Here is a 223,270-nt window from a genome sequence, read left to right as displayed (position 1 = left end):
GCTGGCCATCGCCACCGACTATTCGCCCGATACCTTGCTGCCCAGGCATGTCCATCGCCGGGCGCAGTTCCTGTATGGCATGAGCGGGCTGATGGAGGTGCTGACCGACGACGGCGCCTGGGTCATCCCGCCCGGCAGCGGAGTATGGATTCCGCCCGGCAAGCCGCACCAGGTGCGCATGCGTGGCGTGAGTACCCGCAGCCTGTACATCGAACCGACCGCGCTGCCCAGGCCGGGTGGCGTGTGCGAGGCACTACGGGTCGGGCCGCTGCTGCACCAGCTGTTGCTGGCCAGCGCCGAGGTGCCGGCCCTGCATGACGAGGCGGGGCGCGATGGCCTGCTGCTGCGGCTCGTGCTGCATGAGCTGGGCCAGGCCGAGCGTCTGCCGCTGTTCGCGCCGCTGCCGGCCGAGCCGCGTCTGGCGGCCCTGTGCCAGGCGTTCCTGGCGCAGCCGTCGGTCCACACCCGTGGCGACACCTGGGCAGGGCAGCTCAACTGGAGCCCGCGTACCTTCAGCCGGCGCTTTCGCGAGCAGACCGGGCTGTCGTTCGGCCAGTGGCGCCAGCAGGCATGCCTGATGGCCGCGGTGACACGGCTGGCGACCGGCGAGGCGGTGACCACCATCGCCCTGGACCTGGGCTATGAAAGCCCCAGCGCGTTTTCCAGCCTGTACCGGCGAGTCATGGGCCAGCCGCCGTCGGCGGCACGCCAGGGCAGATGAAAACCCCGCTGGACGTATGTGATCGTACAACTGCTTGCGCTATCATCACGCCTGTCTTTCACAACCAGACATACAGGGCATGACAGAGCAGCAGGTACAGGCACGGACCCGGCGCAAGCCGCGCAGTCTGGCCCAGGAACTGGTCACGGTGCTGACCGAACGCATCCGCAGCGGCCAGCTCAAGCGCGGCGACAAGCTGCCCACCGAGTCGCAGATCATGGTCGAGGAGGGGGTCAGCCGCACCGTGGTGCGCGAGGCCATCTCGCGGCTGCAGGCCGCCGGCCAGGTCGAGACCCGCCACGGCATCGGCACTTTCGTGCTGGACGCGCCGAGCACTGGTGGCTTTCGGATCGACCCGGCGACCATCGTCACCTTGCGCGAAGTGCTGGCGGTGCTGGAGTTGCGCATCGCCCTGGAGATCGAAGCCGCGGGCCTTGCCGCCCAGCGTCGCGGCGATGAGGAACTGGCCGGCATGCGCGCGGCGCTGGACGAGCTCAACGAGGGCGCGGCCCACGCCTCGGATGCGGTGTCGGCGGATTTCCAGTTCCACCTGCGCATTGCCCAGGCCAGCGGCAATCACTATTTCGCCGACATCATCAACCACCTGGGTACCAGCATCATCCCGCGCACCCGGCTCAATTCGGCGCGCCTGGCCCATGACGACCAGGCGCACTACATGAGCCGGCTGATGCATGAGCACGAGGCGATCTACGAGGCCATCGCCCGACGCGACAGCGAAGGCGCGAAGATGGCCATGCGCATGCACCTGAGCAACAGCCGCGAGCGCCTGCGCCAGGCCCATGAAGAGGCCGAGGCGCAAGGCATTTGATCTGTACTGGTCCCTTCGCGGGTAAACTCGCTCCCACAGGTTCTTCACAGCGCGCTGGCAAACGCTGATCCCTGTGGGAGCGGGTTTACCCGCGAAGAGGCCGACGCAGGCACCCTAAAAGAGCCCAGGGCTCTCAGACCGCCCCGTCACTCCACTGCCCATTCACCAATCGCCGCAGCCCCAGCGGGTTACCATCGCGCAATGCCTCCGGCAGCAGCGCCTGCGGGTAGTTCTGGTAGCACACCGGGCGCAGGAACCGATCGATGGCCAGGGTGCCGACCGAAGTGCCGCGGGCATCCGAGGTCGCCGGGTAAGGTCCGCCATGGACCATGGCGTCGCACACCTCGACCCCGGTCGGGTAGCCATTGACCAGGATCCGCCCGACCTTCTCCTCCAGCAGCGGCACCAGCCAGGCAAACGCCTCGAAGTCTTCCGGCTCGCCGATCAGCGTGGCGGTCAGCTGGCCGCGCAGACCGAGCAGGGCGGCGCGCAGTTGCTCGCGGTCGCTGACTTCGACGGCCACCGTGGCCGGGCCGAACACTTCTTCCTGCAGCAGCGGGTCGGACTCCAGCAGCAGACGGGCGTCGGCCTTGAACAGCTGGGCACGGGCCTGGTCGCCCTGTTGCGCCTGACCGGCCAGGTGCTGGATGCCGGCATGGGCGTGCAAGTGTTCCAGGCCGGCGACATAGCTGCGCAGGCCGCCGGCGTTGAGCAGGGTCTGGCCAGCCTGTTGCTCCAGATGCCGGCCCAGGTCATTCAGCAACTGGCTGAAGCCAGGCGACTGCAGGCCGATCAGCATCCCCGGGTTGGTGCAGAACTGCCCGGCGCCCAGGCACACGGAGCCGGCCAGCTCACGGGCGATGGCTTCGCCGCGCTTGGCCAGCGCGCCCGGCAGGATGATCACCGGGTTGATGCTGGACATCTCGGCGAACACCGGGATCGGTTGCGCCCGCTCGGCAGCCATGCGGCACAAAGCGTCGCCGCCCTTGAGCGAGCCGGTGAAGCCGACCGCCTGGATGGCCGGGTGCTTGACCAGCCACTCACCGACACCGCCACCGAACACCATGTTGAACACGCCCTTGGGCATGCCGGTGCGTTCGGCGGCGCGCAGGATGGCGCAGGCCACCAGGTCGGCGGTGGCCATGTGGCCACTGTGGGCCTTGAACACCACCGGGCAACCGGCGGCCAGGGCTGCGGCGGTGTCGCCGCCGGCGGTGGAGAAGGCCAGCGGGAAATTGCTGGCGCCAAATACCGCTACCGGGCCGACGCCGATACGCATCTGGCGGATGTCCACCCGTGGCAGCGGCTGGCGCTCGGGCAGCGCCAGGTCGATGCGCGCACCGAGGAAGTCGCCACGGCGCAGTACCTGGGCGAACAGGCGCATCTGCCCGCTGGTGCGGCCGCGTTCGCCCTGGATACGCGCGGCGGGCAGGGCTGTTTCACGGCAGACGATGGCCACGAAGCTGTCATCGAGTTCGTCCAGTTCGGCGGCGATGGCGTCGAGGAATTCGGCGCGGCGTGCCGGGGGCAGCTGGCGGAATTCGCCGAAGGCGACGGCGGCGGCTTGGGTGGCGCGGTCGACTTCGCCCTCGGTGGCCTGGGCAAAGCTGTAGGGCAGTGCCTCGCCGGTGGTGGCGTCCAGGCTTTGCAGGCGTTGCGGGCCGACGGCACTGCGTTGGCCGGCGATGAAGTTGTGGCCGAGGATATTGGGCATGGGGTGCTCCTGTCGGGGGACGTTGGGGGGCGCTTTGCGCCCCTTTCGCGGCACAAGGCCGCTCCTACAAGGGGGATGCGATCTACTGTAGGAGCGGCCTTGTGCCGCGAAAGGGCTGCGCAGCAGCCCCAATATTCATCAGGTAATAGGTGCCGGATTGAACAGGGTGATGTCGTTGTGCAAGCCATGCTGCTCGGCCCAGGTGCGCTTGCGACCGCTGGCCACGTCGAGGTAGTAGTGGAACAGCTCCCAACCAAGCTCCTCGATGCTCGCCCGGCCACTGGCGATGCGCCCGGCGTCGATGTCGATCAGGTCCGGCCAGCGCTGGGCCAGTTCGCTGCGGGTGCATACCTTGACCACCGGTGCCATGGCCAGGCCGTAAGGCGTGCCGCGACCGGTGGTGAACACATGCAGGTTCATCCCGGCGGCCAGCTGCAGGGTGCCGCAGACGAAGTCGCTGGCCGGGGTGGCGCAGAAGATCAGGCCCTTGTGCGTGACCCGTTCGCCCGGGCCGAGCACGCCCTGGATGGCGCCGCTGCCGGACTTGACGATCGAGCCCAGGGATTTCTCGACGATGTTGGACAAGCCACCTTTCTTGTTGCCTGGCGTGGTGTTGGCGCTGCGATCCGCCGCGCCCTGTTGCAGGTAGCGGTCGTACCAGTCCATCTCGCGCACCAGCGCCTCGGCGACTTCCGGCGTTTCGGCGCGGGAGGTGAGCATGTAGATGGCGTCGCGCACCTCGGTGACTTCCGAGAACAGCACGGTGGCTCCGGCGCGCACCAGCAGGTCGGCGGCATGGCCCAGGGCGGGGTTGGCGGTGATGCCGGAAAAGGCGTCGCTGCCGCCGCATTGCATGCCCAGGATCAGCTCGCTGGCCGGCACGGTTTCGCGGCGGCGCTGGTCAAGCTTGCGCAGGCGGGTTTCGGCCAGGGCCATGATCTGCTCGATCATCTCGACGAAGCCCAGCGAGGCGTCCTGCAGGCGGTATAGCCAGGGCTCGCTGAGATCCACGGAAGGGTCGTCCTCGTGCATCACCTGGCCGGCCTGGAGTTTTTCGCAGCCCAGGCTGATGACCAGCGCCTCGCCGCCCAGGTTGGGGTTGCGCGCCAGGTTGCGCACGGTGCGGATCGGGATGTAGGCATCGCGGGCGTTGATCGCCACGCCGCAGCCGTAGCTGTGGGTGAGGGCGACCACATCATCCACGTTGGGGTATTTGGGCAGCAGTTCGCCGCGGATGCGCTTGACCGCGTGGTCGAGCACGCCGGTCACGCACTGCACGGTGGTGGTGATGCCGAGGATGTTGCGGGTGCCGACGGTGCCGTCGGCATTGCGATAGCCCTCGAAGGTGAAGCCTTCGAGGGGCGCCTGGGCGGCGGGCACGGCGTCGCAGCGCGGCAGGCTGTCGAGCTCGGGGGCGGCCGGCATCGCCAGTTGATCTTCCTTGACCCAACTGCCCTGGCGCAGGTCTTCCAGGGCATGGCCGATGACCTGGCCGTAGCGGCGCACCGCCTCGCCCCGGCGGATATCCACAGTGGCGACCTTGTGGCTCTGCGGCACGCCCTCGACCAGGGTCAGGCCGTCGGCGAAGCGCGCGCCTTCGCCCAGGCCGCCGTCGTTGACCACCACCACGACATTGTCGTCAGGATGCAGGCGCACGTAGCGGGGCGACTCGGAATGTTCGATCAACTGCATGGTCAGGCCCTTCTTGTCGTTTCTTTCAGGCTTCTTGTACGCCAGCCTGCGCCCGGGCAGGGCGCAGGCGTGTTTCACTCAATGGCGCGAAGTGGCGAGTTCAGCGGTGGGTGCTGCTTCCTGCTTCGGGTCGTCCTTGAGCTCGATGCGCTTGATCGGACCGACGATCACCAGGTAGCTGAACACTGCCACCAGGGCGTTGGCGCCCACGTACACCAGGGCCCACTTGAACGAGCCGGTGGCGCTGATGATGTAGCCGATGACGATCGGCGTGGTGATCGAGGCGATGTTGCCGAAGGTGTTGAACAGCCCGCCCGACAGCCCGGCGATCTGCTTGGGCGAGGTGTCGGCGACCACCGCCCAGCCCAGCGCGCCGATGCCCTTGCCGAAGAACGCCAGGGTCATGAAACCGACCACCATCCATTCGGCCTCGACGTAGTTGCAGAAGACCATGGTGGTCGACAGCAGCAGGCCGCAGACGATCGGCAGCTTGCGCGAGAAGGTCAGCGAGTTGCCGCGGCGCAGCAACCAGTCCGACAGCACGCCGCCAAGCACGCCGCCGATGAAGCCGCACACTGCCGGCAACGAGGCGATGAAGCCGGCCTTGAGGATGGTCATGCCGCGTTCCTGCACCAGGTACACCGGGAACCAGGTGAGGAAGAAGTAGGTGATGGCGTTGATGCAGTACTGGCCCAGGTAGACGCCCAGCAGCATGCGGCTGGTCAGCAGTTGCTTGATATAGCCCCATTTCGGGCCGTCGTTGCCGCGTTTCTGGTCCATGTCCACCAGGCCGCCGTTGTGTTCGATGTGCTCGAGCTCGGCGGCGCTGATGCGCGGGTGCTGGCGCGGGTTGTAGATGGTCTTGAGCCACACCGCCGAGAACACGATGCCCAGCGCGCCCATCACCACGAACACATGTTCCCAGCCGAAGGTGAAGACGATCCAGCCCATGATCGGCGCGAACAGCGCGGTGGCGAAGTACTGCGCCGAGTTGAAGATCGCCGAGGCGGTGCCGCGCTCTTGCGTCGGGAACCAGGCCGCGACGATCCGGGCGTTGCCGGGGAACGACGGCGCTTCGGCGAAGCCGACCAGAAAACGCAGGGTGAACAGGGTGACGACCGCCCAGGCCACCGGCAGGCCGCCGACGAAGCCCTGCAGCAGGGTAAACAACGACCAGGTGAAGATGCTGAAGGCGTAGACGTTCTTCGAGCCGAAGCGGTCAAGCAGCCAGCCGCCGGGGATCTGCCCGGCCACGTAGGCCCAGCCGAAGGCGGAGAAGATGTAGCCGAGGGTGACCGCGTCGATGCCCAGGTCCTTCTGCAGGCTGGAGCCGGCGATGGCGATGGTGGCGCGGTCGGCGTAGTTGATGGTGGTCACCAGGAACAGCATCAACAGGATCAGGTAGCGCACATGCGTCTTTTTCGTCGCTTGCATGCTGGTTACTCCCACTCGTTATTTTTATACGGGGATCGGTTGTGGGCCGGAGCAGGGTGGCCCTGCTCCGGCGGCGGCATCGGCAGGCCGCAGGGCGTTCGCTTATTGCGGGCCCATCTTGTCCATCAGCGCGGCGAGCATCTCGTACTCCTGCGCGGTCAGGTCGGTCAGCGGCGTGCGCACGGGCCCGGCGTCGTAGCCGGCGATCTTCGCCCCGGCCTTGACGATGCTCACGGCGTAACCGGCCTTGCGGTTGCGGATGTCCAGGTACGGCAGGAAGAAGTCGTCGATCAGCCTGGCCACGGTGGCGTGATCGTCGCGGGCGATGGCGTGGTAGAAGTCCATCGCCGTCTTCGGCACGAAGTTGAACACCGCCGAGGAGTACACCGGCACGCCCAGGGCCTTGTACGCCGCAGCATACACCTCGGCGGTAGGCAGGCCACCCAGGTAGCTGAAGCGATCACCCAGGCGGCGACGAATCGACACCATCAGCTCGATGTCGCCCAGGCCGTCCTTGTAGCCGATCAGGTTCGGGCAGCGCTCGGCCAGGCGTTCCAGCAGGTCGGCGTTCAGCCGGCAGACGTTGCGGTTGTATACCACCACGCCGATATTCACCGCCTTGCACACCGCCTCGACATGGGCGGCGACGCCGTCCTGGCTGGCTTCGGTGAGGTAGTGGGGCAGCAGCAGCAGGCCTTTGGCGCCGAGGCGCTCGGCCTCTTTGGCGTATTCGATGGCCTGGCGGGTCGAGCCGCCGACGCCGGCGAGGATCGGCACCGACGTGGCGCAGGTGTCGACGGCGGTCTTGATCACCTGGCTGTACTCGCTGGCGGCCAGGGAGAAGAACTCGCCGGTGCCGCCGGCGGCGAACAGGGCGCTGGCGCCGTAGGGGGCGAGCCATTCCAGGCGCTTTACGTAGCCGGCCGGGTTGAAGTCGCCGTGGGCGTCGAAGTCGGTGACGGGGAACGACAGCAGGCCGTGGGAGAGGATGGATTGCAGTTCTTGTGGGGTCATTGTTGTAGGCATCCTGTGGCGCTTGGAGGAGGGGGAACCAAGGTGAGAGGTAAGTTATCGTACAACTACAATCATGACTAGTCCCTCGCGGTAGAAATTTTGAATCCATCCCGCCATGACAGCGCCAACCCCTGTAGGAGCGGCCTTGTGCCGCGAAAGGGCCGCACAGCGGCCCCGGAATTTCGGCGTTGAGCCACGATCGCCGGGGCCGCGTTGCGACCCTTTCGCGGCATAAGGCCGCTCCTACAGGGGAACGCGTAAACCCGAGAATTTGGCAGAGGAGTGTTGTCGTATGACTTGTGGAGGAGGAGAAAAAAAGATCGCGGAGACAGGCACAAGCCCGCCGCCCGCTTCCACGGGAAGTGTTCTGGGACCAGCAGAGGGTGACCGGGGAAACGGGGGCGGTATTGCACCGCCCCGCGATCAAAGCTAACGAAGCTTCAGTGGATCAGGCAGCCTGGTGGTGCTTGACCTGGGACTTGCGGACCTGGGCGCGGCAGGCGTCGCCGAAGGCCTGGAACATCTTGATCGAGTCGGGGTTCTTCGCCGCCTGCCACTCCGGGTGCCACTGCACCGCGAACAGGAAGGGCGACAGGCTCGGGGCGTGGATCGCCTCGACCAGGCCGTCTTCGGCATGGGCGATCGGCTCGATGCCGGCACCCAGGTTGCGCAGGCCCTGGCCGTGCAGCGAATTGACGCGGATCTCGTCGGTGCCCAGGGTATCGCGCAGCCAGCTGCCTGGCTTGATCTTCACGCTGTGCACCGCGGCGTACTGGACTTCGACCGGATCTTCCGGGTTTTCCCGGTGGTCGTTGAAGCCGGGCTCGGCGTAGACCTTCTGGTAGATGTCACCGCCCAGGGCCACGTTGATTTCCTGCATGCCGCGGCAGATGCCGAAGATCGGCAGGCCGCGCTTGATCGCGGCCTTGACCAGTGGCATGTCGAACAGGTCGCGGTCTTTGTCCTGGCCCTTGCCGGGGGTCTGGTTTTCCTGGCCGTAGAGGCTCGGGTCGATGTTGCTGCCGGCACCGGTCAGGTAGACGCCGTCGGCCATGTCCAGGTAGGTCTCGAGGTCTTCGACGCCACAGCAGGTGGGCACCAGGACCGGGACGCAACCGGCGAAATCGACCAGCGGGGTGATGTATTTGTGGGTCATGACCTGATAGTCATGGCCTTTGCGCTCTTGGCTGCCCATGGTCATCAGGACGACGGGTTTGCGCAGGGAGGGTTGCTTGTTGCCAATGTTGCTGTTGGACATATGTCACCTTGAGACAGGTCATGCCTGTCGTTGTTGTGCAGGCGCACGGCCGGGGCCTTCAGTGCTGCCTGGAGCCCCGAGCACTGCCGGCTCGCCTTGCAGGCGATGTCGGTCGGGGCCTGACTCCTAGCTTGCCAGAGCCGTTCGATATGTCAAACGAGTGGCGGGGCGCCCAGGCGCCGGTTTCCGGGGGATTGAGATGTTCAAGGCCTTGGCTGGCAAGGGTTTGGCGGGGGTTTAGGTCAATAATATTTAACGATGCAGTTGGCTCATTGCGCCGGTGCAATGATCGCTCGTGCACGTTGGTTTTTCGCCGACAAGCAGGCGTACGGCACAGTCCGGGCCGTGTCTGTCTGCAGGCATGCCTGCAAGGGAAGTTGGACTTGTCGGCGAAAGGGCCGCAGAGCGGCCCCATTACAGCAGGAGGCGTTTCAACCGATCTGCTTGCGCAGTAGCGCCATGGCCCGATCGATCTGTTGCTCGTCGTTGAGCAGGCTGGGCGCAAAGCGGATCACCGGCCCGACGTCGCGGTCCACGGCATCGACCATGACCTTGTTGGCGTTCAGGTAGGCCGCCACGGCATCGGGATCGCGGTCCTTGATGCGCAGGAAGGTGAAGCCGGCGGAGAACTCACGGCTGACCGGGGTCACCAGCTCGATGGCGCGGTGCTCGGCCAGGCGTGCCTTGAGGTAGTCGTTGAGCTGATGGATACGCGCCTGGACGTCGGCCTTGCCCAGGGCAAGGTGCAGCTTGAAGGCCTCGCCCAGCGCCCAGCGGTGCTCGAAGGCGTGGTAACCGCCCGGGGTCATGATGGTGCCGAAGTCCTCGTTGCGCGAGAAGGTGGCGAAGGTCGGCGTCAGGTGCTGCATCTGCTCCGACGCCGAGCAGATGATCCCCGTGCCCCGGGGGCCGAACATCCATTTGTGGGTGCCGGCGATGAACCAGTCGCAGTTGAAGTCGGCGAAGCGCACGTTTTCCACGCCGAAACCATGCACGCCATCGACCACGTAGAGGATACGATCAGCCTCGTCGCGGTTGCGATTGTGCTGGCGCACCAGTTCGCCGATGGCGCCCACCGGCAGTTTGACGCCGCTGCCCGAGTGCACCCAGGTCATGCCCAGCACCCGGGTCTCGGGGCGGATGCTGCGGTCGATCAGGCTCAGGACCCGATCAGTGGAGACCTCGCCGGGTTTGTCGAACAGGCGCAGCTTGCGCACCTGGGTGCCGTGCTGGCGCTGGCGGAATGCCAGGCAATTGTGGGTCGAGTAGTGCTCGTGCTCGGTGGTGAGGATTTCCTGGTGCGGCGCCACATGCAGGCCGCCGTAGATCATGCCGAGGCCCTCGGTGGTGCTGCCGGTCAGGGCAACCTGGCGCGGACGCACATCCAGGTAGCGGCCCGCCCATTCGCGGACCTCGTCCTCGCGTTGCCATTCGTACTGGCTTTCCCAGTCCATGCACAGGGCCGGGTTGCGGTCGAGGGTGGCGCGGTGGCGGTCGATCGCTTCCTGCACCGGGCGCGGGTGGGCGGTAATCAGAAAGTTGGCGAAGTGCGCGACATCGGGGTCCAGGGGGAACAGTTGGCGCAGTTGGCGCCATTTGCCCGGACCTTGCAGTGTCGGGGCTGCCGGTTCGGCGGCCAGGGCACCGGGCAGCAAGGGCAGGCTGGCGGCCAGGGCGGCGGCCTGCTTGAGGAAGGCGCGCCGGTCAGTCATGGCGAGTTTCCCGGTTGTTGTCGAGCAGGGCCACCGGGTTGGCGGCTTTCTGCACTTGCCCCCACACTCGCAGGAAGTTGCCCGCCCAGAGTTTGGCGATATCGGTTTCGGAATAGCCGCGGGTCAGCAGCTCGGCGGTGACGTTACGGATCTCGCCGACGTTCATGAAGCCGGTGACGCCGCCGCCATCGTTGAAGTCGGAGCTGATGCCGACATGGTCGATACCCATCTTCTTCACGGCGTAGTCGATGGCATCGACGTATTCCTTGAGGCCGGCACGGGGCTCTTCGTCGACGATGGCGTAAAGGCTGCTGGCGTATTCGCCGAAGCGCGCCTCGGGCCAGATGGCGATGATCGGGTCGCCTGGCATCAGCGCGTTGGTCAGGCCTTGCAGCGGTTGCAGGTCGAAGCGCGCGCGCAGGGCCTCGAGTTTTTCCAGGGTCGGCTTGCTCAGCGGCTTGAGGTAGGTGGTGAAGGCCACGACCTGGAGCACGCCGCCGCTGTCCTTGATCAGTTGCATCTCCTTGTCGGAAAGGTTGCGCGGGATGTCCACCAGCGCCCGCGGCGCCGAGTGCGAGGCGACGAACGGGGCGCGACTCAGGCGGGCCACGTCTTCCAGGGCCAGGGTGGACATCTGTGAGACGTCGATGATCACGCCCAGGTCGTTGAGCCGCTTGACCGCCTGCTCGCCCAGTGGCGACAGGCCGCCGAAGGCGTCGGGGGTGTCGTTGAAGAACGGCAGCGGGCGCGAGGAGTCGGCCCAGGCGTTGTTGCCGGTGTAGCTGAAGCCGAACATGCGCATGCCGCGCTTGCTCCACAGGTCAAGCTGCGACAGGTCGTTGCCCAGCGGGTAGGCGTTGAGCATGCTGATGAAGATGGCGAACTTGCCTTCGCCGTTCAGGCGGCGAAAGTCCTCGGGGGTGTAGGCGATGCCGACCTGGTTGGGGAAGTCGCGCACGATCCCGCTGATGATCTTGTAGCGCACTTCCTGCTGGTTGCGGGCCTCGTCGACGAAGCCCGGGGTCGGACGGTGCGGTGCGTTCGGGCCGTTCCACAGCTCGGGCCAGCCGAAGACGGTCAGCGCCGCGCCCGACAACCGGCCCTTGGCCGCCTTGGCCAGGTCGAACTGACCACGGCCGTCCTTGTCAGCCTCGTAGCCGTCGCTGCCGTAGCCCAGCGGCACGGTGACATGGCTGTCGAAGGAGAGCATGTGTTCGTGCAGTTCATTGGCCTGCTGCACGATGGCGCGGGGATAGCCGCTGTCCTGCTTCCAGAAGTAATAGCCGGCGGCGCCACCCAGGGCGGCCACCAGGGCCAGGGGCAGGCCGATGTACAAGGCTTTGCGGGAACGGGTCTTGGTCATTGCCATCTCGTTGCGGGGCTGATCGGGTCGGCCTGTCGGGTCGCCAGGGGCGCCAGGGCATGGCTCGGGTATGTGGTGGACGAATGACGAGGGGGTAAATTTATCGGCGTAAAGCCATCAAGTCTGCCGTGGCGCGGCCGATAGCGCTGGTATTGAAAGGACCCACCACGGAGGATTAGGGAATGGTAGGTATCAACAGTGCGACGATGGGCGTGATCACCAGTGTGGCCAACGCCCAGCCCGCAGAAAAGAAAGAAAAGCCGTTGACGAGCGTCGCGGTGGACCTGTCGGGTGAAACCACCCCGGGCAAGGCCGAGGAGGCCAAGCAGGCCGAGGGCGGTGAGGGCAGCGGCGAGCCGGGGCACATTACCCAGCTGCGCGACATGATCAAGCAATTGCAGAAGCAGCTTGCCGAAGAGCAGAAGCAACTGGCGATGATTGCCGAGCAAGAGATGGACGAAACCTCCAAGCTGGCCATGATCACCGCCAAACAGGCGAGCATCGCCACCCTGAGCGGGCAGATCCTGGCCGCCACGCAACAGTTGCTCGAAGCGTTGACCAAGACTGGCGGCAGCAGCGCCGGTGGCATGATCGCCACCCAGGCCTGAGACCCATACCGGTAAAGCAAGACGCCCCGCATCATGCGGGGCGTCGTCGTTTCAGCGGTGTGTCAGTCCTGCGCCAGGCGCGCGCGGCTCTGGCGCTCGCTCTTGTACTGCATGGCCACCGCCGGCGCCGGCTTGGCGCTGCCGGTCTCCAGCCACTGGCGCATGCGGCTGGCATCGGCGAAGTGGGTGTACTTGCCGTAGGCGTCGAGAATCACCATGGCCACCGGACGGTTGTCCATCTTCGTCAGCAGCACCAGGCAATGCCCCGCTTCGTTGGTGAAGCCGGTCTTGGTCAGGGCGATGTCCCAGTTGCTCTTGTTCACCAGGTGGTCGGTGTTGCGAAAGCCCAGGGTGTAGTTGGGCTTGCGGAACGCCACGGTCTTCTCGCGGGTGGTCGACAGCTCGCTGAGCAGCGGATACTTGCGCGAGGCCATCAACAACTTGGCGAGGTCGTGGGCGGTGGACACGTTCAGGGTCGACAGGCCGGTCGGCTCGACGTAGCGGGTGCGGCTCATGCCAAGGCTGCGGGCCTTGGCGTTCATCGCCTTGATGAAGGCGCCATAGCCACCGGGGTAGTGGTTGGCCAGGGTGTTGGCCGCGCGGTTTTCCGACGACATCAGGGTGATCAGCAACGTCTCGCGACGGTTCAGCTCACTGCCCAGGCGTACCCGCGAGTACACGCCCTTCATCTCCGGGTTGTTGGCGATGGTCATGCCGAGCATTTCGTCCATGGGCAGCTTGGCGTCGAGCACGACCATCGCGGTCATCAGCTTGGTGACCGAGGCGATGGGGCGCACGCGATCGGCGTGGCTGGCATACAGCTCCTTGTTGGTGTTGAGGTCGATCAACAGGGCGCTGCCAGAGGCCAGGTGCAGCTTGCTTGGGTCACGCTGGACCTGGGCCGGGGGTTGTGCAGCAGCGGTCGACGGTAGGGTCGCGGTACCTGTGAGCAACAGCAGCAGGCTGAGGATGGACAGGGAAGTTTTCACGTTGAGGCTCACTAAATGTTGGTATGTCGTTGGCTGTGCAAGGGTTTCCCCCCAAAAAACCGTTGCATTCTGGAGTATGGTCGAACCGCTGTCGAATGCCTTATATCTAAAGGGCGCAACGTGAAGTAAATTTAATCCGGCGTGCTTTGCGCCGCCTCCCTACGTGGTCAACCGGACGACCTGCCATGACGCTCACGATCGATTTCACCGACCAGGCCACCGGCCTGCATCACGATGCGATTCTCAAGCCCCTGCGCGCCTTCAACGACAGCGTGATCGGTTCGCCCGGCGCGGCCACCGTCGCCTGGACGCTGCGCGATCCCGACGATGATGAGGTCGTTGGCGGGCTCTACGCCAGGCTCGGAGGGGGTTGGTTGTTCGTCGAGCTGCTGGTGGTGCCCGAGCGCATGCGCGGGCAGGGCAGCGGACGCGAGCTGATGGCCCAGGCCGAGGCGCTGGCGAGGGAGAAGGGGTGTTGCGGAATCTGGCTGGATACCTTCAGTTTTCAGGCGCCGGACTTCTACCGCAAGCTGGGGTTCGAGGTGTTCGGCGAGCTTGCCGACTTTCCGCCTGGGCATACCCGTTATTTCCTGCATAAACGGTTGGCGTAGCATCTCGCTCCTCACAGTCGGGGCTGCTTTGCAGCCCTTTCGCGGCACAAGGCCGCTCCTACAAGGGTCAACCCACCCGCAACCAGATCGCCGAGGCGTCGTCGCTCATCTTGAACCGCGGGTAGCGCAGGCATGCGGCATCGTCGTGCTCGATGCCGCGCAGTGTCCGTGCCAGGTCATCCAGGCCGTGGCTTTGCAGGCGCTCGATGAAACCTGCCGGGTCATAGGCCCGGTAGGTATCGAACAGCGCCGCGAAGCCATCGCTCATCAGCAGCACATCGTCACCCACGGCGACTGGCGCTCGGCTGTAGAAGGTGCCCTCACGGGACAGCTCGGCATCGACGCCGAGCACGGCCCGGGGCCGTTCGCGGGCGCTGCGGCGGTCGGCCAGCACCGCCGGGGTGCGCACGCCGTGGGCGCCGGTGCCGGGGCCGAGTGCGGCGGCTTCGGCTTGCTCGACCTCGCGATCGGGCTCGGGGGTGAGGAAGCGGATGCCTTGCGCGCTGCGATGCAGCACCACGCAGTCGGCCAGGTGCGCGCAGACCAGTTCTTCACCCTCGATGGCCACTGCGGCAAAGGCGGCGCGCGGCAGTTCCCAGGTGGCCAGGGGCTCGCGCCGGCGATCCTGCCGGTAGGCCTGGGCAATAGTATCGAAAACTGTCTCGCAGACCTGTCGCAGTGGCCCCGAGGCCGTGGCGAAGGCGCGCTGGGCCGTGGCCGAGAGCCACGCCGCGCCGCCGCGCTCGCCGAGCAGGCCGGGGGCGCCGAGGTCGGTGGCGCCGTCGATGACCCAGGCGTGGCAGTCGGCGTTGCCGATACGGTCGTCATTGGGCACATCGGGCTTGCCAGCCAGGCACAAGCTCTGGATCAGGTCGAAATGCATGTCGGGCTCCAGGTCGGTGGGATCACCGACCTTGAGCCCTGCGCCGTCGCGAGTCAAATTTCACGGTCTGGGCGTGCGGTCCCAGCAATGACTGTCCAGGTCGCAGACGCCGAATTGCCGGTCCATCAGCGCCATGCGTCGCAGGTGGGCGTCGAGGATGTCGCGGCCTACTTCGCTGTCGATGATATAGCGGCTGTAGCGCTCGATCAGGCGTTGCTTCCAGGCATCGCGGGTAGCCGCGTCCAGGGTGTCGGGCGCAATGGCCAGGCGTTGCAGGGTGGTGTCGTCGACGCGCTTGAGCTGGTCGCTGAAGGTGGCGATGTAACGGGCGCGCTGTGCTTCCTTGTGACGGGAGGCTTCGGCATCGAAAGTATCGAGATTGCGTTGCCATTGCGCCCAGTAGGCATCCGGCAACTTCAGGTCGCGTTTCTGGCGCAATGCGTCGACGATCTGCGCGTTGCTCTGGCGCGGTGGTGGCTGTCGGTCCTGGCTGGCCAGTGGGTCCTGGGCCAGGATCTGTGTGATCCAGGCCGTGCGGGCTTCGCTATCCGGTTGAATCGGACCGAGCGGCGCTGAGTCGGTGGCGTTCGAGCGTGGCAGGCCATTGCAGCCGGTGAGTGACAGCAACAGCAACAGCGACAGAGCCAGCAGGGCTGGCAGGTTGTGGCGCAACATGAATCTTCCTTGAGTAACTGCACAATCGTGCATCCGATCGGATGCACGAGGGGTATCGGCTCTTGCCTGGCCGACTTGAGCGTTCAGCCGCGATGCTTGGCCAGGCGCATCAGTTTCGAGACCAGGCACTGTTCGCCGCAAATCTTTCAGCGTCTGTAAGATCGAGCGCCGCCCGCGCGGCGCATCGCGGGACAAGCCCGCTCCCACAGTTTGTTTCGGGCCAATTATGCCTGTGAAAGTACCGGCGCCTGCCTTGGTGCATGCCTTGAGTCATGTGGAGCAGCGTTAGCGACCACGCCAAAACCGCGTCGTACCAACAAGGCGGACCAGGTGATGGCACAGGAAAGACAGGCCCGAAACAAATGTGGGAGCGGGCTTGTCCCGCGATGCGCCGCGCGGGCGGCGCTCGATCTCACAGCCGCTGCAAGATTTGCGTAGGACACCTGGTAGCCCCGACGCAGTCAATGACCCACGAGCCAAAGACCTTGAAGGGGCTGAGGTTTGCGGCGATGATCCGCCGCAACCCGTTCACCGACGAGGAGGGTCCGCATGCCTGTTGCCCCGCTTTTGCGCTGCACCGACCTTGACGCCACCCGCCGTCATTACCGCGATGTGCTGCAATTTACCGTCGCCGACACCGCGCAATCGACCCTTACCGTCCAGTTGCACGACTGCCGCCTGCTGTTCACCGAGGACGACCTGTGGCGGCTGCCGCCGGGGTGTGCCGGGACCTTCTATCTGGTGGTCGAGGATGTCGACGGCTATTACGCACAAGTTCGCGAGCTGGCGGATATCGCCTGGCCGTTGCACGACACGGAGTATGGTTCGCGGGAGTTCGGCGTGCGTGATTGCAATGGCTATTACCTGGCCTTCAGCCAGCGGCACGCCGACGTCGCGCAAGCCGCACGGGTTGCCTCGTGATCCTGCGCGGCCGAGCATTGCTGGCGATGTTGCTGCTTGCCGGCCCGGCCTTGGCCATGGACGGCAAGGGCAACTCGAGCGACCACTTCACCGTCGGCTCGAGCCTCGCCACCGCAGCGGTGAGCGGCTCCACCAGCCATCCGACGCGTACCTACCAGGCCGCCCGCGACGATGCGTTGCTGTTCATCGCCAGCGACGGGCGCCTGCGCGGCGCACGGCTGGAGCAGGCCTTGGACGAGTACCGCCAGCTGCATACGGTGAGCGCGCTGAGCGATCGTGAGCTGGCCCAGGCGTTCGCCTGCCAGGGCTGATGGCTTGAGCCGCTGATCGGTCCGCCCTGGCATGCCAGGACAGGCGGCTAGACTCGTGGGCAACGAGTCCCGCCAGGAGTCCGATCATGACCGCCAAGAACAGCATTTGCCTGTGGTACGACAGCGACGCCGAGGTGGCGGCGAACTTCTACGCCAGCACCTTCCCCGACAGCCGGGTGACCGCCGTGCACAAGGCGCCCGCCGACTACCCCTCGGGCAAGGCGGGCGATGTGATCACGGTGGAGTTCACCGTGATGGGCATCCCGTGCATCGGTCTCAATGGCGGCCAGGCGTTCAGCCACAGCGAGGCCTTTTCGTTCCAGGTGGCGACCGACAGCCAGGAGGAAACGGATCGCTACTGGGACGCCATCGTCGGCAACGGTGGCAGCGAGAGCGTGTGCGGCTGGTGCAAGGACAGGTGGGGGCTGTCCTGGCAGATCAGTCCGCGGGTATTGACCCAGGCGGTGGCCAGCCCCGATCGCGCCCTGGCGAAGCGGGCGTTCGAGGCGATGCTGCAGATGGGCAAGATCGACATTGCCACGATCGAGAAGGCCATCAAGGGCTGAAGGCGAGGCGCCTCAATGTACGGTCTTGCGTTCCCTGACGCACGCCCGTGCCTGTTCCGTCAGGACGTCCAGCCGCTCGTCGCGCAGGCGCTCGGCATCCATCATCGCCGCCTCACCCTGTTGCTTGAGCAGGTAGGCGTGGATCTGCCGGACTTCGACGGTCTGGTAGATCGGCGCGATGTCCAGCCGCCCGATCAGCGCGCCGCTGGCCTGCCCGGTACTGCTCATCAACACCTGTGGGCCGGTACAGGCGACCACCTGCAGGCCCATGTTCTCGAACCATGGCACCTGCTGGGCGAAAGTGCTCAGCTCGACGCAGGCATAGCGTTCACGCACTGCGTCCAGCAGGCCACGGGCGATGCCCTGACGGCGGTGGCTGGGCGTCACTGCAAGGTAGGCCAGGGCGCAGGCCTGCGGGTTGTCCTGGGCCGGCAGTACCAGGGCGAAGCCGAGCAACTGGTCCGGTGCCTCGGCATCCAGGGCCAGGGTCAGCTCGACGGCCAGGCCGCGGGTGCCGTCCAGGGCAATCAGGTACTGGTGCACCTCCAGGCCGACACCGTACTGGTACAGCGGGTAGAGTGGGTTGTCCGGGCTGATGGCGACGCTGCTGAGCTGGCCGACATGGTCGATCACCAGCTGGCGGATCTGGTTCTGGAAGGATTCGGGCGGCACGCCATCAAGGCGGCGGAGGATGAACATCGCGGGTCGGGCTCCGGCAGGATTGAAACACCCGCCCCGGAACGAGGCGGGTGATCATTCTAGCGCAGCCCGGCCAGCATGAGGTCGAGGTTCTGCACCGCGGCGCCCGAGGCGCCCTTGCCCAGGTTGTCGAACACCGCAGTCAGCAATACCTGGCCATGCTCGGGGTTGGCATACACGGCCAGGCGCAAGTCGTTGCTGTCGTTCAGCGCCTGCGGGTCCAGCGCCTGAGCTGGGCCGTGCTGGTGCAGAGGCATCACCTGCACATGGCGGGCACCCTGGTAATGCCGCTCCAGGCAGGCTTGCAGCTGCTCGGCGCTGACCCCGGGCAGCAGGCGCAGTTGCAGCGGGATGCTCAGCACGATGCCCTGGCGGTAGTCGCCGTAACCCGGCACGAACACCGGCCGCGCGCTCAGCCCCGCATGCTGCTGGATCTCTGGCACATGCTTGTGGGCGAGCTCCAGGCCGTATAGCTGGAGTGTCGGCAGGTAGGCGTCGCTGCGCTGCTCATGCCGCTCGACGGCGGCCCGGCCGCCACCGGAGTAGCCTGAGATGGCATGGATGCTCAGCGGATAGTCAGCCGGCAGCAAGCCTGCCTTGACCAGCGGATGCAGCAGGGCGATCGCGCCGGTGGGGTAGCAGCCGGGGTTGCTTACCCGGGTGGCCCGGGCAATGCGTTCGGCCTGTTGTTCGTTCAGTTCCGGCAGGCCATAGATCCAGCCGGGCGTGGTGCGGTGCGCGGAGCTTGCGTCGATCACCCGCACCGCCGGGTTGTGCAGGGTGGCCACGGCCTCGCGGGCGGCGTCGTCGGGCAGGCAGAGCACGGCGATATCGGCGCTGTTGATCGCCTCGCTGCGCCGCGCCGGGTCCTTGCGCTCGGCTTCGGGCAGGGTGAGCAGGCGCAGGTCCTGGCGGCCGTGCAGGCGGGCATGGATCTGCAGGCCGGTGGTGCCTTGGTCGCCGTCGATGAAGACGAGGGGCTGGTGCATGTCGGTGTTCCAGTGAAGAGAAGGAATGGCGTTATCCTCGTCGTTCGCTGGACGAAAGAAAATTTGAATATCATGATTGCCATGTTCAGTAATCCTGAATCTAAATCGCATGCCCCTGTAGGAGCGGCCTCGTGCCGCGAAAGGGCTGCGAAGCAGCCCCAGGGTTGCCCGTTTGGCGCGAAAGTGCCGGGGCTGCTGTGCAGCCCTTTCGCGGCACAAGGCCGCTCCTACCTGAGATGTGCCAGCCGCTATTACTTCATCCGTGCCGAGACCCCATGCGAGAAATCAGCCTCGACCGCCTGCGCACCCTGGTGGTGATTGCCGACCGTGCCTCCTTTGCCGATGCCGCCCGTCAGCTCAACCTGGCGCCTCCGACCATCAGCCTGCACGTGGCCGAGCTGGAGGCACGCATTGGTGCGCCCTTGCTCACCCGCACCCGCGGCCAGGTGCGCCCCACGGCCATTGGCGAGACCTTGCTGACCCGCGCCCGGCGCCTGCTGGCCGACGCCGACCAGGCCCTGGACGAAGTGCGCCGCCAGGTGCAGGGCCTGACCGGGCGGGTGCGCCTGGGCGCTTCGACTGGCGCCATCGCCCACCTGTTGCCCCAGGCCCTGGAAACACTGCGGGTGGACCATCCGGGAGTCGACGTGCAGGTTCAGGTGCTCACTTCACAGGCCTCCCTGGCGCGACTGCGCGAGGGCACCCTGGACATCGGCCTGGTGGCGCTGCCGCAGGTGGCGGGCAAAGGGGTGAGGATCACACCGTGGCGGCGTGACCCGATCATGGCCTATGTTCCCGCCGACTGGCAGCCGCCTGCCCGGGTCACGCCGGCCTGGCTCGCGGCCCGGGCGCTGATCCTCAACGACAGCTCCACGCAGTTGTCGCGGGTGACCTCGGAGTGGTTTGCCGCGGCGGGGCTGTACCCCGAGCCGCGGATCGAGCTGAACTACAACGATGCGATCAAGAGCCTGGTGGCGGCGGGCTACGGCGCCACCTTGCTGCCGCAGGAAGGGGAGGTGCAGCAGTCGCCGCCGCGCATCGCCCGGCGGCCGTTGCGACCGGGGATGTGGCGCCAACTGGGGATCGCCTGTCGCGAGGGGCAGGTGGAGCGGGCGACGGAACATGTACTGGAGGCGTTGGGGCGGCTGCGTCAATGAAAAATGGCAGTACAGGCTGTCACTTGCCATTCACTGGAGAATGCTAGTGCAGGATCTGCTTGAGAAACGCCTGTGCCCGCGCCGTGCGCGGCTGGCCGAAGAACACCTCGGGTGGGCTGTCCTCGATAATCTTCCCGCCCTCGAGGAAAAGCACCCGCTCGGCCACCTGCCGGGCGAAGCCCATCTCGTGGGTGACGCACAGCATGGTCATGCCGGTGCCGGCCAACTGCACCAGCACATCCAGCACCTCGGCCACCATCTCCGGGTCGAGCGCCGAGGTCGGCTCGTCGAACAGCATGATCCTGGGTTTCATGCATAGGGCCCGGGCGATCGCCACCCGCTGCTGCTGGCCACCGGACAGCTGGCTGGGGTACTTGTGCGCCTGGCTCTCGATGCCGACCTTGCTCAAGTAGAAGCGCGCCCGTTCCTCGGCCTCCCGGCGCGACAGGCCGCGCACGCTCATCGGCGCCAGCAGGCAGTTGTCGAGCACGCTCATGTGCGGGAACAGGTTGAAGTGCTGGAACACCATGCCGATCTCGCTGCGCACCTGGTCGGCCTGGCGGCCTTTGCTGGCGAGGTCGGTGCCGGCCACGCGGATGCTGCCCTGCTGGGCGATTTCCAGGCGGTTGATGCAGCGGATCAGCGTCGACTTGCCCGAACCCGACGGGCCGCAGAGCACGATGCGCTCGCCCTCGCGCACCGACAGGTCGATATCGTGCAGCACATGGAAGGCGCCGTAGTGCTTGTTCAGGCCCTCGATGCGAATCAGCTCCGGGCGCGGATCGGGGGCAGGGTGCAGGCTGGCAAGGCTCAGGGGGGCGGTCATCTTGTTGTTCTCCCGCTCAAGGTTCAGTCGAAACGTGCGGCGCTGTAGGGCGCAGGGTCGGTGAAGGGGTGCTCGCCGGTCATCAATTCGGCCAGCAGGCGGCCGCTGACCGGGCCCAGGGTCAGGCCGTGGTGGGCATGGCCGAAGTTGAACCACAGGTGCTTGTGCAGGGGCGCCGGGCCGATCACCGGGCGCATGTCCGGCAGGCAGGGGCGGCGGCCCAGCCACGGCTTGTCGTCCAGGCGCTCGCCCAGGGCCGGGAACAGCCGGCGCGCCAGGGTTTCGCAGCGGCGCAGCTGGATCTCGTTGGCGGCGTCGTCGCTCGCCGCGAACTCGATGCCGGTGGTCAGGCGCACGCCACGGGCCATCGGCGCCAGGACGTAACCGCCCTGGGTGTCGCAGATCGAATGACCCAGCTCGGCGCCATCGCGGGTGGCGTAGTGCATGTGGTAGCCGCGTTTGATGCCCAGCGGAAAGCGGTAGCCCAGCCGCTCGTAGAGGTCGGCCGACTGCGGACCGAGGCAGGCCACCACTTCGTCGGCGGTCACGCTGCCGCGACGTGTGTCCAGCTGCCAGCCGTCCTCGACCTGGCGCAGGCTGCGGGCATCGCCGTGGAGGAACTGCCCGCCGCGCTGGACGAACAGCGCCGCATAGCCACGGGTCAGGCCGCCGGGGTTGCTCACCGTCTTCGGGTCGAGCCAGTGGATGCCGCCGATCACGCCACCGTCGAGTTGCTGTTCGCGGGCCTGCAGTTGTTCGCGTTCGAGGATCTCGTATTGCAGGCCGTAGCGGGCCAGGCCCTTCAGGTCGCGCTTGGCCTGTTCGAACAGCGCGGCATCACGGTACACCTCGATCCAACCCTTGGCCTGCACCAGCCCTTGCAGGCCGGCGGCCTCGATCAGCGCATCGTGTTCCTCGACGCTGCGCTGCACCAGCGGCAGCATGTCGGCGGCAGCCTTGGCCAGGCGGCCGGGGGCGGACTGGCGCCAGTAGCTGAGCAGCCAGGGCGCGGCCTTGGGCAGGTGGGTCAGGCTGTAGCGCACGTCGGGCTGGCGGTTCAGGCCGTAGCGCAGCAAGGCGCTCCATTGGCGCGGGAAGGCGTAGGGGATCACGCTGGAGCGCTCGATCAGCCCGGCGTTGCCATGGCTGGTGCCGCTGCCCGGTTCGTCGCGGTCGACGAGGATCACCTGGCGTCCGCGGGCCTGCAGGTGCAGGGCGGTGCTGACGCCGACGATGCCGGCGCCCAGGACGATGGTCTGGCAATGCATGAAAAGGTTCCTTCAATCAGTTCAGGTGGCGGCCCAGGCGGGCCTCCAGGTGTTTCAGGGTGCGCCGGACCACCTCGACGATCAGCAGGTAGAGCACCGCCGCCCACAGGTAGATCTGGAAGTCGAAGCTGCGCGAGAAGGCCAGCTTGGTCACCCCCATCAGGTCGTAGATGGTCACCAGCGAGGCGATGGCGCTGGCCTTGATCATCATGATCAGCTCGTTGCCCAACGGGCCGATGGCCACCAGCAGCGACTGCGGCAGCACCACCTTGAAGAAGGTGGTCGAGCGCTTGAGGTTGAGGGCCTTGGCCGCCTCGTACTGGCCCGGCGCGACGGCCATCAGGCTGGCGCGGAAGATCTCGGCCTGGTACGCGGCGGTGTTGAGGGTGAAGGCGAGCAGGGCGCAGTACCAGGCCTCGCGGAAGAACCACCACAGCCCCAGGTCCTGCCAGAAGCCCTTGAGCGAACCGAGCCCGTAGTACAGCAAAAACAGCTGGGCCAGCAGCGGCGAGCCGCGAAAGAAATACACGTAGCCCGCAGCCAGGCGTCGCAGAACGAGGTGCTGCGACATCCGCGCCAGGGCCAGGAGCATGCCCAGCAGCGCGCCGAGGGTGAAGGAGATCGCCACCAGCTTGGCGGTGACCAGCAGGCCATCGACGAAGCGCGCGCCGTAGCGCTCCAGCAGGTCGGGATCGAGCACGTAGGCCAGCAGTTGCTCCGGGCTCATGGGCGGGCTCCTTGCAAATGGCGGTTGCTGCGCCGCTCCAGCAGGGTGAAGACCCTGCCCGACAGCGCCGAGAACAGCAGGTAGACCAGGCAGGCGACGCCGTAGAACAGCATCGGCTCCTTGGTCACGCTGACCGCTAGGTTGGTCTGGCGCATCAGGTCGATCAGCGAGATGGTCGAGACCAGCGAGGTGTCCTTGAGCAGGCTCAGCCAGTTGTTCGACAGGCCCGGCAGGGCGATGCGCGTCAGTTGCGGCAACACCACCTTGAAGAATCCGGTGCGCTTGCTAAGGCCCAAGGCCGCGCAGGCTTCCAGCTGGCCCTTGGGCAGGGTCTTGAAGGCCATCAGCCAGATCTCGCTGGAAAACGCGGCGAACACCAGGCTGAAGGCGGCCATCGCGGCGAGGAAGGTGTTGATCAGCACCTCGCCCTGGTAGCCCAGCGCGGCGAGGATCTTCTGCGCGGCGATCTGGCAGCCGTAGTAGATGATCAGCAGGGTCAGCAATTCGGGCAGGCCGCGGAACACCGTGGAGAACGTGGTGGCCCAGGCCCGCGGCAGGCGTTTGCGCGAGCGCGCGGCCAGCGCCACCAGCAGGCCCAGCGGCAGGCCGATGGGCAGGCAGGCCAGGGCCAGCGACACGGTCACCAGAGCGCCGGCCAAGAGCGCCTGGCCCCAGCCGCCGCTGGCGAAGGAGAGCAGGGAAAGTTGATCGAGCATGGGTAACCCCCGGGATACAGACGACCCCGTGGGAGCGGGCTTGCCCCGCGATAGCACCTGGTTGACGCAGGACGCCATCGCGGGGCAAGCCCGCTCCCACGAGATTACTGGTAGATATCGAAGGCGAAGTATTTGCTCGCGATCTTCTGGTACGTGCCATTGGCCACGATCGCCGCCAGGGCCTCGTTCAGCCGCACGCGCAGGGCATCGTCATCCTTGCGCACGGCAATCGCCGCGTCGGCCTTGGTGCCGTCGACGTCGCCGAGGATCTTGCAGCAGTCCTTGCCATTCTTGTTCAGCCATTCGTGCAACGGGAACTTGTCGGCGATCACCCCGTCCAGGCGACCGGCGGCGAGGTCGGCATTGGCCTCGTCCAGGGTCGGGTACAGCTTCACGTCCGCGCCGGCCTTGCCGTACACGTCCTCGGCGTAGATCGCCTGGGTCGAGGCGGACTGGGCACCGACGGTGTAGCCCTTGAAGTCGGTCTGCGCGTCGCTGATCTTGCTGTCCTTGGCGACCGCCACGGTCAGCGGGGTGCGGTAGTAGCGGTCGGTGAAGGCGATCTTGCGGCGGCGCTCCTCGGTGTCGATCATCGAGGCCACCACGGCGTCGTACTTGCGCGCCATCAGCGCCGGGATGATGCCTTCCCAGTCCTGGGCCACCAGGGTGCACTCGACTTTCATCTGCTCGCACAAGGCATGGGTGATGTCGATGTCGAAGCCGTGCAATTTGTTGTCGGCATCGACGTAGTTGAACGGCGGGTAAGCGCCTTCAGTGGCAAAACGCAGGGTCTCGGCACTGGCGCCGGCCGCCAGCAGCAGGGCGCACGCACCCACCACAGCCATGGTTCCTTTCATCTCGCACCTCGGTAGTTGCACTCTTGCTATTGTTGTTTGCCCGCCGGCCACGAGGTGTAGCCGACGAACTCGTTATGTAGAGCGGCAGTTGCTTCCAAGCGTCTTTCAACATCCGGTCCGAGCTTCTTGCAGACCTCGTTGACCATCAGGTGCACCCACGACAGCATGGTCGCGGTGGATTCCCAGAACAGGTTGAATTCGGTGGGGATGCGGAACACCTCGTCGGCGTTGGCATCGGCCCAGTCACAGAAGGTGTCGGTGACCAGGGTCACCGGGATGCCCAGCGCGCGGGCCTTGTGGCACAGCTGCAGGGCGTGGCGGGAATAGCGGCGCGCCTCGAATACCACCAGTGCACAGTCCTGCGGGCGCCCCAGCAGCACCTCGGCGAAATGTCCGGCGCTGCCGTCGACCAGTTGCACGCCGTCGCGCAGGTATTGCAGCAGGTGGCTCATGCACATGGCCACGCCGCGTTCGGTCTGAAAGCCTGCGACGAACACCCGCGGTTTTTCCGCCAGGCGCCGGGCGACCTGCTGCCAGGCTTCGCCGCGGCTGTATTCGTGCACGCGCACCAGCGCGGCTATTTCCAGCTCCAGGCTGCCCGAGCGCTGGTCGTCCTCGGGTTGCTGGCGGAACTCCTGCAGGCGGTCGCCCACCAGCCAGGGGCCGTCGCCGAGGTCGTTCTGCAGGTCCTGCTTGAGCGCCTTGAGGTGCGCGTAGCCCAGCGAGCGGCAGAAGCGGCCGACGCTCGACTCGCTCACACCCAGCTTGGTGGCGATGCTGGCCGAGGTCTGGAACGGCAGTTCGTGGAGGTTGGCGAGCATGTAGCTGGCGATCTGGCGGCCCGAGGCGGCAGCGGTGTGCAGGCTGCTTTCCAGGCGTTGCTTGATCGATTGGCTCATGGTCGGTTCCGGTTGATTTCTGGCGTGGAGGCCAAAATGGCTGTTTTCTGTCATCAAGTCAATATTTGACAGATAGCTGTCATTGGCGGGAAAGTCTGTGCAGTTGCGCTGTAGCGAATCCAATTCCAAGAAAGGAGCTCCAGATGTCTTCACCTTCCACCGGCCCTGTCGTGCGCGTGCCTTTTACCGAGCTGCAGGCGTTGCTGCAGTCGATTTTCGAGCGTCATGGCTGCAGCGCGGCGGTGGCCGCCGTGCTCGCCCACAATTGCGCCAGTGCCCAGCGCGACGGTGCCCACAGCCATGGGGTGTTCCGTATTCCCGGTTATGTCTCGACCCTGGCCAGCGGCTGGGTTGATGGCCGCGCCGAGCCGTTGGTGACCGACCTGGCATCCGGCTATGTACGGGTCGATGCCAAGGGTGGTTTCGCCCAGCCGGCGCTGGCGGCGGCCCGGCCGCTGCTGGTGGAGAAGGCCCGGGCGGCCGGCATCGCGGTGCTGGCGATCCACAACTCGCACCATTTCGCCGCGCTGTGGCCGGATGTCGAGCCGTTCGCCGACGAAGGCCTGGTGGCCTTGAGCGTGGTCAACAGCATGACCTGCGTGGTGCCACACGGTGCGCGCAAGCCGCTGTTCGGCACCAACCCCATTGCTTTTGCCGCGCCTTGCGCCGGGCATGATCCGATCGTCTTCGACATGGCCACCAGCGCCATGGCCCATGGCGATGTGCAGATCGCCGCGCGGGCGGGCGAGCAGTTGCCGCCGGGCATGGGCGTGGATGCCGATGGCCAGCCGACCAGCGACCCCAAGGCGATTCTCGAGGGCGGCGCCTTGCTGCCGTTCGGCGGGCACAAGGGCTCGGCGCTGTCGATGATGGTCGAGCTGCTGGCGGCGGCGCTGACGGGAGGCAATTTCTCCTGGGAGTTCGACTGGTCCGGGCATCCGGGAGCCAAGACCCCCTGGACCGGGCAGTTGATCATCGTGATCGACCCGAGCAAGGCCGAGGGCGAGCGCTTTGCGCTGCGCAGCCGTGAACTGGTGGAACAGATGCAGGCAGTCGGGTTGACGCGGATGCCGGGCGAGCGGCGTTATCGCGAGCGTGAAGTGGCCGGGCGGGAAGGGGTGGCGTTGAGTGAGCGGGAGTGGGGGGAGTTGCAGGGGTTGGCGGGCTGAACTGGCCCCATCTGGATCGGGATGGGGTGCAGGTCCTCAATCCCGATCACGATCAAAAAAGTGCGAGCGATCAAACAGCAGGGTCGTGCCGAGCACGACGAAGAATAGTGCCCATTGCCCACCATCGAGCTTCATGAACTCGCGTTGTCCCAGCTGTGAACAGGTGCTGATGCCCGCCACCATGAAGACGATGTACAGGATTCTGCGAAGCAGTACTGACCTGCAAAGCCAGTCGAACAGAAGGATTGCGACCGGCAGATAGATCAGCAGGTAAAGCATGTTCATGAATGCCTCCTCTATCGGTTTCGCTCATACCAACTCGAGCGTTCGAACAGCAGAGGAAATCCGGCGAGTGAAAAGAACAGGCCCCATGCCCCTCCATCCCAGTAAAGAACCTCCTGGGCACCGAGTTGTGTGCAAGCGGTGATGCCTGTGATCTGGAAAACCAGGTAGAGCCACCTGCGCACCAGAATCGGCTTGCAGATCCAGTCGAGGAACCAGCCTGTCAGTGCAGTACATACAGCCAGGTAGATGTAAGGCATCGTATGGTCCTTGTCTTTGGACGCGCCCTTCAAGGCCTTTGGCGAGAAGGCAATTGATCGCGTGATGGCGGCCAAGGGTTTGGCGATGGTCTTGCACCGCTCTCGAGACCGAGCGCCGCCCGCGCGGCGCATCGCGGCACAAGGCCGCTCCTACATTTGTTGCAACGTGCCGAACCTGTCAGGCAATGGTTGCCCGCCTTGGCGCATATCTTGAGACAGGTGGAGTGGCAGCAGTGCCCACGCTGAAAGCGCGTCGAGCCAACAAGGCGGCCCAGGCAATTGCACAGGATTGACTGGCCCGAAACAGATGTAGGAGCGGCCTTGTGCCGCGATGCGCCGCGCGGGCGGCGCTCGGTCTAAAGAGCGCTACAACTCTCCAGTCGTACTCAGAAAATCAATAGCGACAATGGCAGGCCGCCACAGAGGGTGCCTATTCATCCGTTTCCGTAATTGATGTGGGAAATGTCTTTGCGTCGTAACGCTCCCTCGTGCACCCCTGCATCGACTCCTTGCACATCGGTGATGTTCCTGACGCCCCACTGCGGGTATCCTCGCTGGAGACTTCCCTGAACTGTCCTGATTTCCAAGGAGCTGCACGCTGTGTTCAAACATGTCGATGCCTATGCCGGCGACCCGATCCTCTCGCTGATGGAAACCTTCAAGGCCGACCCGCGCGCCGACAAGGTCAACCTGAGTATCGGCCTGTACTACGACGAAGCCGGCGTGGTGCCGCAGCTGGCGGCGGTGGGCGAGGTGGAGAAGCGCCTGGCCGGCCAGCCCCACGAAGCCTCGCTGTACCTGCCAATGGAAGGCCTGGCCGCCTACCGCCAGGCGATCCAGGCGCTGCTGTTCGGCGCAGATCACCCGGCTGTGGCCGATGGCCGCGTGGCCACCGTGCAGACCGTCGGCGGTTCCGGCGCGCTGAAAGTCGGCGCCGACTTCCTCAAGCGCTACTTCCCGGGCTCCGAGGTATGGGTGAGCAACCCGACCTGGGACAACCACCGGGCGATCTTCGAAGGCGCGGGCTTCAAGGTGCACAGCTACCCGTACTTCGACACCGCCAGCCGTGGCGTCGATTTCGCCGGCATGCTCGCCACCCTGCAGACCCTGCCGGCCAACAGCATCGTCCTGCTGCACCCGTGCTGCCACAACCCCACCGGCGTCGACCTGAACCAGCAGCAGTGGCAGCAGGTGGTCGAGGTGGTCAAGGCGCGCCAGCTGATTCCGTTCCTCGACATCGCCTACCAGGGCTTCGGTGAAGGCCTGGTGGAAGACGCCTACGCCATCCGCGAGATGGCCCGTGCCGGCGTGCCGTGCCTGGTCAGCAACTCGTTCTCGAAGATCTTCTCGCTGTACGGCGAGCGGGTAGGGGGCCTGTCGGTGGTCTGCGACGATGCCGCCACCGCCTCCAGCGTGCTTGGCCAGCTCAAGGCCACCGTGCGCCGCAACTATTCCAGCCCGCCCGCGTTCGGCGCCCAGCTGGTGGCCGGCGTGCTCGGCGATGCCGCGCTCAATGCCCAGTGGGCGGCGGAAGTGGAGGTGATGCGCAAGCGTATCCTCGACATGCGCCAGGGCCTGGTCGACCTCCTCGGCGAGCTGCTGCCGGGCCAGGACTTCCAGTTCTTCCTGCGCCAGCGCGGCATGTTCAGCTACACCGGTTTCAGCGTGGAGCAGGTGCGTCGCCTGCGTGACGAGTTCGGCGTGTACCTGATCGACAGCGGCCGGGTGTGCATGTCCGGGCTGCGTCCGGCCAACCTGCGCCAGGTGGCCGAGGCGTTTGCCGCCGTTCAGCGGTAACCTGCCAGGGGCCGCTCTGCGGCCCTTTCGCGGCACAAGGCCGCTCCTACAGGGAGGTTGCGTTTCTCTGTAGGAGCGGCCTTGTGCCGCGAAAGGGCTGCGAAGCAGCCCCTCCAGCACAACCTGCTTGTAAAGACAAGTGCAACCGTCCCTCGGACGGGGCTTCCCCAAGTGCAACCTTTGCATGCACAATCGCGCCCCTCTTCCCCGGTTGAGTTGGGCGAATCGTCTATTTCGCCATTCTCAGCCTGTTGCAGTCTTGCGAGTGGAGCGTCACCCGGAATGAATGAGCAGGCCCCAAGCGTTGAACAACGCTTTGTAGAATCGACCCCCGCCACCCTCGGCAGCTGGTCGCGTCAAGACACCACTTGGATGCTGGGCCTGTTCGGCACGGCCATCGGCGCCGGAACCCTGTTCCTGCCCATCAATGCCGGCCTTGGCGGTTTCTGGCCGCTGCTGGTCCTGGCCTTGCTGGCCTTCCCCATGACCTACTTCGCCCACCGCGGGCTGACCCGCTTCGTGCTCTCCGGCAGCAAGGGTGGCGACATCACCGAAGTGGTCGAGGAGCATTTCGGCATCACCGCCGGCGCGCTGATCACCGTCCTGTACTTCTTCGCCATCTTCCCGATCCTGCTGATCTACAGCGTGGCGCTGACCAACACCGTCAGCAGCTTCATGGAGCACCAGCTGCACATCGCGCCGCCACCGCGGGCGATCCTGTCGTTCGTGCTGATTCTCGGCTTGCTGGCCATCGTCCGTTGCGGCGAGCAGGCCACGGTCAAGGTCATGAGCCTGCTGGTCTACCCGTTCATCGTCGCCCTGGCGCTGCTGGCCCTGTACCTGGTGCCGCACTGGACCGGCGGCATCCTCGACACCGCCACCCAGGTGCCGTCGGGCTCGGCCTTCCTGCACACCGTGTGGCTGGCGATTCCGGTGATGGTGTTCTCGTTCAACCATTCGCCGATCATCTCGGCCTTCGCCGTCGACCAGAAACGCCGCTACGGCGAGCACGCCGATGAGCGCAGCGGCCAGATCCTGCGTCGTGCGCACCTGCTGATGGTGCTGATGGTGCTGTTCTTCGTGTTCAGCTGCGTGCTGACCCTGAGCAGCGCCCAGCTGGCCGAGGCCAAGGCGCAGAACCTGTCGATCCTGTCGTACCTGGCCAACCACTTCGAGCAGCCGGCCATCGCCTTCGCAGCGCCCCTGATCGCCTTCATCGCCATTGCCAAGTCGTTCCTGGGCCACTACATCGGTGCCAGCGAGGGCCTCAAGGGCATGATCGTCAAGTCCGGCATGCGCCCGGGCGCCAAGGCCCTGGACCGCATCGTCGCCGCGCTGATGCTGGTGGTGTGCTGGATCGTCGCCACCCTCAACCCGAGCATCCTCGGCATGATTGAATCCCTCGGCGGCCCGATCATCGCCGTGCTGCTGTTCCTGATGCCGATGTACGCCATCCGTCGCGTGCCATCGATGCGCAAGTACAGCGGCGCGCTGTCCAACCTGTTCGTGGTGGTCGTCGGCCTGGTGGCCCTGACCTCGGTGGTGTACGGCCTGCTGGCCTGAGTCCCGTCACGTAGGAAAAGCGCCCGGGTCGACGCCAGTCACCCGGGCGTTTGTCTACAGGAATTGCCCGAACGTAGGACAATTTCATCTTTGCCCATAGGCACTTGCGTTCCTTCATGGTTAACTCTGAGTCCTTTTCCAACCCCGCATAAGGATTTCCGCCATGGCTCAAGTGACTCTCAAAGGCAACCCGGTTCAGGTCAGCGGTGAACTGCCGAAGCAAGGCGCCGCGGCACCTGCCTTCTCCCTGGTCGCTGGCGACCTGTCGAACAAGTCGCTGGCCGACTTCGCCGGCAAGCGCAAGGTGCTGAACATCTTCCCGAGCGTCGACACCCCGACCTGCGCTACCTCGGTGCGCAAGTTCAACGCCCAGGCTAATGACGTGACCAACACCGTGGTGCTGTGCATCTCCGCCGACCTGCCGTTCGCCCAGGCGCGCTTCTGCGGCGCCGAAGGTCTGGAGAACGTGAAGAACCTGTCGACCCTGCGTGGCCGCGAGTTCCTGGAAAACTACGGTGTGGCCATCGCCGACGGCCCGCTGGCCGGCCTGGCCGCCCGCGCCGTGGTGGTGCTGGACGAAAACGACAAGGTGCTGCACGCCGAGCTGGTGGGCGAAATCGCCGACGAGCCGAACTACGAGGCGGCACTGGCTGTCCTGAAGTAAGTGACGCTGGGGCCGCCCTGCGGCCCTTTCGCGGCACAAGGCCGCTCCTACAGAAAACGCTGAATCCTGTAGGAGCGGCCTTGTGCCGCGAAAGGGGCGAACCCCCCCCAGGGGTTACACCCTGTAACGGCCTGGACCCTGTTCCAGGCCGTTTTCATTTAAAGTTCACCCCTTTGCCAACGTCAGCCGAAGGTAAAGCACTGGTAAAGCCCCTTTGCTAAAGCGATGCCAGTGCTTATCGTTCACGCTCTCCACGCCGTCTTTCTCTGAACAAGGTTCGTTCGACCCATGCAAGCCTCCAATTCCCGTTCCCCTCGTCGCTGGCTGTTCGGCCTGCTGATCCTGCTGCTGGTGGCCCTGCTGGCCTGGTGGCTGTGGCCCGCGGCGACCGTCCACAAGGAGGACGCCGGGCACCGACCGGGCAAGGGCGGGCGACCGGGCTTCGGTGCCTCCACCGAGGCGGTGCCGGTACGGGTCGAACCCGTGCGTGTCGGGGACTTCCCGCTGTACTACAAGGCCCTCGGCACCGTCACCGCCACCAACACGGTCAACGTGCGCAGCCGGGTCGCCGGCGAGCTGGTCAAGGTCCACTTCAAGGAAGGCCAGCAGGTCAAGGCAGGCGACCTGCTCGCCGAGATCGACCCACGTTCCTATCGCATCGCCCTGCAGCAGGCCGAAGGCACCCTGGCGCAGAACCAGGCGCAGCTGAAGAACGCCCAGGTCGACCTGGCCCGCTATAAAGGCCTGTACGCCGAGGACAGCATCGCCAAGCAGACCCTGGACACCGCCGAAGCCCAGGTTGGTCAGTTCCAGGGACTGGTCAAGACCAACCAGGCCCAGGTCAACGACGCTCGCCTGAACCTCGAGTTCACCCAGATCCGCGCACCGATCAACGGCCGCGTGGGCCTGCGCCAGCTGGACTTGGGCAACCTGGTGGCGGCCAACGACACCACGGCGCTGGTGGTCATCACCCAGACCCAGCCGATCAGCGTCGCCTTCACCCTGCCGGAAACCCAGCTCGACACCGTCCTGGCCCGCTACCGCAGCGGCGCCAGCCTGCCGGTCGAGGCCTGGGACCGGGGCGATCAGAAGCTGCAGTCCACCGGCGTGCTGGGCAGCCTCGACAACCAGATCGACGTCGCCACCGGCACCCTGAAGTTCAAGGGCACCTTCCAGAACACCGACCATGCGCTGTTCCCCAACCAGTTCGTCAACGTGCGCCTGCTGGCCGACACCCTCAAGCAGGTGGTGCTGGCTCCGGCCGCGGCGATCCAGTTCGGCAACGACGGCACCTTCGCCTACGTGGTCAACGCCGAGAACACCATCAATGTGCGCAAGCTCAAGGTCGGTGCCAGCGATGGCGAGAACACGGTGATCGTCGAGGGCCTGGCCGCCGGCGAGCGCCTGGTGCTGGAAGGCACCGACCGCCTGCGCGAAGGCACCAAGGTCGATGTGGTCGAGGATAGCTCGCAAGTGCCGACCACCCCTGGCCAGCACCTGCAGGGGCAGGGCGCCAAGGGCTCGGCCCAGGCCGCTGAACCAGGCACCAAGGCGGGCGCATGAACCTTTCGCGCCTGTTCATCCTGCGGCCGGTCGCCACCACGCTGAGCATGCTGGCCATCGTCCTGGCCGGCCTGATCGCCTACAGGCTGCTGCCGGTGGCGGCCTTGCCCCAGGTCGACTACCCGACCATCCGCGTCATGACCCTGTACCCCGGCGCCAGCCCGCAGGTGATGACCAGTGCCGTCACCGCGCCGCTGGAACGCCAGTTCGGGCAGATGCCGGGCCTGGAGCAGATGGCCTCGACCAGCTCCGGCGGCGCCTCGGTACTGACCCTGCGCTTCAACCTCGACATGAACATGGATGTCGCCGAGCAGCAGGTGCAGGCCGCGATCAACGCCGCCAGCAACCTGCTGCCCAGCGACCTGCCGGCGCCGCCGGTGTACAACAAGGTCAACCCGGCCGACACCCCGGTGCTGACCCTGGCCATTTCCTCGAAGACCATGCCGCTGCCCAAGCTCAACGACCTGGTCGACACCCGCGTGGCGCAGAAGATCGCCCAGATCAGCGGCGTCGGCATGGTCAGCATCGCCGGCGGCCAGCGCCAGGCCGTGCGGATCAAGGTCAACGTCGACGCCCTGGCCGCCAACGGCCTGAACCTGGACGACGTGCGTACCTTGATCGGCGCCTCCAACGTCAACCAGCCCAAGGGCAACTTCGACGGCCCGACCCGGGTGTCGATGCTCGATGCCAACGACCAGCTGCGCTCGCCCGAGGAATACGCCAACCTCATCCTCAAGTACAGCAATGGCGCGCCGCTGCGCCTGAAGGACGTCGCCGAGATCGTCGACGGCGCCGAGAACGAGCGCCTGGCCGCCTGGGCCAACCAGAACGAGGCGGTGCTGCTGAACATCCAGCGCCAGCCCGGCGCCAACGTCATCGAGGTGGTCGACCGGATCAAGGAACTGCTGCCGTCGATCACCGACAACCTGCCGGCGGGCCTGGATGTCAGCGTGCTTACCGACCGCACCCAGACCATCCGCGCCGCCGTGCGCGATGTGCAGCACGAGTTGCTGTTCGCCATCGCCCTGGTGGTGATGGTCACCTTCGTCTTCCTGCGCCGCTTCAGCGCCACCATCATCCCCTCCATCGCCGTGCCGCTGTCACTGATCGGCACCTTCGGGGTGATGTACCTGGCGGGTTTTTCGGTCAACAACCTCACCTTGATGGCCCTGACCATCGCCACCGGTTTCGTGGTGGACGATGCCATCGTCATGCTGGAGAACATCTCCCGGCACATCGAGGAGGGCGAAACACCCATGCAGGCCGCGCTCAAGGGCGCCAAGCAGATTGGTTTCACCCTGATCTCGCTGACTTTCTCGCTGATCGCCGTGCTGATTCCGCTGCTGTTCATGGCCGATGTGGTCGGGCGGCTGTTCCGCGAGTTCGCCATCACCCTGGCGGTGGCCATCCTGATTTCCCTGGTGGTGTCGCTGACCTTGACGCCGATGATGTGCGCGCGCCTGCTCAAGCGCGAACCCAAGGAAGAGGAACAAGGCCGCTTCTACCGCGCCAGCGGTGCCTGGATCGACTGGCTGATCAAGCACTACGGCACCACCCTGACCTGGGTGCTCGAGCGCCAGCCGCTAACCCTGCTGGTGGCCGTGGCCACCCTGGCACTGACCGTGGTGCTGTACCTGATGGTGCCCAAGGGCTTCTTCCCGGCCCAGGACACCGGGGTCATCCAGGGCATCTCCGAGGCGCCGCAATCGACCTCGTTCGCCGCCATGAGCGAGCGCCAGCAATCGCTGGCCAAGGTGATCCTGCAGGACCCGGCGGTACAGAGCCTGTCCTCGTATATAGGCGTGGACGGCGACAACGCCACCCTCAACAGCGGCCGCCTGCTGATCAACCTCAAGCCTCACGGCGAGCGCGACGTCACCGCCGCCGAGGTGATCAACCGCCTGCAGCCGCAGCTCGACAGGCTGGTCGGCATCCGCCTGTTCATGCAGCCGGTGCAGGACCTGAGCATCGAGGACCGGGTCAGCCGCACCCAGTACCAGTTCAGCCTGAGCTCGCCGGATGCCGACATGCTCGCCGAGTGGAGCGGCAAGCTGGTGCAGGCGCTCAAGGACCGTCCCGAACTGCAGGACGTGGCCAGCGACTTGCAGGATCAGGGCCTGCAGGTATTCCTGGTGATCGACCGCGATATGGCCAGTCGCCTGGGGATCACCGTGGCGCAGATCACCAACGCGCTGTATGACGCCTTCGGCCAGCGGCAGATCTCGACCATCTACACCCAGGCCAGCCAGTACCGCGTGGTGCTGCAGTCGCAGACCGCGGCCAGCCTCGGCCCGCAGGCCCTGGAGTCGATCCACGTCAAGGCCACCGACGGCGGCCAGGTGCGGCTGTCGGCCCTGGCGCGCATCGAGCAACGCCAGGCCCAGCTGGCGATCTCGCACATCGGCCAGTTCCCGGCGGTGATGATGTCGTTCAACCTGGCTCATGGCGCGTCCCTGGGCGAGGCGGTCAAGGTGATCGAGCAGGTGCAGCAGGACATCGGCATGCCGATCGGTGTACAGACCCGCTTCCAGGGCGCCGCCGAGGCGTTCCAGGCCTCGCTGTCGAGCACCTTGCTGCTGATCCTGGCCGCGGTGGTGACCATGTACATCGTGCTGGGCGTGCTCTACGAGAGCTACATCCACCCGGTGACCATCCTCTCCACATTGCCGTCTGCGGCGGTGGGGGCCTTGCTGGCGTTGCTGCTGAGCGGCAACGACCTGGGCATGATCGCCATCATCGGCATCATCCTGCTGATCGGCATCGTCAAGAAGAACGCGATCATGATGATCGACTTCGCCCTGGAGGCCGAGCGCCACCAGGGCATGAGCCCACGTGACGCGATCTACCAGGCGGCGCTGCTGCGCTTCCGGCCGATCCTGATGACCACCCTGGCCGCGCTGTTCGGCGCCATGCCGCTGATGCTCGCCACCGGCTCCGGCGCCGAGCTGCGCCAGCCGCTGGGCCTGGTGATGGTCGGCGGCTTGTTGGTCAGCCAGGTGCTGACGCTGTTCACCACGCCGGTCATCTACCTGTACTTCGACCGCCTGGCGCGCCGCTGGCGCCCGGCTGACGATGCGCGGCAGGCCGAAGCATGAACCTGTCCGGACCCTTTATCCGCCGGCCGGTAGCCACCATGCTGCTGAGCCTGGCGATCATGCTGCTGGGCGGGGTGAGCTTCGGCCTGCTGCCGGTGTCGCCGCTGCCGCAGATGGACTTCCCGGTGATCGTGGTGCAGGCCAGCCTGCCCGGCGCCAGCCCGGAGGTCATGGCCTCCACCGTGGCCACGCCGCTGGAGCGCAAGCTCGGTGCCATCGCCGGCGTCACCACCCTGACCAGCAGTTCCAACCAGGGCTCGACCCGGGTGATCATCGGCTTCGAGCTGGGCCGCGATATCGACGGTGCGGCGCGCGAGGTGCAGGCGGCGATCAACGCTACCCGCAACCTGCTGCCCAGCGGCATGCGCAGCATGCCCACCTACAAGAAGATCAACCCGTCCCAGGCGCCGATCATGGTGCTGTCGCTGACCTCGGACGTGCTGTCCAAGGGCAAGCTCTACGACCTGGCCGACACCATCCTGTCCCAGAGCCTGGCGCAGGTCAGCGGGGTAGGGGAGGTGCAGATCGGCGGCAGCTCGCTGCCGGCGGTGCGCATCGAGCTGGAACCGCAGTTGCTCAACCAGTACGGCCTGTCCCTGGACGACGTGCGCAATGCGGTGGCCAACGCCAACCAGCGCCGGCCCATGGGCTTCGTCGAAGACCATGAGCGCAACTGGCAGGTGCGCGCCAACGACCAGTTGGAGACCGCCGAGGACTACAAGCCGCTGGTGATCCGCCAGCAGAACGGCGCGATCCTGCGCCTGTCCGACGTGGCCAAGGTCAGCGATGGCGTGGAGAACCGCTACAACAGCGGTTTCTTCAACGACGAGAGCGCGGTGCTGCTGGTGGTCAACCGCCAGACCAACGCCAACATCATCCAGACCGTCGAGCAGATCAAGGCCGAGCTGCCGGCCTTGCAGTCGCTGCTGCCGGCCAGCGTCAAGCTCAACGTGGCCATGGACCGCTCGCCGGTGATCAAGGCCACCCTGAAGGAGGCCGAGCACACCCTGCTGATCGCCGTGGTGCTGGTGATCCTGGTGGTCTATCTGTTTCTCGGCAACCTGCGCGCCTCGCTGATCCCGAGCCTGGCGGTGCCGGTGTCGCTGGTGGGCACCTTCGCGGTCATGTACCTGTGCGGGTTCTCGCTGAACAACCTGTCGCTGATGGCGCTGATTCTCGCCACCGGCCTGGTGGTGGACGACGCCATCGTGGTGCTGGAGAACATCTCGCGGCATATCGAGAACGGCGAAAACCCCATGCGCGCCGCCTACAAGGGCGCGCAGGAGGTGGGCTTCACCCTGCTGTCGATGAACGTCTCGCTGGTGGCGGTGTTCGTCTCGATCCTGTTCATGGGCGGTATCGTGCGCGGGCTGTTCAAGGAGTTCTCGATCACCCTGGCCGCGGCGATCATCGTCTCGCTGGTGGTGTCGCTGACGCTGACGCCGATGCTCTGCTCGCGCTGGCTCAAGGTCCACGGCCCGCAGCAGCAGACCCGCCTGCAACGCTGGAGCGACCGCATCCACCAGCGCATGGTCGCCGGCTACGACAAGAGCCTGGGCTGGGCGCTGCGCCACAAGCGCCTGACCCTGTTCAGCCTGCTGGCCACCATCGGGCTGAACATCGCCCTGTACGTGGTGGTGCCCAAGACCCTGATGCCGCAGCAGGACACCGGCCAGCTGCAAGGTTTCATCCGTGGCGACGACGGCCTGTCGTTCACCGTGATGCAGCCGAAGATGGAAATCTACCGCCGCGCCCTGCTCAAGGACCCGGCGGTGGAAAGCGTCGCTGGTTTCATCGGCGGCAACAGCGGCACCAACAACGCCTTCGTGCTGGTGCGCCTCAAACCGATCGCCGAGCGCAAGGAGAACGCGCAGAAGGTGATCGACCGCCTGCGCAAGGACCTGCCGAAGATCCCCGGCGGGCGTCTGTACCTGATGGCCGACCAGGACCTGCAACTGGGCGGTGGCGGTCGCGACCAGAGCACCTCACAGTACCTTTACACCCTGCAGAGCGGCGACCTGGCAGCCCTGCGCGAGTGGTTCCCGAAGGTGGCCGCCGAGCTGCGCAAGCTGCCCGAGCTGACCGCCATCGACGCCCGCGACGGCGCCGGCACCCAGCAGGTGACCCTGGTGGTCGACCGTGACCAGGCCAAGCGCCTGGGCATCGACATGGACATGGTCACCGCGGTGCTGAACAACGCCTACAGCCAGCGGCAGATCTCGACCATCTACGACAGCCTCAACCAGTACCAGGTGGTGCTGGAGATCAACCCGAAATACGCCTGGGACCCGAGCACCCTGGAGCAGGTGCAGGTGATCACTGCCGACGGCGCCCGGGTGCCGCTGTCCACCTTCGCCCGCTACGAGAACAGCCTGGCCAACGACCGCGTCAGCCACGAAGGGCAGTTCGCCTCCGAGGACATCTCGTTCGACGTCGCCGAAGGCTACAGCCCCGACCAGGCCATGGCCGCGCTGGAACGCGCGGTGGCCAAGCTCGGCCTGCCCGAGTCGGTGATCGCCAAGCTCGGCGGCGACGCCGACGCCTTCACCAAGACCACCGAAGGCCAGCCGCTGATGATCCTCGGCGCCCTGGTGCTGGTGTACCTGGTGCTGGGCATCCTCTACGAGAGCTACATCCACCCGCTGACGATCCTCTCCACGCTGCCCTCGGCCGGTGTCGGCGCCTTGCTGGCGCTGTACCTGACTGGTGGCGAGTTCAGCCTGATCTCGTTGCTCGGGCTGTTCCTGCTGATCGGCGTGGTGAAGAAGAACGCCATCTTGATGATCGACCTGGCGCTGCAGTTGGAGCGCCACGACGGCCTGTCGCCGGAGGAGTCGATCCGCCGCGCCTGCCTGCTGCGCCTGCGGCCGATCCTGATGACCACCCTGGCGGCGATCCTCGGCGCGCTGCCGTTGCTGCTCAGCCGCGCCGAGGGCGCCGAGATGCGCCAGCCGCTGGGCCTGACCATCATCGGCGGCCTGGTGTTCAGCCAGATTCTCACCCTCTACACCACGCCCGTGGTCTACCTGTACCTCGATCGCCTGCGCCACCGGTTCAACCGCTGGCGCGGCGTGCGCACCGACGCTGCCCTGGATACCCCGCTATGAACTTTGCCCACACCCGAATCCATCGTGCCCTCAAGCTGCTGACCCACGGGCGCGGTTCGCGCCTGGTCAGCGCCGGGTTGTGCGTGGCCATGCTCAGCGCCTGTACCCTGAGCCCGGACTACCAGCGCCCGGAAATCAGCACCCCGGTGCAGTTCAAGCAGGCCGAAGGCTGGACCCAGGCCAACCCGTCCGACGCCATCGCCCGCGGGGCGTGGTGGGAGATCTATGGCGACAAGCAGCTTGACGCCCTGGTGGAGGAGCTCAACCGCAGCAACCAGACGGTGGCGCAGTACGAGGCGCAGTACCGCCAGGCCCAGGCGCTGGTGCGCAGCAGCCGTGCCTCGCTGTTCCCTTCGCTGAACCTGACCACCAGCAAGAACCGTTCAGCCCAGGGCACCGGCAGTTCCAGCTCCAGCCTGTCGAACAACAGCAGTGGCATCCGCGACACCTACAACGCGCAGCTCGGGGTGAGCTGGGAGATCGACCTGTGGGGCAAGTTGCGTGAAACCATGAACGCCAACGAATCCAGCGCCGAGGCCAGCCTGGCCGACATGGCGGCCATTCGCCTGAGCCAGCAATCGGAACTGGTGCAGAACTACCTGCAATTGCGGGTGATCGACGCGCAGAAGCGCCTGCTTGAAGCCACGGTCGCAACTTATGAGCGGTCGTTGAAGATGAACGAGAACCAGTACCGCGCCGGGGTTGCCGGGCCGGATGCCGTGGCCCAGGCGCGTACCCAGCTCAAGAGCACCCAGGCCGACCTGATCGACCTGGCCTGGCAGCGGGCGCAGTACGAGAACGCCATCGCCGTGTTGATGGGCAAGGCGCCGGCTGATTTTGCCCTGGCGGCGAGCAATGATATTCCGGCGTTGCCGCAGGTGCCGCTGTCGCTGCCGTCGCAGTTGCTCGAGCGGCGTCCCGACATCGCCTCGGCCGAGCGCAAGGTGATGGCGGCCAACTCGAACATCGGCGTGTCGCGGGCGGCGTATTTCCCGGATCTGTCGCTGAGCATGAACGGGGGGTACTCCAGCAGCAGCTTCAACAACTGGATCGAGTTGCCCAACCGTTACTGGTCGGTCGGGCCGCAACTGGCGTTGACGCTGTTTGATGCCGGCAAGCGCAGTGCCGAGGTCGACCGGACGGTGGCGGTGTACGACCAGACCGTGGCGCAGTATCGGCAGACGGTGCTCGACGGGTTCAAGGAGGTCGAGAACTACCTGGTGCAGCTCAAGGTGTACGGGGACGAGGCGGTGGTGCGGCAGGAAGCGCTGGACGCGGCGCGGGAGTCGTTGCGGTTGACCGAGAACCAGTACAAGGCGGGGTTGATCGGGTATCTGGATGTGGTCAATGTGCAGACGACGGCGCTCAGCAACGAGCGGAGTGTGTTGACGTTGTTGCAGGGGCGGTTGGTGGCGAGTGTGCAGTTGATCGCGGCGCTTGGGGGAGGGTGGGATGTTGGGCGGGATTTGGTAGTGGAGTAGAGTTGGGTTTTTTTGGTTTTTTTTGGTTTTTTGATTGTTTTGTAAGTTGTAGGCGCATTCATTTGTGATGTCGACGCTTATTCACCTTTCCGCCCTTACGGCGGGTTACTTTGGTCTTGGCCAAAGTAACCAAAGCCGTTGCGCTCCATTCATCCGGCCCTCCGCTTCGCTCCGGGTTCCCTCACTCCGGCCTTGCTCCCGGGAGGACCGCGCTGCAGGGCCCATCCTGGGCCCCAGCGCTTGACGGGCATCCATGCCCGTCACCTCCCTCCGCAAGGCCTGCGTTCGGCCTCCTGAAGTCGCGAAGTTACGGGCGGCGCCTGAACTGGCGCAGCTGTCGCTAGTGGGAGCCTAATTAATCTCTCGATCACATCGCGGGGCAAGCCCGCTCCTACACGATAGTCGCCGTTATATATAACCCTGTAGGAGCGGGCTTGCCCCGCGAAAGGGTCGGAACAGCCAATACATAACTAACTGTAAAACAACTAACTTCGCATTTCTTACTCTTGCTCTTGCTCTTGCTTCTAAGCGCGCGGTAGTTCAGGCGCCGCCAATTGCGACTTCAGGAGGCCGAGCGGAGTTCTTGCGGAGGGAGGTGACGGCCATGGATGGCCGTCAAGCGCTGCGCCCCAGGATGGGGCGTTCAGCGCGGTCCTCCCGGGAGCAAGAACGGAGCGAGGGGACCCCGGAGCGAAGCGCAGGGGCCGGATGAACGGAGCGGAACGGTTTTGCCTACTTTTCCCTAGAGAAAAGTAGGTCGCCGTAAAGGCGAAAAGGTGACTAAATGTCGACATCACCTACGAATGCGTATAAAAAAACCAAAACAATCACCAGAGAACCAGAGAACCAGAGAACCAGAGAACCAGAGAACCAGAGAACCAGAACCCTACCCCAAAGCCCTCTCCACAGCCCCCACCACCAAACTCTCCATCAACCCAACCCCCTCCGCCTCACCCAGCCCCTTCCCCCGCAACATCCCAGGCAACTGGTTCAACAGCGTCGCCAGCACATGCCCGGTAGCCGCGAGGACCTCGGCCCCCAGCCGCGCCTGCGGCGCAATCAACCGCAAAAGCCCGGTTTCATAGCGCTCCCGCAAGCCCGCCAGCCGCGCCTGCTGCTCCCCGGTCAGGCAGCAGACATCCCGCTCGGCCAGACGAAACTGCAAAGGCCGCTCCGCATGCAACTGCCAGTGCGCGGCAATCAGGCAAGCCAGCACTGGCCGGCCCTGGGCCCGCGCCCGACGGCCCAGGTCCAGGGTGGCCTGCAACTCCTCGTACAACTCCTCGATCAAGTCATACAACAGGTCCTGCTTGCTGGGGAAATGGTGGTACAGCGAGCCCGCGGTCAAGCCCACGTGCGCCGCCAGCTCACGCATGCTGACCTGGCCGAAGCCTTTTTCGGCGAACAGGGCCATGGCCCGGTCACGCCGCTCCTCGAAGTTGGCGCAGCGCAGCGCCGCGTTGACCGGGGGCATCACGCGGCTCCTCTAGTAGGTGAAGAAGCCGCGGCCGCTCTTGCGCCCGAGGTAACCGGCGGCAACCATCTCCTTGAGCAGTGGGGCGGGGCGGTACTTGCTGTCGTTGAAGCCTTCGTGGAAGGCCTCCATGATCGCCAGCAAGGTGTCCAGGCCCACCAGGTCGGCCAGGGCCAGCGGGCCGATCGGCTGGTTGCAGCCCAGGCGCATGCCGGTGTCGATGTCCTCGGCGCTGGCCAGGCCTTCCTGGAGCACGAAGATCGCCTCGTTGATCATCGGCACCAGGATCCGGTTGACCACGAAGCCCGGGCGGTTGCCGGCAGTGATCGGGGTCTTGCCGAGCTTCTCGGTGACCAGCAGCGCCTGGGCGTAGGTCGCATCGCTGGTCTGCAGGCCCCGGATGATCTCGACCAGCGCCATCATCGGCACCGGGTTGAAGAAGTGCACGCCGATGAAACGCTGCGGCTGCTCGATGCTGGCCGCCAGTTGGGTGACCGACAGCGACGAGGTGTTGGTGGCGATCAGGCACTCGGCACCGACATTGGCGGCCACCTGCTGCAGGATGCGCTGCTTGAGGGCGAGGTTCTCGGTGGCCGCCTCGATCACCAGCTGCGCGTCCGCCAACTGGGCGTAGTCGGTGCTGGTGCGGATGCGCGCCTTGGCTGCGCTGGCCTTGTCGGCGTCGATGGTGCCCTTGCCGACCTGGCGCTCCAGGTTCTTGCCCAGGGTCGCCACGCCGCGCTCCAGCGCGGCGTCGGAGACGTCCACCAGCAGGACCTGGTAGCCGGCCAGCGCGCACACCTGGGCGATGCCGTTGCCCATGGTGCCGGCGCCGATCACGGCGATGCGTTCGATGTTCATGTTGCTGACTCCTTTCAGACGCGTTCGAAGACGACGGCGATGCCTTGGCCGCCGCCGATGCACATGGTGGCCAGGGCGTAGCGGCCCTGGACGCGGTGCAGTTCATGGATGGCCTTGGTGGCGATGATCGCGCCGGTGGCGCCGACCGGGTGGCCGAGGGAAATGCCCGAACCGTTGGGGTTGACCTTCTCCGGGTCGAAGCCCAGGGCGCGGGCAACGGCGCAGGCCTGGGAGGCGAAGGCTTCGTTGGATTCGATCACGTCCAGGTCGGCGACCTTCAGGCCGGCCTTCTCCAGCACCTTCTGCGTGGCCGGGATCGGGCCCAGGCCCATCAGTGCCGGCTCCACGCCGGCGTGGGCGTAGGCGACGATCCGCGCCAGTGGCTTGAGGCCCTGGCGGCGCACGGCGTCACCGGTGGCCAGGACCAGGCCGGCGGCGCCGTCGTTGATGCTGCTGGCGTTGCCGGCGGTGACGGTGCCGTCCTTCTTGAATACCGCCTTCATGGCCGCCAGCTGTTCGGCGCTGGCGTCGCCGCGCACGTTCTCGTCCACGGCGAATTGCACGGGGCCTTTGCGGGTCTTGATCTCGATCGGCACGATCTGGCTGTCGAAGCGGCCCTCGGCAATGGCGCGGGCGGCACGGCGCTGGCTGGTCAGGGCGACCTCGTCCTGCATCTCGCGGCTGATGCCGTGGGCCGCCGCGACGTTCTCGGCGGTGATGCCCATGTGGAAGTGCTCGAACGGGTCCTGAAGGATGCCGACCATGTAGTCGATGCCCTGCAGGTCGCCCATGCGCGCGCCCCAGCGGGCCTGTGGCAGCAGGTAGGGGCCGCGGCTCATGGATTCGGCGCCGGCGGCCAGGGCGATGTCGCTGTCGCCCAGCAGCAGGCCCTGGGTGGCTGAAACGATGGCCTGCAGACCCGAGCCGCACAGGCGGTTGACGCTGAAGGCCGGGGTTTCCTTGGGGATGCCTGCGTTCATGGCCGCGACCCGCCCCAGATAGGCGTCGCGTGGCTCGGTGGGGATCACATTGCCCATCACCACATGGCCGATCTGCTCGGCGGCGATGCCCGAACGCTCGATGGCGGCGCGGGTCACCTGGGTGGCGAGGTCGGCCAGTGGCAGGTCCTTGAGCGAACCGCCGAAGCTGCCGATGGCCGAACGTACCGCGCTGACGACAAAGATTTCTGTGCTGCTCATGGGGGCTCCGTTTGCGAAGGCGTGGCGGGGTGGGGGTGGCTCTGCGAGAATGGCGGCCGCACCCTCCCGGGGTGGATCGAGTCTAGGCAAAGGCCTTCAGGTGGCCTATGCCGGATCTGTTCAATCAACCTGGCATTTTTTGCCACTCAGCATAGACAGCGGACTTCTGCCATGCGCGATAGCGATACGGTCGCGGTGTATTTCCTCAATGCCATGCTCCACGCCCTGCGTGAGCGGCCACAGGCACGCGACGCCCATCTGCGGGCGGTGGGCATTGATCCGCAGGTGCTGGCCGAGCCCCTGGCGCGGGTGCCGGCCAAGGCTTTCGCGCAACTGTGGCTCGCGCTGATCGACGAGCTGCACGACGAGTTCTTCCATCTCGACAGCCACGGCATGCCCCTGGGCAGCTTCGCCCTGATCTGCCGCGGGCTGATCCAGGAACCCACCCTGGGCAAGGCACTGCGCCAGTGCCTGGGCAGTTTCGCCCTGTTCCTGCGCGACCTGAACGGCAGTGTCACGGTGCGCGGCGCGCGCACGGTGATCAGCGTGCAGTCGAACATCGCCGATCCGCTGACCCGGGTCTATGCCGAGGAAACCTACCTGGTGCTGGTGATCGGCTTGTTGTGCTGGCTTGCGGGAAGGCGCATCGCCATCGACCGCACCGAACTGGCCCTGGCGCGGCCGGCGCAGGAGGACGACGCGTTGCTGTGGGGGCCGGACTTGCGCCTGGGCAGCGGGCGTACCGAGGTGGAGTTCGACAGCGCCTGGCTGCGCCTGCCGGTGGTGCAGGACCTGGCGGCGCTGAAGGGTTTCCTGCGCAGCGCGCCGCAGGGGCTGGTGATTCGCTTTCGCAACCAGAACGGCCTGGTGGCCGAAGTCTACCGCCACCTGCGCGCCCGCCACTACGGGCAGTGGCCGACCCTCAACGTCATGGCCGAGCGGCAGGGGCTTGGCGCCAGCAGCTTCCGCCGCCGGCTGGAGCGGGAAGGGCGCTCGTACCAGCAGATCAAGGACGAGGTGCGTCGAGCAATGGCTTTCGAGCTGCTGCGCGAAGGGTGCCTGAGCATTGCCGAGATCGCCGAGCATACCGGGTTCCAGGAGCCCAGCGCGTTTCACCGAGCGTTCAAGAAATGGACCGGGCAGAGTCCGGGCAGTTACCGGGCCAAGGGGAAACATGATTCGTGGTGTACTACGTAGTACGTAATATTCGGGGCAGGTGTCGGGCGATAAACTTGCAGCACCCATCAGATCGAGCGCAGACAGCACAAGACAGTTGCTCCCACATTTGTTGCAACGTGCCGAACCTGTCAGCCTATGGTTGCCCGCCTTGGTGCATGTCTTGAGACAGGTGGGGCGACAGCGCTGTCCACGCTGAGACCGCGTCGGACCCACAAGGCGGACCAGGTAATGGCACAGGATTGACTGGCCCGAAACAGATGTGGGAGCAACTGTCTTGCTCAATTTTTATAATCTGGCGCGATCCCTGTGTGGGCCTTGCGTCGCGATGCGCCGCGCTCGATATCATAGGCGCTGAATTTCTCTCGGCGAACACCCCAGTGCCCAAACCAGCCACTGGCGCAGCATCGTCGGGGTATAGAGGTTGCCGGCGCGGAACGAAAACACGCCGTACTGTTGCGCCTTGCGCGCCTGCCCGGTCATCGCCGTGCGCCAGAAGGCGCGGGGCGGCACTCATTGGTAGGGGGTCATGGGTTATCCGTGCAGCTCGAGGCTGTAGATGAGGTCGTCGTGCCAGCGGCCACCGAGCCGGTAGGCCTCGGGCACACGGCGGGCGAGGGTGAAGCCGCACTTCTCCAGGACCCGGCAGGAGGCCGTGTTGCCGTCGGTGACGGTGGCCTCCAGCGAGGTGAGACCGGTGGCGCTGGCGAAATCCACGATCACCCGCAGCGATTCACTGCCCAGGCCCTGGCCGTGCCACTCGGGCAGCAGCAGATAGCCGCATTCGGCATGCCCTGGGCGCAGCACGCGCAGGCCGGTGACTCCGACGTCCCGGCCGCTGGCCTTGTCGGTCATCACCAGGCACAGCCAGTGTTCGGCGCCGGGTGACCAGTCCGGCAGGCGATGCTCGAACCCCCGGCGCACTTCGCTTTCCGGCAGCTCGTCGAACACATGGCGCATGGTCTCGGGCTCGCGGTGGAGCCTGAGGAACAGCGGCCAGTCGGCTTCGGCCAGGGGGCGCAGGTACAACCGATCGGTGTGCAGCTCCAGCATCCGGTGCTCCTTGCGGGATTGGGAGGGCTGGAGGATTTGTACGCCGGGTTGCCTTGAGGTTCAAGCCTTTGTCCGCTGTTTGCGCGATGTGCTGAACAAGCGTCACGGTCCGATGCGCCACGGGCTTGCGGCTCTACTAATCTCAAAGGGCTATTCAAATAACCTTGCGTCCCACCGGAGGTTGACCATGAGAGGCTTGAGCCGCGCACTGGATGATTTTCAGAATGACATCGTCGGTGGCGATTACCTGCACGCCATCAACTGCATGAACGAACTGCTGACCGAGTACCGCCAGGGGCTGTCCGACACGCTCTGGCGGGAAAGTGTGGTCGATCAGTGTCGTCAGCACCCGATATTCCAGTTGCTCAAGCAAGATCCCTATACACCACGCGCCTTCGACAAACCCAGAGGTTATCCGGGGGATGCGGTGATGCTGGACTACGCCTACTACCAACAGCCGCCATCGGATGCCAGCGAGCTGGGCAAGCGGATCTTCAACGTCGTGACCTCTAGCCCGAATGCGCTCAGTGTGCGTTGGCGGCGCGAGCATATCGCCTGGTTGATCGAGCAAATGGCAGGCCAACGGGAAACGTTGGCGCTGATGAGTGTGGCTTGCGGACATTGCCGGGAGCTGGAGCTGCTTACGCCATCGACCCGCGCGCGCATCACCCGTTTCGTTGCCTTTGACAATGATGCCGAGACGCTGGCTCAGGCTAGGCAAGTCTCTCCCGAGATCACGACTTGGCAGTGCAATGTCAAGAGCTTGCCTGAAAACGGTGAGCACAACGGCTTCGACTTCATCTACAGCATTGGTATCTACGACTATCTCAGCCACGCCCAGGCAGCGAAGCTCACCACCTGGCTGATGGCCAGACTCAATCCGGGGGGGCGAATGCTGATTGCGAACTTCACTGCGGACAACTGGGGGCGGGGCTACATGGAAGCGTTCATGGACTGGAACCTGGTGCTTCGATCACGCGAGCAGATGAGAGGGTTCATACCCCAAGGCGCGTCAACGCACACCTGCCTGTACTTCGATCCCTACCGGAATGTCATCTATCTATTGCTCAGCCGACCCGCCAGCTAGGCCGTCAGGCACCTGACCGGACTCCGTGATTAAACGATCAGCTCCGTGTCCATCCTTTGGTGCGCTGGGGTAAAATCTGCACTTCACCCCGGCGCCAACACCCGTCAGACAAAGGACTGTATGCCCGCCATCCCGCTACTGCGTCGTCTTTTCGCAGGTTTCGTCCTTGCAGTGCTCACCGGCTGCCAGCCCGAGCCTGCACCGCCCCTCGACCAGCAACTCTACATCTGGCAACGCCAGTGGCGGCCGGCCCACGAACAGGCCCTGGCCGATAGCCGCGCCGACTTCTCGACCCTGCGTGTGCTGGCCTTGCAGGCCCAGCCCAAGGCAGGCTGGAGCAGGGCGCTGGCCAACCTGCCTCAGCTCAAGGCCGATGGCCGCCCGGTGATCGCCGTGGTGCGGCTGGACGGTCAGTTGCCCGCGCTCGACCTGCAGCTGGCCGGCACCCAGATCGCCCAATTGCTGGCCGACTGGCAGGCTGCCGGCTTGGCCCCAAGCGGGCTCGAGATCGACCATGACAGCGGCAGCGCCCGCCTGCCGGGCTATACCGAATTCCTCCTGAAACTGCGCGAGCAACTGCCGCCGGGCCTGAAACTGAGCATCACCGCGCTGCCCGCCTGGCTCGACAGCCCGCACCTGCCGGCGTTGTTGCAGGCGGTGGACAGCAGCGTGTTGCAGGTACACGCGGTGAGCGATCCCCGTCGAGGCCTGTTCGATCCGCTCCAGGCGAAGACCTGGGCCGAACGCTGGAGTCGTGTCGGTGACAGGCCGTTCTACCTGGCCTTGCCCGCCTATGGCGTCGCGCTGCTGCCGGATACCGGCGGTGCGCCGGTGGTGGAAAGTGAAACCCCATTGAACCGGCCCGGCGAGCGCCGCGAGCTGCTGGCCGATCCGCAGCAACTGGCGGACCTGGGCAGGCAACTGCGGGACAAGCCGCCCGCGCACCTGGCCGGGCTGATCTGGTTCCGCCTGCCATTGCCCGGCGACCGCCGGGCCTGGAGCCTGACCACCCTGAAGGCGGTGGCGCGTGGCGACACGCTCGCCAGCCAGTGGCGGGTCGAACTGTCCGGGCAGGGCGGGCTCTTCGACATCAGCCTGGCCAATGTCGGCAATCTCGACTTGGCGGTGCCCGCACGCGTGGAACTGAACGTCGAATCCTGCGACGCTGCGGATGGGCTCAACGGCTACCGCCTGCAGCAATCCCCCAAACACCTCGTCTTCAACCGCCAGTCCAGCGTGCGTGTGGCTGCTGGCGGCCGGCGCGTCCTCGGTTGGGCGCGCTGCCATGGAATCGATCAAGGAGCATGGAATGTCTACCCCTGACTGGACCCGACGCCTGCTGTGCCTGTCCCTGAGCGTGCCGGTCGGCACGGCGCTGGCCTGTGGCCCGGACTTCCCGATGCGCCTGCTGGATGACCGGGCACAGACCCTGGCCGAGCTGCCGGAAGGCAATTTCGGCTTCGAGGTGAATCGCCTCGGCGAGCAGCTGGCAGGCCTCAAGCCCACCACCGAGATGACCCTGACCCCTTACTGGGACAGTGACGACAACGACCGACCTTACCGTGAGCAGCGCAGCCGTATCGAGGCCGATGAGTTGCCGGAATCGCTGCGCGAGAAGGTCGCGCAACTGCGGGCCCTGCAGGATCCGCGACAGGTGCTGGAGCAGGGTGCCGAACTGCCGGATGAACTGCGCCTGTACATTGCCGGCGCAGTGGCCTTCGACACCGACGACCACGCCTTGGCGGCGGACTATTTCGCCAAGGTGCTGGCCCTGCCGGCCGAGCAACGCAAGTTGCGCAGCACCTGGGCTGCCTACTCGCTGGGGCGGGCGCTGATGGCCCGCAGCTTCGAGGCCAGCGATGATCCGCAACAGACGCCGCAGGCCCTGCAAGCCCAGGCGCGCGAGGCCTTCCACCAGGCCCGCGCGCTCAGCGCCGAAGGCTTCAGCGACCCGCTGGAGCTGGGGGTGGCCAGCCTTGGTGAGGAGGCCCGCCTGGCCAAGCTCGCCGGCGACTGGAACAGCGCGATTCAGTTGTATGCCAGCCAGAGCCGCCTGGGCTCGGGCAGCGGCTACAGCTCGCTCAGGCAGCTTGCCGACGAACTGGTGAGCCTGCCGGATGAACAGCTGAAGACACTGCTGGCGCAGCCAATGCCGCGCAAGCTGCTCACCGCCTACCTGCTCAGCCATGTCGGCTGGGACTACGACGGTCAGCCGCCAACCCAGGCCCGGCGCCTGCCCGCGTTGCTGCAGGCCAGTGTCGGCGGCAAGTTGGAAGACGCCGACCGCCTGGCTGCGTTGACCTACCAGCAAGGCAACTATGCCGCGACCAGAAGCTATCTGCAGCAGGCAGGCGACACCGGACTTGCCTGGTGGCTGCGCGCCAAGCTGGCCTTGCGCGACGGCGACAAGACCCAGGCTGCGGCTGCCTATGCCAAGGCCGCCGCCGCGTTCCCCCGCGAAGAGTCATGGGGTTCGCGACAGACACCCGATTGGGACTACGAAAGCGTGAAGCCCGGCTGCCGCGTCGAAGGCGAAGGCGCGATCCTGGCGTTGGAGCGCGGCGACTACCTGCAGGCCTTCGACCTGCTGTACCGCAGCCAGGAGATCTACTGGCAGGACACGGCCAGCGTGGCCGATCGCGTGCTGACCCTGGATGAGCTCAAAGGCTACGTCGATGCCCATGTGCCGGCGCCGCCAGCGCCCAAGGTGGAAGAGGGCGGTTACGTGCCGCGCCCAGTGGCGACACAGCTGCGCGAGCTGCTGGGTCGACGCCTGCTGCGCGAGGGGCGCTACGACGAAGCACCCGGCTACTTCGCCACGCCGCAGTTGCAGGCAGATGCCAAGGCCTACGGCCAGCACCGCCAGGATGCCGTCTCGCGCTGGACGCCTACCGGCCGGGCTGAAGCACTGTACGCCGCAGCGACTTTGGCGCGCAGCGCGGGCATGGAGATCCTCGGTTATGAAATGGCGCCCGACTACGCCTGGCTGGGCGGCAGCTACAGCCTGGGCAGCGCCGAAGTGCAGCCAGGGCCGTTCCTGGCCGCGGGCGAAGTGCAGCGCCAACGGGCGACCGAGGCCAAGCCCGATCAGCGCTACCACTACCGCTATGTCGCCGCCGACCTGGCCAACCAGGCCGCTGACCAGCTGCCACGCAGCAGCCAGGCCTTTGCCGCGGTGCTGTGCACGGCGGCCGGATGGGTGCCCGGCAGCGAACAGGAAAGCGCGTTGTACAGACGCTATGTCCAGCAGGGGCCGTTCGTGCAGTGGGCGGAAGATTTTGGCAAGCGGTGCGAAGAGCCCCGGTTCGACCAGGCCAACAAGCGCTACCTGACCGAGAAGCTCGATAGCGTGCGCACGGCGTTGCGGCCGTACAAGGCGCAGGTGCTGCCGGTGGGGTTGGTGGTGCTGGCGGGGGTTGCCTGGGCGTGGATGCGGCGGCGCAAGGCTAGGGGTTGATATGAGGGGGCGGCGCTGGATTCTCGAGGTGTAGGACGAGAGAGTTGCAGCGTCTATCAGATCGAGCGCCGCCCGCGCGGCGCATCGCGGGACAAGTCGCATCGGCGCACCGCCGCTCCCACATTTGTTTCGGGCCAATTATGCCTGTGAAAGTACCGGCGCCTGCCTTGGTGCATGCCTTGAGTCATGTGGAGCAGCGTTAGCGACCACGCCAAAACCGCGTCGTACCAACAAGGCGGACCAGGTAATGGCACAGGATTGACTGGCCCGAAACAAATGTGGGAGCGGCGGTGCGCCGATGCGACTTGTCCCGCGATGCGCCGCGCGGGCGGCGCTCGGTCTCAAGGGCGCGACAAGACTACCGCCAGGCACCTGTCCGCCACAACGCGGTCAAAAGACAGCCATGAGCCGCCCCACGGGTTTCAGTTCTGCGCGGTCTTCTGACCAGCCTCCAGCTTCACCGTCTCCTCCAGGGTGAAACGCCCCAGCGGGTTCTGCAGGAAGTTCTGGATATTGCTGCGCGAGATGTTGATGTACGGGCTGTAATACAGGTCGATCCAGTGCACGTCCTGCTTGGCCAGCTTCTGCAGGTCCTGGTACATCTGCTTGCGCTTGACCGGGTCGGTTTCCACCCGGGCCGCGGCCACCAGGTCCTTGACCTTGTCGTTGTGGTAGCGGGTCATGTAGTTCATGTTGGTGTCGTGGCCCAGCACGAAGGTGGTCTTCTGGTCCGGGTCGAGCACGTCATTGGTCCAGTACATCACCGACAGGTCATAGTCACCGTCGACCAGCATCTGCCAGCTCTGGGTCGGGTCGACCTTCTGCAGGTTGGCGGTGATGCCGACATCGGCCAGCTGCTTTTGCACCAGTACGGCGATCTGCTCGTCGGCCTCGTTGCCGGCGTTGACCACGTAGTTGACCTTCAGCCCCTCGGCGCCGGCTTTTTTCAGCAGCTCGCGGGCCTTGGCCGGGTCGAACGGGCGCTGCGGGTTGTCGGCGTTGTGGTAGAGCGCACCCTTGGGAATGTACGAGTAGGCCATTTCGCCGTGACCGAAGGTCACCGTGTCCACCAGCGCCTTCTTGTCGATCGCCAGGTCGATGGCCTCGCGCACTTCCTGTTTGCCCAGCAGGCCCTTGGAGTGGTTGATCAGCAGGTGGTCTTCACGGGTCGAGGGGTCGATATGGATGGTGATCTTCTTGTCCTTCTGCAACTCGTCCACCTGGGTGAACGGCACAAAGATCGCCGAGTCCAGTTCGCCGGCCTGGACCTTCATCATGCGCGTGCGGTCATCCGGGATGGAGATCCACTCCACGCCATCCAGGCTGACCTTGTCGGCCTGCCAGAACTCCGGGTTCTTCTCCAGGATCACCCGGTCGCCCCGTAGCCATTCCTTGAGTTTGAAGGCCCCGGACACCACCGGGTTCTGTGCGTATTCCTCCTCGCCGAGCTTGTCCATGGCCTTTTTCGACAGGATCGAGATGTTGGCGGTGGCGAGCTGGGCCAGGAACGGCACCGACTTGCTGTGCAGGGTCACCACCAGGGTATGCGGGTCGGCGGCCTTGGCGGTGTCGATGATCTTGTACGAGTCGGCCCAGAGCGAACCCGGGTTGTCGCGGATGCGCAGCAGGGAGAAGGCGGCGTCCTCGGCGGAGATCGGCGAGCCGTCGGAGAACTTGGCGTTGCGCATCTTGAAGGTGTAGGTCAGGCCGTCGTCGGAAACCTTCCAGCTTTCGGCCAGGCCCGGCACCAGCCGGGTGCCGCTGTTGTCGACGCGGATCAGCACGTCGTAGACGTTGGCGAATACCCAGCTGTCGCGGTTCTGCGCGCTCTTGATCGGGTCGAAGGTGGTGCTTTCCTCGCGGCAGCCGATGGTCAGCACGCCGGCGGCCTGGGCCATGCCGCTGGCCAGGGTGCTGGCGGCCAGCACGGCGGCGGTGAGAAGTTTCAATGCGGCGGGTTTCATGCTCAAGCTCCGTTTGATGGTCATGGTGGTGATGTCAGCAGGGCAGTTGCGAGTGAACGCAGGCGTGGCGCCGGGCGCCCTGGATATGCTCGGGTGGCGCGGTTTCGCCGCAGCCGGGCAGCGCATGCCGGCAGCGCGGATGGAAGGCGCAGCCGGATGGCAGGTTCAGTGGGCTCGGCGGCTCGCCGGCCAGCGGGTCCTGGGGCAGGCGTCGGGCCGGGTCGATGTCGGCGATGGACTGGATCAGCGCGGCGGTGTAGGGGTGGCGCGGGGCGGTAAAGACCTCATGCACCGGGCCTTCCTCGACGATCTGCCCCAGGTACATCACCGCCACCCGGTCGCACAGGCGGCGCACCACGCCCAGGTCATGGGTGATGAACAGCAGCGCCAGGCCCATGCGCTCGCGCAGCTCCAGCAGCAGGTTGATGATCTGCCCCTGGATCGACACGTCCAGCGCGGCGACACATTCATCGGCGACGATCAGCCTGGGCTCGACGGCCAGGGCCCGGGCGATGCCGACCCGCTGGCACTGGCCACCGCTCAGCGAACCGGGCCTGCGCTCGGCCAGCTCGGCGCGCAGGCCGACCAGCTCGAGCAGTTCACCGACCCGGGCCGGAATCTGCGTGGCGGGCACCTTGCGCTGCACTTGCAGCACTTCGGCGAGGATCTGGCCGATGCGCTGGCGCGGGTTGAGCGCGCTGTACGGGTCCTGGAAGATCATCGCGGTCTCGCGGCGCAGGCGGGCGATATCCGCCGGGCTGCCCTGGTTCATGTCGGTGCCGTCGAACAGCACCTGGCCGCCGCAGCTCGGGGTGAGCTGGAGGATGGCCCGGGCCAGGGTGCTCTTGCCGCAGCCCGATTCGCCCACCAGGCCGAGAGTTTCGCCGGCGGCGAGATTCAGCGAGGCGCCGTTGACCGCGCTGACCTTGCGCGGACGCAGGTTGAACAGGCCGCTGCCGGCGGCGGGAAATTGAACCTGCAGGTCCTTGACCTGCAACAAACTGGTCATGACAGGCCTCCGGCCAGCAGCGGGACATGGCAGGCCAGGCGGTGGCCGGGGCTTGCCTCCAGCAGTTCGGGCAATTGTTGCCGGCAGAGCGGCATGGCCTGGGGGCAACGTGATTCGAAGCGGCAGCCCGCCGGCAGGTCATCGAGCAGCGGTGGCTGCCCGGCGATGGTGGTCATGCGCCGTGCCTCGGGTTGCGCCGCCGGATGGCAGGCCAGCAGCCCGGCGCTGTACGGATGTCGAGGCCGGGCCAGCATTTCGTGCTTGGCGCCGTGTTCGCAGAGGCGCCCGGCGTACATCACGGCGATGCTGTCGCAGGTCTGCGCCACCACGCCCAGGTCGTGGCTGATCAGGATCATCGACAGCCCGCGGCGGTCGCGCAGCTCCAGCAGCAGGCGCAGGATCTGCGCCTGCACGGTGACATCCAGGGCCGTGGTCGGCTCGTCGGCGATCAGCACCTTGGGGTTGCAGCCCAGGGCCACGGCGATCATCGCCCGTTGGCGCATGCCGCCGGAAAACTCATGGGGATAGTTGTCGACCCGGGACTTCGGGTCGGGGATACCGACCTGGCGCAGCACCTCGATGGCTTCGGCCCGGGCCTCCCGACGCGAAACGCCCTGGTGCAGGCGGATGCCCTCGGCGATCTGCTCGCCGATGCGCATCAGCGGGTCCAGGTGGCTGCTGGGGTTCTGGAAGATCATCCCCAGCTCGCGCCCACGCAGGCGGCGCATGCCGGCTTCGTCCAGCTGCAGCAGGTCGTGGCCCGCCAGGCGCACGGCCTGGCCCTCGACCCGCAGGTTCGGCGCCGGCAGCAGGCGCATCAGGCCCCGGCAGGCCAGGGTCTTGCCCGAGCCGCTTTCGCCCACCAGGCCGAGGATCTCGCCTTCGCCAAGGTCGAAGGACAGCCGGTCGACCAGGGTGATATCCCGTTGGCCGGCACGGGCGATGACGCTCAGTCCGCGGACCTGGAGCAGGGGCGTGGTCATGAGCGGTCTCCCAGGCGTTCGGCGACGCCGTCGGCCAGCAGGCTGAAGCCCATGGCCAGGGTCACCACCGCCAGGCCCGGGAAGGTGCAGATCCACCAGGCGCTGGTGATGAAGCTCTGCCCCTCGGCGACCATGGTGCCCCATTCCGGGGTCGGCGGTTGCACACCGAGGCCCAGGTAGCTGACGGCGGCGCCGTTGAGCAGCACCAGCACGGCGTCCGACATGCAGAACACCACCGAGCCGAACAGCGCGTTGGGCAGCAGGTGGCCGAACAGCGTGCGTCGGTGGCTGAAGCCCAGGCTCCTGGCGGCCAGGGCGAAGTCGCTCTGCTTGAGCACGAGGATCTGCGAGCGGATCAGCCGCGCATAGGACACCCAGCCAACCAGCGCCATGGCGATGTAGAAGCTGCCCAGGCCCGGGCCGAGAATGGCCATGATCGCCAGCATCAGCACCAGGAACGGAAAGGCCAGGACAATGTCGATCAGGCGCATGCAGGCGTTGTCCAGCCAGCCGCCGACGTAGCCGGATACCGCGCCGATGCAGGTGCCGAGCAGGAACGGGAAGATCACCCCGATCAGGGCCATCTGCAGGTCGACGCGGGCGCCCCAGATCACCCGCGAGAGCACGTCGCGGCCGAAGTTGTCGGTGCCGAAGGGATGCGCCAGGCTCGGCGCGGCCAGGCGCAGGTCGCCGTTCTGCAGCAGCGGGTCGAATGGCGCAACCCACGGCGCGCACAGCGCCAGCAGGCACCAGCCGAGGACGATGGCCAGGCCGCAGTACAGGGTCAGGCGACCATCGCCGAGGTTCCAGGCCAGGCGTGCGCGCAGGGCGAGGGTGGCGCTCATTGGATCTTCACCCGCGGATCGAGGACGGTGGTCGCCACGTCGGCGAGGAAGTTCACCGCCACCGTGGCGCAGGCCAGCACCATGGCAACGCCCTGGACCACCATGTAGTCACGGGTGAAGATGCCGCGCACCAGCAATTGGCCGACGCCCGGCAGGGAGAACAGGCTCTCGATCACCACCGTGCCGCTGATCAGCCAGCCGATGTTGACCGCCAGCAGGTTGATGGTCGGCACCATGGAGTTGGGCAGGACATGCCGGCGCAGGATCGCCCCTTCGCCCAGGCCCCGGGCACGGGCGGCGGTGACATGGTCGGCCTGCATCTCCAGCAGGATGCTGGCGCGCAGGTTGCGCACCAGCACCGCCGACAGCGCCAGGGCGATGGTCAGGCAGGGCAGCACCAGGTGGTGCAGCTTGTCGGTCCAGGTACGGCCATAGCCGGACACCGGGAACAGCCCCCAGTGCACGCTGAACAGCAGGATCAGCATCAGCCCCAGCCAGAAGGCCGGCAAGCCGAGGCCGGCGGTGGTGAACAGGCGGATCAGGTTGTCGGCCCAGCCGCCCTTGTGGCGGGCGGCGAGGATGGCCAGCGGCACGGCGATCAGCAGCGCCAGGGCGACGCTGCCCAACACCAGCATCAGGGTCGGCTCGATGCGGCTGGCGATCAGCGGCAGGGCGTCGACCTTGTACAGCAGCGACTTGCCCAGGTCACCATTGAGCAGGTTCTTCAGGAAGTACAGGTATTGCACCCAGATCGGCTCGTCGAGGCCGAACTGGGCGCGGATTTTCTGGATCGCGTCCGGTGTGCTGCGCGCGCCCAGCAGTACCCGCGCCGGATCGCCCGGGATCGAGCGCACCAGCACGAAGGTGATGATGCTGATGCCCAGCAGCACCGGCAGCAGTTGCAACGGACGGATGAGGACGAACCGGTAGCGGGCCAGGCTCATCGATCAGCCCCGGTTACGTTGCAGGAAATCCAGCAACACCGGGAAATAGGCCTGGGGCTCTTCGTAGAACGGCATATGGCTGCTGTTGGGGAACACGTGCAGCTCGGCGCGCTCATGCAGCGCCAGCTTCATGCGCATGGCGCAGGCCGGGGTCAGTTCGTCGTGCTGGCCGGTGGTGATCAGCACCGGCATGCGGAACGAGCCCATTTGCTCGAGGCGGTTCCAGTCCTTGAGGTTGCCGATATAAAGGAACTCGTTGGGGCCCTGCATGGTGGCGTAGGGGCCCATGTTCCAGTCGCCCAGCGAGCGCTGGATCGGCGCCGGCCATTCATCGAGCCGGCAGACATGGCGGTAGTTGAGCAGGGTGATGGCGGCCTGGTACTGCGGGTGGTCGAGGGTGCCCATGGCCTCGTGGCGCTGCATCATCGCCACTGTTTCGCTGCCCAGGGCGCCGCGCAGGCGCTCCAGCTCGGTGATCAGGTGCGGAATGTCGCCGACGGTGTTCTCGAGAATCAGACTTTTCAGCGACTGCGGGTGATGAATGGCGTACTCGATCGCCAGCCAGCCGCCCCAGGAGTGCCCGAGCATGTGCACACGGCCCAGGTCCAGGGCCTGGCGCACCTGCTCGACCTCGGCCACGTAGCGGGTGATGTTCCACAGGCTGTCGTCATCCGGGCGGTCGGAGGCGCCGGTGCCCAGCTGGTCGAAGGCGACCACGCGGATACCCTTGTCCTTGAGCCAGGCATGGGCGTCGCGCAGGTAGTCGCAGGGCAGCCCCGGCCCGCCATTGAGGCACAGCAGCACCTCGTCCCCTTCACCAAAGCTGTACACCACGAGATTGTGGCCATCGACCGATACGTTGAACTGCTGGTCAGGTTGCATCTCACGCCACATCGCTACTCTCCTGTTGGCCATGGCTTGCAGCTATAACTAGCGCAGGAGTTTTCGTCGCCTACAAGCTAGTGTTTCCTATAGGTTTCGTATGGCAGTCCCGCGCCAAGCCGTGGCATTCTACGTGCCGGACTTCGAGATGGAAATCCAAAAGGAATCACAGGGAGTGTCAGGTATGCAGGCCAAGATGGCTGAACTCAATGCGCGTCTGGCGTCGGACGATAGCCTCGACGAGCAGATGGACAGCGTCGCCGAACTGGCGGCGGAACTGGGCTTCGATGCCCTGGTGTACGACTACAGCCCGGTGCCGCTGGATCATGTCGGCGAGCTGATCACCCCGAGTGTGGTCCGGCTGCGCCAGACCCCGAAGGACTGGCAGGACCTGTGGTGCTCCGAGGGCTTCTACCAGATCGACCCGGTGCAGCAGGTGGCGGTGTCCTCCATCGCGCCCTTCGTCTGGTCGTACCTGCCCAAGGGCGAGACCGTCCTGCAGCGCCACATCGACCAGCGCCACGCCCCGGTGGTCGGTTACCTGCACGACGCGCAGCTGACCTGCGGCGTGACCGTGCCCATCCACCTGCCACGGGGCGGGTTGGCGACCCTGACCGGCCTGCGCCCCCAGGCCAGCCAACGCGACCTGGACGACGCCCGGGAGCACCTGGGCGATTTCAGCCTGATCGCCCATGCCTTGCAGGAGGCGGCCTATCCCTTGCTGGCCAAGGCCTCCGCCACCCGCGTCATCCGCCTGACCCGCCGCGAGGTCGAATGCCTGCGCTGGGCCGCCGAAGGCCTGACGGCAGGGGAGATTGCCGAGAAGCTCAACCGCTCGCTGGCGACGATTTCCCTGCACCTGACCTCGGCCATGCACAAACTGGGGGCGAAAAACCGCGTCCAGGCGGTCGCCCGGGCGGTGCACTACCGCCTGCTGGACCAATGAAGCAACAAAAAAGGTCGAAAACCTAGAGAACTCTCTAGTTATGCCGCGCCGCGCGTAGGGTTATTGTGTGCTCCATGATTCGCACGGAGCCGGATGACATGGAACTCACCCAATCGCGTGAAGGTTTTGCCCCCTTCGGCAACTACAAGACCTGGTACCGCGTTACCGGTGACCTGGACTGTGGCCGCACCCCGCTGGTCATCCTGCATGGTGGCCCGGGTTGCACCTACGATTATGTTGACGCCTACAAGGATGTCGCCGCCGGTGGCTACCCGGTCATTCACTACGATCAGCTGGGCAACGGCCGCTCGACCCACCTGCCGCAGATGCCGGCATCGTTCTGGACGGTCAAGCTGTTCCTCGAGGAGCTCGACAACCTGCTGGAACACCTGGGCATCAGCGAGCGCTACGCGCTGCTGGGCCAATCCTGGGGCGGCATGCTCGCCAGCGAGCACGCGGTGCGCCAGCCACGGGGCCTGCGCTGCCTGGTGATCGCCAACTCGCCGGCCGACATGCGCACCTGGGTACGCGAGGCCAACCGCCTGCGTGAAGAGCTGCCCAAGGAGGTCCAGGACACCCTGTTGCGCCACGAGGCCGTGGGCGACTACACCGCAGCCGACTATATCGCCGCCACCCGGGTGTTCTACGACCGCCACGTGTGCCGGCTCAAGCCCTGGCCGGAAGAAGTGGCGCGCACCTTCGCCCAGGTGGATGCCGACCCGACCGTGTACCACGCCATGACCGGACCGAACGAGTTCCATATCATCGGCAGCACCAAGGACTGGACCATCGTCGACCGCCTGCCGCAGATCAATGTGCCGAGCCTGTTGATTTCCGGGCGTTATGACGAGGCCACGCCGCTGGTGGTCAAGCCGTACCTGGACCTGATCCCCGGGATCCGCTGGGCGCTGTTCGAGAACTCCAGCCATATGCCCCATGTAGAGGAGCGGGTGGCGTGCATGGGCACGGTGGTGAAGTTCCTCGACGAGAGTCTGTAGCGCGTAGCATTCGACCGTTTTCCCTTCCTCAGGCCTGTCCGGGCGTTGCCCGGCGGGCCTGAGTTTTTTGCGCGGTGTTGTCAGGTAGGGGCCAAGCCATCCACGCGCAAGGCGTCTGCGCTGAAAGACGCTGTTCAGGGGGCATCAGCTGGAGGGCTTGTCGCTAGCGTCCTGTCCTTGCTGGCCGAGATGCTGCCGGGCGGGTGACGGGGCGTCACCCTTGGCAACCTGCTCGGCCGCCTGCTGGCGTTGCAGCGCAAGTTGGTCGCTGCGTTCCCTGAGGCGGTCGGCGCCGCCTTCGGCAAAGGCCGAGGTGGCCGAGATCGTTGCCAGCAGGGCGAGTGCGCACGCTACGGATTTCATCACTGGAGTCTCCATCGATTGACCTGAAGGTCGGCCGCCTGGCGGCCGGGTTGAGGCAAGGATGGCGTGCGCGGATTTTCCCAGGATTAACAAGCCGTTCAGTTGGCCAGCAGTTGCTCGTGCACCCAGCCCTGGGCCGTAAGGACCATGGATCGGGTTTCCTCCAGCGGCTTGGCGGCGCTGGCGACCGCCTGGCCAAGCCCGGCGATATCGGCCTGGACCGCCGCGTCGTCGGCCCACCCCGGCAGTTCGGTGATCTGGTAGCTGTAGGTCACCTGGGACTGCTGGCGGCCATCGTGTTCGACAGGGGGGCTGAAGCCCTTGATGGTGGTGACCTGTGCCTTGCCGAAGCACAGGCCGCCGGTGCTGGCGCCGTTCGCCTCGCGCCGGGCATCGGCCTTGTAGTGGCGCCGGCCCTCGTCGGTGAGGTCGTAGGCGTAGTAGATATCGGTCCGCGCCGGCTGCCACAGGCGCTCCGGCACCTCGGTGCGGGCGACTTCCCGTTCGCTGACCACGCCGACCCGGGCCAGGGCGTGCAGGGCCTTGTTGGTGCCTTCCACATCGAAGTCACGGGTGCGCGTGGGGAAGGCGCTGATCACGAAACAGTGCGGGTACTGGGTGTCGAGGTAGGCCTGGGCAGCCTGGCGCAGGTCGGCTTCGCGGGGCTGTTGGCCGTCCGAGCAGCCGACCAGGCTCGCCAGCAGGGCCAGCGGTATGATCTTCCTGTCCATCGTAGGGCTTCCTTGAGTTGCCAATTGCAGGGATGCGCGCCGGCCGGGCCGGCTGGTGCGGGATTAGAACCCGCGGGCCAGAGCCCCTGCAATCGTGGCAAGACGACATATCCTCCAAGCTGTGCGCTGTTTCGCAGCACCCGCGCAGCGCCATGTCCGGCAAAATGCCGCTGCTCATCCATACTCCTCTGATCCGCCCTGGCGCCGTCGGGGCAACCGGCAACGGACAGACCTGCAACGAACACAGAGGAGCCACCGATGGCCAAGGGCGATGGCAAGAAACGCAAGGGCGATGCCACGGACAGACTCGGGCGCAAGACCTACGAGGCAGAACTGCGGCGGTTGCACGTCGAGCTGGTCAAGCTGCAGCAGTGGGTGGTGGAGAAGGGCCTGAAGGTGTGCATCGTCTTCGAGGGCCGCGACGGCGCCGGCAAGGGCGGCACCATCAAGGCCATCACCGAGCGGGTGAGCCCGCGGGTGTTTCGCGTGGTGGCGCTGCCGGCCCCCACCGAGCGCGAGAAGACCCAGATGTATGCCCAGCGCTACCTGGTCCACCTGCCGGCGGCGGGCGAGGTGGTGATCTTCGATCGCAGCTGGTACAACCGCGCCGGCGTCGAGCGGGTGATGGGCTTCTGCACTGACGAGCAGGCCCACAAGTTCCTCACCGTGGTGCCGATGTTCGAGCGCATGATGGTCGAGTCGGGGATCATCCTCATCAAGTACTGGCTCGAGGTCAGCGCCGAGGAGCAGACCCGCCGCCTGCAGGACCGCATCAGCGACGGGCGCAAGCTGTGGAAGCTGTCGCCGATGGACGTCAAGTCCTACAACCGCTGGGACGACTACACCCGCGCCCGCGACGACATGTTCGCCGCCTCCGACTCGTCCTGGGCACCCTGGTACATGGCGCGCTCGGAGGACAAGCGCAAGGCGCGGCTGAACATCATCAGCCACCTGCTGCAGCAGATCCCCTACAAGGACCTTAGCCACGCGCACAAGGTGTCGTTGCCCAAGCGCGGCAAGATCGGCAAGCACAAGGCGCAGCCGTATCCGTTCAAGGTGGTGGCGGAGCGGTTCTGACGCCTGGATCGACGCAAGCCGTGGCGGCGACTGTTCCGAGCACTCGGGCAAGGTGCACGTTGCGCTCCCCGGACAATCAGCCAGCAGACTGCATTCGCTCGACCAGGTCCCACAACCGCGGGTCGTCATAGTCCTCGATCACCAGCCTGGCCCCGGCTTCCAGCAACCGCTCGGCGGGCTGGGTGGTCGCCAGCCCGACGGTGAAGATGCCGGCATCGACGGCGGCCTTGACGCCTGGCAGCGAGTCCTCGAATGCCAGTGCCTGTCCGGCCTTGGCGTCCAGGCGCTGCAGGCCGGTGAGGTAGGGCAGGGGGTCGGGTTTGGGGCGCGCCAGCTCGTCCGCTACCAGCACATGCTCGAAACGCGTGGCCAGGTCCATGGCGCCGAGCATGTGCTCGGCGTTCAGGCGGGGCGCGTTGGTCACCACGCACATGCCGATGCCATGCCGCGTAGCGTGGTCCAGCAGGCGCAGCAGGCCGGGCATCGGCGCCAGGGTCGGTGACAGTTCGCGGAACAGTGCTTCCTTGCGTTCGGCCAGGGCCTGGCGGCTGGCGGCGTCGGCCTGGGGGAACAGTTCGGCGAACAGCAGGCCGTTGGAGCGACCGCTGACCTGAGTGTTGAACTGCTCCTGGGTCAGCTCGCGGCCGTCATGGTCGAACAGCAGCTGGCGAAAGGCTTGCAGGTGCAAGGTGTCGGTGTCGGTGAGGGTCCCATCGAGGTCGAACAGCAGGGCGGTCAGCATCGGGCATCCTGGGGGTGGAGAAACCATTCAGCATCATAAGGGATCAGGGGGGGGAAATGCACTTGGCTGGGGGCGTTCGAGGTGCTCGGCGGGAGCGCCGCCCGCGCGACGCAAGGCTCACAGGTACTACGCCAACCTGTAGGAGCGGCCTTGTGTCGCGAAAGGGCTGCGAAGCAGCCCCGGGGATTTCAGCGTTGTCGCAAAGATCGCCGGGGCCGCTTTGCGGCCCTTTCGCGACACAAGGCCGCTCCTACAGAGATCATGCCGGTTGAAAAATCTCAGCAAGACAGTTGCTCCTACATTTGTTGCAACGTGCCGAACCTGTCAGGCCATGGTTGCCTGCCTTGGTGCATGGCTTGGGAGTGGTGGGGCAGCAAAGATGCCAGCCGTTTGTGCGTTAGTATGAGCGGCCAGGCATTCCCAGCACGGAGCACACAACGCCATGCCTTTCGTCACTACCCGGAAAATTCTGTTTGGCGACTGCGATCCTGCGGGGATCGTCTATACGCCGCGCATCTCCTATTTCGTCATCGAGGCGATTCATGAGTTTCTCTCCCACCGCCTTGGCGGCGAAGGTCTGCGCACCTTGTTCGCCATGGGCGTGATGCCGCCGGCGCGGGCCCTGTCCATCGAATTCCTGGCGCCCATGACCTGGGGCGACCTGATCAGCGTGCAGGTCAGCAGTGGTGAGCCTGGTACCACATCATTCAGCTTCGCCGTGGAGGCGCGCGGCGCCGGCGGCGAGGTTTGCTTTCGCGCCAGCATGACCCAGGTGTGCGTCTGCCCCGAGAGCAAGCAGCCGGTTGCAGTGCCCGAGGCATTGCGCCAGGCGTTGTGCGAGCGCATGGGCTAGCGGGACACCGCGACGAATAGTTTTCCAATAAAAGAACAAACGTTTCAGCATCAATTGGATATGAAGTCCGAACGTGACCGGTTATTCAGTTGGCGTTTTTCGACCAATTAAGGTGTTGGCCACTGGTTGCTCTTGGGGAAAGCTGTTAGTTTCGCCACCGCTACGAAGCAAACAAGCAGGCCTGCAATGCGCCGCTTGCCGCCAGCCGACGCATCAACGGCTGGCTTGACAGGGAACGATAATAAAAATCCTAGGGAGGGATAACCGGATGAATCTGTACATCCGCCTGTTGCTGGCTGTCCTGCGCGGTTTCTTCAAGCCGCCCATGGCCCTGACCGACACGCTGCACCGCACGCTGCGGGTCTGGCCGAACGATATCGACATCAACAAACACATGAACAATGGTCGTTACATGACCATCGCCGACTTGTTCATGCTGGAACTTTGCCTGCGCGCGAAAATCCTCATTCCGGCCTTCAAGTTGGGCTGGAAGCCGATGCTCGGTGGCAACTTGGTTGTCTACAAGAAGCAACTTTCCATGTTCGAGAAGTATACCGCCGAATTCAGCATCTGCTGCCTCGACGAAAACTGGACCTACTTCCAGTACAGCTTCTTGAACATGGCTGGCGAAGTGGTCGTGACCGGCTACTCCAAAGGCGCCTGGGTCGGTCGCAAGGGCCTGGTCGCCAATGCGGTGATCGCCGAGAAGCTCAAGGTCCAGCCCACCACCGCGCCGATGCCCGAAGCCGTGAAGAAGTGGCTGGAGGCTGAAGCGCACGTCCTCGGCAAGGCCTGAGCCAGGCCGCGCCGCGGCCTCCTTGCCAGCCACCTGATACCTGCAACGCCTGTCCATTGCTCCACCGTCCCCGGCCTCTGGCCCGGACGTGCGCGGCAGGCTTTGCCGTGCCCGGCGTTCGCGCCGCACGTCGATCCATGAATGAGTAGGGAAACACCTCATGTCGAACACCTTGCTGTTGATGCTGGCCTTTTTCGCCGCCTTCCTGCTGGTCGCCGAGCTGTTCAGGCGCTACCGCCTGGTGGGCCTGACCTTCTTCGTCCTGTCGCTGCCGGCGCTGCTGGTGCCCAACGCCAACCTGTTCATGCGCATCAAGACCATCAGTGTGTTGCTGCCCATGTGCTTCCTGGCCTATGCCCGCTACAAGCCAAGGATCGAAGGCTTCATCTACAAGCTCATCTACGTGGTGATCGTGCTGAACATCATCGAAGCCTCGGTGATCGACTGGCAGACCGGAAACATCCTCAACATCGTCGCCGCCGTGGGCCTGATCGTCTGCCTGCCGTACTCGCGCAAGCATTGGGAGATCTCTGGCCGTCACAATGATTTCGTGGTGCGTGTCCCGGCCTACTGGCCCTACCTCTACACCACCTGGAACCTGTGCTTCCTGTACTCGGCACGGATCACCACCTTCGGCTACGCCCTGCCGCTGTTGCTGGCACCGGTGGCCTACGCCTTGCTCCTGCGTCGTTCGGACCTGTACTTCCAGGCCCGTGCCTACACCTTTGGTTTTTACCTGTTCGTGCGCACGCTCGCCGGCGACACACCGTTGATGAACCTGCCCGCCTTCGACCTGACGGGCTGGTACAGCCCCGACGCGGCCCTCGCCTGGAGCGTGGCCAACGTGATTTTCACAGGCGCCTGCCTGTACAGCTACGGCGCAAGCCGCAACAAGAACAAAGCGATCGAACAAGGAGTTTGAAGCATGTTGGAAGTCATCCTGCTGGCGTTTTTCATCACCGTCAGCCCCGTGATCATCCTGATGAGCAAGACCCGCGCCGAGCCGTTGAAGCATGTGTACGTGGGCCTTTACTACGTGAAGTTCGTGCCGCTGCTGCTGTCGCTGTACGCGATCAACCTCGGCACCAGCTTCCTGGCCTGGAAGTGGGTCCAGTTGAAATGGCTGCTGCCTCGCTACTTCGGCTACCGCCACTACAACCGCGATTCCATCTCGATGGAAAGCACGCCGATCCCGGGCACCGACTACCACATGGGCTACATCCCGAAAAAGCTGCCCGCCGAGCTGGTCTACCGCTGGAGAAAGGACAAGGTCTACCACAACTACATCCAGTCGATCATCAAGGCCAACCGCGACTACTACAAGGTGCCGCTGGGCCAGTTCCCGCAACCGACGGCCATCTCGGACGAGGACCTGCGGGTGTTCCTGATGTCGTCGCAGATCACCCACTACCTGCAGACGGTCGATGGCGTGTCGACCTTCGACATGCGTGACTTCACCCGCGAGATCCGCCTGTCCAGCTCGGTGTTCGACGTGGCCAGCATCGCCATTGCCGAGGATTTTGCCGCCGACAGCATGCGCATCACCCTGCGCGACGGCTTCAGTGTCGGCCCGGGCGAGCCGCACTGGGACCTGGCCAAGGTGTACTTCATGTCCAACACCATGGTGTTCTTCATCCTCGGCGCGCACCTGCACCACCACCTGTTCTTCGCCGAAATGGGCGCGGCGTTCCTGTTCAACCTGGTGCCCAGGGAGTCGAACTTCCACAAGCTGATGGACCCGCACACCGCCTACATCCTGATGCTCAACCACCAGTTCAAGGAATCGCCGCTGTCGCTGCGCGAAACCACCGGCATCGCCGACAAGTTCCTCTACAGCTGCATCGGCTACTACTCGGCGCAGACCTTCTACAAGGTCGGCTATGAAAACGCCCTGAACATGTACAACAAGCGCGAGACCGAGGACCAGGCGCTGACCCAGAAGTTCGAGATCAGGTTCGCCATCCCGTTCGACCAGTACCTCAATGGCCAGCACGCGCTCAACGCCCAGTACCGCGACTACTACGCGGCGGTGCTGAAGTTCGTCTCGGCCAGCTACGACGACCTGCTGCGCGACGGCTCCGAGCCTTACATCAACAACTGGGTCGCCGAGCTGTGCCGCTACGTCAACCTGCCGTGCCAGCCCGGCGACAAGGCCTTCAACATCGAGGTGATCGCCACCTACATCTGGTACGTGTCGTTCGTCCACTCCCTGGAGCACTACCAGTTCCACAAGTACAAGATGAACTACTGCCTGCTGACCCGGGTGCCGTTCTCGGTCGCCAGGCACCTGCCGCAGGACCAGGTGTTCAGCCAGTACGACATCTGGAAGTCCAAGCACATCGTGCACACCTTCGGCAAGAACCACCTCAATGCCGGCGTGTCGGAAAGCTATGCCGACCTGGACTACAAGTTCCGCGACCTGGCGCTGATCGACCGGCAGGAGCAGTTGAAGAAAGAGGTGCTGGGCCTGCTGGACAAACACCAGACCCCGAACGAGGCGATCGCCTTGTCCATTCGCTACTGAGGCAGGGCGGGGAGGGCCGGCGACGAAGGGGACTGTTCAGTGTTTTGAAAAAAGAGTACAAATGTACTCCATGGACACTTTATCCCCCAAACGCCGCGCCATCCTCGGGTTCATCCGCGAGCGCATCACCGATCAAGGCCAGCCACCGTCGCTGGCCGACATCGCCGAGCGCTTCGGTTTCGCCTCGCGCAGCGTGGCGCGCAAGCACATCACCGCCCTGAGCCAGGCCGGGTTCATCGACGTCACGCCCAACCAGGCGCGTGGCATCCGCCTGGCCGAGCCCCTGCGCCGGCCCGAGATCCTCGAGATACCGGTACTTGGCCAGGTCGCCGCCGGTGCGCCGATCGGCCCCGACCTCGATATCCACGAGCAGTTGCTGCTCGACCCCAGCCTGTTCCGACGTACCCCCGACTACCTGCTCAAGGTGCGCGGCGACTCGATGATCGACGACGGCATCTTCGACGGCGACCTGGTCGGCATCCGCCAGCAGGGCGAGGCCCGTGACGGGCAGATCGTGGTCGCCCGGCTCGACGGCGAGGTGACCATCAAGCGCCTGCAGCGCACCCGCGACGGCTATCGCCTGCTGCCGCGCAACCCGGCCTATGCCCCCATCGACGTGAGCCCCGGGCGCGAGTTCTTCATCGAAGGCGTGTTCTGCGGCCTGCTGAGGCGTGACTGATGGGCGCCGTGGTCGAACTCGACCGACTGCTCGACCAGCGCCAGGTATGGCGTGGACGGCAGGCCCAGGCGCGTGCGCAGGGCCTGCAACCCACCGGGCATGCCAGCCTCGACCATCGTCTGCCGGAAGGTGGCTGGCCGGCGGCGGCACTGAGCGAGCTGCTGCTGGCCAGCCCCGGCTGCGGTGAGCTGCAACTGCTCTGGCCGACACTCGCCCGGTTGACCGGGGAGGGGCAGCGGGTGGTGCTGGTGGCGCCGCCGTTCATTCCCTACGCGCCGGCCTGGCAGGCCGCTGGCGTCGACCTGCGCTGGCTGGTGCAGGTTGACGCCGAGGCGGCCGATGCCTTGTGGGCGGCCGAGCAGTGCCTGCGCTCGGGCAGTTGCGCCGCCGTGCTGTGCTGGCCAGGGTACGCCGACGACCGTGCCCTGCGGCGTCTGCAGGTGGCCGCGGAGACCGGCGACGCGCTGGCGTTTGCCTGTCGCCCGCACCAGGCCGCGCTGAACCCATCACCCGCCGCCCTGCGCATCGCCCTCGACCTGCGTCCGGCGCAGTGGCGCGTGCTCAAGTGCCGGGGCGGCCTGGCGCCGGCCACGCCCATCGCCTGCCAGGGACGGGAGTGATGCGCCATGCTCTGGGCCTGCATTTTGTTGCCACAGCTGGCGCTGGACACCGTCCTGCGCGAACGCGACGACCCCGAGGCACCGCTGGTGCTGCTCGGCGGGCCGCTCCAGCGCCGTGTACTGCGGGCGGTCAACCCGGCGGCCGCTGAGCTGGGCCTGCGTGCCGGGCAGACGCTGACCGCCGCCCGTGCCCTGGCCGACGGATTTACCTGCGTCGAGGTCGAACCGGCGCGCATCGAGCAGTTGCAGCAGTTGCTGGCTGCCTGGGCCTATCGTTTCAGCGCCCAGGTCAGCCTGCACTATCCGCGGGCGTTGCTGCTGGAGGTGGGCTCCAGCCTGCAGCTGTTCGGCCCCTGGCCGCTGTTCGAGGCCCGCCTGCGCGAGGAACTGGCGGCACTGGGGCTGCGCCAGCGCATTGTCGTGGCCAGCAATCCGGTGGCGGCGAGGATGCTCGCTAATGGCCATGACGGCCTGGCGCTGACCTGCCCGCAGGCCACCCGCGCCGCCTTGCTCGAGATGCCCGTCGAGCGTGTCGGCCTGCCCGCCGAAGCGGCCGAGGCCTTCGCCCGCATGGGCCTGCAGCGGCTCGGGCAGGTGCTGGCATTGCCGCGCGATGCCTTGGCCAGGCGTTTCAGTGTCCAGGTGCAGTTGCACCTGGACCAGTTGTTCGGCCTGCGCAACCTGGGGCTGGACTTCTACCAGCCGCCCGATCGTTTCGAGGCGCGGCTGGAGCTGAATTTCGACGTCGAGTCGCATCAGGCGTTGCTGTTCCCCTTGCGTCGCCTCATCAGCGACCTGGCGGCTTTCCTCGCCGGGCGCGACTGCGGCGTGCAGCGTTTCGAGCTGCACCTGGAGCACGCCGAAGGCGCGGACACCGTGCTCAAGGTCGGCCTGCTGGCCGCCGAGCGTGACGCCTCGCTGCTGTTCGAGCTGGCCCGTGGTCGCCTGGAGCCGCTGCGTATCCCGGCGCCGGTACGCAACCTGCGCCTGTTGGCCGCCGACCTGCCGCCATTCGTGCCCCAACGCCAAGCGCTGTTCGACCCGCGTGCACAGCAGGCCCAGCCCTGGGAGCAGCTGCGTGAACGGCTGCGGGCGCGGCTCGGTGACGAGGCGGTCAGGGGCCTGCGCGCCGAAGCCGACCATCGCCCCGAGTGCGCCTGGCAAGGCGTGGAGCAGGGCGCCCAGGGCCAACGGGTGATGGCCCCTGGTCGTCGTCCCGGTTGGCTGCTGCCCACACCCCAGCTCTTGAGCGAGACCGGCCTGCAACTGCTGGGGCAGGCCGAGCGCATCGAGTCCGGCTGGTGGGACGGTGGCGACGTGCGCCGTGACTACTACCGCATCGAGACCCGCGACGGCCTGCGCGGTTGGGCCTTCCGTGACCTGGCGAGCCCCGGGCCGCTGTGGTTGCAGGGCTGGTTCGCATGAACAGCCCGGATTATGCAGAGCTGCACTGCCTGTCGAATTTCAGCTTCCAGCGCGGCGCCTCCAGTGCCGACGAACTGTTCCGCCGCGCCCGCGAGCAGGGCTACCAGGCCCTGGCGATCACCGACGAATGCACGCTGGCGGGGATTGTCCGGGCCTGGCAGGCAGCGAAGCAGCATCAGCTGAAGCTGATCGTCGGCAGCGAGGTGCGGGTGCACCAGGGGCCGAAGCTGGTCCTGCTGGTGGAGGACCTTGCCGGCTACCAGAACCTCTGCGCGCTGATCACCCGCGCCCGGCGGCGTTCGGAGAAGGGCCGCTACCAGTTGCTCGCCGAGGACCTCGAGGCCCATCACCAGGGCCTGCTGGCGCTGTGGGTGGCCGAGCCCGACGATGGCGCCGGGGCCTGGTTGCGGCAGCTGTTCGGCGAGCGCCTGTGGCTGGCGGTGCACCTGCACCGCGGGGCCGATGACTGCCAGCGTCTGGCGCAGCTGCGCGCGCTTGGGGCGCGGCTGGATATCCCGCTGGTGGCCTGCGGTGATGTGCACATGCATGTGCGCGGGCGGCGGGCTTTGCAGGACTGCATGACCGCCATCCGCGAACATTGCGCGGTCGCCGAGGCGGGGCGCTTCCTGTTCGCCAACGGCGAGCGCCACCTGCGCTCGCTCGACCAGCTGCGCGAGCTGTACCCCGCCGATCTGCTCGCGCAGACCACCCGGGTTGCCGGGCGCTGCACTTTCGACCTGTCGCAGTTGAAGTACCAGTACCCGCGGGAGCTGGTGCCCGAAGGGCATACCCCGGCCAGCTGGTTGCGTGAACTGTGCCGGCGCGGCCTGCCCGAGCGCTGGCCCCAGGGGCCGAGCGACAAGGTGCGCACGGTGCTGGAGCGGGAGCTGGCACTGATCGAGGAGCTGGGCTACGAGAGCTACTTCCTGACCGTCCACGACATCGTCGCCTTCGCCCGCCGCCAGCGCATCCTCTGCCAGGGGCGCGGTTCGGCGGCCAACTCGGTGGTGTGCTTCGTCCTCGGCATCACCGAGCTCGACCCCATGGAACACCGCCTGCTGTTCGAACGCTTCCTTTCCCGCGAGCGCAACGAGCCGCCGGACATCGACGTGGACTTCGAGCATGACCGCCGCGAAGAAGTGATCCAGTACGTGTTCCGCCGCTATGGCCGGCACCGTGCGGCACTTACCGCCGTGGTCAGCAGCTACCACGCCGCCGGGGCGGTGCGCGACGTAGCCCGGGTGCTCGGCTTGCCGGCCGACCAGGTGGACGCCCTGGCCAAGTGCTGCGGGCGCTGGAGCGATCGCATCCCCGATGCCGGGCGTCTGGCCGAGGCCGGTTTCGACGCCCACAGCCCCTCGCTGCGGCGCATCCTGGTGTTGGCGGGGGAACTGATCGGCTTTCCCCGGCACCTGTCGCAGCATCCCGGTGGCTTCGTCATCTGCGAGCAGCCGCTGGACCGGCTGGTGCCGGTGGAGAACGCAGCGATGGCCGAGCGCACGGTGATCCAGTGGGACAAGGACGACCTGGACATGGTCGGCCTGCTCAAGGTCGATGTGCTGGCGCTGGGCATGCTCAGCGCGCTGCGCCGCTGCTTCGACCTGATCGCCCGGCACCGGGGGCGCGAGTACACGCTGGCGACCCTGCCCAAGGAGGACCCGGCCACCTACGCCATGATCGGCCGTGCCGAGACCATGGGCGTGTTCCAGATCGAGTCGCGGGCGCAGATGGCCATGCTGCCCCGGCTCAAGCCGGTGAAGTTCTACGACCTGGTGATCGAGGTGGCCATCGTCCGTCCCGGGCCGATCCAGGGCGACATGGTCCACCCGTACCTGCGCCGCAGGCTCAAGCAGGAGCCGGTCACCTATCCATCGGAAAAACTCCAGGCCGTCTTCGAGCGCACCCTGGGCGTGCCGTTGTTCCAGGAGCAGGTGATGGAGCTGGCCATGGTCGCCGCCGACTACAGCCCGGGCGAGGCCGACCAGCTGCGCCGCAGCATGGCCGCCTGGAAGCGCCATGGCGGGCTGGAGCCGCACCGCGAGCGGCTGGTCGCGGGCATGCTGCGCAATGGCTACGAACTGGCCTTCGCCGAGCGCATCTTCGAGCAGATCAAGGGTTTCGGCAGCTACGGCTTCCCCGAGTCCCACGCCGCCAGTTTCGCCCTGCTGTGCTATGCCAGCAGCTGGCTCAAGTGCCATGAGCCGGCGATCTTCACCTGCGCGCTGGTCAACAGCTGGCCGATGGGCTTCTACAGCCCCGACCAGCTGCTGCAGGAGGCCCGCCGCCAAGGGATCGACGTGCGCCCGGTGGATGTGTTCCATAGCGACTGGGACTGCACCCTGGAAGCCGTGGGCGAGGGCGCGCTGGCCATCCGCCTGGGGCTGCGCCAGATTCGTGGCTTTTGCGAAGACGATGCCCGTCGCCTGGCGCAGGCGCGGGCACAGCGTCCGTGGCGCGATGTCGAGGACCTGTGCCTGCGCGCCGGGCTCGATGCTCGGGCCCGTGCGCGCCTGGCGGATGCCGGAGCGTTGCGCGGGCTGGCCGGTGACCGCCACCAGGCGCGCTGGCAGGTGGCGGCGGTGCAGGCGCAGTTGCCGCTGTTTGCCGAGGTCGAACCTGTGTTCGAGCAGGCGGTGTCGTTGCCGCTGCCGAGTGTCGCCGAGGACCTGGCCGCCGACTACGACAGCCTGGGCACCACCCTCGGTCCGCATCCGTTGACCCTGCTGCGTTCTCGCTTGCGGGCGCTGGGTTGTCGCAGCTCGACGGAACTGGCGGGGGTCGAGCATGGCGACACGATTGCCGTGGCCGGCATCGTGGTCGGCCGGCAGCGTCCGCAGACCGCCAGTGGCGTGACCTTCGTCACTCTCGAGGATGAGCACGGCATGGTCAACGTGGTGGTCTGGCGCGACCTGGCCGAGCGCCAGCGGCGGGCGCTGGTGGGCTCGAAATTGCTCAAGGTGAGCGGGCGCCTGGAGCAGGAGAGCGGGGTGCGCCACCTGATCGCCCGACGACTGGAGGACATCAGCCCCTTGTTGCAGGGGCTGGATGTACGCAGTCGAGATTTTCACTAACAGGTAATGCTGGACCTCAGCGTAGCTCGACCTGCGCGCACAGTCCCCCTTCGGCACGGTTGCGCAGGGTCAGGCTGCCGCCCATGGCCTGGGTCAGTTGCTGGGCGATCGCCAGCCCCAGCCCGGTACCGCCGGTGCTGCGGTTGCGCGAACCCTCGACCCGGTAGAACGGCTTGAGCACGTCGTCGAGTTCCGCCTCGGGGATGCCCGGGCCATCGTCGAGCACGCGGATCAGGGTCACGCCGTTCTCGCAGCCCACCTCCAGCTGCGCGGCGCCGGAGAACTTGAGGGCATTGTCCACCAGGTTCACCAGCACCCGGCGCAAGGCATGGGGACGGGTTTGCAGGGTCGCCTGGGCGCTGCCGCGGCGGTCCACCCGGGCGCCGCTGTCCTGGTAGTCGAATACCAGGGAGTCGAGGAAGGCGTCGAGGTTGACCCGGCATGGCGCCTCGGTGCCGCTGTCCATGCTGCGGGCATAGGCCACGCCTTCGCGCACCAGGTGCTCCATGGCGTCCAGGTCGTGCGCCAGCTTGTCCTTCTCCTGGCCGTCGTCCATCTGCTCGACCCGCAGCTTCATGCGCGTGATCGGCGTCTGCAGGTCGTGGGAAATGGCGGCGAGCAGCTGCATGCGCTCCTTGAGGTAGGCGCCGATGCGCGCCTGCAGCGCATTGAAGGCCACGGCGGCGTAGCGCACCTCGCGCGGGCCGCTCTCGTCGAGCTGCGGGCCAGGGCTGTTCGGGTCGAGGTTGTCCACCGCCTGGACCAGGCGGGTCAGCGGGCCGATGGCCAGGCGCACGGCCAGCCAGGTGCAGGCCAGCAGCACCGCCAGCTGGATCAGCAGCACCACCGGCAGCCAGGTGGCCACCGGCACCGGGGCAGGGGTGACGTCGATGGTCAGCGGCGCGCCGTCGGCCAGGCGCAGGTGAGCCTGGAAGTGCGCGTTGGGGCCGGGAATTTCCTGGAAGGTCAGGGCGTAGCGGTCACCGATGGCCTTGACGATGGACTCGGCGGCCATGGGCGGGTCGGCGCTGGGCATGGCCTCGCCGGGCAGGCCGCCGTCCAGCCGGTAGCGGTAGGTGCGCCGTTCCAGGCGCGACAGCCAGGCCGGGCGCTCGGCGGCGGGCAGGCGGTCGAGGATGGCCACCGAGGTTGAGACATCCAGCTCCAGGTTGCTGAGCATCATCGAGCGGCTGCTGACGTACCGTTCGTAGGCCTGCAGGCTGAACGACAGGCCATAGGCCAGCACCAGCCCGGTGAAGAAGATCAGGGCCAGGCGCGAGGCCAGGGTGCGCGGCCATTTCATGCCGGCGACTCCAGCAACTGCACCGGTAGCGAGAACACGTAGCCTTCGCTGCGCACGGTCTTGATGCAGGTCGGCTCGCGGGCGTCGTCGCCCAGGCGCTGGCGCAGGCGGCTGACCAGCAGGTCGATGGAGCGGTCGAAGATGTCCGCCTCGCGGCCCTGGGTGAGGTTAAGCAGTTGCTCGCGGCTGAGCACCCGCTGCGGATGGTCGAGGAACACCCGCAGCAGGCGGTACTCGGCCCCCGACAGCGCCACCAGGGTACCTTCGTTGTCGAGTAGGTGGCGGGCGGTGGTGTCCAGCCGCCATGGGCCGAAGGCGATCAGCCGGCTGCTCTCGCTGATGGTCAGGTTCGGCGGCAGCATGCGCGTGCGGCGCAGCACGGCGTTGATCCGCGCCAGCAGCTCGCGGGCGGAGAACGGCTTGGTCAGGTAGTCGTCGGCGCCCATCTCCAGGCCGATGATGCGGTCGGTCTCGTCGTTGCGCGCGGTGAGCATCAGCACCGGCGTGTTGCGGTGCTTGCCGGCGCGCAGTTCGCGGCACAGCAGCAGGCCGTCGTCGCCGGGCATCATGATGTCGAGGACGATCAGGTCGACGGCGTTGTTTTCCAGGAAGGCGCGCATCTGCCGGCCATCGGCGACGATGCTGGTGCGCAGGCCGTTCTTCTTCAGGTAGTTGCCGACCAGTTCGCGGATCTCGCGGTCGTCGTCGACGATCAGGATGTGATCGGCGTGTTCCATCGGGGTGTCCTTGTACGTGGGGAATGGGCGCAGTGTACCGAGCGGGTTCGAGCTTGCCTGCCCGGGTTTGTATTGCAGTGTATCTGCTGGCGGCACAGATACAGGAAGAAGCACGGCGGCCCCTGGCTGGACACATGCGCGATACCTGGCAGGCGTGAAATGGCTCTCGACCGGGGAGTAAAGCCTTCCCAAACCAGAATCCGCACAAGGAGACACGCCATGAACCTCAAGACCCTCGCCAGCGCCGCCCTGTTTGCCGTCCTCGGCCTCGGCGCCCTGACGGCCCAGGCCAGCAGCAGCTCGCTGAACGACGCCAGCGTGATGCAATACCGCTACGGCGACCGGCTGGATGTGAAGAAAGTGCTGTCGGTGAAGGATGAGCCAGGCACCACCTGCGGGCCGGTGAAGACTCGCATGGACTACCTCGACTCCCAGGGCAAGCCGCAGAGTGTCGAGTACCGCTCATACGCCACCAGTGGCTGCCATGACAACTGAGGCGCGCGGCAAGCGCCGCCTGCTCAAGGCCGGCGGCGTGGCCCTGGCCCTGCTCGGGCTGGGCCTGGCCGGCCACCTGCTGGCCAGGGACAGCTACGGCCCCATGCCGTCGCTGGCGGGGGCCGAGCAGTGGCTCAACTCGCCGCCGCTGGATGGCTCCGCGCTCAAGGGCAAGGTGGTGCTGGTGGACTTCTGGACCTACGACTGCATCAACTGCCGGCGCAGCCTGCCCCATGTCAATGATTGGGCGCGGCGCTACGGCGAGCAGGGGCTGGTGGTGGTCGGGGTGCATACGCCGGAGTACGACTACGAGCACGACCTGGACAATGTCCGGGCCCAGGTGCAGCAACTGGGCATCGCCTACCCGGTGGCGGTGGACAATGGCTACCGGATCTGGAACGCCTGGGGCAACCAGTTCTGGCCGGCGCATTACTTTGTCGATCGCAAGGGGCAGGTGCGCCATGTGCACTTTGGCGAGGGGGATTATGCGGGGCAGGAGCGGGTGATTCAGGCGTTGTTGAATGAGCCGGGTTGATCCGTTGTCCGCTCTGGCCCTATCGCGGGGCAAGCCCGCTCCCACGCAGATTGCTGGACGGCGGTCGTGGGAGCGGGCTTGCCCCGCGATAGGGCCGGCCCAGGCAACATCATTCCCCTAGCCGCTGCTCGCGTGACGGCGGATAGCCGAAATACGCCGCATAGCACTTGCTGAAGTGCGATACCGAGACGAACCCGCAGGCCACCGCCACCTCCATCACCGACAGGTCCGAATACTGCAGCAGGCGCCGGCTCTTGGTGATGCGCAGTTCCATGTAGTAACGCCGGGGCGAGGTGCCCAGCTGGGCCTGGAACAGGCGGTCGATCTGCCGCCGGGAACGCCCGGAGTAGGTGGCCAGCTGGTCGAGGCTCAGGGTCTCCTCGAGGTTGTTCTCCATCAGCTCGACGATGGTGCGCAGGTGCAGGCTCATGGACTTCTTCGCCCCTGGCCCGACCTGGCGATAGCGCGCCCCGGAGAACGACAGGATCTCCTCGACGCCTTCGGCCAGGGCATCGCCGTACAGCCGCCTCACCAGCCCGAGCATCAGCTCCATGGCGCCGTTGGGGCTGGCGGCGCTCAGGCGGTCGCGGTCGAGGGTGAAGCTGGCCGGGGTGATGCGTGTCTGCGGGCTGATCTCGGCCAGGCTGGCGCGCTGCTCGGGGTGCACGCTGCAACCATAGTCGTCGAGCACCCCGGCGCGGCCGAGGAACCAGGCGCCGTTCCACAGCCCGCCGAGGGTCATGCCGTGGCTGGCGCAATCGCCCAGCAGGCGGTCGAGGTCGGGGTATTTCAAGGGTGTGCGCAGGCCGCCGCAGATCACCAGCAGGTCGAGGTCCTGCAGGCTGCGCGGCGCCAGCGGACTGGCCACCAGTTCCAGGCCCAGGTCGCTGAGCACGCGATCGCCCGCCAGGGACAGCGGGGTGGAGGTGAAACTGTCGGCACGCAGCAGGTTGGCGGTGACCAGCACGTCCATCGCCACGGTGAAGCTGGCCATGGAGAAATGCTCGAGCAGGACGAAGTCGACGCGGTAGGGGCGCTGGTTGCCGGCATCGCCGGACTTGAGCCGCAGCATGTTGCTGGTGCTGGTCTTCTTGCTGAACTGGCGTGGCGTGGGCACTGCGGACTCCGCTTCCTGGCTGGCGCGCACGAGTGTGCGGCGGGACGCGGGGAAAGACAACAGCGGCGCTCGCTGGCGCTGAAAGCACAGCGCCCCCTCGAGAGGGGGCGCCGGTCATGCAACTGGGCTTAGAAGTCGCCGCGCAGGGTGAACATGTAGCTGCGCGGGGTGCCGTAGGTGGTGCCGCGGGTCCAGTAGCCCATGGAGTCGAAGTACTTGCGGTCGAACAGGTTCTCGACGTCGACGCCGACGGTCCAGTGTTCGTCGAGCTTGTAGGCGGCGCGGGCGTCGAAGATCGCACGGCCGCTGTTGTACGCCTCGTTGTAGGCATCGACGTAGGAGTTCTGCGCCGAGACGCCACCGCCGACGCTCAGGCGGTTCCATTCACCCGGGAAGGTGTAGTTGGTGTTCACGCGCACCATGTGTTTCGGGGTCTGCGCCGAGATCGGGCCGCCCTCGGACGAACTGGTGGTGTTGTAGGTATAGCCGGCCGCGACCTGCAGGCCCGGCAGCAGTTCGCCGGTGGCCTCGGCTTCGAAGCCCTTGCTGCGGTTGATGCCATCGCCGTTGGTCCAGCAGCGGCCGGCCGGGTCGGTCGGGCACTTGCCGCGGTTGGCCGTATCCTGCAGGGCTACGTCTTCCTGCTCGATGTAGAACACGGCGAAGGACACGTTCAGGCGCTTGTCGAACAGCTCACCCTTGATACCGGTCTCGTAGTTCGAGCCGACGGATGGGTCCAGCACGCTGCCGCTGACGGTACGGTAGTTGGACTGCGGCAGGAAGATGTCGGCGTAGCTGGCGTACCACGACCACTGGTCGTTCAGGTCGTAGATCGCACCGACGAAGGGCGTGAACTCTTCATCCTGGCGACTGGTCGTCACCTTTGGGCCGTTCCAGGCTTCGTTCTTGTACCAGCTCAGGCGGCCACCGAGGACGAAACTCAGGTCTTCGGTCGCGTGCAGGCGGGCGCTCAGGTAAGTGCCGTAGCGGGTGTCGATGGTGTCGTCCATGGACTTCCAGCCGTTACGCTGCAGCTCGGGGATATTGCTGTGGTCGGGATCAAACACATTGAGCGGGATAGGGCTCGGTAGCGCGATGGTGTTGTCCTTGTCGTTCATCTTGCGCTTGGACCAGTTGGCGCCGAGGGTCAACTGGTGGGTCAGGCCGAAGGCCTCGAAGGTGCCGTCCAGGTGGCCGTCGACGGCATTGGAGGTCACATCGAACTTGTGATAGCTGACGGTGTTGACCGTCGGACCGCCGGGAGCGTTGTACTCCAGGGTTTCCCGCGCGCCCCACTCGATGGCGCTGCGGTTGTAGCCACCCTCGGAATGGGACAGCGCCAGCTTGGCGGTCCAGTTGTCGTTGAAACGGTGGGTGAGGTCGGCAAACACCTCGTCCATGTCGGTCTGCAGCTTGGTCCAGTCCTGGCCCAGGTAGGTCGAGCGCTTCAGGTGCGGGTTGCTGCCATCGGGGTTGTTGGGGATGCCCAGCACGCTGTAGCCGTCGATGCGCGAGGTCTGGCGGCGCAGGCCCAGGGCGACGGTGGTGGCGTCGTTCAGGTCGGCCTCGACGATCCCGTACAGCAGTGGCCGCTTGGACTTGGTGACGTCGGTGAAGTAGCCGCGGTCCTCATAGGAGGCGACCATGCGCCCGCGCAGGGTGCCCTGGGGGTTGAGGCGGCCACTGGCATCCAGGTCCAGGCGATAGTTGTCCCAGGAACCGGCGCGGGTGATCACGGTGAAGCGCGGGTCGGCGGTCGGGCGCTTGCGCACCAGGTTCACCGCGCCGCCCGGGTTGCCGGCGCCGACCAGCAGGCCGGAAGCACCGCGCAGCACTTCGACGCGGTCGAAGATCGCCATGTCCGGGGTCATCCAGCCGGTGTAGGCGTAGGCCTGCCCGGGCACGCCGTCGACCATGTAGCTTTCGTCGGTAAGGTCGAAGCCACGGGAGCTGAAGTGGTGGTTGCCGTAGCCGCGGTTGGCGCGGGTGATACCGGTGGTCTGGGCCATCACCTGGTCCAGCGAGACCAGGTTCTTGTCGTCCATCAGCTTGCGGGTGACCACGGTCACCGACTGCGGGGTTTCACGCAGCGATTGCGCGGTCTTGCCGATGGTCACCGCACCGGTGGTGTAGGAGTTGCTGCCCTCGGTGGTGGCGCCGAGCACCTGGCCGTTGATGGTGGTGGCGTCCAGGGTCATGGCCGAACCGGACTCTGCCGCGCCGCTGATGATCAGGGTGTTGTCCTGCACGCTGTAGCGAATCCCGCTGTTCCTGAGCAGCTCCCCAGCTGCCTGGGTTGGCGAGAAGCGGCCCTTGACCGGGCTGCTGCGCAGGCCCTGGACGGTTTCCGGGCTGAACAGCACCTGCAGGTTGCCCTGGCGACCCAGCTCTTGCAGGGCGCTGGCCAGCGACTGGGCCGGGATGTCGAAGTCCTGCTCCTGGGCCTGCACCTGGGCGGCCAGCGGCAGGGACAGGGCGAGGCCGAGGGTTGCCATGGCCGGCGAGGAGCGCAGCATCCGGCGCAGCATCAGCGCTTTGCTCAAAGGGGTCAGGGTGTTGGCTGGTATTGGCATTTTTATGCTCTGGCTCAAGGTACGCAAAGTAAATGAAAATTATTCCGTTGCGAGTAGGACGCATGCGAATGCCAAAACCGGAAAAATAATTATTGCGGTTGGTAGAGGCGTGACCTGCGACTTCCCTGTAGGCAGGGTTGATTCAGCGTGCGGCAATAGGGGAACGAGCGGTGCGGCGGGGAATTTAAGCGGCGCGGGCGGTGACAGGGCCACCGCCCGTGGCGGAGGGGTCAGGCGGGCAGGGCCGGTTCCTGGTTGCGTTCGACCAGGATCTTGCCGCTGTGCATGCGCACCAGCTGGTCGGCCACCGGGAAGTAGCGGTCGTCGTGGGAGATGACGATGATGGTCTTGCCCTGCTGCTTCAGCTCCGGCAGCAGCTCGGTGTAGAACACCCGGCGGAAGGCCGGGTCCTGGTCGGCGGCCCACTCGTCGAACACCAGCACCGGGCGCTGGTCGAGCCAGGCATTGATCAGCGCCAGGCGTTTGCGCTGGCCGGTGGACAGGTCGGTGGTGGTGAAGCTGCCGTCGCGGATCCCGACCTTGTGGGCGATGTCCAGGCGCTCGAGGTACTTGGCGGCCTCCGGCGGCAGCTCGGCGAGGCCCGGCAGCGGTTCGTCGAACAGGTAATAGTCGGCGAAGATGGTGGTGAACAGCTGGCGGTAGTCGTCCAGGCGCTGCGGGGTAACTGTCTCGCCGTTGAGGCGGACCTCGCCCTGTTGCGGGGTGTACAGGCCCAGCAGCAGCTTGATCAGGGTGGTCTTGCCGCAGCCGTTCTCGCCGACGATGAAGACGATGTCGCCCTGGCGGATGGTCAGGTCCACCGGGCCCAGGTGGAACGGCTGGCTGCCTTCGACCTGGGGATAGTCATAGCGCAGCTGGCGCAGTTCGATGGAGGCGACCTCTGTCACCTGTGGCGCGCGGTCGCTGACCAGCAGGTGCGGTTCGGGCGAGGAGAAACGCTGGGACAGTTCGGCGATCCGGCGCAGGGCGATCTGTGCCCGGCTGATGCTCGGCAGGTTGGTGATCAGCTGTTCCAGCGGCCCCTTCATGTACAGCATCACCAGCACGAAACCACCCAGCACGGTCTTGTCGGTGCTCGGCCACAGGGCCTGGAAGGCGATGGCGATGCCGATCACCGCGAAGAACAGCATCGAGCCGAAGGTCTCGGCGCTGACGAAGATGTTCGCCGCGCGGATGTTGGCCTTGCAGATGCGTTCGGTGGCGCCGTGGATCAGCTGGTCGTGCATATGCTGGCGGCGCTGGCGCTGGATGCGCAGCTCCTTGGCGCCGCCGGAAAGGGCCTGGTAGTGCTTCTGCAGCTCGTCCTCGTTGTTGCGCGCGGTAAGGATGTTCTTCATGCCGTGGCGATGGGCGAGGAACTGCGCGCCGGTGCCGACCACCACGGTCAGCACGGTGACCAGCAGGATCTGCCAGGACAGCAGCGCCAGGTAGGACAGGCAGCCGAGGGTGACGGTGAAGGCGATGACCATCGGCGCCACTGACAGGGCGAAGGCGCTGATGGTGCTGACGTCATTGAGCAGCACCGGGATCAGGCGGTGGGCGCGGTAGCGCTCCAGTTGTGCGATCGGCGCCACCAGCACCTTGGCGGCCAGTTCGCGGCGCAGGCGCGCCACCACCTTCTGCCCGACGTAGTTGGTCAGCAGGTTCGAGCCGGTGGAGCAGGCCAGGGTCAGCAGGCACAGGCCACCGAACAGCAGGGCGGTGCGGGTGTCCGGCCCGCCCACGGCGTTCATCGCGCTGTTGATGGTGGCCAGCAGGGCGGTGACGCTCAGGCCGCTGACCACGCCGAGGGCCGCCGAAAGCGCGACCAGCATCCAGAACGGCTTGAGTATCCGCAGGGTTTCCTGGGCGAGGCTGGGGGTCTTGGACGTCATGGAGTCATCTCGTGAGTATTCGTTGGCGCAGGGCGGCGGACCAGGCCCTGATCTTGGTAGACGAGAGGGTTTTGCGCGGATTTAGTGGCGAGGCGGATCCGGCGCCAGGGGCGCCGGAAGTGGGGAGGGCTTAGAGCTCGCGGGCGACACGGAAGCCGATCCAGTCGCCGCGCAGGGTGGAGCTGCGTTCGTTGCGGTTGCCCGAGCGGGAGAAGATCGGCGCCTCGGTGTAGTCGTTGCCGCGGATCACCCGGCGGTCCTCGCATTCGCTGCTGTTGGTCTGCGGGCTGCCATCGGTGGGGGCGGTGGCGTAGCTGTCGACGTAGCAGTCGCGGGTCCACTCGTAGACGTTGCCGTGGCCGTCGTAGACGCCGAAGGCGTTGGGTGGGAAGCTGCCGACGGGCGAGGTGAAGGAGAAGCCGTCCGTGGGGCCGTAGGTGTTGGCGTGCTTGGAGATCTGGTACTTCTGCTCGTCGTTGTCATCGAGGGGGAAGGGGAACGGCCCGGTGCTGCCGCCGCGCACGGCGTATTCGCGCTGGGATTCGCTGAGCACCTTGTAGACCTTGCCGGTCTTCTTCGACAGCCACGAGGCGTAGGCCTCGGCCTCGTGGAAGTTCAGGCACACGGCGGGTTGGCGGTCACCCTGCTGGTAGCGCGGCACGCCCGCGATGCATTCGCGGCCCGGGCGGGTGTCGCCGTTGGGGACCTTGTAACCGCTGGCCTTGAGGTAGGCTTTCCATTCGCCGTTGGTGATCTGGTATTGGCTGACGGCAAAGGCTTTCTTGAACGTCACTTCGTGCAGCGGGCCCTCGTCGTCTTGCCGACCTTTTTCGTCATTCGGGGTACCCATCATGAAGCTGCCAGCGGGCAGCACCACCATTTCCGGGCAGGTCTTGGCGCAGTCGCGGAACACCGTGCCGGGTTTGTGCGCGGGCGCCGCGGCCAGGGCCGGCAGGCTGCAGGCGACCAGCAGGGCGGCCAGGGTGAGGCGGTTCAGGGGTGCGGTCATGGGGAAGCCTTGTTCAGGGTTGCTGGGCAGACAGCGGGAGTTCGTGCTGATGAACGAAATGAACGAGGCGATGTTTAAGGGTGGGTTGTAACAAGTGTTTGGCGGGAGAGGTGTGGCGCCTATCAGATCGAGCGCCGCCCGCGCGGCGCATCGCGGCGCAAGGCCGCTCCTACATCTGTTTCGGGCCAGTTATGCCTGAGAGTGAGGCGGCGCCCGCCTTGGTGCATGCCTTGAGGCAGGTGAAGCGGCAGCGGTGCCCACGCTGGAACCGCGTCGGACCAACAAGGCGGACCAGGTAATGGCACAGGATTGACTGGCCCGAAACAGATGTAGGAGCGGCCTTGCGCCGCGCGGGCGGCGCTCGATCTCGAGAGCGCTGCAAGGCTACAGTCAAGCGCTAGCGCCTCAACTCAACCCAACTCAAGCCAGATCGGCGCATGGTCCGAAGGCTTCTCCATCCCCCGCAGCTCATAGTCGACCCCGGCGGCCTTGACCCGTGGCAGCAAGCCCTGGGAGGCCATGATCAGGTCGATGCGCAGGCCGCGCTTGGGCTCGTCCTCGAAGCCGCGGCTGCGGTAGTCGAACCAGCTGAAGCGGTCGGCCACCTCCGGGTGCAGGTGACGGAAGCTGTCGACCAGGCCCCAGCCCTTGAGCCGCTCCATCCACTCGCGCTCCTCGGGCAGGAAGCTGCACTTGCCGGTCTTCAGCCAGCGCTTGGCGTTGTCCGCGCCGATGCCGATGTCGCAGTCCTGGGGCGAGATGTTCAGGTCACCCATCACCACGACGGGCTGGTCATTCTTGAACTGCCCTTCGAGCAGGGCCTGCAGGTCGCTGTAGAAGCGCTGCTTGGCCGGGAACTTGGTGGGGTGGTCGCGGCTCTCGCCCTGGGGGAAGTAACCGTTCATCACGGTGATCGGCGTGCCGTCGGCATCGGCGAAGGTGCCCCAGATGAAACGACGCTGGGCGTCCTCTTCATCGCTGGCAAAGCCTTTGAACAACGACAGCGGCGCCTGGCGCGAGAGCAGGGCGACCCCGTAGTGGCCCTTCTGGCCGTGGTAGTGCACGTGGTAGCCGAGCGCCTCGACGTCGGCCAACGGGAACTGATCGTCGCTGACCTTGGTTTCCTGCAGGCCGATCACGTCCGGCTGGTGTTTGTCGATCAGCGCCGCCAGCTGGTGCGGACGGGCGCGCAGGCCATTGATGTTGAACGAGACGATCTTCATGGAAAGATGATCCTGGTAAAAGCCACGGATGCTAGCCGACATCGCCGGCCACGGCCAGCATGGCGCCGCGCGGCGGGCACTGCTAACGTGCTGGAGGAGGTGAACCCAGCGCCGGAATCTGGCTCCAAGGCACTGTAAGCCCATTCCAGGAGGACTGCCCGCAATGCCCGACGTCATCGCCGCCCCGGCCCGCACCTGTCTGCTCGACGCCGGCTACGCCCGTGAGGCGCGTTCGCTGCTTTACCATGCCTATCGCCACGAGCCGACCTTCGCCTGGCTGTTCGAGGGCCAGCGCCCCGGCTACGAGCGTCGCCTGCGGGTGATGGTGCGCGAATGGGTGCGCCAGCACTTCTATCTGCAGTTGCCGGCGATCGGCCTGCTGCTGGAGGACCGCCTGGTCGGCCTGGCGCTGATCGTGCCGCCGCAGCGGCGCCTGGGCGTGGCCGACAGCTGGGCCTGGCGCCTGCGCATGATCCTCGGCACCGGCCTGCGCTGTACCCGGCGCTACCTGGACTACCAGGCCGCGCTGGCCGGCTGCCTGCCGGGCGACAATGTCCACGTCCTGCCGCTGCTGGGCGTGCACCCGCAGTTCCAGGGCCAGCACTATGGGGAGCAACTGCTGCAGGCCGTGCACGACTGGTGCGCGGAGGACGCCAACACCGAGGGCGTGGTGCTGGATACCGGCAATGCGCACTACCTGGCGTTCTACCAACGCCAGGGTTATGAAGAAATCGGCGAGATCGCGGTGGGACCGATCAGGGAGCGGGTGTTCTTCCACCCCAATCCCCGTTCATCCAGGGTGGCGAACCTGTGACAGGCGTTTGCCGACAGCCCTCTTGACCCCTTTGCTCTGGTAGCATGCCGCGCATGACGTATTCAGGAAGACTTGGCTGGGGCCTGCTGTTGCTGGCCGCCAGCTCCATGGCATGGGCGCAGAGCGAATTGCTGGTGCGGGTCAAACCCGCCAACAAGGCGCTCAAGTCCAATATCGAAGGGTATATCGGCAGCCTGGGCGATCGCGACGAAGAAGCCCTGCTGCGCTTCAGCCGGGGCGCCGAGGAGCAGACGCGCAAGGCGGCCCAGGCCCTGGGCTACTACCAGGCGCGGGTCGAGACCGAGGTCAAGGCACCGGGGGACAACGACAAACCCGCGCAACTGATCATCCGGGTCGAGCCCGGCGAGCCGGTGCGCCTGCGCAACGTGACCGTGCGCATCGACGGGCCGGCCAGCGAGCTCAAGGCCTTCCGCATCCCCGACAGCAAGGCGCTGCGCCCGGGCGAGCAGCTCAACCACGGCACCTACGAGGATGCCAAGCGGCTGATCCAGAACCAGGCGTCGCGCTACGGCTTCTTCGCCGGCCGTTTCGAGCGCCAGCGCCTGGCGGTGGACCCGCAGGCCGGCGTGGCCGACATCGAGCTGATCTACCTGAGCGGCCCGCGCTACCGCCTGGGCGCGGTGACCTTCGGCGGCGACGCGCCGCTGGACAATGACCTGCTGCAGCGCATGGTGTCGTTCAAGCCCGGCACCCCCTACGACTCTGAACTGATCGCCGAACTCAACAACGACCTGCAATCGAGCGGCTACTTCGACAGCGTGCGGGTGGACGCCGCGCCCACCGCCGCAGTGGGCGAGGACATCCCGGTGGATGTGCGCCTCGATACCCGCAAGCCGCGCACCCTGGGCCTGGGCCTGGGCTTTTCCACCGACGTCGGGCCGCGCGGCAAGGCCAACTGGACCCGCCACTGGGTCAACCCGCAAGGGCACAGCTATGGGTGGGAAACCGAATTGTCGGCGCCCCGGCAGAACGTCGGGCTGTGGTACGACATCCCGCTGGACCCGCCGCTCACCGACAAGCTGCGCTTCGCCGGCGGCTACCAGAACGAGGAGATCTCCGGCACCGACACCCTGAGCAAGCTGCTCACCGTTGGCCCCGAGTGGCACAGCAAGCTGCCCAGCGGCTGGCAACGGGTGATCTCGCTCAAGTACCAGCGCGAGGAATATCGGCTGGGTGACGACTCGGGGCTGAGCAACCTGCTGATGCCGGGCGTCAGCTTTTCGTACCTGCGCAGCGACAACCGCATCGACCCGCATAACGGCTACCGCCTGCAGTTCGACCTGCAGGCGGCCAAGGAAGGCCTGGGCTCGGACACCAACCTGATCCACGGCAACGTGCTCCTCAAGGGCCTGACCACCCTGGGCCAGAACCATCGCTTCCTCGCTCGCGTGCAGTTCGGCGGCAGCGCCACCAACGGCTACCAGCAGAACATCCCGCCGTCGCTGCGCTTCTTCGCCGGTGGCGACCAGAGCGTGCGCGGCTACGACTACCAGTCGCTGTCGCCAAAGAACAACCAGGGCGACCGCATCGGCGGCCGCTACCTGGTGGCCGGCAGCGCCGAGTACCAGTACTCGATCGCGGAAAAATGGCGCCTGGCGACCTTCGTCGACCAGGGCAACTCGTTCAATTCGCTGGAGTTCCCCAGCCTCAAGACCGGTGTCGGCATCGGTGTGCGCTGGGTGTCGCCGGTCGGGCCGCTGCGCCTTGACCTGGCCCGCGCGCTGGATGATGACGGTGGTTTTCGCTTGCACTTCTCCATGGGGCCCGAGCTGTGATGCGTGTGTTCAAACCGATCCTGCTGGTGCTGGCGGGCCTGCTGGTGCTGATCGTCCTGGCGCTGGGGCTGGTGCTCGGCACCCAGGCGGGCAGCCGCTGGGCGCTGGCGCGGGTGCCGGGGCTCGAGGTCAGCGATTTTACCGGGCGCCTTGGCGGCAGCTGGCAGGCCAGCCTGCTGCGCTGGTCCGCCGGCGACGATCGGGTCGAGCTGCTGACGCCACAATTGGCCTGGTCGCCGGCCTGCCTGCTGCGTGCCACCCTGTGCATCGAGCGCCTGCAGGCCGAGCGCATCGACATGGCCTTCGCGCCGGGAGAGGACAACCCCGACAGCGGCCCGCTGCAATTGCCGGCGCTGAACCTGCCGCTGGCCATCGAACTGGGCGAGGTCAAGGTGGGCCAGTTGCGCCTGGATGGCAGCGAACTGCTGGGCGACCTGAGCCTGGCCGCGCACTGGACCGCCAGCGGGCTGCGGGTGGACAGCCTGCGACTGCGCCGAGACGATCTGCACCTGGATGTTCAAGGCGACCTGACGCCCCAGGGTGACTGGCCGCTGCAGCTGCAGGGCACGCTGCAACTGCCGACAGTGGATGGCAAGCCGTGGCAGTTGGCATTGAACGCCAAGGGCGAGCTGCAGCAGACCCTCGTCATCGAGGCCACCAGCAGCGGTTACCTGGATGCCCGGTTGAACGGTGAATTGCAGGCCCTGGCCGAGCACCTGCCGGCCCGCCTGAGCATCCGCTCGGAGGCCTTCAAGCCCGCCGGCGAGTTGCCCGACACCCTGCAGTTGAACCAGCTCAAGCTCGATGCCCAGGGCGACCTGCTCAAGGGTTACCAACTCTCAGGTTCGGCCACCTTGCCCGCCGAGCAAGGGCCGGTGGGCCTGGTGCTGGCCGGCAAGGTGGACGCCAAGGGCGCCCGGGTCGATGCCCTGGACCTCAACGCCAGCGACACGCAGCGGCTCAAACTGCAGGCCAGCGCCGACTGGCAGCAGGGCCTGAGCGCCGACGCCAGCCTCGACTGGCTGGACTTCCCCTGGTTGCGCCTGTATCCGCTGGAGCAGGCGCCCCAGGTCACCCTCAAGCGCTTCAACGCCCAGGTGCAGTACCGCGACGGCAACTACAAGGGCGCGTTCAACGGCGACCTGGACGGCCCGGCGGGCGCTTTCAGCCTGGCCAGCCCGTTCGAGGGCGACCTGGGCCAGGTACGCCTGCCACAGCTGCTGCTCAGCGCGGGGCAGGGCAAGGCCGCGGGCAGTGTCGCCTTGCGTTTTGCCGACACCCTGGCCTGGGATGTCGACCTGCAATTGTCGGCGCTGGACCCGGCCTATTGGCTGGCGGAGCTGCCGGGCACCCTGGCCGGGCCGCTGCGCAGCCAGGGCGAGCTCAAGCACGAGCAGTTGGCGCTCAAGGCGCAGCTGGACCTCAAGGGTCGCCTGCGCGGCCAGTCGGCGCTGGTCAAGGTCGACGCCGAGGGCGCTGGCGAGCGCTGGACCCTGGGCAGCCTGGCGGTGCAGATGGGTGACAACCGCATCAGCGGCAGCGCCAGCCTGCAGCAGCGCCTGGCCGGGCGTATCGACCTCGACCTGCCGCGCCTGGGCCAGCTCTGGCCGCAACTGCAAGGGCAGGCCAAGGGCCGCCTGGACCTGGCCGGTACCCTGGCCGCGCCCCAGGGCACCCTGGCCCTGCAGGGCCAGCAACTGGGCCAGGCCGATAACCGCGTGCAGCGCCTGGACCTCGACGCGCGACTGGACAGCGCCCAGCGCGGCCAGCTGACGCTCAAGGCCGGCGGGATCCGCCTGGGGGACACCGCCCTGGGCAGCCTCGATGTGCAAGGCAAGGGCGATATCCGCCAGCAGGCCGCGACGCTGGCCCTCGACGGCCCGCAACTCAAGCTCGACCTGGCGCTGGATGGCGCCATGAGCAAGGGCGACTGGCGTGGCCGCCTGGCCAACGGGCGCATCCAGGCCGGCGGCCAGGATTGGCAGTTGCAGGCACCGGCGCGCCTGCAACGGCTGGCCAGCGGCCAGCTCGACTTCGGTGCCCACTGCTGGCGCTCCGGCCAGGCCAGCCTGTGCGGCGAGGACCAGCGCCTGGCGCCGGAGCCGCGCCTGCGCTACCACCTCAAGCAGTTCCCGCTGGACAGTCTGGCGCAGTGGCTGCCCAAGGACTTCGCCTGGCACGGCCTGCTCAACGCCGACATCAACCTCGACATCCCGTCCAGTGGCCCCAAGGGCAGCATTCGCATCGATGCCGGCGGCGGTACCCTGCGGGTGCGCGACAAGGACCGCTGGATCGACTTCCCCTACCAGGTGTTGCGCCTGGACAGCACCCTGGCGCCGCGCCGGGTCGACACCCGCGTGGATTTCCGTGGCGAGCGCCTGGGCGAGCTGAACCTGAATGCCCGCATCGACCCGCTGGGCCGCAACAAGCCGCTTTCCGGCGACTTCCGCCTGGCCGGGCTCGATCTGTCGGTCATCCGCCCGTTCCTGCCGATGGTCGAGCGCCTGGCCGGCCAGCTCAACGGCAGCGGGCGCCTGTCGGGCAGCCTGCTGGCGCCCCAGGTCAATGGCAACCTGGCCTTGAGCGGCGGCGAAGTCAGCGGCGCGGAACTGCCGGTCAGCCTCGAGGACCTGTCGCTGCAGGCACTGATCGCCGGCGAGCAGGTGCAGTTGAACGGCAACTGGCGCAGCGGCGCCGCCGGCCGTGGGCAACTGGCCGGTCACCTGACCTGGGGGCAGGCGCTGGGCATGGACCTGCGCCTGCAGGGCCAGCAACTGCCGGTCAGCATCGAACCGTACGCGGCGCTGGAAGTGGCGCCCGACCTGACCATCCGCCTGCTGGACGACCGCCTGGCGGTGACCGGCAAGGTGCTGGTGCCCAAGGGCAAGATCACCGTGCGCGAGTTGCCGCCGTCGACGGTCAAGGTCTCCGACGACACGGTGATCGTCGGCCACCAGACCGAGCAGGGCAAGCCGCCGATGGCGGTGGCCATGGACATCGATGTCGAGGTCGGCAGCGAAAAACTGTCGTTCAAGGGCTTCGGCCTTACCGCCAACCTGCTGGGCCATGTACATATCGGCGACAACCTCGACACCCGCGGCGAACTGAGCCTGGCCGACGGGCGCTATCGGCAGTATGGGCAGAACCTGACCATCCGCCGCGCGCGCCTGTTGTTCGCCGGGCCCATCGACCAGCCGTACCTGGATATCGAGGCCATCCGCAAGGTCGAGGACGTGATTGCCGGCATCCGCCTGAGCGGCAGCGCCGAACAGCCGACCACCAAGGTGTTCTCGGAGCCGGCAATGAGCCAGGAGCAGGCGTTGTCCTACCTGGTGCTGGGCCGGCCGCTGAACAGCTCCGGCGAGGACAACAACATGCTTGCCGAGGCGGCGCTGGGCCTGGGCCTGATGGGCAGCGCCGGCCTGACCGGCGGCCTGGCCTCGAACCTGGGCATCGACGACTTCCAGCTCGACACCCAGGGCACGGGCAACAAGACCAGCGTAGTGGCCAGCGGCAATCTCACCGAGCGTCTGAGCCTGCGCTATGGTGTTGGCGTGTTCGAGCCAGCCAACACCATCGCCTTGCGCTACAAGCTCAGCAAGAAGGTCTACCTCGAAGCCGCCAGCGGCCTGGCCAGCTCGCTGGACATCTTCTACAAGCGCGATTTCTGAGCCCGGTGGAGTGCCTGCTTAGCGGGCATGGCACTCCTGACGCCGAATGTTGCCGATCTGTCGCAAGCTCAGACCGTACTTGTTGGCCAGCAGGCTGCGCGACAGCCCGCTGGCGCTTTCCTTCTGGATCTGCTTGTTGCGTAACTGGCGCTGGAAGTGGTCGGGCTTGGGGATTTCCAGGGCCAGACCGGCGTAGCGCTCGATCAGCGCGTCGAGCGCCGCAGATGGCAGCACATCGGCCAGCTTGCTGCGGTCGCGGTGCTTGGGAATGTACTTGGGTCGTCCGCCGAAGGCACAGGTCAGGCGGTAGGCGCTGTCCAGGCCGACGCACTCGATCAGCGCCTGCAGCGATTGAGGCAGTTGGGTGATGTCGATATTGCTCAGGTCTGGCGTTTCCACGAAATGGTTCCTTCCGTCATGTAGGTTTGGCAGACGCCGAGGCCCGGTTGGCTGCGGCGTGGTCGGCCACAGGTGGCGGTCCGAGTGGCGTGGTCCGATTTTCGAACAGCAGCGGAAAGGGTCGCTAGGCGCGAAGCGGACCGGAGCTTGTAGCCGCAACTGCCTGTTGTTTGCGGGTAACCTGATAGCGCGAAGTAGGAAACGCCCTCACCCTTTAGCTACAGGCCCCAAACCGTCTAGTGAAGGGGTTCCATGATGGCGGTTTGGGTGTGTGACCCAGGCGTGCGCGCGCAGACACGCCCGGGTGTCCTGGGGTGAGGAGGTATGTGCAGGGAAGGGGGCGGGCAGGAACTTCAGCGGGGGAAAAGCGGGCGAGGTATCATGGCGTCGGCTCCGCTGGAGCCTCATGTCCCCGATGTCGCAAGGAATTTCCGATGACCCACGTGCAGCGCCTCAAATACTCGATCCTGATCATCCTGGTGGTCCTGGGAATCATGCTCGGCCTAAGCTACCTGCAGAAGCAGGGCACTATCAGCGAGCAGACGTTCCAGTACATCGCCATCGCCATCGCGGTGGTAGTGGTGGTGATCAACGGGATCCTGCGGCGCAAGGTCAAGCCCTGAGGCGGGCGGGCCGGCATATCCTTGCCGGCCATGCGCTCAACGCGAGACGGGTTGCTCGAGCACGGCCCAGGCCTGGGGGTTGAGGCTGTAGCATTTGTCGCTGCCCAGGCTGATCACGCCTTCGCTGCACAGGCGTTTGAGCACCTCGCGCACACTCAGGAACGACAAGGGAATATCCAGTTGCTCGAGTTGTGCATGCACGCCGCGCACGCCAATGCTGCGGCCACTGCGCCCGGCGGTGTGCAGGGCGTCGATGACCTTCAGGCGGATCAGGCTGGTGCGCAGGCCATAGGCGCGCAGCAGCTCGCGGATCTGTTCGTTGCCCACGCGTTCCTCCTGGGGGGCGGCGGCCTGGCCTGGGGCGGGCGGCGCCGATAGCGTTTGTTGCGGGTTATACATGTGAATGCTCCTTTTCGTGGACTGTCCCGAAATCATGGGTGCCTCACATCTAAAGACGAATGAGATCGACAAAACTGCAACCCTCGGTGAAAAAAATCTGACACGTTCTGTTGAGAACGTTGCAGCCTCGCGTCGAACGTAAAATTTTCATCCGGCCATTCGTCTGTTCGGGATGACCCCGATAGCACGAGGAGTGCCTGTGATCCCTCTTCCCCTGTTCCGCCTGGGCCTTGCCGCCGCCCTGGTTGCCTCCAGCCTGGCCGTCCAGGCACGGGAGGTCGCCGACGAGGCCTCTGCGCAGATCCGCCGCACCAGCTTTGGCGTGCCGCATATCCTGGCCAAGGACGAACGCGGCCTGGGCTACGGCATCGGCTATGCCTACGCCCAGGACAACCTGTGCCTGCTGGCCAACGAGGTGCTGACGGTCAATGGCGAGCGCTCGCGCTATTTCGGTGGCGACGCCAAGACGGTCGAGCAGCGCGACAACCTGTCCAGCGACCTGTTCTTCACCTGGCTGAACGAATCGGCGGCAGTGGACGCCTTCCTGCAGGCGCAACCGGTGGCGGTGCGTGACCTGCTCGACGGCTACGCCAGCGGCTATAACCGTGCCCTGGGCGAGCGGCGCGCCCAGGGCCTGCCGGCCGAGTGCGGGGCAGGGGACTGGGTGCGGCCGATCAGCAGCCGCGACCTGGTCAAGCTGACCCGGCGCCTGCTGGCCGAAGGCGGTGTCGGCCAGTTCGTCGAGGCGGTGGTGGCCGCGACCCCGCCGAAGCTGGCGGCGCAACGCCCGGCGGTCGACTACGGCGTGGCCCTCGCGCGCCAGGCGCAGTTCGCCGCCGAACGTGGCAGCAACGCCGTGGCGGTGGGCAGCGAGCGTTCGGCCAATGGTCGCGGGCTATTGTTGGCCAATCCGCATTTCCCCTGGATCGGCGGCATGCGCTTCTACCAGATGCAACTGACCATCCCCGGGCAGCTGGATGTGATGGGCGCGGCCCTGCCGGGCCTGCCGGTGGTCAATATCGGTTTCAACCGCCATCTGGCCTGGACCCATACCGTCGACACCTCGAAGCATTTCACCCTCTACCGTCTGCAACTGGACCCCAAGGACGCCACTCGTTACCTGTATGACGGCCAGTCGCTGCCGCTCGAGCGCAAACAGCTCAAGGTCATGGTGAAGGGCAAGGACGGCACGCTGAGCGAGGTGGAGCGCACTATCCACCTGTCCAAGTTCGGCCCGGTGGTGCAGTGGCCAGGGCGGCTGGACTGGGACAACCAGGCGGCCTACAGCCTGCGCGACGCCAACCTGGACAATACCCGGGTGCTGCAGCAGTGGTACCGGATCAACCGCGCCGATAGCCTGGAGGCGCTCAAGGCCTCGGTGGGGCAGTTGCAGGGTATCCCCTGGGTCAACACCCTGGCGGTGGATGCCGCCGGCCAGGCCCTGTACCTGAACCAGTCGGTGGTGCCCTATGTCGACCAGGCGCTGCTGGCGCAGTGCAGCAATCCGGCGGCGTCCGGCCCGCTGGTGGTGCTCGATGGCTCGCGCAGCGCCTGCCAGTGGAAGGTCGATGCGCAGGCGGCCCAGCCGGGGATCTTCCCGGCGAACCTGCTGCCGAGCCTGGAGCGCCGTGACTATGTGCAGCACGCCAACGACTCGGCGTGGATGGCCAACCCGGCCCAGCCGCTGACCGGTTTCTCGCCGCTGGTCAGCCGTGCCGACCAGCCCCTGGGCATGCGCAGCCGTTTTGCCCTGCAGCGCCTGCAGGGCAGGGACAAGCTGGGTGTCGCCGAGCTGCAGCGCATGGTGTTCGACGACGAGGTGTACCAGGCCAGCCTGCTGCTGCCGGACCTGCTGCAGTGGTGCAAGGGCGTGGAGGCGGATCTTGAGTCAGTGTGCGTCAGCCTTCGGACCTGGAATGGCAAGGCCGACCTGGACAGCGGCGTCGGCCTGGTCCATTTCATGAATATCGCTGGTGCGTTGGCCGAGCACCCGCAAAGCTGGCGCGTGCCGTTCGATCCGGCCGACCCGCAGCACACGCCTCGTGGCCTGGCGGTGGAGCAGGGCGCGGTAGGCAAGCTGCTGCGCGAGGCGGCGCTGGCGTCGCTGGAGCAGGTGGGCAAGGCGGGCATCGCCGCCGATCAGCGTTGGGGGGAAATCCAGCAGGCTGCCGATGGCACGCCGGTGCCCGGTGGTCCGCAGGCCCTGGGGGTCTACAACGCGATGGTCAGTGTGCCGGTGGGGCCGGGCAAGCGCCTGGTGGTCAGTGGTTCGAGCTATCTGCAGGTGGTCAGCTTCACCGAGCAGGGGCCAAAGGCCCAGGGATTGCTGGCGTTCTCGCTGTCGAGCGAAAAGGCGTCGGCGCATGCCGCCGACCAGACGCGGGCCTTCGCGGCCAAGCAACTGGCGCCGATCCCGTTTACCGACGCGCAGATCAAGGCTGATCCGCAGTATCGGCGGTATGTGATCAGTGAGCGGGATAAGGGGCGCGTGGTCATCGCCCAGTAATCAGGCGTCCTCTGTAGGAGCGGCCTTGTGCCGCGAAAGGGCTGCAAAGCAGCCCCGGCGATCTTTGCATAATCGCTGATATCGGGGGGCCGCTTTGCGGCCCTTTCGCGGCACGAGGCCGCTCCTACAGGGGGCTGTGCGTTTGTCGTTCAGGAAAACTCGAACGGCGCCAGCTGGAAGCCCTGTTCGTCCACCTGCAACGCCCAGCCCCGCCGGTCCCAGTCCCCCAGCACGATACGCCGCGCCGGCTGGCCATCGACCACCAGCTTGTGCAGCGCCGGCCGGTGGGTGTGGCCATGAACCAGGGTGCGCACGCCGTGGGCGGCCATGACCTTGGGCACTTCCTCGGGGGTGACGTCGACGATCTCGGTGCTCTTCATGCGCGTCTGCGAGCGGCTTTCGCTGCGCAGCTTGCGCGCCAGCTTGTGCCGCGTGCCCAGCGGCAGGTGCCGCAGGATCCACAGGGTCAGCGGGTTGCGCAGGTAGCGGCGCAGCTTCATGTAGGCCACATCGCGAGTGCACAGGGTGTCGCCGTGCATCAGCAGCACCGCCTCGCCACCCAGCTCGACCACGCTGGGGTCGGCCAGCAGGGTGCAGCCGGCGGCGTCGCAGAACGCCTGGCCGATGAGGAAGTCGCGGTTGCCGTGCATCAGGTAGATCGCCGTGCCGCTGTCGCTCAGCCGGCGCAGGGCCTGGCAGATCGACTGCTGGAACGGCGTCATCGCATCGTCGCCGATCCAGGCCTCGAAGAAGTCGCCGAGGATGTACAGCGCCTTGGCGTGGCGGGCGCGGCCGTCGAGCAGATCAAGAAACGCCCGGGTGATATCCGGGCGTTCTTCTTGCAGGTGCAGATCGGAGATCAGCAGTATCACTCAATGATCTCGGCTTTCTCGATGATCACGTCGTCTTTCGGCACGTCCTGGTGGCCAGACTTGGAGCCGGTGGAAACGCCTTCGATCTTGTCGACGACGTCCTGGCCTTCGGTCACCTTGCCAAAGACGGCGTAGCCCCAGCCCTGGACATTCTTGCCGCTGTGGTTGAGGAAGTCGTTGTTCGAGGCGTTGATGAAGAACTGCGCCGACGCCGAGTGCGGCTCCATGGTACGGGCCATGGCGATGGTGTACTTGTCGTTCTTCAGGCCGTTGTCGGCTTCGTTCTGGATGCTGGCACGCTTGTCGCGCTTCTCGTTCATGCCTGGCTCGAAGCCGCCGCCCTGGATCATGAAGCCTTTGATCACGCGATGGAACACGGTGTTGCTGTAGTGGCCTGCTTCAACGTATGCCAGGAAGTTGGCAACGGTCAGAGGGGCCTTCTCGGCATTCAGTTCGATGACGATATCGCCGTGGTTGGTGCTCAGTTTGACTTTGGACATGCTGAAAATCGCTCTTTCAAGGCATTCGGAAATGAGTGTGCGCAGGGCGCTCGGAGTACCTGACGCAGGATCAGGCCACCGCGACACAGGCCGCTGGGCCGCCATTGTGCCGGATTGCGCCGCCTCGCGCCGACAAAACGTGCCACTTTGAAGGCACTTTTGTGGGCACTTCGGCTGTCAGCAGCTTGACTGCTTCGGCTATGATAGGCGCTTTGATTCAATCGGCCTACCCGGGCCGGCTACCTGCATTCAAGGACACTATGAGCAAGCCCACTGCCGACAACGCGCCAAACGCCGCTGCCAAAGGCGCACCCGCCGTCCCTGTGAACTTCCTGCGGCCGATCGTCCAGGCCGACCTGGACTCGGGCAAGCACCAGAGCATCGTCACCCGTTTCCCGCCGGAGCCCAACGGTTACCTGCATATCGGTCACGCCAAGTCGATCTGCGTCAACTTCGGCCTGGCCAAGGAATTCGGCGGTGCCTGCCACCTGCGTTTCGACGACACCAACCCGGCCAAGGAAGACCAGGAGTACATCGACTCCATCCAGCGTGACGTCAAATGGCTGGGCTTCGAGTGGGCAGGCCCGGTGCGCTATGCCTCGGACTACTTCGAGCAGCTGCACGCCTGGGCCGTGGAGCTGATCAAGTCGGGCAACGCCTATGTCTGCGACCTGACCCCCGAGCAGGCCAAGGAATACCGCGGCAGCCTGACCGAGGCTGGCAAGAACAGCCCGTTCCGCGAGCGCAGCGTCGAGGAGAACCTGGACCTGTTCGCGCGCATGAAGGCCGGCGAGTTCAAGGACGGCGAGCGCGTGCTGCGCGCCAAGATCGACATGGCCTCGCCGAACATGAACCTGCGCGACCCGATCCTGTACCGCATCCGTCATGCCCACCACCACCAGACCGGTGACAAGTGGTGCATCTACCCCAACTACGACTTCACCCACGGTCAGTCGGACGCCATCGAAGGCATCACCCACTCGATCTGCACCCTGGAGTTCGAAAGCCACCGTCCGCTGTACGACTGGTTCCTCGACAAGCTGCCGGTGCCGGCGCACCCGCGCCAGTACGAGTTCAGCCGCCTGAACCTGAACTACACCATCACCTCCAAGCGCAAGCTCAAGCAGCTGGTGGACGAAGGCCACGTCGAGGCCTGGGACGATCCGCGCATGTCGACCCTGTCGGGCTATCGCCGTCGCGGCTACACCCCGGCCTCGATCCGCAACTTCTGCGAGATGATCGGCACCAACCGCTCCGACGGCGTGGTCGACATGGCGATGCTCGAGTTCAGCATCCGCGACGACCTCGACCGCACCGCGCCACGCGCGATGTGCGTGCTGCGCCCGCTGAAGGTGGTGATCACCAACTACCCCGAGGGCCAGGTCGAGCAGCTCGAACTGCCGCGCCACCCGAAGGAAGACATGGGCGTGCGCGTGCTGCCGTTCGCCCGCGAGCTGTACATCGACCGCGACGACTTCATGGAAGAGCCGCCCAAGGGCTACAAGCGCCTGGAGCCGGCCGGTGAAGTGCGTCTGCGCGGCAGCTACGTGATCCGCGCCGACGAGGCGATCAAGGACGAAGGCGGCAACATCGTCGAACTGCGCTGCTCGTACGATCCGGACACCCTGGGCAAGAACCCCGAAGGCCGCAAGGTCAAGGGCGTGATCCACTGGGTGCCGGCGCAAGGCAGCGTCGAGTGCGAAGTGCGTCTGTACGACCGCCTGTTCCGCTCCGCCAACCCGGAGAAGACCGAAGACGGCGGCAGCTTCCTCGACAACATCAACCCCGATTCGCTGCAGGTACTCAGCGGTTGTCGCGCGGAACCTTCCCTGGGCCAGGCCCAGCCAGAAGACCGCTTCCAGTTCGAGCGCGAAGGCTACTTCTGCGCCGACCTGAAAGACTCCCAGCCGGGTCGCCCGGTATTCAACCGGACCGTGACCCTGCGCGATTCGTGGGGCAGCTGAGGAACCTTCGTGCTTACCATCTACAACACGCTGAGCAAGACCAAGGAAGTTTTCAAGCCGCTGGACGGCAACAAGGTGCGCATGTACGTGTGCGGCATGACCGTGTACGACTACTGCCACCTGGGCCACGGCCGCAGCATGGTGGCCTTCGACCTGGTCACCCGCTGGCTGCGCAAGAGCGGCTATGAGCTGACCTATGTGCGCAACATCACCGACATCGACGACAAGATCATCAACCGGGCCAACGAGAACGGCGAGTCGTTCGACGCGCTGACTGCCCGCATGATCGATGCGATGCACGAGGACGAGCGGCGCCTGAGCATCCTGCCGCCGGACCTGGAACCGCGTGCCACCGACCATATCCCCGGCATGCACGCGATGATCCAGACCCTGATCGACAAGGGCTATGCCTACGCCCCGGGCAACGGCGACGTGTACTACCGGGTCGGCAAGTTCGTCGGCTACGGCAAGCTGTCGCGCAAGAAGATCGAAGACCTGCGCATCGGCGCCCGCATCGAGGTCGACGAGGCCAAGCAGGACCCGCTGGACTTCGTCCTGTGGAAGGGTGTCAAGCCCGGCGAGCCTTACTGGGATTCGCCGTGGGGCCCGGGCCGTCCGGGCTGGCACATCGAGTGCTCGGTGATGTCCACCTGCTGCCTGGGCGAGAGCTTCGACATCCACGGCGGCGGCAGCGACCTGGAGTTCCCGCACCACGAGAACGAGATCGCCCAGAGCGAGGCGGCCACCGGCAAGCAGTACGCCAACGCCTGGATGCACTGCGGCATGATCCGCATCAATGGCGAGAAGATGTCCAAGTCGTTGAACAACTTCTTCACCATCCGCGACGTGCTCGACAAGTACCACCCGGAAGTGGTGCGTTACCTGCTGGTGGCCAGCCACTACCGCAGCGCGATCAACTACTCCGAAGACAGCCTGCGCGACGCCAAGGGCGCGCTCGAGCGCTTCTACCACGCACTGCGCGGCTTGCCGCGGGTCGTGGCCAAGGGCGGCGAGGCGTTCGTCGAGCGCTTCACCGTGGCGATGAACGACGACTTCGGCACGCCTGAGGCCTGCGCCGTGCTGTTCGACCTGGTGCGCGAGATCAACCGCCTGCGCGACAGCGACCCCGAGGCCGCCGCCGGCCTGGCCGGTCGCCTGCGCGAGCTGGGGGATGTGCTGGGCGTGCTGCAGTTGGAGGCCGATGACTTCCTGCGTGCCGGCGCCGAGGGCAAGGTCGATGCCGCCGAAGTGGAGGCGCTGATCCAGGCGCGTCTGCAGGCACGCACCGACAAGAACTGGGCCGAGTCCGACCGCATCCGCGACCAGCTGACCGCCATGGGCGTGGTGCTGGAAGACAGCAAGGGCACCACCACCTGGCGCCTGGCTGACTGATTGGCGCCACTGGGGCTGCTGCGCAGCCCTTTCGCGGCACGAGGCCGCTCCTACAGAGCTGCGTGGTCCCCTGTAGGAGCGGCCTCGTGCCGCGAAAGGGCCGCAAAGCGGCCCCGCTCTTTATTGAACTACCCCAACCAATGGGCAATGCAACACCAACTTGGCTCCACCCCACTCGCTGGCCCCCACCTCCAATCCAAACCCATGCAGGTCGACGATCGCCGCGACGATCGACAACCCCAGCCCGAACCCCGCGTGGCGATGGCCTTCCTCACTGCGGTAGAAGCGCTTCAACACCGCCTCGCGCTCATCCGCCGGAATCCCCGGCCCGCTGTCCTCGACGGCGATATGCACGCCTTGATCGTCTTCGCTTGCGAACATGCGCACCTGGCCGCCTTGCGGGGTGAACTTGATCGCATTGCCTACCAGGTTGGCCAGGGCTTCAAACAGCAATTCCCGATCACCATGCAGGGCCGCCAGTTGCGCGGGCTGCTCCAGCTGCAGACGGATGCCGCCATCCTCGGCCAGAGGCAGGTAGAAGTCGTGCAGCTCCACCAGCAAGGCCTGCGGGTCGAGCTGGACGAAGCCGGCGCGGCGTTGGCGGTCTTCCAGCTCGCTGATGCGCAGCAGGCCACGGAAGCGCGCCATCAGCGTGTCGGTCTCGCCGATCGCCTGGTCCAGCGCCGCGCCTTCGGCGGAGTCGCTGCCGCTTTGCTGGCGGATGCGGTAGAGCTGGGCGCGCAGGCGGGTCAGGGGCGTGCGCAGGTCGTGGGCGATGTTGTCACAAACCCCCTTGACCTCATGCATCAGCCTTTCGATGCGGTCGAGCATCGCGTTGACGATGGCGGCCAGCATGTCCAGTTCATCGCGGCGCACTGACACCGGCAGGCGGTGGGTCAGGTCACCGGCGACGATAAGTTCGGCCTGGGCCTGGATCGCCCGGATGCGTTTGAGCGGTCGGCGGCGCAGCAGGTACCAGCCGGCGAAGCCTGGAATCAGGGTCAGGGAAATACCCCAGAGCAGGGCGTCGAGAATGATCCGGGTGACCACGAACAGCGAGCCGTTGTCGCGCACCAGCACCAGCCAGCGACCGTCCTGGACCTTGATTGCCACGGCGTCGCAGCTGTCGCGGGGCAGGTGCGGATCGTCGGCGTCCAGGCAGCGCTTGAGCTCATGCACCTTGCCGTCCAGGCCCAGCTCCGGCGGGATGCTGCGGATGCGCCCGCCGATCGGGTTGAGCTGGGGGGCGAACAGGCCGTAGGCGTCGAAGCTGCGCTCCTCGAAGGCCTGGCTTGCGATCAGCGCGTCGTCCAGCTGCTTGCCGCTCATATGGGCGAACAGGTGCTGGCGTTGAAGCATGGAATGACGGGTGAGCTTGTTCAGGTAGCTGGTGACCTCGAAGTACAGCACCCCCATGAGGATGCTGCTCCAGGCCACGAACAGGAAACTGTACAGTGCCAGCAGGCGGCTGGTGGAGGAACTCCAGCCCTTAGACGGGTTCGGCAATGGCATAGCCGGAGCCCCGCACGGTACGGATCAGCGGGTTCTGCCCGGGCGAATCGATCTTCTTGCGCAGACGGCCGATGTGCACGTCGATCAGGTTGGTGCCAGGGTCGAAGTGGTAGCCCCAGACCTCCTCGAAGATCATCATCCGGGTGATCACCTGGCCGGAGTGGCGCATCAGGTACTCGAGCAGCTTGTACTCGGTGGGCAGCAGGTTCAGCGCCTGTTCGCCGCGGCGCGCCTCGTGGCTGATCAGGTCCAGCTCGAGGTCGGCGACCTGCAGGCGGGTCTGGGTCATCGGCACGCTGTTGCGACGCAGCAGCACCTCGACCCGGGCGGCCATCTCGTCGGAGGCGAACGGCTTGGTCAGGTAGTCGTCGCCGCCGGCGCGCAGGCCGCGCACGCGCTCGTCGACGTCCGACAGGGCGCTGATCATCAGGATCGGCGTGGTGATCTTCAGGTTGCGCAGAGTGGTGACGATGGTCAGGCCATCGACCTCGGGCAGCATGCGGTCGAGGGTGATCAGGTCATAGCCGCCGGCGATGGCCTTGGCCAGGCCTTCACGGCCATTGTCGGCCCAGTCGACTTCCAGACCGTGGCTGGACAGTTCGGCGACGATTTCCTGGGCGGTGACGGCGTCGTCTTCGATGGTCAGTACGCGAGGCATGCTGGTTCCTGGGCGGCGAGTGGAGACCTGATTGTGCCAAAGAATAGACAACCGGCGATTTAAGAAAAATTCATCTGGCTGTATGGGAGACGCATTCCCCTGTAGGAGCGGGCTTGTCCCGCGAAGACCGGCGAAGCCGGTGCCATGCAACGCGGTGCCTGTTTCGCGGGGCAAGCCCGCTCCTACAGGGGGGCGTGGAGGTTCCAAGAAAAATGGGGCATGCCATCGCTGGCATGCCCCATCGTCACTTCAGGCGGATGCTTCAGGCGACCTTGACGATCCAGCCCGCCGGGGCTTCGACGTCACCGCTCTGGATACCGGTCAGCTCGGCGTAGAGCTTCTGGGTGACCGGGCCGACTTCGGTTTCGCTGTGGAACACGTGCAGCTTGCCGTTGTACTGGATGCCGCCGATCGGCGTGATCACCGCGGCGGTGCCGCAGGCGCCGGCTTCGATGAAACGGTCGAGCTTGTCGATTTCCACGTCGCCTTCGATCACTTTCAGGCCCAGGCGCGATTCGGCCAGTTCCATCAGCGACAGGCGGGTGATGCCCGGCAATACCGAGATCGACTTCGGCGTGACGAATTCGTCGTTGGCGGTGATGCCGAAGAAGTTGGCCGAGCCGACTTCCTCGATCTTCTTGTGGGTCAGCGGATCGAGGTAGATGCAGTCGGCGAAGCCGGCTTTCTTGGCCTCGTAGCCTGGTTGCAGGCTGGCCGCGTAGTTGCCGCCGACCTTGGCTGCGCCGGTGCCTTGCGGGGCTGCGCGGTCGTAGTCGGAGATCAGGAACTTGTGCGGGGTCATGCCGCCCTTGAAGTACGAACCGACCGGGATGGCGAAGACCGAGAAGATGAACTCGGGAGCGGTGCGCACGCCGATGTTGTCACCGGTGCCGATCACGAACGGACGCAGGTATAGCGCGCCCTTGCCGTGCGGCGGCACGAATTTTTCGTTGGCCTTGACCACCTGCTTGCAGGCTTCGATGAACTGTTCGGTCGAGACCCGTGGCATCAGCAGGCGGTCGCAGCTGCGCTGCATGCGCGCGGCGTTCTGGTCCGGGCGGAACAGGTTGATCGAACCGTCCTTGCAGCGGTAGGCCTTCAGGCCTTCGAAGCACTGCTGGCCATAGTGCAGGGCGGTGGAGCCTTCACTGATGTGCAGCACATTGTCTTCGGTCAGGGTGCCCTTGTCCCACTCGCCGTTACGCCATACGGACAGGTAACGTTTGTCGGTCTTGATGTAGTCGAAACCCAGCTTGTCCCAGTTAATGCTTTCGTTACTCATGACACCCTCATTGCTCTGGCCCGAACACGGCGGGCTGCTTTTATATGCGCACCCCGCCACCATAATACATCCGGCGCGGATCGGGAACGGCCAGTCACACAATCCGCCGGGCGTGTACGTTCGGGTCAGGCGCTGTCGCGATGGCGATTACGATGAACGAACAGGCCTGAGCCTGTGCAGAACTGCACATCCACATTCCTTGGAATTTACCTTGGCCAGGAACATTGCCGTGCAGGGGGATGTTGCTAAAGACCCCGACTTCCGAATGATGTGTTGGAGGATTCTGAAGGTTGTCGGATGTTAGTCAGACATGTCTTTGTGTATTCAGCCTAAACGCCAGGCCTTTCAAGGTGTTCGCCGTAACTCTTGCAGCGCCTATCAGATCGAGCGCCGCCCGCGCGGCGCATCGCGACGCAAGGCCGCTCCTACATCTGTTTCGGGCCAGTCAATCCTGTGACATTACCTGGTACGCCTTGTTGGTACGACGCGGTTTCAGCGTGGTCACCACTGGCGCCCCACCTGTCTCACGACATGCACCAAGGCGGGCAACCATGGCCTGACAGGTTTGGCACGTTGCAACAAATGTAGGAGCGGCCTTGCGTCGCGATGCGCCGCGCGGGCGGCGCTCGATCTGATAGGCGCTGCAAGCGTTAAGGCGAACACCTGGTAGCCCTGATGCGGTCAATAGCCCTCGCGCCAAAAGACCTTGAAAGGGATGAGCCTAAACGCAGATAGTCCTTCAGAATCAGGTTTTCCAGAAAAACGTGGTCATGCGAGACCACCAGCAGCGCCCCCTTGAACTGTCGCAACAACTGCTCCAGCGCCTCGAGCGACGGCAGGTCGAGGTGGTTGTTCGGTTCATCGAGCAGTAGCAGGTCCAATGGCTGTTCACGGTACAGCACGGCAGCCAACGCGACCTTGAGCCGTTCGCCGCCACTGAGCAGGGCGCCGGGCAGTGTGATGCGTGCCGCGTCGATGCCCAGCTGCGCCAGCCGACGACGCAGTTCGTCGTCGGGCAGGCGCGGATTGGCGGCGCGCAGATGTTCCAGGGCGCTCTGCCGTGGCCCCAGGCAACTGCCATGCTGGTCGAGCAGGGCCACTTCGCCAGTCAGCCGCAGGCTGCCCGCGCGCGGCGCCAGTTCACCGGCCAGCACCCGCAGCAGGGTGGACTTGCCGCTGCCGTTGTCGCCCACCACCCCCAGTCGCTGGCCCAGGCACAGGCGCAGGTCCAGCGCCGTGGTCGTGCCCCGTGGCAGGTACAACCCTTCCAGGGCCAGCACCTCGCGTCCGGCATGTCGTTGCGGCGTGGGGGCGTGCAGCATGACCGGCACCTCGCGTTCGACCTGACGTGCCGCCTCGCGCACTTGTTCGTCCAGGGTCGCCTTGGCATCCCGCAGCTCGCGGCGCTGGCGCCCGGCGGTGGCCTGGCTGCGCTGTTGCTGGCGGTCGAGCAGAATCTGCGCCTGGTTCGCCTGCCTGGCCTGGCGCCCGGCGCTGGCCTGGTGACGCTCGAGATTCTCGCGCTGACGTTGCAATGCCAGGGCCTGGCGTTGACGTTGCTGCTTGAGGCGCAGCAATTCCTGCGCGGCCAGTTCGGCCTGCGCGGTGCTCTGCTGCCGGTAGAAGGCGAAATCGCCGCCATAGGCGCGCAAGCCAAGGGGCGACAGTTCGACGATGCGTGCCATGTGCCCGAGCAGTGCCCGATCGTGACTGATCACCAGCAGGCCCTTGTCCCAGCCCTGGAGCATGTCCAGCAGCATGGCCCTGGCACTGCTGTCCAGGTGGTTGCTTGGCTCGTCGAGGATCAGGTAGTCGGCCTCGCTCAGCCAGGCGCCGAGTAGGGCGACGCGCATGGCCTGGCCGCCGCTCAGGCGATTGGCCGGGCAGTGCGGGTCGAGATGACCCAGGCCATGGCGTTGCAACTGGGCCTGCAATCGCGAGCGGATGTCCCAGCGATCGCCGACTGCGTCGAAGTCCGCCGGGTCGATGCTGCCGCGTTCGATCCGTTCGAGGGCGCGCAGGGTGCCACCGATCCGGGCCAGGTCAGCGAGAGTGGCGCTGTTGGCGAGTACCTGCTGGTCGAGATGATGCACCCGGCCATGGCGCAGGCAGTGGCCCTGGCTGGGCTCGCGCAGGCCGGCCAGCAGTTGCCCGAGCAAGCTCTTGCCCACGCCGTTGCGTCCGACCAGGCCGGTGTGGCGCAGGTCGAAGGATTCGTTGAGGTCGGTGAAAAGTGGCCTGCCATCGGGCAGGACCAGGGTGACGCTGTCCAGCGTCAGGATCGACGAGTTCGTCATGCACAACTCCACTCATGCCGCGACATCCCCGGTGTGAACCGGAGGCTGAAGACTGGCCGTCAGGCTGACGGCGGCATCAATGGCGCATTGGACGAATACCTCGTGGTGTGGAATGGGTGCAAGACTAGTCCAGCAACGCGTTGGAAGGCAACGTTTTCGCCTATGCGCGTCGTCAGCACATGCGCAATCCCCTGTAGGAGCGGCCTTGCCGAGGCGTCGGACCGGCCGGAAAGGGCCACTAAGCGGCCCCGGCAATATCTGCTTCGGCGCAGAGGTCTAAGGACTGCTGCGCAGCCCTTTCGCGGCACGAGGCCGCTCCTACAGGGACCGCGCAGGGCTTGAAGGGCTCAGCGCAAACGCCGGTTCCAGTCGCCGCCATGATCGCGCCAGCATGCCTCTTCGCTGTCGAAGCGCACATGCCAGGCCACGTGGTCCAGCTCGATCCCCGCGTCGCTCAGCGCCTGGGCCGTCAGCGCGATCATCCGCGCCTTGTCCGCGCCGGCCAGGGCCTGGACCTTGTCGGTGTCGTCGGTGAATACCCAGGTGATGCGCAGGCTGGCGGGGAAGTCGTCGAGGTCCACCTGGTGGGTGAGCCAGGCGAAACCGACGATTTCGCCCTGGGCGGTGGCACAGGCCTCGGTCAGGCAGGCGACCATCTCCCGCTCCAGGCGCGCCAGGGCACGCTTGCCGCCGGCCATCAGACGTTGTCGATCTGCTGGCAGAAGCGCAGGCGGTTGCCGAACGGGTCGGCGACCTGCATCTCCAGGCCCCAATCGACTGCCTCGGCGTGCGGTCGCGCATAGCCGTATTGTTTGGCCAGCAGTTCACGCTCCAGGGCCTTGAGGTCCTCGACCCGGGCGAACACTGCCGCGCCCGGCGTGGCGTCGCCGTGGTGCTCGGACAGGTGCAGGATCAGACCGTCGCGGTGGACCTGCATGTACAGCGGCAGGTCCGGGGCGAAGCGGTGTTCCCAGTCGAGCTGGAAACCGAGGAAGTCGAGGTAGAACTCCCGGGCCTTGTCGACCGAGAAGATCCGCAGGATCGGAATGGCAGGGGCGAATTGCATGAGGACGTCCTTGGCTCGAAAAAGGGCAGGGTGGTCACTTTAGCGCACTTCGCCATCGAGGCTGGCACCCGAATTGCGCGCCGGGGCGCAGCCGCTCTGGGCCGCAGCCTTGCGGCATGACTGACGGTTCGAAAGTTTCATCATCGTTCATCTGCGCAGTTGGCCCGCTCCCTGCTATATCCCCTCAGCGAATATTGATCGAGTGGTCAGCCCGGCGTGCCCGCAAGCCCCCGCGCTTGACCCTCAATCCGGCCGCCAGGCCACGGATTTCAGGGGTTCCAGGATGTCGTTGGCGCAACAGATCGACCCACCGCAGGCTGACCCGGGCTGGAGCGCCCATCTGCAGTTGCGCTTCGTCCAGCGCGAGGGCGTGACCCGCCTTGGTGCGCGCCGTCATGTCGGACCTCTTTTGGTGCAGCGACCCTTCTACCCGGAGGGCGCGCCGTGCCATGTCTATGTGCTGCACCCGCCCGGCGGGATCGTTGCTGGTGACCGCCTGGAGCTGGACATCCACCTGGAGACCGGCAGCCACGCCTTGCTGACCATGCCCGGCGCCAGCAAGTTCTACCGCAGCATTGGCCCCACCGCGCGCCTGGCCCAGCGCTTTCACCTCGCCGCCGGCAGCACCCTGGAGTGGCTGCCCCAGGACAGCATCTTCTTCAACGGTGCGCGGGCCTGCCTGGACAGCCGCTTCACCCTCGAGCCCGGTGCCCGCCTGCTGGCCTGGGAGACGCTGTGCCTGGGCCGCCCGGTGATGAGCGAGCGCTTCGAGCAGGGCGCCCTGGACAGCCGATTGCGCATCGAACTGGCCGGCGAGCCCGGCCTGCATGAGCGCCTGCGCATCCAAGACGGGCACCTGGACAAACTGGCCGGGCACCCGCTGATCGCCACGTTCTGCGCCGCGCCGGCCGACCAGGCGCTGCTCGACCAGGTGCGCCAGGCCCTCGACGAACTGGCCACGCCCGCCGGCGCGACCCTGCTCGGCCCGCTGCTGGTGATCCGCCTGCTCGACCATGACAACCAACACCTGCAACGTAACCTGCAGCGCCTCTGGCACCTGCTGCGCCCGGCCGTGCTCGGCCTGGCGCCGTGCCCGCCGCGCATCTGGGCCACCTGAAGAGAGCCGCCATGGAGCTGACCCCGCGAGAGAAAGACAAACTGCTGCTGTTCACCGCCGCCTTGCTGGCCGAGCGGCGCCTGGCCCGTGGCCTGAAACTCAACTACCCGGAAGCGGTGGCGCTGATCAGCGCCGCGGTACTCGAAGGCGCCCGCGATGGCCGCACGGTAGCCGAGCTGATGAGCCTGGGGCGCGAGGTGCTGGTGCGCGAACAGGTGATGGCCGGTGTGCCGGAGATGCTGCACGACGTCCAGGTCGAGGCGACCTTTCCCGACGGCACCAAGCTGGTGACCGTGCATGAACCCATCGTTTGAGGAAGCCGGCATGATCCCCGGAGAAGTCCAGGTCGCCGCGGGCGACATCGAGCTCAATCTCGGCCGCCAGACTGTCAGCGTCAGCGTGGCCAACCATGGCGACCGCCCGGTGCAGGTGGGCTCGCACTACCACTTCTATGAAGTCAACGACGCCCTGGTATTCGAGCGCGAGCCGACCCGTGGCTATCGCCTGGACATACCGGCCGGCACCGCGGTGCGCTTCGAGCCGGGGCAGGCGCGCACCGTGCAACTGGTGGCCTATGCCGGCAAGCGCGAGGTGTACGGTTTCCAGGGCAAGGTGATGGGCGCGCTGGAGGGCAGGGCATGAGCCGCATTTCCCGCCAGGCCTACGCCGACATGTTCGGGCCCACCGTCGGCGACCGGGTGCGCCTTGCTGACACTGCGCTGTGGGTGGAGGTGGAGAAGGACTTCACGATCTATGGCGAGGAGGTCAAGTTCGGTGGCGGCAAGGTGATCCGCGACGGCATGGGCCAGGGCCAGATGCTCGCGGCCGAGGCCATGGACCTGGTGTTGACCAACGCACTGATCATCGACCACTGGGGCATCGTCAAGGCCGATATCGGTGTCAAGCACGGGCGTATTGCCGCCATCGGCAAAGCCGGCAACCCCGATGTGCAGCCTGGTGTCACGGTGCCTGTAGGGCCGGGTACCGAGGTGATCGCCGCCGAAGGCAAGATCGTCACCGCCGGCGGCATCGACTCGCATATCCACTTCATCTGCCCGCAGCAGGTGGAAGAGGCGCTGACCAGCGGCGTGACCACGTTCATCGGCGGCGGCACCGGCCCCGCCACCGGCACCAACGCCACTACCTGCACCCCCGGCCCCTGGTACCTGGCGCGCATGCTTCAGGCCGCCGACTGCCTGCCGATCAACATCGGCCTGCTGGGCAAGGGTAACGCCTCGCGGCCCGAGGCCCTGCGCGAGCAGATCGCCGCCGGCGCCGTGGGCCTCAAGCTGCACGAGGACTGGGGCTCGACGCCCGCCGCCATCGACTGCTGCCTGGGGGTGGCCGAGGAGATGGACATCCAGGTGGCGATCCACACCGACACCCTCAACGAGTCGGGCTGCATCGAGGACACCCTGGCCGCCATCGGCGAGCGCACCATCCATACCTTCCACACCGAAGGGGCGGGCGGCGGCCACGCGCCGGACATCATCCGCGCGGCGGGCCAGGCCAACGTGCTGCCGTCCTCGACCAATCCGACGCTGCCCTACACCGTGAACACGGTGGACGAGCACCTGGACATGCTCATGGTCTGCCACCACCTGGACCCGAGCATCGCCGAGGACGTGGCCTTCGCCGAGTCGCGCATCCGCCGCGAGACCATCGCTGCCGAGGATATCCTTCACGACATGGGCGCCTTCGCCATGACCTCCTCCGATTCCCAGGCCATGGGCCGGGTCGGCGAGGTGGTGCTGCGCACCTGGCAGGTGGCGCACCAGATGAAGCTGCGCCGCGGCCCGCTGGCGCCGGACGGCGCCTACAGCGACAACTTCCGGGTCAAGCGCTACATCGCCAAGTACACCATCAACCCGGCATTGACCCACGGCATCGCCCACGAAGTCGGTTCGGTGGAGGTGGGCAAGCTGGCCGACCTGGTGCTGTGGGCGCCGGCGTTCTTTGCGGTCAAGCCGGCCCTGGTGCTCAAGGGCGGGATGATCGCCACGGCGCCGATGGGCGATATCAACGGCTCGATCCCAACCCCGCAACCGGTGCACTACCGGCCGATGTTCGGCGCCCTGGGCGCGGCGCGGCATGCCACGCGCATGACCTTCCTGCCCCAGGCCGCCGTGGACCGTGGCCTGCCCCACGAGCTGAAGCTGCAGAGCCTGATCGGCGTGGCCCATGGCTGCCGGCGGGTGCGCAAGGCCGACATGGTCCACAACACCTTGCAACCGCTGATCGAGGTCGATGCCCAGACCTACCAGGTGCGCGCTGACGGCGAGCTGCTGGTGTGCGAGCCGGCCCACGAGCTACCGCTGGCGCAGCGCTATTTCCTGTTTTGACGGCTTGAAAGTGGGGCGTGGGAGCGGGCTTGTCGTAACGCCGCACCGCCCGGATCACCGGCAGCGCCGGTGCCATTGATCGCGGGGCAAGCCCGCTCCCACGGTGCCTATCGTTGCAAACCTGGTTTTGTTTGTAAGGAGTGAACATGATCGTACTGACCCGCCGGCTTACTGAAGCCGCCCCGGTGACCGGCAGCGTCACGCTGACTGTCGACAGCCGCATCAAGAGCCGCCTGCGCGTGATCCTCGACGATGGCCGCGAGGCCGGATTGATGCTTGAGCGCGGCCATCTGCTGCGTGGCGGCGAATTGCTGAGCGACGCCGAAGGCACTCAGGTGATCCAGGTAGTCGCCGCGCCGGAGGCGGTGTCCACGGTGCGTTGCGCCGACCCGCACCTGCTGGCCCGCGCTGCCTACCACCTGGGCAACCGCCATGTGCCGCTGCAGATCGAGCCGGGCCTGCTGCGCTACCAGCACGACCATGTGCTCGACGACATGCTGCGCGGCCTGGGGCTGGAGGTGGTCGCCGAACAGGCGCCGTTCGAGCCCGAGGCCGGTGCCTACCAGAGCGCGCCCCATGGTCATTCCCATGGCCACGCCCATCCGTTCGTACGCCTGCCAGCCCATTCCTGACCTCACCCTGGAGCCCACAATGAAAAAGACTTTCGCCCTGGTACTGCTGATGGTGGCCCTGCCGGCCTTCGCCCACCCCGGCCACGACGCCAACCCGCTGCAGGACGGCCTGCTGCATCCGCTGACCGGGCTCGATCACCTGCTGATGCTGCTCGGCACCGGCGTGCTCGCCGCCCTGACCCGGCGCAACCTGACCTTGCCGCTGGCGACCCTGGCGGCGATGTTCGGCGGCGCGGTGTGCGGCCATCTGTTCGGCGACGTGGTCGGCATGGAGCAGATGATCCTCGGCTCGCTGCTGGTGGCCGCTGCCGCCATGCTGCTGCCGAGCCGCCAGTTGCTGCTGTCGCTGATCATGCCGGTGTTCGCCCTGTTCCACGGCTGGGCCCATGGCGTGGAAGCCACGCCCAGCGCGTTCTGGCAGTTCAGCGTCGGCTTCGTCACGGTCAGCGGCTTGCTGCTGGCTGTAGGCTTCGGTGTCGGCTGCCTGCTGCGCCGCCATGCCGGCCTGCAGAAAGCCTTTGGCGGCGGCCTGCTGGCCGGTGCCGCGCTGGTGCTGGCCGGTTGATGACCAGCGACCTGGCGCTGCTGCGCCTGCTGCAGCTGGCCAGCCCCGGGCTGCCCGTGGGTGGCTTCACCTATTCGCAAGGCCTGGAGTGGGCCGTGGAAGCTGGCTGGGTGAAGGATGCCAAGGGCTTTGCCGCCTGGCAGCGCGAGCAGTTGCACGACACCCTCGGCCATCTCGATTGGCCGCTGCTGGCGCGCCTCTACCGGGCCTGCCAGGCGGACGATGCCGAGGCCTTCGCCCACTGGAGCCTGTTCCTGCTGGCCAACCGCGAGACCGCCGAGTTGCGCCTCGAGGAGCGCCAGCGCGGCAGCGCCCTGGCGCGCCTGCTCGATGGCTGGCAGCTGGCGCAGGCTCCGGCCTGGCGCGCCAGCCTCGAACTCAGCCAGCTGGGCGGCATGGCCTGGCTCGGCGCGCATTGGTCGATCCCGTTGCGCCAGCTCGCCCTGGGCCATGGCTTCGCCTGGCTGGAAGGCGCGGTGATGGCAGGGGTGAAGCTGGTGCCGTTCGGCCAGCAGGCCGCCCAGACCTTGCTGCGCGACCTGGGCGAGGCGCTGCCCGCCGTGCTCGACCATGCCCTGGCCCTCGATGACGACCAGCTCGGCGGCGGCCTGCCGCTGCTGGCCATCGCCTCATCGCGTCACGAAACCCAATACACCCGATTGTTCCGTTCCTGAGGACTGCCTAGATGGAAAACTACCAGCAACCCCTGCGCGTCGGTGTCGGCGGCCCGGTCGGTTCCGGCAAGACCGCGCTGCTCGAGTGCCTGTGCAAGGCCATGCGCGACCACTACCAGATCGCCGTGGTGACCAACGACATCTATACCAAGGAAGACCAGCGCATCCTCACCGAGGCCGGGGCCCTGGCGCCCGAGCGCATCGTCGGCGTCGAGACCGGCGGCTGCCCGCACACCGCGATCCGCGAGGACGCCTCGATGAACCTGGCCGCCGTCGAAGATCTGGCGCGCAGGTTCGGCAACCTCGAAGTGATCTTCGTCGAGAGTGGCGGCGACAACCTCAGCGCCACCTTCAGCCCGGAACTGGCCGACCTGACCATCTACGTGATCGACGTCGCCGAGGGCGAGAAGATCCCGCGCAAGGGCGGGCCGGGGATCACCAAGTCGGACTTCCTGGTGATCAACAAGACCGACCTGGCGCCTTATGTCGGTGCTTCGCTGGAAGTGATGGAGCGTGATACCCGGCGCATGCGCCCGGAGCGACCGTGGACCTTCAGCAATCTGAAGAAGGGTGAGGGGTTGCAAGCGGTGATCGACTTCATTGTCGAGCGGGGGATGTTGGAGAAGGATAAGTGATGAAATTGGTGTCTAACTCGGCATTTTCGACATATTTCCTACGGTTTAGGCGTTGATTTCCGGGTTATGGATGGGCCTTTGGTGAAAGCCGTTTCCTGCGACAAGGGATATCGTGTGTCGGACTGATGACAGGGCGGAATGAGAAGTTTCACTTGTCGCGGTTAAACCACATTATTTACTGAAGGAAACTGTTATGAAAATGTTCGCATTTGTCGCTCTGTTGGCCACTGCTGGCTTAGCTCAGGCTCAATCGTCCTGGTTGCCGATGCCGATCGAATGCCCAGAGGGTTACTACCCGACGGCAATGGGATCCTGCCAGCCTGATTTCGACTTCGACTAAGTCAAGTCAGCTGTTTCAATGCGATACCCGCGCCGCTGGGCAGTCATGCTCAGCGGCGCTTTTTTTGCTTGCTGGCCTTTCTCCTGAGCGTGGGCTGCCCACCCTCAAAGCGAATTGTTTCAACTCAGCGCCAATGTCAGCACCATTGGCAGCGTCACGGCGGCGATGATGGTCTGCAGGGCGATGATGGTCGCCATCAGCGGCGCGTTACCACCCATCTGTCGGGCCATCACGTAGGATGACGAGGCGGTGGGCAGGGCCTGGAACAGCACCGCCACCACCGCCGCCTGGCCGCCCAGCCCGAGCAGCTGGCACAATGCCCAGGTGGTCAGTGGCATGACCAGGAACTTGAACAGTGCCGAGACTACCAAGGGCTTGGCCTGCTGGCCGATCCGCGCGCCACCCAGTGCTGCGCCAACGCAAAGCAGTCCTAAAGGTAACGCCGCCTGGCCCAGGGCTTTGACCGTGGGCTCCAGGCCTGCTGGCAGGCCCACGCCCGTCAATCGCAGCAATAGCCCCCCGGCACAGCCGATGATCAGCGGGTTGGCAAAGATCGCCTGGAGTACCACGGCCGGCGAGCTGTGGCGTGCGCTGAAGCGAGCGAAGACCAGCACACAGAGCAGGTTGACCAGCGGCACGATGGCGGCGTTGGCCACGGCCGCCAGGGCGATGCCGGCCGTGCCGTAGATACCGGCGGCCAGGGTCGCGCCAATGTAGTTGTTGAAGCGCACGCCACCTTGGAATACCGAGGTGAAATCGGCACCGTCATAATTGGCAACGCCCTGGTAGAGCACCAATAACAGGGCGCCAAGCAGCGTCGAGAGCATTAACACGCCCACCATGCCCAGCACCGGCACGCCGTCGAGGTTGGCGGTGGCCAGGCCGTGGAGGAACAGCGACGGCAGCAGCACGTAGTAGCTCAGGCGCTCGGCGCCGGGCCAGAAGGTTTCGGCGAGAAAGCCACGCACTCGCAGCCAGGTACCGAGGGTGATGAGCAGGATGATCGGGACGAGGGTGGTGAGCAGCAGATGAAGCATGGGGGCGGGTCCGTGGTCGGGTACCGTCACAGACTAGCGGAGTGGAGTGAGCAGAAAAAACGGTGTTTTCTTGAGCGACTGTTGAGAAAAACTGCACGAACTGAAAGCCCGCGCTCCATGACCAATGCGTGACTCATTGATTTAATTTTATCCTGTGGGAGCGGCTTTAGCCGCGAACACCGGCGAAGCCGGTGCCATCCACTGCGTCGCTTGCTTCGCGGCTGAAGCCGCTCCCACAGGGTGCGCGCTGACCGCGCAATCATGGTTCGCGGCGCGACACTGTGATCAGGCCTCCAACGCGGTCCTCAACACTGCACTCAAATGCCGGCGCTGACTCTTCTCATGCTCCAGCAGCACCATACGCCGGATCAGCTGCGGTTCGCCGAAGGGCAGCACGGTGGCTGCTGGCAGCCGCTCGAGGTCGTCGTCGCTCATGGGAATCACCGCCACCCCCAGCCCCATGGCCGCCATACGCGCCAAGGCCTCCTGGCTGTCCAGTTCCATCTGCTCGTTCACCTGCAGCCGCTGACGACGCAGCTCCTGCTCGATCTGCCGACCGGCCCAGGCGCGTTTGTCGAAGCGCAGGAACGGCTGCTCGGCGAGCAGCGTCGGCAGGTTCTGGCCGGCCAGTTCCGGGCTGGCGATGGCCCAGAAGCGGTCCTCGAACAGCGGCGTGTACTGAAGACTCTGCGGGTAGGGGCTGACCGGCTCGGTGGTGATCGCCGCGTCCAGCTCCCCATCCTCGACCCGTCGGGCGAGCTCTGCCGACATGCCCGAAACCACACTGACATGCAGTTCGGGGTGGTGCGCCTTGATCCACACCAGCGCTTTGGGCAGGCGCCGGGCAAGCACGGTATGAATTGCGCCGATGCGCAGACGCCCACGCAAGCTTGGGCCGCTGGCCAGGGTGTCTGCCAGCTCGTCGTAGGCGGCCAGGATGCCTTCGGCACGGACCACTGCGAGTTGGCCAGCCTCGGTCAGCATGACCTGGCGGCGGCTGCGGTCGAACAGGGAGACCTGCAGTTCGACCTCCAGGGTCTTGATATGCAGACTCACCGCCGAGGGGGTCAGGCTCAGCAGGTCGGCGGCGCGGGCGAAGGTGCCGTGGCGAGCGATGGTGACCAGGGTGCGCAAGGCTTTGAGGGACACGCGGGGCAGGCTCCGGTTCGTGGCTTGGCAGGTTGGGCCGTGCAGGAGGGGGGAGGCGGGTACGATACGCGAAAACATGGTTCCACGCTGAAGGCGAGCGTTGGCCTGAGGTCTGATCACGCGAAGGATGCTGGAGGACAAGATTGTGGGAACACTGATGGGCGAAGTCTTGGCTCAGATGGACCGATTTCATTGTCGTACGAGGCGCCCACGGATCAATGTCGGACTGCCGCCGGTCATCATCGGGCTAGCGCTTGGTTCGGTTTGTAGAACAGGAAGTGCGTGGTCTCGGCCGTCTTGCGGTAGGCCTTGGCCCAATCCGGGTTGACGTTGCGGTCGTGAAAATACAGCGCGCCGCCGGTGGGGTCCTTCAACTGCTGGTTGAGGGCCTTGCGGGCAATTTCCTTGGCCACTGCATAGCGTTCCTCTTCTTCCACCTGATCGGGGCGTCCATCGCACCACCAGGAAAACTGGCAGCTCTTGCTCTCTACACCTTGCTTGACCACCGCGCAGACGCTGTCGGGAAAGCCCTCGTGCCCCAGGCGATTGAGCACCACGCTGGCTACCGCACCCATGTCCTGGGCATTGGCACCCTTGGCCTCCCAGTAGATGGTGCGCGCCAGGCAGGTGATGCTGTCATCCATCGGCGACTGGCCCGCCGGGTCGACCGCCTGGACTTCTCCAGGGGTCAGGGTCTCCTGCTTTTTCGGCGGTGGTGCATCCTCGGCCACCTTTTCTTCCAGTACCTGAGCCTTGTCTTCGGCGACCGCGGCTTTCTGGCTGTCAGCGGCGGGGAGGAGGCCTGCGAACAGGGCGAGGGACAGGCCGAACAGCATCCACGGTAGGCGCATGGTCGATATTTCTGAGGGTGGGCTGTCTACAGTCTAGCTGCACGGCTTCAACTCAGCGCCCAGGTCGTCCATAAGCCTGGCTGATGCGGTCGATGACCATCGCCAGGGCGACGATCGCCAGCCCCGCCTCGACGCCCTGGCCGACGTTCAGGGTCTGGATCCCGGCCAGCACGTCTTCGCCCAGCCCGCGGGCGCCGATCATCGACGCCACCACCACCATCGACAATGCCATCATCACCGACTGGTTGAGCCCGGCCATGATGCTTGGCAAGGCCAGCGGCAGGGCGATGCGGCGCAAGCGCTGCCAGCGGCTGGCGCCCAGGCCGTGGGCGGCCTGCAGCAGCGACGGGTCGATCTGCGCCAGGCCCAGATCGGTCAGGCGAACCAGCGGCGGCAGGGCATAGATGAGGGTGGCGAACACCGCTGGCACCTTGCCCAGGCCGAACAGCATCAGCACCGGGATCAGGTAGACGAAGGCCGGCAGCGTCTGCATCACGTCGAGCACCGGCAGGATCAGGCGCCGGGCCAGGGGGCGAGTGGCCAGCAGGATGCCCAGCGGCACGCCGACCAGCACGCACAGGCCGGTGCTCACCAGCACCAGGGCGAGGGTCTGCAGCAGCTTATCCCACAGCCCGAGCATGCCGATCAGCGCCAGCAGCAGCGGCAACACCAACGCCCGTGCCAGGCTGCGGCTGGCGTGCCAGGCCAGCAGCCCGACCAGCAGCAACAGCAGCCACCAGGGCAGTAACCGGAGCAGGTTCTCCAGGCCCACCAGCAGTTGCAGCAGTTGGTCGGAGATGCTGCGCAGGTGATCGCCATAGTGCAGCACCAGCCAGTCGACCAGGCGGTTGACCCAGGCGGCGAAGGAGAATTGCAGAGCTTCGGGGAAACCACCACTCACAGGCCGGCCTCGACCTTGGCGGCGTTTTCGGCGGGCAGCCAGGCCTTCCACACAGCGGGGTTGTCGCGCAGGAAGGCGAGGGCGGCCTCGCGGGGCGGCTGGCGGGTTTCGCTCATGCGTGCCAGGGCCGTGTTCAGGGTGATGATGGGCAGGTCGACCTTTTCGAACACCGCGACCAGCTCGGGGTGGGCGTCACGGAATGCCTTCGACACGCCGATCGAGAGCTTGGCCGGCAACGAGCGGCTGCCTTTCGGGTTGGGGTTGGCGGCATCGGTCAGGGTGGCCCAGGCGGTGGCATCGAACGCCGGCTCCTCCAGGCGAACCAGGTCGTAGCGGCCCATCAGCGGAGTAGGGCTCCAGTAGTAGAACAGTACAGGCTGACCTCGGCGGATCGCCGAGCCTATCTCGGCGTCGAGGGCGGCGCCGGAGCCGCTGCGGAAGTTGTTGTACAGCCCGTCCAGGCCGTAGGCCTTGAGCTTCTGGCTGTTGACGGTCTCGGAGGTCCAGCCGCTGGGGCTGTTGAGGAAGCGGCCTTTGCCGGGTACCTCGGGGTCCTTGAACACTTGGGGGTAGTCTTTGAGGTCGTAGACGCTGCGCAGGTCCGGGGCCAAGGGTTTCAGGTCGCGTGCAGGGTCGCCCTTGATCACGTAGGCCGGCACCCACCAGCCTTCCTCGGCGTTCTTCACCGTGTCGCCCAGGGCGAACACCTGGCCGGCCTGTTCGGCCTTGACCCAGGCGGGGCTGCGTCCGGCCCATTCCTCGGCGATTACCTGCAGGTCGTTGCGCGCCAGGGCCACTTCCATGCTGACGGTACTGCCGGGGAGGGTGTCGGTGGGGTAGCCGTAACCGTGTTCGACGATCAGGCGCAGGATCTCTGTGGTCAGGGCACCGCTTTCCCAGCCAATGGCGCCGAAGTGGATGGGGGCGGGTTGGTCCGCAGCAGCGGCAGAATCGGTGCTGGCCAGGCCGAAGGCGAGGAGCAGGCTGGCCAGAAGGGTGGGGACTTTCTTCATCGGGGCCTCGTCGGTTGCCGGTCCTTGGGTTCGGGCAGAAGTGTAGACGACGAAGTTGCCGGGGCTGCTGCGCAGCCCTTTCGCGGCACAAGGCCGCTCCTAAAGGGGGCGCGTCAGCACCTGTAGGAGCGGCCTTGTGCCGCGAAAGGGCCGCAAAGCGGCCCCGACGGGGTGGAATCAAACGCGGAACTGATCCATCAGCCCCTGCTGCTGGTTGGCCAGGCTGTTGAGCGACTGGCTGACCCGCGCCGATTCGTTGGCCTGGCCGCTCAGCGACTCGGTCACGTCACGGATGGTGGCGACGTTGCTGTTGATCTCCTCGGCCACCGCGCTCTGCTCCTCGGCGGCGCTGGCGATCTGCAGGTTCATGTCGGTGATCACGGTCACCGCCTGGCCGATGCGCTGCAGCGCGGTGACGGCCTGGCCGACCTGCTCGACGCCGCCCTGGGCCTGGCGGTGGCTGCTGTCCATGGCGCCGACCACTTCCTGGGTGCCGGCCTGCAGGGCTTCGATCACCTGGCGGGTTTCCTCCACCGACTCCTGGGTGCGGCGGGCCAGGTTGCGCACCTCGTCGGCGACCACGGCGAAGCCACGGCCGGCCTCACCGGCGCGAGCGGCCTCGATGGCGGCGTTGAGCGCCAGCAGGTTGGTCTGCTCGGCGATAGAGCGGATCACCTCGAGCACCGAGCCGATCTTCTCGCTGTTGCGCGCCAGCCCCTCGACCTGGGCCATGGCGCCGCTCATGTCGGCGGCCAGGGTGTCGATGCTGGTGGTGGTGCGGTCGATCACCGCCAGGCCTTCGCGGGTCGCCTGGTCGGCTTCGCGCGCGGCCTGGGCGGCCTGGGCCGCGCTGCGGGCAACGTCCTGGGCAGTGGCGCTCATCTCGTGGGAGGCGGTGGCCACCTGGTCGACCTGGCGGTATTGCTGCTCCATGCCGGCGCTGGTCTCGGCGGCAATCGCCGCGGACTGGTCGGCGGTGCCGCGAGCGGCCTGCACCGAGCGTTTCACCTCGGCGATGGTCGGCTGCAGCTTGTCGAGGAAGCGGTTGAACCAGCCGGCCAGCTCGCCCAGCTCATCCTGCTTGTCGTACTGCAGGCGGCGGGTCAGGTCGCCTTCGCCGCTGGCGATGTCCTTGAGCATGGCGGCCACGCCGAGGATCGGCCGGGTCACGCCGCGGGCCATCAGCCACACCAGCAGCAGGCCGGCGATGGCGGCGGCCAGGCCCAGGCCCAGTTCGAGCAGGGTACCGCTGGTGTTGAGGGCGTCGAGTTCAACCTTGAGGGCCTCGGCCGGACCGGTCAGGGCGCTTTCCGGCACGTCCAGCAGCACGCCCCATGGCTTGCCGCCAGGGATCGGCTCGAAAGCGGCCAGCACTTTCAGGCGTTGCTGGTCGTGAAGGATCTGCAGCTTGCCGTCGGCGAGCTTGCGCACAAGCTCCGCGCCCTGGGTGCGGTCGACCTGGTCGAAGCGCTGGGCCAGCTTGCCGGCGTCGGCGCTGTAGCCGGCCAGCAGGCCCACGGGGCTGAGGATGCCGACGGTGGTCTGGCCGTCGTAGAGGCTGCGGCTGGCGGTCTGGCTCAGGGCCTGCAGGCTGTTGAGGTTGATGTCGATGGACAGGGTGGCGATGACCTTGTCGCCCGCCTTGAGCGGGAACACGATGCTGGTCATCAGCACGCGCTGGCCGTCGATGTCATAGAAGTACGGCTCGACCACGCACACCGTGCCGGTGCTGCGCGGGCACACCCACCAGGTGTTGGCCGGCTGGCCGCTGGGGCCGATCTCGGTGTTGGCCATGTCGTGCTCGGGCAGGGCCATCGAGGTCAGCTGGCCGACCCGCGGCTGCGACCAGTACAGGGCGAAGCGCCCGGTCTCGTTGCTGCCCAGTTCGCTCTGGCCGGCGAACAACTTGTCCTTGCCATCCAGCGCGCCCGGCTCGAACACCAGCGACAGGCCGAGCAGGTCGGGGTTGGCCTGCAACGCGGCACGCACCTGGGCGGTCATGTCCTGGCGCAGGTCGTAGGCGTCGAGGAAGCGTTTTTCGGCCTGCTCGCGCAGGAACAGCACCTGGCGGGCGAAACCGGCGCCGTACTGGTAGGCGTCCATGAACTGGCGACGGATGTTCAGGGCCTGGACCTCACCCTGGGATTCGATGCGCGACTGGGCCGAGTCGGAGAGCATGCGCATGCTGCTGGCTTTCACCAGGTCCGAACTGTGGTCCATGCGGTACAGCGAAAGGCCGACGAGCAGGGTGACGATGGCCGCCAGGCACAGGCCCGCCAGCAGGGTGATCTTCCATTGGATGGAGAGTTGTCGCAGCAAAGGCATGGGGAAAATCCCTTGTAATAGGTTTGATGCTGCCGACTGTGTCGGCCTGCTCGGTTTTTTCTTTATTCAAACGTTCAATTAAACCCTGCGACTTTCGTCTATTCCCTACGCGATGTTGCGGCGCAGACGCTTTTGACTTCTGCCGGCCTGTGCTTCAGAGTGTGCGCCCTTCATAACAACATCCCCTGGTCCGGCCACTGCCTGCGCGCAGTCTGTCGCCGGAATGCCCGCTTTTTGTCTGTCGTAACGAGGTTCGCACACCATGAATGCAGTGATTGCCGCGGTCGGGCTCATGCTGATCCTGAGCCTGTCCCGCGTGCATGTGGTCATCGCCCTGATCATCGGCGCCCTGGCCGGAGGCCTGGTCGGTGGCTTGGGTATCGAGGGTACGCTCAAGGCCTTTAATGGAGGCCTGGGTGGCGGGGCCACGGTGGCCCTGTCCTATGCCTTGCTCGGCGCCTTCGCGGTGGCCATCGCCAAGTCCGGACTGGCCCATGCCCTGGCCGACCGGGCGCTGGCGATGATCGATCGCCAGGGCCATGCCGACGGTGGCAAGGTCAAGTGGCTGCTGGTCGGCCTGATGCTGGTGGTGGCGGTGTCGTCGCAGAACATCCTGCCGATCCACATCGCCTTCATTCCCTTGCTGGTGCCGCCGCTGCTGTACGTGCTGACCCGCCTGCGCATCGACCGCCGGCTGATCGCCTGCGTGATCACCTTCGGCCTGATCACCCCGTACATGTTCCTGCCGGTGGGCTTCGGCAACATCTTCCTCAACGAGATCCTGCTGGCCAATGTCAGCCGCGCCGGGGTGGACGTCAGCGGCGTCAATGTGACCCACGCCATGGCCATCCCGGCGGCGGGCATGCTCGCCGGCCTGTTGCTGGCGGTGTTCTTCAGCTACCGCAAGAAGCGTGACTACGACCTGGAACGCATCGAACAGGTCGAGCAGGTCAGCGTGCAGTACAACCCGGTGACCCTGCTGGTGGCCGGGGTGGCGATCGGCGCCGCGTTCATCATCCAGCTGTGGCTGGATTCGATGATCATCGGTGCGATGGTCGGCTTCCTGATCTTCTCGCTGTCGGGCATCGTGCGCTGGAAGGACACCGACAGCCTGTTCACCGAAGGCATGAAGATGATGGCGATGATCGGCTTCATCATGATCGCCGCCTCCGGCTTTGCCGAAGTGATGAAGGCCACCGGCGAGGTGAAGAGCCTGGTGGAAGCCTCGGCCCAGTGGATCGACCACAGCAAGGGCGTCGGCGCGCTGCTGATGCTGCTGGTGGGGCTGCTGGTGACCATGGGCATCGGCTCGTCGTTCTCCACCGTGCCGATCCTGGCGGCGATCTTCGTGCCGCTGTGCGTGCAGCTGGGCTTCGACCCGCTGGCCACCGTGTGCATCGTCGGTACCGCCGGCGCACTGGGTGATGCCGGATCGCCGGCGTCGGACTCGACCCTGGGGCCGACCTCGGGGCTGAACGTGGACGGACAGCACCATCACATCTGGGATACCGTGGTGCCGACGTTCATCCACTACAATCTGCCGCTGCTGGCGTTTGGCTGGTTGGCGGCGATGACGCTCTGATCTGCTGTCACAGCCGCACGCTGTCTCTGTAGGAGCGGCCTTGTGCCGCGAAAGGGCCGCAAAGCGGCCCCGGCGATCTTTGCGTAAACGCTGATACCCTGGGGCCGCTGCGCAGCCCTTTCGCGGCACAAGGCCGCTCCTACAGGGGCAGAGGGCGCAGCTTCAGCTCAGCCGCGGGTCGGCGCGGGGACGATGCGGTTGAGGACGGTGCTGCCGTCCTTGCTGCGGGTCAGGTACACCGGCAGCACCTTGGGCAGGGTGTCGACCAGGCGTGCAACCTCGCTTGTGCTGTAGACACCGCTGATGCGAATGCTGGCGGTGCTGTCGTCGGCCACCATGAGCGGCTTGTCCAGGTAGCGGTTGATCACCGGCAGGGCCTGGCCGAGGCTGAGGTTGTCCAGCACCAGCTTGCCGCTGCGCCAGGCCAGGCTGTTGGCGTAATCGTCGCTCTGGTTCAGTTCGGGTTCGAAATCGCCCTTGTGGTAGCTGGCCTGCATGCCCGGGCCAAGACGGTAGCCGCCAGTGTTGCCGCCGGCGCTCACCAGCACCGAGCCTTCCACCAGCGTCACCTTGACCTGGTCCTGATACTTCCACACGTTGAACTGGGTCCCGGTAACCCGGGTCTGGCCGTTGGCGGCGTGGACGATGAACGGGTGGTTGCTGTCGTGGGTGACCTTGAAGAATGCCTCGCCCTTGACCAGGGTGACCTTGCGCTCGTCCTTGTAGTTGAGGAAGCGCAATTCGCTATGCAGGTTCAGCTCGACGCTGCTGCCGTCGCTCAGGCGCACGTGGCGCAACTGGTCGGTGGCTTCGAAGTGCTGGTAGCCGTTGGGCAGCCAACCTTGCTCCCAGCCGACCCAACCGGCCAGGGGCAAGGCGAGCAGGGCGATGGCGGCAGCCGAGGCGAACGGGCGCCAGTGACGCGTCGGCGTCGCTTGCCGGGTGGGCAGTGGGATCACCTGGGCGCTACGTGGGAGCAGGTCGGCGGTGTCCCAGATTTCCAGCATCGCCTGGTATTCCTCGGCGTGCCGCGGGTCGCTCGCCAACCATTGGCCGAACGCCTCGCGCTCGCCCGCCGTGCAGTCGTCGGCGTGCAGGCGCATGCACCAATGCGCGGCGGCATCGGTAATGGCATCTTCGTCGCTTGGAATGTGGCGGTCCTGGTTCATCGCGGCTCCCGGTTTTGCGGCATTCTACCCCCGGGCGGGTGCTTCCGAGAACGAGTTAATGGCGAATGACTATCAATTGTGCAGTTTTTCGTCGTATCTGAGGTTGGGTTTCATCTGCGACAGGGTGATTTGCCGGTTTGCGTGGGCGATCCCCTGGCGCATGGCACCGGCTGCGCCGGTGTTCGCGGGCAAGCCCGCTCCCACAGGGACCGCGATGCGATGCAGGAAACAATACTCGAGCGCGCATCGGATACCCTGTGGGAGCGGGTTTACCCGCGAAGAAGGCAATGCGTTTTATGGCACCGGCTGCGCCGGTGTTCGCGGGTAAACCCGCTCCCACAGGGGTGGTTGCCTGCGTGGGAGCGGGCTTGCCCCGCGATGGGGCCCTTCAGACGGTACGCAGGCGCGCCTTTTCCACCTGCTGCATTTCCACGCCATCGAGCAACGCCTCGACTACCGCCTTGGCCGCGTCCAGCCCGTGGTCGTTGCCCAGCAGCAGGTCGGGACAGGTGCCGGTCGCCAGCTCCATGGCCTTGAGGTTGGTGGCGAATGCGCCCTTGAGCAGGGTGGACAGGTGCACCAGCGCATCCTCGAAGTCCACGCCTTCGCGCACGGCGAACAGGGAAGGGTGGCTGCATTCGCAGTTGCCGAAGCTGGAGTGCGCCGTGGTGGCGCGGGACGGAGGATCAGGTAAGCCTTTTGTCATTGTGTCGCTCCTTGATTCAATGGAGCCGCCACTCGACGTGACCAAACGAATGGGTGGCGACTGTACGCGGGTTGGTCAACCGGGAATCAAGGAAACCGGCGCGCACGGAGGCGCCCCACGCACAGCCGCCATAGAACGAGACAGCCGGGCACAAAAAAAAGCGCCAACTGAATCGCAGAGCGGGCGCTTGTGCGCCTTGATGTTCGCGGGTGACCAAACCCGGTTGCTGGATTTACAGCAGCGAGCGAAGGTTACCGGGGCGGAGCGATCGATTCAAGGATTGAAGTGTAAGCAAGTAATCGAATGACAAACGTTTTAAATGGGTCAGCTGATCTCCCGAACCGGCTCCATTTTGCGCACCAGATAATCAATCAGTACCTTCTTGCCTTTGGAGTAATCGTTGATTTGCTCTCGCATCGTCGCTTGGTTGGTTGCGTTGGGAGCAGCAACATAGTTACGGCTCGCCTCTACTGCTCTGTGGAGCTGGCGAACTACATCCTCCAAGAGGTCCCGATCATCGGAGGTAATACCAACATTTGGTAGGGTGAAACCGGCCACGGTACCGTCGATGCGATCAGAATTGGGCAGAGTATGGGCGCTGGAAAGAGCGTTCTGCGTGGTGACCTGATTGATAAGGTCCGAATGACCTGGGTAGCGCAGTTGCAGTGTGTCCATTTCAGTGTGATGAATGGAGCTTACACGGTCGACTTGAGTGCTCTTGGGCAGGTCACTAAGTTGGCCTAAGTCGACAGAACGGCGTTGGAGTGCCTGCTTGAAGGCTCCTCTGGGATCTGCATGATTTATAGGGTCTCCGGCACAGTATCCGTATGAATTGACGCCCCCATCAACGAAAGGACTCAACTTGTCCGGTGAGCAAAACCTCATCAGCACCGGATTATAGGCACGATGCCCGTTGCCCAGTAGGTAGACCGCTGCCTGTGGATCACGCATCACACCATTGAAGCCAAGGCGTAAACAAGGCGACTCGCGAACCGGATCGTATCCATAGGCCGAATAGGCAAACCCATGGCTTGCCCCTCGCAACACCGAGCGTGCCAGGTCGCTCGCCAACAGCCTGGTCACTGGACTGCTCATTGGCGTCCCCACTGTTCAGAAATGACCAATCCACGTTAACGTGCGCCCCTGGCCAGTGAAACTGGCAAAAATGCCAGGTATGGCACTACCGACAAAGAGGACTTGCAATGCCAGAACCCTCCAACCTGCTGGCCTTCGCCCTGATCAGCCTGGGCATGGTGCTGACGCCGGGCCCCAACATGATCTACCTGATCTCCCGCTCCATCTGCCAGGGGCGTGGCGCCGGGTTGATCTCGCTGGGTGGCGTGGCGCTGGGCTTCGTCTTCTATATGCTCTGCGCCGCGCTGGGCATCACCGCGCTGGTCATGGCCGTGCCTTTCGCCTACGACGCCCTGCGCATCGGCGGCGCGCTGTACCTGCTGTACCTGGCCTGGCAGGCGCTGCGCCCGGGCGGGCGTTCGCCGTTCCAGGTCCGCGCCCTGCCGGCCGACAGCCCGCGGCGGCTGTTCATGATGGGGTTTCTGACCAACCTGCTGAACCCCAAGATCGCGGTCATGTACCTGTCGCTGATGCCGCAGTTCATCGAGCCCGGCCACGGCAGCGTGCTGGCGCAGTCGCTGGTGCTGGGCAGCACGCAGATCGCCATCAGCGTCACGGTCAACGCGCTGATCGCGCTGATGGCCGGTTCCATCGCCGTGTTCCTGGCCGGCAGGCCGGTGTGGCAGCAAGTCCAGCGCTGGCTGATGGGCACGGTGCTGGCGGCGCTGGCGCTGCGCATGCTGGCCGAAGGACGCCGTTGATCGTCGGCGTCGATCCGATGGAACGTTTTGCCACCGGGCGACTTCTTACCCTCAGAGGAAAGAAAACGTGCCCGGGAAAACCGAGACATGAAAGCGCGCCAGGAGAGCAAGACGGTTAACCTGCAAGCACTGCCGAGTTTCCTGGGCGGCGGTGGCGAAGTCAGCTGCCTGTTGCAGGCGATGGACTGGCGACAGTCTCCGCTCGGAGTGCCGGATGGCTGGTCGCCAGTGCTGCAGTCGGTGGTGGCCATGCTCCTGCCGGCGCAGGCGCAGATCGTGCTGTTCTGGGGGCCGCAGTACATCGCGTTGTACAACGATGCCTACTGGCCGACCATCGGCAGCAAGCACCCCGCGGCCCTGGGCCGGCCCGGACAGGAGCACTGGAGCGAGTTGTGGAACGACCTCGAGCCGCTGCTGCGCGGAGTGCGTGAAACCGGGGTGACCTTCTCGGCCCGGGATCGGCCGTTCTATATCGAGCGACATGGACCGGGCGAAACCGCCTATTTCGATGTCTCCTACTCTGCCGTGCGCGAGGCCGACGGTGGGGTGGGCGGCGTGCTGTGCATCGTCACCGACACCACCGAGCGGGTGCGTTTCCAGCAACGCCAGGCGTTTCTCCAGGAGTTGCGCCAGGCCTTGCCGGGCCTGGGCGAGGCCGAGCGCATAGAGGCCCATGCGGTGCGCCGCCTGGGGGAGGAACTGGGCGCGGCGCGGGTCTGCTTCGGCGAGGACCTGGGCGATGGCCGACGCTATCGAGTTGCTCAGGAGTGGGCCGCCGAAGTACCGTCGATGGTCGGCTTCAACCAGTACTCGGCCCTGGACCCGGCCCTGCGTGAGGCCTTGCTGGCCGGCCAGGCCGTGCAGCGCAACTATGAACCGAGCAAGGGCGCGTCGGCCCGGTTCAAGGGCCTGTGCGCCACGCTGCACGTGCCGGTGCTGCGCGCCGAGCATCTGGAGGCGATGCTCGCGGTGCATTTTCATACACCCCATGCCTGGGGCGAGAGCGAATGCCTGCTGGTGGAAGAGGCCGCCCGGCAGGTCTGGGCGGCGGTCACTCACGCCCGTGCCGAGCGCGCCCTGCACATGCTCAACGAAAACCTGGAGGAGCGGGTGGCCAACATGCTTGCCCAGCGCGAGGCCGCACTGGTGCAACTGCACGAAGCACGCAAGATGGAGATGATCGGCCAGCTTAGCGGCGGCATTGCCCACGACCTCAACAACATGCTGACACCGATCATCGCTTCCCTGGAACTGCTGCGCCGCCATCCGCAACCGGAGCGCGCCGAGCGCCTCATCGATGGCGGCCTGCAGGCGGCCGAGCGCGCGCGCAATCTGGTCGGGCGCCTGCTCAGCTTCGCGCGGCGGCAGACCCTCAAGCCGACGACGGTGTCGCTGGCGGCACTGGTGGGGGACATGCGCGAGCTGATCGCTCGCTCGCTGGGCCCGACCGTTGCCATGGAGGTCAGTGTCGAGACGGCACTGCCGGGGGTGCTGGTGGACCCGCACCAACTCGAACTGGCTTTGCTGAACCTGGTGGTCAATGCCCGCGATGCCATGGGCGAGGGCGGGAAGTTGACCATACGCGCCGGTCTTGGCGGCGACGGTACGCCTGGTCCGCCCGGTCTGCAGGCAGGGCCACAGGTGTGGCTGCGGGTCACCGACAATGGCTGTGGCATGAGCGAGGAGGTGCTGGCGCATTGCGTCGAGCCGTTCTACTCGACCAAGGGCGTGGGCCGCAGCACCGGGCTTGGCTTGCCGATGGTGCAGGGCCTGGCGCTGCAGTCCGGCGGCGGCTTCGGCATTCGTTCGCGCGTGGGTGAGGGCACCGAAGCGACCTTGTGGCTCCCGGCCAGCGAGCAGGAAGTGGTTGATGAAGCGGCCAAGCCGCTCGAGGTTCCCCGGGCGCAAGGCCAGATCCGCGTGCTGCTGGTGGACGACGAGCCACTGGTGCGTCAGGCCACGCTCCTGCAACTGCGCGCCCTCGGCTACGAGGTGACCGAGGCCGAGGGGCCGGCCCAGGCGTTGGCGTTGCTGGACAAGGGCCTGCTGCCCGATGTGCTGCTGACCGATCATGTCATGGCCGAGACTACCGGCGTGCGCTTCGCCCAGCAGGTGCGCGAGCAGCTGGTGCAATTGCCGGTGCTGATCATTACCGGTTACACCAACCTGACGCCGCGTGAGTTGCATGGCTTCGAGGTACTGCGCAAACCGTTTCGCCAGGACGAGCTGGGGCAGAGTCTGGCGCGGCTATTGGCGAGGCGAAAGTGAACGCTGTGGAGGAAACCTCGAACAGCATGCAGCCCGCTCCCATGCCATGGTGAGTTGATACGACTCACCGACTAGCCAGTACATCCCCCAGCATCTGGCACACCTGTTCGGCCGAATAGGGCTTGGCCAGGAACGCGAAGCCCTGGTGGCCACCTTCGGCGATCGCTTCGCTGTAGCCGGAGGTGAGAATCACCGGCAGTTGCGGTTGGCTGCGCCGCAGTTCCCTGGCCAGGGCGAGACCGCCCATGCCCGGCATCACCACATCGGAGAACACTGCGTCGAATCCGCCGCGGGCCGCCGCGATCTGGGCCAGGGCATCCTCGGCCGAGGTCGCCCAGCTGATCTGGTAGCCATGGTCACGCAGGATCTGCGCGGTGAAGCTGCCGACATCCGGATTGTCCTCCACCACCAGGATGCGCTTGCGCTCGCCGGGCAGGACCAGCGGCACCGTCACGTCAGGTGTTTCGCCATCGGCCTGCGGCACCTGGGGCAGATACAGGGTGAAGGTGGTGCCCTGGCCTGGCACGCTGAGCACCTGCACATCGCCACCGGATTGCTTGACGAAGCCGAACACCTGCGACAGGCCAAGCCCGGTACCCTGGCCGGCGGCCTTGGTGGTGAAGAACGGATCGAAGATGCGCTCCAGCAGGTGCGGGGCGATGCCAACGCCACTGTCGATGACCGAGATCGCCGCGAACGGCCCGTCCTGCGCCGCCTGTCCACGCAACGCCGGCAGTCGCTGATTGGCCTCCAGGCGCAGACGCAGCGTGCCCGCGATGCCGTCCATGGCGTCGCGGCCATTGATCATCAGGTTGATCACCGCGGTTTCCAGCTGGCCGAGGTCGGCGTGCACGTGGCAGGGCGTGTCGGGCAGTTCCAGGCCGACCTGGATGCGGGCGCCGGTGGCGGTGTCGAGCATCTCGGCCATGGCTTCGAGCCTGGGACCGGCCTCGAACACCTGCGGGCTGAGGGCCTGGCGCCGAGCGAAGGCGAGCAGTTGTCCGGTGAGCTTGGCGCCGCGGTCGACGGTGTCGGAGACGGTCTTGAAGTAGCGGCTGCGCCGAGTCTCGTCGAGGTCCGCCCGCTGCAGGAAGTGGATGGAGGAGCGGATGATGGTCAGCAGGTTGTTGAAATCGTGTGCCACGCCGCCGGTCAATTGGCCGATGGCCTCGAGCTTCTGCGCCTGGCGCAGCACGGCCTCGGTGTGCAGCAGCTGGCTGGTGCGCTCCTCCACGCGTTGCTCGAGGGTGGCGTTGAGGGCCTCCAGCGCCGTCAACGCCTCGCGCACCTCGGCATTGGCCTGGACCCGCTGGATATGTGCCCAGCAGCGCTCCGTGGCCTCACCGATCAAGGCCCTCTCGTAGCGGGTCCACGTCCTGGGCGCCTTGTCATGGATGGCCATCAGCGCCGTCAGGCGGCCTTCCTTGATCAAGGGCATGCAGATGGTGGCGGTAATGCCGATGGCCTGGAAGGTCGCCGATTCATGGGGTGACAGTTGCGCAAGGTTGTCCTCGATCACCAGCGCCAGTCCGGCGCGCAGGCGGCTGACGGCCAGATCGCCGAAGTCGGCAAGGCGGTACTGGCCAAGCAGGCGCGGCGAACCTGGCGCGACCCAGTCGCCGCAGATGGTGAAACCGTCCTCGTCAGGGTCCATGACCGCATAGGCGCAGCTCGACAGGTGCAGGTGCTCGCCCAGCAGGCGCGTGGTGGTGGCCATGACCCGTTCAGGATCGATGGCGTTGGCCGCCGCCCGGCTCAAACTGTCGAGAAAGTTCAGGCGCTGGTTGGCCACCACGCTGGCGGTGGTCTCGGTAACCGTGTCGATCATCCCCACCACCTGCCCGTCGTGGTCGCGGATGGGGCTGTAGCAGAAGGTGAAGTAGGCGCGCTCCGGGCTGCCGTGGCGCTCGATCATCAGCGGGAAATCTTCGATGTATACGGCTTCGCCGTCGAGGGCGCGCTGGGCCAGGTGGCGGATATCGCTCCAGGCTTCCTGCCAGACCGCGCTGAAGGGGCGGCCCAGGGCAGAGGGTTTGTTGCCGAGGATTTCGCTGAAGGCGTCGTTGTGCAGGGTGATCAGCGCGTCGCCCCACAGCACGGCCTGGGGAAAGCGCGAGGCCAGGCACAGGGCAACCGTGGTCTTGAGCACATCGGGCCAGCTGGCAAGGGGGCCCAGGGTGGTCGACGACCAGTCGTGGTTGCGGATGCGTTCGGCCATGAGGCCGCCGCCGTCGAGCCATTTCGCCATGTGCTTTGCGGGTCCTTGTGCGTTAGAGCATCAGGGTGCACCGAGACGCGGCGCTTGGCGAGGGGTTTTGTGTCGTCTGGGGGGGCGCCATCGCGGGGCAAGCCCGCGCCCACGGTATGCATCTCTGGAAGAATCGCGTGGGAGCGGGCTTGCCGGCAACGGAGCGCAGGGCGACCCGAATCAGACCTTGAACTGCGCCACCAGCCCATTGAGTTCCAGCGCCAGGTGCGACAGGTCCTGGGCCGATGCGCTGGTCTGGTTGGCCCCGGTCGTGGTCTGCATCGACAAGTCGCGGATGTTCATCAGGTTGCGGTCCACTTCCCGCGCCACCTGGGCCTGTTGTTCCGAAGCGCTGGCGATCACCAGGTTGCGCTGGTTGATCGAGGCGATGGTCCGGGCAATCAGTTCCAGGGCCTGGCCGGCCGATTGCGCCACCTCCAGGGTGCCGCTGGCACGGCCCTGGCTGCTGTGCATGGCGCTGACCGCGCGCTCGGTGCCGACCTGGATGCCGCCGATCATCTGTTCGATCTCGGCGGTGGACTGCTGGGTGCGATGGGCCAGCGCCCGCACCTCGTCGGCGACCACGGCGAAGCCACGCCCGGCTTCGCCGGCACGGGCGGCCTCGATGGCGGCGTTGAGGGCCAGCAGGTTGGTCTGCCCGGCGATCGAGCCGATCACATCCAGCACCCGGGTAATCTCGTTGGCGCTGCTGGCCAGCTGTTCGATCTCCCCGGCGGTACCGGTGACATCGTCGACCAGATGCTGGATCGAAGCCAGCGCCTGGTTGACCTGGTCACGGCCGTCCCGGGTGGTCTGGTCCGCGCCTTGGGAGGCCTCGGCGGTGCTCACCGCGTTGCTCGCCACTTCCTCGACGGCGCTGGTCATCTGGTTGACCGCAGTGGCGGCCTGGTCGATCTCGGTGCTTTGTTGCTGCAGGCCGCGGCTGGTGTCCTCGGTGACGCTGTGCAGCTCTTCGGAGGCCGAGGCCAGGCGGTCGGAGGACGCGGCGATCTTGCCGATGGTGTCGCGCAGGCTCTGCTGCATGCGGCGCAGGGCGTGCAGCAGCAATGCCGGCTCGTCGTGGCCGACTACCGTGATCTCGCGGGTCAGGTCGCCGGTGGCGATGCGCTCGGCCACCATGACGGCGTCGGCCAGCGGCGCGACGACGCTGCGGGTGAACAGGGTGGCGATGGCGATCAGTGCCAGGACGATCAGCACCAGTGCCGTGATGATCACCGCATACGCCTGGTCGCTGACCGTGTCGCTGCGGTGCGAGGCCGTTTCCGCGCCTTTGTAGTTGAAGGCCACCAGTGTTGCCATGGCGTCCATCATGCGGTCGGCGCGCTGGATCAGCGGGCCGTTGATCAGGCGCCTGGCTTCGGCCATGCGCCCGGCGCCGATGTTTGCCAGCACCTGTTGCTGTTGCTGGGTGTATTGCTGGCGCGCCACCAGGAAGGCATTGAACAGGCCGCGGTCCTGGGCGTCGGAGATGGTCTTCTCGTAATCCTTGAGGTCCTGCTGGATCGCTTCCTCGATACTGTTGAGCAGGTTGACGCTGGCGTTTTCGTCGGTGTCTTCCTCCAGCGCCGCGCGCAGCGTGGCGGCGCGTTCCTGGGCCAGGGTGCCGCCGATCTCGTTGAGGGCGATCACGGCCGGCAGCCAGTTGCGGCGGATCTCGTTGGTGGCATCGTTCATCTGCCGGGTTTCGTACAAGGCCACCAGGCCCATGGCCAGGACCAGGCCGGCCAGCAGCGTGAACAGGCTGGTCGCCCGTTTACCGATCTTCATGTTTCTCAACAGCATGGATGTTCCTTGACGTCAGAATGCAAACGTCAGGAGCATGATTCCGGGGGCTGCGGGGAGATAGTCGCCAGGTCGCACGTATTGCGGCGGATTTTCCTATTTGCCGGTACCTGTCCCGGCGTAGGCGGGCTCCCGGCGGACGGCGTCATCCGCTGGTAGCCCGGTTGAGCGGCAATGTAATGCGCTTGCTCAGACTTTGAACTGCGCCACCATCCCGTTCAGCTCCACCGCCAGGCGTGACAGGTCCTGGGCCGCCGCGCTGGTCTGGTTGGCGCCCGCCGAGGTCTGCATCGCCAGGTCGCGGATGTTCACCAGGTTGCGGTCCACCTCCCGGGCCACCTGGGCCTGCTGTTCGGAGGCGGTGGCGATTACCAGGTTGCGCTGGTTGATGGTGGCGATCGCCTCGGCAATCAGCTCCAGGGCCTGGCCGGCCGACTGCGCCACGGCCAGGGTGCCGTTGGCACGGCCCTGGCTGCTGTGCATGGCGCTGACCGCACGCTCGGTGCCGGTCTGGATGCCGCCGATCATCTGCTCGATCTCCGCGGTGGACTGCTGGGTGCGGTGGGCCAGGGCACGCACCTCGTCGGCGACCACGGCGAAGCCGCGGCCGGCCTCACCGGCGCGGGCGGCCTCGATGGCGGCGTTGAGGGCCAGCAGGTTGGTCTGCCCGGCGATCGAACCGATCACGTCCAAGACCTGGCTGATCTCGTTGGCGTGGCTGGCCAGCTGCTCGATTTCCCCGGAGGTGCCGGTCACGTCATCGACCAGGTGCTGGATCGAGGCCAGCGCCTGGTTGACCTGGTCGCGACCGTCGCGGGTAGTGCGGTCGGCGCCCTGGGAGGCGTCGGCGGTGCTCACGGCGTTGCTCGCTACCTCTTCGACGGCGGCGGTCATCTGGTTGACCGCCGTGGCGGCCTGGTCGATCTCGGCGCTCTGCTGGTGCAGGCCGCGGCTGGTGTCCTCGGTGACGGTGTGCAGCTCCTCGGAGGCCGAGGCCAACTGGTCGGAAGACGCGGCAATCCTGCGCAGGGTGTCGCGCAGGCTATGCTGCATGCGGCTCAGAGCGGCCAGCAGCAAGGCCGGTTCGTCGCGGCCGAGCACGACGATTTCGCGGGTCAGGTCGCCGGTGGCGACCCGCTCGGCCACGGCAACGGCGTCGGCCAGGGGCACGACGATACTGCGGGTGAGGAGGGTGGCGATGCCGATCAGCGCCAGGGTGATCACGGCAATGGCGGCGATGATCAGGCTGAAGGCTTCGTCGGAGGCCGCGCTGCTGCGCAGCGAGGCTTGCTCGGCGCCCTTGGTGTTGTAGTCGATCAGTTCGGCCAGGGCCTTCATCATGCTGTCGGCGTACTCGGCCAGCGGGCCGTTGACCAGACGTCGGGCCTCGTCCAGTCGGTCATCGCCGGCGGCGCTGCGAATGGCTTGCTGCAGTGCGTGATAGCGTTCGCTCAGGCCCATGAAGGTGTCGAACAGGGCGCGGTCGTCCGCGGCGAAGATGGTGCGCTCGTAGGCCTTGAGGTCGTTTTCGAGCTGTTGGTTGACCTGGACGATCTTGTCCAGCGTGGCATGGCGGGCGCTGCTGCTGTCCTCAAGGACACTGCGCAGGGTCAGGGCGCGGGCCCGGCCCAGGTTGCTGCTGACCTCGCCCAGGGCGAGCACGGCGGGCATCCAGGTGAGACGGATTTCGTCGGTGGCGCTGTCCATCCGCCGGGTTTCGTAGAGGGCGACCAGGCCCAGGGCCAGGACCAGGATCCCGAGCAGGGTGAACATTCCTGCTGCCCGAATACCGATCTTCATGTTCCGTAACTGCATGCGACGCTCCTTGACGGTGGCTGGCAGGCGTCAAGAGCGCGGACTGACCGGGCTCGGCTGGAAAGGCTCTCGATGCACTGCGAAGGGGGTTATATCCTCACGGTTCATGTTGTTTTTTCTGAATGATGACATAACGCCACTATTATTGACCAGTCGTTCAATGTAATGACGCATACAAACAGGCCCGTCACTTCCGGGACGGGCCTGTTGTTTTCGTTCACTCGACGATCGGAATCAGCGGGTCGGCCGCCGCCAGGGCCTGGGCGCGGTCGGCGGCCGGCGGGTAGATCCAGACCGAGTTGATCTGGCGCTTGAGGTCCTTGCCTTCCTGGCCCTGCAGCTTCAGTTCGCGGGTCCAGCCTTCGCTGTACGCGGCGCCCCAGTCGCCCAGGTCCAGGCAGGTGACGTACTTGGGCTGGCGGTACGCTATCGGCGCCTGGCCCAGCAGGTCGGCCATGGCGTTGTTGCCGCTGTGGCGACCCATGGGGATGGCGTGCTGGCAGGTCATCAGGGCGTGGTTGCCCAGCTCGTCCACCGCGGCCCAGGCCACATCGCCGGTGGCATAAATGTGCGATTGGCCGATCACCTTGAGGTGGTCGTCGACCCGCAGGCGACCGAAGCCGTCACGCTCGCCGGCGACCTGCGCGGTCAACGGGCTGGCCTTGACGCCGGCGGTCCAGATCACGGTCTTGCTGGCGATGTACTCGCCGTTGTCCAGGGTCACGCCGCCGGCATCCACCGCCACCACCGAGGTGCCGGTCAGCCATTCGACGCCCGCCTGCTCGCTGGCGGCGACGATGGCCGGGGTGATCCCGGCACCGAGGGCGGCACCGACGCTGGCGCCACGGTCGATCAGCACCACGCGGGCATGGCCTTCACCAAGGATGGCGCGCAGGCGCGGCGGCATCTCGGTGGCGGTCTCGATGCCGGTGAAGCCGCCGCCGCAGACCACCACGGTGTTGCGCGCCGGCGAGGCGGGCAGGCTGGCCAGGCCGTGCAGGTGCTGTTCCAGGCGCACGGCCGACTCCATCTGGTCGACATCGAAGCTGTGCTCGGCCAGGCCCGGTACGGCAGGGCGGGCCACCTGGCTGCCGGCGGCGAGGATCAGGCGGTCGTAGGCGAGCTGCTGCGGCAGGCCATCGGCATCGCGGTAGCCGACCTGGCGGGCGGCGCTGTCGATGCTGTCGGCGGTGCCAGGGATGAACTCCACGCCCACCACGTCGAACAGCGCCTCCAGCGGTGCCTGCAGCGTGTGGACGTCGGCCTCGTAGAAGCGTGGACGGATGCGCAGTTGCGGCTGCGGGGCCAGCACGCTGATGCGCACGTCGCCGCGTTGTGCCTGGTCGAGCAGGCGGGCGGCGCTCAGGGCGCTCCAGACACCGGCAAAGCCGGCACCGATGATCAGGATACGAGAGGTCATGTGGATGCTCCGCAAGGACAGGAAAAAGGTCTTCGATGAGGCGTTCACGGCCCGTCGAATAACTACGACTGTATTGATCGTAGTTTAAATCGGCAAGTGTTATTTTTCGGGTCGTCCTTTCGCAAACGCAGGTGTGTCGGCTGTATCCAGCGTGTTTATTGGCTTCTGCTGGGATGTTGATATGCTTGCACGGCGACGACCGGCTTTGCCTGCCACCGATTATGGGCGTACTATTTGCGACAGAATTAGTCGGAGATTGATATGTCCCTTTACAGCGCCGGCGTCGAATACGGCATCCATTGCCTGCTGTTCCTGGTGGACGAGCGCGGCGACAGCCGCGAATCCAGCGTGCGCGACCTGGCCGAGTTGCAGGGCGTGCCCCAGGAATACCTGGCCAAGGTCTTCACCAAGTTGGCCCGCGCTGGATTGGTGGCGGCGACCGAAGGCGTGCGCGGCGGATTCCGTCTGGCGCGGCCGTCCGACGAGATCACCGTGCTGGATATCGTCACGGCCATCGACGGGCCGAAGAAGCTCTTCGACTGCCGGGAGATCCGCGAGCGTTGCGCGGTGTTCGAGGGCGCCGCGCCGGCCTGGGCCACCGAAGGCACCTGCGCGATCCATGCGGTGATGCTGGGGGCGCAGAAACGCATGGAGGAGGCGCTGGCCCAGCAAACCATCCTCGACCTGGCGCGGCGCTTCGGGCGCAAGGCGCCGGCCGAGTTCGGGCAGAAGGTCAATGACTGGATGAGCGAGCGGCGCGACGGCAAGGGCGCCGGTGGGGACATTCCGCTGCAGGCCGTCTGACGACCTGGGTCGGTTGGGCGGCGCAACGGAAAATTGTGCTCAACCCCAAGGTAAATCCTTGCCTGCGCGATCAGCCCACAGGTGCCAAGCCGAGGTAAGCTGACAGAAAAATTCCGTGCGCCGCTCCCGGCGCCAGAGAGGTCAGCGTGGCTTCCTACACCTTGCGCCAACTCAAGTACTTCGTCACCACGGTGGAGGCCGGCAGCGTCGCCGAGGCCTCGCGCCAGCTGTATATTGCCCAGCCGTCGATCTCCACGGCGATCAAGAGCCTGGAGGAGAGCTTCGGCGTGCAGCTGTTCATCCGCCATCACGCCCAGGGCGTGTCGCTGACGCCCAGCGGCAAGCGTTTCTATGCCAAGACCCGGGCCCTGCTGCAGATGGCCCATGAGTTCGAGCAGAACGCCCTGGCCGACAACGACACGGTGGCCGGGCAGATCGACATCGGCTGTTTCGAGACCGTGGCGCCTTTGTACCTGCCGCGACTGATCGCCGGTTTTCGCCAGCGTTATCCCGGGGTGGACATCCGCCTTCGCGACGGCGAACAGCAGGACCTGATCCAGGGCCTGACGGCGGGCACCTTCGACCTGGCGTTCCTCTACGACCATGACCTGGACGGCACCATCGAGACCGAGCCGTTGATGCCAGCGCAGAAACCCTATGTGCTGCTGCCGGAAAAACACCGTTTCGCCGGCCAAACCCAGGTGTCGCTGCGCGACCTGTGCCCGGAACCGATGATCCTGCTCGACGTGGCGCCGAGCCGCACCTATTTCGTCAGTCTGTTCAACGAGCTGGGGCTGACGCCGAACATTGTCTTCAGTTCGCCGTCGATCGAGATGGTTCGGGGCATGGTGGGGCAGGGCTTCGGCTTCTCGCTGCTGGTGACCCGGCCGCATTCCGAATTCACCTACGACGGACAGCGCCTGGTGACCCTCGACATCACCGAGCCTGTAGCGCTGTCGGGCCTGGCGGCGGCGCACCTGAAACGTGTGCAGCTGACCAAGCCGGCGCAATTGTTCGTCGAGTTCTGTCGCGAGGAACTGGCACGCCTGTAGGCGTTGACCATCCGTCGCCAACATGGCGCTGGCGAGCGAACGTTGCCATGCCAGCGGTTTCTTCCACTAAGGTGCTAGAGGCACTTCGACGTTGTCATTGCCTGGGCGAATGGACCTGCACCCGGGCATGGGCAATATCAATTGGCAGCCTGCCAGTCGAGGGCGTACCAAACCCAACAGGCCATCCAGTACAGAGAGGGTCGTACCATGTCGTTGATTGGCGTTTCAATGCTTGAGATGCGGCAGATGATCGAACAGGCCTGCCTGCCTGACCGCTGCGAGGTGAGCTGCCCGGACGGCGAACACCTCACCATTCGCCTGGGCCAGGGACAGAGCCTGGACGACTGCCTGACCGTGACCGGCGTGCCGATCGCCGAGCTCAACAGCTGTCATGACCTGCTGGGCCTGGTGGCAAGGGTCAAGGCGCAGCGCAAGGCCGCAAGGTCAGCGCCTGAGGTCATAAAAGTTCAAGCAGCAGGTTGATGCCACCGTCACCGCATTTGACATGCTCGCGGACCACGCCGCGATAGTTGCGTCCTTCCCAGGCGAAGGCGACGCTGTGGGCTTTCTCGACCTTGCCCGGCAGCGGCGGCTCGATATGCAGGCGCAGTGCCGGGCGGCCTTGCAGACTGAGGGCCGCCAACTGCACCTGGCACTCGGCGCGCTGGGCCACCCGACCGAACAGGGTGTCGCGGACAAAGTCCAGTTCCAGCAGGACGCAGGGTGCGCGGCAGGGCATCTTCATGGTGGCTTTCCGGCGAAAGAGGCATACCTCGAACGTTGGAAGCTTAAAAGCGCAAGACGTTCAAATTATTTCAGCCTGGACCTTTCGCTGGGCGCCTGTAGGAGCGGCCTTGTGCCGCGAAAGGGGCGCGGAGCGGCCCTAGGGCTTCTGCGTTGATGCATCAATCGCCGGGGCTGCTTCGCAGCCCTTTCGCGGCACAAGGCCGCTCCTACAGGCCAGGCATGGACGGCGCGCCGAGAATCTCCAGCACCTTATCGCGCAGTTGATCGATGCTGAACGGCTTGCCGATCAGGTGCATGCCCTCGGGCACGGTGAAACTCTCGGCATAGCCGCTGGCGAACAGCACCGGCAGCAGTGGCCGGGCCTCGCGGGCCTTGGCGGCCAGTTCCTCGCCGCGCAGGTCGGGCAGGCCGACGTCGGTCATCAACAGTGCCAGGGACTGCTCGGGATCCTCGATGATCTTCAGGGCCGCGCCGGCGCTGTCGGCCTCGATAGTGGTGTAGCCCAGTTCGCCGAGCACTTCGACTATCAGCATGCGTACGATGTCGTCGTCTTCGACTACCAGAAGGTGCATTGTGCGGATCCTGTTTCGGTGGATTGTCTCTACTCTGTGCGCAAGGCGGTGGCAGAAGTTCCCAAGCTTAACGGCACCGGCAAATAGATGGAACGATTGCCGCAGACAGGCTTCAAATACTGGCTAAATGCCCTGCCAGATCCGCCAAAGCTGGTTAGACTCGCTGTATTCCCCCGGTCGGTCTGGCGCAGGGCAACCCTTACACGATGTAGACGCCAGTCTGTTCAATGGACTTTTTTCACTCGGGCACTTTCAGATGATTCAAGCAGCCTCGATGGACCAACGCAGCTTTCGCAAACTGCTGAGCCGCAACGTCGGCCTGCCCCTGGGCGTAGGGCTCCTGGGCGCCGTGGCGTTTGTCGCGGTGATCAACTATCTGCTCTCGGCCATGCAGTGGGTCGAGCACACCGACCGGGTGATCGGCAATGCCAACGAGACGATCAAGCTTTCGATCGACATGGAAACCGGCATGCGCGGCTACCTGCTGACTGGCGAGGAGCGTTTCCTCGACCCCTATGAGGTCGCCAAGCCGCGTATTTTCGGCAGCCTGGACAGTTTGAAGGAAATGGTCGCGGACAACCCCCAGCAGGTCGACCGCATTGACCGCATCGCGGCCTTGCAGCGCGAGTGGAATACCTTCGGTAACGAGATGATCAGCCAGCGCCGCAGCCAGGGCGACGTGCAGGCGTCGATTGGCCGTGGCCGCGGCAAGCGCCTGACCGACGAGATCCGCAAGGAGTTCGACACCTTCATCAACACCGAGCAGCAACTGCGTACGACCCGCAACGAGACGGTCAGCACGGTCACCATGACCGCGATCTCGGCCTTTGTGCTGTTCATCGTCGCCCTGAGTGCCTTGCTTGCCTACCTGGGGCGCCGCGACCTGCTGGCGCTATCGGCCAGCTATGTGTCGAACCTGGAGGCCCAGCAGCGCGCCGCCGAGCGCCTGGAGCAACAGGCCTGGCTGCGGGCCGGGCAGACCCAGCTGGCCGAGCAGGTGCTGGGGCAGCTGACCTTGCCCATGCTCGGCGACAATATCCTGCGTTTCTTCGCCGGCTATCTGGGCAGCGTGGTCGGCGCGTTGTACGTGCGCGACGAGCATGGCCAGCTGGTGCGGGTCGCCACCTATGGGCTGGACACCGAGCAGCAGGGCAGCGAGCCGCGTCTGGGCGATCATGCCGGCCTGTTGGGCGAAGCGGTGATCCAGAGGCGCCTGCTGCGCCTGGACGAACTGCCCGAGGATTACTACCGCCTGAGCTCTGGCCTGGGGCGCGGCCTGCCACGCAGCGGCGTGCTGGTGCCGTCCCAGGACGACGGGCGGGTCAACGGCGTACTGGAGCTGGGCTTTCTGCGCACGCTGCAGGAGCGCGACGTCGAACTGCTGGAGCGGATCACCGAGAACCTGGGCATCTCCATCGAGAGCGCACGCTACCGCCAGCGCCTGCAGGAGGTACTGGCCGAGACCCAGCAGCTCAACGAAGAGCTGCAGGTGCAGCAGGAAGAGCTCAAGACCGCCAACGAAGAGCTCGAGGAGCAATCGCGGGTGCTCAAGGAGTCCCAGGCCCACCTGGAGACCCAGCAGGCGGAACTGGAGCAGACCAACGAACAGCTGGCCGAGCGCACCGAGGCCCTGGATCGCAAGAACAGCGAGCTGAACCAGGCCCAGGTCGAGCTGCAGGCCCGCGCCGACGACCTGCAGCGTTCGAGCAAGTACAAGTCCGAGTTCCTCGCCAACATGTCCCATGAGCTGCGCACGCCGCTCAACAGCTCGCTGATCCTGGCCAAGCTCTTGTCCGAGAACGCCGAAGGCAACCTCAGCGAGGAGCAGGTCAAGTTCGCCGAGTCCATCTACTCGGCCGGCAACGACCTGCTGAACCTGATCAACGATATCCTCGACATCGCCAAGGTCGAGGCCGGCAAGCTGGAGGTGCGCGCCGAGAGCACGCCGCTGGAGCGCCTGGTCGAAGGGCTGCGGGGCATGTTCCAGCCGCTGGCCCAGGACAAGGGCCTGGCCTTCGAGGTGAAACTCGAGCAGCCGTTGCCGGCGAGCCTGTTCACCGACCGCCAGCGCCTGGAGCAGATCCTCAAGAACCTGCTGTCCAACGCCATCAAGTTCACCGAGCGCGGCCAGGTCAGCCTGGGCATCAGCCACCAGGCCGGCCTGGGCATCGTCTTTGCCGTGCGCGACACCGGTATCGGCATTGCCGCCGACCAGCAGCAGGCGATCTTCGGCGCCTTCCACCAGGTCGACGGCACCAGTAACCGCCGCTACGGCGGCACCGGTCTGGGCCTGTCGATTTCCCGCGACCTGGCGCACCTGCTGGGCGGGCAGATCAATGTTGACAGCAGCCCGGGGCAGGGTAGCGTGTTCAGCCTGATCCTGCCCGAGCACTTCGAGCCGTCGGCGCAGCAGGTAGAGGTGCACAGCCTGCGCCCGGCGGTCGACGAACTGCCGCCGGCGCCGCCGGTACCGGCGCCGGTGCGCACCGAGCGCCCGGCCCCGGCCTTTGCCGACGACCGCGCCCAGGCGCCGTTCGCCAACCGCTGCATCCTGGTGATCGAGGACGAGCCGAACTTCGCCCGCATCCTCTTCGACCTGGCCCACGAGCTGGGCTACAGCTGCCTGGTCGCCCATGCCGCCGACGAAGGCTTCGAGCTGGCCGCCCAGTACCTGCCCGACGCCATCCTGCTGGACATGCGCCTGCCCGACCATTCCGGGCTCACCGTGCTGCAGCGCCTGAAAGAGCAGGCCGGCACCCGGCACATCCCGGTGCACATCATTTCGGTGGAAGATCGCGTCGAGGCGGCCATGCACATGGGCGCGGTGGGCTACGCGGTCAAACCCACCAGCCGCGAGGAGCTCAAGGCGGTGTTCGGCCGCCTGGAGGCCAAGCTCACGCAGAAGCTCAAGCACATCCTGCTGGTGGAGGACGATGACCTGCAGCGCGAGAGCATCGCCCGCCTGATCGGTGACGACGATATCCAGATCACCGCCGTGGCCATGGCCCAGGACGCCCTGGCGCTGCTGCGCGAGAACATCTACGACTGCATGATCATCGACCTCAAGCTGCCCGACATGCTCGGCAACGAGCTGCTCAAGCGCATGACCGCCGAGGACATCCGCAGCTTCCCGCCAGTGATCGTCTACACCGGGCGCAACCTCACCCGCGAGGAAGAGGCCGACCTGCTCAAGTATTCGCGCTCGATCATCATCAAGGGCGCGCGTTCGCCCGAGCGCCTGCTCGACGAAGTCACGCTGTTCCTGCACAAGGTCGAGTCGCAGCTGTCCAACGAACGCCAGCGCATGCTCAAGACCGCGCGCAGCCGCGACAAGGTGTTCGAGGGGCGCAAGGTCCTGCTGGTGGACGACGATGTGCGCAACATCTTTGCCCTGACCAGCGCCCTGGAGCACAAGGGCGCCATCGTCGAGATCGGCCGCAACGGGCGCGAAGCCATCGAGTGCCTGGAGGCCAACGATGACATCGACCTGGTGCTGATGGACGTGATGATGCCGGAGATGGACGGCTACGAGGCCACCCGCCTGATCCGTCAGCAGCCGCGCTGGCGCAAGCTGCCGATCATCGCCGTGACCGCCAAGGCGATGAAGGATGACCAGCAGCGCTGCCTGCAGGCCGGGGCCAACGACTACCTGGCCAAACCGATCGACCTGGACCGCCTGTTCTCGCTGATCCGGGTCTGGCTGCCGCAATTGGAGCGAATCTGAAATCTTGACCAGTGAACGCAACACCGATATCGAGATCCGGCTGCTGATCGAGGCGATCTACCTCAAGTACAGCTACGATTTTCGCGATTACTCCGGCGCCTCGATCAAGCGCCGGATCCTCCACGCCGTGCGCCAGTTCGACTGCCGCACGGTGTCGGCGCTGCAGGAGCGGGTGCTGCACGACCCGGGCATGTTCCTCGAGCTGCTGCAGTACCTGACGATCCCGGTCAGCGAGATGTTCCGCGACCCCGGGCATTTCCTCGCGCTGCGCAACGAAGTGGTGCCGCTGCTGCGCACCTGGCCGTCGCTGAAGCTGTGGATCGCCGGCTGCAGCACCGGCGAGGAGGTGTACTCCATGGCCATCCTGCTGCGCGAGGAAGGCCTGCTGGAGCGCACCATCCTCTACGCCACCGACATCAACCCGCATTCGCTGGAGCGCGCCAAGCAGGGCATCTACTCGATGCAGAGCATGCGCGAGTACGAGGAGAACTACCGCAAGGCCGGTGGCCGGCGCGATTTCTCCGAGTACTACACCGCCGCCTACGGCAACGCCATCATGGACTCAAGCCTGCGCGACAACGTGACCTTCGCCGACCACAGCCTGGCCACCGACAGCGTGTTTTCCGAGACCCAGCTGGTGTCATGCCGCAACGTGCTGATCTACTTCAACAAGGACCTGCAGGACCGCGCCCTGGGCCTGTTCCACGAGTCGCTGTGCCACCGCGGCTTCCTGGTGCTGGGTAGCAAGGAGTCGGTGGACTTCTCGGCCTACAGCGAAGGCTTCGAGCCGCTGGTGCGGCCCGAGCGGATCTACCGCAAGACATGAACGGCGTGCGCGCGATCGTCATCGGCGCCTCGGCGGGCGGCGTCACGGCGCTGTTCAGCGTGCTTGGCGCGCTACCGGCGGACTTCGCCATCCCGGTGTTGTGCCTGCTGCACCTGCCGGACGACCGCCACAGCCAGCTCGCCGAGGTGCTGCAGCGGCGCCTGCGCCGGCCGGTGCGCGAAGCCTTCGACAAGGCGCGGATCGAGCCTGGGCTGATCTACGTGGCGGGGCCGGGCTATCACTTGTCGGTCGAGCGCGACCTCAGCTTCTCGCTCAGCCAGGAAGCGCCGGTGCATTTCTCGCGCCCGGCAATCGATTTTCTCTTCGAGTCGGCCGCCGATGCCTATGGCCCGGGCCTGCTCGGCGTGCTGCTCACCGGCGCCAACGAAGACGGCGCCCGGGGGCTGTTGCGCATCAGACAAAGCGGTGGCCGGACGGTTGTCCAGGACCCCCGCGACGCACAGGTGGCGTTGATGCCGGAGGCCGCCCTGGCCCTGCACGACCCTGACCATATTCTTTCCCTTGGCGGTATCGGGCAGTTGCTCGCTACCCTGGAACCCAGCGCATGCTAAGCCACATTACCGCGAAACTGCTGATCGTCGACGACCTGCCGGAGAACCTGCTGGCCCTCGACGCCCTGATCCAGGGCGAGGACCGCGAGGTGCACCAGGCGCAGTCCGCCGAGCAGGCGTTGTCGCTGCTGCTCGAGCACGAGTTCGCCCTGGCCATTCTCGATGTACAGATGCCGGGCATGAACGGCTTCGAGCTGGCCGAGCTGATGCGCGGCACGGAAAAGACCCGCAGCATCCCCATCGTCTTCGTCAGCGCCGCCGGGCGCGAAATGAACTACGCCTTCAAGGGCTACGAGAGCGGCGCCGTGGACTTCCTGCACAAGCCGCTGGAAACCCTGGCGGTGAAGAGCAAGGTGTCGGTGTTCGTCGATCTGTTCCGCCAGCGCAAGGCCCTCGACCGACAGTTGCAGGCCCTGGAGCAGAGCCGCCAGGAGCAAGAGCTGCTGCTGGCCCAGTTGCAGGTGGCGCGGGGCGAGCTGGAGCACGCGGTGCGCATGCGTGACGACTTCATGTCGATTGTCTCCCATGAGGTGCGCACGCCGCTCAACGGGCTGATCCTGGAAACCCAGCTGCGCCGCCTGCACCTGTCCCGCGGCAACCTGGCGGCGTTCAGCGAGGACAAGCTCAAGGCCATGGTCGAGCGCGACGAGCGCCAGATCAACAGCCTGATCCGCCTGGTCGAGGACATGCTCGATGTATCGCGGATCCGTACCGGCAAGCTGTCGATCCGCCCGCGGACCTTCGACCTTGGGCAACTGGTGCGGGGCCTGGTGGAGAACTTCGCCACCCAGGCCGGCGCCGTGGACACGCCGCTCGAACTGCAGCGCTGCGACCCCTTGCAGGGCGACTGGGACGAGTTCCGCATTGAACAAGTGGTGGCCAACCTGTTGTCCAATGCCTTGCGCTATGGTGAGCGCAAACCGGTCCAGGTGCGGGTGTTCGAAGCGGGCGAGATGGCCTGCGTGCAGGTGCAGGACCATGGCATCGGTATCGATGCGCAACACCTGCAGCGGATCTTCCAGCAATTCGAGCGCGTCGCCGCGCAGCAGGCCACGGGCGGGCTGGGCCTGGGCCTGTACATCTCCGAGCAGATCGTCCTGGCCCATGGCGGGCGGATCCAGGTCGACAGCCAGGCCGGCATCGGCTCGACCTTCACCGTGTATCTGCCGCTGTCGGCACAGTCGCAACATTGTGACCCGGCCCGCGCAACCTCTGCGTAGTGCTGGGGTCTGATGGCTAACCTGTTGAATGCGAAGGCGTTGTCATGAGTGAAGATGCACAAGACGTGGTACTGGTGGTCGAGGATGAACCGGCGATCCGCATGATCCTGCGCGATTACCTGGCCGGCGAGGGCTACCACGTGCTGGTGGCCGAGGACGGCGAGGAGGCGTTCGCGATCCTGGCGAGCAAGCCGCACCTGGACCTGATGGTCACCGATTTCCGCCTGCCAGGCGGGATTTCCGGGGTGGAAATCGCCGAGCCTGCGGTGAAGCTGCGCCCGGACCTGAAGGTGATCTTCATCAGTGGCTACCCGGCCGAGATCGTCGAGTCGGGCAGCCCGATCGCGCGCAAGGCGCCGATCCTGGCCAAGCCTTTCGACCTCGACACGCTCCACGAGCAGATCCAGACGCTGTTGCGCTAGGCGCATGCGAACCGGCCAGTTTTCCAGGCCGGTGGTTGCTTTTATCGCCGTTCGCGTGCTCTCAATGAGGTCACCGATTCGCCACCGACGCCCCAGTTGTCGGTGGGCACTTCCTCGATCACCACGAAAGTGCTCGCCGGCGGCTTGTTCAGGACCTTTTCCAGCAGGCGGGTGGTGCCTTCGATCAGTTGACGCTTGTGTTCGGCCGTGACGCCTTCATCGGTCACGCGGATATGGACATAAGGCATGTGCGTCGCTCCAGGTTCAGTGCCAGGTACCGGCGGTGCTGCCACCGTCGACGGGGAGGATGACGCCGCTGACGAAACGGGCATCGGTCAGGTACAGCACGGCGTCCACCACATCCTCTGGCTTGCCGGTGCGACCGCTTGGCGACAGTGCGCCGAGCCCTTCGGTGTGGCCGCTGTGCAGCGGCGTGTCGATGATGCCTGGGGCCACGGCGTTGACCTGCACGCCGCTCGCTGCCAGCTCCAGGGCCAGGCCCTTGACCGCCTGGTTCAGCCCGCCCTTGACCAGCACCGGCAGCAGCGCCGGGACGCGGGTGTCCGGTTGCAGGGCCACCGAGGCGGTGATGGCGACGATATGCCCGTGCCCCTGGGCCTTCATGATTTTCGCTGCGGCCTGGGCAGGGTAGAAGAAGCCCTTGAGGTTGGTGCCGACCAGCGCATCGACGTCTGCCTCGGTGTAGTCGGTCACGGGCTTTGGAATGAAGATGCCGGCGTTGTTGACCAGGATATCAACCCGGCCAAAGGCTTCCTGGGCGGCGGCGAATAGCCGCTCGGCGGTGGCTTTTTCGGCGATGTCGCCCGCCACGCCGATAAAGGCGGCCGGATTTCCCAGGCGCGCTGCGGCTTCGTCCAGGCGAGCCTGGGTGCGGGCGTTGCCGACCACGTTATCGCCACGCTTGAGGTAGGCCTGTGCCAGGGCGAAGCCCAGGCCGCTGGAGGCGCCGGTGATGATGACGGTTCTTGCGTTGCTCATGGGAAACTCTCCGGTGATGCGAGCCGTTGCTCGGGTGTGGAGCCACTTTAAGTTGCAATCTCGGCTTGAAAAATGAGGCGCAGGGCATTTCAATCGATACATCATGTAATTAATAGAGCCCGCCATGACCCGCCATTTCGATGACCTGCAACTGGGCAGCCTGGAGTTGTTCTGCCTTGCCGCCGATGCCGGCAGCTTTACCGAGGCGGCCACCCTGGCAGGGGTCACCCCCGCGGCGGTGAGCCGCTCGGTGGCGCGCCTGGAGGAGCGTCTGGGCGTGCGCCTGTTCGTGCGCACCACCCGGCAGATGCGCCTGAGCGAGGCCGGCCAGGCCTATTACCTGCACTGCCGCCAGGCACTGGGGCAGTTGGTCGAGGCCGAGCGCCAAGTCACCGGTGGCCAGCTCGAGCCCGCTGGCCGCCTGCGCATCAGCGCACCTACGCCCTATGCCCATCACCGCCTGTTGCCACTGCTGCCGCGTTTTCGCCAGCGCTATCCAGGGGTGCAGGTGGATGTGCATGTCAGCAATCGCAACGTCGATTTCGCCGAGGAACACTTCGACCTGGCGATCCGTGGCCGCGCGCCCGCCGATTCGCGGTTGGTGGCCCGGCGCCTGGAGGACGCCGAGCTGGTGGTGGTCGCCACCCCCGGCTACCTGGCCCGGGCTGGTACGCCACAGGCCCTGGAGGACCTGGCCGGGCATGAGTGCATCCAGTTCGAGCTGCCCAGCAGCGGCAGGCGTCCGCCCTGGAGCTTTTGCCGTGACGGGCTGCTGGTCGAGCTCGAGACCCAGGGTGCGCTGACTTGCCTGGGCGATTTCCTCGCCACCACGACCCTGGTGCGCCATGGGGGCGGCCTGATGCAGGCGTACCGCTTTACCGTGCAGGATGCGCTGGACAGTGGCGAACTGGTGGAGGTGCTGGCCGGGCATGGCGGGACGTCGCGGCCGTTCATGCTGGTGTATCCGCAGGCCCGTTACATGCCGTTGAAGGTGCGGGTGTTCATCGACTTCCTGATCGGCGAGGTTGCACGACCGTTGGGCTGAAGCACCGTCGGGCATGCACGGGCGGACTAAGCTCTGTTCTGCGTCGATTTCCCAGGAGAACACGCCATGAAATCCATGACACTGCTAGCGATCACCTGCGTACTGAGTTTCGCCGCCCAAGCCGAGGATGGTCCGGCGACCAATTGCGATGCCAAGATCAATGATCTGGAGTACATCAGCAAGACCGATGGCCAGGCACTGCATGGCGGCATGGCCCATGACTATCACGAGCTGCTCAAGGAGGCCAAGGACGCCCGGGACAAAGACGACATGGCCAAGTGCCAAGCCTCGGCCGACCGCGCCAAGACCATCTACAACAAGGCGCGGGGCAAGTAACGGTCTATGATTGCGCGGCCAGCTCCCACAGGTGCTACTCCAACCTGTAGGAGCGGCCTTGCCGGGGCGCCGGACCGGCCGGAAAGGGCCGCAAAGCGGCCCCGGCGATCTTTGCAAGAACGCTGAAATCCTGGGGCTGCTTCGCAGCCCTTTCGCGGCACAAGGCCGCTCCTACAGAGATCGCGTCAGTTGAAAAAACTCAGCAAGACCGTTTCTCCCACAGGCAATGCGGTTGGGCCCTCAGGCGCTCTGGTGTAAGCTCTGCGGACCTTTCCACGAGACCGCCGCATGAACTTGCCCAGCCCGCGCCTCGACAGCCTGCTCACCGGCTGCGCCCGGCCGTTCACCCGCCCGGGTTCGCACAGTGCCATCGACAAGCAGCCTCACCAAGGGCCTCTGGCAGTGACCTTCCTCGGTATCGCCGGCGACGAACAGGGTGATCTGCGGGTACACGGTGGTGTCGAGAAAGCCATCCACCATTACCCCCGCGATCACTATCCCGACTGGACTGCCGAACTGGGCGAGCATCCCTTGCTGGACCGGCCCGGCGCCTTCGGCGAAAACTTCAGCAGCACCGGCTGGCGCGAGGCCGATGTCTGCCTGGGCGACCGGATCCGCGTCGGCACGGCGTTGCTGGAAATCTCCCAGGGGCGCATGCCGTGCTGGAAGCTCAACGACCGCTTCGACGTGGCGCAGATGGCGTTGCGGGTGCAACAGAGCGGGCGAACCGGTTGGTACTACCGGGTGCTGGAGGAGGGCGTGGTCGAGGCCGGAGATGCCCTGCAACTGGTCGAGCGCCCGCACGGCGAATGGTCGGTGGCGCGGCTTTCGGCGGTGCTGTTCGACAAGCGCCTGGAACCCGACCTGTTGCGCGAGTGCCTGGCGCTGCCGCTGGTGCCGAACTGGCGCCGGACCCTGGAGAAGCGCCTGGAGCAACATCAGGTCGAAGACTGGACCTCGCGCCTGCAGGGCCGCAGCGAAGGCTGAGCGGCATCGCGAACAACGTTATCAATACAAGGAAAGCCCCATGGCCTTCGAACTGGATGATCGCCTGGTCATCGGTGTCGCCTCCAGCGCCGTGTTCGACCTCAGCGAATCGGACGCGGTGTTCCGTCGCGAGGGCGAGGCGCAGTACCGCAAATACCAGGAGCAGCACCTGGACGTGCCGTTGGGAAAAGGCATTGCCTATCCCTTCATCAAGCGTCTGCTGGCCCTCAACGACCTGCGTGGCGATCCCGAGGACCCGCTGGTGGAGGTGGTGCTGTTGTCGCAGAACGACCCGGACACCGGCATGCGGGTGATGAAGACCATCGGCCACTACGGCCTGAACATGACCCGGGCGATCTTCACCCAGGGCCGCTCGCCGTACGAGTACATCCCGGCGCTGAACATCGCCCTGTTCCTCTCCGCTGACAAGCAGCACGTCGATGCCGCGATCAAGGCCGGTTATCCGGCAGGGCAGGTGTTGGATTCGAAGTTCGATGACGACGAAAGCGACGACAACCTGCGCATCGCCTTTGACTTCGACGGCGTGCTGGCCGGGGATGAGTCGGAAGCGGTGATGCAGTCAGGCGGGCTGGACAGCTTTCACGCCCATGAGGTGATCAACGTCACCCAGCCGCACAACCCTGGTCCGCTCAAGGAGTTCTTTGTGCGCATCGCCCGTATCCAGGCAGCCGAGGAACAGCACAAGCTGGCCCATCCGGGCTACGAGAACCGCCTGCGGGTATCGATCGTCACGGCGCGCAACGCGCCCTCCCATGAACGAGCGCTCAACACCCTGAAAAGCTGGGGGGTGATGGCCAACGATGCATTCTTCCTCGGGGGCATCGAGAAACGGCGGGTGCTGCAGGTGCTCAAGCCGCACATCTTCTTCGACGACCAGTCGGGGCATCTGAAGAGCACCAGCACCGTGGCGCCGTCGGTGCACATCCCGTTCGGGGTTACCAACCGGGCGCGCTGAGCAGGCAGGGGCCGCATGGGCGGCCCCGGGTTTCTTGCGCTCAGTGATCCGCCAAGCCGTCATCCTGCGACAGTAGCGCCCGGGCCAGTTCCTCGTCACTGGCCTGCAGCCCGGGATTGGCCTGGCGTACGTGGGCCAGTGCCGACTCCAGGTAAGCCCCGCGAATGGCACCACCACTGGCGACGAAGGCCGACAGTTCGTCACGGGCCGGAATGATCCGTTTGTCGTCCTTGAAGGTCGAGTACAGCGATGCGGAGATCCCCGCCGAGGTGGCGACATCCCCGGCATCGACGCGGGCCAGGGCGAAGCCTGCGGGGAGCAGGAGCAGCAGTGCGGGAACGAGCAGTAAATGGCGCATGGCGAGTCCTCCGGAAAGGTAATGCCCAAGGGAGTTACTGCATGATGTTAAGAGCGTGAAGGGGCGCAGGGAGTTCCACAGGCGGTCGAATGGCGCACTCGCTAATGGCATGCGGCCATTGTATTGTTCAGGCACCTTCTCGGTAGATCGGTTCAAGGAAGATTCATGAAGTTTAAGTTTGCGCTGTTGGCCACTTTGATTTTTGTTTCACCGCTGGCCCTGGCCGACACATGCCAGCCCAATAACATTGGCGGTCAGAATTGCCGTTACAGTGACGGCACCACGTCCAGAAGCCGGCCCAATAACATTGGCGGTGAGGATGTCACCTACAGCGATGGCCGCAGCTCCAGGAGCAGGCCCAATAACATTGGCGGCCAGGACACCACCTACAGCGACGGCCTTAGTTCCAGGAACAGGCCCAATAACATTGGCGGCCAAAACACCACCTACAATAATGGCCTTAGTTCCAGAAGCCGGCCCAATAACATTGGCGGCCAGGACACCACCTACAACGATGGCCGCAGTTCCAGGAGCAGGCCCAACGCCCTCGGCGGCCAGGACACCACCTTCCGCGGGGGCAGCCGCTCAAGCAGCCGATCCAAAAATTCTGGTGGTTAGGAAATCTGTCACTACGATTCGAAGGGCAAGTGCTGGTGATGACTCGCTGGCGATACTCAATCAACGGAACCGAATGCCCATGGCCGAATACACGCTCCACTGCTTTGCCGAATCCGGCAACGCCTACAAGGTCGCATTGATGCTGGAACTCACCGGCCAGGACTGGGCGCCGGAGTTCGTCGATTTCTTCCACGGCCAGACCCGTGGCCAGGACTGGCGTGATGCGGTCAATGAACAGGGCGAGGTGCCCGTGCTGGAGCACGCCGGGGAGAAGCTCACCCAGTCGGCGCTGATCCTCGACTACCTGGCCGAGCGCACCGGGCGCTTCGGCCCGCGTGACGATCATGAGAAGCGCGAGATCTGGCGCTGGATGCTGTTCGACAACCACAAGTTCACCAGCTACTACGCGGCCTTGCGTTTCATCTATTGCCTGAAGAGCATGGGCGAGTCGGATGTCACCCGCTTCTTGCGCGAGCGGGCCAAGGCGGCCTACCAGATCGTCGATGCGCACCTGGCAAACACGCCGTTCATGGTGGGTGGGCGGCTGACCATTGCCGACCTGTCCCTGGCGGGATATGTGTACATGCCTGAAGACACGGGGTTGGCGCTGGAGGAGTTCCGCCATATCGAAGCCTGGAAGGCGCGTATCCAGGCGGTTCCAGGCTGGAAGCACCCCTACAACCTGATGCCGCGGGCGGCCGGCTGAGGCAGCCCTGCACGTTCAGCAGCAGGCGTGACGACGTACCGCAGCACGGATCGCGACAGCGCACGTGGCGTTCGGCCATTTCTCGTGCACACTGTGTAAGGCCACGTTGTCAGTGGCGTCATCCATAGTACGAGGAACGCAATGAACGGACGTTGTCTGGGCGTGTCTGTGTTGTTGTCGTTCGCCCTGGCGATGGTGCCCAAGACCAGCGTCGCCGCTGACGCCTGCCAGCACCTCACCGCCACCGGCAATCCTGAATACCCCCCTTACCTCTGGCGTGACCCGCAGGACCCCTCGCGCCTTATCGGTGCCAATGCCGACCTGCTCAAGCAGGTGGCCAAGGAGCTCGGCCTGGTGGTGGACGTGGTGTATGTCGGGCCCTGGTCGAGGGCCCAGGAAGAGGTGAGCAGCGGGCGCGTCGACATGCTTGCCGGGTATTTCCACACCCAGGCGCGGGAACTGCTGGTGGATTTCGTCAATCCGCCATTCCTGTTCAACTCCAGTGTGGTCTGGGTGCGCAAGGGCGAGGGCTTCGCCTACAGCGACTGGTCCGACCTCAAGGGGCGACGCGGCGGGACGCTGGTCAACAATAGCCACGGCCAGGCCTTCGACGACTACGCGCGGGCGCAGCTCAACCTCGAGGCCGTACCCAGCGTCACCCAGGCATTCCAGAAGCTGCTGCTCAAGCGCAGCGACTATGTGATCTTCGAACATTATCCCGGGCTGGCCCTGGCTCGCACGCTGGGTAAGGAGCAGGCGCTTGAGGTGCTTGAGCCACCAATCTCCAGTGAAGGGTTGTACCTGGCGTTGTCACACAAGTCCGGCTGCAACAAGCCGGCGCTGCGCGAGCAGCTGGCGCGCAAGATGAAGGCGCTGGTTGCAGGCCCGTTGCCCGAGCAACTGGTGGTCGAGAACCTGCAACGCTGGAAACGCCAGCAGACCGGCCAATAGGTTTTGCGTCATTTGCGCGAGTGCCGTCCAGTGCCTTTGATCTAAGGCGCGCCAGCCTATGGCCTATGCTGTTGCGGCGAATCACATCCCTGTTTCCCTAGCGAAGGTGTTCATCCATGAGCAAGCCAACGGTCGTATTGGTACACGGTTTCTGGGGCGGTGCCGCCCATTGGGGCAAGGTGATCGTCGAGCTGGCGCGCAAGGGCATCACGCAAGTCCGCGCCGTGGAGCTGCCGCTGACCTCCCTGGCGGACGACGCCGAGCGCACGCGCAAGATGGTGGCGCAGGTCGGCGGACCGGTGCTGCTGGTCGGCCACTCCTATGGCGGAGCGGTGATTACCCAGGCGGGCAACCAGGCCAATGTAACGGGGCTGGTCTACATTGCGGCCTTCGCACCCGATGCGGGTGAAAGCCCGGGCGGATTGACCCAGCAGCATCCACCGCTGGCGGCAGCGAACCTGGCGCCGGACAGCGACGGCTACCTGTGGATCAAGGCCGACAAGTTCCATGAGAGCTTCTGCCAGGACCTGCCGGCGGACGAGGCGCTGGTCATGGCGGTGACGCAGAAGGCGCCGCTGGCGAGCACCTTTGGCGACACCATCGTTGATCCGGCGTGGAAGCACAAACCGTCGTGGTACCAGGTCTCCAGCCAGGATCACATGATCGCGCCGGCCAACCAGCAGATGATGTCGGCGCGGTTGAAGGCGCGCAAGGTCATCACCCTGGATGCCAGTCATGCATCGCTGGCCTCGCGGGCCAAGGAAGTCGCCGCGCTGATCGAGGAGGCGCTGGGCTAGCTCAGCCCTTGCACTTGGCCACGACGACCTGGCAGGTGTGCGGCGTGCCGCCCGACCTGCCGGCGTAGCGCACGCAGCTGGCCAGCGACTTCTTGCTGGCCATGGCGAGGGTAGGGCCGAAGGCCAGGCCACCCTCGCCGCTGCTGGGCAGGGCCTTGGCATAGCAAGCGGAGCCTTGTGCTGCGTAGCGGGTGGTGGTGTGTTTGCTAGAACAGCCGGCAGTCAGCGACAGTGCGAGGGCAAGCAGGGCGAGCAGCACTGCCTGCCTGGGGCGGGTGGCCATGGCGAGCTCCTGGGGCGGCGTGGTTTCAGGGTGTTGGCCTGTTCAGATTAGCTGGAGTCGCTTCGCCTGGCTTGGGTTTCGTCATGACGCTATCGCGGGGCAAGCCCGCTCCCACGCCATCTTCCAGGTCATTCAGGCATGTTTCACAGCGTGGGAGCGGGCTTGCCCCGCGATGAGGTCCGAGACGACCAATGGCAATATGCCTTCAATTACTGGGCAATGCGCTCTAGCCCAGTCCCTGCGGCGCCTCCGGTCAATCATTGGATCCACTCAGACCCGCGAAAACCCCGTGCGTTTCGCCAAAGCTTGAGTACAATTATCGGCTTTTCCCGGGCCGTCCTTCGGCCTGTTCCTGGAAGTGCGAATGCTGATCGGTAGTTACTCCTCCTCGCTGGTGTTGATTTCGCTGTGCGTGGCCATCCTTGCCTCCTATACGGCCCTGGACCTTACCGGGCGCATCGCCACGGCCAAGGGGCGGGCGGTGTACCTGTGGATGGGTGGCGGGGCGTTCGCCATGGGCATCGGCATCTGGTCGATGCATTTCATCGGCATGCTGGCGTTCAGCCTGCCGATCGAGCTGGGCTATGACACCGCCCTGACGGCCTTGTCGCTGCTGATCGCGGTGGCCTCCTCGGGCTTTGCCCTGTGGCTGGTGAGCCAGCCGAAGCTGCCGTGGTTGCAGCTGGCGTTCGGCGCCTTGATCATGGGCACCGGCATCGCCTGCATGCACTACATGGGCATGGCCGCGCTGCGCATGCAGCCGGGTATCGACTACGACCCGACGCTGTTCGGCGCGTCGCTGGCCATCGCGGTGGGGGCGTCGGCGGCGGCGCTGTGGATTGCCTTCCGCCTGCGCCAGCACACGCCCTATGTGCGCCAGATCCGCGGCGTCGCGGCAGTGGTGATGGGCATCGCCATCGTCGGCATGCACTACACCGGCATGGCCGCGGCCAACTTCCCGGCGGGCAGCTTCTGTGGCGCGTTGGCCACGGGCCTGGCCGGCGACGGCCTGGACTACCTGGTATTGATCACCACCCTGGCGGTGCTGGCGGTGGCCCTGCTCACCTCGGTGCTGGACGCCCGCCTGGAAGCGCGCACGGCGGAGCTGGCACGCTCGCTGACCCTGGCCAACCAGGAGCTGACCCAACTGGCCCTGCACGACACCCTGACCGGGTTGCCCAACCGCACGCTGCTGGCCGACCGTATCGACCAGGCCATGGGCCGGGTGGCGGAGCAGGGCGGCTGCTTCGCCCTGATGTTCATCGACCTGGACGGTTTCAAACCGGTCAACGACGCCTTCGGCCACCATGTCGGCGACCTGCTGCTCAAGGCCGTGGCGGCGCGCCTGCGCGGCCATCTGCACAGCCAAGACACCCTGGCGCGGATCGGCGGCGACGAGTTCGTGCTGCTGGTGGAGCTGGACGAGCCGGACGACGCCATGAACGTCGCGGTCAAACAGGTCAACCTGATGGCCAGGCCGTTCCGCGTGGCCGAGCACGACCTGCAACTGTCGGCAAGCCTGGGTATCGTGCTGTACCCGGGTAATGGCCTGGACCAGCACGAGTTGCTGCGCAACGCCGACGCGGCCATGTATCACGCCAAGAGCGCCGGCAAGAACGGCTACAGCTTCTTCGACGCCTCGATGAACAGCAACGCGCGCCAGCAACTGCAGTTGCTGCAGGATTTGCGCACGGCCCTGGAGCACAACCAGTTCCGCCTGTACTACCAGCCCAAGTTCGACGCCGTGCAGCGCCAGCCCATCGGCGCCGAGGCCCTGCTGCGCTGGGAGCACCCGCTACATGGCCTGATGCTGCCGGACCGCTTCATCGGCCTGGCCGAGAAGACCGGCCTGATCATTCCGATCGGCGAGTGGGTACTGGGCGAAGCCTGCCGGCAGATGCGCCAGTGGCTCGATGAGGGCAACGACGACTGGCGCATCGCAGTCAACCTGTCGGCCATCCAGTTCTGCCATGCCGGGCTGGTCGACAGCGTGGCCCAGGCGCTGAACGAGAACGGCCTGCCGGCCAACCGCCTGACCCTGGAAATCACCGAGACTACCGCCATGCGCGATGCCGACGCCAGCCTGCATGTGCTGCAGCGCCTGTCGGACATGGGCGTGGACCTGTCCATCGACGATTTCGGCACCGGCTACTCCAGCCTGATGTACCTCAAGCGCCTGCCGGCCAACGAGTTGAAGATCGACCGCGGCTTCGTGCGCGATCTGGAGCAGGACAGCGATGACGCGGCGATCGTTTCGGCCATCGTCGCCCTGGGTCAGGCGCTGGGCTTGCGAATTGTCGCCGAAGGGGTGGAAACCGACCGCCAGCAGGACTTCCTGACCCGCCTGGGTTGCGACTCGCTGCAGGGCTACCTGCTTGGCCAGCCGGTGCCGCCCGAGCAGTTCATGAAGGGATTGCAGGTGTTAAAGGCGCGCCAGGAACAGGCAATCTAGACAGCGCTGCGCATGGGCCCGGCCAGCAGGTCGAAGGTTTCCATCTCGGCCTCCACTGCCTCGATGATCCGCTCGACATCGGCGGCGGGCATGATGGTGGCGCAGGGAATGCCGGCGATCGCCAGCAGGGTTTCGCCAGTGGCCCGGTCGAACAGCCGGGCGACCATGCTGCGCGGGGCATCCATGCTGGCCTCGAAGCCCAGCGGATGGAAATGCCAGCGCATCACCTGGCAGGCGTTGGGGAACGTCATCTTGTTCATGCCAGCCTCCTTGTTCGTGTCCTGAACGCGGTGATTCCGTAGCAGTAGCACTGTGGCCGTCCTGGCCTGTCGGGACTGTAACCATAGCACCTGCCATGGCAGCAATCGCCAGAAAATATGGCAGATGTACTAATGCATGACGGCGGTCACAGTCCTGTCACGATGAACGGTGGGTGTATATCGGCCGGGGCAAACGTTTTCCCCGTGGGCGGGCGGGCGGCAGCGATGGTTGCTCTGCTATGTTTATCGGCAGCGCTTTTCGGACCAACGGTGCCGGCCGGCAGACAGGGAGACAGTCATGCGTTATTCCACGCTCACCCAACGTATTGCCGGCCATGCAGTCACCGCCTGGGACATTCACTACCAGGCCCTGGAGCAACGCCGCCAAGGGCGCGAGATTATCCTGCTGTCGGTGGGCGACCCCGATTTCGACACTCCGGCCCCGGTGGTCGAGGCCGCCGTGGCCAGCCTGCGGCGCGGCGACACCCATTACAGCGATGTGCGTGGCAGCCTCGCCCTGCGTGAGGCAGTGGTGCGCCATAGCCGACTGCCCCTCGACCCCGCGCAGGTGGTGGTGACCGCAGGGGCGCAATGCGGTCTGTTCGCGACCTTCCAGTGCCTGTTCGAACCCGGCGACGAGGTGATCGTCGCTGAACCCATGTACGTGACCTATCACGGCGTGTTCGGTGCCTGCGGTGCGCAGGCCGTACCCGTCGCGGTACGCCCGGAGCAGGGGTTTCGCCTGGACCCTGCGGCGGTGGCCAGGGCGATCACCCCGCGCACCCGCGGCCTGCTGCTCAACAGTCCGCACAACCCGACGGGCGCGGTGATCGACCAGGCCGACCTGGAGCGCCTGGCGCAGTTATGTCGCCATCATGACCTGTGGCTGGTCTGCGACGATGTCTACCAGTCGCTGCTGTACGACGGTGAGGCGCCCAACCCGTTGAGCCTGCCGGGCATGGCCGAGCGCTGCGTGTCGATCGGCAGCCTGTCCAAGTCCCATGCCATGAGTGGCTGGCGGGTCGGCTGGGTGATTGGTCCGGCGCAGTTCGCCCGGCACCTCGGCACCCTGGTGATGAGCATGTTGTTCGGCTTGCCGGAGTTTGTCATGCAAGCGGCCTGTGTAGCTCTGGATCAGGCGCGCGATGACGTGCGGCGAATGCGCGAGGTCTATCGGCAGCGGCGTGACCGGGTGTGTGCGGTGCTGGTAGGCTGCCCGGGCATTCATGCCCATCGGCCGGCAGGGGGCATGTTCGTGATGCTCGATATCCGCGGCACCGGGCTCGGCGCCCAGGTGTTCGCCCAGCGCCTGCTGGACGAGGAGGGCGTGGCCCTGTTGCCGGGGGATGGTTTCGGACCGAGTGCGGCGGGGCACCTGCGCCTGGGGCTGGTGCTGGAGGCCGATGTGCTGGAGCAGGTGTGCCGGCGGATCGCCGCCTGCGCACTGCGGGTGCTAGCCGAGCAGTCCGGCGGCGATGTTGATGGTAAAGCCGAGGATCGCCGTGTTGAACACGAAACCTACCAGTGAGTGGGCCAGCACTACCCGGCGCATGGCTCGGCCGGCGACGCCGATGTCCGAGGTCTGCACGGCGACGTTGATGGTGAACGAGAAGTAGTGGAAGTCCCAGTAGTCCGGGTTGCGCTCGCCGTCGGCGAAGCGCAGGGGCGGTTCATGGCGGTCGCCGGTGTAGAACAGCCGGGCGTAGTGCAGGCTGAAGATGCAGCCGATCAGCAGCCATGAGCCGGCCACGGTCAGCCCGGTGTACAGGTAGTGCAGGGCCAGGGCGCCGCCCTCCAGGCCGCGGCTGGACACCAGTTGCAGGGTGACGGCGGCCAGGCTGGCGATGGCCGAGACGCAGACGGTGATCAGTACCAGGCCGGCGTTTTCATCCTCGATACGGGCAACCTTGCGTACCCGCTCGGCATTGGCCCGCAGGCTCAGCCACAGGACCATACCCAGGTACAACCAGACGCCGAGGTTCCAGCCGGCGAGGATATGCTGCACGGTGTCGCCGGCGGGGATCAGCCAGCCACCGAGCAGGCCGGCCAGGGTGGCGATACTGAGACGGGGGTGGGTGCGGGTGAGGTGGTGGAAGGCCATGCGGTCCCTTGGCGGATGGGCGTGGGTTGAACTGTAGACTATCGCGGGGCAGGCCCGCTCCCACGCAATGCGCGAAAGCCGAGGCGGGGCGTTCAGCCCGGCATGCCATCCACCCGTGCCCGCAGCAGAATCGGCAGGTAGTGCCAGAGGAACAGCAGCAGCGCGGTGCTGCCGAACAGCACCGACAAGCCCAGTCCCAGCGGCGTGATCGGCACCACCACGACCCGAGCCAGCGCCGCCAGCTGGATCAGCGCGAACGCCCAGCCAACGCTGCGCGGCACCGCCAGCGGGCGCCCGGTATGCCCCAGGCTGACCCGGGCCATCATCGCCACGATCAGTCCGGTCATGGCGCCGACCGTCAGGGCGTGGGCGGCCAGGCTCGGATTGATCGCCAGCCCGGCATGCCACAGCGCCAGGCCCAGGCAGGCCGGGATCAGCCAGGCGTAGGCCAGGTGCAGCGACCACAGCAGCGGCACCCGCCACAGGCCACGGTCATGCCACAGCGCCAGGCGCACGCCGTGCAGCACCGCCAGGGCGGCGAACAGCGTGGCCATCAGTGGCTGTGGCGCATCGTTGAAGCCCAGTACGTAGGTGAGCGGCAGCGCCACGCTGCCCATCAGGCAGGCGCGGTCCAGCCAGGGCCGGGCCGGCGCCGGACTCATGTTGCCCAGGCCGCGACGGGTGAAGAACGGGATCACCCGCCCGCCGATCACGCTCATCATCGCCGCCACCAGCCACAACCCGGCCAGCACGCCGCGCCGTTGCCACGCCTCGTTGTCCTGCAGCCCGCCGGCCAGGGTCAGCCACTGGCAAGCGGCGATCAGCAGCACCAGGACCACGATGGGGTAGTTGTTGCGCAGTCGCCGCTGGATGATCGGCCTGGCCAGGGCCAGCGCCACCAGGGGCAGGAAGGTACCCTCGATCAGGACCAGCAGCCAGGCCGGCAAGGGCAGGAACCAACTGATCCGGCCCAGCAGCCAGAGCAGGAACAGCCCCTGCAGCGGCCGGCCGCTCAGGCCTGGGATGCCGCTCCAGTTCTGTACGGCGGTGAGCAGAAAGCCGGCGACGATGGCCACCGCGAAGCCGAACAGCATTTCATGGCGGTGCCAGGCGAGCATGCCGCCCGCCGGGTCGAGCTGGAACGCGCCGGCCAGCACGCCGGCCCACAGCAGCAGGGCGAGCAGGGCGAACAGGCTGCCACCGAGGAAGAACGGACGAAAACCCAGGGCCCAGAGGGGCTGGCGTGGACGAGCGGTGATCGGCTGGACGAGCATGGCGGGGACCTTGGTTCGATCGGAGCGGTTGAATGGGGTACCATCACGAACCATGCCAGCGTTCAAAGGCCTTGAATATCAAGGTGATGGCACTGCATGAAGTCATTATGACTCTTTTTGTTTGTAGTCTTTTTGACCTTGATCAGGGTTGAAATGACTCGCTTTACGCCGTCTTGCGCCCGCCGCGCATTCGGCTTTGCTACAGGATCCCCGCTGTGACCGACCTCCTGCGCAATCCGCTGCTGCAGTACCTTGCCCGCCTGGCCCCGTCCAGCCAGCTGACCATGCGCTACATCCTGCAGGATGCCGCCGACCGCCTGGGCTTCGCCGATGGCGATATCGCCGAGGTGCCCTGGTACCGACTTGAACCCGGCCATGTGATCGCCCTGGTCGCGGCGCTGCGCGCCGATGGCTACGCGCCCAATACCTCATCGCTGTACGTCAATGCCGTGCGCGGGGTGATGAACGAGGCCTGGCGCCAGGGGCTGATCGACCACGAGCAGTTGCTGATGATCCGCGAGGTCAAGCCGGCCGGCGGCAGCCGCCTGCCGCCGGGGCGCAACCTGCGGCGCAACCTGATTCGTGAACTGATGGATGTATGCGCCGCCGACCCGCGCCCCCAGGGCGTGCGCGATGCGGCGATCCTGGCGCTGCTCTACGGAACCGGCATGCGCAAGTCGGAATCGGTGGACGTCGACCTGGACCAGGTGGACTTCCAGGAGCGCAGCGTGCAAGTGCTGGCCAAGGGCAACCGCCAACTGGTCAAGTACGCCCCGGCCTGGGCCTTCGACAAGCTGCAGGCCTGGCTCGACCTGCGCCGCCAGCACCTGCCTGCCGGCGAGCGCGACGACAGCTTCCTGTTCAACCGCATCCGCCGCGGCAGCCATATCACCCGTGCGCGCATCACCAAGCACGCGATCTACTACATCGCTCGCCAGCGCGGAGCGCAGGTGGGGGCCAAGATCATGCCCCATGATTTTCGCCGGGCGTTCATCACCCGGGTGATCGAGGAGCACGACCTGTCGATCGCGCAGAAGCTCGCGCACCATGCCAACATCCAGACCACGGCGAGCTATGACCGGCGTGATGACAACGAGCGGCGGCGGGCGGTGGAGCACTTCGACTACTAAGCGGGGTCGAGGGCGTCAGGACACCTCGGCATAGCGCAAAACCCGACCGCGCCCCTGTTGCTTGGCCGCGTACAAGGCCCTGTCACCCATCGACAGCAGCCGAGACAGATCACCTTGCGCGGCCGGCTGGCTGACGATGCCGATGCTCACGCCCAGCAGCCCCGGCTCCAGCAGCGCCAGCCCGGAAAACCCGGCGCAGATCCGCTGTGCCACCTGTTCGGCCTCGGCTTCGCTGGCGTCACGCAGCAGGCAGGCGAACTCCTCGCCGCCGATGCGCGCAAACAGGTCGTCCCGGCGCAGGTGACGAGCGGTTTCCCGGGCGAACGCCAGCAGCACCTCGTCCCCGACGGGGTGGCCGAAGCGGTCGTTGATGCGCTTGAAGTGGTCCAGGTCGCACAACAGCAACGCCACCGGTGCCTGGCCTGCCGCGCAGTCATGCAGCAACCGTGCGCCGCGCTCCATGAACGCCCGGCGGTTGTCGATGCCGGTCAGTGGGTCGCTGTAGGCCGCGGCGCGGAGCAGGATCTCGGCGCGTTCGCGGACCATCGCCAGGGTCACATAGGAGATGCCGATGGCGAACAGCATCGACTCGAACAGGATGAAGGCGAAGAAGCCCGGGCTGGCGCCGCCGTTGTTGATGGCCTGGTCGAGGGCGACACCGTCCTCGACCAGCGTGCGCATCAGGTAGAGCGCTGCATGCAGGGTGGTCAGGATCAACGCCGGGGTATAGGACACCTGCAGGCGCACCCGTGGGCGCAGCAACTCGCCGATGCTTAGGACGGTGTAGCCCAGGGTCAGCAGCGAATACACCTTCACCCGCAGGCCGAGATCGCCGTAAAAGCCCGGCCACAGGCTGAACAGCCCCCAGAACACGGCGCCGGCCAGCAGCAGCGGCCAGTGCGGTTTGCGCCCGCCGAGCACGCGCATGGCCGTCCAGCCCAGGCCGGTGCCGACCAGCAGGACGATGTTGCCCAGTACCAGGGCCAGGTAGTCCACGCCAATCCCACGCAGGGCATTCAGGCAGACCCCCAGGCCCGAGATCAGCAGCATCGCGCCCAGGTAGCCCAGGCTCGGGTCGCTGGCGCAGCGCCGCCAGGCGTGCAGGGTCAGGATGCCCATCAGGGCCAGGATGAAAACGGCGACCAGGATCAGGGTCGGCAGGCTAAGCGGCACGATACAAGGGCTCAAAAGGGCAGACCGGCGATGCTAAGCCATGCGCATGGCCATTTGCTACCTCGCTCAGTGAATGCTCGACGCCAGCTCGAAGATCGGCATGTACATCAGGATCACGATCAGTCCGATCAGCAGGCCGATGAAGGTCATCAGCAAGGGCTCGAACAGTTTGACGAACCATTCGACCCAGCGGCCGATCTCCTGGTCGTGGAAGTCCGCGCAGCGCTCGAGCATTTCGCCCAGGTTGCCCGACTGCTCGCCGGCGCGCAGCAGGCGCAGCGAAACCGGCGTTACCAGTTGCCCGGCCTGCAGCGCATCGGACAACGGCAGGCCCTCGGCGACCCGTCGGCTGGCCTGCTCCAGGCCTTCGGCCGCGCTGCTGCCCAGCAGGCCCCGGGCCATGCCCAGGGCGGTGAGGATGGGAATACCGCCTTGCAGGAGGATCCCCAGCGAGCGATAGAAGCGTGCCAGTTCGTACATCACCAGGCGCTGGTGCAAGGCTGGAATACGGCGCAACACGCGGCCGGCGCCACGACGCACTGCCGGATGGCGACGCAGGGCGACCAGCGCGCCGAGGCCGGCGAGGGCGCCCAGCCCCAGGGGCAGTTGCTGGGCATGCAGGAACAGGCCGATCTGCATCAGCACCCGCGACAGCCAGGGCAGCTCGGTGCCCATGCCCTCGAACACCAGGCTGAAGCGCGGCACTACATAACCCAGCAGGAACAGCACCACGCCGCCGCCCACCAGCAACAGCAGCAGTGGATAGACCGAAGCGCCGACCAGTTTCTGGCGCACCAGGTCCAGTCGCTGGCGATAGCCGATGTAGCGGTTCAGGGCGTCGCCCAGGGCGCCGGTGCGTTCACTGGACTGCACCAGGGCCACGTACAGGGCGGGGAACACCCGTGGCTGCTGGGCCAGAGCCTGGGACAGCGAGCGCCCCTCGTACAGCTGGCGCACCAGCTGCTCCAGGGTCTTGCGCGTGGCGCCGCCCGGGGCTTTCTCGGCCAGGCTCTCGAGGGCGTCGATCAGCGGCAGGCCGGCGCCGAGCAGGGTGGCCAGCTCCTGGCTGAACAGCATCAGGTCGAACGCCGTCGGGCGGCGGCGCAGGGCCAGGCCCTGGCTGCGCACGCTGAGCACGCGCAAGCCCTGGTCTTCGGCCTGGCGCCGGGCCTGTTCGCTGTCCTCGGCCTCGACCTGCAATTGCACCACGCCCTGGCTGCCCAGGGCCTTGAGCTGATAGCGCATGGCCGGGCTCCTCACTGCCAGCTGGTGATTTCGGCGTTTTCCCCGTCACCGCCGGGCTGGCCGTCCTTGCCCATCGACAGCAGATCGTACTCGCCACCGTTCTCGCCGGGCTGCTTGTAGATGTATGGGCGTCCCCAAGGGTCCTGGGGCACCGCTTTCTGCAGGTACGGCCCCGACCAGCGCGCCTCGCCGCCGGGCGCGACCACCAGGGCCTGCAGGCCCTGTTCGCTGCTGGGGTAGTGGCCGACTTCCAGACGATAGAGGTCCAGGGCCTTGCCCAGGCCTTCGATCTGCGCTCGCGCCACCTTGGCCTCGGAACGGCCCAGCTGGCTGAAGTACTTGGGCGCGACGATGCCGGCCAGCAGGCCCAGCACCACCAGCACCACCAACAGTTCGAGCAGGGTGAAGCCGCGTTGGCCGTGGATGTTGCGCTGCATGGTGAAACCCTCCAGTGCGTTTGCCTCTGTCATGCAACAGCCGTGCACGTCTGCGCCGGGCCCTTGCGCCATGCGCGCTGGCGACCGGCACGGCGCTTGCGTCATAACCGAAAAGCCCGGATCGACGGGGCATTTCCCCCACATCGGGGGCCACTCTTGATCTTTTGCGGCGGGAGGCGACCGACATGCGTGGACTGATCCTGGGACTGGCGGCAGGGCTGATGGCGTTCGGCGCCCAGGCCGATATCTACATCGCCAGCGATGGCAAGGGCGGCTTCGTGCTGTCCAATGTGCATCGGCCAGGACGGCACTATGAACGGGTGATCAAGGAGCGCGCGGTGGCTGGCGGGCCGGTCAACGCCCAGTTGGTCACCGGGCGGCCCTATGCCGACCTGGTGGCGGCCGCGGCCCTGGCCAACGATGTGTCGCCGGCGCTCTTGCATGCGCTGATCAAGGCCGAGTCCGGCTACAACCCCAAGGCCCGTTCGGCCAAGGGGGCGGCGGGATTGATGCAGCTGATGCCGGACACGGCGAAGGAGATGGGCGTCGCGGATGTGCTGGACCCGGCGTCCAACGTGCAGGGCGGGGCGCGCTATATCAAGCGCATGCTCAAGCTGTTCGACAACGACATCACCCTGGCGGTGGCGGCCTACAATGCCGGGCCCGACGCCGTGCTCAGCCGAGGGCGGGTGGTACCGCCGTTTGCCGAGACGCGGCGGTATGTGCCGGCGGTGTTGCGTGAGTATCGGTTGTTGCGGGGGTTGGCCGAGGATGCGCCGCTTTGATCGGGGTGGGGTTTCTAGGTGTTCGCCGTGAGTTTTGCAGCGCCTATGAGATCGAGCGCCGCCCGCGCGGCGCTCGATCTCACAGGCGCTGCAAGGGTTACGACAAGCACCTGGCAGCCCTCACACGATCAATAGCTCCCCAACACCCCATGCTTCCCCCAACTCTGGGCTATAACCTCTAGAGGTGCCCAGCCGCGGAGCCCGCCATGGACCTCGCCCCACGTCCCGACACGTTGCCGCCCGCCGACACCGGCCCGGCGCGCAAACCGTTCAACATGTTGCGCTGGTACGCCTGGGTGAGCCTGGCCATCATCCTCTCGGTGGGTGTCGGCCTGGGCCTGATCTCCAGCCGCTTCATCATCGACGAGAGCGTCGAGCGCGACGCCTTGCTCACCGCGCAGTTCATCACCTCCATCGCCGATGCCGAAGTGCGCCATGTGTCGATCCCCAACGTGCGGACCATGGGCGAGCTACTCGATCCGCGCACCGACCACGCCCTTTCGGACGTCGATCCCGAGGCCCGGCGCCGGGCCCGGGGCGAGTTCCTCGACCATATCGCCCACCTGCCGGACATGCTCCTGGCCAACATCTACGCCCCCGACCGCACGGTGATCTGGTCGAGCAACCCGGCGCTGATCGGCAAGCTGATCGAGTCGGACGACGACCTCGACCGGGCGTTCGAGTACAAGATGCGGGTGTCGGCCAGCTACCACGACTTCGAGCAGGCGCGCAGCGAGCAGAAGTTCGTCACCCCGCCCGAGCAGCTGTTCATCGAGAACTACATCCCCCTGTTCGATGCCGACGGCGAACATGTCACGGCCATGGTCGAGATCTACAAGGAGCCCCACGACCTGATCGTGCGCATCGAGCACGGCCTGCTGCTGATCTGGCTGGCCATCGCCGTGGGCGTCGGCCTGGTCTATGTCGGCTTGTACGGCATCATGCGCCGCGCCGCCCGGTTGATGGCGGTGCAGCAGAAGCGGCTGATTGGCAACGAAACCTTCGTCGCCCTGGGCGAAGTGTCGTCGGCTGTGGCGCACAGCCTGCGCAACCCGCTGGCGAGCATCCGCTCCAGCGCCGAACTGGCCCAGGCGTTCGACGAAGGCCCGGCGCAGAAGAACATCAGCGACATCATCAACCAGGTCGATCGCATGTCGCAGTGGGTGCGCGAGCTGCTGCAGTCGCTGCGCCCGCTCGGCGACGAGGCTGTGCCGGTGGATGTGGCCCAGGCCCTGCGCGACAGCCTCCAGGCCCATGGCCAGGCGCTGCAACAGGGTGGTGTACGGTTGGTCCTGGCCGACCTGCCGACGGTCCGGGTGCTGGGCCAGCCGGCCTTGCTCGGGCAGATCTTCAACAGCCTGATCGCCAACGCCCTGGAATCGATGGAGGCGGGCGGAGAGTTGCGCGTGGAGGTGGTGCGCCACGACCGACGCACCCTCAGCCTGCGTCTATCGGATACCGGCAAGGGCATGAGCGAGCAGCAGCAGCGCATGGCCTTCCGGCCATTCTTCACCACCAAGCAGGGTGGCGTGGGGGTAGGGCTGATGCTGGTCAAGCGGATCATGGAGTGCTTTGGTGGTTCGGTGCGGTTGAGCAGTCGCGAGGGGATGGGGACACGGGTGCTGTTGAATTTTCGCGTCGCAGCAGTGTGATGTGTAACGGTAGAAATGTCTCTTAATGGATTGTTTTATAAGGAATTTATTGGATGTGGGTAGCAATTCCCCAAAAGTGGGGGTTTTTCAACATTTAGCATTAACAAATTTATCTAAGTCTATGATTTATAATAAAAAATAGAATATTGAATGTACTGGCCGAGTTTTTGCTAGACCTGATACAGGCCTGAGGCGGCATCGTCTGTCCGGGCTCAATGGAGTCACTTTGCTACCACCGGTAGCAAGGGCATGCCGATAGCCCTCATCGGCCCCAGGCGGGAGCGACGCGATGCAGACGCTCGAAAACGAAGCCCCAGACAAGCCCGGCGCCTCTGCCAGCGGGTTGGCCGCGCCGCTGCGCGAGTTCAACCTGCTGCGCTGGTTCTCGCTGGTCAGCCTGCTGATCATCGCCTCGGTCGCCGGCGGGCTGGGGTACGTCTCGACGCGTTTCGTGGTACGCGACAGCGTCGAGCGCGACGCCATGCTCACCGCCCAGTTCATCCAGGCCATGGCCCAGGCCGAGGTGCGTCACTCGCAACTGCCGCCGGGCATCACCATGGGCGAGTTGCTTGACCCGCGCCTGGACCAGCAACACCTGCAGTTCACCCCGCAGTTGGCGGAGTCGACCCGGGTCGAGTTTCTCGACCACGTCGAACACCTGCCCGACACCCTGCTGGCCAATGTCTACGCCCGCGACCGCCTGGTGGTCTGGTCGACCAACCCCAACCTGATCGGCAAGCGCATCGACGAGGACGACGACCTGGAGCATGCCTTCCACTCGCGCAAGGCGGTATCGGCCAGCTACCACAAGGCCGACGAGGACCGCGAGGAACAGAAGTTCCAGCGCGAGCCCCGGCACCTGTTCATCGAGAACTACATCCCGCTGTTCGACAGCCAGGGTGAACAGGTGCTGGCCATGGTCGAGATCTACAAGGAACCCCAGGACCTGGTGCGACGTATCCAGCGCGGCTATGTGCTGATCTGGGCCTCGACCCTGGTCGGCGGGGCGCTGATCTACTTCGGCCTGTTCTGGATCGTGCGCCGCGCCGCCAGCCTGCTGCACCACCAGCAGGACCGCCTGGTGGCCAGCGAGACCTACGTGGCCCTGGGCGAGATGTCCTCGGCGGTGGCCCACAGCCTGCGCAACCCGTTGGCCAACATCCGCTCCAGCGCCGAACTTGCGCAGGACATCGCCAGTCCGGCGGCGCAGAAGAACATTGGTGACATCATCACCCAGGTCGACCGTATGTCGCGCTGGGTCCGCGACCTGCTGGTGTCGCTGCGCCCGACCAGCGACGAAGCCGAGTCGGTGGACCTGGTGGCGGCCATCGAGGATGCGCGCCAGGCCTTCGCCCCGCAGATCGAGCGCAACGGCGTACGTTTCGCCTTCGACGGGCCGCCGGCGCAATGGGTGGCCAGCCAGCCGCTGCAACTGACGCAGATCCTCAACAGCCTGTTCGCCAACGCCCTGGAGGCCATGCCCCAGGGTGGCGAGCTGCGCGCCGAGGTGCGCCAGCTGGAGGGCCAGCAGGCCCAGCTGCAGCTCAGCGACACCGGCAAGGGCATGAGCGAGCAGCAGCGGCGCATGGTGTTCAAGCCGTTCTTCACCACCAAGCAGGGCGGGCTGGGTGTCGGCCTGGCCCTGGTCAAACGGATCATGGAACGCTTTGGCGGCGCGGTCGAACTGACCAGCCGCGAAGAGGAAGGAACCCGCGTCAGCCTGACTTTCAACATTGCAGCGGGAGGGGACCATGGAGCACAGCATCCTGGTGGTAGAGGATGATGAAATCCTTGCAGATAACATTCGCACCTACCTGGGCCTGAAAGGCTTCGAGGTCACGGTGTGCCACAGTGCGGAACTGGCGCTGGAGCAGATCAAGCGCGCCCAGCCGGACGCCGTGCTGACCGACAACTCGCTGCCCGGCATGAGCGGCCACGACCTGCTGCGCACGCTGGTGGCAAAGGCGCCGGAGCTCAAGGTGATCATGATGACCGGCTACGGCAACGTCGAGGACGCCGTGCTGGCGATGAAGGAGGGGGCGTTCCACTACCTGACCAAGCCGGTGGTGCTGGCCGAGCTCAAGCTGATGCTGGACAAGGCCCTGGCCGCCGAACGCATGGAGCGCACGCTGTCGTTCTACCAGGAGCGCGAGGCGCAGAAGTCCGGGTTGCAGGCGCTGATCGGCGAGTCGCCGGCCATGCTCGAGCTCAAGCACACCCTGCGCCAGCTGCTCGACGCCGAGCAGCGCATGGCCAGCGGCGACCTGCCGCCAGTACTGGTGGAGGGTGAGACCGGCACTGGCAAGGAGCTGGTGGCCCGCGCCCTGCATTTCGACGGCAGCCGGGCCAAGGGTCCGTTCATCGAGTTCAACTGCGCCTCGATTCCCGCCAACCTGCTGGAGGCCGAGCTGTTCGGCCATGAAAAGGGCGCCTTCACCGATGCCAAGGAACGTCGCGTGGGCCTGGTCGAGGCGGCCGATGGCGGCACTTTGTTCCTCGACGAGATTGGCGAGATGGACCTGGTGCTGCAGGCCAAGCTGCTCAAGCTGCTGGAGGACCGCACCATCCGCCGCATCGGCGCGGTCAAGGAGCGCAAGGTCGACCTGCGGGTAATCAGCGCCACCAACTGCAACCTCGAGCAGATGGTCCAGCAGGGCAAGTTCCGCCGCGACCTGTTCTTCCGCCTGCGCATCATCGCGCTCAAGGTACCGCGCCTGTACGCGCGCGGGCAGGATATCCTGCGCCTGGCCCGGCATTTCCTGGCTCATCACGGGCGGCGCTACGGCAAGCCCAACCTGCGTTTCTCGGCCGAGGCCGAGGCGCTGATGCTGGGTTACGGTTGGCCGGGCAATGTGCGCGAACTGCGCAACATGCTCGAGCAGACGGTGCTGCTGGCCCCCAGCGAGGTGATTGGCGCCCATCAGCTGAACCTGTGTCTGACCCTGGTCGACGAGCCGCCGGCGCAACCCGCGCAAGTACTGGCGTTCGAAGCGCCGCGCCACGAGCCTCCGGGCGCCGCCAGCCTGCCGGACATGGAGCGCGACATGGTCTGCCGCACGCTTGATCGCACCGACTGGAACGTCACCAAGTCGGCACGACTGCTGGGGCTGTCGCGGGACATGCTGCGCTACAAGATCGAAAAACTCGGCCTGACCCGTCCAGACAAGCGCCAGTGGTAACCAGCCCAGCGCAATCCCTGTAGGAGCGGCCTTGTGCCGCGAAAGGGGTGCGAAGCGCCCCCAGGATTCGTGCATCAAGCCGATATCGCCGGGGCTGCCTTGCAGCCCTTTCGCGGCACAAGGCCGCTCCTACAGGGACCGAGTAGCGTTGTGAGCTCAAGGTTTCCCGCCAGTCCCTGACCCACCACCGTCACGCCCCATCCCCTCCGATCCACTACCTCCCATCCCCGGCAGATCACGATCATCGTTCTGTTCGGCCGGCGGACTTTCCGGGTCATTGCCCTTGATCCGCGGGTCGGTATCCCGCGGCATGGGCTTCTCGATCGGGTTGAGGGTGCTGTCGACCCCCGGCTGTGGCGCCGGATTGTGCGGATCGTCAGGGTAGGTGGCGCCGGTACCGGCGGCCAAGGCCAGTGGCGAGGCGAGCAGGGCGGCGAGGAGGAAGGCGTGTTTCATGGGGCAGGCTCCTTTGCGACGGAGAAAGCGGCCCTGCCAGCGCAGGGCCTCTGTCTCACTTGGGCCTGTGGCCCGTCAGCAAGGTGCCATGACGGCGACCAACGGTCACACCACCAGCGACAGCAGCATGATGAAGATGATGCCGACCACCGAGAGGATGGTCTCCATCATGCTCCAGGTCTTGAAGGTCTCGGCCACGGTCATGTTGAAGTACTGCTTGACCAGCCAGAACCCGGCGTCGTTGACGTGGGACAGGATCAACGAACCGGCGCCAGTGGCCAGCACCAGCAACTCCCGGTTGACCCCCGGCACCAGGTCGATCACCGGGGCGACGATGCCGGCGCCGGTGATGGTGGCCACGGTGGCGGAGCCGGTGGCGATGCGGATCACCGCCGCCACCAGCCAGGCCAGCAGGATCGGCGAGATCTCGGCCTGTACCGCCATCTGCCCGATCACGTTGCCGACGCCGGTGTCCACCAGCATCTGCTTGAAGCCGCCGCCGGCGCCGACGATCAGCACGATGGCGGCGGTGGGCGCCAGGCTCTGGTCGAGCATCTTCATGATCTGCTGGCGGTTGAAGCCGCGGGCCGAGCCGAAGGTGTAGAAGGCCAGCAGCAGGGCGGCGAGCAGGGCGGTGATCGGATGGCCGATCAGGTCCATCCACTGGCGCACGATGTGCTCGGCCGGCAGTACCACGTCGGCGAAGGTTTTCAGCAGCATCAGCACCACCGGCAGCAGCACGGTGATCAGGGTCACGCTGAAACTCGGCAGGTTCTGCTGGTTCGACTCGCGGGCGATCTGGTCCATCAGCTCCTGGGACGGGTTGCCCGGGATGTAGCGCGAGATGAAGTTGCCGAACAGGGGGCCGGCGATCACCGCGGTCGGCAGGGCCACCAGCAGGCCGTAGAAGATGGTCTTGCCGATGTCGGCGTGGAAGATGCCGATCGCCAGCAGCGGCCCCGGGTGCGGCGGCACCAGGCCGTGCACCACCGAAAGGCCCGCCAGCAGCGGGATGCCGATCTTCACCAGCGACACGCCGGAGCGGCGGGCGACGATGAACACCAGCGGGATCAGCAGCACGAAGCCGATCTCGAAGAACAGCGGGATGCCCACCAGGAAGGCGGCGAACATCATCGCCCAGTGCACCTTCTGCTTGCCGAAGGCGCGGATCAGGGTCTGGGCGATCTGGTCGGCGCCGCCGGAGTCGGCCATCAGCTTGCCGAGCATGGTGCCCAGCGCCAGGACGATGCCGACGAAGCCGAGCACGCCGCCGAAGCCGTCCTGGAACGATTTCATCACCTTGGCCACCGGCATGCCGGAGGTCAGGCCGAGAAAGCCTGCGGCCAGGGTGAGGGCGACGAAGGGGTGGACTTTGAAATGGGTGATCAGCAGGATGAGCCCGACGATGGTGACCAGTGCGTCGAGCAACAGGAAGGTATCGGTAGCCAGTCCGAACATGGTTCGTGAACCTCGGTCTTTTCGTTGTTGTTTTGGTGTCGCGTGTCTTGCGTCATTGCGTCTTGAGAAGCATGGAGACAGCGCTGTCTTTGGTGAGCCGGAAAAACCGCCGGATCAGGCAGTCCGCGCCAGCGCCTGCTCACCGCAAGGCTTTAGCCATTGGTGCACGTCCTCGGCCAGGGTAATCAGCGGGCGGGTGGCATCCAGGGCCAGGGTCAGGGGCTCGGCGTGCGGCGGTTCCAGCGCGGCGAACTGGCTGTCGATCAGGCTGGCCGGCATGAAGTGGCCGGGGCGGGCCAGCACGCGCTTTTCCGCTTCCTGCGGGGTCAGTTCGAGGAACACGAAGCACAGTTCGGGCACGGCCTGGCGCAGGGTGTCGCGGTAGCGGCGCTTGAGGGCCGAGCAGGTCAGGATTGGGCGTTCGCCGGCGGCCAGGGTGTCTTGCAGCTCCTGGCCCAGACGCACCAGCCAGCCGGCGCGGTCGTCGTCGTCCAGGGGAATACCGGCACTCATCTTGGCGATGTTCGCGGCGGGGTGGAAGGCATCGCCTTCGATCAGGCGGCCGCCGCTGCGGGTGGCGATGGCGGCGCCGACGCTGCTTTTACCACAGCCGGCTACGCCCATGACCACGATCGCGGACAGGGTAGGGTTCATCTGTACCTCCTGCTGGGTGAGATAGCGCTGTCTCGGTCGGGACGAACCGAAGGTCTTGCGCCACCCTCCCGGGTGTTATTGATCTTGTCTTTGGCAGTATGGACGCTGAACGCATGCCTGCTACCAAGATTGCATTGCCTGCATTCAGAGACAGCGCTACCTTAGTGACCGTTCCCCATTCCTGCAAGCGGTAAAATTACAACACTCATGTCCCGCACTGGCTCGCGCACTACCGGTCGTCCCACCCTGGCGGAAGTCGCCAGGCTTTCCGGGGTTTCCCCCATCACCGCCTCCCGCGCCCTGCGCGGCGTCAGCACGGTCGCGCCGGAACTGGCGCAGAAGGTCATGGCCGCGGCGGCCAGCCTGGGCTACGTCGCCAACCCGGCGGCGCGTGCCCTGGCCTCGGCGCGCAGCCAGTCGGTGGTGGTGTTGATCCCGTCGCTGTCCAACCAGCTGTTCATCGATACCCTCGAGGCCATCCACGAGGTGATGCGCCCCCGTGGCCTGGAGGTGCTGATCGGCAACTATCACTACGATATCGCCGAGGAAGAGAACCTGATCCGCAACTACCTGGCCTACCAGCCGTGCGGCATGCTGCTCACCGGCTTCGAACGCAGCGACGCCTCGCGGCAGATGCTCGCCGCCAGCCGGGTGCCGTGCGTGCATATGATGGAGCTGGGTGGTGAGGCCGATGCCCTGTCGGTGGGCTTCTCCCAGCACGAGGCCGGGCGCGCCGCAGCGCGCCACCTGATAGAGCGTGGCCGGCGGCGCCTGGGCTTCATCGCCGCGCAGCTCGACCCGCGGGTGATGCAGCGCGCCGAGGGCTTCCGCCAGGCCCTGGCCGAGGCCGGACTGCAGGCGCCCGAGCTGGAAATGCTCGATCCGCAGCCGTCGTCCATCGGCCTGGGCGGCACGCTGTTCAGCCGCCTGCTGGCCAAGGCGCCGGACGTAGACGGGATCTTCTTCTGCAACGACGACCTGGCCCAGGGCGCGGTGCTGCAGGCGCTGCGCGAGGACGTCGAGGTGCCTCAGCGGGTGGCGATGGTCGGCTTCAACGACCTGCCGGCCTCGGCGCACATGGTCCCGCGCCTGACCTCGATCCGCACCCCGCGCGCGGCGGTCGGCCGCGGCGCGGCCCAGGCGCTGCTGGCGCTGCTCGACGGCAAGCGGGTGGCCACCGGGCAGCAGGACCTGGGGTTCGAGCTGATGGTGCGGGAGAGCTCCTGAGCCGCTACAGGCACTGCATGATTCTGCCTGCACAAAACGGATAGCACTCTGCACAATCCGGATATCCCCGTCCCACCCAGGGACCTAACCTGACCCGGCCTGAACAATAACAACGGAGGCCCTGGCCATGTCCCTGGGATTCGACTATCTCAATGCCTTGCTCGAGGATGACCGGGAGAAGGGCGTCTATCGCTGCAAGCGGGAGATGTTCACCGACCCGCGCCTGTTCGACCTGGAGATGAAGCACATCTTCGAGGGCAACTGGATCTACCTGGCCCATGAAAGCCAGATTCCCGCCAACAACGACTTCCTCACCCTGACCATGGGGCGCCAGCCGATCTTCATCGCGCGCAACAAGGACGGCGAACTCAATGCCTTCCTCAACGCCTGCAGCCACCGCGGCGCCATGCTCTGCCGGCACAAGCGCGGCAACCGGTCCAGCTACACCTGCCCGTTCCACGGCTGGACCTTCAACAACAGCGGCAAGCTGCTCAAGGTCAAGGACCCGGGTAACGCCGGCTACCCCGACAGCTTCAACTGCGACGGCTCCCACGACCTGACCAAGGTTGCCCGTTTCGAGTCGTACCGGGGCTTCCTGTTCGGCAGTCTGAATGCCGAGGTCAAGCCACTGGTCGAGCACCTGGGCGAGTCGGCGAAGATCATCGACATGATCGTCGACCAGTCGCCCGAGGGCCTGGAAGTGCTGCGCGGCGCCAGCTCCTACATCTATGAAGGCAACTGGAAGCTCACCGCCGAGAACGGCGCCGACGGCTACCACGTCAGCTCCGTGCACTGGAACTACGCCGCCACCCAGAACCAGCGCAAGCAGCGCGAGGCGGGCGACGAGATCAAGACCATGAGCGCCGGCGCCTGGGCCAAGCAGGGCGGCGGCTTCTACTCCTTCGAGCACGGCCACCTGCTGCTCTGGACCCGCTGGGCCAACCCCGAGGATCGCCCGGCCTACGAGCGCCGCGAGCAACTGGCCGCCGACTTCGGCCAGGCCCGCGCCGACTGGATGATCGAGAACTCGCGCAACCTGTGCCTGTACCCGAACGTCTACCTGATGGACCAGTTCAGCTCGCAGATCCGCGTGGCCCGGCCGATCTCGGTGAACAAGACCGAGATCACCATCTACTGCATCGCGCCTAAGGGTGAAAGCGCCGAGGCCCGCGCCCGGCGCATCCGCCAGTACGAGGACTTCTTCAACGTCAGCGGCATGGCCACTCCGGACGACCTGGAGGAGTTTCGCTCCTGCCAGACCGGCTACGGCGCAGGTGCCGGCTGGAACGACATGTCCCGGGGGGCGAAGCACTGGATCGAAGGCGCCGACGCGGCGGCCAGCGAGATCGCGCTCAAGCCGTTGCTGTCGGGCGTGCGCACCGAAGACGAAGGCCTGTTCGTGCTGCAGCACAAGTACTGGCAGGACACCATGGTCCAGGCCCTGAAGGACGAACAACAGCTGATCCCTGTGGAGGCCGTGCAATGAGCCTGCATGACACCGTGCGCGATTTCCTCTACCGCGAGGCGCGCTACCTGGACGACGCCCAGTGGGACCAATGGCTGGAGCTGTACGCCTGCGACGCGACCTTCTGGATGCCCTCCTGGGATGACGACGACACCCTGACCGAGGACCCGCAAAGCGAGATCTCGCTGATCTGGTACGGCAACCGTGGCGGCCTCGAGGACCGGGTGTTCCGCATCAAGACCGAGCGCTCCAGCGCCACGGTCCCGGATACCCGCACCTCGCACAATCTAAGCAACATCGAGATCGTCGCGGCGGACGAGGGCAGCTGCCAGGTGCGTTTCAACTGGCACACCCTGAGCTTTCGCTACAAGACCACCGACAGTTACTTCGGCACCAGCTTCTACACCCTCGACCTGCGCGGCGAACAGCCGCTGATCAAGGCCAAGAAGGTGGTCCTGAAGAACGACTACGTGCGCCAGGTCATCGACATCTACCACATCTGATTCACCGCCGAGCCTGTCGGTGTGCCTGAGGGCGCGCCGCGCCCAGGCTCGCCCGCGAGGTGCACCATGAGCTACCAGATCGCACTGAATTTCGAGGACGGGGTCACCCGCTTCATCGAGGCCGCCGGCCACGAGACCGTGGCCGACGCCGCCTACCGCCAGGGCATCAACATCCCGCTGGACTGCCGCGACGGCGCCTGCGGCACCTGCAAGTGCAAGGCCGAGTCCGGGCAATACGCGTTGGGCGACAACTTCATCGAGGACGCCCTGAGCGAGGAGGAAATCGCCCAGGGGTACGTGCTGACCTGCCAGATGCGCGCCGAAAGCGACTGCGTGGTGCGCATCCCGGCTTCGTCGCAACTGTGCAAGACCGAGCAGGCCAGCTTTGAAGCGGCCATCAGCGACGTGCGCCAGCTGTCGGCCAGCACCATCGCCCTGTCGATCAAGGGCGAGGCGCTCAGCCGCCTGGCGTTCCTGCCAGGGCAGTACGTCAACCTCAAGGTGCCGGGCAGCGAGCAGAGCCGTGCCTACTCGTTCAGTTCGCTGCCCAAGGACGGCGAAGTCAGCTTCCTGATCCGCAATGTGCCGGGCGGGCTGATGAGCAGCTTCCTCACTCAACTGGCCAAGGCTGGCGACAGCATGAGTCTGGCAGGCCCGTTGGGCAGTTTCTACCTGCGGCCGATCCAGCGCCCCTTGCTGCTGCTGGCCGGCGGCACAGGCCTCGCGCCATTCACCGCAATGCTGGAGAAGATCGCCGAGCAGGGCAGCGCGCATCCGTTGCACCTTGTGTACGGGGTGACCAACGACTTCGACCTGGTCGAACTGGATCGCCTGCAAGCCCTGGCCGCGCGTATTCCCAACTTCACCTTCAGCGCCTGTGTGGCCAACCCCGATAGCCAGTACCCGCAAAAGGGCTACGTCACCCAGCACATCGAGCCACGCCACCTCAATGACGGCGATGTCGATGTGTACCTGTGCGGCCCGCCGCCGATGGTCGAGGCGGTCAGCCAGTACATCCGTGAGCAGGGCATCACCCCGGCCAATTTCTACTACGAGAAGTTCGCGGCGGCGGCCTGAAGCTTTTATGGGGCTGCCTGCATCGTGCGGGTGGGGTGGCCTCTTTTTATCCATGAATTTCGAGAGCGCCGGGGCCGCGTTGCGGCCCTTTCGCGGCACAAGGCCGCTCCTACAAGGGATCGCGCTTTTCTGTAGGAGCGGCCTTGTGCCGCGATGGAGGGCGGAGCCCTCCCGGCATTTCCGGATCAAGCAGGAGATCTACATGAACAACCGATTCCAAGGCAAAGTCGCCCTGGTCACCGGCGCCGCCCAGGGCATCGGCCGCGCCGTGTGCTGGCGGCTCAAGGCCGAGGGCGCGCAGGTGGTGGCGGTGGACCGCTCCGAACTGGTCCACGAACTGGCGGGCGAGGGCGTGCTGACCCTCACCGCCGACCTCGAACGGCATGCCGACTGCGCCCAGGTCATGGCCCGCGCCGTCGAGACCTTCGGCCGCCTCGACATCCTGGTCAACAACGTCGGCGGCACCATCTGGGCCAAGCCCTTCGAGCATTACCAGGTCGAGCAGATCGAGGCCGAGGTGCGCCGCTCGCTGTTTCCCACCCTGTGGTGCTGCCACGCCGCGCTGCCGTACATGCTCGAACGCGGCAGCGGCGCCATCGTCAACGTCTCGTCCATCGCCACCCGGGGCGTCAACCGCGTGCCTTACGGCGCGGCCAAGGGCGGCGTCAACGCGCTCACCGCGTGCCTGGCCTTCGAAACCGCCGGGCGCGGCATCCGGGTCAACGCCACCGCTCCCGGCGGCACTGAGGCGCCACCGCGGCGCATTCCGCGCAACGAGGCCGAGCAGAGCGCCCAGGAGCGGGCCTGGTACCAGCAGATCGTCGACCAGACCCTGTCCAGCAGCCTGATGAAACGCTATGGCAGCCTCGACGAGCAGGTCGGCGCGATCCTCTTCCTGGCTTCTGACGAGGCCTCGTACATCACCGGCGTGACCCTGCCGGTGGGCGGTGGCGACCTCGGCTGAAGGCCGCCCCGGCAAGGTTTCTCTGCACACAACAAGAACAACGGAGACAGATGCCATGCGAACACTCGACGTCCACGCGATCATCGACAATGCCCGCTTCACCCCCTTCCACTGGAGGGTCATGGCCTGGTGCGGCCTGCTGCTGATCTTCGACGGCTACGACCTGTTCATCTACGGCGTGGTGCTGCCGGTGATCATGCAGGAGTGGGCGCTGACCCCGCTGCAGGCCGGCGCCCTGGGCAGCTACGCGCTGTTCGGCATGATGTTCGGCGCCCTGGCGTTCGGCAGCCTGGCCGACCGCATCGGGCGCAAGAAGGGCATCGCCCTGTGCTTCGCGCTGTTCTCGGGGGCGACCATCCTCAACGGCTTCGCCAGCAGCCCCAGCGAGTTCGGCCTCTATCGTTTCTTTGCCGGCCTCGGCTGTGGCGGGCTGATGCCCAACGCCGTGGCGCTGATGAACGAGTACGCGCCCAAGCGCCTGCGCAGCACCCTGGTGGCGATCATGTTCAGCGGCTACTCGCTGGGCGGCATGCTCTCGGCGGGCATCGGCATCCTCCTGCTGCCGCGCTTCGGTTGGGAGTCGATGTTCTTCGCTGCCGCCGTACCGCTGCTGTTCCTGCCGGTGATCCTGTTCTACCTGCCGGAGTCCATCGGCTTCCTGGTGCGCCAGGGCCGCGTCGATGAAGCGCGCCAGTTGCTCAAGCGCCTCGACCCCGATTGCGGTGTCACCGAGCACGATGACCTGGTCGTGGGGGCGGGCTTGCCCCGCGATGCCGGTAAAGCCTCATCAGTGCTCGAACTGTTCCGCAACGGCCTGGCGATCCGCACCCTGGCCCTGTGGCTGGCGTTCTTCTGCTGCCTGCTGATGGTCTACGCCCTCAGCTCCTGGCTGCCCAAGCTGATGGCCAGCGCCGGCTACAGCCTCGGCTCGAGCTTGTCGTTCCTGCTGGTGCTGAACTTCGGCGGCATGGCCGGGGCGATTCTCGGCGGCTGGCTGGGCGACCGCTACAACCTGGTCAAGGTCAAGGTGGCGTTCTTCCTCGCCGCCGCGCTGTCGATCAGCCTGCTGGGGGTGAACAGCCCGATGCCGGTGCTGTACCTGCTGATCTTCATCGCCGGCGCCACCACCATCGGCACGCAGATCCTGCTGTATGCCGGTGCCGCCCAGCTGTATGGCCTGGCGGTGCGCTCCACGGGCCTGGGCTGGGCCTCCGGCATCGGCCGCAACGGCGCCATCGTCGGGCCGTTGCTGGGCGGCGCGCTGATGGGCATCAACCTGCCGCTGCAACTGAACTTCATCGCCTTCGCCATCCCCGGCGCCGTCGCCGCGCTGGCCATGGCCGTGCACCTGGCCAGCGGCCGGCGGCACGCCCTGGCCGCGGCGGCCTGAACCCCCACCCTGACTGAACTGGAGCCTGCATGACACGCCCGACCATCGACCGGCTGGAGACGCTCATCGTCGACCTGCCGACTATCCGCCCGCACAAGCTGGCCATGCACACGATGCAGCGCCAGACCCTGGTGATCCTGCGCCTGCGTTGCAGCGACGGCGTCGAGGGCATCGGCGAGGCCACCACCATCGGCGGCCTGGCCTATGGCTACGAAAGCCCCGAGGGCATCAAGGCCAATATCGACGCGCACCTGGCGCCGGCACTGATCGGCCTGCCCGCAGGCAACATCAACGCCGCCATGCTCAGGCTGGACACGCAGGCCAAGGGCAATACCTTCGCCAAGTCGGCGATCGAGACGGCCTTGCTCGACGCCCAGGGCAAGCGCCTGGGGCTGCCGGTCAGCGAGCTGCTCGGCGGGCGGGTACGCGACAGCCTGGAGGTGGCCTGGACCCTGGCCAGCGGTGACACCGCCCGGGATATCGCCGAGGCCGAGCACCTGCTGGAGATCCGCCGTCACCGGCTGTTCAAGCTGAAGATCGGCGCCAACCCGCTGGAGCAGGACCTCAGGCACGTGCTGGCGATCAAGCGCGAACTGGGTGAGCGCGCCAGTGTGCGGGTCGACGTCAACCAGTACTGGGATGAGTCCCAGGCCATCCGCGCCTGCCAGGTGCTGGGCGACAACGGCGTCGACCTGGTCGAGCAGCCGATCTCGCGCATCAACCGTGGCGGCCAGGTCCGCCTGAACCAGCGCAGCCCGGCACCGATCATGGCCGACGAGTCCATCGAAAGCGTGGAGGACGCCTTCAGCCTGGCCGCCGAGGGCGCGGCAAGCGTCTTCGCCCTGAAGATCGCCAAGAACGGCGGCCCCCGCGCCGTGCTGCGCACCGCGCAGATCGCCGAGGCCGCCGGCATCGCGCTGTATGGCGGGACCATGCTCGAAGGGGCGGTGGGCACCCTGGCCTCGGCCCATGCCTTCCTCACCCTGCGCCAGCTGACCTGGGGCACCGAGCTGTTCGGCCCGTTGCTGCTGACCGAGGACGTCGTCTGCGAGGGGCCGGTCTACCGCGATTTCCACCTGCACGTTCCGGCCACCCCCGGCTTGGGCCTGACCCTGGACGAGGCGCGGTTGTCGCGCTTCGCCCGCCGCTGAAGAAACACCCAGTCCTGTAGGAGCGGCTTCAGCCGCGAAGCAGGCGACACGGTGGATGGCACCGGCTGCGCCGGTGTTCGCGGCTGAAGCCGCTCCCACAGGGTCCCTGCCTGAATGATTCCGTCATACGTAAGGAGAGACGCCATGCTGTTCCACGTGAAGATGACCGTGAAACTGCCGGTCGACATGGACCCGGCCAAGGCCGCGCAACTGAAGGCCGATGAAAAGGAACTGGCCCAGCGCCTGCAGCGCGAGGGCACCTGGCGGCACCTGTGGCGCATCGCCGGCCACTACGCCAACTACAGCGTGTTCGACGTGCCCAGCGTCGAGGCGCTGCACGACACCCTGCTGCAACTGCCGCTGTTCCCCTACATGGACATCGAGGTCGCCGGCCTGTGCCGCCACCCCTCGTCGATCCATGCCGACGACCGCTGACCCCACACGACAAGAACAACACGAGGTACCTGATCATGACCGTGAAGATTTCCCATACCCCTGAGGTGCAGCAGTTCTTCGAAGAGGCCGCGGGCCTGCACAACGACAACGGCAGTCCGCGCCTCAAGCGTATCGTCCAGCGGGTGCTGCAGGACGCCGCGCGCCTGATCGAAGACCTGGAGATCAGCGAGGACGAGTTCTGGCACGCCGTCGATTACCTCAACCGCCTCGGCGGACGCGGCGAGGCCGGTTTGCTGGTGGCAGGGTTGGGCCTGGAGCACTTCCTCGACCTGCTGCAGGACGCCAAGGATGCCCAGGCCGGCCTGGGTGGCGGCACCCCACGCACCATCGAAGGCCCGCTGTATGTGGCGGGCGCGCCGATCACCGAGGGCGAGGCGCGCATGGACGATGGCAGCGAGGAGGGCGTGGCCACGGTGATGTTCCTCGAGGGGCAGGTGTTCGGCCCGCAGGGCCAGCCACTGGCCGGCGCCACGGTCGATCTGTGGCACGCCAACACCCGGGGCACCTACTCGTTCTTCGACCAGAGCCAGTCCGCCTACAACCTGCGTCGACGCATCGTTACCGACGCCCAGGGCCGCTACCGCGCCCGTTCGATCGTGCCGTCGGGCTACGGTTGCGACCCGCAGGGGCCGACCCAGGAGTGCCTGGACCTGCTCGGCCGCCACGGCCAGCGCCCGGCGCACATTCACTTCTTCATCTCGGCACCGGGCTACCGCCACCTGACCACCCAGATCAACCTCGCCGGCGACCGCTACCTGTGGGACGACTTCGCCTATGCCACCCGCGATGAGCTGGTGGGCGAGGTGGTGTTGCGCGACGACGGGCAGGGGCGGGTTGCCGAACTGACCTTCGACTTCCAGCTGCAGCAGGCGCAGGACAGCGAGGCCGAGCAACGCAGCGCAAGACCACGGGCCTTGCAGCAGGACTGAGGGCCTCATCGCGGGGCAAGCCCGCTCCCACAGATCAAACCGTGGCCCTTTGGTTTGCCAAGGGCCGCGTGGGAGCGGGCTTGCCCCGCGATCGAAGGCGCAGCCTTCGCCATGCCCAGGAGGAGGGCATACCAGCGTTTCACCCCCGTTCCAGCACTTCATCACATAACAACAAGATCAGAGAGCTTCGGAATGAACCACACCCCTTGCGTCGTCCTGGGCCTGACCCTGCTCAGCCCCACCCTGCTGGCCGCCGAAGGCGGCTTCCTCGAAGACGCCAAAGCCAGCCTCGGCGCGCGCAACTACTATTTCAGCCGCGACTACGGCGACATCGTCGGCGCCAACCGGCAGTCCCGGGCCGAGGAGTGGGCCCAGGGCTTCATCCTCGACTTCAAGTCCGGCTATACCCCCGGCACCGTCGGTTTTGGTGTGGACGCCCTGGGCCTGTTGGGCATCCGCCTGGACAGCAGCCCCGATCGGGTCAACAGCGGGCTGCTGCCGGTGCACGGCGATGGCCGCGCCGCGGCCGAGTACAGCCGCCTGGCGCCGACCTTCAAGGCGCGCTGGTCGAAGAGCGAACTGCGCCTGGGCGAGCTGCAACCCAACCTGCCGGTCCTCACCTTCAGCGATATCCGCCTGCTGCCGCCGACCTACCAGGGCATCAGCCTCAGCTCCGCCGAACTGGAGGGCCTGACCGTGCAGGCCGGTCACCTGGGCAGCACGCACCTGCGCAACGAGGGTGGCGACGACAGGATGAGCGCCATGCTCGGCCATGTGCCCATGCGCCAGGTACAGAGCGACGCCTTCGACTATGCGGGCGGCGACTACGGGTTCAATGCCGGGCAGAGCAGTGTCAGCCTGTGGTATGGGCAACTGCAGGACATCTACCGGCAGGGCTTTGTGGGTCTCAAGCACAGCAAGCCCGTGGGCGACTGGGTGCTCAGCGCCAACCTCGGCTACTTCAGCGCCCGCGAGGCGGGCGACGCGCGGCTGGGGCGGATCGACAACCAGGCGTTCTTCTCGCTGCTGACTGCCCGGCGTGGCGGGCACGGCTTTCATGTCGGCTACCAGGGCATCTACGGCGACAGCCCGTTTTCCCGGGTGTTCGCCAACATATCGCCGCTGGGCAACGAGGTGCCGACCTACGAGTTCGCCTACACCGACGAGCGCTCCTGGCAGCTGCGTTACGACTACAACTTCGCCGCCCTGGGCATCCCCGGGTTGACCGCGACGGTGCGCTACATCACTGGCGACAATGTCGACACCGGGCAGGGCTTCGAAGGCCGGGATCGCGAGCGCGACATCGACCTGGGCTACGCGGTGCAGAGCGGGGTGTTCAAGGGGCTGGGGATCCGGGTGCGCAACGCCATGGCACGTTCGAACTATCGCAGCGACATCGACGAGAACCGCTTGATCCTGGTGTACACCTGGCAGCTGTTCTGACTGCCACGATGGCTATTTGCATATTCACTGGCGAAGCAGGTAGCTTGCGCAGGTCTCGCTCAGGAACCGTTCCCTTTGGACTCACTCACCCAAGCCGTACTCGGCGCCGCCCTGCAGGGCACGGTGCTGGGCCGCCTCCAGGGGCGCCGTGCGCTGCTCTACGGCGCCGCCCTTGGCACCGTGCCCGATCTGGATGTGGTGATCCGCTACGCCGATCCGGTGTCGCAGATGACCTTCCACCGTGGCTTTTCCCATTCGATCTTCGTCCTGACCGGCCTGGCCTTGCTGCTGGCCTGGCTGGTCGCCTGGCGCTGGCCGGACAAGGGCTACACCCGGCCCCGGCTGTTCCTGGCCTTCTGGCTGGCGCTGGTCACCCACCCGATTCTCGACGCGTTCACCGTCTACGGTACCCAGCTGTTCTGGCCCTTGCACCTGACGCCGGAAAGCTGGGCCGCGGTGTTCATCATCGACCCGGTATACACCGTGCCGTTGTTGCTGGCGGTCGGCTATGCGGCGGTCAAGGGCCTGAAGGGCAGGGCGACCGTGTTGCTGTCCCTGGCGCTGGCGTTCAGCACTGCATACCTGGGCTTCGGCCTGGCTGGGCGGATGGCTGCCGAGCAACGTTTCGCCATGGCCCTGCAGGCGCAAGGCGTCAGCAACAGCGAGGTCCGCGCGGTGCCCATCGCCTTCAACAGCCTGATCTGGCGAGTGCTGGCGAAAACCCCGGAGGGCGACTACTACGAGGGCGTGAGCAGCTGGTTTGATCGCGAGCCGCCCGAGATGCTGCGTCAGTCGCGCAACCTGGAGACGGCCGGGATACTGGCGGGAGCCGCGTTACACGAGCGGCTGCGCTGGTTCACCGATGACTGGTTGCGCTACGACATCATCGGCGACTCGCTGGTGGTCACCGACCTGCGCATGGGCATGCCTGGTAGCTACAGTTTCCGCTTCGAGATGGCCCGGCGTGACGCTGCCGGACAATGGGCGGTCTCCCAGCCCCGGGGCTGGATCGGTGGCGGAGCCGCGTCCCTGTTCGATGGCGGCAGGTTGGCCTTGATCTGGCGTCGCATCCTCGAGCAGCAACCGCCGCTGCCTTTGGCGGCATGGGCGACGCCGGGCTCCGGGCACTTGTGAGGCAAAAAAAGCCCGCCATGACGGCGGGCAACAAGAGGCGTAGGGAGCAACGCACAACAAATTCGGGGTCAGGCGGCGAACGTCTCGCCGAGCAGGCGGTCGGCCAGGGTCTCGGCCGAGCGGCGGCTGGTCAATGGGCCGCTGATGGTTTCACCGTTGCGCAACAGGTACCAGCAGGCCAGCAGGCCTTGTTGGCGCAGGCTGCTGGGTACCGCGCTGCCGACAACGGACATGATCTGGATCGGGGCCATGGTGTATCTCCTCTCGAACATGGCCCCACCTTACGCAGATGCCCTCAGGGTTTGAAATCAATGTCCTCGATAGTGGTCATTGCTTTTATCAACTATGCCCCCTTACCAGCGTGGCGGACCGTAGTACACCGGTGGCGGGCCGTAGTAGCGACGGTACACCGGTGGCGGCGGGGCGGGGACATAGCGCCCGACCACGTAGGGCTGGTAGTAGACCGGCGGCGGTGGCGCCTGCACGTAGACCGGTGGCGGCGGGTAGTAGGCCGGCTGGCGCTCGACATAGACGGTACGGTCGTGGCCGCCCGATACCGCCGCCCCGACCACCGCGCCCACTACCGCCGCGCCGATCACTGGCCCCGGGCCATACCAGCCGCCACCATGGGCCGATGCCTGCCCGCTGATGGCCAGCGCACCGACCAGCAGGGCGATTCCGGGGATGAAACGCTTCATGGCGAACACCTCGCAAGACAACCCCACGCACGGGGCCTGATAACTATGACCGCAGCCACGGTAAAGTGCGTGCCGGCAAAGGGTAAAGGTTGTGTAAGGGGCGATCGGCGGCAGGGTCTGGTACGCTGGAAAAATCGATTCAGCCACATGACAGAGGAACCGCGATGAGCCATTCTCCGAGCCGGGACACGGTGCTGTGCATCTCCCTGGCAGGGCGCCCCGGGACGTTCGGCGTGCGCTTTCACAACCACCTCTACCGCCAGCTCGGGCTGGATTACTACTACAAGGCCATGACCACCCATGACCTGCCCGCCGCCGTGGCCGGCATCCGCGCCCTGGGCATCCGTGGCTGCGGCGTGTCGATGCCGTACAAGGAGGCGTGCCTGGCGCTGGTGGACGAGCTCGATCCGTCCGCCGCGGCCATCGCCTCGGTGAACACCCTGGTCAACACCGATGGCCATCTCAAGGCCTACAACACCGACTACCTGGCGGTGCGCCAACTGTTGACCCGGCATGAGGTCGATCCGAGCACCGCGTTCGCCCTGCGCGGCAGCGGCGGCATGGCCAAGGCGGTGGCCAGTGCGCTGCGGGACGCAGGATTCCGTGAGGGCACCATCGTCGCCCGCAACGAGCAAGCCGGGCGGCAGTTGGCGGACACCTGCGGGTACCGCTGGTTGCCGGACCTGGGCGACCGGTGTCCGCCGATGCTGGTCAATGTCACGCCGATCGGCATGGCAGGAGGGCCTGAAGCCGAGCAGTTGGCGTTCAGCGAAACCGCCATCGCGGCGGCGCAGCAGGTATTCGACGTGGTGGCCATGCCCGTGCGCACGCCCTTGATCCGCGCCGCCGAGGCGCTGGGCAAACCGGTGATCACCGGGCTCGATGTCATCGCGTTGCAGGCGCTGGAGCAGTTCGTGCTGTATACCGGGGTGCGGCCGACGGCCGAGCAGGTGGCGGCGGCAGTGGCGCATGCCCGGGAGATCTGACCTGAAACCTTGCCCAGAAACATCAGACTTAATCGCTTTCTTCTGACCCTGGTCGGGGTGGTGGAGAGCGACCCACGCATGGTCTGGGCCGCTCACTATCTCAGTGCCCTGGCCAAGGCGTTGATGGACGATGCCGAACTGGGCCCGGCTTGTAATCGCCGGGGCTGCCTTGCAGCCCTTTCGCGGCACAAGGCCGCTCCTACAGGGGCGCGCGATCCTCTGTAGGAGCGGCCTTGTGCCGCGAAAGGGTCGCAAAGCGACCCCGGCAATCTTGAAAACCGCAAAGCCTTGAAAAGCGGCGCAAAGCGCCCCCGTCTTTGGGGCAGCCTCCCCAGTATTCTCCACTTGTTTCTCCAACACACTGATTCAAAACACTTTTATTGATGGCATAACGCTTGCTTCCACCCTCCACAGAACCCTTGAGCCCCGTGGAGGTGCAGCATGGTCATCCCGCTCGAAGGCGCTGCCCCGTGCGCGCCCACCCGTGCCAGCGGAGCGCGGGCATGAACCGCAAGCTGCGCCCAGCCTACCTGGGCCTGCTGCTGGGCACGGCGCTGATCGGCCTTGGCGTCGCCTACGAAAAGCTCTGGTGCGACCCCCGCGAGCTGCTGCAGGAAGCCGCCGACCCCCAAGCCCTGCATACCCTCAACCGCGATGGCGTGACCGTGGAGTTCGAGGCCCGCCCCCTGAGCGGGGGGGAGCTGCGCGAGGGGGATTTTGCCAACATCCGCTTCAAGGTCAGCGACCAGACCAGCGGCCAGCCCTTGTCGGGCATGGCCCCCGGTGCCTGGCTCGACCCCGCGCAGTCGGCGCCGGTCGGCGACCGCGACAGCAGCTGCAAGGCGCGAGTGGCGTTGTTCCTCAAGAGCAGCATCGGCGCTCGCCCTTTGCTCGACCTGAACAGCTACTTCCTGCTGGTGCTGAACAAGGACGCGAGCCTGACCGTGATCGACCCGACCGTGTCGGTGGGCGGGGTCACCAGCACCCTGGCGCGCATCGACCTGCCGGGGCGGCCCATGGACTGGGTGGCCACCGGCGATGACAAGCAGGTGTTCGTGTCCATGCCCGAACGCAACCAGGTGGCGCTGATCGACACCGAGACCTTCACCCGCGTGGCCACCCTGGAGGCCGGCGAGCAGCCGCTGCGGGTGGCGCTGCAACCCGACCAGCGCCTGCTGTGGGTGGGCAACAACAGCCAGGACCCGGCCAAGGGCGGGGTAACGGTGATCGACGTGCCCAGCCGCACCAAGCTCAAGTCGTTCGTCACCGGCTCCGGCCACCACGAGATCGCCTTCAGCGCCGATTCGCGTTTCGCCTTCGTCAGCAACCGCGACGGCGGCACCCTGAGCGTCATCGACACCGCCCAGATGCGTCTGGTGAAGACCCTCGAAGTCGGCCCGCATCCGCTGTCGGTGGCGTACTCGCCCTTGTCGCAGGCGGTGTATGTGGTCGATGGCCAGGAGGGCTCGGTGCGGGTGATCGATGCGCGCAGCCATAGCCTGCGCCATACGGTCAAGGCCGAGCAGGGCCTGGGGCCGATGCGCTTCAGCCACGATGGCCGCTACGGCGTGGTGCTCAATACCCTGGAGAACCAGGCGCTGGTGATAGATGCCAGTACCGACCAGCTGATCCACCGCATCCCGGTGGCCGCCGAGCCTTACCAGCTGACCTTTACTAAGGCCTACGCCTACGTGCGCGGCCTGGCCTCACCGAAGGTGAGCATGATCAACCTGGCAAGCCTCGGGCAGGGGCGCACGCCGATCGTCCAGGGCTTCGAGGCCGGCTCGGCGGCGCCGCGCCAGGCCGGCGACCTGCCGCTGGCCCAGGGGGTGAGCATCTCCCGCGACGACAACTCGGTGTTCGTGGTCAACCCGGTGGACAACACCACCTACTTCTACGCCGAGGGCATGAACGCACCGATGTCGGGCTACAACAACCGCGGCCACCAGGCCCGCGCCGCGCTGGTCGTCGATCGCAGCCTGCGCGAGGTGGCGCCGGGGGTGTATGGCTCGACGGTCAAGCTGCCGGCGGCCGGCACCTTCGACGTGGCGTTCCTGCTCAACCAGCCGCAGATCATCCACTGCTTCAGCACCGAGGTCGCGGCGCTGCCGCAGTCGAGCCTGCGCAAGCGGGCCCATGCCGAGTTCATCGGCACCGCGCGGCCGTTGCAGCAGCACGCGCCCTACATGGCCCAGGTACGCATCCTCGGCGAGGACGGCAAGCCGCGCCAGGGGCTCGATGACCTGAGCCTGCGCTACTTCCTGGCGCCTTCGTCGCTGCCGCGTGACGTGGCGCTGGTCGAGGTGGGCGACGGGCTCTACCAGGCACCGCTGGAGCTGGCCGAGGCCGGCGCCTGGTACCTGCACGTGCAGTCGCCCAGCCTCGGGCGCGCCTTCACCGAAGACAACTACACCAGCCTGCGCGTCCTGCCGGCCGCAGCAAAGCCCAGTACTTCCCAAGGGGAAGCCAGGAGTGTGCGATGACGCGTCTGCATGGCGGAAAACTGCTGGGCCTGAGCCTGCTGCTGGCCAGCAACCTGGCCCTGGCCCACGCCGGCCACGATCACGGCGGCCAGCCCGAGCAACCCCCGGCCGCACGCCAGGAGAAAGCCAGCGTGCGCTTCGCCGACGTGGCGCTGCTGGACCAGGACGGCATGCCAGTGCGTCTGGAGCAAGACCTGGTGGGCGATCACCTGGTGGTCATGGGCTTCATCTACACCAGCTGTACCACGGTGTGCCCGGTGGTCTCGTCGATCATGAGCAAGGTCCAGCAGCAGTTGGGTGGGCGGGTGGGCGAGGAGATCCGCCTGGTATCGATCAGCGTCGACCCGCAGCGCGACGACTCGAAACGCCTGGCCGGCTATGCCCGGGCGTTCCAGCACGGGCCGGGGTGGAGCTGGCTGACCGGTTCGCCCTATGCCATCAGCGAGACGCTCAAGGGGCTGGGCAGCTTCAGCGCCAACCTCAGCGAGCACCCGCCGCTGATCCTGGTCGGGGACGGTCGCAGCGGGCACTGGACGCGCTACTACGGCTTCACCGACCCCAACGTGTTGATCGGCGAGATCAACCGCCTGAGCGCGCGCCGGGTGCACGCCAAGAGCACGGCCATCGCCGGCCAGGAGGTGCGGCCATGAGCGCGCAGACCTCCCGCCATGCCGGCATGCGCAGCCTCGACTGGCTGGTGCTCGGCGGCTGCCTGTGGATCCTCGCTTCGGTCGCGTTCGCCCACGAGGGCCACGCGCCGGCACCGCAACCTGCGCCGCAGCCCATGGTTAGCGGCGGCGGTACCCGCGATGCGCAGACCTGGTTCACCGACACCGTGCTCAAGGACCAGGACGGCCGCGAACTGCGCTTCTACAGCGATGTGCTCAAGGACAAGGTGGTGATGCTCAACGTGATCTTCACCCACTGCAACGATGCCTGCCCGCTGATCACCCGCAAGTTGCGCGAGGTGCGCGAAGCCATGGGCGCCGAGCTTGCGGCGCAGGTGACCTTCGTCTCGGTGAGCAGCGATCCGCTGAACGACACGCCCGAGGTGCTCAAGGCGTTTGCCCGCAAGCAAGGGGTGGACGGGCCGAACTGGCTGTTCCTCACCGGCGACAAGGCCAGCGTCGACCTGGTGCTCGGGCGCCTGGGGCAGTTCCTGCCCAGCCCCGAGCAGCATTCGACGCAGTTGATCGCCGGTGATGTGGCAGGCAAGCGCTGGAGCAAGATCCGCCCGGACGCGCCACCGGCGGCAATCGCCCAGCGCATGCAGCTGCTGGCGCAACCGCTGGCGGGGCGGTGACTACCATGTACTTACCGACCCCTGTAGGAGCGGCCTTGTGCCGCGATCGGGCGCGAAGCGGCCGTAAATCAGGCGACGCCGATATGCCTGATATACCCCATCGCCTGTCATGGCGGCCGCTGCGCGCCCGATCGCGGCACAAGGCCGCTCCTACAGGGGCACTGTGGCTGGTGCTGCTATGCACCCCAGCCCTGGCCCTGGACCTCACCGACCACGAACAAGCGGGCAAACGCCTCTACCGCGAAGGCCTCTCCAGCAGCGACGCCCAGTTGCTGGCCCGGGTCGGCCCCGCTGACATGAGCGTGCCGGCCAGCGTGCTGCCCTGCGCCAGTTGCCACGGCAACGACGGGCGCGGCCGCAGTGAGGGCGGGGTGCGACCGCCGAGCCTGGACTGGCAGCGCCTGGCCCTCGGCCCAGGTGATCGCGAGGTCAACAACCGACGCTACCCGGCCTATACCGAAGCCAGCCTGGCGCGGGTTGTGCGCAGCGGCGTCGATCCCGCCGGCAACCACCTGGACCCGGCCATGCCACGCTTCGAGCTGAGCCTGGCCGACCAGCGCAACCTGGCGGCCTACCTCAAGCGCCTGGGCGAAGACCGCGACCCGGGCGTGGAGGAGGGCAGCCTGCGCCTCGGTACCTTGCTGCCCGAACAGGGCCCGCTGGCCGAGGCCGGGCGGACGGTGCGGGCGGTGCTGGAGGATGGTGTCGCTCAGCTGAACCAGGCGGGGGGCATCCATGGCCGTCGACTGCAGCTGATCGCGCTGGACCCAGGGCCGGATCCAGCCAGTACCGCACAGGCGCTGGACCAGCTGATCCAGCGCGAGCGGGTTTTCGCCCTGATCGCGCCCGTGGCACCGCTGCTCGACAGTCGTCAGTTGGCACAAGCGGGCCTGCCGCTGATCGGCGCCACGCCGCGCAGTGGCGGCAGCGCGCAGGTGTTCGACCCTTTGCCGGGCGTGCCCGAGCAATTGCTCAGCGTGGCCTTGCATGCCCGCGACAGCCTTGGCCTGGCAGCCGATGCCGTGCAGGTGATCTACGCCGGTGACGACCAGGCCGAGGCGGCGCAGGTTGTACAGCAGCGCTTGCGCCAGTTGGGCTTTCCTGGCGTATCCGCGCAAGCGTTCACCGGCCAGGCGCTGGCGGGCGAGGGCATCGTCTTCCTGGGGCGCGCCCAGGCGTTTGCCGAGCTGGCCGCCAGCCTGCAGGCCGGCGGACGCAACCCATACCTGATGGCCGCGTCGAGCCAGGTGGCCGGTGCCGTGCCGGGGCTGGCACCGGCCTGGTCGCGACGCGTGCTGCTGGCCTATCCGTTCGTGCCTGGCGACTGGACCGCGAGGGGCCGGGCTACCCTGGCCGGCGTGCAGCAGCGCCAGGGGCTGGAACCGCGCCAGGCGTCGCTGCAGGTGAGCACGCTGTGCGCCTGGCAGTTGCTGGTCGAAGCCCTGAAACAGGTGGGGCGCGACGCCAGCCGTGAACAACTGCTCGGCGCCCTGGAACAGTTGCATGACGTCGAGACCGGGCTGACGCCGTTGCTGGGCTTCGGCCCTGGGCGCCGCCAGGGCATGGCCGGCGCCCACGTGGTGGTGGTGAGCCTGCCGGGGCCGGGCTATGTCGAGGTGGCGCCGTATCGTCCGGTACCGGACTCACCATGATCCCTTCAGGAGTGGATGACCATGCGTGTACTGATTGCCTGCCTGCTGTCACTGCTTGCCCTGGCAAGCCACGCCGACACGCCGGCGGCGCGGGTCAATGGCGTGGACATCGGCGTGCTGCGCCTGGAGCGCTATTTCAGCGAATACCTGCAGGCCCAGGGGCGGGCGGTGGCGAGCATCCGCAACCCCAACCTTTACCAGCGCCTGCGCGAGCAGGCCCTGGATGAACTGATCGACAAGGAGCTGCTATGGCAGGAGGCCAAGCGCCAGGGCGTCGAGATCAGCGAGGCGCAGCTGACGGCTCGAATCGGCGAGGTGGAGGCGGCCTTCGGCAGCCCCGCGGTGTTCGAGCGCCGCCTGGAGGAGGCGGGCTTCGATCGGCGCAGCTTCGCTGACTACACTCGTCAGGAGATGGCCGCCCAGCAGGTCTACGCCCGGCTGACGGCGGTGGTCGAGCCCAGCGAAGCCGAGGTCGCGGCCTTCCATCAGGCCAATCGGCAAAGACTGCAAGGGATGCAGAACCAAAGTGATAATACTTCTGTCTTACCTGAACACGGCCTGCGCCTGGCCAGGGCAGCGCTCGTCGCGCAATTGCAGGCCCAGGCGCGTCAAGCGGTGCGCCAACGTTTGCGTGATTCCGCTACAGTGGAGCGCGCCGATTGAAGCCGCGCCAGGGCGTTCCCCCACTGTTGGGGAATGCCCCAAAGGCAAAGTGCCATCAGCTTCCCCGGTTGTGGGGGGACGGCCTGCCGGCACGGCTTGAAGTGGATTGAAAGCAACAACGATATCAATGACTTGAAAGCGGTGCGCAATGACTTTTCATGCCTGGCACGAAGCCTGCTCAAGCCTCTACAAGGCCGCACTTCGCAGACCGGGAAACCGGGCAGTTCATGGGAGTGGACCTTGGTGAACAGAGTATTGGTAGTCGATGACGAACAGACCCTTGCGCAGAACCTGCAAGCGTATCTGCAGGCGCAAGGCCTGGAGGTCCATCTCGCCCATGACGGTGCCAGCGGCATCGATCAGGCCGAGAACCTGGCACCGGACGTGATCGTGCTGGATTACCGCTTGCCCGACATGGAGGGGTTTCAGGTCCTGGAGACCGTGCGCAGGAACAGGTCGTGTCATTTCGTGCTGATCACCGCCCACCCGACCGCCGAGGTCCGTGAGCGCGCCGCCGAGCTGGGTGTGACCCATGTCCTGTTCAAGCCGTTCCCGCTGATGGAACTGGCCCGCGCCGTCTTCGACCTGATGGGCATCGAGCGCCAGCGCAGGAGCACCGACCAGCCGGCCACGGGGTTCGTCGAACGACGCCAGAACAGGAACGAGTCGTTCCCCTTGCAGTTGTACGATGGCAGCTGGGTCCTGGCCGACCGCCGACGCAACGGCGCCAGGCCAGGCGAACCTGACGACGAACAACTGCTCACCGGGGAATAGCGGCGCCCAAGGTCCCCCGGCCTGCGGCGCCGCCCCTGAGCGGAGTCGCAGGCCATGTCCCAGGCAATCGATACAACCTCGGAAGATCCGCTGTCGGTACCGGCCTCTTCGCGGATAAACCCGCTCCCACTGGGCCCCCATGCTTCCCGCCATTGCGCCGAACCTGTGGGAGCGGGTTTACCCGCGAACGGGGCACAGGTGCTTCCAGGCTATTCCCGCGACCTCCTGGCCCAGGCCCGCCAACAAGCCGGCGAAGAGCGCCTGCTGGCCTGCCTGGAGCGCCTCTGCAGCGACACGCCCGCCACCTTCACCCAGCGCCTGGCCGCCACCCTGCATTACCCGGCACTCGCCACCCAGACCCTGTTCGCCTGCGCCCCGGCCTTCGACCAGGTCAGCCTGGCGCAATGCCTGAAGCGCGAATTCGCCCTGGTCGAGCACAACGGCGAGCGGGTCGGCGTGTTCGCCGACCCCTTCGACAGTGCCCGCCTGGCCTGGATCGACGACTGCCTGCAGGGCGCGCCGCTGTACCTGGTCCACGCCGCCGACCTGGCCGCGTTCCTGGCCCGCCACGAAGAGAGCTTCCACGCCGTCGACGCCCTCGGCCACGACGCCGAGGCCGGTGGCGAGGCCGACCCGCTGCAGCGCCTGTCGCTGACCAGCATCAGCGAAGACCAGAGCCGGGTGGTCAAGCTGGTCAACTCGACCCTGTACGACGCCCTCAAGCTGCACGCCAGCGACATCCACTTGGGCATGACCGGCCAGGGCCTGACCATCAAGTACCGCATCGACGGCGTGCTCAACGGTGCCGGCAAGGCCAGCGGCAGCGCCTTCGCCGAGCAGGTGATCTCGCGCATCAAGGTCATGGCCGAGCTGGACATCGGCGAGAAGCGCGTGCCCCAGGACGGGCGCTTCAAGGTGGCCATCGGCGAGCGGCAGATCGACTTTCGCGTCTCGATCATGCCGAGCATCTTCGGCGAGGACGCGGTGCTGCGGGTGCTGGACAAGCAGGACCTGTCCGACCAGGTCAGCGGCGTACAGCTGCAGGCGCTGGGTTTCGAGGAGCACACCCTGCGCGCCCTGCGCCGCCTGGCCAGCGAACCCTACGGCATGATCCTGGTCACCGGGCCCACCGGCAGCGGCAAGACCACCACGCTGTACGCCATGCTCAGCGAGATCAACCACGGCGTCGACAAGATCATCACCATCGAAGACCCGGTCGAGTACCAGCTGCCCGGCGTGCTGCAGATCCCGGTCAACGAGAAGAAGGGCCTGACCTTCGCCCGCGGCCTGCGTTCGATCCTGCGCCACGACCCGGACAAGATCCTGGTCGGCGAGATCCGCGACCCGGACACCGCGCAGATCGCCGTGCAGTCGGCGCTTACCGGGCACCTGGTGTTCACCACCATCCACGCCAACAACGTGTTCGACGTGATCGGCCGCTTCAGCCAGATGCAGGTCGACCCCTACAGCTTCGTCTCGGCGCTCAACGCCGTGCTGGCCCAGCGCCTGGTACGCCTGGCCTGCCCGCATTGCGCGGTGCCCTGCGAGCCCGACGACGAACTGCTGGCCGCCTCGGGCCTGGCCCGTGACGCGGTGGCCGGCTGGCGCTTCGTGCGCGCCCAGGGTTGCGGCCAGTGCCGTGGCAGTGGCTACCGCGGGCGCAACGCCATTGCCGAGCTGCTGCACCTGGACGACGACCTGCGGCAGATGATCGTCGAACGCCGCCCGCTCGCGCAGATCAAGCAGCTGGCCTGCCAACGCGGTCTGCGCCTGCTGCGTGCCTCGGCCCTGGACCTGGTCCGCAACGGCCGCACCACACTCGAGGAGATCAACCGTGTCACATTTATCGCCTGATCGGTATTGCGCCGTACTCGGCGCCGAGGGTGTCGGCCTGGGCCGCTGGCACGGTCATCAACACCAGTGGCTGGGCAGTCGCGCCTTCAACTGCGACGCCGCCCAGCCGGCCTGGGCCGCGGCCCTGGAGGCCCTGGCCGGCCTGCTCGACGAGCACCCGGCACGCGGCGCGCAACTGCGGGTGCTGCTCTCGGCCCGCTACAGCCGCTTCTGCCTGGTGCCCTGGAGCGACGCCATAGGCACCCCGGGCGAGCTGGACAGCTACGCCCGGGCCTGCTTCGAACATCTCTACGGCCAGGCCCTGGACGATTGGCGCATCGTCCTGTCGCCGGAGCCGGCAGGCGCCGCGCGCATCGCCACCGCGCTGCCCGAGGCGCTGCTCCAGGGCCTGCAGGCCCTGGGCCGGGAAAGCCGGCTGAGCCTGCGCTCGGTGCAGCCGTACCTGATGGCCGCCTACAACCGCTGCTCGGCACAGCTGGCCCAGGGCGACTTCCTGTTCGTGCTCGCCGAGCCGCGCCGCAGCGTGCTGCTGCTGGCCGCCGGCGGCGCCTGGCAACAGGTGCTGGCCCAGGGCTGCGCCGACAGCGACCAGGCCCTGCAGGCGCTGATCGAGCGCACCTGCGAGCTGTACGGCGAGCAGCTGCCGCGGGTGTACCTGCACGCGCCGGGACGCACGGCGGCCTCGCAGCTGGCGGCGGTGCAGCTGTGCGCGCCTTGCGCCGAGGCCGACCCGCTGTGCGCCATGTGGCGGGCGGTGGCCTGACATGCGCCGCCTCGACCTGGAATTCCAGCCCCGTCACAGCAGCCCCCTGGCCTGGTCGCTGCTGGCCCTGGGCGGCGCCGTGCTGGCGGTGCTGGTGCTGGCCCAGCAGCAACTGGTGAGCGAGCAGGTGGACCTTGAAGGCCGCGTGCACCAGCTCGAACTCAAGCTCGGCCGGCGCCCGGCCACCGCTGCCGTGCAGAGCAGCGCGGTGATCCGCGAGCAGGCCGAGCGCCTGGCACAGATGCGCAGCGTCTCGCAGCAGCTGCAGCGTCCCTGGCAGCAACTGTTCGCCATGCTCGAGGCGATGCCACAGGAAGACGTGGCGTTGCTCAGCCTCACCCCAGACGCACGCAAGGGCCAGGTCCGCATCAGCGCCGAGGCGCGCAACCTCGAGGCGATGCTGCAGTACCACCAGCGCCTGGAGCGCAGCGCCGAGCTGTCCGACGTGTCGCTGCTCAACCACGAAGTGCTGGCCGGGCAGGCCGAGCATCCGGTGCGTTTCAACCTCACCGCCACCTGGGAGACCGGCCATGCGCGTCCCTAGCCTGATTGTCCACGAAGCGCTGCGGCGCCTGGGCCGGGCAGGGCTGGCGGCGCTGCTGGTTGGCGCCCTGGCGCTGGCCATCGCCCTGGCCGGGGTGCTGCCGCACTGGCAGGCGGTGCGCGAGCTGCGCGCCAGCGAGGCCGATGCCAGCGCCCAGGTGCAGCGCCTGGCGCGCGGCGAGCTGAAGGTCCAGGCCCGGCCCGAGCAGCAGGCCCTGGACGAACTGCGCCAGCAGTTGCCCGGCCAGCCCCAGGCCAGCGAGCTGATCGAGCGCCTGTACCACCTGGCCAGCGCCGAGCGCATCAGCCTGTCCCGCGGCGAGTACGCCCTGGGGGTGGACCCCAAGACCCAGCTGGCGCGCTACCAGATTGTCCTGCCGGTGCGTGGCAGCTACCCGCAGATCCGCGGCTTCCTCAAGGCACTGCTCGGCCAGTTGCCGACCCTGGTGCTGGAAGACCTGGAGCTGCAGCGCAAGCGGATCGGTGACCGGGAACTGACCGGTCGTGTGCGCATGACCCTTTACCTGTCGAGGTCGTGATGAACACTCAGCGTGCGGTGATGTGGGCCGGGTTCCTCGGGGTGAGCGCCGCGCTGGCGTGGGCGCCGGGGCACTGGTTCGGCCTGGAGGACGAGGCGGCCGGCCCGATCGCGGGGCAAGCCCGCTCCCACGCAGCCCCCACCAACGTGGGAGCGGGCTTGCCCCGCGATGAGGCCACTAGCCCTTCACGCGACCTGTTCCCCAGCCAGCAATGGACCCCACCCCAGGCCCTGGCCACTGTCACCGAACAACCCGTGGTCACCGCCCCGGTGGCCGCCGCGCCCACCGCGCCGACACTGCCGTTTCGCTTCATCGGCCGCATGGGCGAACGCGACGACCTGCAGATCTTCCTGCAGAGCGGCGACAAGCTCTACGTCGTGCGCCAGGGCGACGTGATCGATGACACCTACCGTCTGGACCACGTCTCGGCCACCGAGCTGAGCCTGGTCTACCTGCCACTGCACCAGCCACAGACCCTGTCTGTCGGGAGCGCCCCATGAAATCGTCGAAGTTGTGCAAGCCTGCACCGTTCATGCTCCTGGCCCTGTGCGTGGCCATCGGCGGATGTGGCTCGAGCGCCGCGCGCAAGGACAGCCAGGAGCTGATCAAGGAAGGCCAGTACGAGGCCGGGATCGCCCGCCTGGAAGAGGCCCTGCGCGAGGACCCGCGTGACACCGAACTGAACATCGCCCTGGCCCACGGCCGCCAGGCCGCGGTCGAGGCGCTGCTGACCCAGGCCGACAGCGACCGTGTGCGCCACGACTTCGCCGGCGCGCGCATGGGCTACGGCCGGGTGCTGACCATAGAGGCCAACAACCGCCGTGCCCAGGAAGGCATCCGCCAGCTGGAGCTGATCCGCACCCTCGACGATCGCGTCGCCCTCGGCCAGGCGGCGTTGCGCCAGGGCGACCTGTTCGGCGCCGAGCGCTACATGCGCGAGGTGCTGCGCCTGGATCCGCAGAACCAGAAAGGCCAGATGCTGCGCAGCGACATCGAGAACGTCCAGGCGCGCACCGCCACGCCGTACCCGCAGCTGCGCAGCAAGCTGGAGCGCCCGGTGACCCTGGAGTTTCGCGATGCTGACCTGAAGACCATCTTCGAGGTGCTGGCCCAGGTCGCCGGGATCAACTTCATCTTCGACAAGGACCTGCGCCCGGACATGAAGGCCACCATCTTCGTGCGCGAGGTACGCATCGAGGACGCCGTGGCCCTGCTGCTGGAGCAGAACCAGATGCGCCAGAAGATCGTCAACGACAACACCCTGCTGATCTACCCGGACTCGCCGCAGAAGACCAAGGACTACCAGGAACTGGTCATGCGTACCTTCTACCTGACCAGCATCGACGCCAACACCGCGCTGAACATGGTCAAGACCATGCTCAAGACCCGCGACGTGTTCGTCGACGAGCGCCTCAACACCCTGACCATGCGTGACACCCCCGACGCCGTGCGCATGGCCGAGAAACTGCTGCAGTCCCAGGACCAGTCCAACCCCGAGGTGGTGCTGGAAGTGGAGGTGATGGAGGTGGCCACCTCGCGCATCCTCGACCTCGGCCTGCAATGGCCCAACACCTTCGGCGTGCTGACCAGCGACGGCAAGTCGGTGAGCGTGCTCGACCAGCTGCGCGGCATCGACTCCAGCCGCATCAGCATCTCGCCGGCGCCGCAGGCCAAGATCAACGCCCAGGACAAGGACATCAACACCCTGGCAAGCCCCGTGATCCGGGTCAGCAACCGCGAGCAGGCGCGCATCCACATCGGCCAGCGGGTGCCGATCATCAGCGCGACCTCGGTGCCCTCGACCCAGGGCCCGGTGATCACCGAGAGCGTCACCTACCTGGACGTCGGCCTCAAGCTCGAAGTGCAGCCCACCGTGCACCTGAACAACGAGGTGGCGATCAAGGTGGCGCTGGAAGTGAGCAACGCCACGCCCCTGGAGGCGACCCGCCAGGGCACCATCCCGGTCCAGGTCGACACCCGCAACGCCCAGACCAGCCTGCGCCTGCACGATGGCGAGACCCAGGTGCTGGCCGGGCTGGTGCGCAACGACCACAACGCCAGCGGCAACAAGATCCCGGGGCTGGGTGACATTCCCGGCCTGGGCCGGCTGTTCGGCAGCAACAAGGACGACATGAGCAAGTCCGAACTGGTGCTGGCGATCACCCCGCGCATCGTGCGCAACCTGCCGTACCAGAGCCCGTCGGACATGGAGTTCGCCACCGGCACCGAGTCGGCCCTGCAGGTGCGCCAGCTGGCCCAGCCGGTGCCGGCCAGCGCGGTGCCCACCGAGGTGCCGGGCAGCGAGTCGCAGGAGGCGCCGCTGGTGGAAGGGCAGATGGCGGTGGTGCCCGCCAGCCCGAGGCCACGGCCATGACACGCCGCCAGCAGGGCTTCAGCCTGATCGAGGTGGTGCTGACCCTGGCGCTGCTCGGGCTGCTCGCCAGCATGGCCGCGCCACTGACCGAGACCGTGGTGCGCCGGGGCAAGGAGCAGCAACTGCGCGAGGCCCTGTACCAGATCCGCGACGCCATCGATGCCTACAAGCGCGCCTTCGACGCCGGCTACATCGAGAAGCGCCTGAACGGCAGCGGCTATCCACCGAACCTGCAGGTGCTGGTGGACGGCGTGCGCGATGTGCGCAGCGCCAAGGGCGCGAAGTTCTACTTCCTGCGGCGCATCCCCCACGATCCGCTGCGCGCCGCCAAGGCCGACGACCAGGGCGGCTGGGGCCTGCGCGCCTACGACAGCGCGGCCGACAACCCGCGCGAGGGCGAGGACGTGTTCGACGTCTATTCCACGGCCGCCGGCAAGGGCCTCAACAACGTTCCCTACGGGCAATGGTGACGGCGATGAAACCGAGCAAGGGCTTTACCCTCATCGAACTGCTGGTGGTGATGGCGATCATCGCCACCCTGATGACCATCGCCATGCCGCGCTACTTCAACAGCCTGGAGGCCTCCCGCGAGGCCACCCTGCGCCAGAGCCTGGCGGTGCTGCGCGAGGCCCTGGACCACTACTACGGCGACACCGGGCACTACCCCGATTCCCTCGACCAGCTGGTGGAGCAGCGCTACCTGCGCAACACCCCGGTCGACCCGATCACCGAGCGCCGCGATGCCTGGCAGCTGGTGCCGCCGCCCGAGGGCGTGGCTGGCGGGGTGGCCGACATCAAGAGTGGAGCCAGCGGGAGGGCGCGTGATGGCAGCCTCTATGCCGAATGGTGAAACCGGCTTCACCTACCTGGGCGTGCTGCTGCTGATCGCCGTCAGCAGCGTGGCCCTGGCGGCCACCGGCACCCTGTGGGCCACCAGCGTGCAGCGTGAGCGCGAGCGCCAGCTGCTGTGGGTGGGTGGTCAGTATGCCCAGGCCCTGCGCAGCTACTACCGCGCCTCGCCGGGCCTGGCCCAGTACCCGCAGGAGCTGGGCGAGCTGGTGGAGGACAACCGTTTCCCGGCGCCGCAGCGCCACCTGCGCAGGCTCTACCCGGACCCGGTCGGCGGCGGCGAGGAGTGGGGCCTGCTGCGCGCGGTCGATGGCCGTATCACCGGGGTGTACAGCCGCTCCGAGACCGCGCCGCTCAAGCGCAGTGGCTTCGACGCCCAGTGGAGCGCTTTCGAAGGGCTGGAACACTACAGCGACTGGCAGTTCGTCGCCGAGCAGGCCTTTGCCGAGAGTGCCGGCGGCGCCCGTCAACACGCAGGCCCGGGAGAGGCGCCATGAAACGCCTGGCCACGTTGCTGTGCCTGTGCCTGGCCCTGCTGCAGGGTCAGGCCCGGGCGGGTGCCGAGGACGAGATGATGGGTTTTATCGTCGACAACACCATCTCGCACATCGGCCACGACTTCTATCACGCCTTCAGCGACCGGCTGCGCGCCACCAGCCGGCTCGACTTCAACCTGGTGGTGCGCGAACGCCCGGATGCCCGCTGGGGCAGCCTGGTGACGGTGGAATACGAGCGCGAGGTGCTGTACCGGCGTTTCCTGCCGCCCAACACCACGCAACTCAACGACGAGGCCATCGCGGCCGCCGACCTGGTCAGGCAACAGATCATCCAGCGCAAGCTGCAACGACTGCTGCAGGACACAACCGATCTGGAGAGGGACGAGCTATGAGCACCCATCTTGCACGACGCATCGCCGCCTGCCTGCTGGCTGCCGGCCTCGGTGGCCAGGCCCTGGCCACCGAGTTGGTGTACACCCCGGTCAACCCGTCCTTCGGCGGCAACCCGATCAATGGCACCTGGCTGCTGAACAACGCCCAGGCGCAGAACGACTACGACGATCCCGACCTCAAGGACCGCAGCTCGGCATTCGCCGGCACCTCGGCCCTGGAGCGCTTCAGCAACCAGCTCGAGTCGCGCCTGCTCGGGCAGCTGCTGGACAACATCAGCAACGGCAACACCGGCAGCATGTCCACCGACGCCTTCCTGATCGACGTCATCGACGACTCGGGGGCGCTGAGCATCAAGGTCACCGACCGGGCCACCGGGGAAGTCTCGATCATCGAGGTCAGCGGCCTGAACCCCTGAGAGGGACGGGTCTTTACTGGGGAGAGAACGCCATGAAACGCCTGCTGAGCACACTGCTGGTCCTCGCCGCCCTGGGTAGCCTGCCAGGCTGCGGCCTGCGCGAGCCGATGCCCGCCGAACAGGACCCCGAGACCCCGACGCTGACGCCGCGGGCCTCGACCTACTACGACCTGGTCAACATGCCCCGGCCCCGCGGCCGGCTGATGGCGGTGGTGTACGGTTTCCGCGACCAGACCGGGCAATACAAGCCGACCCCGGCCAGCTCGTTTTCCACCAGCGTCACCCAGGGGGCGGCGAGCATGCTGATGGACGCGCTCAACGCCAGCGGCTGGTTCGTGGTGCTGGAGCGCGAGGGCCTGCAGAACCTGCTGACCGAGCGCAAGATCATCCGCGCCTCGCAGAAGAAGCCCGACGTCGCGGAAAACATCCAGGGCGAGCTGCCGCCGCTGCAGGCGGCCAACCTGATGCTTGAGGGCGGCATCATCGCCTACGACACCAATGTGCGCAGCGGCGGTGAGGGCGCCCGCTACCTGGGCATCGGCCTGTCCCGCGAGTACCGGGTCGACCAGGTCACGGTCAACCTGCGGGCGGTGGACGTGCGCACCGGCCAGGTGCTGGCCAACGTGATGACCAGCAAGACCATCTACTCGGTCGGGCAGAACGCCGGGGTGTTCAAGTTCATCGAGTTCAAGAAGTTGCTCGAGGCCGAGGTGGGCTACACCACCAACGAACCGGCGCAGCTGTGCGTGCTGTCGGCCATCGAAGCCGCGGTGGGCCACCTGCTGGCCCAGGGCATCGAGCGGCGGTTGTGGCAGGTGGCGGGGGATGGGGCGGGGGACAAGGCGGTGCTGGACAAGTACCTGAGTCAGTATCAGCAGCCGTAAGTCGAGGTTACGCGCTTGCCTGTAGGAGCGGCCTTGCGCCGCGAAAGGGCCGCACAGCGGCCCCGGGATTTGCGCGCTAATGCAAAGATCGGCGGGGCTGCTTTGCAGCCCTTTCGCGGCACAAGGCCGCTCCTACAGGGGAAGTGCATTGCGGGGGGATCCTGGGTCCGGCCTCTTATCGTAGCGTTGCCGAGCTTGAACTATCGCCGGCATGTTCGACTCCGCCCAATGCGCCAGTTGTTCCACCGTGCCGCCCAGTGTCGCGCCCAGTTCGGTCAGGGCGTATTCGACGGTGGGCGGCACGGTCGGGTGTACCTGGCGTTCCACCAGACCATCGCGCTCGAGCCTCTTCAGGGTCTGCGACAGCACCTTCTGCGAGACCCCGGCGATATCCCGGCGCAGTTGGTTGAAGCGCACCCGCTCACCAGCGCTGAGGCGGTCGATGAGCAGCAGCACCCATTTGTCGGCCAGGCGATCGAGCACCAGGCGTGCCGGGCAGTTCGGGGCGAAGACGTCGTAGGCCGGGCATTCGCGGTAGTGGGCCATGGGTTACTCCAAGGTAATCAGGTGAGTGAAAAGTGCCTTCTTGAGCGCTTGGTCGGGGCTGGTTAGGCTGTTGTCCATGGTTCGCGGCCGCGCCATGCCCCCTTGTAAACGCACTGAAGGAAATCAGGATGAACACCGAAACCAAGGCTTCGGCGCTGCGTGCCGCCCGCTGGATCTCCACGCTGCTGCTGACTGCGGCGGCCAATCTGGGCAACGCCAGCGAACTGGTGACGCCGGTCACGCTGGTGGTCGACCAGAGCCTGCCCGAGGCCCAGGCGCAGCAGCAGATCCTCGCCGCCCGCCGCTACGACACCTTCTGGAACACTGGCGACGAGGCCATGGCCCGCGCCGCGCTGGCCGCCGACTTTCGCGACAACACCCTGCCGCCGGGGCGGGTGCAGGGCGTCGAAGGGCCGCTGAAGGCTTCCCGGGCATTCCGCGCGGCGGTGCCGGACCTGCGCTGCGAGGTGCTGCAGATGATCGTCGCGGGCGACCGGGTCACCGCTGCGCTGCGCTTCACCGGCCATTTCACCGGCACGCTGGGCGAGCACCAGGGTCAGGGCCAGGCCATCGACTTCATCGCCATGGACATCTATCGCATCGCCGATGGCCGCATCGCCGAGGACTGGCATCTGGAGGACAACCTGGCGTTCATGCGTCAGGCGGGGTTGGTGGGGCTGTAGGAGCGGCCTTGTGCCGCGAAAGGGCCGCGAAGCGGCCCCGGCAATATCTGCCTTGAGGCTGAGATCCCGGGGCTGCTGCGCAGCCCTTTCGCGGCACAAGGCCGCTCCTACAGGTTGGGTCTGGTCTGCGATCAGCTGAACACCCGCGGCGGATTGATCGGCGCATCGCCCTGGGCCAGGGTCCAGCGGGCGATGTCGTCCTTGCGCATGAACGCCACCCCGGCATGGCTGCGGGCATAGGCGAAGAACTGGTCCAGCGCCCGTACCACGGTGGGCGTGCCGCCGATGCGGTCATGGGCCGACAGTGACATCAGCCGGCGGCGCTGGCGGCCTTCGGCGTACAGCACGTCGAACTCGTCCTTGAGCTCCTGCAGCAAGGCCGCGCCAGTCATCGCCGTGGACCCGGCGATGCGGCCGATGTCGTTGTTGCGCAGGGTGTAGGGCACCACGGCGAACGGCTTGCCGCGCACCGGGGTGATCGACGGCTCGTCACGGGCCAGGTCGTCGATGTGGTAGAGGAAACCCAGGTCCTGGAGGATATTCAGGGTCTCGCGGGAGTGGCGCATCCAGAACGCGTTGAAACCCAGCGGACGTTGCCCGGTGACGCGTTCGATTATGCCGCTGGCCTGCTGGTACTGGCGGCGCTCCTCGGCGGGCGTCAGGCTGTACTGGGGCGCCCAGTGCAGGCCGTGACCGGCGGCTTCGTGACCACGCCGGACCACCTCGGCCGCCAGCTCCGGGTAAGCTTCCACGGCCTTGCCGACCATGTGCGAAGTAACCTTGATGCCGTGCCGGTCGAACAGCGCGAGCAGGCGCGGCACGCCTTCCAGCGGGCCGTAGCGGTACCAGCTGGGGGCGATGGTGTCGGGGTAGCGTGGGTCCAGGGGCGGGAAGGGGCTTTCGGCATGCTCCGGCTGCCCACCCGATTCGAACTGCAACGACACCGATATCACCAGTTGCGCGCCGTTGGGCCAGAACGCCTTGCCATCGCCGCTACCTGGCGTCGTCCCGTTGGTGCTGCCTGGCTCGCTCGCCAGTGCCGCGCCCGCCGCCACGGCGATGCCGCCGGCAAGGGTGCCTTTCATGAAGTCTCTTCTGCTGGTCATCGGTTCGCTCCTGAGTGCGTGGGTTTCGATGCCGGGCAGTGTAATTAGCGAGGAAATCGCTAATAATCAGCCGAAAGACAAAATCATATTTCGGAAAAGTCGAAAGCCATGCTGGATCAACTGGCGTTGTTCCTCACCATCATCGAAAAGGGCAGCCTGTCGGCGGCGGGCCGTGAGCGCGGGTTGTCACCGGCCACGGTGTCCGAGCGCCTGTCGGCGCTGGAGGCGCATTACGGGGTGACGCTGCTGACCCGCAGCACCCGCTCGCTCAGCCTGACCGACGCCGGTCGGCTGCTGGCCGACGGCGCCCGGCGCTTGCTGGCCGAGGCCGACGAGCTGCAGAGCCAGCTGCGCCACGGCCAGCAGAAGATCTCCGGGCTGGTGCGCCTGAGCGCCCCGGTGGACCTCGGCCAGCACTGCATCGCGCCGCTGCTCGACCGCTTCCTTGCCGAACACCCCGAAGTGTCGATCGACCTGGACCTGACCGATGGCTACGTCGACCTTGTCGGGCAGGGCATCGACTTCGCCGTCCGCTACGGCACATTGGCCGACAGCTCCCTGCGCGCCCGGCCCCTGGGTGACAACCGCCGGGTGGTGTGCGCCGCGCCCGATTACCTGGGCCGGCACGGCACACCACTGCACCCGGACGACCTGGCGCGGCACGACTGCATCGTCATGCGCTTCGGCATCCACACCGAGCGAGTCTGGCCGTTTCGCCTGGGCTCGGCGGCCTATCCGGTCAGCGTGCGCGGCCGGCGGGTCGCCAACAACGGCGAGCAGGTGCGGCGCTGGGCCCTGGCCGGGCATGGCCTGTGCCTGAAGTCGCTGCGCGATGTACGCGATGACCTGGACAGTGGCAGGCTGGTGGAGGTGCTGGGAGACTTCAGCGCCGGGCAGGTGGCGCTGCAGATCGTCTATCCGCCGACCCGGGTGCAGCCGAGGCGGGTGCGGGCGCTGATGGAGGCGATCGTGGCGGAGCTTGGGGCGGGGTATTTGTAGGAGCGGCCTCGTGCCGCGAAAGGGCCGCAGAGCGGCCCCCGGATGTCAGCGTTGACGCAAAGATCGCCGGGGCCGCTACGCGGCCCTTTCGCGGCACAAGGCCGCTCCTACAGTAGATGGACAGTGTCCTGGCTGAACTATAGTGATGAGCGGCCAGTGCGTGACGACAAGGGACTTTGATGGCAGCAGCCAGGAAACACACTGATGACAGCGTCTTCGCGGTGACCGGCGAGGGCCGCGCCGTGTCGTTGTTCCGCCTGGTGCTGGGTTTCATGGCGGTGGTGATGCTGGCGTTCGTGCTGATCGAGGGCTGGCGGATCTGGCGCGAGTACCGGCAGGCGTTCAGCGACGCCGAGAACGCGGTCACCAACCTGGCCAGGGCCACCGCCCAGCACGCCGAGGACGCCATCCGCCAGGTGGACGCGATCACCGCCGTCCTGGCCGAGCGCCTGGAAGGCGATGGCTTCGCCCATGTCGATCGACCGCGCCTGCACGCCCTGCTCAAGCAGCAGGTGAAAATCATGCCGCAGTTGCACGGCCTGTTCGTCTACGGCGCCGATGGCAGCTGGATCGTCACCGACAAGGACGCCGTGCCGCCGGGTGCCAACAACGCCGACCGCGACTATTTCATCTACCACCAGACCCACGCCGGTCACCAGGTGCGTATCGGCTCGGTGGTGCGCAGCCGTTCCACGGGCGACCTGATCATCCCCATCTCGCGGCGCCTGGACCTGCCCAATGGGCGCTTCGCCGGGGTGCTGCTGGGCACCATCAAGGTCGACTGGTTCGTGCGTTACTACGGTGATTTCAAGATCGATGAACGTGGCGCCCTGGTGCTTGCCAAACGCGACGGTACCATCCTCGTGCGCCGGCCGTTCGTCGAGCAGGTCATTGGCCGCAGCCTGGCGGGCAGCGAGATCTTCCGTCTTTACCTGCCCTACGCCAGCGAAGGCGTGACCGAAGCGGTGGCGGTGGTTGATGGCACCACCCGGTTGTATGCGTTCCGTGCGCTGTCCAGCTACCCGCTGGTGGTACAGGCGGGCTTGTCCCGCGAGTCGATCGTCGGGCCCTGGCGGCATGACATGATCAAGTCACTGGCCGTGCTGGTCCTGCTGCTGGTCGGCCTGGCCGGCTTCGGCTGGATCGTCCTGCGCCAGTTGCGCGAGCGCATCGCCATCGAGCGCGCACTGCACCAGGCCCACCAGACCCTAAAGGCGCTGGCCCTGAGCGACAGCCTGACCGGTTTGGGCAACCGCCGACGCCTGGACGCGGTGTTCGAGCCGGAGATCCGCCGGGCGCGGCGCCAGGGTCGGCCGCTGGCCCTGGTGATGCTCGACCTGGACTACTTCAAGGCCTACAACGACCGCTACGGCCACCCGGCGGGCGACCAGTGCCTGCGGCGTTTCGCCGAGCTGTTGCGCCAGGCCCTGAAGCGCCCCGGGGACCTGGCGGTGCGTTATGGCGGCGAGGAGTTCACCCTGTTGTTGCCCGATACCGATGGCCAGGGCGCCAGCCAGATCGTCCAGGAGATCCTGCAGCTGTTGCGCCGGCTGGCCATCGAGCATGCCGGCAGCCCGCTGGGACACGTCTCGGCCAGTGCCGGTATTGCGGTGGGCGCGCCGACGCTGGAGACGGTGACCCCGGAGAACCTGATGGCGGCTGCGGATGCGGCGCTTTATGAAGCCAAGCGCCAGGGGCGGGATCGCTACTGTCTTGCGGCCAGCGCGGAGCAGCATCCGGCGCATTGAGGCCGCAGGAATCGCCCAGGCATCACCAGCGTTGTGCGGGCATTCGTGGGAGCGGGCTTGCCCCGCGATAGCGTCCGATCAGGCAATGAAGGTGCCTGGACAGGCCTCATCGCGGGGCAAGCCCGCTCCCACGAAAGGTCCCCGTCCGGGGTGTTACTCCACCTCTACCAACACCCCATCACGGCCAAGCCGATAACGCTGCAGGTCCCGGGCCAGGGTCAGGTGCCCGTTGTAGTGCGCCTGCGCCTCTTCGCGTACCTCCTCGATGGAGCCACCACGCCCGCCGCCCGACTGGTAGCGGGCACTGAAGTGCGTCAGCACCAAATTCTTCACCCCCGCCGTTTCGGCGAAGCGCGCCACTGCGGCGGCCGTGCTGTGGCCGAAGGTGGCCTGGGCACGCTCGACCACCGGCTGGGTGAAGGTGGCCTCATGGACCAGCACATCCACGTTCGCCGCCAGCGTGCTCAACAGCTCCGGGCGGTCGTTGTCGCCGCAGACGATGATCCGCTGCGCCGGGCGCGTCGGTTGCAGGTAAGTCTGCGGATCAAGCTGGCGCCCCTCGTGCTCGACAGTCCTGCCATGGGCCAGTTGCCCCCACAACGGCCCGGCGGGGATGCCGTCGGCCTGCAGGCGCTGGGTGTCCAGCCGTGGCTCTGGGTCACGTTCCTCGAACACGAAACCGTAGGACGGTACCCGGTGCGACAGCTCGACCACGCCGATCTGCACATTGCCATGTTCCAGCCCGGTGAAGGTCTCGACCGGCTGCATCTGCAGCTCGAAGGGCAGGTAGGTGTCGCTGACCGCTAGGCTCTGGCGCACCCAGGCCTGAAGCTCGGCCGGCAGCACCAGCTGTAAGGGTTCCTTGCGCCCCGACATGCCGGCACTGGCCAGCAGCCCCGGCAAGCCGAAGCAGTGGTCGCCGTGCACATGGGTGATGAGGATGGCGCGCAGGTCGCGCACCGACAGCGGGCTGTGCAGCAACTGGTGTTGGGTACCTTCGCCGCAATCGACCAGGTACCAGCCGGTGCCTGAGGATTCGATGACTGCGGTCGCACTGACGTTGCGGGCCTTGGTGGGCACACCGGAAGAGGTGCCCAGAAACTGCAGGTCCATTGCCTGACTCCTTGATTCGATGTTGTTGCGACCCCGCAGGACGAGGCGCGCGGAGGCTAGCATGGCACTGTCGCAGGGGCCAGTGTGCTCCCAACATCGAGCTTACGCGCTACCAGGCCGGACTAGTAGACACCGCCCTGGGCGCTGGCAGCGGCCCCGTCCTTGAACTTGCCCGCCAACGTCTGCAAGCCGCGCATCAGCACCGTGGTGTCGACCCCGACCGCGACGAACGCCGCGCCCAGCTCGATGTAACGGCGCGCCAGCGCCTCGTCGGCGCTGAGGATCCCCGCCGCCTTGCCGGCACGGCCGATGCGCACGATGGCGTCGTCGATGGCCGCCTGCACTTCGGGATGTCCCGGGTTACCCCGGTGGCCCATGGCGGCGCTGAGGTCGGCGGGGCCGATGAACACGCCATCGACGCCTTCGACGGCGCAGATCGCATCCAGGTTGGCCAGGCCTTCGCGGTTCTCCACCTGCACCAGCAGGCACATCTGTTCGTCGGCCTGGTCCAGGTAGTCGGGCAAGCTGTTCCAGCGCGACGCTCGTGCCAACGCGCTGCCGACACCGCGCACACCGTGGGGCGGGTAGTGCATCGCCCGCACCAGCTGGCGTGCCTGCTCGGCGCTTTCGACCATGGGCACCAGCAGGGTCTGCGCGCCGATATCCAGCAATTGCTTGATCAGCGCGGTGTCGCCGATCACCGGGCGCACGATGGGTTGGGCCGGGTAGGGCGCCACCGCCTGCAACTGGCCGAGCAGGCTGCGCAGGTCGTTGGGCGCGTGCTCGCCGTCGAGCAGCAGCCAGTCGAAGCCGGCATTGGCCGCCAGCTCCGCGCAGTACGGGTCGGCCAGGCCGAGCCACAGGCCGATCTGCGCCTGGCCTGCGCGCAGGCGTTGTTTGAAGGTGTTGATGGGCATGTCCATGGGCGGTCCTCGTTGAGCGTGTGGGGTCGCAGGTACACTGTGGGAGCGGGTTCACCCGCGAATGCGATGGTGATGCTGATGATGCTTTCGCGGGTGAACCCGCTCCCACGGGAATCTCTGCTGTCTGGGCAGGCGTCAGACGAATCGGCAGGCGATCGAACCGAGTTGATCGTAGTCGACGTGGAAGGTGTCGCCAGGACGGGCGGCCACCGGGCGGGTGAAGGAGCCGCCAAGAATGATCTGGCCGGCTTCGAGGCCCACGTCGTATGGCGCCAGCTTGTTGGCCAGCCAGGCCACGCCCTTGGCCGGGTGGTTGAGCACCGCCGCCGACACGCCGGACTCCTCGATCACGCCGTTGCGGTACAGCACCGCCGGCACCTTGCGCAGGTCGACGTCGCCCGGGCGCACGGCGCGACCGCCCATGACCACGCCGGCGTTGGCAGCGTTGTCGGAGATGGTGTCGAACACCTTGCGGGTGGCACCGCTGAGCGGGTCGACCTGCTGGATGCGCGCATCGATGATCTCCAGGGCCGGAATCACCCACTCGGTGGCCTCGAGCACGTCGAACAGGGTCACGTTCGGCCCCTTGAGCGGTTTGCCGAGGATGAACGCCAGCTCCACCTCGACCCGGGGCACGATAAAGCGCTCGAAGGGAATGTCGCTGCCTTCATCGAACAGCATGTCGTCAAGCAGCGCGCCGTAGTCCGGCTCGGTGATGTTCGAGGAGACCTGCATGGCCCGGGAGGTGAGGCCGATCTTGTGGCCGACCAGCTTGCGGCCGTCCTTGATCTTCTGCGCCACCCAGGCACGCTGGATGGCGTAGGCGTCCTCGATGCTGATCGAGGGGTGTTCCAGGGAGAACTGGCCGACTTGTTCGCGGGTGCGTTCGGCCTGGTCGAGGCGGGCGGCGGCTTGCTGGATGATGCGGGCGTCGAGCATGGAGACCTCAGGGCTGACGGGTGAACAGGGGATGCAGGCTGCTGTGCTTGGCGTCGTACACCTGCGCCTGGCTTTCATCGATCTGCAGGGTCAGCCCGACCGGGCGACGTTCCAGCAGCGCGTCCAACTGCCGACGCAGCACCGCCAGCAGCGCATCGCCGACCTGCCGGTGCACTGTGGCGCTGCGACCGCTGCCCATGCGCAGGTTGGCGTAGACGAAGCCGTAGTCGCCACGACCATCGGCGATCGCCGCGTGGGCGGCCGGGTAGGCCAGCACGCGGGTGCCGCCGGTGGGGAACACCTGGCGATCATGTTCGTCGCGCTGGGCGAGCATGCAGTCGGCCAGGGCGCGGCACAGGCCGGGCATATCGGCGTCGGCTTCGATGTCCGGGCTGTAGAGCAGGACCAGATGAGGCATGACGGTACTCCTTACAGGCGGCTGGTGGCGGTGACGCCGGCCGGGTTCGAGGCCTGGGCGGCGGGGATCGCGCTGCCGTCCTGCGGGGTGACCGGGAAGATCGCGTTGATCTGGCCGGTGCCGGAGGAGCCGAAGTACGGCGTCACCACCTCGGCCTTGGCGTCGTACTGCGACCAGCCCAGGGCGCCGAGCAGCATGGCGGTGTCGTGCATGAAGCCTTCGCCGTGGCCCTTGACTGCGTACTCGGGCAGCATCGCGCAGAAGTCGGCCCAGTCGCCGTCCTGCCACATGCGCACCACGCGGTGGTCGAGGGTCTCCAGGAACGGGCTCCAGACCTTGGTGGCAAAGTCCGGGGCCTGGCCGTTCTGGGCGAAGCGGTGCGACAGCGAGCCACTGGCGAGGAAGGCCACGGTGCCGTCGTAGTGGTCCTCGACCGCCTTGCGCATGGCCCAGCCCAGGCGCGCGCTGTCGTTGAGGTAGTGCGAGGTGCACAGGGCCGAGACCGAGATCACCTTGAAGTGGCGGTCGGCGTTCATGTAGCGCATCGGCACCAGGGTGCCGTACTCCGGGGCCAGGGTGGTGGCGTCGTGGGCCATGGTCTCCACGCCCAGGCGGTTGCATTCCTCGGCAAGGATCCGCCCCAGCTCGGGGTTGCCGGGGAAGCCGTAGTCCATGTTGGCGATGAAGTGGGGCAGTTCGTTGCTGGTGTACAGGCCTTCGAAATGCGCGGCGCAGTTGATGTGGTAGTTGGCGTTGACCAGCCAGTGGGTGTCGAACACGACGATGGTGTCCACGCCCAGTTCACGGCAGCGCCGGCCGATCTCGTGGTGGCCGTCGATGGCCGCCTGGCGAAAGCCCTGGCGCGGGCCGGGCAGTTCGGACAGGTACATCGAGGGAACATGGGTGATCTTGGCGGCGAGAGCGAGTTTGCCCATGGGAATCTCCTGTGATTGTTGTTGTGGCCGCATCGCGGGGCAAGCCCGCTCCCACGACTTTGTGGGAGCGGGCTTGCCCCGCGATGGCGTCAGATGCCCCAGCGCGGAATGTGATGGCTACCCATGGATATACACACGTTCTTGATCTCGGCGAAGACCTCGAAGCTGTATTGCCCACCTTCGCGCCCGGTACCCGAGCCTTTCACCCCACCGAACGGCTGGCGCAGGTCGCGCACGTTCTGGCTGTTGATGAACACCATGCCCGCTTCGATGCCTCGGGCCAGGCGGTGGGCCTTGCCGATGTCCTGGGTCCAGATGTACGACGCCAGGCCGTATTCGGTGTCGTTGGCCAGTTGCAGCGCCTCGGCCTCGTCCTTGAACGGGATCAGGCAGACCACCGGGCCGAAGATCTCTTCCTGGGCGATGCGCATCGAGTTGTTCACGTCGGCGAACACCGTCGGCTGGATGAACTGCCCCTTGGCCAGGTGCGCCGGCAGCCCGGCCGGACGCTCCAGGCCGCCGGCCACCAAGCGTGCGCCTTCCTCGAGGCCGATGCGGATGTAGCCGGTGACCTTGTCGTAGTGCTGCTGGGTGATCATCGAGCCGACCTGGGTCTGCGGATCGGTCGGGTCGCCGACGATCAGGCGCCTGGCGCGGGCGGCGAACTCGGCGACGAACTGCGGGTATACGCTCTCCTGGATGAAGATCCGGCTGCCGGCGGTGCAGCGCTCGCCGTTGAGCGAGAAAATGGTGAACAGCGCGGCGTCCAGGGCACGGTCCAGGTCGGCGTCTTCGAAGATCAGCACCGGCGACTTGCCGCCCAGCTCCATCGAGTACTTCTTCAGGCCCGCCGTCTGCATGATCTTGCGGCCGGTGGCGGTGCCGCCGGTGAAGGAGATGGCGCGCACGTCCGGGTGGCGCACCAGGGCATCGCCGGCGGTGGCGCCGTAGCCCTGGATCACATTGAGTACGCCATTGGGGATGCCAGCCTCGACCGCCAGGCGTCCCAGTTCATTGGCGGTCAGCGGCGACAGTTCGCTCATCTTCAGCACCGCGGTGTTGCCCAGGGCCAGGCATGGCGCGGTCTTCCAGGTGGCGGTCATGAACGGCACGTTCCAGGGCGACACCAGCCCGCACACGCCCACCGGCTGGTAGAGGGTGTAGTTGAGCATCTGGTCGTCCACCGGGTAGGTGTGGCCGTCCATGCGCGTGCACACCTCGGCGAAGAAGTCGAAGTTGTGCGAGGCGCGGGGAATCAGCACGTTGCGCGTCTGGTGGATCGGCAGGCCGGTGTCCAGGGTCTCCAGTTCGGCCAGCTGCGGCACGTTCTGCTCGATCAGCTCACCCAGGCGGCGCATCAGCCGGGCGCGCTCCTTGGCCGGCGTGTTGGCCCATTTGGGGAAGGCTTGCTTGGCCGCGGCCACGGCCTGGGCGACTTCCTCGGCGCCGCCGCTGGCGACTTCGCCGATGGCTTCGCCGGTGGCCGGGTTGTAGTTGATGAAGGTGTCGCGGCTCTCGACTTCGCGGCCGTTGATCCAGTGCTTGATCATGCTGTTGCCTCGTGTTTTTTGCGGGCGAAGAACTCGGCTTCGCTGACGATTCGGTTGACCAGGCGACCAACGCCTTCTACTTCCACCACCACCTCGTCGCCCGGTACCACGTCGGCCAGGCCTTCCGGGGTGCCGGTGGCGATCATGTCGCCGGGCTGCAGGGTCATGAAGCTGGAGAAGTATTCGATCAGGTAGGGGATGTCGAAGATCATGTCGGCGGTGCTGCCTTGCTGTTTCAGCTCGCCGTTGATCCAGGTGCGCAGCGTCAGCTTCGACGGATCCGGCACGTCGGCGACGTCGACGATCCACGGGCCCACCGGGGTGGTGGCGTCACGGTTTTTCACCCGCAGGTTGGGGCGGTAGTAGTTCTCCAGGTAGTCGCGGATGGCGTAGTCGTTGCACACCGTGTAGCCGGCCAGGTAGTCGAGGGCGTCCTCGCGCCTGACGTTGCGCGCCGGCTTGCCGATCACCGCCACCAGTTCGCACTCGTAGTGCATGTACTTGACGTTGTCCGGGCGCCAGGTGACCTGGTCGTGCCCGGTGTAGGTGCCCGGCGACTTGATGAACGCCAGCGGTTCGGTGGGCGGGGTGAAGGCCAGCTCGGCGGCGTGGTCGGCGTAGTTCAGGCCCAGGGCGAACATGTTGCCGGTGGCCGGTGGCAGCCAGGTGACCTGGTCGGCATGGACCAGGCGGCCATCGGCCAGGCGCAGTTGCTGGTCGTCCTCGACGGTGACCTGATGGACCTGGCCGTCGAACTGGATACGGGCGTGCTTCATGGGGCGAGTCCTTGTTCGGCGACGATGGGGTTGGTCAGCTGGCCAAGGCCGTCGATCTCGACCGTCACCCGGTCGCCGGGCAGCACATCGACGCGGCCTTCGGGGGTGCCGGTGATCAGCACGTCGCCGGCATGCAGGGTCATGAACTCGCTGATCTCGGCGATCAGCCGGGCCACGCCGCGCACGCAGTTGGCGGTGTTGTTGTGCTGGCGCAGCTCGCCGTTGACCCACAGGCGGATGCCCAGCGCGTCGGGGTTGCCGACCTGCGCGGCCGGCACCAGCTGCGGGCCGATGGCGCAGAAGCCGTCGCGGCACTTGGCCTTGACCGCCGGGCGGTAGTAGCTGTCCTCGGGCAGGCTGAACTCGTTGACGATGGTGTAGCCGGCCACATGCGCGAGGGCGTCGTCGACGCTGACGCGGCTGGCGTCCTTGCCGATCACCACGCCCAACGCGGGGCCGGGTTGCAGGCGCTCGACTGCCGATGGGTAGGTCACCGGTCGGGCATGCTCGTTGCGGGTGTTCGGGGTCTTGATGAACAGCACCGGTTTGACCGGCGGCTGCAGGTACGGCGCTTCATGGAAGGATGCCAGATGCTGCTGCAGCAGGCCCTGGTAGTTCAGGGCGACGCCGAACAAGCTGCCGTTGGCGACCTCGTGCAAGGCACGGCTCATGCTTTTCTCCTGCGGTGATTGAGGCGACCAGGGGCGCCTCGTGGTGTTTTTGTTAATGTGTTAACGTTATATTTAATATGTTAACGATCGTCAAGGCGTCTACCGCTGGCCGGTGGTGCTACGATGGTTTCCCCGGCGCGTTTCACCGCTGCGAGAACAACAATGAAAGAACGACAGCCGATTCCCAACATCAACATCGGTCAGGTGTACGACCAGCGCTATAGCGACAGCGAGGTGCACTACGACCGCCTGGGCAACCTGGCCGGATTCTTCGGCCGCAACATGCCGGTGCACCGCCACGACCGCTTCTTCCAGGTGCACTACGTGAAGACCGGCAGCGTGCGGGTGTACCTGGACGAGCAGCGCTACCACGAGTCCGGGCCGATGTTCTTCCTCACCCCGCCGACCATTCCCCATGCCTTCGTCACCGAGGCCGACGCCGACGGCCATGTGCTGACCGTGCGCCAGCAACTGGTCTGGCAACTGCTGCAGGCCGAGCCTGGGCTGGCGCTGGGGCCGCGGCTGCAACCGGCGTGCGTTGCCCTGGGTCACCTGCAGGGGGCGGCGGCCGGCGAGGTGCGGCGCCTGGAGCAACTGTTCGACCTGCTTGGCGACGAAATCGGCCATGGCCAGGCCGGGCAGGGCACCGCCGTGCAGGACCTGGCGCGCCTGGTGATGATCAGCCTGCTGCGCCTGGGCGCCAATTCGCTGGAGGCCACACCTGCGCGGCACGAGGACCTGCAGCTGTTTCATCGATTCAATGAGCTGATCGAGCGCCACTACCTCGACCACTGGACGCTGCCGGCCTACGCGGCGGCGCTGGGCGTCACCGAGGCGCGGCTGAACGATGTGTGCCGGCGCATGGCCGACCTGCCGTCCAAGCGCCTGGTGTTCGAACGGCTGATGCAGGAGGCGCGCCGATTGCTGCTGTACACCGGCGGTTCGGCCAACGAGATCTGCTATCGGCTGGGGTTCAAGGATCCGGCGTATTTCAGCCGCTTCTTCCAGCGCCATGCGCAGATGACGCCGGGGGAGTATCGCCAGCGCCAGGCGGGATTGCGTTGACATGGGGCGATCAGCTCCGGGCTACAGGCTTCAACTGATCGTGCAACGAAGGCGGCGCCTGGAAAATAGGCGTTTGCCGGGAGCGCTGGTACTTTTCACAGGGGCTGGACAGCACGGGTGAAAATGGTTTTCACTTTATTAATATCTTAATAAAACCAGCCGTTTATCCTGATGACCACTCCTAGACCTTCCCTGACGTTGACCCTGTTGCAGGCCCGCGAAGCGACCATGGCGTTCTTCCGCCCGGCCCTCAATGCCCATGACCTGACCGAGCAGCAGTGGCGGGTGATCCGCATCCTGCGCCAGCAGGGCGAGCTGGAAAGCCACCAGCTGGCGGACCTGGCCTGCATCCTCAAACCGAGCATGAGCGGCGTGCTCAAGCGCCTGGAGCGCGACGGCCTGGTGGGCCGGCGCAAGTCGCCGGAGGACCAGCGGCGGATCTTCATCAGCCTGACCGTGCGCGGGCAGCAGGCGTTCCTGGCCATGAGCGAGGAGATGGAGCGCAATTACCAGGAGATCCAGCGCCAGTTCGGCGAGGACAAGCTGGAGCAGTTGATGGGGTTGTTGAACGAGTTGAAGAAGGTCAGGCCCTGATGCCGTGCGCAATCCCTGTAGGAGCGGCCTTGTGCCGCGAAAGGGCTGCGTAGCAGCCCCGTCGATTAATGCGTCAACGCTGAAATCCTGGGGCCGCTACGCGCCCCTTTCGCGGCGCAAGGCCGCTCCTACAGGGGTTGCGCACAGATACAGCGAATCATCGAGAATCTTCAGCAACGAAGCCGCCCGCCGCGCATACACCGCCGGGTTCGCATACAGCAGCTCCACATGCAGGCTGTCGATGATCCCCAGGTACGCGTCGCCATACAGCTCCAGCTTGTTGCCATCGCTGCGAGCCCAGGCGTGGCGCTCGCGCAGCGCTTGGCAGAAGCCCAGGCGGATCCGCTCCAGGTAGGCCTCGAAGCCGCCGGTGACGATCGCACGGATCGGTGCCGGCGGCAGGAACGCCGTGCGCAGCACGAAGCGCAGGTTGGCCGAGGCGGCGTAGCGCTCGGCCAGGTGCAGCGGGTGCCAGTGCCCCGGCGCCTCGCGGCCCGCCGCCTCATGGCCGAATCCGGCCTCGACGTAGGCGGTCTCGTCCGCCAGCGCCCGTTCGAAGGCGCGCACGAACAACGCGTCCTTGTTGGTGAAGTGGGCATAGAGCGAGGCCTTGCGCATGCCGGCCAGGACGGCGATCTCGTTCAGCGACGAGCCGTCGTAGCCGTGTTCGGCAAAATGCTCGACAGCATGGTCGCAGATGCGCGCGGCGGAAGGGGTCAGGGCTTTCAAGGCGGTCACTCCGGATTGGCGCTGGGGTAGGGCGAGGCGCTGATTGTCTTTGCCACGGCGGCGCGGGTCAAACCGACGATGACCAGGGCAGCGGCCGCCAGCAGCCAGGCCCAGGCCAGTGGCCCCAGCGTTGCCAGGTGCCCGGCCAACGGTGTGGCACTGGACGAGATCACCAGTTGCAGGGCGCCGAGCAACGCTGCGGTGGAGCCGACGTCACGTTGTTGCGACGACATCGCCAGGGCCATCAAGGTGGCCTCGCAAATGCCTAAGCCGAACAGCGCCAGTACCACGCCCGCCAGCAGCAGCACCAGGTCCGCGTCGCTCAGCCCGGCAAGTACCGTCAGCAGCGCGCCGCCGCCCATGCACAGCGCGCCCCACCAGGCCACGCGAGCCACGCCGTGGCGCGTCACCCAGTAGCCGGAAAGCGCCGCGCCGAGCAGGATGGCCACGCCACAGCCCCCGAACAGCAGGCCGAAGTGGGCGCTGGAGAGACCGAAATGCTGCTGGTACACGTAGGCGGAACCGGCGATGTAGGCGAACAGGAAGAAGAACACCGCCGACAACGCCAGGGCAGGGCGCAGGAACGCGCCGTCGGCGGCGATGCGCGCATAGGTGCGCCATACACTGGTCGGCGCCAGGCGTACCCGCTGCGCCACAGGCAAGGTCTCGTCGAGCGTCAGCATCGAGTTGAGCAGGGTCAGCAGGCCCAGACCGGCCAGCACCAGCATGATCGCCCGCCAGCCGTAGGCCGCGTCGATCACCCCGCCCAGCGCCGGGGCGAGGATCGGCGCCAGGCCTTCGATGGTCATCAGCAGGGCGAAGATCTGCGCCGCCCGCGCGCCGTCGGCGCTGTCGCGCACCATGCTCATGATCACCACCAGCGTCAGCGCGCTGGCCAGGCCCTGGACCAGGCGTGCCAGCAGCAATGTGTCCAGCGATGGCGCGGCGGCGGCGCCGAGGGAGGCCAGGCAGAACACCATCAGGCCCGCGAGCAATGGACGACGACGACCTAGGGCATCCACCACGGGGCCGAACAACAGTTGGCCAGCGCCCATCGCCAGCAGGAACACGGTCAGGGTCAGCTGCACCTGGGTATAGCCGGTGGCGAAGTCGCGGGCCATTTCCGGCAGGCTGGCCAGGTACATGTCGATGGCCGAAGGGCCGAGGGCGCCGATCAGGGCGAGGGAGGCGGCGAAGCGCAGGTTGGAAGCAGGCATGACTGGAAAATCCGTTGGCAAAATAAACCTACCGACCGGTAGGTTGTGCGAATTATGCCAGAGTGCGTGAAGGGGTCAACCATGCCTGCGTCCCCTTGCGTCCCAGATACAGGGCATTGACATGTTTAGCGCCACCGGTCCGATCACTCCGGAATAATCCGAATCCCTCCTTATCGCCGTACTCCCAACCATGTACGGCATGCAGCCGTGCATCCCACAGCCACATGAGGTTTTGCAACCATGGCCAATAAAGACAGCAACATGACCGGTCGCCAGGACAGCAACAAGACCGGCAGCCAGGGTGGATCGAAGAACCCGGGCAACTTCGCCAATGACCGCGAGAAGGCATCCGAAGCCGGCCGCAAGGGCGGCCAGAGCAGTGGCGACAACCGCCAGACCGAGTCCGGCCGCAAGGGTGGCCGCTCGTAAGTGAAGGGCACGCGGTGCCGGGTTCGCCTGGTACCGCGCATATCCCGACTTGGATCGGCCGAAAACATCGAGTAAACCTTTGACATGCTGTGCAGTCATTCCTTGTATGAGCCCCTACATGCGGGCCAAGGAGGTGGCTGATGAAACTCGTCTGCCTGTTGCGTGGCTGCCAATGGCGCAGCCTGCTGGTCCGGGAAATCGCCGGGCTTGACTGCCAGTGCTGCGAGCGCTGCGGCGCGTTGCGCTACAGCCAGCCCGGCCAACCGTTCGACGCGTAGGAGCCGACCATGTCCCGGGCAATCTGGAAAGGTGCGATCAGCTTCGGCCTCGTGCATATCCCCGTCTCCCTCAACACCGCCGTGCGTACCGAACGCGTCGACTTCGACTGGCTCGACAAACGCAGCATGGAGCCGGTGGGCTACAAGCGGGTGAACAAGGTGACCGGCAAGGAGATCGACAAGGCGCACATCGTCAAGGGTGTGGAGTACGAGAAGGGCCGCTATGTGGTGATCAGCGAGGAGGAGATTCGCAAGGCCCGGCCCGAGGCGACCCAGACCATCGAGATCTTTTCCTTCATCGATGCCGGGGAGATCCCGCTGCAACAGTTCGACACGCCTTACTACCTGAGCCCTGACCGCCGCGGCGGCAAGGTCTACGCCTTGCTGCGCGAGACCTTGCACAGCACCGGCAAGGTCGCCCTGGCCACCGTGGTGCTGCACACCCGCCAGCACCTGGCGCTACTGCGCCCCCTGGAGGACGCGCTGGTGATGATCACCCTGCGCTGGCCCGAGGAGGTGCGCGGCCTGGAGTCGCTGGAACTGGACAAGAGTGTGACCAACAGCAAGCTGGACAAGCGCGAACTGGACATGGCCAGGAAGCTGGTGCAAGACATGAGCGGGCCATGGACGCCCGACGAGTACCATGATGCCTTTCGCCAGACCATCCTCGACCTGGTGGAAGAGAAGGCCAGCAAGGGCAAGATCGAGACCGTGGACAAAGGCGAGGGCGCGCCGGCGGAGAAGGGCGCGGACATCATCGACCTTACCGAGCTGCTCAAGCGCAGCCTGGGTGGCAAGGCCAGGGCGAAGAAACCGGCGACCAAGCGACCGCGCAAAGCGTCATAGCGGTTGCGCAGAGGTTACGGCAGTTGCCCTTCCAGTCCATTCAGGTAGTCCCCGAAGCCCTGGCGAGCGCGGCTGTCCCGGCGACTGCTGGTGGCCACGCTGTGCGCCGCCGTCCAGACGATCTGCGCGCCACTGGCCTCGAGGGCCAGCACCAGTTGCACATCTTCGTGGGCTGGCAACGGCTGGAATCCGCCGACGCGCTCATAGGCCTTGGTGCAGACGCCCAGGTTGGCGCCGTGAATATGCCGATGCCCGTCCCGGGCCTGGTAACGGCTACGGTACAACTGGCGCAGGGCGGCGCCGTGCCAGGGCTGCCAGCGCTCGATGTGCACCGTGCCGCAGACCGCGTCGGCATGCCATTGCAGTTGCGACACCAGCCAGTGCTGGGGCACGCGACTGTCGGCATCGGTAAAAGCCAGCCACTGGGCGCCGCGCTCGATCATCCACGCCGCGCCCAGGCGCCGGGCGAAGCCGACGTTGCCGGCCTGCAGTTCCAGGGTGTGCACGCCATGACGACGAGCGATGCGCGCGCTGGCGTCGACGCAGCGATCGAGCACCACCAGCACCTCGACCACCAGGCCCGCCGCCTCGGCCCGCGCCACCGCCAGCTTGACGGCGGCCAGGCAGTGCCCGAGGCGGCGGGCCTCGTTGTGGGCCGGAATGATGACGGCGATCATGGGCAGGTCTCGTCCAGGTCCACGAGGCTGGGCTGGCACGACCAGTACTCGAGCAGGAAGTCCGCCTCCTCGTGGCGCAGCAGCGGGTACAGCGGCAGGTGTCGGGCCAGCAGACCATGGACTTCGCGACCATCCTGCGGGCAACCGGCGATGGGATGGCGCCAGTGGCAGGCCAGCAGGCCGCCGCCATGGCTCAGGCTGGCCACCGATTGCTCGATCACCTGCAGCCACTCGGTGGGGTCCAGGTAGTAGCCGATCTCGCTGAGCACGATCAGGTCGAACTGCCCGCCCGGCCAATCGCCCGGCAGGTGTCCCTGTTCGACGCGGGCATGGCTCACGCCTGCCAGCCGCTGGCGGGCCAGGGCCACGGCGGTGGCGTCGATGTCCTGGCACAGCAGGTCGGCGCAGCGCCCGGCCAGCAGGACGCTCAATTCGCCGTTGGCGCAGGCCGGCTCGAACACGCGTGCGTAGCACTGGCGCGGCAGGCTGGCCAGGGCCAGGTCGCGCTTGCGTCGTTCGTACCAGCGGGTACGGAAGGCCCACGGGTCATCGTTGCCGGCATACAGGTCGGCGAAGTACTGCGCGTCGAGGCTCATGGCGACTCCATTGACAGGAAGACCAGTTCGAAGGGTTGCAGCAGGCAGGTCTGCAGCTGTTCGGGCAGTACCGGCGGACGATCGCCATCGGGCTGCAACTGGCTGGCATGGGCGGCCAGGGCCTCGCGCTTGCGCGCCAGGCGCGCTTCGTCGAGCTGGAGGCGATATGCCTGGGGCCAAGGCAGGCGCGGATCGTCGGGAACGGCCCAGTGCCAGGCCCACACGGGTACTTCGGCCAACTGCGCGCGGCGCGACTGGGCCGCCCGGGCGCAGGCGCGGCCGGCGGCTTCATGATCGCAGTGCCCATCGCCACGCCAGGTGGTCAGCAGCAGGTCGTCGGGTTGGAGCAACTGTTCCAGGTGCGTGACCAGGAAAGCCTCGTCGCGTGGCAGGGCGCCGTCCTTGAGATTGAGTCGTCGCCAATCGACGCGTTTGAGGTCCAGCTCCAGCTTGTGCAGGGCATGGCGGCTCTCAAGGGGGCGCTGATGGCGCAGGCGGTGCTCGGTCCACTGGCTGGAATGCGGATGGCTGGCCTCGCCGTTGGTGGCGGAAATCAGCACCAGGTCCTGTTCCCGGCCGTGGAAGCTGGCCAACAGGCCGCCGGCCATGAGGATTTCGTCGTCCGGGTGCGGCGCCAGCAGCACTAGCCGTCTGCCGGGCGGGCACAGTCGGTCGGGTGTCAGCCAGGTGGCCCGGGCCAGGTGCGCGGATTGCTGCCAGGCGCTCCATGGCGTGCCGTCAGCGGTCTGAATCAGATTCTGGCTCATAGTTGCCATGCTCCTGCAGGCATGTCGGTCAGTTGCCGCCCCTGCTCGGCCAGGTCGCGTTCTGCGTGACTTTGCCGCAGGTATACCGGCAGGTCGGCGCTGAGCCGGGCAAAATGGCTGCTGCAACAGAACGGTGTGGCGCCCAGCGCCCGGCCGACATGCTGGATGACCAACTCGACCGCCTGCTCGACCTGGGCGCGGGTGCGGCGCACCTCGAAACTGGCATCGTCGTGAGGGTGCCGGTCGATCCAGGCGGCGCATTCGCGCAGGGCGGCACGGGCCCCGAACAAGGCGGCATCGACCGCGCCCAGGTGGGCATCGGCGTGCGGGTCGGGCCGGGGTTTGCGGCAGTGTTCGCGCAGGTAGTCCGCCAAGGCTTCGGCGGCGCCGTACCAGCAGGCGGCGATGCCCGCGCCGCCGTGCCAGAAGCCCGGACGGGACAGGTACTGGCCGGGCTTGCCGATGGCCAACCCCGGCGAGTCGTCGAACGCGATGGCGACACTGGTGGTGGTGGCCATGCCGACGGCCTGCCAGTGGTCGGCATGGATGCGCTGGCTGGGATGGCGCAGCTCGATGGCCACCAGTTGAGGCTGGTCGTCTTGCCAGGCGGTCAGCAGCGCACGGTCGATCTGCAACGCCCCCGAACACCAGGCCTTGCGGCCTTGCAGGCGAACCTGCTCGCCGTTCCGTTCGACGATGAGGGTGCGGGCATCCGGCGGTTCGGCAGCCCACACGCCCCAGGTCCCTTCACCGGCATGATGAGCGGCGCCGCACTCGGCAAGGATCGCCAAGGCGTCGGTATGGCCTTCGTAGAGTTTGGCCAGGCTGAGATCGCAAGCGGCGACCCGCGCCAGTGCCCGCCAGCGCTCCAGGGTCTGCCCCTGGCCCGGCAAGGGGAGCAGGTCGAGGTGTTCGCGCTGCAGAGCCTGCAGCAGCTCCGGCAGCAAGGGTTCGAGTTCGAGGGGCTGCGAACGAGCAGCGAGCCGGTGTAGCAGCTGATCAAAGTGGGTCGATTCCATCAGGCAATCCCCAGTTGCTTGCGCATGCGCACGGTGATCGACTGGCGGGTCCTGGCCATGTCGGCCCACGGATCGTCCACCTCGGCAAGCCGGGCCTGCAGGTTGCCGATGTTCCATTGGTTGGCGCCTTTAAGCTGAGTCAGTTCCTCGCGCCAGATCGGCACCGACACTGGCAATCCCTCGCGGGCGCGCAGCGAGTAGGCGGCCACGGTGGTGGCGCCCTTGCCGTTGCGCAGGTAGTCGATGAAGATCCGCCCGACCCGGTTCTTTGGCCCGGACACGGCGCTGAGGCGATCGGGGAACAGGCCGGCCATGTGCTCGACCAAGGCGTGGCTGAAGTCCTTCACCTCGTCCCAACCGGCGCGCCGGGTCAACGGCACGACAAGGTGCATGCCCTTGCCGCCGCTGGTCTTGAGGAACACCTTCAGGCCCAGCTCATCGAGCAGGGTGAGAGTCAGTTGGGTGGCCTCGAGCATGGCCTTCCAAGGCAGTGCGGGATCAGGGTCGAGGTCGAGTACGAAGCGGTCGGGCTTGTCGAAGTCCTTGGTGGTGGCATTCCAGGTGTGCAGTTCGAGGGTGTTCATCTGCACCGCGCCCAGCAGGCTGTCGGCGCGGTTGAGCACCATGGCCGCCTGGCCGGCCTGGGCCTTGCTGTAGCTGAGCACGTGGGGGATGTGCAACTGGCCGGCGTTCTTCTGGAAGAACAGCTCGCCGCCCAGGCCATCCGGTGCCCGGACCAGGGCCACGGGCCGATCCTTGAGCTGCGGCAGCAGCCAGTCGGCGACCTGGGCGTAGTACTGTGCGACCTGGCGTTTGGTGGCCCCGGTGGTTGCGTCGACCACGCGGTCGGGGTGGGTCAGGCGCAGGGTGCCCAGGCCCTCGGGTTGTGCTACGTGCTTGGCGGGCATCGCTGGCTCCAGGTCGATGGCGGTGGCGGGCTTGTCGTCGCGCAGACCGTGGAACACTGAATGGCGGACGATGCCTTCGCGGGTCATCTGGGCGTAGGCGACTTCTGCCAGCAGTTGCGGTTTGAGCCAGTGCACGCCGCGGGCTTCGGCTCCGGTGGGAGGGCTGGCCAAGGGCGGCTTGGCGGTCTGCAGCGGTTTCAGTCGGGTGAGGATGCTGTCCAGGGTGGCGGCGCTGAAGCCGGTGCCGACCTTGCCGGCGTAGCGCAGCTGGCCGCTGTCATGGTCGTGCAGGGCCAGCAGCAGGGCGCCAAAGCCGTGGCGGCTGCCCTTGGGGTCGGTATAGCCGACGATCACGAATTCCTGGCGCTGCTTGCACTTGAGCTTGATCCAGTCGCTGCTGCGCCGGCCGACGTAGGGGCTGTCGGCACGCTTGCCGATCAGCCCCTCGAGTTCCAGCCGACAGGCGCTGTCGAGCAGCGAGTCAACCGGCTCGTTGAAATCGGTGGAATACCTGAGCAGCGGCGAAGCGTTGTCTTCCAGCAGCTTGGCCAGAGTGGCGCGACGGGCCTGTAGCGGCAGTTCGCGCAGATCCTCGCCGCCCAGCCAGGGCAGGTCGAACAGGTAATAGGTGATGCGTTCGTCGTGCTCGGAGTCGAAGGCGTTCTGCAAGGCCTGGAAATCGGCCACGCCGTTGTCGTCGACCACCACCATCTCGCCGTCCAGCCACGCCGTGTCGACCCCCAGTGCCTTGAGCGCCTTGACCTGACGAGGCATCTTCGCGCTCCAGTCGTGGCCATTGCGGGTAAACAGGCGTACGTCGTCACCGTCGATGCGCGCCAGGATCCGGTAGCCATCGAACTTGACTTCGTAACGCCAGTCGCCGCTGGGAGGTGAGTCAAGCAACGTCGCCAGTTGTGGCTGGAGCAGCGCCGGCAGGGCTTTGCGACCGGCCTTGCGCTTGCGCGTGGAAGCGGTTGCCTTGGTCGGGCGCCGCGGTGGCAGGGTGCGGTCGCTAAGCACACTGTCCGGCAGGGCCTCGACGATGCGGTAGTCGGATTCGCTGCGCGCCTGTCCATCATGGGATTTGACCAGCATCCACTGCTCTTTCTTGCCGGCCAGGTGGGTGCGGAACAGGTTCCAGATGCCCGACAGCTTCTCGCCTTGCAGGCGAAAGCGCAGCTTGCCCTTGGCATAGGTTTCATGCGGATCGCCCTCGGGCTCCCAGACACCCCGGTCCCAGACGATCACATCACCGGCGCCGTAATGGCCTTCGGGAATGTGTCCTTCGAAGTTGGCGTAGTCCAGTGGGTGATCTTCCACGTGCACCGCCAGGCGCCGGACCTTGGGGTCGAGCGAGGGCCCCTTGGGGATCGCCCAGCTCTTGAGGGTGCCGTCGAGTTCCAGGCGAAAGTCGTAATGCAGGTGGCTGGCATCGTGCTTCTGGATGCAGTACTGCAGGGCGTGGGCCGAGCGTGGCCTGGCGCGCTTGCCAGCCGGCTCGGGCGTGGCGTTGAAATCGCGCTTGCGCTGGTACTCCTGCAGGGGCTTGGCCATGGCGGGCTCCGGGACGGTTCGCGGGGTCTCAGGATTGGGAGGCGGCGGTGCGGCGCGGAGTTCAAAAAAAGCGCGGGGCGGTGCCTTTTGAAGAAACTCTGAATCATTGCTTGGTGGGGGCAGTCGACCGTGTGAAGCCCACTGACGGAGAACGTTCATGCCTAGATCCGATGACCCAAGACCGCAGGTTGATATAGACGACACCGAGGACCGCATGGGCAGCGTCCACGAGCTGGATTTCAGCGAGCGCCGCGATGAGCGCCAGGGGCGTGTCGGCGACGAGCGTCCGGCGCGCGAGATCGCCGAGGACTACCCGCCCCGGCGCGTCGCCGAAAGCGGCATGACCGGTGGCGAGACCCTGGGCGACAGCCTGCACGAGGACAATGTCACCCTCGACGATTTGAGCCCGGATACGCTGTTCGATGAAACCGGCGCTCGAGACCCGCATGAACCTGGCACAGGCAGCGGACCTGCCGACCAGACCCTGCGCCAGGTGGAGGCCCACGAGATCGGTGGTGGCATCGGCCTGGACGAGGCCGAACTGGCCCGCTCGGCGCCGTTGGATGGTGAGCCGTGGGTCGATGAGGTGGTGTCTGATGACGACAGGAGAGAGCCGTGATGAATGAGCAACGCTGTTCCTGCAACCACTGTTCCTGCACCGTGGATGCCAATGCCGTGGTCCAGGATGGCAAGGCCTATTGCTGCGAAGCCTGTGCGACGGGGCATCGCGATGGGGAGCCTTGTCGTATGGCCGATTGCAAATGTGGTGAGATGACCCGGCCGAAGGAGAGTAATGTCGATAACGCGCTGGATGAAACATTCCCGGCGAGTGATCCTATATCGCCATAAGGTTCTTTCACTCTCGACGGCCCTTTCGTTGAAATCTCCGGTGAAGAGCGAATTGCTACATCAATGTACGCACAGCAGCAGTAGTTATTTTGATCTTGATCTTGATCTTGATCTTGATCTTGATCTTGATCTTGATCTTGATCTTGATCTTGATCTTGATCTTGCTTCTAAGTGCGCGATAGTTCAGGCGCCGCCAATTGCGACTTCAGGAGGCCGAGCGGAGTTCTTGCGGAGGGAGGTGACGGCCATGGATGGCCGTCAAGCGCTGCGCCCCAGGATGGGGCGTTCAGCGCGGTCCTCCCGGGAGCAAGAACGAAGCGAGGGAACCCCGGAGCGAAGCGTAGGGGCCGGATGATGGAGCGAGGATTTTTTGGTTCCTTTTTGATCCTTCAAAAAGGGACCCGCCGTAAGGGCGGAAAGGTGACTTTGCG

General features: G+C 66.3%; 212 protein-coding genes and 2 pseudogenes (1 of these 214 cut by a window edge). 116 read left to right on the top strand and 98 right to left on the bottom strand.

Annotated elements, in window-relative coordinates; translation table 11 throughout:
• Together LU671_RS07845 and LU671_RS07840 are read left to right on the top strand one after the other, a co-directional pair.
• Nucleotides 1-721 carry the 3' portion of an AraC family transcriptional regulator gene (locus tag LU671_RS07845; protein WP_232855346.1) on the top strand. The gene continues 47 nt to the left of window position 1, outside the view, so only the last 721 of its 768 coding nucleotides appear in the window; its start codon lies off the left edge, out of view; the stop codon is at nt 719-721.
• 79 nt (nt 722-800) lie between these two features.
• The gene (locus LU671_RS07840) at nt 801-1,550 is read left to right on the top strand and encodes a FadR/GntR family transcriptional regulator (protein ID WP_186734669.1); all 750 of its coding nucleotides are present in this window, start codon (nt 801-803) and stop codon (nt 1,548-1,550) included.
• Nucleotides 1,551-1,683: 133 nt separating this feature from the next.
• Here the strand turns inward: LU671_RS07840 and LU671_RS07835 are convergent, their stop codons facing one another.
• The 7 genes from LU671_RS07835 to pvdM all read right to left on the bottom strand — a co-directional run bounded on the left by LU671_RS07835 (nt 1,684) and on the right by pvdM (nt 11,737).
• On the bottom strand, nt 1,684-3,264 hold the full coding sequence (locus LU671_RS07835; protein WP_232855345.1) for an aldehyde dehydrogenase (NADP(+)): 1,581 nt from the start codon (nt 3,262-3,264) through the stop codon (nt 1,684-1,686).
• 138 nt (nt 3,265-3,402) lie between these two features.
• Nucleotides 3,403-4,956: a galactarate dehydratase gene (garD, locus tag LU671_RS07830; RefSeq protein ID WP_232855344.1), complete on the bottom strand. Its 1,554-nt coding sequence runs from the start codon at nt 4,954-4,956 to the stop codon at nt 3,403-3,405.
• A gap of 78 nt (nt 4,957-5,034) precedes the next feature.
• Complete coding sequence (locus LU671_RS07825; protein ID WP_232855343.1) at nt 5,035-6,390, bottom strand: MFS transporter; 1,356 nt, start codon at nt 6,388-6,390, stop codon at nt 5,035-5,037.
• A 102-nt stretch (nt 6,391-6,492) separates the two neighbouring features.
• Nucleotides 6,493-7,404, bottom strand: a complete 912-nt coding sequence (gene kdgD / locus LU671_RS07820; protein ID WP_203646947.1) for a 5-dehydro-4-deoxyglucarate dehydratase — start codon at nt 7,402-7,404, stop codon at nt 6,493-6,495.
• A gap of 448 nt (nt 7,405-7,852) precedes the next feature.
• The gene (locus LU671_RS07815) at nt 7,853-8,662 is read right to left on the bottom strand and encodes a gamma-glutamyl-gamma-aminobutyrate hydrolase family protein (protein ID WP_203646946.1); all 810 of its coding nucleotides are present in this window, start codon (nt 8,660-8,662) and stop codon (nt 7,853-7,855) included.
• 431 nt (nt 8,663-9,093) lie between these two features.
• Nucleotides 9,094-10,374 (bottom strand): pyoverdine-tailoring periplasmic protein PvdN, encoded by a 1,281-nt coding sequence (pvdN, locus tag LU671_RS07810; RefSeq protein WP_232855342.1) that lies wholly within the window; start codon nt 10,372-10,374, stop codon nt 9,094-9,096.
• Nucleotides 10,367-11,737, bottom strand: coding sequence for a pyoverdine-tailoring dipeptidase-like protein PvdM (pvdM, locus tag LU671_RS07805; RefSeq protein ID WP_232855341.1), 1,371 nt, complete (start codon nt 11,735-11,737; stop codon nt 10,367-10,369). Before pvdM ends, pvdN begins: the two co-directional genes overlap by 8 nt.
• A 182-nt stretch (nt 11,738-11,919) precedes the next feature.
• Here pvdM and LU671_RS07800 point away from each other — a divergent pair, with 182 nt between their 5' ends.
• Nucleotides 11,920-12,345 carry a hypothetical protein gene (locus LU671_RS07800; RefSeq protein ID WP_232855340.1) on the top strand — a complete coding sequence of 142 codons (426 nt, stop codon included), beginning with the start codon at nt 11,920-11,922 and terminating at the stop codon, nt 12,343-12,345.
• A gap of 62 nt (nt 12,346-12,407) precedes the next feature.
• On the opposite strand, the gene pbpG is transcribed toward LU671_RS07800, so the two are convergent.
• Nucleotides 12,408-13,334: a D-alanyl-D-alanine endopeptidase gene (gene pbpG, locus LU671_RS07795; protein ID WP_203646942.1), complete on the bottom strand. Its 927-nt coding sequence runs from the start codon at nt 13,332-13,334 to the stop codon at nt 12,408-12,410.
• Nucleotides 13,335-13,519: 185 nt separating this feature from the next.
• Here pbpG and LU671_RS07790 point away from each other — a divergent pair, with 185 nt between their 5' ends.
• Entirely contained in the window at nt 13,520-13,945 is a 426-nt protein-coding gene (locus LU671_RS07790) for a GNAT family N-acetyltransferase (RefSeq protein WP_203646940.1), read from the top strand.
• A 67-nt stretch (nt 13,946-14,012) separates the two neighbouring features.
• Here the strand turns inward: LU671_RS07790 and LU671_RS07785 are convergent, their stop codons facing one another.
• Nucleotides 14,013-14,828, bottom strand: coding sequence for a protein phosphatase 2C domain-containing protein (locus LU671_RS07785; RefSeq protein WP_232855339.1), 816 nt, complete (start codon nt 14,826-14,828; stop codon nt 14,013-14,015).
• A 60-nt stretch (nt 14,829-14,888) separates the two neighbouring features.
• Nucleotides 14,889-15,503 carry a hypothetical protein gene (locus LU671_RS07780; RefSeq protein ID WP_232855338.1) on the bottom strand — a complete coding sequence of 205 codons (615 nt, stop codon included), beginning with the start codon at nt 15,501-15,503 and terminating at the stop codon, nt 14,889-14,891.
• A 549-nt stretch (nt 15,504-16,052) separates the two neighbouring features.
• Here LU671_RS07780 and LU671_RS07775 point away from each other — a divergent pair.
• From LU671_RS07775 to LU671_RS07765, 3 genes are all read left to right on the top strand, one after another.
• The gene (locus LU671_RS07775) at nt 16,053-16,424 is read left to right on the top strand and encodes a VOC family protein (protein ID WP_203646931.1); all 372 of its coding nucleotides are present in this window, start codon (nt 16,053-16,055) and stop codon (nt 16,422-16,424) included.
• On the top strand, nt 16,421-16,735 hold the full coding sequence (locus LU671_RS07770; RefSeq protein WP_232855336.1) for a DUF2388 domain-containing protein: 315 nt from the start codon (nt 16,421-16,423) through the stop codon (nt 16,733-16,735). The genes LU671_RS07775 and LU671_RS07770 overlap by 4 nt, the downstream gene beginning before the upstream one ends.
• 86 nt (nt 16,736-16,821) lie before the next feature.
• A complete protein-coding gene (locus LU671_RS07765) occupies nt 16,822-17,301 on the top strand; it encodes a VOC family protein (protein ID WP_232855334.1) in 480 nt (159 codons plus the stop codon).
• Nucleotides 17,302-17,313: 12 nt separating this feature from the next.
• Here LU671_RS07765 and LU671_RS07760 read toward each other — a convergent pair whose 3' ends face one another.
• Complete coding sequence (locus tag LU671_RS07760; RefSeq protein ID WP_232855332.1) at nt 17,314-18,000, bottom strand: GNAT family N-acetyltransferase; 687 nt, start codon at nt 17,998-18,000, stop codon at nt 17,314-17,316.
• Between the two features lie 59 nt (nt 18,001-18,059).
• On the bottom strand, nt 18,060-18,989 hold the full coding sequence (argC, locus tag LU671_RS07755) for an N-acetyl-gamma-glutamyl-phosphate reductase (protein WP_203646928.1): 930 nt from the start codon (nt 18,987-18,989) through the stop codon (nt 18,060-18,062).
• A gap of 275 nt (nt 18,990-19,264) precedes the next feature.
• On the opposite strand from argC, the gene LU671_RS07750 reads away from it, so the two are divergent.
• The gene (locus LU671_RS07750) at nt 19,265-20,146 is read left to right on the top strand and encodes a LysR family transcriptional regulator (protein ID WP_203646926.1); all 882 of its coding nucleotides are present in this window, start codon (nt 19,265-19,267) and stop codon (nt 20,144-20,146) included.
• 43 nt (nt 20,147-20,189) lie between these two features.
• On the opposite strand, the gene LU671_RS07745 is transcribed toward LU671_RS07750, so the two are convergent.
• The 6 genes from LU671_RS07745 to LU671_RS07720 form a co-directional block, all read right to left on the bottom strand.
• Nucleotides 20,190-20,972, bottom strand: a complete 783-nt coding sequence (locus LU671_RS07745) for an amino acid ABC transporter ATP-binding protein (RefSeq protein WP_096047910.1) — start codon at nt 20,970-20,972, stop codon at nt 20,190-20,192.
• 23 nt (nt 20,973-20,995) lie between these two features.
• Nucleotides 20,996-22,240 (bottom strand): NAD(P)/FAD-dependent oxidoreductase, encoded by a 1,245-nt coding sequence (locus tag LU671_RS07740; RefSeq protein ID WP_232855329.1) that lies wholly within the window; start codon nt 22,238-22,240, stop codon nt 20,996-20,998.
• A 16-nt stretch (nt 22,241-22,256) separates the two neighbouring features.
• Nucleotides 22,257-22,967 (bottom strand): ABC transporter permease, encoded by a 711-nt coding sequence (locus tag LU671_RS07735; RefSeq protein WP_203646925.1) that lies wholly within the window; start codon nt 22,965-22,967, stop codon nt 22,257-22,259.
• Nucleotides 22,964-23,683, bottom strand: a complete 720-nt coding sequence (locus LU671_RS07730; RefSeq protein WP_232855319.1) for an ABC transporter permease — start codon at nt 23,681-23,683, stop codon at nt 22,964-22,966. The genes LU671_RS07735 and LU671_RS07730 overlap by 4 nt, the downstream gene beginning before the upstream one ends.
• A 104-nt stretch (nt 23,684-23,787) precedes the next feature.
• Nucleotides 23,788-24,540, bottom strand: coding sequence for a transporter substrate-binding domain-containing protein (locus tag LU671_RS07725; protein ID WP_232855317.1), 753 nt, complete (start codon nt 24,538-24,540; stop codon nt 23,788-23,790).
• A gap of 26 nt (nt 24,541-24,566) precedes the next feature.
• Nucleotides 24,567-25,439 (bottom strand): MurR/RpiR family transcriptional regulator, encoded by an 873-nt coding sequence (locus tag LU671_RS07720; RefSeq protein WP_232855315.1) that lies wholly within the window; start codon nt 25,437-25,439, stop codon nt 24,567-24,569.
• Nucleotides 25,440-25,582: 143 nt separating this feature from the next.
• Here LU671_RS07720 and LU671_RS07715 point away from each other — a divergent pair, with 143 nt between their 5' ends.
• Nucleotides 25,583-26,608: an Ldh family oxidoreductase gene (locus tag LU671_RS07715; protein ID WP_232855313.1), complete on the top strand. Its 1,026-nt coding sequence runs from the start codon at nt 25,583-25,585 to the stop codon at nt 26,606-26,608.
• A gap of 36 nt (nt 26,609-26,644) precedes the next feature.
• On the opposite strand, the gene LU671_RS07710 is transcribed toward LU671_RS07715, so the two are convergent.
• Entirely contained in the window at nt 26,645-26,893 is a 249-nt protein-coding gene (locus LU671_RS07710) for a hypothetical protein (protein WP_232855311.1), read from the bottom strand.
• Nucleotides 26,894-26,904: 11 nt separating this feature from the next.
• Entirely contained in the window at nt 26,905-27,150 is a 246-nt protein-coding gene (locus tag LU671_RS07705) for a hypothetical protein (RefSeq protein ID WP_050705939.1), read from the bottom strand.
• Nucleotides 27,151-27,750: 600 nt separating this feature from the next.
• On the opposite strand from LU671_RS07705, the gene LU671_RS07700 reads away from it, so the two are divergent.
• From LU671_RS07700 to LU671_RS07670, 7 genes are all read left to right on the top strand, one after another.
• Nucleotides 27,751-28,947, top strand: a complete 1,197-nt coding sequence (locus LU671_RS07700; RefSeq protein ID WP_203646918.1) for an amino acid aminotransferase — start codon at nt 27,751-27,753, stop codon at nt 28,945-28,947.
• A gap of 282 nt (nt 28,948-29,229) precedes the next feature.
• Entirely contained in the window at nt 29,230-30,510 is a 1,281-nt protein-coding gene (locus tag LU671_RS07695) for a serine/threonine transporter (RefSeq protein ID WP_050705937.1), read from the top strand.
• A gap of 163 nt (nt 30,511-30,673) precedes the next feature.
• Complete coding sequence (gene tpx / locus LU671_RS07690; protein ID WP_232855309.1) at nt 30,674-31,174, top strand: thiol peroxidase; 501 nt, start codon at nt 30,674-30,676, stop codon at nt 31,172-31,174.
• A 288-nt stretch (nt 31,175-31,462) separates the two neighbouring features.
• On the top strand, nt 31,463-32,737 hold the full coding sequence (locus LU671_RS07685) for an MdtA/MuxA family multidrug efflux RND transporter periplasmic adaptor subunit (RefSeq protein WP_232855307.1): 1,275 nt from the start codon (nt 31,463-31,465) through the stop codon (nt 32,735-32,737).
• Nucleotides 32,734-35,832 (top strand): MdtB/MuxB family multidrug efflux RND transporter permease subunit, encoded by a 3,099-nt coding sequence (locus tag LU671_RS07680; RefSeq protein WP_203646914.1) that lies wholly within the window; start codon nt 32,734-32,736, stop codon nt 35,830-35,832. The genes LU671_RS07685 and LU671_RS07680 overlap by 4 nt, the downstream gene beginning before the upstream one ends.
• Nucleotides 35,829-38,939: a multidrug efflux RND transporter permease subunit gene (locus LU671_RS07675; protein WP_186714632.1), complete on the top strand. Its 3,111-nt coding sequence runs from the start codon at nt 35,829-35,831 to the stop codon at nt 38,937-38,939. The genes LU671_RS07680 and LU671_RS07675 overlap by 4 nt, the downstream gene beginning before the upstream one ends.
• Nucleotides 38,936-40,420, top strand: coding sequence for an efflux transporter outer membrane subunit (locus LU671_RS07670; RefSeq protein WP_232855306.1), 1,485 nt, complete (start codon nt 38,936-38,938; stop codon nt 40,418-40,420). The genes LU671_RS07675 and LU671_RS07670 overlap by 4 nt, the downstream gene beginning before the upstream one ends.
• An 886-nt stretch (nt 40,421-41,306) precedes the next feature.
• Here the strand turns inward: LU671_RS07670 and LU671_RS07665 are convergent.
• From LU671_RS07665 to LU671_RS07655, 3 genes are read right to left on the bottom strand one after another with little or no spacing between them, the layout of a single operon-like run.
• The gene (locus tag LU671_RS07665; RefSeq protein ID WP_232855304.1) at nt 41,307-41,894 is read right to left on the bottom strand and encodes a TetR/AcrR family transcriptional regulator; all 588 of its coding nucleotides are present in this window, start codon (nt 41,892-41,894) and stop codon (nt 41,307-41,309) included.
• Between the two features lie 12 nt (nt 41,895-41,906).
• Nucleotides 41,907-42,755 carry a 3-hydroxybutyryl-CoA dehydrogenase gene (locus LU671_RS07660; RefSeq protein ID WP_232855293.1) on the bottom strand — a complete coding sequence of 283 codons (849 nt, stop codon included), beginning with the start codon at nt 42,753-42,755 and terminating at the stop codon, nt 41,907-41,909.
• Between the two features lie 14 nt (nt 42,756-42,769).
• The gene (locus LU671_RS07655) at nt 42,770-43,954 is read right to left on the bottom strand and encodes an acetyl-CoA C-acyltransferase family protein (RefSeq protein WP_232855286.1); all 1,185 of its coding nucleotides are present in this window, start codon (nt 43,952-43,954) and stop codon (nt 42,770-42,772) included.
• 171 nt (nt 43,955-44,125) lie between these two features.
• On the opposite strand from LU671_RS07655, the gene LU671_RS07650 reads away from it, so the two are divergent.
• The gene (locus LU671_RS07650) at nt 44,126-45,151 is read left to right on the top strand and encodes an AraC family transcriptional regulator (RefSeq protein ID WP_232855284.1); all 1,026 of its coding nucleotides are present in this window, start codon (nt 44,126-44,128) and stop codon (nt 45,149-45,151) included.
• Between the two features lie 513 nt (nt 45,152-45,664).
• Here the strand turns inward: LU671_RS07650 and LU671_RS07645 are convergent.
• Nucleotides 45,665-46,183, bottom strand: a complete 519-nt coding sequence (locus LU671_RS07645) for a GNAT family N-acetyltransferase (RefSeq protein ID WP_232855282.1) — start codon at nt 46,181-46,183, stop codon at nt 45,665-45,667.
• Between the two features lie 187 nt (nt 46,184-46,370).
• Here LU671_RS07645 and LU671_RS07640 point away from each other — a divergent pair, with 187 nt between their 5' ends.
• The 3 genes from LU671_RS07640 to LU671_RS07630 all read left to right on the top strand — a co-directional run bounded on the left by LU671_RS07640 (nt 46,371) and on the right by LU671_RS07630 (nt 50,727).
• Nucleotides 46,371-47,270 carry a class I SAM-dependent methyltransferase gene (locus LU671_RS07640; protein WP_232855280.1) on the top strand — a complete coding sequence of 300 codons (900 nt, stop codon included), beginning with the start codon at nt 46,371-46,373 and terminating at the stop codon, nt 47,268-47,270.
• Nucleotides 47,271-47,390: 120 nt separating this feature from the next.
• Entirely contained in the window at nt 47,391-48,593 is a 1,203-nt protein-coding gene (locus tag LU671_RS07635; protein ID WP_232855278.1) for a DUF3142 domain-containing protein, read from the top strand.
• Entirely contained in the window at nt 48,580-50,727 is a 2,148-nt protein-coding gene (locus tag LU671_RS07630) for a hypothetical protein (protein ID WP_232855276.1), read from the top strand. The genes LU671_RS07635 and LU671_RS07630 overlap by 14 nt, the downstream gene beginning before the upstream one ends.
• A gap of 422 nt (nt 50,728-51,149) precedes the next feature.
• On the opposite strand, the gene LU671_RS07625 is transcribed toward LU671_RS07630, so the two are convergent.
• From LU671_RS07625 to LU671_RS07600, 6 genes are read right to left on the bottom strand one after another with little or no spacing between them, the layout of a single operon-like run.
• The gene (locus tag LU671_RS07625) at nt 51,150-52,691 is read right to left on the bottom strand and encodes an ABC transporter substrate-binding protein (protein ID WP_232855274.1); all 1,542 of its coding nucleotides are present in this window, start codon (nt 52,689-52,691) and stop codon (nt 51,150-51,152) included.
• Nucleotides 52,692-52,725: 34 nt separating this feature from the next.
• Entirely contained in the window at nt 52,726-53,700 is a 975-nt protein-coding gene (locus tag LU671_RS07620) for an ABC transporter ATP-binding protein (protein WP_203646901.1), read from the bottom strand.
• Nucleotides 53,697-54,683, bottom strand: coding sequence for an ABC transporter ATP-binding protein (locus LU671_RS07615; protein ID WP_232855272.1), 987 nt, complete (start codon nt 54,681-54,683; stop codon nt 53,697-53,699). Before LU671_RS07615 ends, LU671_RS07620 begins: the two co-directional genes overlap by 4 nt.
• On the bottom strand, nt 54,680-55,528 hold the full coding sequence (locus tag LU671_RS07610) for an ABC transporter permease (protein ID WP_203646899.1): 849 nt from the start codon (nt 55,526-55,528) through the stop codon (nt 54,680-54,682). The genes LU671_RS07615 and LU671_RS07610 overlap by 4 nt, the downstream gene beginning before the upstream one ends.
• On the bottom strand, nt 55,525-56,472 hold the full coding sequence (locus tag LU671_RS07605) for an ABC transporter permease (RefSeq protein WP_203646897.1): 948 nt from the start codon (nt 56,470-56,472) through the stop codon (nt 55,525-55,527). Before LU671_RS07605 ends, LU671_RS07610 begins: the two co-directional genes overlap by 4 nt.
• 3 nt (nt 56,473-56,475) lie before the next feature.
• Nucleotides 56,476-57,366, bottom strand: coding sequence for a proline iminopeptidase-family hydrolase (locus LU671_RS07600; RefSeq protein WP_203646895.1), 891 nt, complete (start codon nt 57,364-57,366; stop codon nt 56,476-56,478).
• 172 nt (nt 57,367-57,538) lie between these two features.
• Here LU671_RS07600 and LU671_RS07595 point away from each other — a divergent pair, with 172 nt between their 5' ends.
• Together LU671_RS07595 and LU671_RS07590 are read left to right on the top strand one after the other, a co-directional pair.
• The gene (locus LU671_RS07595) at nt 57,539-58,300 is read left to right on the top strand and encodes a LuxR family transcriptional regulator (RefSeq protein WP_203646892.1); all 762 of its coding nucleotides are present in this window, start codon (nt 57,539-57,541) and stop codon (nt 58,298-58,300) included.
• 98 nt (nt 58,301-58,398) lie between these two features.
• The gene (locus tag LU671_RS07590) at nt 58,399-59,298 is read left to right on the top strand and encodes a proline iminopeptidase-family hydrolase (RefSeq protein ID WP_186733290.1); all 900 of its coding nucleotides are present in this window, start codon (nt 58,399-58,401) and stop codon (nt 59,296-59,298) included.
• A 144-nt stretch (nt 59,299-59,442) separates the two neighbouring features.
• Here the strand turns inward: LU671_RS07590 and LU671_RS07585 are convergent, their stop codons facing one another.
• Together LU671_RS07585 and LU671_RS07580 are read right to left on the bottom strand one after the other, a co-directional pair.
• Complete coding sequence (locus LU671_RS07585; RefSeq protein ID WP_203646890.1) at nt 59,443-59,661, bottom strand: hypothetical protein; 219 nt, start codon at nt 59,659-59,661, stop codon at nt 59,443-59,445.
• Between the two features lie 98 nt (nt 59,662-59,759).
• Nucleotides 59,760-60,392, bottom strand: coding sequence for a hypothetical protein (locus LU671_RS07580; protein WP_232855264.1), 633 nt, complete (start codon nt 60,390-60,392; stop codon nt 59,760-59,762).
• 258 nt (nt 60,393-60,650) lie between these two features.
• On the opposite strand from LU671_RS07580, the gene ppk2 reads away from it, so the two are divergent.
• On the top strand, nt 60,651-61,469 hold the full coding sequence (gene ppk2 / locus LU671_RS07575; RefSeq protein WP_232855262.1) for a polyphosphate kinase 2: 819 nt from the start codon (nt 60,651-60,653) through the stop codon (nt 61,467-61,469).
• A 76-nt stretch (nt 61,470-61,545) separates the two neighbouring features.
• Here ppk2 and LU671_RS07570 read toward each other — a convergent pair whose 3' ends face one another.
• Nucleotides 61,546-62,211 (bottom strand): HAD family hydrolase, encoded by a 666-nt coding sequence (locus tag LU671_RS07570; protein ID WP_232855260.1) that lies wholly within the window; start codon nt 62,209-62,211, stop codon nt 61,546-61,548.
• 442 nt (nt 62,212-62,653) lie between these two features.
• Between LU671_RS07570 and LU671_RS07565 the strand changes: the two genes are divergently transcribed.
• From LU671_RS07565 to LU671_RS07530, 8 genes are all read left to right on the top strand, one after another.
• Entirely contained in the window at nt 62,654-63,064 is a 411-nt protein-coding gene (locus LU671_RS07565) for an acyl-CoA thioesterase (RefSeq protein ID WP_232855258.1), read from the top strand.
• Nucleotides 63,065-63,332: 268 nt separating this feature from the next.
• On the top strand, nt 63,333-63,860 hold the full coding sequence (locus tag LU671_RS07560) for a thioesterase family protein (protein ID WP_198743174.1): 528 nt from the start codon (nt 63,333-63,335) through the stop codon (nt 63,858-63,860).
• Nucleotides 63,861-64,020: 160 nt separating this feature from the next.
• Nucleotides 64,021-64,782: a hypothetical protein gene (locus tag LU671_RS07555; RefSeq protein ID WP_232855250.1), complete on the top strand. Its 762-nt coding sequence runs from the start codon at nt 64,021-64,023 to the stop codon at nt 64,780-64,782.
• Nucleotides 64,783-64,785: 3 nt separating this feature from the next.
• The gene (locus LU671_RS07550; protein WP_232855244.1) at nt 64,786-66,384 is read left to right on the top strand and encodes a hypothetical protein; all 1,599 of its coding nucleotides are present in this window, start codon (nt 64,786-64,788) and stop codon (nt 66,382-66,384) included.
• 61 nt (nt 66,385-66,445) lie between these two features.
• Complete coding sequence (lexA, locus tag LU671_RS07545) at nt 66,446-67,063, top strand: transcriptional repressor LexA (protein ID WP_232855242.1); 618 nt, start codon at nt 66,446-66,448, stop codon at nt 67,061-67,063.
• Complete coding sequence (gene imuA, locus LU671_RS07540; protein ID WP_232855234.1) at nt 67,063-67,683, top strand: translesion DNA synthesis-associated protein ImuA; 621 nt, start codon at nt 67,063-67,065, stop codon at nt 67,681-67,683. Before lexA ends, imuA begins: the two co-directional genes overlap by 1 nt.
• Before the next feature lie 6 nt (nt 67,684-67,689).
• Nucleotides 67,690-69,108, top strand: a complete 1,419-nt coding sequence (locus LU671_RS07535; RefSeq protein ID WP_232855232.1) for a Y-family DNA polymerase — start codon at nt 67,690-67,692, stop codon at nt 69,106-69,108.
• Entirely contained in the window at nt 69,105-72,179 is a 3,075-nt protein-coding gene (locus LU671_RS07530; protein WP_232855230.1) for an error-prone DNA polymerase, read from the top strand. The genes LU671_RS07535 and LU671_RS07530 overlap by 4 nt, the downstream gene beginning before the upstream one ends.
• A 16-nt stretch (nt 72,180-72,195) precedes the next feature.
• Here the strand turns inward: LU671_RS07530 and LU671_RS07525 are convergent, their stop codons facing one another.
• Both LU671_RS07525 and LU671_RS07520 read right to left on the bottom strand, forming a co-directional pair.
• Entirely contained in the window at nt 72,196-73,482 is a 1,287-nt protein-coding gene (locus LU671_RS07525; protein ID WP_186733277.1) for a sensor histidine kinase, read from the bottom strand.
• Nucleotides 73,479-74,219 carry a response regulator gene (locus tag LU671_RS07520; protein WP_050705623.1) on the bottom strand — a complete coding sequence of 247 codons (741 nt, stop codon included), beginning with the start codon at nt 74,217-74,219 and terminating at the stop codon, nt 73,479-73,481. Before LU671_RS07520 ends, LU671_RS07525 begins: the two co-directional genes overlap by 4 nt.
• Nucleotides 74,220-74,438: 219 nt before the next feature.
• Here LU671_RS07520 and LU671_RS07515 point away from each other — a divergent pair, with 219 nt between their 5' ends.
• Both LU671_RS07515 and LU671_RS07510 read left to right on the top strand, forming a co-directional pair.
• Entirely contained in the window at nt 74,439-74,714 is a 276-nt protein-coding gene (locus LU671_RS07515; RefSeq protein WP_203646871.1) for a DUF2790 domain-containing protein, read from the top strand.
• A 19-nt stretch (nt 74,715-74,733) separates the two neighbouring features.
• Nucleotides 74,734-75,249 carry a thioredoxin family protein gene (locus LU671_RS07510; protein WP_442964123.1) on the top strand — a complete coding sequence of 172 codons (516 nt, stop codon included), beginning with the start codon at nt 74,734-74,736 and terminating at the stop codon, nt 75,247-75,249.
• Nucleotides 75,250-75,358: 109 nt separating this feature from the next.
• Here LU671_RS07510 and LU671_RS07505 read toward each other — a convergent pair whose 3' ends face one another.
• The 5 genes from LU671_RS07505 to xthA form a co-directional block, all read right to left on the bottom strand.
• Complete coding sequence (locus LU671_RS07505) at nt 75,359-76,366, bottom strand: GlxA family transcriptional regulator (RefSeq protein WP_232855227.1); 1,008 nt, start codon at nt 76,364-76,366, stop codon at nt 75,359-75,361.
• Nucleotides 76,367-76,494: 128 nt separating this feature from the next.
• Entirely contained in the window at nt 76,495-78,939 is a 2,445-nt protein-coding gene (locus LU671_RS07500) for a TonB-dependent siderophore receptor (RefSeq protein ID WP_050705626.1), read from the bottom strand.
• A gap of 230 nt (nt 78,940-79,169) precedes the next feature.
• Nucleotides 79,170-80,834 carry a cyclic peptide export ABC transporter gene (locus LU671_RS07495; RefSeq protein WP_203646866.1) on the bottom strand — a complete coding sequence of 555 codons (1,665 nt, stop codon included), beginning with the start codon at nt 80,832-80,834 and terminating at the stop codon, nt 79,170-79,172.
• A 130-nt stretch (nt 80,835-80,964) separates the two neighbouring features.
• On the bottom strand, nt 80,965-81,843 hold the full coding sequence (locus LU671_RS07490; RefSeq protein ID WP_232855225.1) for a formylglycine-generating enzyme family protein: 879 nt from the start codon (nt 81,841-81,843) through the stop codon (nt 80,965-80,967).
• Nucleotides 81,844-82,253: 410 nt separating this feature from the next.
• Nucleotides 82,254-83,066 carry an exodeoxyribonuclease III gene (xthA, locus tag LU671_RS07485; protein WP_232855224.1) on the bottom strand — a complete coding sequence of 271 codons (813 nt, stop codon included), beginning with the start codon at nt 83,064-83,066 and terminating at the stop codon, nt 82,254-82,256.
• 163 nt (nt 83,067-83,229) lie between these two features.
• On the opposite strand from xthA, the gene LU671_RS07480 reads away from it, so the two are divergent.
• Genes LU671_RS07480 through LU671_RS07470 form a run of 3 tightly spaced genes read left to right on the top strand, consistent with a single transcriptional unit; the run spans nt 83,230 to nt 89,347 of the window.
• A complete protein-coding gene (locus LU671_RS07480) occupies nt 83,230-83,880 on the top strand; it encodes a GNAT family N-acetyltransferase (protein WP_203646864.1) in 651 nt (216 codons plus the stop codon).
• Nucleotides 83,881-83,933: 53 nt separating this feature from the next.
• The gene (locus LU671_RS07475) at nt 83,934-85,676 is read left to right on the top strand and encodes an autotransporter assembly complex protein TamA (RefSeq protein WP_232855223.1); all 1,743 of its coding nucleotides are present in this window, start codon (nt 83,934-83,936) and stop codon (nt 85,674-85,676) included.
• Nucleotides 85,673-89,347, top strand: coding sequence for a translocation/assembly module TamB domain-containing protein (locus tag LU671_RS07470; protein ID WP_442964120.1), 3,675 nt, complete (start codon nt 85,673-85,675; stop codon nt 89,345-89,347). The genes LU671_RS07475 and LU671_RS07470 overlap by 4 nt, the downstream gene beginning before the upstream one ends.
• Nucleotides 89,348-89,365: 18 nt before the next feature.
• On the opposite strand, the gene LU671_RS07465 is transcribed toward LU671_RS07470, so the two are convergent.
• Complete coding sequence (locus LU671_RS07465; RefSeq protein ID WP_232855220.1) at nt 89,366-89,746, bottom strand: Mor transcription activator family protein; 381 nt, start codon at nt 89,744-89,746, stop codon at nt 89,366-89,368.
• 434 nt (nt 89,747-90,180) lie between these two features.
• On the opposite strand from LU671_RS07465, the gene LU671_RS07460 reads away from it, so the two are divergent.
• Entirely contained in the window at nt 90,181-90,369 is a 189-nt protein-coding gene (locus LU671_RS07460) for a hypothetical protein (protein ID WP_011533313.1), read from the top strand.
• A 36-nt stretch (nt 90,370-90,405) separates the two neighbouring features.
• Here LU671_RS07460 and LU671_RS07455 read toward each other — a convergent pair whose 3' ends face one another.
• Entirely contained in the window at nt 90,406-90,768 is a 363-nt protein-coding gene (locus LU671_RS07455) for a fe2+ zn2+ uptake regulation protein (protein WP_232855219.1), read from the bottom strand.
• A 199-nt stretch (nt 90,769-90,967) separates the two neighbouring features.
• Between LU671_RS07455 and pvdQ the strand changes: the two genes are divergently transcribed.
• Nucleotides 90,968-93,274, top strand: coding sequence for a bifunctional acylase PvdQ (pvdQ, locus tag LU671_RS07450; protein WP_442964119.1), 2,307 nt, complete (start codon nt 90,968-90,970; stop codon nt 93,272-93,274).
• 149 nt (nt 93,275-93,423) lie between these two features.
• On the opposite strand, the gene lpxH is transcribed toward pvdQ, so the two are convergent.
• Together lpxH and LU671_RS07440 are read right to left on the bottom strand one after the other, a co-directional pair.
• Nucleotides 93,424-94,146, bottom strand: coding sequence for a UDP-2,3-diacylglucosamine diphosphatase (gene lpxH / locus LU671_RS07445; protein ID WP_050706024.1), 723 nt, complete (start codon nt 94,144-94,146; stop codon nt 93,424-93,426).
• The gene (locus LU671_RS07440; RefSeq protein WP_203646846.1) at nt 94,143-94,646 is read right to left on the bottom strand and encodes a peptidylprolyl isomerase; all 504 of its coding nucleotides are present in this window, start codon (nt 94,644-94,646) and stop codon (nt 94,143-94,145) included. The genes lpxH and LU671_RS07440 overlap by 4 nt, the downstream gene beginning before the upstream one ends.
• 260 nt (nt 94,647-94,906) lie before the next feature.
• Between LU671_RS07440 and LU671_RS07435 the strand changes: the two genes are divergently transcribed.
• Together LU671_RS07435 and cysS are read left to right on the top strand one after the other, a co-directional pair.
• Entirely contained in the window at nt 94,907-96,610 is a 1,704-nt protein-coding gene (locus LU671_RS07435; RefSeq protein ID WP_203646844.1) for a glutamine--tRNA ligase/YqeY domain fusion protein, read from the top strand.
• Between the two features lie 9 nt (nt 96,611-96,619).
• Nucleotides 96,620-98,002 (top strand): cysteine--tRNA ligase, encoded by a 1,383-nt coding sequence (cysS, locus tag LU671_RS07430; protein ID WP_203646842.1) that lies wholly within the window; start codon nt 96,620-96,622, stop codon nt 98,000-98,002.
• Nucleotides 98,003-98,122: 120 nt separating this feature from the next.
• Here the strand turns inward: cysS and LU671_RS07425 are convergent, their stop codons facing one another.
• The 6 genes from LU671_RS07425 to LU671_RS07400 all read right to left on the bottom strand — a co-directional run bounded on the left by LU671_RS07425 (nt 98,123) and on the right by LU671_RS07400 (nt 104,817).
• The gene (locus tag LU671_RS07425; protein WP_232855218.1) at nt 98,123-99,514 is read right to left on the bottom strand and encodes a sensor histidine kinase; all 1,392 of its coding nucleotides are present in this window, start codon (nt 99,512-99,514) and stop codon (nt 98,123-98,125) included.
• Nucleotides 99,492-100,172 carry a response regulator transcription factor gene (locus LU671_RS07420; RefSeq protein WP_050706019.1) on the bottom strand — a complete coding sequence of 227 codons (681 nt, stop codon included), beginning with the start codon at nt 100,170-100,172 and terminating at the stop codon, nt 99,492-99,494. Before LU671_RS07420 ends, LU671_RS07425 begins: the two co-directional genes overlap by 23 nt.
• A gap of 262 nt (nt 100,173-100,434) precedes the next feature.
• Nucleotides 100,435-101,454, bottom strand: coding sequence for a branched-chain amino acid aminotransferase (locus LU671_RS07415; protein WP_203646838.1), 1,020 nt, complete (start codon nt 101,452-101,454; stop codon nt 100,435-100,437).
• A gap of 650 nt (nt 101,455-102,104) precedes the next feature.
• Nucleotides 102,105-103,751, bottom strand: a complete 1,647-nt coding sequence (locus LU671_RS07410) for an ATP-binding cassette domain-containing protein (protein WP_232855216.1) — start codon at nt 103,749-103,751, stop codon at nt 102,105-102,107.
• A 347-nt stretch (nt 103,752-104,098) separates the two neighbouring features.
• A complete protein-coding gene (locus LU671_RS07405; RefSeq protein ID WP_232855381.1) occupies nt 104,099-104,452 on the bottom strand; it encodes a hypothetical protein in 354 nt (117 codons plus the stop codon).
• Nucleotides 104,449-104,817, bottom strand: coding sequence for a glyoxalase superfamily protein (locus LU671_RS07400; protein WP_050706017.1), 369 nt, complete (start codon nt 104,815-104,817; stop codon nt 104,449-104,451). The genes LU671_RS07405 and LU671_RS07400 overlap by 4 nt, the downstream gene beginning before the upstream one ends.
• A gap of 283 nt (nt 104,818-105,100) precedes the next feature.
• Between LU671_RS07400 and LU671_RS07395 the strand changes: the two genes are divergently transcribed.
• The 9 genes from LU671_RS07395 to LU671_RS07355 all read left to right on the top strand — a co-directional run bounded on the left by LU671_RS07395 (nt 105,101) and on the right by LU671_RS07355 (nt 111,122).
• On the top strand, nt 105,101-105,934 hold the full coding sequence (locus LU671_RS07395; RefSeq protein ID WP_232855215.1) for an urease accessory protein UreD: 834 nt from the start codon (nt 105,101-105,103) through the stop codon (nt 105,932-105,934).
• Between the two features lie 11 nt (nt 105,935-105,945).
• Nucleotides 105,946-106,248 (top strand): urease subunit gamma, encoded by a 303-nt coding sequence (locus LU671_RS07390; RefSeq protein ID WP_038706005.1) that lies wholly within the window; start codon nt 105,946-105,948, stop codon nt 106,246-106,248.
• A 10-nt stretch (nt 106,249-106,258) separates the two neighbouring features.
• Nucleotides 106,259-106,576 (top strand): urease subunit beta, encoded by a 318-nt coding sequence (locus tag LU671_RS07385; protein ID WP_232855380.1) that lies wholly within the window; start codon nt 106,259-106,261, stop codon nt 106,574-106,576.
• Nucleotides 106,573-108,276, top strand: coding sequence for an urease subunit alpha (ureC, locus tag LU671_RS07380; RefSeq protein ID WP_232855214.1), 1,704 nt, complete (start codon nt 106,573-106,575; stop codon nt 108,274-108,276). Before LU671_RS07385 ends, ureC begins: the two co-directional genes overlap by 4 nt.
• A 146-nt stretch (nt 108,277-108,422) precedes the next feature.
• Nucleotides 108,423-108,908 (top strand): urease accessory protein UreE, encoded by a 486-nt coding sequence (gene ureE, locus LU671_RS07375; RefSeq protein WP_232855212.1) that lies wholly within the window; start codon nt 108,423-108,425, stop codon nt 108,906-108,908.
• A 19-nt stretch (nt 108,909-108,927) separates the two neighbouring features.
• Nucleotides 108,928-109,473, top strand: coding sequence for a HupE/UreJ family protein (locus LU671_RS07370; protein WP_232855211.1), 546 nt, complete (start codon nt 108,928-108,930; stop codon nt 109,471-109,473).
• A complete protein-coding gene (locus LU671_RS07365; RefSeq protein WP_203646820.1) occupies nt 109,473-110,147 on the top strand; it encodes an urease accessory protein UreF in 675 nt (224 codons plus the stop codon). The genes LU671_RS07370 and LU671_RS07365 overlap by 1 nt, the downstream gene beginning before the upstream one ends.
• An 11-nt stretch (nt 110,148-110,158) precedes the next feature.
• The gene (ureG, locus tag LU671_RS07360) at nt 110,159-110,782 is read left to right on the top strand and encodes an urease accessory protein UreG (protein WP_203646818.1); all 624 of its coding nucleotides are present in this window, start codon (nt 110,159-110,161) and stop codon (nt 110,780-110,782) included.
• Nucleotides 110,783-110,975: 193 nt separating this feature from the next.
• On the top strand, nt 110,976-111,122 hold the full coding sequence (locus LU671_RS07355; protein WP_232855209.1) for a hypothetical protein: 147 nt from the start codon (nt 110,976-110,978) through the stop codon (nt 111,120-111,122).
• 119 nt (nt 111,123-111,241) lie between these two features.
• Here the strand turns inward: LU671_RS07355 and LU671_RS07350 are convergent, their stop codons facing one another.
• From LU671_RS07350 to LU671_RS29665, 7 genes and pseudogenes are all read right to left on the bottom strand, one after another.
• Nucleotides 111,242-112,159 carry an AEC family transporter gene (locus LU671_RS07350; protein ID WP_203646816.1) on the bottom strand — a complete coding sequence of 306 codons (918 nt, stop codon included), beginning with the start codon at nt 112,157-112,159 and terminating at the stop codon, nt 111,242-111,244.
• Nucleotides 112,160-112,444: 285 nt separating this feature from the next.
• On the bottom strand, nt 112,445-113,308 hold the full coding sequence (locus LU671_RS07345) for a LysR family transcriptional regulator (RefSeq protein ID WP_203646814.1): 864 nt from the start codon (nt 113,306-113,308) through the stop codon (nt 112,445-112,447).
• Between the two features lie 239 nt (nt 113,309-113,547).
• The gene (locus tag LU671_RS07340; protein ID WP_203646812.1) at nt 113,548-114,159 is read right to left on the bottom strand and encodes a cell wall hydrolase; all 612 of its coding nucleotides are present in this window, start codon (nt 114,157-114,159) and stop codon (nt 113,548-113,550) included.
• Between the two features lie 52 nt (nt 114,160-114,211).
• Nucleotides 114,212-115,060 (bottom strand): ABC transporter permease, encoded by an 849-nt coding sequence (locus tag LU671_RS07335; RefSeq protein ID WP_198745492.1) that lies wholly within the window; start codon nt 115,058-115,060, stop codon nt 114,212-114,214.
• A complete protein-coding gene (locus LU671_RS07330) occupies nt 115,057-116,073 on the bottom strand; it encodes an ABC transporter substrate-binding protein (RefSeq protein ID WP_232855207.1) in 1,017 nt (338 codons plus the stop codon). Before LU671_RS07330 ends, LU671_RS07335 begins: the two co-directional genes overlap by 4 nt.
• 177 nt (nt 116,074-116,250) lie before the next feature.
• Nucleotides 116,251-117,006: a methyl-accepting chemotaxis protein gene (locus tag LU671_RS29670; protein WP_371041468.1), complete on the bottom strand. Its 756-nt coding sequence runs from the start codon at nt 117,004-117,006 to the stop codon at nt 116,251-116,253.
• A 102-nt stretch (nt 117,007-117,108) separates the two neighbouring features.
• A pseudogene (locus tag LU671_RS29665) lies at nt 117,109-118,074 on the bottom strand (HAMP domain-containing protein); the annotation flags it as partial.
• A 586-nt stretch (nt 118,075-118,660) separates the two neighbouring features.
• Here LU671_RS29665 and LU671_RS07320 point away from each other — a divergent pair.
• Nucleotides 118,661-119,980: a Na+/H+ antiporter family protein gene (locus LU671_RS07320; RefSeq protein WP_198745489.1), complete on the top strand. Its 1,320-nt coding sequence runs from the start codon at nt 118,661-118,663 to the stop codon at nt 119,978-119,980.
• A 167-nt stretch (nt 119,981-120,147) separates the two neighbouring features.
• Here the strand turns inward: LU671_RS07320 and LU671_RS07315 are convergent, their stop codons facing one another.
• The 3 genes from LU671_RS07315 to LU671_RS07305 all read right to left on the bottom strand — a co-directional run bounded on the left by LU671_RS07315 (nt 120,148) and on the right by LU671_RS07305 (nt 122,938).
• The gene (locus LU671_RS07315) at nt 120,148-121,149 is read right to left on the bottom strand and encodes a FecR family protein (protein WP_203646808.1); all 1,002 of its coding nucleotides are present in this window, start codon (nt 121,147-121,149) and stop codon (nt 120,148-120,150) included.
• 388 nt (nt 121,150-121,537) lie between these two features.
• Complete coding sequence (locus LU671_RS07310; protein WP_332880041.1) at nt 121,538-121,771, bottom strand: hypothetical protein; 234 nt, start codon at nt 121,769-121,771, stop codon at nt 121,538-121,540.
• 408 nt (nt 121,772-122,179) lie between these two features.
• Nucleotides 122,180-122,938, bottom strand: a complete 759-nt coding sequence (locus LU671_RS07305; protein WP_232855204.1) for an RHS repeat-associated core domain-containing protein — start codon at nt 122,936-122,938, stop codon at nt 122,180-122,182.
• Between the two features lie 119 nt (nt 122,939-123,057).
• Between LU671_RS07305 and LU671_RS07300 the strand changes: the two genes are divergently transcribed.
• Together LU671_RS07300 and LU671_RS07295 are read left to right on the top strand one after the other, a co-directional pair.
• Nucleotides 123,058-123,690: a LysE family translocator gene (locus LU671_RS07300; RefSeq protein WP_203646805.1), complete on the top strand. Its 633-nt coding sequence runs from the start codon at nt 123,058-123,060 to the stop codon at nt 123,688-123,690.
• A gap of 87 nt (nt 123,691-123,777) precedes the next feature.
• A complete protein-coding gene (locus tag LU671_RS07295; RefSeq protein ID WP_232855202.1) occupies nt 123,778-125,958 on the top strand; it encodes an ATP-binding protein in 2,181 nt (726 codons plus the stop codon).
• A gap of 64 nt (nt 125,959-126,022) precedes the next feature.
• Here LU671_RS07295 and LU671_RS07290 read toward each other — a convergent pair whose 3' ends face one another.
• The 4 genes from LU671_RS07290 to LU671_RS07275 all read right to left on the bottom strand — a co-directional run bounded on the left by LU671_RS07290 (nt 126,023) and on the right by LU671_RS07275 (nt 133,244).
• Entirely contained in the window at nt 126,023-128,206 is a 2,184-nt protein-coding gene (locus LU671_RS07290) for a response regulator (protein WP_232855200.1), read from the bottom strand.
• Nucleotides 128,207-128,386: 180 nt separating this feature from the next.
• Entirely contained in the window at nt 128,387-129,994 is a 1,608-nt protein-coding gene (locus LU671_RS07285) for a methyl-accepting chemotaxis protein (protein ID WP_442964122.1), read from the bottom strand.
• A 204-nt stretch (nt 129,995-130,198) separates the two neighbouring features.
• Complete coding sequence (locus tag LU671_RS07280) at nt 130,199-131,782, bottom strand: methyl-accepting chemotaxis protein (protein WP_442964121.1); 1,584 nt, start codon at nt 131,780-131,782, stop codon at nt 130,199-130,201.
• A 259-nt stretch (nt 131,783-132,041) separates the two neighbouring features.
• Nucleotides 132,042-133,244, bottom strand: a complete 1,203-nt coding sequence (locus tag LU671_RS07275) for an NAD(P)/FAD-dependent oxidoreductase (RefSeq protein WP_232855196.1) — start codon at nt 133,242-133,244, stop codon at nt 132,042-132,044.
• Nucleotides 133,245-133,505: 261 nt separating this feature from the next.
• Between LU671_RS07275 and LU671_RS07270 the strand changes: the two genes are divergently transcribed.
• The 3 genes from LU671_RS07270 to LU671_RS07260 all read left to right on the top strand — a co-directional run bounded on the left by LU671_RS07270 (nt 133,506) and on the right by LU671_RS07260 (nt 135,583).
• On the top strand, nt 133,506-134,048 hold the full coding sequence (locus LU671_RS07270) for an RrF2 family transcriptional regulator (RefSeq protein ID WP_186714388.1): 543 nt from the start codon (nt 133,506-133,508) through the stop codon (nt 134,046-134,048).
• A 146-nt stretch (nt 134,049-134,194) separates the two neighbouring features.
• Nucleotides 134,195-135,100, top strand: coding sequence for a LysR family transcriptional regulator (locus LU671_RS07265; protein WP_203646793.1), 906 nt, complete (start codon nt 134,195-134,197; stop codon nt 135,098-135,100).
• A 207-nt stretch (nt 135,101-135,307) separates the two neighbouring features.
• Nucleotides 135,308-135,583, top strand: coding sequence for a DUF1652 domain-containing protein (locus LU671_RS07260; protein WP_232855194.1), 276 nt, complete (start codon nt 135,308-135,310; stop codon nt 135,581-135,583).
• On the opposite strand, the gene LU671_RS07255 is transcribed toward LU671_RS07260, so the two are convergent.
• Together LU671_RS07255 and LU671_RS07250 are read right to left on the bottom strand one after the other, a co-directional pair.
• Nucleotides 135,558-135,845 carry a hypothetical protein gene (locus tag LU671_RS07255; RefSeq protein ID WP_186714385.1) on the bottom strand — a complete coding sequence of 96 codons (288 nt, stop codon included), beginning with the start codon at nt 135,843-135,845 and terminating at the stop codon, nt 135,558-135,560. The two genes, LU671_RS07260 and LU671_RS07255, sit on opposite strands and share 26 nt — an antisense overlap.
• Nucleotides 135,846-136,053: 208 nt before the next feature.
• Nucleotides 136,054-136,419 (bottom strand): response regulator, encoded by a 366-nt coding sequence (locus LU671_RS07250; RefSeq protein ID WP_203646789.1) that lies wholly within the window; start codon nt 136,417-136,419, stop codon nt 136,054-136,056.
• A 256-nt stretch (nt 136,420-136,675) separates the two neighbouring features.
• On the opposite strand from LU671_RS07250, the gene LU671_RS07245 reads away from it, so the two are divergent.
• From LU671_RS07245 to LU671_RS07225, 5 genes are read left to right on the top strand one after another with little or no spacing between them, the layout of a single operon-like run.
• Nucleotides 136,676-140,143, top strand: coding sequence for a response regulator (locus LU671_RS07245; protein ID WP_232855193.1), 3,468 nt, complete (start codon nt 136,676-136,678; stop codon nt 140,141-140,143).
• Nucleotides 140,144-140,147: 4 nt separating this feature from the next.
• Nucleotides 140,148-140,969, top strand: a complete 822-nt coding sequence (locus tag LU671_RS07240; protein ID WP_050705979.1) for a CheR family methyltransferase — start codon at nt 140,148-140,150, stop codon at nt 140,967-140,969.
• Nucleotides 140,966-141,541, top strand: a complete 576-nt coding sequence (locus tag LU671_RS07235) for a chemotaxis protein CheB (protein ID WP_203646787.1) — start codon at nt 140,966-140,968, stop codon at nt 141,539-141,541. The genes LU671_RS07240 and LU671_RS07235 overlap by 4 nt, the downstream gene beginning before the upstream one ends.
• Nucleotides 141,535-142,761 (top strand): hybrid sensor histidine kinase/response regulator, encoded by a 1,227-nt coding sequence (locus LU671_RS07230; protein WP_232855188.1) that lies wholly within the window; start codon nt 141,535-141,537, stop codon nt 142,759-142,761. Before LU671_RS07235 ends, LU671_RS07230 begins: the two co-directional genes overlap by 7 nt.
• A gap of 44 nt (nt 142,762-142,805) precedes the next feature.
• Entirely contained in the window at nt 142,806-143,183 is a 378-nt protein-coding gene (locus LU671_RS07225; RefSeq protein WP_203646783.1) for a response regulator, read from the top strand.
• A 41-nt stretch (nt 143,184-143,224) separates the two neighbouring features.
• On the opposite strand, the gene LU671_RS07220 is transcribed toward LU671_RS07225, so the two are convergent.
• Together LU671_RS07220 and LU671_RS07215 are read right to left on the bottom strand one after the other, a co-directional pair.
• A complete protein-coding gene (locus LU671_RS07220) occupies nt 143,225-143,431 on the bottom strand; it encodes a tautomerase family protein (RefSeq protein ID WP_203646781.1) in 207 nt (68 codons plus the stop codon).
• A gap of 16 nt (nt 143,432-143,447) precedes the next feature.
• The gene (locus LU671_RS07215; RefSeq protein ID WP_232855186.1) at nt 143,448-144,182 is read right to left on the bottom strand and encodes an SDR family NAD(P)-dependent oxidoreductase; all 735 of its coding nucleotides are present in this window, start codon (nt 144,180-144,182) and stop codon (nt 143,448-143,450) included.
• 124 nt (nt 144,183-144,306) lie between these two features.
• Between LU671_RS07215 and LU671_RS07210 the strand changes: the two genes are divergently transcribed.
• The 4 genes from LU671_RS07210 (at nt 144,307) to LU671_RS07195 (ending at nt 147,526) form a co-directional block, all read left to right on the top strand.
• A complete protein-coding gene (locus LU671_RS07210) occupies nt 144,307-145,227 on the top strand; it encodes a LysR family transcriptional regulator (protein WP_232855184.1) in 921 nt (306 codons plus the stop codon).
• Nucleotides 145,228-145,293: 66 nt separating this feature from the next.
• Entirely contained in the window at nt 145,294-145,563 is a 270-nt protein-coding gene (locus tag LU671_RS07205) for a hypothetical protein (protein WP_232855182.1), read from the top strand.
• A gap of 288 nt (nt 145,564-145,851) precedes the next feature.
• The gene (locus LU671_RS07200; protein WP_232855181.1) at nt 145,852-146,550 is read left to right on the top strand and encodes an MOSC domain-containing protein; all 699 of its coding nucleotides are present in this window, start codon (nt 145,852-145,854) and stop codon (nt 146,548-146,550) included.
• A gap of 40 nt (nt 146,551-146,590) precedes the next feature.
• Nucleotides 146,591-147,526, top strand: coding sequence for a 5'-nucleotidase (locus tag LU671_RS07195; RefSeq protein ID WP_050705958.1), 936 nt, complete (start codon nt 146,591-146,593; stop codon nt 147,524-147,526).
• Nucleotides 147,527-147,566: 40 nt separating this feature from the next.
• Here LU671_RS07195 and LU671_RS07190 read toward each other — a convergent pair whose 3' ends face one another.
• Nucleotides 147,567-147,884, bottom strand: a complete 318-nt coding sequence (locus tag LU671_RS07190; protein WP_232855179.1) for a DUF2388 domain-containing protein — start codon at nt 147,882-147,884, stop codon at nt 147,567-147,569.
• A gap of 165 nt (nt 147,885-148,049) precedes the next feature.
• Here LU671_RS07190 and LU671_RS07185 point away from each other — a divergent pair, with 165 nt between their 5' ends.
• The 4 genes from LU671_RS07185 to LU671_RS07170 all read left to right on the top strand — a co-directional run bounded on the left by LU671_RS07185 (nt 148,050) and on the right by LU671_RS07170 (nt 150,956).
• Nucleotides 148,050-148,502, top strand: a complete 453-nt coding sequence (locus tag LU671_RS07185) for a hypothetical protein (RefSeq protein WP_232855178.1) — start codon at nt 148,050-148,052, stop codon at nt 148,500-148,502.
• A gap of 79 nt (nt 148,503-148,581) precedes the next feature.
• Nucleotides 148,582-149,208 carry a glutathione S-transferase family protein gene (locus LU671_RS07180; protein WP_232855176.1) on the top strand — a complete coding sequence of 209 codons (627 nt, stop codon included), beginning with the start codon at nt 148,582-148,584 and terminating at the stop codon, nt 149,206-149,208.
• A 141-nt stretch (nt 149,209-149,349) separates the two neighbouring features.
• The gene (locus LU671_RS07175; protein ID WP_203646775.1) at nt 149,350-150,159 is read left to right on the top strand and encodes a substrate-binding periplasmic protein; all 810 of its coding nucleotides are present in this window, start codon (nt 149,350-149,352) and stop codon (nt 150,157-150,159) included.
• A 116-nt stretch (nt 150,160-150,275) separates the two neighbouring features.
• Nucleotides 150,276-150,956 carry an alpha/beta hydrolase gene (locus LU671_RS07170; RefSeq protein WP_232855170.1) on the top strand — a complete coding sequence of 227 codons (681 nt, stop codon included), beginning with the start codon at nt 150,276-150,278 and terminating at the stop codon, nt 150,954-150,956.
• Nucleotide 150,957: 1 nt separating this feature from the next.
• Here LU671_RS07170 and LU671_RS07165 read toward each other — a convergent pair whose 3' ends face one another.
• Nucleotides 150,958-151,239: a hypothetical protein gene (locus LU671_RS07165; RefSeq protein ID WP_232855168.1), complete on the bottom strand. Its 282-nt coding sequence runs from the start codon at nt 151,237-151,239 to the stop codon at nt 150,958-150,960.
• Between the two features lie 364 nt (nt 151,240-151,603).
• Here LU671_RS07165 and LU671_RS07160 point away from each other — a divergent pair, with 364 nt between their 5' ends.
• The gene (locus LU671_RS07160) at nt 151,604-153,691 is read left to right on the top strand and encodes a putative bifunctional diguanylate cyclase/phosphodiesterase (RefSeq protein ID WP_232855161.1); all 2,088 of its coding nucleotides are present in this window, start codon (nt 151,604-151,606) and stop codon (nt 153,689-153,691) included.
• Here the strand turns inward: LU671_RS07160 and LU671_RS07155 are convergent.
• Complete coding sequence (locus LU671_RS07155; RefSeq protein WP_186714368.1) at nt 153,688-153,951, bottom strand: DUF1652 domain-containing protein; 264 nt, start codon at nt 153,949-153,951, stop codon at nt 153,688-153,690. The two genes, LU671_RS07160 and LU671_RS07155, sit on opposite strands and share 4 nt — an antisense overlap.
• A gap of 298 nt (nt 153,952-154,249) precedes the next feature.
• Between LU671_RS07155 and LU671_RS07150 the strand changes: the two genes are divergently transcribed.
• On the top strand, nt 154,250-155,479 hold the full coding sequence (locus LU671_RS07150; protein ID WP_232855160.1) for a pyridoxal phosphate-dependent aminotransferase: 1,230 nt from the start codon (nt 154,250-154,252) through the stop codon (nt 155,477-155,479).
• On the opposite strand, the gene LU671_RS07145 is transcribed toward LU671_RS07150, so the two are convergent.
• Complete coding sequence (locus LU671_RS07145; RefSeq protein WP_186714366.1) at nt 155,405-156,052, bottom strand: DUF1345 domain-containing protein; 648 nt, start codon at nt 156,050-156,052, stop codon at nt 155,405-155,407. The two genes, LU671_RS07150 and LU671_RS07145, sit on opposite strands and share 75 nt — an antisense overlap.
• 92 nt (nt 156,053-156,144) lie before the next feature.
• Nucleotides 156,145-157,326 carry an NnrS family protein gene (locus LU671_RS07140; protein ID WP_232855158.1) on the bottom strand — a complete coding sequence of 394 codons (1,182 nt, stop codon included), beginning with the start codon at nt 157,324-157,326 and terminating at the stop codon, nt 156,145-156,147.
• A gap of 215 nt (nt 157,327-157,541) precedes the next feature.
• Here LU671_RS07140 and LU671_RS07135 point away from each other — a divergent pair, with 215 nt between their 5' ends.
• A complete protein-coding gene (locus tag LU671_RS07135; protein WP_232855156.1) occupies nt 157,542-158,456 on the top strand; it encodes a site-specific integrase in 915 nt (304 codons plus the stop codon).
• Between the two features lie 15 nt (nt 158,457-158,471).
• On the opposite strand, the gene LU671_RS07130 is transcribed toward LU671_RS07135, so the two are convergent.
• The 3 genes from LU671_RS07130 to gspG form a co-directional block, all read right to left on the bottom strand.
• The gene (locus LU671_RS07130; protein WP_232855155.1) at nt 158,472-159,629 is read right to left on the bottom strand and encodes a GGDEF domain-containing protein; all 1,158 of its coding nucleotides are present in this window, start codon (nt 159,627-159,629) and stop codon (nt 158,472-158,474) included.
• Nucleotides 159,630-159,695: 66 nt separating this feature from the next.
• Nucleotides 159,696-160,874: a type II secretion system F family protein gene (locus tag LU671_RS07125; protein ID WP_232855154.1), complete on the bottom strand. Its 1,179-nt coding sequence runs from the start codon at nt 160,872-160,874 to the stop codon at nt 159,696-159,698.
• A gap of 11 nt (nt 160,875-160,885) precedes the next feature.
• Nucleotides 160,886-161,311, bottom strand: coding sequence for a type II secretion system major pseudopilin GspG (gene gspG / locus LU671_RS07120; protein ID WP_050705945.1), 426 nt, complete (start codon nt 161,309-161,311; stop codon nt 160,886-160,888).
• Between the two features lie 185 nt (nt 161,312-161,496).
• On the opposite strand from gspG, the gene LU671_RS07115 reads away from it, so the two are divergent.
• From LU671_RS07115 to LU671_RS07100, 4 genes are all read left to right on the top strand, one after another.
• Complete coding sequence (locus tag LU671_RS07115; protein WP_232855153.1) at nt 161,497-162,096, top strand: lytic transglycosylase domain-containing protein; 600 nt, start codon at nt 161,497-161,499, stop codon at nt 162,094-162,096.
• 206 nt (nt 162,097-162,302) lie between these two features.
• Complete coding sequence (locus LU671_RS07110) at nt 162,303-163,748, top strand: ATP-binding protein (protein WP_203646758.1); 1,446 nt, start codon at nt 162,303-162,305, stop codon at nt 163,746-163,748.
• 289 nt (nt 163,749-164,037) lie between these two features.
• Complete coding sequence (locus LU671_RS07105) at nt 164,038-165,531, top strand: sensor histidine kinase (protein ID WP_203646756.1); 1,494 nt, start codon at nt 164,038-164,040, stop codon at nt 165,529-165,531.
• Nucleotides 165,500-166,927: a sigma-54-dependent transcriptional regulator gene (locus LU671_RS07100; protein WP_203646755.1), complete on the top strand. Its 1,428-nt coding sequence runs from the start codon at nt 165,500-165,502 to the stop codon at nt 166,925-166,927. The genes LU671_RS07105 and LU671_RS07100 overlap by 32 nt, the downstream gene beginning before the upstream one ends.
• A 156-nt stretch (nt 166,928-167,083) precedes the next feature.
• Here the strand turns inward: LU671_RS07100 and LU671_RS07095 are convergent, their stop codons facing one another.
• The 3 genes from LU671_RS07095 to LU671_RS07085 form a co-directional block, all read right to left on the bottom strand.
• Nucleotides 167,084-167,383 (bottom strand): hypothetical protein, encoded by a 300-nt coding sequence (locus LU671_RS07095; RefSeq protein WP_232855152.1) that lies wholly within the window; start codon nt 167,381-167,383, stop codon nt 167,084-167,086.
• 105 nt (nt 167,384-167,488) lie between these two features.
• Nucleotides 167,489-168,841, bottom strand: coding sequence for a GntP family permease (locus LU671_RS07090; protein ID WP_203646753.1), 1,353 nt, complete (start codon nt 168,839-168,841; stop codon nt 167,489-167,491).
• A gap of 114 nt (nt 168,842-168,955) precedes the next feature.
• Nucleotides 168,956-169,495 carry a gluconokinase gene (locus LU671_RS07085; RefSeq protein WP_232855150.1) on the bottom strand — a complete coding sequence of 180 codons (540 nt, stop codon included), beginning with the start codon at nt 169,493-169,495 and terminating at the stop codon, nt 168,956-168,958.
• 207 nt (nt 169,496-169,702) lie between these two features.
• Between LU671_RS07085 and LU671_RS07080 the strand changes: the two genes are divergently transcribed.
• The 11 genes from LU671_RS07080 to LU671_RS07030 all read left to right on the top strand — a co-directional run bounded on the left by LU671_RS07080 (nt 169,703) and on the right by LU671_RS07030 (nt 181,234).
• Nucleotides 169,703-170,722: a LacI family DNA-binding transcriptional regulator gene (locus LU671_RS07080; RefSeq protein WP_203646752.1), complete on the top strand. Its 1,020-nt coding sequence runs from the start codon at nt 169,703-169,705 to the stop codon at nt 170,720-170,722.
• Nucleotides 170,723-170,849: 127 nt separating this feature from the next.
• The gene (benA, locus tag LU671_RS07075; RefSeq protein ID WP_232855143.1) at nt 170,850-172,208 is read left to right on the top strand and encodes a benzoate 1,2-dioxygenase large subunit; all 1,359 of its coding nucleotides are present in this window, start codon (nt 170,850-170,852) and stop codon (nt 172,206-172,208) included.
• On the top strand, nt 172,205-172,690 hold the full coding sequence (gene benB / locus LU671_RS07070) for a benzoate 1,2-dioxygenase small subunit (RefSeq protein ID WP_186714351.1): 486 nt from the start codon (nt 172,205-172,207) through the stop codon (nt 172,688-172,690). Before benA ends, benB begins: the two co-directional genes overlap by 4 nt.
• Before the next feature lie 66 nt (nt 172,691-172,756).
• A complete protein-coding gene (benC, locus tag LU671_RS07065; protein WP_232855141.1) occupies nt 172,757-173,767 on the top strand; it encodes a benzoate 1,2-dioxygenase electron transfer component BenC in 1,011 nt (336 codons plus the stop codon).
• A gap of 202 nt (nt 173,768-173,969) precedes the next feature.
• Nucleotides 173,970-174,731 carry a 1,6-dihydroxycyclohexa-2,4-diene-1-carboxylate dehydrogenase gene (locus tag LU671_RS07060; RefSeq protein WP_050705109.1) on the top strand — a complete coding sequence of 254 codons (762 nt, stop codon included), beginning with the start codon at nt 173,970-173,972 and terminating at the stop codon, nt 174,729-174,731.
• A gap of 55 nt (nt 174,732-174,786) precedes the next feature.
• Nucleotides 174,787-176,121, top strand: coding sequence for an MFS transporter (locus LU671_RS07055; RefSeq protein WP_232855140.1), 1,335 nt, complete (start codon nt 174,787-174,789; stop codon nt 176,119-176,121).
• Nucleotides 176,122-176,150: 29 nt separating this feature from the next.
• Nucleotides 176,151-177,272, top strand: a complete 1,122-nt coding sequence (locus LU671_RS07050; RefSeq protein ID WP_232855139.1) for a muconate cycloisomerase family protein — start codon at nt 176,151-176,153, stop codon at nt 177,270-177,272.
• A 144-nt stretch (nt 177,273-177,416) separates the two neighbouring features.
• The gene (gene catC, locus LU671_RS07045) at nt 177,417-177,707 is read left to right on the top strand and encodes a muconolactone Delta-isomerase (protein ID WP_203646744.1); all 291 of its coding nucleotides are present in this window, start codon (nt 177,417-177,419) and stop codon (nt 177,705-177,707) included.
• A 35-nt stretch (nt 177,708-177,742) separates the two neighbouring features.
• Nucleotides 177,743-178,657 (top strand): catechol 1,2-dioxygenase, encoded by a 915-nt coding sequence (gene catA / locus LU671_RS07040; protein ID WP_232855133.1) that lies wholly within the window; start codon nt 177,743-177,745, stop codon nt 178,655-178,657.
• Nucleotides 178,658-178,849: 192 nt separating this feature from the next.
• Complete coding sequence (locus LU671_RS07035) at nt 178,850-180,100, top strand: OprD family porin (protein WP_232855132.1); 1,251 nt, start codon at nt 178,850-178,852, stop codon at nt 180,098-180,100.
• 75 nt (nt 180,101-180,175) lie between these two features.
• Nucleotides 180,176-181,234, top strand: coding sequence for a metal-dependent hydrolase (locus LU671_RS07030; RefSeq protein WP_232855131.1), 1,059 nt, complete (start codon nt 180,176-180,178; stop codon nt 181,232-181,234).
• Nucleotides 181,235-181,302: 68 nt separating this feature from the next.
• On the opposite strand, the gene LU671_RS07025 is transcribed toward LU671_RS07030, so the two are convergent.
• Both LU671_RS07025 and LU671_RS07020 read right to left on the bottom strand, forming a co-directional pair.
• Nucleotides 181,303-181,485 (bottom strand): hypothetical protein, encoded by a 183-nt coding sequence (locus tag LU671_RS07025; protein ID WP_203646739.1) that lies wholly within the window; start codon nt 181,483-181,485, stop codon nt 181,303-181,305.
• A gap of 102 nt (nt 181,486-181,587) precedes the next feature.
• Nucleotides 181,588-181,932, bottom strand: a complete 345-nt coding sequence (locus tag LU671_RS07020) for a hypothetical protein (RefSeq protein WP_232855130.1) — start codon at nt 181,930-181,932, stop codon at nt 181,588-181,590.
• A 164-nt stretch (nt 181,933-182,096) separates the two neighbouring features.
• On the opposite strand from LU671_RS07020, the gene LU671_RS07015 reads away from it, so the two are divergent.
• From LU671_RS07015 to LU671_RS06920, 20 genes and pseudogenes are all read left to right on the top strand, one after another.
• Entirely contained in the window at nt 182,097-182,918 is an 822-nt protein-coding gene (locus LU671_RS07015) for a shikimate 5-dehydrogenase (RefSeq protein WP_232855128.1), read from the top strand.
• 69 nt (nt 182,919-182,987) lie between these two features.
• A pseudogene (locus LU671_RS07010) lies at nt 182,988-183,062 on the top strand (DUF3077 domain-containing protein); the annotation flags it as partial.
• Nucleotides 183,063-183,421: 359 nt separating this feature from the next.
• Entirely contained in the window at nt 183,422-185,401 is a 1,980-nt protein-coding gene (locus tag LU671_RS07005; RefSeq protein WP_232855127.1) for a cytochrome D1 domain-containing protein, read from the top strand.
• A complete protein-coding gene (locus tag LU671_RS07000; RefSeq protein WP_203646734.1) occupies nt 185,398-186,051 on the top strand; it encodes an SCO family protein in 654 nt (217 codons plus the stop codon). Before LU671_RS07005 ends, LU671_RS07000 begins: the two co-directional genes overlap by 4 nt.
• Nucleotides 186,048-186,704 carry an SCO family protein gene (locus LU671_RS06995; RefSeq protein ID WP_203646732.1) on the top strand — a complete coding sequence of 219 codons (657 nt, stop codon included), beginning with the start codon at nt 186,048-186,050 and terminating at the stop codon, nt 186,702-186,704. Before LU671_RS07000 ends, LU671_RS06995 begins: the two co-directional genes overlap by 4 nt.
• An 83-nt stretch (nt 186,705-186,787) precedes the next feature.
• Entirely contained in the window at nt 186,788-188,356 is a 1,569-nt protein-coding gene (locus LU671_RS06990; protein WP_232855126.1) for a cytochrome c/ABC transporter substrate-binding protein, read from the top strand.
• 21 nt (nt 188,357-188,377) lie between these two features.
• Nucleotides 188,378-189,019, top strand: coding sequence for a SurA N-terminal domain-containing protein (locus LU671_RS06985; protein WP_232855125.1), 642 nt, complete (start codon nt 188,378-188,380; stop codon nt 189,017-189,019).
• Between the two features lie 240 nt (nt 189,020-189,259).
• Nucleotides 189,260-189,793, top strand: a complete 534-nt coding sequence (locus tag LU671_RS06980) for a response regulator (RefSeq protein ID WP_232855124.1) — start codon at nt 189,260-189,262, stop codon at nt 189,791-189,793.
• Nucleotides 189,794-189,847: 54 nt separating this feature from the next.
• Nucleotides 189,848-191,647, top strand: coding sequence for a GspE/PulE family protein (locus LU671_RS06975; protein ID WP_232855123.1), 1,800 nt, complete (start codon nt 189,848-189,850; stop codon nt 191,645-191,647).
• The gene (locus LU671_RS06970; RefSeq protein WP_203646728.1) at nt 191,628-192,410 is read left to right on the top strand and encodes a hypothetical protein; all 783 of its coding nucleotides are present in this window, start codon (nt 191,628-191,630) and stop codon (nt 192,408-192,410) included. Before LU671_RS06975 ends, LU671_RS06970 begins: the two co-directional genes overlap by 20 nt.
• A gap of 1 nt (nt 192,411) precedes the next feature.
• Nucleotides 192,412-192,954, top strand: a complete 543-nt coding sequence (locus LU671_RS06965; RefSeq protein ID WP_110739465.1) for a PilN domain-containing protein — start codon at nt 192,412-192,414, stop codon at nt 192,952-192,954.
• Nucleotides 192,941-193,492 carry a type 4a pilus biogenesis protein PilO gene (gene pilO, locus LU671_RS06960; RefSeq protein ID WP_232855122.1) on the top strand — a complete coding sequence of 184 codons (552 nt, stop codon included), beginning with the start codon at nt 192,941-192,943 and terminating at the stop codon, nt 193,490-193,492. Before LU671_RS06965 ends, pilO begins: the two co-directional genes overlap by 14 nt.
• Nucleotides 193,492-193,992 (top strand): hypothetical protein, encoded by a 501-nt coding sequence (locus LU671_RS06955; protein ID WP_232855121.1) that lies wholly within the window; start codon nt 193,492-193,494, stop codon nt 193,990-193,992. The genes pilO and LU671_RS06955 overlap by 1 nt, the downstream gene beginning before the upstream one ends.
• Nucleotides 193,989-195,866: a secretin N-terminal domain-containing protein gene (locus LU671_RS06950; RefSeq protein ID WP_232855120.1), complete on the top strand. Its 1,878-nt coding sequence runs from the start codon at nt 193,989-193,991 to the stop codon at nt 195,864-195,866. Before LU671_RS06955 ends, LU671_RS06950 begins: the two co-directional genes overlap by 4 nt.
• Nucleotides 195,863-196,336, top strand: a complete 474-nt coding sequence (locus LU671_RS06945; protein WP_232855119.1) for a type II secretion system protein — start codon at nt 195,863-195,865, stop codon at nt 196,334-196,336. Before LU671_RS06950 ends, LU671_RS06945 begins: the two co-directional genes overlap by 4 nt.
• A 5-nt stretch (nt 196,337-196,341) precedes the next feature.
• Nucleotides 196,342-196,716, top strand: a complete 375-nt coding sequence (locus tag LU671_RS06940) for a type II secretion system protein (protein ID WP_096050074.1) — start codon at nt 196,342-196,344, stop codon at nt 196,714-196,716.
• Complete coding sequence (locus tag LU671_RS06935; RefSeq protein ID WP_232855118.1) at nt 196,691-197,212, top strand: type II secretion system protein; 522 nt, start codon at nt 196,691-196,693, stop codon at nt 197,210-197,212. The genes LU671_RS06940 and LU671_RS06935 overlap by 26 nt, the downstream gene beginning before the upstream one ends.
• Nucleotides 197,209-197,604 carry a curli production assembly/transport protein CsgE gene (gene csgE, locus LU671_RS06930; protein ID WP_203646718.1) on the top strand — a complete coding sequence of 132 codons (396 nt, stop codon included), beginning with the start codon at nt 197,209-197,211 and terminating at the stop codon, nt 197,602-197,604. The genes LU671_RS06935 and csgE overlap by 4 nt, the downstream gene beginning before the upstream one ends.
• Entirely contained in the window at nt 197,601-198,020 is a 420-nt protein-coding gene (locus LU671_RS06925) for a curli assembly protein CsgF (protein ID WP_050705917.1), read from the top strand. Before csgE ends, LU671_RS06925 begins: the two co-directional genes overlap by 4 nt.
• A gap of 32 nt (nt 198,021-198,052) precedes the next feature.
• Nucleotides 198,053-198,904, top strand: coding sequence for a CsgG/HfaB family protein (locus tag LU671_RS06920; RefSeq protein WP_186735546.1), 852 nt, complete (start codon nt 198,053-198,055; stop codon nt 198,902-198,904).
• Between the two features lie 132 nt (nt 198,905-199,036).
• Here LU671_RS06920 and LU671_RS06915 read toward each other — a convergent pair whose 3' ends face one another.
• Complete coding sequence (locus LU671_RS06915) at nt 199,037-199,450, bottom strand: winged helix-turn-helix transcriptional regulator (protein WP_232855117.1); 414 nt, start codon at nt 199,448-199,450, stop codon at nt 199,037-199,039.
• 128 nt (nt 199,451-199,578) lie between these two features.
• Here LU671_RS06915 and LU671_RS06910 point away from each other — a divergent pair, with 128 nt between their 5' ends.
• Complete coding sequence (locus tag LU671_RS06910; RefSeq protein ID WP_232855116.1) at nt 199,579-200,133, top strand: ester cyclase; 555 nt, start codon at nt 199,579-199,581, stop codon at nt 200,131-200,133.
• A gap of 131 nt (nt 200,134-200,264) precedes the next feature.
• Here LU671_RS06910 and LU671_RS06905 read toward each other — a convergent pair whose 3' ends face one another.
• Entirely contained in the window at nt 200,265-201,239 is a 975-nt protein-coding gene (locus LU671_RS06905; RefSeq protein ID WP_232855115.1) for a polysaccharide deacetylase family protein, read from the bottom strand.
• A gap of 108 nt (nt 201,240-201,347) precedes the next feature.
• Here LU671_RS06905 and LU671_RS06900 point away from each other — a divergent pair, with 108 nt between their 5' ends.
• Entirely contained in the window at nt 201,348-202,238 is an 891-nt protein-coding gene (locus tag LU671_RS06900) for a LysR family transcriptional regulator (RefSeq protein ID WP_203646712.1), read from the top strand.
• A 179-nt stretch (nt 202,239-202,417) separates the two neighbouring features.
• A complete protein-coding gene (locus tag LU671_RS06895) occupies nt 202,418-203,986 on the top strand; it encodes a sensor domain-containing diguanylate cyclase (RefSeq protein WP_232855114.1) in 1,569 nt (522 codons plus the stop codon).
• Nucleotides 203,987-204,139: 153 nt separating this feature from the next.
• On the opposite strand, the gene LU671_RS06890 is transcribed toward LU671_RS06895, so the two are convergent.
• The 8 genes from LU671_RS06890 to LU671_RS06855 form a co-directional block, all read right to left on the bottom strand.
• Complete coding sequence (locus tag LU671_RS06890; protein WP_232855113.1) at nt 204,140-205,099, bottom strand: ribonuclease Z; 960 nt, start codon at nt 205,097-205,099, stop codon at nt 204,140-204,142.
• A gap of 122 nt (nt 205,100-205,221) precedes the next feature.
• Nucleotides 205,222-206,022, bottom strand: coding sequence for a 4-hydroxy-2-oxoheptanedioate aldolase (gene hpaI, locus LU671_RS06885; protein WP_232855112.1), 801 nt, complete (start codon nt 206,020-206,022; stop codon nt 205,222-205,224).
• A gap of 135 nt (nt 206,023-206,157) precedes the next feature.
• Nucleotides 206,158-206,961: a 2-oxo-hept-4-ene-1,7-dioate hydratase gene (gene hpaH, locus LU671_RS06880; RefSeq protein ID WP_232855111.1), complete on the bottom strand. Its 804-nt coding sequence runs from the start codon at nt 206,959-206,961 to the stop codon at nt 206,158-206,160.
• Nucleotides 206,962-206,968: 7 nt separating this feature from the next.
• Nucleotides 206,969-207,379, bottom strand: a complete 411-nt coding sequence (locus tag LU671_RS06875) for a 5-carboxymethyl-2-hydroxymuconate Delta-isomerase (protein ID WP_232855110.1) — start codon at nt 207,377-207,379, stop codon at nt 206,969-206,971.
• A gap of 11 nt (nt 207,380-207,390) precedes the next feature.
• Nucleotides 207,391-208,314, bottom strand: coding sequence for a 3,4-dihydroxyphenylacetate 2,3-dioxygenase (hpaD, locus tag LU671_RS06870; protein WP_203646703.1), 924 nt, complete (start codon nt 208,312-208,314; stop codon nt 207,391-207,393).
• A gap of 89 nt (nt 208,315-208,403) precedes the next feature.
• Complete coding sequence (gene hpaE / locus LU671_RS06865; RefSeq protein ID WP_232855109.1) at nt 208,404-209,864, bottom strand: 5-carboxymethyl-2-hydroxymuconate semialdehyde dehydrogenase; 1,461 nt, start codon at nt 209,862-209,864, stop codon at nt 208,404-208,406.
• Nucleotides 209,861-210,640, bottom strand: coding sequence for a fumarylacetoacetate hydrolase family protein (locus LU671_RS06860; RefSeq protein WP_232855108.1), 780 nt, complete (start codon nt 210,638-210,640; stop codon nt 209,861-209,863). Before LU671_RS06860 ends, hpaE begins: the two co-directional genes overlap by 4 nt.
• Nucleotides 210,637-211,311, bottom strand: a complete 675-nt coding sequence (locus LU671_RS06855; RefSeq protein ID WP_203646689.1) for a fumarylacetoacetate hydrolase family protein — start codon at nt 211,309-211,311, stop codon at nt 210,637-210,639. The genes LU671_RS06860 and LU671_RS06855 overlap by 4 nt, the downstream gene beginning before the upstream one ends.
• 162 nt (nt 211,312-211,473) lie before the next feature.
• On the opposite strand from LU671_RS06855, the gene hpaA reads away from it, so the two are divergent.
• Together hpaA and hpaR are read left to right on the top strand one after the other, a co-directional pair.
• Entirely contained in the window at nt 211,474-212,376 is a 903-nt protein-coding gene (gene hpaA / locus LU671_RS06850; RefSeq protein ID WP_028688922.1) for a 4-hydroxyphenylacetate catabolism regulatory protein HpaA, read from the top strand.
• 171 nt (nt 212,377-212,547) lie between these two features.
• The gene (gene hpaR, locus LU671_RS06845; RefSeq protein ID WP_203646685.1) at nt 212,548-212,970 is read left to right on the top strand and encodes a homoprotocatechuate degradation operon regulator HpaR; all 423 of its coding nucleotides are present in this window, start codon (nt 212,548-212,550) and stop codon (nt 212,968-212,970) included.
• Between the two features lie 96 nt (nt 212,971-213,066).
• On the opposite strand, the gene LU671_RS06840 is transcribed toward hpaR, so the two are convergent.
• A complete protein-coding gene (locus tag LU671_RS06840) occupies nt 213,067-213,699 on the bottom strand; it encodes a TetR/AcrR family transcriptional regulator (RefSeq protein ID WP_232855107.1) in 633 nt (210 codons plus the stop codon).
• A 5-nt stretch (nt 213,700-213,704) separates the two neighbouring features.
• Nucleotides 213,705-214,916: a multidrug effflux MFS transporter gene (locus tag LU671_RS06835; protein ID WP_203646682.1), complete on the bottom strand. Its 1,212-nt coding sequence runs from the start codon at nt 214,914-214,916 to the stop codon at nt 213,705-213,707.
• Nucleotides 214,917-215,156: 240 nt separating this feature from the next.
• Between LU671_RS06835 and LU671_RS06830 the strand changes: the two genes are divergently transcribed.
• The 3 genes from LU671_RS06830 to ku all read left to right on the top strand — a co-directional run bounded on the left by LU671_RS06830 (nt 215,157) and on the right by ku (nt 216,469).
• Nucleotides 215,157-215,345, top strand: coding sequence for a general stress protein (locus tag LU671_RS06830; protein ID WP_203646680.1), 189 nt, complete (start codon nt 215,157-215,159; stop codon nt 215,343-215,345).
• A 140-nt stretch (nt 215,346-215,485) separates the two neighbouring features.
• The gene (locus LU671_RS06825; protein WP_203646679.1) at nt 215,486-215,623 is read left to right on the top strand and encodes a PSPA7_2676 family Cys-rich small protein; all 138 of its coding nucleotides are present in this window, start codon (nt 215,486-215,488) and stop codon (nt 215,621-215,623) included.
• 9 nt (nt 215,624-215,632) lie between these two features.
• Nucleotides 215,633-216,469, top strand: a complete 837-nt coding sequence (gene ku / locus LU671_RS06820; protein WP_232855106.1) for a non-homologous end joining protein Ku — start codon at nt 215,633-215,635, stop codon at nt 216,467-216,469.
• 14 nt (nt 216,470-216,483) lie between these two features.
• On the opposite strand, the gene LU671_RS06815 is transcribed toward ku, so the two are convergent.
• Genes LU671_RS06815 through ligD form a run of 5 tightly spaced genes read right to left on the bottom strand, consistent with a single transcriptional unit; the run spans nt 216,484 to nt 221,990 of the window.
• Nucleotides 216,484-217,146 carry a glycosyltransferase gene (locus tag LU671_RS06815; protein ID WP_232855105.1) on the bottom strand — a complete coding sequence of 221 codons (663 nt, stop codon included), beginning with the start codon at nt 217,144-217,146 and terminating at the stop codon, nt 216,484-216,486.
• Complete coding sequence (locus tag LU671_RS06810) at nt 217,143-217,742, bottom strand: class I SAM-dependent methyltransferase (protein ID WP_232855104.1); 600 nt, start codon at nt 217,740-217,742, stop codon at nt 217,143-217,145. Before LU671_RS06810 ends, LU671_RS06815 begins: the two co-directional genes overlap by 4 nt.
• A complete protein-coding gene (locus LU671_RS06805) occupies nt 217,739-218,509 on the bottom strand; it encodes a PIG-L deacetylase family protein (RefSeq protein ID WP_232855103.1) in 771 nt (256 codons plus the stop codon). Before LU671_RS06805 ends, LU671_RS06810 begins: the two co-directional genes overlap by 4 nt.
• Nucleotides 218,506-219,528: an acyl-CoA dehydrogenase gene (locus LU671_RS06800; RefSeq protein WP_232855102.1), complete on the bottom strand. Its 1,023-nt coding sequence runs from the start codon at nt 219,526-219,528 to the stop codon at nt 218,506-218,508. Before LU671_RS06800 ends, LU671_RS06805 begins: the two co-directional genes overlap by 4 nt.
• Entirely contained in the window at nt 219,528-221,990 is a 2,463-nt protein-coding gene (ligD, locus tag LU671_RS06795) for a DNA ligase D (RefSeq protein WP_232855101.1), read from the bottom strand. Before ligD ends, LU671_RS06800 begins: the two co-directional genes overlap by 1 nt.
• Before the next feature lie 157 nt (nt 221,991-222,147).
• On the opposite strand from ligD, the gene LU671_RS06790 reads away from it, so the two are divergent.
• The gene (locus tag LU671_RS06790; RefSeq protein ID WP_232855100.1) at nt 222,148-222,609 is read left to right on the top strand and encodes a phosphotransferase system, HPr-related protein; all 462 of its coding nucleotides are present in this window, start codon (nt 222,148-222,150) and stop codon (nt 222,607-222,609) included.
• The gene (locus tag LU671_RS06785; RefSeq protein WP_203646671.1) at nt 222,609-222,839 is read left to right on the top strand and encodes a metallothionein; all 231 of its coding nucleotides are present in this window, start codon (nt 222,609-222,611) and stop codon (nt 222,837-222,839) included. Before LU671_RS06790 ends, LU671_RS06785 begins: the two co-directional genes overlap by 1 nt.
• Nucleotides 222,840-223,270 lie beyond the last annotated feature (431 nt).

Origin of the sequence: Pseudomonas sp. NMI760_13, assembly GCF_021283245.1 — a bacterium.
Classification (GTDB): Bacteria; Pseudomonadota; Gammaproteobacteria; order Pseudomonadales; family Pseudomonadaceae; genus Aquipseudomonas; species Aquipseudomonas peradeniyensis.
The sequence above is the reverse complement of the archived record's forward strand: the minus strand, read 5'-3'. Positions and strand labels throughout refer to the sequence as shown.

Bases quoted from the DNA above. Each gene is read 5' to 3' on its own strand.
- LU671_RS07205 (WP_232855182.1), top strand. From the start codon at position 145,294: ATGAAATCCATGACACTGCTAGCGATCACCTGCGTACTGAGTTTCGCC.
- LU671_RS06905 (WP_232855115.1), bottom strand. From the start codon at position 201,239: ATGACCAGCAGAAGAGACTTCATGAAAGGCACCCTTGCCGGCGGCATC.
- LU671_RS07340 (WP_203646812.1), bottom strand. From the start codon at position 114,159: ATGCGCCTACCGTGGATGCTGTTCGGCCTGTCCCTCGCCCTGTTCGCA.
- LU671_RS07155 (WP_186714368.1), bottom strand. From the start codon at position 153,951: ATGAACAAGATGACGTTCCCCAACGCCTGCCAGGTGATGCGCTGGCAT.
- LU671_RS07290 (WP_232855200.1), bottom strand. From the start codon at position 128,206: ATGGCGAAATGGCTCGACGGCGGCGGCCTCATGGCCGAACGCATCCGC.
- LU671_RS07585 (WP_203646890.1), bottom strand. From the start codon at position 59,661: ATGAAATCCGTAGCGTGCGCACTCGCCCTGCTGGCAACGATCTCGGCC.
- LU671_RS07215 (WP_232855186.1), bottom strand. From the start codon at position 144,182: ATGAGCAACGCAAGAACCGTCATCATCACCGGCGCCTCCAGCGGCCTG.
- LU671_RS07025 (WP_203646739.1), bottom strand. From the start codon at position 181,485: ATGGCCCCGATCCAGATCATGTCCGTTGTCGGCAGCGCGGTACCCAGC.
- pilO (WP_232855122.1), top strand. From the start codon at position 192,941: ATGCGCGTCCCTAGCCTGATTGTCCACGAAGCGCTGCGGCGCCTGGGC.
- LU671_RS07735 (WP_203646925.1), bottom strand. From the start codon at position 22,967: ATGAGCCCGGAGCAACTGCTGGCCTACGTGCTCGATCCCGACCTGCTG.
- LU671_RS06990 (WP_232855126.1), top strand. From the start codon at position 186,788: ATGCCTGATATACCCCATCGCCTGTCATGGCGGCCGCTGCGCGCCCGA.
- LU671_RS07005 (WP_232855127.1), top strand. From the start codon at position 183,422: ATGAACCGCAAGCTGCGCCCAGCCTACCTGGGCCTGCTGCTGGGCACG.
- LU671_RS07815 (WP_203646946.1), bottom strand. From the start codon at position 8,662: ATGTCCAACAGCAACATTGGCAACAAGCAACCCTCCCTGCGCAAACCC.
- LU671_RS06895 (WP_232855114.1), top strand. From the start codon at position 202,418: ATGGCAGCAGCCAGGAAACACACTGATGACAGCGTCTTCGCGGTGACC.
- hpaR (WP_203646685.1), top strand. From the start codon at position 212,548: ATGACCACTCCTAGACCTTCCCTGACGTTGACCCTGTTGCAGGCCCGC.
- catA (WP_232855133.1), top strand. From the start codon at position 177,743: ATGACCGTGAAGATTTCCCATACCCCTGAGGTGCAGCAGTTCTTCGAA.
- LU671_RS29670 (WP_371041468.1), bottom strand. From the start codon at position 117,006: ATGGAGCAGCAATACCGCCAGGTCGACCAGGTGGCCACCGCCTCCCAC.
- LU671_RS07230 (WP_232855188.1), top strand. From the start codon at position 141,535: ATGCTAAGCCACATTACCGCGAAACTGCTGATCGTCGACGACCTGCCG.
- LU671_RS07410 (WP_232855216.1), bottom strand. From the start codon at position 103,751: ATGACGAACTCGTCGATCCTGACGCTGGACAGCGTCACCCTGGTCCTG.
- gspG (WP_050705945.1), bottom strand. From the start codon at position 161,311: ATGCAGCGCAACATCCACGGCCAACGCGGCTTCACCCTGCTCGAACTG.
- LU671_RS07320 (WP_198745489.1), top strand. From the start codon at position 118,661: ATGAATGCAGTGATTGCCGCGGTCGGGCTCATGCTGATCCTGAGCCTG.
- LU671_RS07015 (WP_232855128.1), top strand. From the start codon at position 182,097: ATGAGCCATTCTCCGAGCCGGGACACGGTGCTGTGCATCTCCCTGGCA.
- LU671_RS07610 (WP_203646899.1), bottom strand. From the start codon at position 55,528: ATGAGCGCCACCCTCGCCCTGCGCGCACGCCTGGCCTGGAACCTCGGC.
- LU671_RS07625 (WP_232855274.1), bottom strand. From the start codon at position 52,691: ATGAAACCCGCCGCATTGAAACTTCTCACCGCCGCCGTGCTGGCCGCC.
- LU671_RS06940 (WP_096050074.1), top strand. From the start codon at position 196,342: ATGAAACCGAGCAAGGGCTTTACCCTCATCGAACTGCTGGTGGTGATG.
- LU671_RS07060 (WP_050705109.1), top strand. From the start codon at position 173,970: ATGAACAACCGATTCCAAGGCAAAGTCGCCCTGGTCACCGGCGCCGCC.
- hpaA (WP_028688922.1), top strand. From the start codon at position 211,474: ATGAAAGAACGACAGCCGATTCCCAACATCAACATCGGTCAGGTGTAC.
- LU671_RS06915 (WP_232855117.1), bottom strand. From the start codon at position 199,450: ATGGCCCACTACCGCGAATGCCCGGCCTACGACGTCTTCGCCCCGAAC.
- benA (WP_232855143.1), top strand. From the start codon at position 170,850: ATGTCCCTGGGATTCGACTATCTCAATGCCTTGCTCGAGGATGACCGG.
- LU671_RS07645 (WP_232855282.1), bottom strand. From the start codon at position 46,183: ATGCTGGAGCTGCACACCGATCGGTTGTACCTGCGCCCCCTGGCCGAA.
- LU671_RS07765 (WP_232855334.1), top strand. From the start codon at position 16,822: ATGACCGCCAAGAACAGCATTTGCCTGTGGTACGACAGCGACGCCGAG.
- LU671_RS07840 (WP_186734669.1), top strand. From the start codon at position 801: ATGACAGAGCAGCAGGTACAGGCACGGACCCGGCGCAAGCCGCGCAGT.
- LU671_RS06925 (WP_050705917.1), top strand. From the start codon at position 197,601: ATGAGCACCCATCTTGCACGACGCATCGCCGCCTGCCTGCTGGCTGCC.
- LU671_RS07315 (WP_203646808.1), bottom strand. From the start codon at position 121,149: ATGAACCAGGACCGCCACATTCCAAGCGACGAAGATGCCATTACCGAT.
- LU671_RS06875 (WP_232855110.1), bottom strand. From the start codon at position 207,379: ATGCCTCATCTGGTCCTGCTCTACAGCCCGGACATCGAAGCCGACGCC.
- LU671_RS07365 (WP_203646820.1), top strand. From the start codon at position 109,473: ATGACCAGCGACCTGGCGCTGCTGCGCCTGCTGCAGCTGGCCAGCCCC.
- LU671_RS06920 (WP_186735546.1), top strand. From the start codon at position 198,053: ATGAAACGCCTGCTGAGCACACTGCTGGTCCTCGCCGCCCTGGGTAGC.
- LU671_RS06995 (WP_203646732.1), top strand. From the start codon at position 186,048: ATGAGCGCGCAGACCTCCCGCCATGCCGGCATGCGCAGCCTCGACTGG.
- LU671_RS07520 (WP_050705623.1), bottom strand. From the start codon at position 74,219: ATGGAACACGCCGATCACATCCTGATCGTCGACGACGACCGCGAGATC.
- LU671_RS07115 (WP_232855153.1), top strand. From the start codon at position 161,497: ATGCGTGGACTGATCCTGGGACTGGCGGCAGGGCTGATGGCGTTCGGC.
- garD (WP_232855344.1), bottom strand. From the start codon at position 4,956: ATGCAGTTGATCGAACATTCCGAGTCGCCCCGCTACGTGCGCCTGCAT.
- LU671_RS07220 (WP_203646781.1), bottom strand. From the start codon at position 143,431: ATGCCTTATGTCCATATCCGCGTGACCGATGAAGGCGTCACGGCCGAA.
- tpx (WP_232855309.1), top strand. From the start codon at position 30,674: ATGGCTCAAGTGACTCTCAAAGGCAACCCGGTTCAGGTCAGCGGTGAA.
- LU671_RS07515 (WP_203646871.1), top strand. From the start codon at position 74,439: ATGAACCTCAAGACCCTCGCCAGCGCCGCCCTGTTTGCCGTCCTCGGC.
- benC (WP_232855141.1), top strand. From the start codon at position 172,757: ATGAGCTACCAGATCGCACTGAATTTCGAGGACGGGGTCACCCGCTTC.
- LU671_RS07260 (WP_232855194.1), top strand. From the start codon at position 135,308: ATGTCGTTGATTGGCGTTTCAATGCTTGAGATGCGGCAGATGATCGAA.
- LU671_RS07425 (WP_232855218.1), bottom strand. From the start codon at position 99,514: ATGCCATTGCCGAACCCGTCTAAGGGCTGGAGTTCCTCCACCAGCCGC.
- LU671_RS07145 (WP_186714366.1), bottom strand. From the start codon at position 156,052: ATGGCCTTCCACCACCTCACCCGCACCCACCCCCGTCTCAGTATCGCC.
- LU671_RS07395 (WP_232855215.1), top strand. From the start codon at position 105,101: ATGTCGTTGGCGCAACAGATCGACCCACCGCAGGCTGACCCGGGCTGG.
- LU671_RS06825 (WP_203646679.1), top strand. From the start codon at position 215,486: ATGAAACTCGTCTGCCTGTTGCGTGGCTGCCAATGGCGCAGCCTGCTG.
- LU671_RS07275 (WP_232855196.1), bottom strand. From the start codon at position 133,244: ATGACCTCTCGTATCCTGATCATCGGTGCCGGCTTTGCCGGTGTCTGG.
- kdgD (WP_203646947.1), bottom strand. From the start codon at position 7,404: ATGACCCCACAAGAACTGCAATCCATCCTCTCCCACGGCCTGCTGTCG.
- LU671_RS07500 (WP_050705626.1), bottom strand. From the start codon at position 78,939: ATGCCAATACCAGCCAACACCCTGACCCCTTTGAGCAAAGCGCTGATG.
- LU671_RS07695 (WP_050705937.1), top strand. From the start codon at position 29,230: ATGAATGAGCAGGCCCCAAGCGTTGAACAACGCTTTGTAGAATCGACC.
- LU671_RS07390 (WP_038706005.1), top strand. From the start codon at position 105,946: ATGGAGCTGACCCCGCGAGAGAAAGACAAACTGCTGCTGTTCACCGCC.
- LU671_RS07635 (WP_232855278.1), top strand. From the start codon at position 47,391: ATGCCCGCCATCCCGCTACTGCGTCGTCTTTTCGCAGGTTTCGTCCTT.
- LU671_RS07480 (WP_203646864.1), top strand. From the start codon at position 83,230: ATGCCCGACGTCATCGCCGCCCCGGCCCGCACCTGTCTGCTCGACGCC.
- LU671_RS07350 (WP_203646816.1), bottom strand. From the start codon at position 112,159: ATGCTTCATCTGCTGCTCACCACCCTCGTCCCGATCATCCTGCTCATC.
- LU671_RS07270 (WP_186714388.1), top strand. From the start codon at position 133,506: ATGTCCCTTTACAGCGCCGGCGTCGAATACGGCATCCATTGCCTGCTG.
- LU671_RS07165 (WP_232855168.1), bottom strand. From the start codon at position 151,239: ATGGCCACCCGCCCCAGGCAGGCAGTGCTGCTCGCCCTGCTTGCCCTC.
- xthA (WP_232855224.1), bottom strand. From the start codon at position 83,066: ATGAAGATCGTCTCGTTCAACATCAATGGCCTGCGCGCCCGTCCGCAC.
- LU671_RS07740 (WP_232855329.1), bottom strand. From the start codon at position 22,240: ATGCATTGCCAGACCATCGTCCTGGGCGCCGGCATCGTCGGCGTCAGC.
- LU671_RS06945 (WP_232855119.1), top strand. From the start codon at position 195,863: ATGACACGCCGCCAGCAGGGCTTCAGCCTGATCGAGGTGGTGCTGACC.
- csgE (WP_203646718.1), top strand. From the start codon at position 197,209: ATGAAACGCCTGGCCACGTTGCTGTGCCTGTGCCTGGCCCTGCTGCAG.
- LU671_RS06860 (WP_232855108.1), bottom strand. From the start codon at position 210,640: ATGAAGCACGCCCGTATCCAGTTCGACGGCCAGGTCCATCAGGTCACC.
- LU671_RS07730 (WP_232855319.1), bottom strand. From the start codon at position 23,683: ATGCTCGATCAACTTTCCCTGCTCTCCTTCGCCAGCGGCGGCTGGGGC.
- LU671_RS07235 (WP_203646787.1), top strand. From the start codon at position 140,966: ATGAACGGCGTGCGCGCGATCGTCATCGGCGCCTCGGCGGGCGGCGTC.
- lexA (WP_232855242.1), top strand. From the start codon at position 66,446: ATGTACTCCATGGACACTTTATCCCCCAAACGCCGCGCCATCCTCGGG.
- LU671_RS07095 (WP_232855152.1), bottom strand. From the start codon at position 167,383: ATGAAACACGCCTTCCTCCTCGCCGCCCTGCTCGCCTCGCCACTGGCC.
- LU671_RS07600 (WP_203646895.1), bottom strand. From the start codon at position 57,366: ATGTGGCGTGAGATGCAACCTGACCAGCAGTTCAACGTATCGGTCGAT.
- hpaE (WP_232855109.1), bottom strand. From the start codon at position 209,864: ATGATCAAGCACTGGATCAACGGCCGCGAAGTCGAGAGCCGCGACACC.
- LU671_RS06890 (WP_232855113.1), bottom strand. From the start codon at position 205,099: ATGGACCTGCAGTTTCTGGGCACCTCTTCCGGTGTGCCCACCAAGGCC.
- LU671_RS06785 (WP_203646671.1), top strand. From the start codon at position 222,609: ATGAATGAGCAACGCTGTTCCTGCAACCACTGTTCCTGCACCGTGGAT.
- LU671_RS07170 (WP_232855170.1), top strand. From the start codon at position 150,276: ATGAGCAAGCCAACGGTCGTATTGGTACACGGTTTCTGGGGCGGTGCC.
- imuA (WP_232855234.1), top strand. From the start codon at position 67,063: ATGGGCGCCGTGGTCGAACTCGACCGACTGCTCGACCAGCGCCAGGTA.
- LU671_RS07160 (WP_232855161.1), top strand. From the start codon at position 151,604: ATGCTGATCGGTAGTTACTCCTCCTCGCTGGTGTTGATTTCGCTGTGC.
- LU671_RS06985 (WP_232855125.1), top strand. From the start codon at position 188,378: ATGCGTGTACTGATTGCCTGCCTGCTGTCACTGCTTGCCCTGGCAAGC.
- ku (WP_232855106.1), top strand. From the start codon at position 215,633: ATGTCCCGGGCAATCTGGAAAGGTGCGATCAGCTTCGGCCTCGTGCAT.
- LU671_RS07595 (WP_203646892.1), top strand. From the start codon at position 57,539: ATGCAGGCCAAGATGGCTGAACTCAATGCGCGTCTGGCGTCGGACGAT.
- argC (WP_203646928.1), bottom strand. From the start codon at position 18,989: ATGCACCAGCCCCTCGTCTTCATCGACGGCGACCAAGGCACCACCGGC.
- LU671_RS07720 (WP_232855315.1), bottom strand. From the start codon at position 25,439: ATGAGCCAATCGATCAAGCAACGCCTGGAAAGCAGCCTGCACACCGCT.
- LU671_RS07565 (WP_232855258.1), top strand. From the start codon at position 62,654: ATGCCTTTCGTCACTACCCGGAAAATTCTGTTTGGCGACTGCGATCCT.
- LU671_RS06835 (WP_203646682.1), bottom strand. From the start codon at position 214,916: ATGCCTGCTTCCAACCTGCGCTTCGCCGCCTCCCTCGCCCTGATCGGC.
- LU671_RS06830 (WP_203646680.1), top strand. From the start codon at position 215,157: ATGGCCAATAAAGACAGCAACATGACCGGTCGCCAGGACAGCAACAAG.
- LU671_RS07705 (WP_050705939.1), bottom strand. From the start codon at position 27,150: ATGCCTTACATCTACCTGGCTGTATGTACTGCACTGACAGGCTGGTTC.
- LU671_RS07195 (WP_050705958.1), top strand. From the start codon at position 146,591: ATGGCCTTCGAACTGGATGATCGCCTGGTCATCGGTGTCGCCTCCAGC.
- LU671_RS06910 (WP_232855116.1), top strand. From the start codon at position 199,579: ATGAACACCGAAACCAAGGCTTCGGCGCTGCGTGCCGCCCGCTGGATC.
- LU671_RS06965 (WP_110739465.1), top strand. From the start codon at position 192,412: ATGCGCCGCCTCGACCTGGAATTCCAGCCCCGTCACAGCAGCCCCCTG.
- LU671_RS06950 (WP_232855120.1), top strand. From the start codon at position 193,989: ATGAAATCGTCGAAGTTGTGCAAGCCTGCACCGTTCATGCTCCTGGCC.
- LU671_RS07665 (WP_232855304.1), bottom strand. From the start codon at position 41,894: ATGCCCCCGGTCAACGCGGCGCTGCGCTGCGCCAACTTCGAGGAGCGG.
- LU671_RS07780 (WP_232855338.1), bottom strand. From the start codon at position 15,503: ATGTTGCGCCACAACCTGCCAGCCCTGCTGGCTCTGTCGCTGTTGCTG.
- LU671_RS07200 (WP_232855181.1), top strand. From the start codon at position 145,852: ATGAACTTGCCCAGCCCGCGCCTCGACAGCCTGCTCACCGGCTGCGCC.
- LU671_RS07685 (WP_232855307.1), top strand. From the start codon at position 31,463: ATGCAAGCCTCCAATTCCCGTTCCCCTCGTCGCTGGCTGTTCGGCCTG.
- LU671_RS07175 (WP_203646775.1), top strand. From the start codon at position 149,350: ATGAACGGACGTTGTCTGGGCGTGTCTGTGTTGTTGTCGTTCGCCCTG.
- LU671_RS07475 (WP_232855223.1), top strand. From the start codon at position 83,934: ATGACGTATTCAGGAAGACTTGGCTGGGGCCTGCTGTTGCTGGCCGCC.
- benB (WP_186714351.1), top strand. From the start codon at position 172,205: ATGAGCCTGCATGACACCGTGCGCGATTTCCTCTACCGCGAGGCGCGC.
- LU671_RS07330 (WP_232855207.1), bottom strand. From the start codon at position 116,073: ATGAAGAAAGTCCCCACCCTTCTGGCCAGCCTGCTCCTCGCCTTCGGC.
- LU671_RS07080 (WP_203646752.1), top strand. From the start codon at position 169,703: ATGTCCCGCACTGGCTCGCGCACTACCGGTCGTCCCACCCTGGCGGAA.
- LU671_RS07800 (WP_232855340.1), top strand. From the start codon at position 11,920: ATGGTAGGTATCAACAGTGCGACGATGGGCGTGATCACCAGTGTGGCC.
- LU671_RS07460 (WP_011533313.1), top strand. From the start codon at position 90,181: ATGACCCACGTGCAGCGCCTCAAATACTCGATCCTGATCATCCTGGTG.
- LU671_RS06790 (WP_232855100.1), top strand. From the start codon at position 222,148: ATGCCTAGATCCGATGACCCAAGACCGCAGGTTGATATAGACGACACC.
- LU671_RS07085 (WP_232855150.1), bottom strand. From the start codon at position 169,495: ATGAACCCTACCCTGTCCGCGATCGTGGTCATGGGCGTAGCCGGCTGT.
- LU671_RS07110 (WP_203646758.1), top strand. From the start codon at position 162,303: ATGGACCTCGCCCCACGTCCCGACACGTTGCCGCCCGCCGACACCGGC.
- LU671_RS07715 (WP_232855313.1), top strand. From the start codon at position 25,583: ATGTCTTCACCTTCCACCGGCCCTGTCGTGCGCGTGCCTTTTACCGAG.
- LU671_RS07055 (WP_232855140.1), top strand. From the start codon at position 174,787: ATGCGAACACTCGACGTCCACGCGATCATCGACAATGCCCGCTTCACC.
- LU671_RS07355 (WP_232855209.1), top strand. From the start codon at position 110,976: ATGAAAATGTTCGCATTTGTCGCTCTGTTGGCCACTGCTGGCTTAGCT.
- LU671_RS06975 (WP_232855123.1), top strand. From the start codon at position 189,848: ATGTCCCAGGCAATCGATACAACCTCGGAAGATCCGCTGTCGGTACCG.
- LU671_RS07580 (WP_232855264.1), bottom strand. From the start codon at position 60,392: ATGGACAGGAAGATCATACCGCTGGCCCTGCTGGCGAGCCTGGTCGGC.
- LU671_RS07370 (WP_232855211.1), top strand. From the start codon at position 108,928: ATGAAAAAGACTTTCGCCCTGGTACTGCTGATGGTGGCCCTGCCGGCC.
- LU671_RS07415 (WP_203646838.1), bottom strand. From the start codon at position 101,454: ATGAGTAACGAAAGCATTAACTGGGACAAGCTGGGTTTCGACTACATC.
- LU671_RS07090 (WP_203646753.1), bottom strand. From the start codon at position 168,841: ATGTTCGGACTGGCTACCGATACCTTCCTGTTGCTCGACGCACTGGTC.
- LU671_RS07280 (WP_442964121.1), bottom strand. From the start codon at position 131,782: ATGTTCACCCTGCTCGGGATCCTGGTCCTGGCCCTGGGCCTGGTCGCC.
- LU671_RS07125 (WP_232855154.1), bottom strand. From the start codon at position 160,874: ATGCGCTATCAGCTCAAGGCCCTGGGCAGCCAGGGCGTGGTGCAATTG.
- LU671_RS07710 (WP_232855311.1), bottom strand. From the start codon at position 26,893: ATGAACATGCTTTACCTGCTGATCTATCTGCCGGTCGCAATCCTTCTG.
- LU671_RS07050 (WP_232855139.1), top strand. From the start codon at position 176,151: ATGACACGCCCGACCATCGACCGGCTGGAGACGCTCATCGTCGACCTG.
- LU671_RS07530 (WP_232855230.1), top strand. From the start codon at position 69,105: ATGAACAGCCCGGATTATGCAGAGCTGCACTGCCTGTCGAATTTCAGC.
- LU671_RS07660 (WP_232855293.1), bottom strand. From the start codon at position 42,755: ATGAACATCGAACGCATCGCCGTGATCGGCGCCGGCACCATGGGCAAC.
- LU671_RS07255 (WP_186714385.1), bottom strand. From the start codon at position 135,845: ATGAAGATGCCCTGCCGCGCACCCTGCGTCCTGCTGGAACTGGACTTT.
- LU671_RS07105 (WP_203646756.1), top strand. From the start codon at position 164,038: ATGCAGACGCTCGAAAACGAAGCCCCAGACAAGCCCGGCGCCTCTGCC.
- pvdM (WP_232855341.1), bottom strand. From the start codon at position 11,737: ATGACCAAGACCCGTTCCCGCAAAGCCTTGTACATCGGCCTGCCCCTG.
- LU671_RS07495 (WP_203646866.1), bottom strand. From the start codon at position 80,834: ATGACGTCCAAGACCCCCAGCCTCGCCCAGGAAACCCTGCGGATACTC.
- LU671_RS07245 (WP_232855193.1), top strand. From the start codon at position 136,676: ATGATTCAAGCAGCCTCGATGGACCAACGCAGCTTTCGCAAACTGCTG.
- LU671_RS07725 (WP_232855317.1), bottom strand. From the start codon at position 24,540: ATGAAAGGAACCATGGCTGTGGTGGGTGCGTGCGCCCTGCTGCTGGCG.
- ureC (WP_232855214.1), top strand. From the start codon at position 106,573: ATGAGCCGCATTTCCCGCCAGGCCTACGCCGACATGTTCGGGCCCACC.
- LU671_RS07605 (WP_203646897.1), bottom strand. From the start codon at position 56,472: ATGAGCCTGGCCCGCTACCGGTTCGTCCTCATCCGTCCGTTGCAACTG.
- LU671_RS07100 (WP_203646755.1), top strand. From the start codon at position 165,500: ATGGAGCACAGCATCCTGGTGGTAGAGGATGATGAAATCCTTGCAGAT.
- LU671_RS07150 (WP_232855160.1), top strand. From the start codon at position 154,250: ATGCGTTATTCCACGCTCACCCAACGTATTGCCGGCCATGCAGTCACC.
- LU671_RS06935 (WP_232855118.1), top strand. From the start codon at position 196,691: ATGGCAGCCTCTATGCCGAATGGTGAAACCGGCTTCACCTACCTGGGC.
- LU671_RS06815 (WP_232855105.1), bottom strand. From the start codon at position 217,146: ATGATCGCCGTCATCATTCCGGCCCACAACGAGGCCCGCCGCCTCGGG.
- LU671_RS07000 (WP_203646734.1), top strand. From the start codon at position 185,398: ATGACGCGTCTGCATGGCGGAAAACTGCTGGGCCTGAGCCTGCTGCTG.
- LU671_RS07570 (WP_232855260.1), bottom strand. From the start codon at position 62,211: ATGCTGACCGCCCTGCTGTTCGACCTCGATGGGACCCTCACCGACACC.
- LU671_RS07225 (WP_203646783.1), top strand. From the start codon at position 142,806: ATGAGTGAAGATGCACAAGACGTGGTACTGGTGGTCGAGGATGAACCG.
- LU671_RS07675 (WP_186714632.1), top strand. From the start codon at position 35,829: ATGAACCTGTCCGGACCCTTTATCCGCCGGCCGGTAGCCACCATGCTG.
- LU671_RS07435 (WP_203646844.1), top strand. From the start codon at position 94,907: ATGAGCAAGCCCACTGCCGACAACGCGCCAAACGCCGCTGCCAAAGGC.
- LU671_RS07785 (WP_232855339.1), bottom strand. From the start codon at position 14,828: ATGCATTTCGACCTGATCCAGAGCTTGTGCCTGGCTGGCAAGCCCGAT.
- LU671_RS07680 (WP_203646914.1), top strand. From the start codon at position 32,734: ATGAACCTTTCGCGCCTGTTCATCCTGCGGCCGGTCGCCACCACGCTG.
- LU671_RS06900 (WP_203646712.1), top strand. From the start codon at position 201,348: ATGCTGGATCAACTGGCGTTGTTCCTCACCATCATCGAAAAGGGCAGC.
- LU671_RS06810 (WP_232855104.1), bottom strand. From the start codon at position 217,742: ATGAGCCTCGACGCGCAGTACTTCGCCGACCTGTATGCCGGCAACGAT.
- LU671_RS06955 (WP_232855121.1), top strand. From the start codon at position 193,492: ATGAACACTCAGCGTGCGGTGATGTGGGCCGGGTTCCTCGGGGTGAGC.
- LU671_RS07620 (WP_203646901.1), bottom strand. From the start codon at position 53,700: ATGACCAGTTTGTTGCAGGTCAAGGACCTGCAGGTTCAATTTCCCGCC.
- LU671_RS07525 (WP_186733277.1), bottom strand. From the start codon at position 73,482: ATGAAATGGCCGCGCACCCTGGCCTCGCGCCTGGCCCTGATCTTCTTC.
- LU671_RS07640 (WP_232855280.1), top strand. From the start codon at position 46,371: ATGAGAGGCTTGAGCCGCGCACTGGATGATTTTCAGAATGACATCGTC.
- ureG (WP_203646818.1), top strand. From the start codon at position 110,159: ATGGAAAACTACCAGCAACCCCTGCGCGTCGGTGTCGGCGGCCCGGTC.
- LU671_RS07655 (WP_232855286.1), bottom strand. From the start codon at position 43,954: ATGAGCAGCACAGAAATCTTTGTCGTCAGCGCGGTACGTTCGGCCATC.
- hpaD (WP_203646703.1), bottom strand. From the start codon at position 208,314: ATGGGCAAACTCGCTCTCGCCGCCAAGATCACCCATGTTCCCTCGATG.
- LU671_RS06805 (WP_232855103.1), bottom strand. From the start codon at position 218,509: ATGAGCCAGAATCTGATTCAGACCGCTGACGGCACGCCATGGAGCGCC.
- pvdN (WP_232855342.1), bottom strand. From the start codon at position 10,374: ATGACTGACCGGCGCGCCTTCCTCAAGCAGGCCGCCGCCCTGGCCGCC.
- LU671_RS07590 (WP_186733290.1), top strand. From the start codon at position 58,399: ATGGAACTCACCCAATCGCGTGAAGGTTTTGCCCCCTTCGGCAACTAC.
- LU671_RS07775 (WP_203646931.1), top strand. From the start codon at position 16,053: ATGCCTGTTGCCCCGCTTTTGCGCTGCACCGACCTTGACGCCACCCGC.
- LU671_RS07670 (WP_232855306.1), top strand. From the start codon at position 38,936: ATGAACTTTGCCCACACCCGAATCCATCGTGCCCTCAAGCTGCTGACC.
- LU671_RS07650 (WP_232855284.1), top strand. From the start codon at position 44,126: ATGCGCGATAGCGATACGGTCGCGGTGTATTTCCTCAATGCCATGCTC.
- LU671_RS07615 (WP_232855272.1), bottom strand. From the start codon at position 54,683: ATGACCACGCCCCTGCTCCAGGTCCGCGGACTGAGCGTCATCGCCCGT.
- LU671_RS07400 (WP_050706017.1), bottom strand. From the start codon at position 104,817: ATGCAATTCGCCCCTGCCATTCCGATCCTGCGGATCTTCTCGGTCGAC.
- LU671_RS07210 (WP_232855184.1), top strand. From the start codon at position 144,307: ATGACCCGCCATTTCGATGACCTGCAACTGGGCAGCCTGGAGTTGTTC.
- LU671_RS07535 (WP_232855232.1), top strand. From the start codon at position 67,690: ATGCTCTGGGCCTGCATTTTGTTGCCACAGCTGGCGCTGGACACCGTC.
- LU671_RS07140 (WP_232855158.1), bottom strand. From the start codon at position 157,326: ATGCTCGTCCAGCCGATCACCGCTCGTCCACGCCAGCCCCTCTGGGCC.
- LU671_RS07835 (WP_232855345.1), bottom strand. From the start codon at position 3,264: ATGCCCAATATCCTCGGCCACAACTTCATCGCCGGCCAACGCAGTGCC.
- LU671_RS07285 (WP_442964122.1), bottom strand. From the start codon at position 129,994: ATGAAGATCGGTAAACGGGCGACCAGCCTGTTCACGCTGCTGGCCGGC.
- LU671_RS07790 (WP_203646940.1), top strand. From the start codon at position 13,520: ATGACGCTCACGATCGATTTCACCGACCAGGCCACCGGCCTGCATCAC.
- hpaH (WP_232855111.1), bottom strand. From the start codon at position 206,961: ATGCTCGACGCCCGCATCATCCAGCAAGCCGCCGCCCGCCTCGACCAG.
- LU671_RS07750 (WP_203646926.1), top strand. From the start codon at position 19,265: ATGCGAGAAATCAGCCTCGACCGCCTGCGCACCCTGGTGGTGATTGCC.
- LU671_RS07180 (WP_232855176.1), top strand. From the start codon at position 148,582: ATGGCCGAATACACGCTCCACTGCTTTGCCGAATCCGGCAACGCCTAC.
- LU671_RS07555 (WP_232855250.1), top strand. From the start codon at position 64,021: ATGTCGAACACCTTGCTGTTGATGCTGGCCTTTTTCGCCGCCTTCCTG.
- LU671_RS07825 (WP_232855343.1), bottom strand. From the start codon at position 6,390: ATGCAAGCGACGAAAAAGACGCATGTGCGCTACCTGATCCTGTTGATG.
- LU671_RS07760 (WP_232855332.1), bottom strand. From the start codon at position 18,000: ATGTTCATCCTCCGCCGCCTTGATGGCGTGCCGCCCGAATCCTTCCAG.
- LU671_RS07250 (WP_203646789.1), bottom strand. From the start codon at position 136,419: ATGCACCTTCTGGTAGTCGAAGACGACGACATCGTACGCATGCTGATA.
- ligD (WP_232855101.1), bottom strand. From the start codon at position 221,990: ATGGCCAAGCCCCTGCAGGAGTACCAGCGCAAGCGCGATTTCAACGCC.
- LU671_RS06800 (WP_232855102.1), bottom strand. From the start codon at position 219,528: ATGGAATCGACCCACTTTGATCAGCTGCTACACCGGCTCGCTGCTCGT.
- ppk2 (WP_232855262.1), top strand. From the start codon at position 60,651: ATGGCCAAGGGCGATGGCAAGAAACGCAAGGGCGATGCCACGGACAGA.
- LU671_RS07630 (WP_232855276.1), top strand. From the start codon at position 48,580: ATGTCTACCCCTGACTGGACCCGACGCCTGCTGTGCCTGTCCCTGAGC.
- LU671_RS07020 (WP_232855130.1), bottom strand. From the start codon at position 181,932: ATGAAGCGTTTCATCCCCGGAATCGCCCTGCTGGTCGGTGCGCTGGCC.
- LU671_RS07295 (WP_232855202.1), top strand. From the start codon at position 123,778: ATGAAAGCGCGCCAGGAGAGCAAGACGGTTAACCTGCAAGCACTGCCG.
- LU671_RS07560 (WP_198743174.1), top strand. From the start codon at position 63,333: ATGAATCTGTACATCCGCCTGTTGCTGGCTGTCCTGCGCGGTTTCTTC.
- ureE (WP_232855212.1), top strand. From the start codon at position 108,423: ATGATCGTACTGACCCGCCGGCTTACTGAAGCCGCCCCGGTGACCGGC.
- LU671_RS06855 (WP_203646689.1), bottom strand. From the start codon at position 211,311: ATGAGCCGTGCCTTGCACGAGGTCGCCAACGGCAGCTTGTTCGGCGTC.
- LU671_RS07185 (WP_232855178.1), top strand. From the start codon at position 148,050: ATGAAGTTTAAGTTTGCGCTGTTGGCCACTTTGATTTTTGTTTCACCG.
- LU671_RS07455 (WP_232855219.1), bottom strand. From the start codon at position 90,768: ATGTATAACCCGCAACAAACGCTATCGGCGCCGCCCGCCCCAGGCCAG.
- LU671_RS07385 (WP_232855380.1), top strand. From the start codon at position 106,259: ATGATCCCCGGAGAAGTCCAGGTCGCCGCGGGCGACATCGAGCTCAAT.
- LU671_RS07440 (WP_203646846.1), bottom strand. From the start codon at position 94,646: ATGTCCAAAGTCAAACTGAGCACCAACCACGGCGATATCGTCATCGAA.
- LU671_RS07420 (WP_050706019.1), bottom strand. From the start codon at position 100,172: ATGCCTCGCGTACTGACCATCGAAGACGACGCCGTCACCGCCCAGGAA.
- LU671_RS07550 (WP_232855244.1), top strand. From the start codon at position 64,786: ATGTTGGAAGTCATCCTGCTGGCGTTTTTCATCACCGTCAGCCCCGTG.
- LU671_RS07035 (WP_232855132.1), top strand. From the start codon at position 178,850: ATGAACCACACCCCTTGCGTCGTCCTGGGCCTGACCCTGCTCAGCCCC.
- catC (WP_203646744.1), top strand. From the start codon at position 177,417: ATGCTGTTCCACGTGAAGATGACCGTGAAACTGCCGGTCGACATGGAC.
- LU671_RS07490 (WP_232855225.1), bottom strand. From the start codon at position 81,843: ATGACCGCACCCCTGAACCGCCTCACCCTGGCCGCCCTGCTGGTCGCC.
- LU671_RS07190 (WP_232855179.1), bottom strand. From the start codon at position 147,884: ATGCGCCATTTACTGCTCGTTCCCGCACTGCTGCTCCTGCTCCCCGCA.
- LU671_RS07745 (WP_096047910.1), bottom strand. From the start codon at position 20,972: ATGACCGCCCCCCTGAGCCTTGCCAGCCTGCACCCTGCCCCCGATCCG.
- hpaI (WP_232855112.1), bottom strand. From the start codon at position 206,022: ATGGACATGCCCATCAACACCTTCAAACAACGCCTGCGCGCAGGCCAG.
- LU671_RS07300 (WP_203646805.1), top strand. From the start codon at position 123,058: ATGCCAGAACCCTCCAACCTGCTGGCCTTCGCCCTGATCAGCCTGGGC.